This window comes from Pararhodobacter sp., assembly GCF_034676545.1.
GTDB lineage: Bacteria > Pseudomonadota > Alphaproteobacteria > Rhodobacterales > Rhodobacteraceae > Pararhodobacter.
Map to the genome: position 1 here is coordinate 1,083,450 of NZ_JAUCBZ010000015.1, position 227,183 is coordinate 1,310,632.

The window sequence follows — 227,183 nt, forward strand, 5'->3', positions numbered from 1 at the left end:
GGCCTGCCCCCAGCCCAAAAGTGCAAGCCCAATGATCGACACCGCCAGTGCGAAGGTCATGGCCCAGACCAGTGCTGTCGTCCGTCGCGAGGGTTCGTTCGACGGCCAGATGCGCTTTGTTGGAACGGCGAGGCTCCAAAGGATCAGGACGGTGGCCAGCACCGAAACGCTTATCCCGAGGGCTTGGATGTACAGAATCATGAACGCCTCCTCCTGTGTTCAGGTGGGGCGTAGCATCTACAGTCGCTGTAGATGCAAGGGTAATTGTCAAAAAAGCCCCGGTCAGAAACCGGGGCTTTTCGTTTTCATGCGTGGTGGCGCTTACTCAGCGCTTTCCTTGATCTCTTCGCCGGTCGTCTGGTCGATCATCTTCATCGCCAGGCGGACCTTGCCGCGATCGTCGAAGCCCAACAGCTTGACCTTCACTTCCTGACCTTCCTTGAGCAGGTCGGACGGGTGGTTCAGGCGCTGCGGCGCGATCTGCGACACATGCACCAAGCCGTCACGCTTGCCGAAGAAGTTCACGAAGGCGCCGAAATCGACGATCTTCACCACGGTGCCGGTGTAGATCTTGCCGACCTCGGGTTCGGCCACGATCGAATAGATCATGTCATAGGCCTTCTTGATCGCCTCTTGATCGTTCGAGGCAATCTTGATCACGCCGTCATCGTTGATGTCGACCTTGGCACCCGAAACCTCGACGATCTCGCGGATGACCTTGCCGCCCGAGCCGATCACTTCACGGATCTTGTCGGTCGGGATCTGCATCGTTTCGATCTTTGGCGCGTATTGGCTGAAGCCCGAAGGCGCGGCCAGCGACTTGCTCATCTCGCCGAGAATGTGCAGACGGCCTTCCTTGGCCTGGGCCAAAGCTTGCTCCATGATCTCAACCGTGATGCCGGACACCTTGATGTCCATTTGCAGCGAGGTGATCCCGGCTTCGGTGCCTGCAACCTTGAAATCCATGTCGCCGAGGTGATCCTCGTCGCCCAGAATATCGGTCAGAATGGCGAAACGGCCATCATCCTCAAGGATCAGACCCATCGCCACACCGGCGACCGGAGCCTTCAGCGGAACGCCCGCGTCCATCATGGACAAGGAGCCACCGCACACGGAGGCCATCGACGAGGAGCCGTTCGATTCGGTGATCTCGGACACGATACGGATCGTGTAGGGGAAGTCGGTGGCGGCAGGCAGAACGGCCTGAAGGGCGCGCCATGCCAGCTTGCCGTGACCGATTTCGCGACGGCCGGGAGGGCCAAAACGACCCACTTCGCCGACCGAATAGGGCGGGAAGTTGTAGTGCAGCAGGAAGTTCGACTTCGAGGTGCCGGTCAGCGCGTCGATGAACTGCTCATCGTCGCCGGTGCCCAGGGTGGCGATACACAGGGCTTGCGTCTCACCACGGGTGAACAGCGCCGAGCCGTGGGTCCGCGGCAGAACCGAGGTTTCCGACACGATCGGGCGCACGGTCTTGGTGTCGCGGCCATCAATACGGGGTTCGCCGTTGATGATGCCGCCGCGCAGGATCGAGGCTTCGAGCTTCTTCATCGCCGCGCCAAGGTTCGCGTCGGCCAGCTCGTCTTCGGTCAGTTGGGCCATGATGCCGTCGCGGGCCGCCGAAATCGCGGTGACGCGCTGTTGCTTGTCGCGGATGGCGAATGCGGCGCGCATCTCGGTTTCACCGAGTGTTTTCAGGCGTGCCAGCAGGGCCGAATAATCCGGCGGGGTGAAGTCGAACGGCTCTTTGGCGCAGTCTTCGGCGAAATCGACGATCAGGTCGATCACCGGCTGACAGGCGTCATGGGCGAATTTCACAGCACCCAGCATTTCGGCTTCCGACAGCTCATAGGCTTCGGATTCGACCATCATCACGGCGTCTTTGGTGCCGGCAACAACCAGATCGAGGCGCTGCTCGGGGTTCTCGCGCAGCTTGTGCATGTCGTCGCACTCTGGGTTCAGGATGTACTCGCCATCCACGAAACCAACGCGGGCGGCGGCAATCGGGCCCATGAACGGCACGCCCGAGATGGTCAGCGCCGCGGAAGCCGCGATCATCGCCACGACATCGGGCTCGTTCACCAGGTCATGCGACAGCACGGTGCAGATCACCAGCACTTCGTTCTTGAAGCCTTCGACGAACAGCGGGCGGATCGGACGGTCGATCAGGCGCGAGGTCAGCGTCTCTTTTTCGGACGGACGGGCTTCGCGCTTGAAGAAGCCACCTGGCACTTTGCCGGCAGCGTAATAGCGTTCCTGATAGTGCACGGTCAGCGGGAAGAAATCCTGCCCCGGCTTGGGTGCGCGGGCATAGGTCACGTTGGCCATGACCGAGGTTTCACCCAAAGTGGCGATGACCGAGCCATCAGCCTGACGGGCCACACGCCCGGTTTCCAGTGAAAGCGTCTCTTGGCCCCACTGGATCGATTTTTTCGTAATATTGAACATTCAGCGTTTCCTGTAAGGGAGCACTCCCGGCCTTCCGGGTCTCCCGTTCTATATGGCGGCCCCATTGCCGCCGACCCCATCTATCATGCGTCGAACGCCGGGGTCGTTGCGTCGCGTCTCAGATGCGCGGGGCATACAGGAAAGTCCGGGCTTTGGGAAGTGCCTGTGGCGTACCTGCCCGTTCGCGGCACGATTGACAAACTCGGGCGACCGGGTGAAGCCTCGTGCGTCGCCCCCCTGCACACAAAGGTTCATGCCATGGAATGTCGCCTTGATTATCGGAAAGTCGCGCCAGAAGCGCTTCAGGCTGTCGTCGGTCTGGAAACGTATCTTCACACCAAGACCACCCTTGAACCACGCTTCATTCATTTGCTCAAGCTGCGGGCCTCGCAGATCAACGGCTGCGCCTATTGCGTCGATATGCACGTCAAGGAAGCGCGCAAGGATGGTCTGAGCGAGCAATGGATTGCCCTGGTCTGTGTCTGGCGCGAGGCGCTGGTGTTTGATCCACAGGAACGCGCCTTGCTCGCGTGGACGGAGGCGGTGACTCTGGTCAGCGAAAGCGGCATTCCCGAGGCTGTCTACCAAGAAATGCTGGCGCAGTTTGGTGAAAAGGAGGTCGTTGATCTCACCGTGGCAATCGCCACGATCAATGTCTGGAACCGGCTGGCGGTTGGATTTCGCGTGCCGCATCCGTCGGATACAAAGGCCTGATCTCGGCGCGGCATGACTGCTTTGCACAGGATTGACGCAGATCAACCTGTTGTCTCTCCGTTTCGCCTATTGGTCATCTGTTCAAGAGAGCACGAGGCGGGCAATGGTTGTGCAAACCTATCTGGTTACCGGCGGGGCGGGGTTCCTTGGGATCAATCTGATCCGGCACCTGCTGGCGCTGGGTCATGCGGTGCGCAGCTATGATATCGCGCCGTTCGACTATCCCGAGGCCGCCGAGATCGACGTCTTGACCGGCGATATTCGCGACCGCTCGGTGCATGACCGGGCGTTTGACGGGGTGGATGTGGTGGTGCATTGCGCCGCCGCGCTGCCCTTGGCCGATCCCGCCGAGATCCACTCGACCAATGTTGACGGCACACGACTGATGCTGGAGGCCACTGTGGCGCGGGGCATCGCGCGGTTCGTGCATATCTCCAGCACGGCGGTTTATGGCATTCCGGACCATCACCCACTGCTTGAAACCGATCCGATGCAGGGTGTCGGGCCCTATGGCGAGTCCAAGGTTCGGGCCGAGGAGGTCTGTCTTGAGTTTCGCGAGAAGGGGCTGATCCTGCCCATTCTGCGCCCCAAAAGCTTTGTTGGCCCAGAGCGGTTGGGCGCGTTCGAATTGCTCTATGATTTCGCCTATACCGGGCATCATTTTCCGGTGCTGGGGGCGGGGCACAATCTGTATCAGCTTCTGGACGTGGGCGATCTGAGCGTCGTCTGCGAATTGGTCGCGCAGGGAGACGCGGAAACGGTCAACGACACGTTCAACGTGGGTGCCGCGCGGTTTGGCACGATGCGCGAAAGTTTCCAGTCGGTTCTGGACCGTGCCGGCTATGGCAAGCATGTGATCGGCCTGCCCGCCGCCCCCGCAATCTGGACCCTGCGCGCGTTGGAGGCGGTCAATCTGTCACCGCTTTACAAGTGGATCTACGAGACCGCCGCCAAGGACAGTTTCGTCAGTATCGACCGGCTGACCGAGCGGCTTGGCTTTGTGCCGCAATTCTCCAACATCGAGGCTTTGGTGCGCAATTACGACTGGTACGTTGCCAACCGGGACCACATCGCGGCAAAGGCCGGGGTGTCGCACCGGGTGCCGTGGAAGCGTGGTGTGCTGGGGCTGATCAAGCGCGTGGTGTAGACTGCGCCCCGACCCTGGCGTGTCAGCGTGGGGTCGGGGCGCCGTGGTGTCAGATGACGCCGAACGCGCGCATGGCTTCGGCGACGCGCACGAAACCGGCGATATTGGCACCCATCACATAATCGCCCGGCACGCCGTATTTCTCGGCGGTCTGGGCACAAAGATCGTGGATGTTGTGCATGATCGTCGCAAGGCGCGCTTCGGTTTGCTCGAAGGTCCAGCTATCGCGCGAGGCGTTTTGCTGCATTTCCAACGCGGAGGTCGCGACCCCGCCGGCATTCGCCGCCTTGCCGGGTGCAAACAGCACACCCGCCGCCTGAAACGCGTGCGTGGCTTCAGGGGTCGAGGGCATATTCGCGCCTTCGCCGACTGCAATCACACCGTTCTTGATCAGCGTCCGGGCATCCTTGCCGCTGAGTTCGTTTTGCGTTGCAGAGGGCATCGCCACGTCGCACGGCACTTCCCAGATCGAGCCGCCCTTGACGAAATGCGTCCCGTTGCCCTTGAGGCGCGCGTATTCGGAAATGCGCTGGCGGCGAACTTCCTTGATCTCTTGCAGCAGGGCCAGATCAATGCCGTTTTCATCGACCACATAGCCGCTGGAATCGGAACAGGCGACAACCGTGCCGCCGAATTCAATGATCTTTTCGACCGTATAAATCGCCACGTTGCCCGAGCCCGACACCACGCAGCGCTTGCCTTCAAAGCTCTGGCCCTTGGTTTCCAACATGCGCTGGACGAAATAGGTGTTGCCATAGCCGGTGGCCTCGGTCCGGGCGCGTGAACCCCCATAGAACAGGCCCTTGCCGGTCAACACACCCGCTTCGTAGCGATTGGTCAGGCGCTTGTACTGGCCGAACAGAAAGCCGATCTCGCGGCCGCCGACACCGATGTCGCCGGCGGGCACGTCGGTGTATTCGCCCAGATGGCGAAACATCTCGGTCATGAAGGACTGGCAGAACCGCATGATTTCGGCATCCGAGCGCCCTTTGGGGTCAAAGTCCGACCCACCCTTGCCGCCGCCGATCGGCATCCCGGTCAGCGCGTTCTTGAAGGTCTGCTCGAAGCCCAGAAACTTGATGATGCCGACATTCACCGAAGGGTGAAACCGCATCCCGCCCTTGAACGGGCCAAGCGCCGAGTTGAACTGCACGCGAAAGCCCCGGTTGACCTGAACCTGGCCTTTGTCATCGGTCCATGGCACGCGGAAAATGATCTGACGTTCGGGCTCGCAAATCCGCTCGATCAGCGCATCGTCGAGGTAGTAGGGATGTTTCGCAATCACCCGGCCCAGGCTTTCCAGCACTTCGCGCGCAGCCTGATGGAATTCAGGTTCGCCGGCGTTGCGCTGGATCACCGTGTTCAGGATTGGCTCCAGTTTCTCGTCGAGTTTCGGCATGTTTGGGTCTCCTTCGCGCGGCGTCAAATCGGGCGCTGCGTCGTGAACAGGGCGTAAAAGGATTCCGTGCCGTTGGAAAGTGCACCTGTTCAACTTTTCGCCGTTTTTCAGCAAAAGTCAGCGCGGATTGGACCGACGTTTCGCGCCGCTTCGGTTGCGCGCATGAAAAACGCCCGCTGTTTCCAACGGGCGCTTGATTGTCCAGACCTGACGCGGCTTAGCGGCGGATGCCGAGCCGGCCGATCAGCGACTTGTAACGCTCTTCGCTTTGCGAACGCGTGTAGTCCAGAAGTTTGCGACGCTGGGCCACCATCATCAAAAGACCACGACGCGAGTGGTTGTCTTTCTTGTGGGACTTGAAGTGCTCAGTCAGGGTGGTGATCCGCGAGGTCAGGATCGCAACCTGGACTTCGGGCGAACCGGTGTCGCCTTCTTTGGTTGCGAATTCCTTGATCAGGCGCTGTTTTTCTTCGACGGTAATCGACATCGGGGTCTCCTTTGAAAAAAGTGAAAGGCGCAAGCCGGGATGTCGTCCAGCAGGGCCCGTGGAGTATCCGGCCCGCGATGGTTCACGGGCGAAGGATGCGCGCGTATAGGCGAGATTCGGGCGCAGGGCAAGAACCGATCAAAGCACCAGGGCCGGCTGTCAGGAAAGGGTTGCTGATGCGTTAACCATTTTCAGAGATTCGGGCTTTCCAGTCGCCAATGATCGCGCTTTGTTCATGTTTCACCTGTTTAATGGCTGCCGGGTGTATTGGGGCCGCGACTGGCGGCAAGGGGGCTGGAATGTGGATGCTCGTGGGGTTGGTCGGGGTGTTGGTTGCCTCCAGCATGTCCGACGTTTTTATGGGAAACGACGTTTCGGATGATGCGGACGGCGCTGGTCCCGAAGATGAGGCACAGTCGCACGACGAGTTTGGTCAGCAATTGGGCGACCTGCTGACGGACGTGGATGCGTCAACGACGACCCAGGAAGCGGAACACACGGACTCCGATGCATCACCGGATGCTGACGAAAATGACGCGCCGTCGGAAAACGATCCGCCATCACAGTCGCCAGAACCCGAGAGCGAGACTGACGAGGCGACAGATGACAGATTGCCGATTCACAACGCGCCCGATGATGCAGACACCGCAAATGTCGATGATTGGTTTCATGACGACTTTTTGAGCAGTGACATACCGCTGCAAACGCCATCGGACTATTACATCACGCTGGACGATGACGGCGATCAAACCGCAGGGGGTGACGGCAATGACACCCTTGTTGGCGGTGCTGGCGATGACTGGATGGAAGGGCAAGATGGCAACGATGAGCTGATCGGCAAACATGGCAATGATACGCTGATCGGTGGCCGGGGTGCTGACACATTGACCGGCGGGGTGGGCGACGATTCGCTCGTGTCCGGGTCAGGTGACGGGTTGTTGATTGGCGGGTCTGGAAATGACGCCTTGATCGGTGGCGAAGACAACGACAGCCTGTATGGTGGCGCCGATGACGACACGCTGCAAGGCGGCTATGGCGACGATGTTCTGGTCACGGGAACGGGTGCGGATGTTGCGTTCGGCGGTGCCGGAAACGATACGATACACGGCTTCACGCCGGATGCCTCGGGGCGCGACGTTGACGGCGCGGATGTGCTGAACGGCGGCGAGGGCGACGACGTGCTGATTCTCGGCAGCGGCGACACGGCCAGCGGCGGCGAGGGTGCCGATACGTTTGTTTTGGGGTCTTGGATTGACCCCGATGAACCGGCTTTGATCAGCGATTTTGACCCGCAAACCGACGTCCTGTCCGTTGCCTATGATGAGACCGGACAATTGCCCGAGATCAGTACGGCATACGACCCTGAGCTTGGCGGGCTGAACGTGTATCTGGATGGCCAGGTCGTCGCCTTTCTGACCGGTGTCGAGTTGTTGGACGTGAGCAGCGTGACGTTGACGGCGATCAGCGGCAATGCCAACGGTTGAGAAGGCCATGAACCCGACGCACCGCTGCACCCGATCGCTGTTGGCCGCGATGCAAACTTGATTTGGTGACCCCGCGTGGATTTCGAACCGCTAATCGGCTCATTGGGGGGCATTCATTTTTCTGATCTTTCTTTGTTTTCTTATGCTTGGTTTTTTCGGCGGGCGGCGCTTGTACATAGATTGTACGAAACCACGCCCGACGTCAGCCCCATCGGTCTTTACATGGGCATAGATGCGCATGGGTAGATTGGGGTCTGACCCGCGCCCTGCCTTAGCCGACGCGACTGGATCGACGCCTTGCCTGACCGCCAGTTTGGTGAAAAATCCGCGCCGACCGGCTGGGTGTGCCGACAGCTGTGGCAAACGCGCCGGGCGCGGTGGCGTAAAGCGGGGAATGGGGCGCTGAAGATTGTAGAACGTGGTTCATTTTCTGATGCCTGCCTTGCCCTCTCACTATGCAAGCCTGTGTTGCCGGGCAAAACGCGCGTCCATGGCGGGATCATCGTTGCCTCACGGTGGTTGCTTGCAAACACCTGCCGGGAACCGATGGACGCCAAATCGACTGGCCAATTCGCGGAGCGTGTCCTCGCCCTACGGAGCCTCCACCGCGACCTTGGCCTTGAATTCCGGGTGATGTCGCCTCTGTTTCAACATCGTCGATCTGCTTCGGATTGACGATCAACAGACAACAAAACATAGCGTGCGTCGGTGTCCGTATTTCGGGCGATAGCTCACACTCAAGGCCCCGCCGGAACCTGTTCAGACAAACCGAACCACCGCTGACCACGAGGGTCGGTGTGCCCTCGTTGGTGCGGTGTTGCGCAAAAACGAGCCTAGCTGAACGTCGCGCTTGTTGAAGGGCCGATGCCGCGGACTGTTTCGCGCAAAATCAAAGTGCCGGGAACGCGGGTCGTCTGTGGCGCCAGATCGGAGTTTTCCATCCGCGCCGCCAAAATTTCCACGGCTTGACGGATCATCGCCTGAATCGGCTGGCGGATGGTGGTGAGCCTGTGGCCCGGCCAAGAGGCGGCGGGGATGTCATCGAAGCCGACCAGCGAGAAATCCTGCGCCACGCGGAGCCCCAGTTCGAACTTCGCGGCATGCAGCACACCAAGGGCCATAACGTCACTGGCGCAGAACACGGCGTCGGGGCGCTCGGCGCGCGCAAAGAGCCGTAGCCCGGCCTCGCGCCCGCTGACAAAGGTATAGTCGCCGCTTTCGCGTTGGAAAAGCGAGAGCCCGTCTTCCGCCAACCTTGCCACAAAGCCCGCCTCGCGTTCGCGCGATGTATCGTCATTGCCATCGCTGCCAACAAAGGCGATCCGGTCATGGCCTGCCTCGCGCAAGATATCGGCGGCAAGCCGACCACCCGCATAATTCTCGATCCCGATGGAGCTGAGAGCGGGCGTCTTGGCATTGCGGTTGTAGAGCAAAACCGGCGTGCCCTGAGCGTGGCAGACATTGGCCATGTGGTCGCTGAGGATTGCGGACAATATGATCACGCCATCGATCTGATATTGCAAAAGCCCGCTGAGCGCGTCATCGACTTCGGCTTGGCTGTCGACCGTAAACAGCAGCATATGCCAGCCGCGGGCCTGCAGGTCGCGACTGAAATGCGCGATGGTATGGGCGAAGAACGGATCCTCCAACCGGGTCACGATCACGCCGACCATGCCCGACTTCTGGGGCAGTTCCTTGCGCGCGGTCGACATGCTGCGCGCTATGGCATTGGGCGTATATCCAAGCTGGCGCGCTGCATCCAACACGCGCTTTCGGGTATTCTCAGAAATGGATGCATTCGCCGAGAAGGCCCGCGAAACCGCCGACTGCGACACATTCGCAGCCTGTGCAACATCGTAGGACGTAACGGATCTTCTCTGTGTCATCTCGTTTTTTGCGCAATCCAGATCAGGTTTTCGGCTTGTCATGGCTAGTGCAGGCAGCCCGGTTTGGAAAGCCTATTGTGCATAAAGCATCGATGCAAAACTTGACAGGCTGCATTATTGCATGTTAATGAATGCGCATGCAATACTGTCATTGAAAGATTGAGCCGATGCTGACTGATGACGAGATGGACGACCTGTTCGAGGCGATTTGCGATGGCGATCGTGGCACGGTGGTTGCCCTGGTCTCTAAGGCGCGCGATGCGGGTGCCGACCTGGGCCAGATTTTGAATGATGCGATGATCCCGGCAATGGCCGCAGTCGGTGAGCAGTTTTCATCCGGCGAGATTTTTGTGCCCGAAATGCTGGTTGCGGCCCGTGCGATGCAGGGCGGCATTGATATTATTGAGCCGGTGCTGGCCAATACCGGCCATGAACCGGTTGCGCGGGTTTGTATCGGCAGCGTCAAAGGCGATCTGCACGATATTGGCAAGAATTTGGTCGTGATGATGTTGAAGGGGGCCGGGTTCGAAGTCGAGGATTTGGGGGTTGATGTGACGGTTGAGGCCTTTGAACAGGCGGTTGCCCGTGGCAACCAGGTGGTTTGCCTCAGCGCGCTTTTGACCACGACGAAACCGCAGATGGCAATCGCCGTGAATCACTTGCGCCAGCACAGCAATACCGCCAAAATCGTGATTGGTGGCGCAGTTGTGACCCAGCAATATGCCGACATGATCGGCGCCGACGCCTTTGGCGAGGATGCGCCGGGCGCTGTCAGGGCCGTGAAGCGCGCCCTTGGCATGGAAGCCTGAGCTTTGGCGGCGTGCGCCTGATGACTCGGCAGGGGCCTGAAATCGCTGATGTGCCGCTGGCTGGGCTGCTGGATATCGCCGGTGCGCGGCTGCGACGGCAGGTGCGGTATGCAAAGCCGCTGGCAAAGGGTGGGGCAAAGGCTGCCGGGTTGGAGGAATTGCTGCGTCGGTCGGCCGGGTGCATCATGGCGCTGGCCCGGCCACAGGCGCTGTTCATGCCAGTCGGGGTTCATGTGGCGGCGGGGCAGAGCCAAATCGCCGACCGCGTCACGCTGGCGGACGACGCGCTTGCCCGCGATGTCGCCGACGGTGGCAGGGTCATCGCCTATCTGCTCACCCTCAACTACAGCCAATCCAGCGCCTTCGACTGGCTTGGGGGCGATTACGCCGCGCATCATGTGTTGTCCGATCTGGGCAACGAGGTATTGTTTGCGCTTGGCCGCGCGGCGCATCGGCTTTTGCAGGCGCGCCACCCCAATGACAGGCTTCGGCGAATCCCGGTTATGGCCAGTGACGTATGCGGATTGCCGCGGGTTTGGGATCCGGCCCGGGTGCAGGCGCTTTTGTCGGTTTTTGATACGGCCAATCCTGGTGTCAGCGTCACCGACACCGGCTGCTTTCAGCCGTTGAATTCTATCCTTGGCCTTGCCGTGGCCCGCTAGAACCTTGCGCTTGCGGTGGCCTGATCAGGGTTTTCGGTCCTTTTCTTCCAGCATCTGCGCGAAACGGCGGCGGTTGAAAGGGTGGTCAGGGTGGGTGCCATAAACCGACAGATAGGTGTCATGGTTATAGCCGCGCCCCTGCAACACCACCGCCGTGATCAAGCCGCCGATAACCACGACGGCCAGCGCAATCGCGATGCCCAGCACCCAGAATTGTGACAGGCCCGTGGCCACCGCGCCGCCCGCCAGAAACAGCGCGAAATAGCCCGCAGTTTTGTGCCATGCCTCGAACCACCAGCGTTGTGGGGTCATGTCGAAATGGTCGCCGCCCCAAGTCGTGCGGTCATCGGGGTCAGAGGTCGGCGCCTTGCGCCCGCCATGGCTACCGCGAAATTGCGCCGAGATGATCTGCAAGACGCCAAGTCCAATCGTCCCCACACCAAACCAGGCGTGCAGCGAGCCGGAAAAGCCACCTGTGAGCAGCATTGCAAAACCGGCTCCGGCGAGGGCGAGCAGGATCGCAGTGTAAAGCCCATAGAAATGCAACGCCCAACACACCTCGGGAAAGGCCCATTTGGGCGTCCCGCGCGGAATGCCGTAGGTGGTGGGCTTACCCTTGCCGAAACGGACGACCATGATCGCGAACGGCACCAGCACGAACCAGATGCCGAACATCAGGATCGCATGGTTTTCCCAATGGATCGGAATCGTCAGATCGAGAAACGGTATCCGGCCCTCGGTTGGGACTTCAGGCAGCATGACCGGCCTCCTTGAGCGCCTTGCGGTTGAAGATCAGGGCAGGGTCGAGGCAGCCTTTCAATCCGGCGATGACGTTGCGGGCTGCGACCTCACCCATGCGCTGTGCCGCCTCTTGGCTAAGCGCCGCAGAATGGGGGCTGAGCACGACATTGGGCAGACGCAGCAATGGCAGGTCGGGGGAGGGGGGCTCGTCGGCGAAACAGTCGAGCCCTGCACCGCCCGCCGCCATCCGCCCGCTGAGCGCGGCATGCAGAGCAGCTTCATCCACCAGACCGCCGCGTGCGGCATTGATAATCAGGGCCGTCGGTTTCATTCGGGCAAGCTCGGCGCTGCCGATCAGCCCTCGCGTTTCGGGGCCTGCCGGCAAATGCAGGCTAAGTGCGTCAATCTCGGGCAGCACTGCGCGCCAATCGGCCGTCGGCGTGCAGCCTGCGGCGTGAATTTCGGCATCGGTGACATAAGGGTCGTGGACCAGTACGTCCATGTCAAAGGCGGTTGCGCGTCGCGCAACCTCCCGACCGATGCGACCAAAGCCCAGCAGCAACAGCTTGCGCCCCGAAAGCTCGACCACCGCAAGACTGTCGCGGATCGCCCAGTTGCCGCTGCGCACGGCCGCGTCATAGGCCCCGATCTGCTTGGTCAAGGCGAGCAACATCGCCAACACCTGTTCGGCCACCGAAACCGCATTGACCGCGCCGACGATGGTGACAGGCACCCCAAGCGCGGCCAATTCCTGCACCGGCAGGTTGTCGCAACCGACGCCATGACGCGACACGACGCGTAGCTTGGGCATCGCCGCCGCTTGCGTGGCGCTCAGCACGCCGTAGCGGATCAGCAGCGCCTCGGCATCCGCCAGTCGTGCCATCGGCAACGCCGCGCCGGGATCAAGGATCAGATCGATTTCCAACCCCGGCTCGGCCTCCAGCAATGCCATGCCCGCCGGATGGATCCGGCCCGCGATTACCACCTTCGCCATCAAAGCCCCTCCATTTCCATGATATACAGCCCGGCGTTCATGTCGGTGGCATAGACAAGGCCCTGTTTATCGACAAAGACATCGACGGTATCGATCACCAACGGGCGGTTCGGGGTCGGGTCCATCAGCTTTTTCGGTGCCGGAGGGACGCAGGCCGCGACCTCGTCAGGGCGGAACGGGTCGGAGATATCAAACACGCGCACGCCCGCGTTTTGGTAGCTGACAAACATCAAGCCCTCGCTCTGATACCCTTCAGAGCGGTTTTCATGCACGTTATGTGGACCGAACTGACCGCCTTTGGCGACATAGTCGGCATCATCGGGGATCGGGGTTGAGGAAATCGTCACCGGATTGCCCGGCTCGCGGATGTCGTAAACCCAGTTGCGCTTGACGCCATCGCCGCAATGATCGAACAGCGCCTCCTCCACCACAAACATCAAACCGCGACCGGGCAGCGGCAGGGTGTTGTGGGTATGCCCGGCAAAGGGCGGGCACAGATTGTCGTGCGACAGGATCTTTGGATTGTACCGGTCGGCGACGTCGATCAACGTCACGCCTCCATCACGCCAGGCACCGCAGGCCAGATCGCCCTTTACGATGGCATGATGCAAGGCATAGCGTCGGTCGGGGTGCCAGCTTTGCGTCTCACCGGCGGCCTTGTTCATGCCGGGCAACCAAAGCTGGCTGACGACCTGTGGTTTTGCTGGATTGCGGAAATCCACGATCATCAGGATGTCGTCGGTAAAACCCGGCGGCAGCGCTGAAAGATAAGCCCAATCGCCACCATCCCAATACACCCGATGCACGCCAAGGCCGGGGATTTCCAGAAAGCCGATCTCGCGCGGGTTGGCCCGGTCCGCGATGTCATAGACGCGGATACCCGCAGCGAAATCCTTTTCGAGCGCGACGACGTCGATCTTGTTGCCGATGGAGCCTTTGTAATATTCATGGGCATCCAGCATATTGCGCATGTTGTTGACGATCAGGATATCGCCATGGGTCTGGACGTGCTGGCTCCATGTATTGCCGGGTTGCGGGATGTGTTTGACGCATTTGGGGGCCTTCGGATCGCGCACGTCGATCACCGAAAATCCGTTGCTGAAAACATGCCCGACATAGGCATAGCCGCCAGACACCATCACCTGGATGCCATCAGCGCGGCCTCCTTGGTCGGAATGGCCCAGAATGCGCATGTTATGGGCGTGATCGGGGATCAGAAGATCGGTTGTCATGGGGTCTCCTTTCGGGTCGGATCGGGGCGGGTGGCGGTGGCAAGATCTTTGGCGCCTTGCGTCAGGAAAGAGTGGTCGGAGCCGGAGATGACAAAGCTTGCCCCTTTTTGTCGCCAAGGGCCGACAGGCTCTCCCGGCGCGCAGAACAGGCCCAGGGCAGCCCCTTGGACGGCCAGCACCGTGTCGCAGATCCTGGTGATTTCAGGGTCGTTGAAATCCGCAAACCCGTAAGACACCGACAGATCAGCGCGACCCAGAAACAACCCGTCGACGCCATCGACTGCAGCGATACCGGCAGCACAGTCGACGCCTTCGCGATCCTCGATCTGGCAGATCAAGGACACCTCTTCGCCCGCAATCCGGCGGTATTCAGCCAGCGGTCGCATGCCATAGCCACCGGCGCGGGTGGTGCCGGCGATACCGCGCCCGCCGGGGCGGTAATGCATGGCCAGTGCCAGTGCGCGGGCCTGCTCGACGCTGGTCACATGTGGCACCACAACCCCGGCGGCCCCACAATCCAGCGCGTTGAGGAGTGTTGACGGCGCATCATCAGGCACCCGCACCAACACCGCCACGCCCACTGCGCGGGCCGCAAGCAGGCACATGTCAATGGCGGCGCGATCAAAGGCGGCGTGTTCGGCGTCGAGCACCAGAAAATCCAGCGGCCCCGCACCCAGCACCTCGATGATGATCGGATGCGGGGTTTTGATAAAGCAGCCGACCAGCGGTTCGCGCGCTGTCAGCCGTTGCTTGAAACGGGCGTTCGGGGTCATGCTTCGCCCTCGCGATTGAGGCGTTCAAAATACGACGCCTTGCGCGCCAGCACCGAGTCAAGATCCAGCGGGTAGCGGCCCAATTCATGCACCATCTTGAAAAAGGCGAGGGTGTTTTCCAGCGGGATATCATGGCCGATATTGTGGCACGGGGCGATGATAAAACCGCCATCATGGCCAAGGTCTTGCATCCGACTGGCGACCTCCCAGCGCAACTCCTCAAGGGTGGCGTTTGGCATCATCTGCTGCACGTCCATCGCACCGTGAAACGCCAACCGGTCACCAAATTTCGCCTTTAGCGCGGCGGTGTCGTCCATGCCTTTGGTCGAGGTCTGGACGGGGTTCAGGATGTCCGCTCCGGTCTCGATCAGATCCTCGATCAGCGGCAGTACCGCACCATCGGTATGCATCATCAGCTTGACGTTGGCGCAGCTTTTGATGTGCTGGTGCAACTGCGTGTGAAATGGCTTCACGCGCTTGCGGTAAAGCTTGGGCGACAAAAGCAGCGAGGTTTGCGTGCCCAGATCGTCGGTCACATAGGCGATTTGCACATAGGGGCCGACCTCGTCCATGAAACGCGACCACATCCGGCACAGCAGGTCGGTGACCTTTTGCATCAGGGCATCGCTGAATTCGGGGTTGACCATCATGTCGACGAAGAACTGTTCATAGCCGCGGATTTGCAGGCAACTCATCAGCGGGCCGGCCTTGATCGCGTCGGCCCCGATGACATAGCCGGTGTTTTCAAAAAGGTCACGGGCGCGCGCGCCAAGCCCTGCGAATTGCGCTGGGTCCTCGGGGTCGGGCCAGGCATAGGCCTCTATATCGGCGATGGTCTCGGCACCCTTCAGCGGCGCGCCGTCAACCGCGTAGTGGTCGCCCTCGGCGCCGCGGTAAGGCACGCCCCACATATCAATATAACCGTCAACATCATCGCGCTCCGTGACCTGCACCCAGTTCGGCACCAGCCAGCGGAAATCGACGTTGAAATGCTGTAACAGCGCCTCGTCGGGGACGATGGTCTGCGCCATCCGGTCAAGAATCACCTCGCCATTCTTCAGCCCCACCTGCGCCAGGCGGCGTTCGAGGTCGGCGTAATGTTTTTTGTGGATCGAGCCGATATGCTTGCCCATGTCGATCGGCACCCATTCGGGCCCGTTGCGGTCCATAGCGGCCTTGAAGTTTTCCCTTGGTGTCATTGCCATCGGCCAGCCCCTTTCCGGCAGAAAATCCGCCGATGTAATTTGAATCAGCGCATAACCGTTCTACATGACTGCGCATTCAATTTGGAAGATAGCAAAGAGAAACGCTGTTTGTATATAAGGTTTATCAGGTGATACGCTCCTTGCGACAGAAAGTCACAGTCCATGAATGAATATTTGTGACTGCGCATGCATTGGTGATATCAAGGCCCGATCGACTTTGCTTCAGGGGTGCGACGATGGCATTGATGAATTTCATTAGATCTGGCCCGGCAGCGGCGCCGCAGCCGCCGGGCCCGGCAGTCGGGGCTCTGCTAGCGGGCTATTCGATCGAGGTGATGCCTCGAACAGCGGAAAAGGTCGCGGATTTCCGCGCCATCCTGCCCCAGGGCACCCGCGTTTACATTGCACACATCGATGGCACCCCGATTGACGATATGGTTGCCACCGCACGGCGAATCGCCCGCGAAGGCTTTGTGGTGATGCCGCATATCCCGGCCCGGCTCCTTCGCGACAAGGCCGAGCTGGCCGATTGGATCGCCCGTTATCAGGGCGAGGCAGGGGTTGATCAGGCGCTGCTGCTGGCCGGAGGGCTGCGGGCGGCGCGGGGTGACTTCGACTCCTCGATGCAGTTGCTTGAAACCGGGCTGTTTGATCGCGCGGGCTTCACCCGCCTGCATGTCGCGGGCCATCCCGAAGGCAACCGCGACATTGATCCCGACGGGTCGGACCGCGCGGTGATGGACGCGCTGCACTGGAAGCAAGATTTCAGCCGCCGCAGCAATGCGCGCATGGCGATCACCACCCAGTTTTGTTTTTCGGCGGCCCCGGTTATTGCCTGGGCCGACCGTCTGCGTGCCGCGGGCATCGACCTGCCGATCCATATCGGCATCGCCGGCCCCGCAAAATTGCAAACCCTGATCAAGTTCTCGATCGCTTGTGGCGTTGGTCCTTCGTTGAAAGTGCTCCAAAATCGCGCGCGCGATTTGAGCAAGCTCCTGCTGCCCTTTGCGCCCGATCAGATCATCGCCGACCTGGCCGCGCACAAAGCCGCACATCCCGATTTCAATATCGAAACGGTCCATTTCTTTCCACTCGGCGGGATTGGCGCGGCTGCCAATTGGGCCGCTGCGACATGCGACACCGTATCTGCCACCCCCATGGAACCAAGAGGCTGACATGACCCGCACCATCATCGAAAGCAAAACCCGCACTGTCATTATGGGCTTTGACCAGCCGTTCTGCGTGATCGGAGAGCAAATCAACCCGACTGGCCGCAAGAAGCTGGCCGCCGAATTGGAGGCAGGCGATTTTTCAACCGTTGAGGCGGATGCCCTGGCGCAGGTCGCGGCTGGTGCCACGGTGCTCGATATCAATGCTGGGGTGGTGTTCAACATGAACCCCGATCCAAACCAGACCGAGCCGGAACTTATGACCAAGTTGATCAGGCTGGTGCAGGGCCTGGTTGATGTGCCGCTTTGTATCGACTCCTCGGTGCCCGGCGCGCTTGAGGCGGGGCTTGCGGTCTGCGAGGGGCGTCCGCTGCTGAACTCGGTCACCGGTGAGGAGGAGCGGTTGGAGTTGGTGCTGCCGTTGGTGAAGAAATACAACGTGCCGGTGGTCGCCATCTCCAATGACGATTCGGGGATCAACCAAGACCCGGATGTGCGGTTTGCCGTGGCCAAAAAGATCGTTCAACGCGCCGCTGATTTTGGCATTCCGGCGCATGATATTGTGGTGGACCCGCTGGTCATGCCGGTCGGGGCGGTGCCGACTGCGGGCGCGCAGGTTTTTGCGCTGGTTCGGCGCTTGCGCGAGGAGTTGGGGGTGAACACGACCTGCGGCGCATCAAACGTGTCTTTCGGCTTGCCCAACCGGCACGGGATCAACAATGCTTTCCTGCCAATGGCGATTGCCGCCGGTATGACCAGTGCGATCATGAACCCCGTTGCCGCGCCTGTTGGCAAAAAACAAATTGAACTTAAACGCGCCGAGCTGGCTGCCGCCGGGATCATGGTGCCCGAAGATCTTGATTCAGAGATTTTGGCCACGCTGTTTGGCCTCGGGTCTACCCGACCACGCGCGGGCAAGGAGATGGAGGCGGTCCATGCCGCCAACCTGCTGGCTGGAAATGACTCGGACGGCGCGGCATGGATCGGGTTCAACCGAGTTGCCAGCGCAGGCACGGAAAACCGCCCCCGCCGCGCTCGCAGGCCAGTCTGAGCCGCCATTTTGTGTGTGACCGCAGGAAATCAAAGGTTCTGCGGTCACCCCAAATTAGGTCGTCAGATCAGACACGGGCCTTTTCAAACGCGGCCCACGCCGCCTCGAAAGCGGCAAAATCAAAGCCATTGCCGCGCGCCGGCTCCAGCACCAGCTTTTCGGTCTCTTGCATTTTCAAAATGGCGGCTTGCAGGTGCGCGATTACATCCGGCGGTATCACAACTGCGCCGTGACGATCCGCATGGATCAGATCGCCGGGCCGGACATCCATTCCCATGATGCGAATCGGTTGATTGACAGAGCGCACATGCACAAAGCCATGGCTGGGCCCAATGCTGCCTGCGACCACGGGGAAATTGGGGGCCAAATCGCCCAAATCGCGCATCACGCCGTTGGTCAACGCGCCCGACATGCCAAAGCCCTTGTGTATGGTGGTATTAACTTCGCCCCAATAGGCACCGACGCACTGGGGGTAATCAAGGTCCTCAATCACCGCGACCGAAGGTTTTGGCGCCTCGGCCATGGCCTTGTAATAGGCCATGCGGCGGGTGCGAATGGTGGTGGCATCTTCGGTTGGCGGGGCAAGGGCGGCGATTTGTGCGGTCACGGCATAGCCGACCATCACGCCTTTCGGGTCAGAGGCCAGCATGGTCCCCCGCGTAAAGGCGCTAAAGCCGCGCTTGCCTTGCGCGACCTCAATCGCGTTGCAGACTGTGGGGGTGTCGACGCTTCGCAGCAGGGTAAGCAATTGGGTCTTCATCAGTCCTCCATCCAGCGGACAAGCGCCGCCGTGGTTTTGTCGGGTTGTTCCAAAGTCGGTAAATGCCCTGCGTTCTCAATGATTTGCAGGGTGGAGTGGGGGATGAGGCGATGCATCAATTCGTGCCTCTCCACCGGACAAAGTGCATCGTCACGGCCACAAAGCACCAAAGTCGGCACCTGCACACGGCGCAAGGCGTCTTGTTGGTCGGGGCGGTTTTTCAAGGCGCGGGACTGATCGGCAAAAACCTGCGGGCCAAGGGATAGCGCCATATCCATGCACAGATCCAGGATCGCCGCGCGGTTCGGGCCATCGGTCAGGTAGTTCGGCTTCATTTCATCGCGCATGACCTCTGCCAGCCCACCCGCCGCCACTTTTGCAATTTGCGGTTCGCGTCGCGCTTGCACGTCGGGCAATTCGGCGCGGGGGTTGGTGTCGAGCAGCGCCAGGCGCGCGACCCGGTCGGGGGCTTGGGCGATCACCTCCATCGCCACGATCCCGCCCATCGACAGGCCCGCAAGCGCAAAGCGCGGCGGCGCATGGGCAAGGATTTGTGCGGCCAGGGCCTGCACCGTATCGGCGCCCACCAAAGGGGAAAATTGCAACGCCCGCGTGCCGAACGCTGCAATTTGGGGGCCATAAAGCCGCCCGTCGCACATCATTCCCGAAAGCAAGACCAGCGGTGTCATGTCGATGCCAGCGCCGCACCTTCGGCCAGCGCCGCGAGTTTCGCATAGGCGATATCAGGATCCACCGCGCCAAAGCCCGCGAAGGTGCCAAAACCGCAATCGGACCCGGCGATCACCCGATCGGCGCCGACAATATTCACAAAACGTTCGATTCGTTGCGCGACAAGTTCGGGGTGTTCAACAAAATTGGTGGTGGTATCGACCACTCCCGGCACCAGCACTTTGCCTGTCGGAATATCACGGGCGCGGTCGCGAAACACCGCCCATTCATGGCCGTGGCGCGGGTTGGAGGTTTCAAACAGCAGGTATTGCGCATCGACCGACATCAGCGTGTCAAACATCTTCGACATTGGAATATCGCAGACATGCGGGCCTTCATAATTGCCCCAGCAAATATGCACCCGCACCTTTTCGGGTGGAATGCCGGACAGCGCATGGTTCAGCGCTTCCACATGGCTGTTGGCGACTTTGACAAACTCGGCGTCCGACAGATCGGTGAACAGCATGTGGCGCGACAGGGCCAAGTCGGGGCAATCCAGTTGCAAATCCAGGCCAGCGGCGACGATGGTTTCATATTCCGCCTTCATGGCATCGGCCAGCGCCGCCAGATAAGCCTCGCGGGTCTTGTAATGGGCGTTTTGCAGAAACAGCGAGATCACGCCGGGGCTGGCCGCATTCATAAAGCCGCGCTTGGCACCATGCGCTGCCATTGCGGATTTAAGGTTGGCAATGTCCTTTTCCAGCTCTCCCTGACCTTTGGATTTCACATCACCCACGCACATCGGGCGGGCATATTTGGGGGTGCCGCCGTCGTTTGACAGCCGCTCCAGAAACTTTGGGAACAGTTTCAGATCGGCTGGGGCGTTGCGCGGACTGTCGCCATCAAACCCGGTGTAGCGATCCTTGACGTAAGTTGCATAGCTGATCTTTGAGGTCTCGCCGTCCGACACGATGTCGACGCCCGCTTCGACCTGCTTTTTCACAGTATCAAAAACCGCCTGTTTCATTGCGGCGTCAAAATCGGGCTGCGCAAAGGGTTCGTTGCGTTCACGGGCGAAAATGAAATTCACAACCTCTTGGTTGCGGGGCAAGGAGCCAACATGCGTCGTCAAAATCCGGGTCATAGGGATTACCTTTTTTTGTGGAAAGATGCCGAGGAACAGGCCCCCGCGCCAAAATATCAGATCAGGCCGTCCAGGTCGCACCTGCCGGACCTTTATCGGCAACACCGTGATGGCGCGAGGCCCCACCGGTCAGCTAGGACACCACGCCATAGGGCGTGTCGTCGGGCATCGGCATCATGTCGCCGGGTGCCAAGGGTGCGGTGCCTTTTCGCGCTGGATCGGGGTCGGATCGCCCAAAAAGCCGTTCTGCACCGCAGGCCGTCAGCCGCGGATCGTGAACAGCACTCAAACCCCAACAATGATGCGTGTCGATCATGTGCGGGGCACCTCTTGCATCCGTTTCAGGATATCGACTCCCTGGGTTTTCCAGAAATGCAACAGGTCGATGAAAACCCAGTTCTCGGCCAGCTTGTCACCGTCGCGGCGATACACGTCGATGACCCGGAATTCGCCGATCTTGTCGGTCGGTGCCATGCCCATGAACGGACCGCTCAGGCGGGCGGTGAAATTGGGCCATCCGAAGAACCCGCCGAAACGCCCCTCGGCCATGCGGCACAGATGCCCGGTCGCACTGCGATCTGAAAACGCCGCGCGGAACGGGGCCGAATGCTGTTTGGCGTAGCGTTCGATGGTATAGCTGGATCCGATCCCCGCAGGCCCCCACCAGATCATGTCATCATGCCACGAGCGTGCCAGCTCGTCTTGCAGCGGCAAGCCCAGTTGCCAGGTGCCCAGATCACCGATCATCGCGTTGATCGCCGCCAGCGTCGCGGTGCTCTCGGCTTCGGGCTGCGGGTCGAACATCAGCCCGTCGTGGGTTTGAGGTCCGGGCTGCACCAGATGCGCGGCCGTTTGCGGCGGAAAGGGGTTCAGCCCGGCTTGCAACATCAGGTGCGGGATGTCGAAATACATCGCGGTTTCGGTAATACGCCCGTCTTCGACCTTGTTGAATTCGCAATACCGCAGAAAGGCCATCTTGCCGGTGGGGGCAATGCCGAGCCAAGCGCGATCGAACAGTCCCATCAGATGCCCCATCGACATCACCCAGACCGATTGAAACCCGTCCATGTGGTTGCGCCCTGCCATGAAGACATCCATGCGCCGCTGCATCCGGGTCAATGACTGCCGCAAGGGGGTCCAGAAATTTTCGGCAACGGCCTGCGGGCCGATCAGCTCGTCAAAAGGATGAAATCCACGCCATAGGGCGTCCGGGGCCATCCGCTCCGCCATGACGGCGGTCAGCGAATCAAGTCTGCGCGGCATCGCACGCCGCGTAATGGTCGCGCAGCAGGGCTTTCTCTGCCCGAAAATCTACCATTTTCTCTCTCGCTCTCCCCCGTTTTCGCATACGAATGCAAAAAAAGCTTGCCAAAACGATTCCGCTTTGTCTAGCTGTTTGCATGCGTACGCAAAAGCGTATCGAAAATCATCCGGGGGGGAGCCGCGATGGCTGAAATTCAGCTGCGAAACATTTCGAAGCGCTGGGGCGGGTATGTCGGTGTCGACAAATTCAACCTGACGATTCCGGACCGTGAATTCCTGGTTCTGCTTGGCCCGTCCGGCTGCGGCAAGACCACGACGATGCGCATGATCGCCGGACTCGAAGACCCGACCGAGGGTGATATCCTCATCGACGGCAAGTCGGTCACCAATCTGGAACCGAAGGACCGCGATGTGGCGATGGTGTTCCAGAGCTATGCTCTGTACCCCAACATGAACGTCTACGAGAATATCCGCTTTCCGCTGAAGGTCCGCGGCATCGACCCCAAGACCCATGACGAAAAGGTACGTCGCGCGTCGGCGATGGTCGAACTGGACGATTTCCTGCACCGCAAGCCAGCCGAACTGTCGGGCGGTCAGCGCCAGCGTGTTGCCTTGGCCCGTGCCATTGTCCGCGAACCCAACGTGTTCTTGATGGACGAGCCGCTGTCGAACCTCGACGCCAAGCTGCGGGTCTCGACCCGAGCGCAGATCAAGAACCTGTCGCACGAGCTTGCCGTGACCACGATCTATGTGACCCACGACCAGATCGAGGCGATGACCCTCGCCGACCGCGTGGTCGTTATGAAAAGGGGCCTTGTACAGCAAGTCGGCAGCCCAACCGAAATCTATGACAGCCCGGCCAACACCTTTGTCGCCAGCTTCATCGGCAACCCGGCAATGAACCTGATCGAAGGAACCGCCACGGGTGGCACCTTTACCGCCGCCAAGGTCAAGATCGGCGGGCTGAGTGCGCCTGACGGTCCTCTGACGCTGGGGTTCCGCGCCGAGGATGCGCAGGTCGTCGAAAGCGACGGCCAGATCAATGCGCCGATCTACACGCTGGAACTGTTGGGCGATGCGACGATGGTCACCGTGCGGATCGGCGGCGCGCTGGTCAGTGTTCGCGCCGACAAGAACTACCGCGCCGCAATCGGCGACATGGTGTCGATCGCGGTGCCACAAGAGATTTGCCATCTGTTTGACGGATCGAGCGGAGAGCGAATTGGGGCCTGAGCCCCGGCCTACCCCGTGCTGATGGCCGGGGTTTTCCCAAGAGAGTGCGCGGTTGCAAGGCGCATTCAACCATAACAACTGGAGGTACACATGTTTCTTAGAACTGTCACCGCAGCGGGCCTGATGGCGGCGTTTTCGTCCACCACCGCGCTGGGCTGCACCATCAATGCTCGCGTCAGCATCATCGGCAACGAATTCCCCGCGATCCAGACTGTTGGCGCTGGCGCGCAGGAATGCGAAGGGGCCGCAGTCAGCACCAACCTGACCGCCGACCACCAGCAGATCAACCTTGCGGGCATGTCGGGCAACCCGGCTGAATACACCTCGGCGATCATCGCCAACTCGTCGATCGTGGCGCTGATGAACGGAGACGTCATCCGCCCGCTGGACGACCTGGTCGCCGCGCATGGCCAATCGCTGAACCGCAACCAGTTGATCACCCTCGACGGTGAAGTCATGGCCGTTGCGTTCATGGCCAACGCGCAGCACCTCGTTTACCGCGCCGATGTCCTCGAGCAAGTCGGACTCGAGCCGCCCACGACCTACGAAGAGATGCTCGCCGCCGCCGAAGCGATCCGGGCGGCAGGGATCATGCAAAACCCGGTGGGCGGCGCCTATGCGGCGGGTTGGAACCTGGCGATGGAATTCATCAACATGTTCATCGGCGAAGGCGGCCAATTCTTTGAACCCGGCTCGGCCGAGCCGAACGTGAATTCGCCCGAAGGTATCGCCGCACTGGAAATGATGCGCGCGCTCAGCGAATACATGAACCCCGACTTCCTGACCCATGATTCAAACGCAACCAATGCCGAATATCGCGCCGGCAATGTCGCGTTGATGAACATGTGGGGCAGCCGCGCCGCGTCCTTGGTCGAGGCCGATGGCGTGCCTCAAGACGTGATCGACGGTTTCGCCATTGCCGGTCCGATGACCGTCGGTGGCGGCACCATCCCCGCCTCGACCCTGTGGTGGGACGGCTGGACCGTGGCCAAGAACATCTCGGATGAAGAGGCCGAAGCCACCTTCATTGCCATGATGAACGGCATTCGCCCTGAGCTGATGCAGAACGAGGAAATCCGCAGGCAGGCCGTGTGGCTGATTCCGGGCTACGAGCCGACCCCGGCCGCCGCGGGTGTGTTCGCCGCCGTTGAGATGGGCACTTTGCCCTACCCGATGCTGCCGTATATGGGCCTGATGCACACCGCTTTGGGTGCTGAACTGTCCGACTACATGCAGGGCAACGAAAGCGCCGAGCAGGCGCTGGCCGATGTCGAGTCCGCGTATCGCGCTGCTGCGCGCGAGCAGGGCTACCTGCAGTAACGCTCAAGCGGCGGAGGGTTCGCCCTCCGCCGTTTTCGCCCATTCGACCGTCAGTGACCCCGCGCGAGGCCGACTATGAAACATCGCACCTTTTTCTGGTTCTTCCTGCCAACTGGGCTGGCGATGCTGCTGTTCATCGCGGCGCCCATCGTGTCAGTCGTGATGCAGTCGGTTTTCACGCAGCACCAGCCGGTGTTGATCACCGTCGAGAACTGCGGGCCCTTCAACTGCACCGAAGTCACCGTGATTGACCGGGACGCGACCCGCGAGTTGCAAGAGCGCGAGCCACTGGGCCGGTTTGTCGGCCTGAACATCTATCTGGATCGCGGTCACCTGGCGGTCGCCGAGGTCGCCGAAGCCTGGCGCAGCACCGAGTCGCTGGGCGCCTTCATGTCCCGCCTTGGCAACCTGCCCTTTTACAAGGCGATGGCCTTTACCCTGACCTACACATTCACGGTGACTCCGCTGCTGATCATCCTCGGTCTCATCATCGCCCTGGCCGTCAACCGACTGGCGGAAAGGATCAAGGGTGTGGTGATCTTCTTTTCCCTGCTGCCGATGGTCGTGAACCCGCTGGTCGGCTCGATGGTCATGTTCTGGATGATCGACAATCGCGGCGTGCTGGGGAATTTCCTGTCCTGGCTGGTGAATGACCCGGACCTGTCGGTCAAGGCCTCGACCCCGCTGATGTGGATTTCACTGATCGTCTACGGTGTCTGGCATTCGGCACCCTTTGCTTTTGTGGTGTTCTATGCCGGGCTGCAAACCCTGCCCAAGGATCAGATCGAGGCCGCACAGATCGACGGCGCGACCCGGTTCCAGCAAGTGCGCTATGTCGTGGTGCCGCATCTGATGCCGCTGGTGACGTTTGTCGCGCTGATCCAGCTGATGGACAATTTCCGGGTGTTCGAACCGATCGTCGGTTTCAACGCCGCCGCTCATGCCCAGTCGCTGAGCTGGATCATCTTCAATGACCTGGGCGGCGAAACCCGTCAGCTTTCCGCCGCCGCCGCCACCTCGGTGATGACCATCATCGGTGTTGCGATCCTGCTGTCGCCGGTGCTTGTCCGCACCTGGCGCGATTACAAGGGAAGAACGTAATGGCCTCGACTGCACTTCGCGCACCGCGCGCCCTTCGCATCGCAACCACCGCGTTCGTGGTTGTCTGGCTGATCGTCGCCGCGTTTCCATTCCTGTGGACACTCTGGGGATCGTTCAAGGTCGAGCTGGATTTCTTTTCCATGGCGAATTGGACCAACGCCCTGACCGGCGCCAACACCGAGCGCACGCTCGGATCGCCCTTTACCGGAGCCGCGTATCACGGGGCCTGGGTGCAGGAAGAATTCTGGCGCGCGGTAATCAACACCTTCATTGTGTGTTTCTTCGTGGTGCTCACGTCGCTGACCATTGGCACGCTGGGCGGCTATGCGCTGTCGCGCTCGGGCCATCGCTATACGTTCTGGCTTTTGATCCTGGCGCTGATCTTCCGCGCGATGCCGCCGATCACGCTGGTGTCCGGCTATCTGCTGCCGTTCTTTGAATGGAACCTCTGGGGCATCCTGCCGACAACGATCATTGTGCTGGTGGCAATCAACCAGCCCTTCACCCTGTGGATGCTGCATTCGTTTTTCCAGAACATCCCCAAGGAGTTGGACGAAAGCGCCAAGGTCGATGGCTGCACCCAGTTCCAGGCGTTTCGGCGCGTGATCGTTCCGGTCATGTGGCCGGGGGTGATCACCACCGGGCTGTTCAGCTTTCTTCTGGCGTATAACGATTTCGCCGTGACCGCGATGCTCCTGAGTGAATCGAACCGCACCATGGTTCCGGCGATCGCCGCCTTCCTCGGCACGACCAATACCGAGGGGAACGTCATGTTCGCGGTCGCTGCCGTGGTGTCGGCCACCGCACCGCTGTTCATCCTGGTGATGGTGTTCCAGCGCCAGATCGTGTCGGGCCTGACCGCCGGGGCCGTCAAGGGATGACGCGTCCGAACCGCAAACCTGTTCAGAGCCTTCGAGGTGAATGAGATGTGCGCGCGCGCAGCAAGACCAGCGATGGGAATCGCCACCACCCAGACCGTCGAGAACAAGAAACTCTATCGACAGTTCCTGGGCCGCTTTGACCACGGGACCGAGGCCATCGCCAAGGCTGCCGCCGACCTGTTCGCGACCGATGCCAAAGTCAGCGCCAGCCACCCGGTGAACGAGGCCCGCAACGGCTATATCGCCGATGTGATCGCCCCGATCTGGGCGGCGTTCAACGGCTGCACCCGGCACAACCAGATTGTCATCGGCGGCGAATATCTGGGCGGCGAATGGGTCACGTCGACCGGGTATTTCCATGGCCATTTCGCGCGGCCGCTCTTTGGCATTCCGGCCAGCGGCAAATTGGCCATGCTGCGTTTCGGCGAGTTCCACCGGATCGAGAACGGGCAGATCGTCGAAAGCCAGGTGTTTCTGGGCCTCGCCGAACTGATTATCGCGCTGGGTCTGTGGCCCCTTGCCCCCAGTCAGGGCTATGAGGGCGTCGTACCCGGTCCGGCGAGCCATGACGGCATTTTCGACGGCCCTTCTGACTCGGCGCAATCGCGCGCCACGGCGGATCTGGTCGAGGGGATGCTGATGAAACTGGCCTCGGATACCGAAGGCTGGCGACCGGATTGGCACGAACGGATGGTCTGGTACGGTCCCGGCGGGCTGGGATCCTATGCCACGGTCGATGCCTTTGCCGCTTTCCAACGTCCTTTCGAGCTGACCTTTGACGGCTGGGGCGACGGGCAGAACGAGGGGATCACCGGCATCGAATCCAGCTGCAAGGCTGGCGATGGCACCTATGCCTTTCTCAGCGGCTGGCCGATGCTAACCGGCGTCCAGGTGCGGCCTTTTCTGGGCCTCGAACCCACGCACAAGCGTGTCACCATGCGCGATTGCGATTGGTGGCGGGTGGAAAACGGCAAGATCATCGAGAACTGGTGCATGCTGGATATCCCGCATGTGCTGATGCAGTTGGGATACGACCTGTTCGCCGAAATCGGCGCACACCATCCCGCCTGACGAATTGGAACATTAGTACGGGCCATTTTCAGCCCGATCCGACGGAGTAAACGCATGGCCATTGAGCATCTGAAGCAATCCAAACCCGAAGCCGAACGCGCCGAAGATGACGCCAAGGTCCGTGCGGTGGTGGAAACGACGCTGACCGACATTCAGGCGCGCGGCGATGCTGCCGTGCGCGATCTGAGTCAGAAATTTGACGGTTATGCGCCAGCCAACTTTCGCCTTTCGGCCTCGGAAATCGAGGCGGCGATGCAAAAGGTGTCGGCCCGCGACATGGAGGACATCCGCTTCGCGCAAAAGCAGATTCGCACTTTTGCCGAGGCCCAGCGCGCCAGCATGACCGATATCGAGGTCGAAACCATGCCCGGCGTGATCCTGGGCCATCGCAATATCCCGGTGCAATCCGTTGGCTGCTATGTTCCCGGCGGCAAGTTCCCGATGGTGGCCAGCGCGCATATGTCGGTGTTGACCGCCAATGTCGCGGGGGTGCCGCGCATCATCGCCTCGGCCCCGCCGCAAAACGGCGAGCCGCACCCGGCCATTGTCGCCGCGATGCATCTGGGCGGCGCGCATGAGATCTATGTGCTGGGCGGTATTCAGGCGGTGGGCGCGATGGCCATCGGCACCGAGACCATCGACCCGGTGCATATGCTGGTCGGCCCCGGCAACGCCTTTGTCGCCGAAGCCAAGCGGCAGTTGTTTGGGCGCGTGGGCATCGACCTGTTCGCGGGGCCGACGGAGACCATGCTGATCGCGGATGACACCGTGGATGCAGAGCTGTGTGCGACGGATCTTCTGGGGCAGGCGGAACACGGGTATAACTCGCCCGCGTGCCTGATCACCAATTCGCGGCGTCTGGCCGAAGAAACGATGGCCGAAATCGAGCGCCTGTTGCAGATCCTGCCGACGCGCGGCACCGCCGAGGTCAGTTGGCGCGACTATGGCGACGTGATCTTGTGCGACACGTATGAGGAAATGCTGCAGGTCGCCAATGACATGGCCTATGAGCATGTGCAGGTGATGACCGACCGGGATGACTGGTTCCTGGAGCAGATGCATTCCTATGGCGCGCTGTTCCTTGGGCCGCGGACCAATGTGGCGAATGGCGACAAGGTGATCGGCACCAACCACACGCTGCCGACCAAGAAGGCCGGGCGCTATACGGGCGGGCTTTGGGTCGGCAAGTTCCTGAAAACCCACAGTTATCAGCGTGTGACCACGGATGAGGCGGCGGCGATGATCGGGGCTTATGGCAGCCGGTTGTGCATGCTCGAAGGGTTCGTGGGCCATGCCGAGCAATGCAATATCCGTGTCCGCCGCTATGGCGGGCGAAATGTGCCATACGGGCAAGCTGCCGAGTAACGCAAAGGGCAGGGCGAGGGGCCAGCCCCCGCGCTCTGCGGTGTAGTTGTGGAAAGATGAAATGAGCAGGTCAGAGGATTTGAAAGCCTTGATTGCGCCGATGCGGGCGGCCATGGCGGATTTCGAAGGCGACCGCGTGCGCGCGGTGCTTGACGCGGTGGTCGCGCCCGACGCCGTGCTGAAACTGTGCCATCCGTTTGGCGAATTGATCGGGCCGGGTGCGCTGTTCGAGCGTTGTTATGCGCCGCTGCTGGCGGCGATGCCCGATCTGGAGCGCCGCGACATGATCGTCATGGCTGGCACCACCCCCGAGGGCCAGGAGTGGGTCGGGACGATGGGCAACTACATGGGCAGCTTCCGTGCGCCTTTTCTCGATATCCCGCCGACCGGCCATCTCGCCCATATGCGCTTTCACGAGTTCTACCGGATTGACGCGGGAAAGATCGTCGAGATGCAGGCGATCTGGGACATCCCGGAACTGATGATGCAAGCGAAAGCATGGCCGATGGCGCCGCAGCTGGGCGCGCTGATCTGCACACCGGGGCCGATGTCAGGCGACGGCCTGAGCGTATCCGGCGACGGTCGGGCGGCGATGGATCACGTCGTGGCCATGTTGACCGACCTCTGTCGGTTTCCCGGAAATCCCGACCCCGACGTCATGCGGCTTGATCACTTCTGGAACCCGCGGATGAATTGGTATGGACCTGCAGGGATCGGCACCGCACGCGGCATCTCGGGGTTCCGCACATGGCATCAGGGGCCCTTCTTGCGCGGCATGCCGGACCGAAAGCTCGACGCGATGGGCGACTTGATGTCCCATTGGGTCGGTGAAGGGCAATACGTCTGCGAAACTGGATGGCCAAACATGCGCTTGACTTTGACGGGCGACGGCTGGATGGGGATCGCGCCGACCGGGACCGAAATTACTCTGCGCAGCCTTGACTTCTGGCGGTTGGAGAATGGCCTGATCCGAGAGAACTGGGTACTTGTGGATATTCTGGACGCGTATCGTCAGGTCGGCATTGATGTGTTTGCGCGACTGAGGGAATTCAACAAGGCGCGGGCTCCCGGCGCGATCCCGGAAGCAGATTGGAGAACAGCATGACCCTGCCCCGCACGCCCTCTTTTCGGCTCGATGGCAAACGCGCGCTGGTGACAGGGGCGTCTTCCGGCATCGGACTGGCGTGCGCGGCTGCGCTTTGCGAGGCGGGCGCGCATGTGGTCGTGGCTGCGCGTCGGGCGGACAAACTGGCACATTTGGTGAATGAGCTGCGGGCTGCGGGTTACAGTGCAGAGGCTCTGGCCCTGGACGTGGCCGACGTGGCCACGACAGAAAAGGCCGTCGCGGCAACGGGCCCCTTCGACATTCTGGTGAACTCGGCCGGGATGGCGCGCCACGGCCCGGCGCTTGAAACGACCGAAACCGATTTCGATGCGGTGAGCACTCTCAACATCAAGGGGGCTTACTTCCTTACCCGCGCCGTGGCCAAGGGGCTGACCGCGGCGGGCAAACCCGGCACGCTGATCAATATATCCAGCCAAATGGCCCATGTGGGCGGGGTCGACCGGGCGGTCTATGCGGCCACCAAGCACGCGGTCGAAGGCTTCACCAAATCCATGGCGATCGAATGGGGGCTCAAGGGCATCCGCGTGAACACGATCTGCCCAACCTTCATCCTCACTCCGCTAACGAAATCGACCTTCGACAACCCCGAACGGGCGGCATGGATTCGGGAAAAAATCAAACTGGGCCGCCCCGGCGAGGTCGAGGACGTCATGGGTGCGGTCGTGTTCCTGGCCTCCGATGCCTCGGCACTGATCACCGGCACGTCCTTGATGGTAGACGGGGGCTGGACGGCAGAATGACAGACGAACCGCACAAAGTGACATCTGTTGACGTGGCGCGTTTGGCGGGGGTCAGCCAATCGGCGGTCAGCCGGGTCTTCACGTCGGGCGCGTCGGCCTCGAAGAAAACCAAGGACAAGGTTCTGAAGGCTGCAACCACACTTGGCTACCGGCCAAATGTATTGGCGCGCGCCATGATCACCGGACGTTCGCGCATCATCGGACTCGTTGTCGCTTACCTGGAAAATCAGTTCTACCCGCTGGCCCTTGAACGGCTGTCGAACGCATTGCAGGCGAAGGGCTATCACATCCTGATCTTCACCGCTCCGAATTCGGCGGAAGATGTCGAAGCCGTAATCCAGGATCTCATGGCCTACCAGATCGATGCGCTCATCGCGGCCTCGGTCTCCATCACCTCGGAATTGGCGGAGCAGGTGCGAAAGGCCGGAATACCGGTTGTGCTTTTCAACCGCGGGCAGGACGGCGTCGGCGTGTCCAGCGTGACCTCGGCAAATCTCGCGGGGGGGCGCAAAGTGGCGCGGTTCCTGCTGGAGGGCGGGCATGAACGTATCGGCCATATTGCCGGTTGGCAGGGCAGTTCCACCGGGCGCGACCGGCAATCGGGCTTCCTTGCGGAAATGAACGCGGCTGGCCGCACGCCCTTTTCTGTCATGGACGGCATGTACAGCCGCGACGAGGCAATGGCCTGCGCCGAAAAAATGCTCGCCGGTCCGGTCATCCCCGACGCGATATTCGTGGGCAATGATCACATGGCCTTCGGTGTGATGGACGTGGTGCGTGCCCACGGTCTGGTGCCCGGGCACAGTATCTCGGTCGTTGGCTATGACGATGTGCCGTTGGCCGAGTGGGGGGGCTACCATCTGACGACGATCCGCCAACCCGTGAACCGGATGGTGGAAAGTACCGTCAACCTGATGCTGCGCATGATCGAGGACGCAGACGCGATGCCCGAACATATCGAAGTCGAGGGCCCCCTCATCGTGCGCAGTTCCGCGCGTATTCCAGAAGGATGGACCAAATGAAGGGTTTTGACCCCAAATTCGCCGATTTCCCCGACTACATCATAGGCATCACCAAGGAGATCTGGGAAGATCGCGGCATCGCCACGCTGCATCACTATTATGCGCACGAAATCGTCGTTCGATCACCTGCCTCGGTCGTGGTCGGCAATCAGGGTGTGATCGGCGCGACCATGGCCACGCTGGCCGAGTTCCCGGACCGCGAATTGCTGGGCGAGGACGTGATCTGGTCAGGCACGCCAGAGACCGGGATGCTGTCGTCGCATCGCATCATCTCGACCGCGACCCATGCGCGCGACGGGATTTATGGCGCGGCGTCGGGCAAGAAGCTGCAGTATCGCATCCTGGCCGATTGCCACGCCAAGGATAACGCTATCGACGATGAATGGCTGATCCGCGACCAGACCGCGATTGTGCGCCAGATCGGCTGGGAGCCCAAGGAGTTTGCCAGAACTCTGATCACGCGCGAGGGCGGGCCGGAGATCTGCGTCAAACCACTGACCCCGGCCAATGACCGGCCCGGCCCCTACACAGGCCATGGCAACGACAGCGAGTGGGGTCAGCGCCATGCCGATTTGCTGACTCGATTGATGGGGGCCGACATGGCCGCAATCGAAGCCGAATACGACCGCGCCGCGACGCTGCATTACCCGGGCGGTGAAACCGGCCATGGCTGGGGGGCCGCTGACCGGTTCTGGATGGGCCTGCGCGCCGCCTTTCCCGACGCCACCTTCACCATTCACCACAAGATCGGCCGCGACGATGCGAACATGCCGCCGCGCTCGGCGATCCGCTGGTCGTTGCATGGCAAGCACAGCGGTTGGGGTGCGTTCGGCGCGCCGACCGGGGCCGATGTCTATGTGCTGGGCATCAGCCATGCCGAATGGGGCGAATTGATTTCCGGGCAGATCAAGTTGCGCCGCGAGTGGACCCTGTTCGATGAAACCGCGGTCTGGAAACAGATCCTCTTGCAAACCGGTGATCTGTGACCCGGCAACCCGAAACCCTTAGGCGGGTTCATGTCCTGTTCCAGGCCCGCCGCGCCGAGCGCCTGAACCCGCACCCGCCGGGCGGGGTTTTCTGAAACCACGCAGTCAGAAAACCACTCTCAAAGGATCAAAGACATGACATCGCAAGACATGGAAAGCCGCATCGTTCGTTACGGTGATCTGAAACCGTGCAAGACCGCTTTCATCGACGCCCATACGCCAGGCAGCGACCAGAAAGAGAATTTCACCATCATCGGCGGCGGTGTTTCCGAAAGCCCCGATCAGCATGTGCATATCAGCATCGAGCACGGCTTCAATATCGGGGCCGCCGGTCAGCCGCCCAAATGCCGAAACTCGCTGCACGATCACCGCACCGCTGAGGTGTTCTTTGTGCTCTCGGGGCGCTGGCGTTTCTTCTGGGGACGCTGGGGCGACGCGGGCGAAGTGGTGCTGGAGCCGGGTGATATCTTCAACATCCCGACCGGCGTGTTCCGGGGCTTCGAGAATATCGGCACCGACTACGCGATGATCATGGCGATTCTCGGCGGTCACGACGCCGGCGGCGGTGTGATGTGGGCCCCGCAGGTGATCGAGGATGCCGCCAATCACGGGCTGATCCTGGGCGAGAACGGCAAGCTGTACGACACCAAGAAACAACAGCGCCTGCCCGAGGGTGTGCAACCGATGCCATTGATGAGCGCCGAGGAACTGGCGAAGCGCCCGGAACCGACCACCGCCCAGGTGCTGCCCAACCACGTCGCCCGCTACTGGGACATGGTCGCGCTGGCCGACAAGAAACCGGTGAACGTGATCGGCGAGCATGGCCTGTTGCGCGATCGCCCCGGTTTCGAGGTCGATTTCATCACCCGCGCCTCATCGTCCGAAGACAAGCACAGCCATGACCGCCCTTCGGTCCTGATGCCGGTCAAGGGACATTGGCGGGTGGACTGGGACGGCGGCAGCGCCACGCTGGCACCCGGTGACACGATGTCCGTGCCCGAAAACCTGGCCCATTCGGCGGTGCCCTCGATGACCGGCGAGGCGGCGCTGTATCACATCATCAGCACCGACGATCCCGCCGGCTTGACCTGGAGAGGATAACGCCCGAATTCGGTTCGCTCCGCCCCTAGGCTCAGGACCCAGCAATCGGCTTGCAGTCGCCCGACGACATTAGTCACGGCCCCGAACTGCCGGGGTGTTCATGCGCAATCTTTTCTGGCTGACCGACGCACAGATAGACCGGCCGTGGCCGGTCTATCCCAGATCCCACGGCCAGCCCCCGGTCGATGACTGGCGCATGATGAGCGGAATAATCTGCATTAATCGCATCGGCTTGCGCTGGTGCGACGCGCCCAGGGAGAATGGCCCACCGAAGACGCTCTACAACCGTTGAAAGCGGTGGAGCGATATGGGGGTCTTTGCCCGGATGATGGAGGGGCTAGCCGAGATGAGGCTTATCCAGCCCAACGCTAAGTGTCGGCTTCGCGGGGTGTAGAACCCGTTTATGCCCGTCAAAAGCCGCCAACTTTGCCCAACGCCATGTTTCCCAAGGCCGTCACCAGATTGGTTGGATCGTGATGGTCATAAGGCGGACTTCGGCTGAAACACTGTCTTGGCCGTCATGCACTGAGATTCGCGCCACCATTTACAAATACGACCTGGCCGGTGATGAATTCCGCCGCCGGGCTGGCGAGAAACTGCATGAGCGCCGTGTAATCTTGTGCCGCCACGGCGCGCCCGGAAGGGTTGGACTTGGCCGAGTGTTCCATCAGTTCTTTCACCCCATCGCCGAACAGATTTCGCACCGCATCCGTTTCAACGATTGACGGCGCGATACAATTGATTCGGACACCCTTTGGCGCGAGTTCCGTGGCCAGATAGCGGACCAGCGCCTCTGCCAAGGCCTTGCCTGCGCCGATTGCGGCATAGTTTTGCACGACGATGCGCCCACCGCGGCTGGTCAGGAAAAAGATCGTCGAACCGCGCTGGAGCATGTCTTGCACTGCCTGTACAAGAAACAGGAGCGAGGTGCCGTTGGTGGTGACAGCCTGCGCGAACCGGGTCGGATCGGCGCTCAGCGTGGGGCTGGCATAGGCATCGAGCGCGCAATGAACCACTTGGTCAAGATGGGGTGCTTTTGCCCGCACCGCGTCGGCGATTGCTGAGCAGCCCGCTACCGTGCCGGCATCTGCCCTGATCAGGTGCGCGCGTGCGCCGGTGGCTGCGACAAGGTCGCGCGCCGTTTCGCCAGCGTTTTCATCGCTATGATAGTTCAGGAAAACGTCGATATCCGGCCCGGCAAACGCCAGCGCCACGGACAGACCAATCCCTTTGGTCCCGCCTGTTACCAAGATCGCCATGATGTCCTCGCCCAAGTTTGTCTGACAAATATGTCGCACGATATTGGAGTTGGCAACCGAAATGCGCTCCGGCCAACAACTTTGTAGCCAAAATCGTATGCTATTATTGTCTTTCAAAAATGTTCATTGATGCTATTCTTGGCCTGAATTTGGCAGAAGAGAGAAAGTCATATGGCGCAAGACACATGGCCAGTATGGCGCGAGGACGATGTGTTGCCGCTGATGTCCCGCCCGTTGGGGATATTGACAGCGCTCCTTGATACTCCGGCGCAGATGCTGGGAGAGACGCCACTTGGAAATCGCAAGTGTGTGCGTGTGCGGGGCGGGAGTCTGATCGGGCCACGGATTCGAGCGGCGGTCTTGCCGGGTGGGGGCGACTGGGCGCTGACCCGGGCTGACGGGGTGCTGATGTTGGACGTTCGCCTGACCTTGCAGACCGATGATGGGGCGTTGATCTTGATGACTTACACTGGCCAGCGCCATGCGCCACCCGCGATTGCGGAAATGCTGGCGCGCGGCGAGGCGGTTGCCCCGGATGCGATGTATTTTCGGACGGCCCCTGCGTTCGAGACAGCTGATCCGCGCTATTCATGGCTGAACCGGGTGCTTGCCATCGGTGTGGGCGAGCGTCTGGAAACCGGGCCGCGTTACCACATTCATGAGATTATTTGAGAGATCAGATGCCATTCGTGGCAATAACGTGCAAGAGGGCTTGACGGACCGAGAGGGCGATGGTTCTGCGGGCAGCAATTGAACGCCCAGTGGCCAACCGGGACAGAGTGTGCGGGTGATGATGATGAAAAATGGCACGGACGACAGCCTGAGCGAACGGAACGAGCTTCAGAGCCGGCAAAAAAGGTCATCGCCCGATGTTGTGGTCGATGCAATCCTGTCAGGCATCCGGTCAGGACGCTTGGTGCCTGGGCAGCGGCTCGTCGAGGCCGACCTCACGCATTCCTTGCAAGTCAGCCGTGGCCCCATACGCGAGGCGCTGAAGCGGCTGGCGGCCGAAGGCATTGTGACGTTGAGCCAAAATCGTGGCGCCTATGTCCGCTCTCTGACCCGCAAGGACGTGTCCGATCTGCTGAAGGTCCTTGAGGTGGTCACCGGCCTGGTAGCCCGACTTGCGGTCGACACAATAGCAAAACACGAGGGGTTGAGGGCCGCATTTCAGGACGCATCGGAAGCGCTCTTGCCGTTCGAGGCGTTGGGTGACAACCATGCCTTCATGCAGGCGCGGCGTGAATTTTGGGATGTGCTGATCACGGCATGTGACAATGTAGAGCTGGCGCGGATCATGCCGCTTATGCAGATCCACTTGCTGCGATTGCAGTTTCAGACGCATGTGACGGCTGCGGACAGGCGAAAGCAGTTCCAGGAATACCGCGCCATGATCGGAGCGGTCCTGGATGGCAATGCACTGCGCGCTGAACGGGTCACGCGAATCCATATCCGGCGCACGCGTATCTCGATCTCGCGTCTCCCCTCCGAGGCCTTCTCGGTGGGGGAACGTGGGCGCGACTGAGACACCAATCAGCATTTGGGCCATCGGCGCAGCGTGTGCGGTCCAGACGACATGCCGGGATGGCGATGGCGTGACGTTAGTGGCTTACGCGCTCACCTCTTGACCGATCAGGATGACGGGCGGCGCCGAGGTGAAATTGGGAATATCGACCTGGGTTTCGGGCCCATGCGCAGCCAAGGCCGCATCGGTTGTGGCGCGGTCGTCAAAACGCAACTCGGCGATCAGTTGAAAAGGCGTGTCGCCCTCGGGGCACCAGTAGCTTAAACTGCGCATGCCGGCGGGGGCCAGAAGGCGGCGGACCAGCGGCAAATGGTGGTCGCGGTAGTAGTCCATGTCAAAGTCATGGCCCGATGGGTAAAGCACGCTGACGACAATCATATCAGATCCTCTCGAGAAGGGTGGCATTGGCCATTCCGCCGCTTTCACACATGGTTTGCACTCCGTATCGACCACCAGTTTCCTCGAGCGTGCGCAGCAGGTTTGCCGTCAGGCGCACCCCGGATGCGCCAACCGGGTGCCCCAAGGCGATAGCCCCACCCAAAGTGTTGACGCGGTTCAGGTCGGCACCGGTTTCTGCTGCCCATGCCAGAACAACCGAGGCGAAGGCCTCGTTCACCTCGAAGGCGTCGATCTGGTCGATGGTCAATCCGGTGCGCGCCAGCAGTTTGCGGGTGGCCGGAATCGGCCCGGTCAGCATCATCACTGGATCGTCACCGACCACGGCAAAGCCGGTGATTGCCGCGCGCGGGATCAGGCCAAGGCGGCGTGCGGTCTGCTCTTCGGCAATCAGGATCGCCCCGGCACCATCTGTTACCGGGCTGGCGTTGCCAGCGGTGATCTGCCAGTCGATCTGCGGAAACCGCACCGCCATCGCCTCATCATGGTAGGCGGCGCGCAGGCTGGCGAGTTTCTCCAGCGACGTGTCAGGGCGAATGCCTTCGTCCTGGGTCACGTCGCCGATGGCTGTGATATCATCGGCCACGCGCGGACGGGCGGCCTGTGCCAACTGATGCGAGCGCAGGGCATAGCTGTCGAGGTCGCCGCGCGTCAGGCCCCATTTAGCGGCGATGAGTTCGGCAGAGATCCCCTGTCCGACCAGCCCGTCAGGGTATCGGGCGTGAAGCATCGGCCCCAGGTTGTCGCGGCCCATCCGGTTGGATTTCATGGGGATCCGGGACATCATCTCGACCCCGCCGGCGATAACCAAGTCATAGGCTCCGGCAATGACACCCTGCGCCGCGAAATCCATCGCCTGCTGGGCCGATCCGCATTTGCGATCCAGCGATATCGCCGGGACAGTATCGGGGAAGCCTGCCGCCAACACGGCCTGCCGCCCGATATTGGCCGCCTGTTCGCCGACCTGAATCACGCATCCGGTGATCACGTCCTCGATCAGCACCGGGTCGATCCCGGTGCGTTGAATCAGTGCCTGCAACACCCGCGCATACAGATCGACCGGATGCAGGTGGGACAGCGCACCGCCCGCCTTGCCCCGCGCAAAGGGCGAGCGCACGATGTCGACAATCACGGCGCGACGGCGTGTCATGCTGTGTCGTGCCGCCGCAGCGTGAGGGACATCGCCTGCGACTTGACCTGCATCAGGGGAAGGTTCGCGACCGCGAGGAGCTTGCGCACCTGATCCAGTTCTGGCGAGGACAGCAACGGATAGCTGGTCTTGACCGGACCTGCGGCGCGCATCTTGTCCAAGGCCGGACCGGGGACCAGCGCCCGCAGGATCAATTCGTCATCATCCGTAGTGCCGAATTGTTTGCGCAGATCTTCGGCACTCGGCTGTTCGGGCGGTGCGGCCAGAACCTCTTTTGCGCGCGAGGATGTCATGATGCGATCCATGACATCAGGCTCGATCGGGGCGACAGTCTGGCCGTAGTAACCGGCTGCGTATTGGATCACCTCATCCGGAATGACCGAATAGCGTTTGCCGGTGACGACGTTCAGCACCGCCAGCGTGCCGACCAGCTGACTGAATGGCGTGGCCATGCCGGGATAGCCCAGTTCGCGGCGCACGGTGGCGGTTTCCTCCAAGACTTCCTCGATCCGGTCGGACATGCCGTGCTGGACCAGTTGCGCCTTGAGCGTCCCTGTCATCCCGCCCGGTATCTGGTGGCGGATCGACAGCACGTCATATTCGGCGGACTGATTGATCAGGAACCCGGCGGCCTTGCCCACGGCCTCGAAATGGTCCGCGACCGGTTTGAACAGGGTCTTGTTCAAGCTGTGGGTATGGCCCAGCAGTTCCAGATTGCGCACGACGCTTTCGGTGGACGGCACCGAGGGACCATTGGCCATCGGGCGGCTGGCCGTGTGCAGGATCGTCACGCCCAGATCGACGGCATCGAGATACGCCTTGCCTGATTGGCCCAGCAGGTTGTTTGCGTGGAACTCCAACGGCTTGACGCCGATACGGGCTTTGATCGCGGGGATCAGTGTCGACATGCGCTCCTTTTCCAGAACACCGGCGGTGTCATAGAGCAGGATCGTGTCGATATCGGGCGAGGCGGCAAGCTCGCCTGCTTTTTGGGCGAAGAATTCATCCGTGTGGACGGGAGACAGCGCGAACATGACCGCACCCGAGACCTCGGAGCCGTATTCCTTGGCCACTTTGGCCAGACGGTGCATCTTGTCGATGTTGAACAGCACATCGTAGATCCAGAACGACCGAATCCCATGTTCGTTCAACCGGCGCATCCAGATATCCATCAGCGCATCGGGGGTGACGCCAAACGTCACCGAGGCATTGGACCGCATGCCGCCGCGCAGCCGGGTGCGCGGCATGGAATTGACCAGCAGATCCAGCCCCTCCCACGGGTCTTCCTGGCAGTATTTGATCATCACTTCCATGAGCGATGATCCGGCCAAATCTATGACGCGAAAGCCGGTCCGGTCGATCAGCGGCGACACGGGCAGCGCCATGCCAGCCTGCATCCGCATACCCCACAGACTTTGCTGTCCGTCGCGCATCGTTTCATCGAGAAATTCGACATGGGCCATTGGCGTTACTCCTGTGAGGCGGCGGGCAGGTAGGCAGGCAGAGCCTTGTCCTCCAACCAGCGGGTCGAGAATTGGTTTGACCGGAAATCCGGATGGCCGATGATGTGGGCGGCCAAGGGAAGGGTGGTTTTCGGGCCGGTGATGCGAAAATCGCGGATGGCGCGCAGCATGGATTCGATGGCGTCATCACGGGTGGCGGCATGCACGATCAGCTTGCCAACCATGCTGTCGTAGAACGGTGGGATCAGATCGCCCGCGCGCATATGGCTGTCGATACGAATGCCAGCGCCCTGAGGCGGGTCCCATTGCGTGACGCGTCCGGGCGAGGGCGTGAAGTTGTTCAGCGGATCTTCCGCGTTGATCCGCACCTCGATGGCATGCCCGTTGAAGGTCACATCTTGCTGCGTGACGCCAATCCCCTGACCCGCCGCGACCGAGAGTTGCCGCGCGATCAGATCCTGCCCGGTGATTTCCTCGGACACTGGATGTTCGACCTGAATGCGCGAATTCACCTCGATGAAATAGAAATCCTGCCGGGCAATGTCATACAGGAATTCAACAGTGCCGGCGCTGCGGTAGTTGGCAAAGGATGTCAGGCGCACCGCCGCGTCGTGCAGTTTTTCGCGCAGCGCGGGCGGCATGGCCGTCACCTGGGCCTCTTCGATCAGTTTCTGATAGCGGCGCTGCACCGAGCAGTCCCGGTCGCCAAAATGGACAACCTGACCCTTGCCGTCGCCCACAATCTGCACCTCGACGTGGCGCGCCTGTTCGACAAAGCGTTCCATATAGAGCGTGCCGTCGCCGAACGCGGTCAGTGCCTCGCGGCTGGCGCGGTCGTAATTGCCGGCCAGATCAGCGGGGGTGCGCGCCAAGAACATCCCTTTGCCACCGCCGCCTGCGCTGGCCTTCATGACCACCGGATAGCCGATTTCATCGCCCGCGCGCTGCGCATCGCGCACACTTTCAATATGATCCGTGCCGGGCACTGTCGGCACACCTGCGGCGCGGGCAATGGCGCGCGCTGACAGCTTGTCGCCCAGCGTTTCGATGGTCTCGGGCCGAGGGCCGACGAAGATGATCCCCTCGTCATCGCATTTGCGCGAGAGTTCAGGCTTTTCCGACAAGAAACCATAGCCGGGGTGCAGGGCATCGCAGCCCGTGCTTTTCGCAGCGTGAAGCACCAGGTTCACGTCGAGATAGCTTTTGGCGGCCTGGGCCGGGCCCAGAACCACGGCGCGGTCGGCGAATTGTGCGGGCAGCGAGTCGCGGTCGGCGGCGAAACACCCAGCACGGTCTCGACCCCCAGTCGCCGGGCCGTGCGCAGGATTCGCAAGGCGATCTCGCCCCGGTTTGCAACGAAAAGGCGGTTCACTGTCATGGCTCAGACCGGCTCGATCCAGAGGATTTGATCCCCATATTCAACCATTTGCCCATCCTCGGGCGCGATCTCGCGGACGATGCCGCTGACGCCCGCACGAACCGTGGTGAACAGCTTCATCACCTCGATCAGGCACACCTCGGTCTCTGGGGTGACGCTGGCACCCACCGTGACATACGGCGCCGCCTCGGGGCTGGGTGCGCGGTAGAATGTCCCGAGATTTGGGGCGGTGAGGGCGATCCAATGCGCTGGCCGGGCGGCGGCAGTTGTTGCGGCGGCGGGGGCCGTTGCCGGTGCTGCCTGCGCGGCGGGTGCCACGCTTTGCGGGGCTGAAGGATGTGTGGGTTGGGCCGACCCTTGACGGGCGCGGCTGTCGTTGGACAGGAAGATTTCTTCGCCATCAATCTCCACATGCATTTCGTCCCAGCTGGAATGGCTGAACAGGGTCACGAGGGCTTCAATATCGGATTGCTTGAGTGTCATGTCGTCCTCTTGGGATTAGCTACTGGCTGAAACGGCGGTTTCTTCGCGTCCAAGCGCAGGCTTGCCCGCGCGGGCTGCAGAGAGCAGCAACGGCAGGACCGGACTGCCGATGATGGTTGTCACGCCGGCTTTTATCGCTGCGGCCATGCCCGCATCCGTGGTCAACGCGCCGCCTGTGGCGGCCTTTGCGCCAGACAGCAAACGCGCAAGGTTTGCCGCGTCCTCGCCGCCGGTAACGACATTGAGATCGACCACAGGCACTCCGGGATCAGAGCCAGCCGGGAGAACTCGCAGCGGCGCGCGCGCTTCGGCGATAGCGCGCAGGGTCGTCAGGCGATGGTCATCCTCTTCGGGCGGGGCAACAGCGTGCAGCGCCCCCGCATAGACCCGGCCGGTTTGGCCGTCGACCGTGACGATCTGCCCCGCAAGGCCGGTCAGTGTACCGTCACCGCAGCCGGTCACGCAGGACACCCCCAGCGCGCGGCTGACCACGGCGGCATGGCTGGTGGACCCGCCATGTTCGGTGATCACGGCCTGGGCCACGATCATGCCATGCAGATCCTCAGGAGACGTCGTGGCGCGCGCCAGAATGACGGGTTGACCTGTTGCGGCGATGCGCTCTGCCTCGTCTGTGTCGGTCACCACCAGACCGATGCCAATGCCGGGGCAGGCGGCCTCGCCCTGCGCCAGCAGCGTCGCGGCTTCCGCTTCGCCTTCGGCCAGACGCGGGGCAAGCAGGCTGCGCACCTGATCAGGTGTCACGCGGTCAAGCGCCGTCGCGGCATCAATCATGCCTTCGTCAAGCATGTCCACGGCAAAGCAGACCGCCGCCGCCGGCGCGCGTTTCGCGGCGCGGGCCTGCAGCAAATAGAGTTTGCCGTTCTGTATGGTGAATTCGATATCCTGCACATCCCCGCAAGACCGTTCCAGCGTTTCCGCGGCGTGGAGGAGTTCATCATGCGCCTGTGGGACGGTTTCGCGCATGGCATCGAGCGTGCGCGGCGTGAATTTGCCTGAGACAACATCCTCGCCCTGCGCGCGCGCCAGATACTCGCCATAGGGAACCCGCTCGCCGGTTATCGGGTTGCGGCTGAACATGACCCCGGTGCCCGAGGTGTCCGAGAGATTGCCAAAAACCATCGCTTGCACGGTCACCGCGGTGCCAAGATCATCCGGAATCCCGTGATGCTGGCGATAGCGCTTTGCGCGGCGCGAATTCCAGCTTTCGAACACGGCGCGGACCGCGGCATGCAGGCGGACTGTCGGATCGGCGGGAACCTCAAGACCCGCCGCTAACAGGGTGGCATCCCAATCGGCAGAGGTGGCGGAGGTGTCGAATCCGTCGATGTCAGACCGCATCACGATATGCGCGTAAAGGTCATAGAACCGCCGGTGCGTGTCATGGGCAAAGGCCTGATCACCGGATTCGGCGGCCAACGCATCGGCGGTCTGTGTGGTGATCCCCATGTTCAGGATCGTATCCATCATGCCGGGCATCGACACCGGAGCCCCCGAGCGCACCGACACCAACAAAGGCGCGGACCCGTGACCATAGGTTCTGCCGGTCTGCTGTTCCAGCCAGACGATTCCGTCGGCAATCTCCTGTTCCAGACCCGCCGGAAACCCCTCGGCTTGATAGGCCGAGCAAGCGCGTGTCGTGATGACGAAAGCGGGCGGAACGGGCAGACCCAAGTCCACCATGCGGGCAATCGACCAAGCTTTGCCACCGATCAGCGCGCGGTCTGGAAGCGGGCCTTCACCCAGACGTAGGGTCCAGTCTGACATCATTCTATCCTTTTGCGATTCAGGACGCGAATAAGATCCTCGTGCAGTTCGAACCAGACGGTGTGGTAGGACATGCATTTGGCATCCGAGACCCAGGCGGTGTCGCCATCCTCGGCCCGTTCCAGCGCGGCGGTCAGTAGCGTCTTGTAAACGGCCAGGCGCGGCAGCCCTGCCGTGAAACGGTCCAGAATGGGTTCGGCGCGATCATGCAGTCGGCCCAGCTTGTCGATGATCTTGTCATCGTACTCGCGGTCTGAGTGGTCATTGGGCACCGATGTGCCGCCGACCGTCAAAGTCTGCCAATCGGTGATCAACTGTTTCAGCTGTTCGTTGATCTTTTCGAAATCATCATAGGCGGCCTGCAGCGCGGGGTCGGCGCGCTGGGTGGCAAAATCGCGCGAATAGCCGGTGCGCAGCGCGATCTGAGCGGCGGGCTGCAACATGAATTTCTCGCCCGCCTTTGCCGCCCGGTTGGCGGTGACGGCGGCCTCCAGCGCGGCCTGTGCGACGTCTTCGGTCAGCCCGGTGATCTGGGCGACCTCGGCCGCTGATCCATGCTTCTTGATGGCGAGCCCGTGCAAGGCGAGTGTTGTCTCTTTCATGCGATGTCCTTTTCGGTCAGCCGCGCCATGATCCGGTCGCGGACGGTGCGGCGCAGGATCTTGTTCGCGCCGCTTTTTGGCAATTCTGGCCATTGTTCGATGGCCTTGGGGCATTTGTGTCCGGCAAGATGCGCGCGCGCATGCTCCATCAGGGCCGCGCAATCCAGATCTGCGTGACCGGCGACGACGGCCTGCACCCTGTCGCCCCATTTCTCATCAGGCACGCCAATGACCGCCGCTTCGACCACGCCGGGGAAGGCCAGCAGAACATCCTCGATCTCGCGCGGGTAGACGTTATAGCCGCCCGAGATCAGCATGTCGTTCTTGCGGTCCAGGATGTAGAAGAACCCATCGGCATCCATCCGGCCCACGTCGCCCGTGTGCAGCCAGCCGTTGCGGAAGGCTTCGGCCGTCGCCTCGGGGCGGTTCCAGTAATAGGCCATGGTTTGCGGACCGCGACAGCAGATTTCGCCCGTCGCGCCGACCGGCACCTCTTTGTCGTCATCGCCCAGAACCGCGACCTCGACGATGGTGAAGGGTCGACCACAGGATCCGATCCGGTCGTGATCTTCGGGGCGCAGGCAGGTGATGACCATCGGGCTTTCGGCCTGACCATAGGATTGTGCAAAGACGCGGCCAAACCGCGCCTCGGCGCGCCGCAGGATGGATTTCAGCAATGGGTGAGGCCCCATAGGCAATCGTGTCGAAATGCAGATCAGCATCCGGCAGCGTCGGATCCTCCAGCAGCATGGCAAGCATGGTCGGCACCAGAAAGGTCATCGTGGCGCGTTCTGATTGCGCCAGCGCGATGAATTCGGCGGTGTCGAATTTCGTCATGACCAGTGACCGCGCGCCACGCGTCAACGCGGGCAGAAAGAACGCGCCAGAGGCATGCGCGATGGGGGCTGCATGCAGAAATGTGTCGCCGCGTTTGATGCCGGGCACAAGGTCGGTCAGAAAGGCAGACAGCTCTGCCAATTCCCCGCGCGTGGTCAGCGTGACCGCTTTGGGTTTGCCCGTGGTGCCGCCGGTATACCCCAGCCGATAGGGCGCATCGAGCGCACGGTCTTGAACGCATGGCGCGCAATCGCCTGTTGCAATCATGGTGCAGATATCGTCCCAGCCGATCTGGATATCGGGGCACAGACCATCCTGACCCTTGTGCAGGACCGCCCGCGATTCACTGTCGGTCAGTTTGTAGTTGTGTTCCACCAAGGTTTCGCGGGTATTCATGCCGACCCGGACCAATCCGGCCTTGGCCAAAGCATAATAGGCGATGATGCATTCGATCGAATTGGGCAGGAGCACGCCAACCCGGTCACCAGGCACCAGCCCAAGCGCCAACAGGGCGTTGCCCAAGCGGTTGGTTGCGGCGTCGAACTCGGCATACGTCAGAGTGCGCGTGCCTTCGGTCAGGCAGGGCAAGGGGCCATGATGAATAGCCGCACGACGAATTAGTGCTCCAATTTGCATCGGATCATTCCTGTTGTGCTGTTGTACCGTTATGGTCACGACCGCCGGGTGGGAGGTACCCGGCGGTCGCCGAGACTGCTTTGCTACTGACGCAGCGCCGCGATATCGTCGCGGGTCAACGCCGCGCCCTTGTCCTTGAGCCTGCGCGAATTGCGCTGCTCGGCTTTGTACAACTCATCGGCAAGCGGGGATTGGTAGTTGTATTTCAGCCAGGTGTCGCACAAGTAACGATACTTGCCGGACGCATTGTTGGGCACTGCCTCCTGCGAGAGACGGTTGTATTCCTCGAAGCCGATCTTGCCTTTGGTCGTGGTATACACGTCCTTCTTTGCATCCAGATAGGTGATGCCGGGAAAAACCTCGCCCACAGTAGCGGTGTAGGGTTCGCCATCCAGAATCGAATAGGGGATGAGTTGATACAAGCGCGCGTTCTTGTTGGCATGCTGCATCATCGCGTATTCTTGCAGCTTCTGCGACGGGTTGAGTGCCACACAAAGTTCGCCCAGAACGTCGCGGCTGTATTCGTCGTTCAGCAGCGGGCGGAACCGTTCGGCGCGCTCATCGACCTTCATCCAGTCTTCGGGGTCATAGACACCGGCGACATGGGCGAGATCCTTGCAGATTGCGAAATAGGTGATCGCACCGGCATCAATCATCTGATCGCGGCTCCAGCCGGCGATCTTCATCCAAAGCTTGTTGGTGGCGGTTCTGGCTTGCTCGGTCAGGCGCTTAAACGTTTCGATTAGCTCTTCGCGTGATTCCATGCCCAACGGCTGATGTCCGTCCGACAGGTTGTCGGAATAATACAGGCCCACGCCCACCAGCTTTTCAGCCGAGAACTCGGGCTTGGATTCGAACGACCCCCAATCATCGACCAGGTAGAAATGCGCGTCCTTGACCGCCATGGTCACGGTGATGTTGTTGTATTCGACACCCTCGGCCGCATCATCGAGCCATGGAAAATCGCTTTCCGCCATGTCCATGAAGTCACGGACAATCATCTCGACGCCGTCATCCAGTTTGTACGGACCATGGTTGTGCAACGAGATCCGGCTTTCGCAGGAAATCAGGAACCCGTATTGCGACGCGGCGGCCATGAAGCCATGGGCGGCCACATGCAGCTCGTCACCCGCCGTGCAGTCATACATATCAGCGTGATAGACCTGAATGCGCCGTTCCGGCAGGATCTGTGACCGGTGGCCGAATTCGCGGTTCGAGATATGCGCGTCATTGCGGTGATACGCCAACTGGAACCGTTTCGAGAAATCCATCACATAGATCAGATCTTCGATCCCGTCGGTCGGGCGGATGATCCCCATGTTGATCAACCATTCGCGGCCCAAAAGATAGAAATCAGGCATATAGGACATGCCCGGATTCTGAATCTTCATGCCCATGTTGCGGGCGCGGTCGCCGATTTCCTCGGCGGACATCTTGCTTTCGATTTTCCGAAACAGCGCGGGATAGCGGTAATAGGCCATCAGATAGGACATCATCATATAGGCCGGCACCGGGAACAGTTTTGATTCCTGCACGGTGCGCGTCACGCAGAGCCAGTAGCTTTCATCGGCGTGTGTCTGGATCAGATTGTTGGTTTCCAGAAGCTGGGTGTAGCTGATCTTGTTCGCGTTCATCTTGTATACTCCCTGCCTATGATCACTTTGCCGCGCGCCAGATGCGTGCGGTGACGTCGCGACCTGACTGATAATCATCTGCGGTCTTGGGTTGAGCGGTCACGTCGATTGTGACGATGTCACCGTTGCGGATACCCGATATCTTGGCATTCATCAGGCAAGGCACTTGATACTCACGGGTCAGGATGCCCAGGTGGGACCGTGTTGTTCCACCGGCGCAGATCACGCCCTTGAACTGCTCCAGGATCGGCGCAGTCAGGGTGCCGCCGGAATCGTCGATCACGGCGATCGTGTCGGCGGGCACGCCCTCTTGCAGGAATTTCAGCACCTGAGCGGGGGACCGGATATAGCGCGCGATGCCCGTGCACGGTTTGGCATAGGCTGCAACATTGTCGCCCTGTCCACGCTGTTCGCGGCCTTCGCCATCGGGCTCTGCCACGACAGCGTCGGGGTGTTCGAAACTGAATGTGGCGGCATCCCCATCGCTGACGCCCTCGGCAGGTTTATAGGCATCGGGGCGTTCGCGTGGTGACACGGCGGCAGACCAGTCGAAGCGATGGCCGGCGTCCAGCATCATCTTTTCAACACCGGCGAAATCTTCTGCCGTGATGAGGCTCAGCGATTTGCCAAAGACAAAGCTGTCCCAATGGCCACCGGATTCGGCGAGCTTTGTGCGCACGATCTCGCGGATCGCGCTGTGGAATGCCTCGACTGTCGCCGAAGCATTTGTGCCGCCGAACTTGTCGGACTCAGCATAGAGTAGTGTCATGGCTTTCCTCCCATACTGGACGTATGCCTCCCCGCATCGTCCAACTCCTGAGGCAGAGTTTGGGCGATGCCCGCGGCTCTGTCAATATTTATACTACAATATTGTCGAACAATTCTGCTCAACAGATTCGGCAGAGGTTTGCGGCGATACATCATGGCATTGGGTCAGCCCATTGCCGCCGCAACGCGGCTTTGAGCACTTTTCCGGCGGCGTTCTTTGGAAGGCTTGCAACAATCTCATAGCGCTTTGGTCGCTTGAAGCGTGCCAGCCGATCCAGGCACAGCGAATCAAGGTCTGCCACATCACAGGGCGCGCGCGTCACGATCAGGGCAATCACGCTTTCGCCCCAGTCGGCATCCTTGACCCCGATCACGGCGCATTCGGCGACGGCGGCATGACTCAAGAGCACCTCCTCGACCTCGCGGGCATAGACATTCATGCCGCCGGTGATGATGACATCCTTTTGCCTGTCCAGCAGCGTGACGAATCCGTGATCGTCCATCCGGGCCAGATCGCCAGTGTGAAGCCAGCCACCCGCCAGCGCCTCGGCCGTGGCGGCGGGATTGTTCATGTAGCCCGCCATGACCGTCTCGCCGCGCACCAGCACCTCGCCAATCGCACCGTTTTCAACGCTGCTGCCATCAGGATTGGCGATTTGGACCGATGTGCCGGTACGGGCAATCCCAACGGACCCCATCCGCGCCGTGTCGTTTTGTTCATAGGCGTCCCAAAGGACCGGTTTGGGCAGGGCGGTGATGGTGCACGGCGTCTCGCCCTGACCATAGCCATTCCAGATCCGCGGGCCAAAGGCCGCAAGCCAGCGTTTCATATCCTCAAGATAGATCGGCCCTGCGCCGGTCAGAATCGTGCGAATATTGTCCAGTGTGACGCCGCGCAGGTCGGCCACCATCCGGTTAAGCAGGGTTGAGGGCGCGAAGAACGTCAGATTGGGCGTGGTGGCGATGAGGGTTTTCATCTCGGTCGGGTCATACCCACCGGAGACCGGCAAGATATTGGCCCCGGCCTTGGCGATAAAGGAAAGCGCGAACAAGCCTGACGCATGCGAAGTGGCGGCCAGATGCAGCAGGCTGTCGGCGGAGTCAGGTGATCAACATCGGCAAGATACGCGATGGCCATGGCGGAAAGGTTGCGGTGCGAAAGCAGCGCGCCCTTGGGCCGCCCGGTGGTGCCCGAGGTATAGAACACCCAGGCGATATCGGTTGGTTCTGTTTTGGCCTCAACAATCGGCTCATGGGCGGTCATTTGCGTGAAATCATCGGTGCCCGGCACAATCAGCGGCAGGTCAGGCAGCTCATGTGCGATGCCGTCGGCCAGATCGGGGCTTGCAAAGACGATTTTGGACGCGCTGTCCTGCGCGATATATCCGATCTCGCGCGGGTGCAGTTTGGCGTTGACCGGCACCGCCGTCAGCCCCGCTTGCCAGCAGGCAAACAGGATTGTCAGGTAGTCAGGGTTGTTGGACATGGCCAGCAAAACACGGTCGCCCTTCGTCAGGCCCTGTGCAAGCAAGGCCCCCCCCAACCCGGCCACCTGCCGGGCAAGGGTCGCGTAATCCAGATAGCAGCTTTGCCCGATGATTACGGCGGGCTTGTCGCCATGGGTGCGGGCGCTGGCGGTCAGAAAACCCGCCAGATTCATGATGCGCGTTCCAGAATCGTGATGGCGACGGCCGCTTCTTCGACACCCATCAGGCCGCCGCCATTTTCGGCCAATGCCATGCGCGCGCCCTCGACCTGACGCGCCCCAGCCTCGCCCCGGAGTTGCGTCACCAGTTCGAAAATTTGCCCCAGACCTGTCGCCCCAATGGGATGGCCTTTGGATTCCAGCCCGCCCGACGGGTTGAACGGGATGCGGCCGCCCAGTGCGGTCGCGCCGCTTTCGGCAAGCGCCCCACCTTCGCCCAAGGCACAGAACCCCAGCAATTCGGATTGCTGAAGCTCGCCGAACGCGGTCGCATCGTGGCATTCGACAAGGTCGATGTCCTGCGGTCCAAGTCCGGCCATGGTATAGGCTTTTTGCGAGGCTCGGCGCGAGATGTGGCGCTCCAGATCGTCATCAGCCCGCCGACCGCCGTTCATCAGGACGGCTGCGCGAATGCGCGCCGCGCGCGTCAGCCCCAACTCGCGCGCTTTGGCCGCCGACACAACGACAGCCGCCGCCGCGCCGTCACTGATCGGAGAACACATCGGCAGCGTCATGGGCCAGGCAATCAGGCGCGCGGCCAGAACCTCGTCCACGGTAAAGGCCTTGCGGTATTGCGACCGGGTATTGTGGACGGAATGGCCGTGATTTTTCGCTGCAATCACGGCCAATTGGCGTTGCGTGGTGCCATAGCGGGCCATGTGAAACTTGGCAAAGGCCCCGTAAACATCCATGAAAACAGTATGCGGCGTTTCGCGCGCTGCCTCGCCCGGAGGCGTTTCCATCCCGCGGCCAAGCGCCCGCAGCCGGTCGATGACGTTGTCGCGGTCGGCGCGATCCCAACTGCCCTCGAATGCGGCCATGGAAAGAGCCCCATCGGGGTGGACCATCTTTTCTGCCCCAACCGCCAGCGCGATATCGGTCTGGCCCGATTGCACCTGCATCATCGCCAGATGAAGCGCCGTGGTCGCCGAGGCGCAGGCGTTTTCAACATTGATGATCGGTACGGCATCAAACGGAAGATCGCGCAGCGCGACCTGTCCGCGAATGCCGAACTGTCCCTCCATCGCGCCTTGCACGGCATTGGCAAAGGTGACCGCACCCACATCGCGCGCGTCGATTCCAGCATCGGCCAGGGCGTCGGTCACCGCCGCTATCGCCATATCGCGCACCGACAGGCCCGGATGCCTGCCGAACGGTGTCATGCCGACACCCATCACATAGACTGCTTCCATTGCGCTCTCCCGTGTTGCTCGAATCACAGCTTAGCTGAAATTGTTATTGTGTCCTACAATAATGTATGAAACAAATGTTGAACCATGTGAAGGAGGACGCCATGGACCTGAGCAAGCACAGAATCCTGCTGACGAATGATGACGGGATCCACGCGCCCGGCCTTCAACTGCTGGAAAGGATCCTGCGTCGCTATACCGACAATGTCTGGGTCGTGGCCCCGTCAGAGGAACGGTCAGGCGCGTCGCATTCGATTTCCATGCATGATCCAATCAGGATGCGCGAACTCGACGACCGGCATTTCGCGATAAAAGGCACGCCCACGGACTGCGCGCTGATGGGCATCTACGAAATCATGCCCGAACCGCCGACGCTGATGCTGTCGGGCATCAACTGGGGTGCCAATCTGGCCGAAGACATTACCTATTCCGGCACCGCCGCTGCGGCGATGGAGGGCGCGCTGCTGGGCGTGCCATCGGTCGCGCTGAGTCAGGTGCATTCCTTCGGCCACGTTCATTGGGACACCGCCGAGGCGTTTTTGCCGCAAGTGCTCGAGGGCATCCTGACGACCGGGTTTGACCCCGGAACCTTCGTCAACGTCAATTTCCCCCCCGTCGCGGCGGCTGCCGTCTCTGGCGTGCGGGTCACGACGCTGGGCCAGCGGGCCGGGTCGTTCACACCGGTGCGGCGCGAAGATGCCCGGACCAAACCCTATTACTGGATCAAGCTGACCTACCAGGACGGCAATGAACATCCGGGCACGGATCTGCGGGCCATGGCGGACGGCGCCGTGTCGGTGACGCCGATTCAACTGGACATGACAGCCCATGCCATGAAAGCCCGCATGGAGCGCGCCTTTGACTGACTGTTGAGGGGGGCCGTGGTGCGCGTGTCACGGCCTTACGCCATTGCCGATTCGGTCAGGATGGCACGCAGCCGCGCACGATCTGCGGCGTCAAAACCCAAGGTGGACAGCCAGTCGTCAGGCGCCCCATGGATGCGACGCAGCGTGATCAAAGCCTCGTGGATGTATTCGGGCCGGGCCGATGTCAGCATCGCCAAAGATTCTGGATCAACGGGATTGCGGAACATGAATCCGATGTCGCGGCGATAGGTATTGGTCAGGACATAGTCCTGCTCTATCGCATGGTCGTTGCACCCCGCGATCAGCATCAGCAACGCAATTCCGAATCCTGTGCGGTCTTTGCCCGATGTGCAGTGCAGCAGCACCGGCGCGCCATCAGCCTGCAGAATCATGCGCAATGTCGTGGTATAGTCGCCCAGATGGTCGGTCGCAAACTGCCTGTAATGGTGAACGACCTCTTGGCGAATACCTTCGGCATCAAGTGCCCCTGCCGCAAGACGCTGAAGCATATCCTCGGTTCCGGTCGGGATGAAACCGGGGGTCAGGAGGTGAATTGCATGGCCATCCGGCAGCCTGTCAGGGCTTTTCTCGCGTTCACTGGGCAGGCGAAAATCGCTGAGTGCAAAGAGGTTCAGTGCCGTCAGTCGTTTCAGATCTTCCGATGACAGGGCGGCCAGCGAATCGCTGCGGTAGATTGTGTTCCACCGCGTCTGGCGTCCCGGCGCCGCCTCATAGCCGCCGATGTCGCGGAAGTTTACCGCGCCGTCCATTTTGATCCGCCGTTCTTGCATCGTCTCGCCTTTGTCTTGGAGCCGCCGGTATGGCCCACGCCTTCCTCATCGGCCATAGATAGCCGCAAATAGATTGTTTGACAATTTCGTTGTGCAAAACTGTTGACCGAAATAGTTGAGCGCCGTAACGTCACGAATGGATGACCGCAAGGAGAGCGGCCAGCCATATCGACCGACAAGCCCGCTGCGGGGTTTGAGGGGAGAGGGCATCGGACTTTTGTGGTCCGCCAATCTGGGAGAGAGAAATGAAAAATCTTGTGAAAAGCGTGGTCGGCGTTGCGGCGCTGATGTGCGGCACGTCAGCCATCGCGCAAGACGCGGTTCAGGTCGGCATCGTCGCCGTGAACTACAACTCGCCGTCTATTCAGGTGCAGACCGATGCAGCCGTTGCCGCTGCAGAAGCGCGCGGCTGGGAAGTCGAGATGTACGACGGGCAGGGTGATCAGGTCGCGACCAACAACGCGGCCATCGCCTTTATTGATCGTGGTTTTGACGCCATCATCAACATCGCCTCGGCGAACACGCAAATGAGCGCGGTCATTGCCTACGCCAACAACGCAGGCGTGCCGTTCACGTCTACATTCTCGGGTCTTGTGCCGGGGATCGTCGCCGACATCGGCTCGAACAATACCGCTGACGCGGCGATTGCCGCACTGGAGCTGGTCGGACGGATCGACGGTCAAGGTCATGTGGTCAAATTCAACTGGAATGTGCTGCCCGCCCTGCGTGAGCGCGATCAAGGGTTCCACGCGGTCGTCGACGAATATCCCGGCATCACCCTGACCGAAATCGAGGTCCGGGTGCCAGGTCAGGTTGACGATGCCTTTGCGCAGATGACCAATCTGCTGCTGGCCAATGATGATATCGTCGCGGTCTGGGTCGCCTGGGATGAACTGGCCAGCCCGGTCGCGCGGGCTATCGAACAAGCCGGACGGGCTGATGACATCTTTGTCGCGTCGCAGGACGGCGTCGATGAGGTGGTATCGCTGATCCGCGACGGCAGTCCCGTTGCCCTGACGGTCGCCTACAACGTGCCCCAGATGGGTGTCACGGCTGTCGATGTGACCGCCGCCGCGCTGAACGGTGAATTCCCGACCAGTCGCGCGCTGACCTTGAAGCCCTGCCTGATCACGCAGGCCACAGCACCGGCCGAAGGCGAAGCCATCGACTTTGCCAACTGCACGTTGTTCTCGGGTCAATAACCCGTTTGGGCCCGCGCAACGCGGCGCGGGCCCTTTTCTTCACATTCAGGGTAGGGGCTGAATATGCTCGGCACGGTTGTCGATTCCCAAACAACACCTGATCTGGCGCCCGTTCTGGAAGTGCGGGGCATGCGCAAGGAATTCCCGGGCACACTGGCGCTGGACGATGTGTCTCTGTCGGTGCGCCGGGGCGAAATTCATGCCTTGCTGGGCGAAAACGGTGCCGGCAAGTCAACCTTGATCAAGTGCATTTGCGGGGCCTATGCGCCGACCGCAGGAGAGGTGCTGGTCGAGGGACACCCCGCGTCGTTTTCGACGCCCCGGGAGGCGGTCGATGCGGGCATTGCGGTTGTCCATCAACATCTCAATCTGGTCCCCAATCTGACCGTCGCCGAAAACCTGTGGCTGGGTGAGGCGATGCCTCGCCGCCTGGGCTTGGTGGATTGGCCACGCGTCCACGCGCGCGCGTCGCAGGTTCTGGCCGATATGGGGCTGGAGATTGCGACCAACGCCGATATCGGAAGCCTGCGCCCTGACCAGTTGGCGATGATCTCCATCGCCAAGGCCGTGTCTGGAAATGCGCGGATCATCATTCTGGATGAGCCGACAAATGCGCTGCTGCCGCACGAGGTTGACCGGCTGTTCGACCAGATGCGCGCGTTGGCGGCCAAGGGTCATTCCTTTCTCTACGTCAGCCACCGCTTGTCCGAGGTTTTCGAAATCGCTGACCGGGCCACTGTGTTGCGCGATGGGCGTAACGCGGGGGTATTCGAACGCGATGAGATGGATCGCCGGAGCGTCGTCGAGGCGATCGTCGGCAAGAAAGGCGCGTTGGCGGAACGCCGGACGCATAGCAACATCCGCCCCGAGATCGTGATGGAGGTTTGCGACCTCGAGGGCGGGCGGGCGAAAGGGGTCAGTTTCGGCCTGCATGCCGGTGAGATCATCGGCGTGGCAGGCCTGCCAGGATCCGGTGCCGAGGATGTGTTGAACTTGCTGTTTGGCCGCAGCCATCGCGTCGCTGGAGAAGTCCGGGTGCAGGGCTTGAACCAGCCGTTGCGCACCCCCGGGCAGGCGATCGCGGCGGGGATCGCGCTGGTGCCTGCCGACCGTCTGGCCGAGGCGGTGTTTCACGCCGAATCAATCCGGGCCAACATCTCGATGCCGTCGCTGTCGCGCTATCTGCGCGAGCCATTGTTGCGCCTGATCAACCGTGGTGCAGAAAGCGCCGCGACGACCGAGGTTGCCACCCGCATGCGCGTGCGCATGCCGGGGATTGAAACCAAGATCGACGATCTGTCGGGCGGTAATCAGCAAAAGGTCGTCTTGGGGCGCTGGCTGTCAACCGGCGCCCGAATCTTTCTGCTCAACTCGCCGACGGCGGCTGTCGATGTCGGCGCCAAGGCGGAAATATATGACCTTATTCATGAACTTGCGGCTGATGGTGTGGGTGTTGTCTTTGCCTCGACCGAACTCGAGGAATACGCTCTGGTCTGCGACCGTGTGCTCGTCTTTTCGGGTGGGCAGGTGGTCAGTGAGCTGTCCGGAGACGCCTTGACAGAGGGAAACATCATGACTTTGGCCGCCGGAGGAGAACTGCACGATGTCAACTGAACGCCGTTTCGACTGGATGGGATTTCTGTCGCGCTATGGCACGATCCTGTCGCTGATCGTGCTGATTGCGATATTTTCCATCGGTCGCCCCGAAGTGTTCCCCAGCGTGCGGAACATGTTCAATATTCTCAATCAGGTTGCAATCCTGGGGATCATCGCCTTGGGCTTGACGGTCTGCATGGTGGTGGGGCTTTTCGATCTGTCCATCGGCGCCATGGCCACCTTTGGCGGGTATTTTGCAGCACGGTTCCTGATGGAGATCGGCAGCGATTCCGTTTGGGTCGTGATCTTCGTCATTCTGGTCGTGCTGTTTCTGGCCATGTTGATCGGTATGATCAACGGCGCGCTGACGTCGTATCTGGGCATCTCGCCCATCGTGGAAACACTGGCGATGTCGTTCATCGTTTCAGGTGTAATCCTGGGCGTTTCCAAGGGCCGGACGGTGAATTCATCGGATATTCCGATGGCGTTTCAGGTGATCGGGCAGGGGCGCATCTATGGCATTCCGGCACCTGTTCTGATTCTGGTGGCCACGGCCTTTGTGTTGTGGATCTTTCTGGAGCACACACAATCGGGCCGCAACATGTATGCGATTGGCGGAAACAAGGAAGCTGCGCGCCTGTCCGGCATCAGTTTCCAGAAATATGCCCTGATGGCGATGGCCATCGGGGCTGCCTGTGCCGCATTGGGTGGGCTGGTGGCAGGCGCAAATCTTGGTGCGGGTCGCCCGCAAGGGGTGGGTGAGACCTATCTGCTGAACGCCTTTGTCGCGGTCTTCATTGGGGCCTCGACGCTGAAACCCGGAAAATTTCATGTGCTGGGCACTTTTGTCGGCGTCCTTCTGATCGGCGTCATCAGCAATGGTCTGTCCACACTTGGAGTGGCAACCTTCTGGCAATACATCGTGCAGGGTACGATCTTGATTCTGGCGCTGATTTCCGCCAGCGGAAAGACTGCAAGACGAGCCTGAACACTCGGGCTTTGACCATCCCAAGGAAAGGCGTGTCGAATGCCTGTGTTATCGCGTGCCGATCTGGATTTTCTGCTGTTTGACTGGTTGCAGGCCGGCGATTTGCCCAATCACGCCGGCTTTGCAGGGCAGGACGGGGCGGACTATTCCGCCTTCCTGGATCTGGCTTTCCGACTGGCCGAGGGTGAGTTTCTGCCTGCCTGGAAGGCGTCTGACCGCGTGGAGCCTGCCTTTGGCCCTGAGGGTCGCGTCACGGTGGAGCCAGGCACGCGCGCTGCTGTGCGCGCCTGGCTGGACGCCGGGATGCAATGGGCAACGGTGCCTGAGGCGCATGGCGGCATGGGCTTGCCGATGGTGGTGGCCACCGCGGCCATGGCCCCCGTCATGGCGGCCCATGTGGCGGCGTCAGGCTTTGTCATGCTGTCGATGGCCAATGCCCGCGTGATCCGCGCTGCAGGAACGCCCGATCAGATTGCCCGCTTTGCCGCCCCCCAGCATGACGGCGAAGCACTGGGCACGATGTGCCTGTCGGAACCCGATACCGGCTCATCATTGGGGGATATCACCACGCGCGCACTCGCCGAAGAAGACCACTTCCGTTTGACCGGCCGCAAGATGTGGATATCGGCAGCGGACCATGATGTGACGGATCAGATCGTGCATCTGGTGCTGGCCAAGATCGCGCTGCCTGATGGATCACTGCCCGCCGGATCAAAGGGGATATCGCTGTTTATCGTGCCGCGCCTGCTGGACGATGGCCGTCGGAACGACGTGGAAATCGCGGGTCTGAACCACAAGATGGGCTACCGGGGCATCCCCAATTGCGCGGTGAATTTTGGTGAAAACGGCGGTGCCGTTGGCTACCTCTTGGGCCAGCCGGGGCAGGGTCTGGCGATCATGTTCCAGATGATGAATGAGGCGCGGATCAATGTCGGGCTATCGGGGGCGGCGATGGCGGGTCGTGCGTGGCTGCTGGCGCGGGACTATGCGCGCGACAGGGTGCAGGGTCGCCCCTTGACCGATAAACGGGCGGTGCAGCCCGTTCCCATCGACAGCCACCCCGATGTGCGGCGCATGCTGTTGCAGGCCCGCGCGATTGCCGAAGGGTCGCTGGCGCTCTGTCTGTATAGCGCGAAACTGGCGGATCTGGCCGACAATGGCGACCTTCGGGCGCAAGCTCTGCTGGATCTGTTGACCCCGGTCACGAAAAGCTGGCCGTCAGAAATGGGCCTGATCGCCTGCCAGCAGGCGATTCAGGTGCATGGCGGCTATGGCTACACGCGCGATTTCGATGTTGAGCAACTGTATCGTGACAGTCGCCTGAATCCGATCCACGAAGGCACCACCGGCATTCAGGGTCTCGACCTGACCGGACGCAAACTGCTGGGTGACGGGCTGGCGGGGTTCGACCTGTTGCGCAACGAGATTGCCGAAACGGTTCGGCGCGCGCCGCAGACCCGGCAACGGCCCCGATGGCGACTGTGTTGGAGGCGGAATGTGCACGCGTTGACACCGTTTTGCGCGACGCGTTGGACCGGCCTGGTCCCGAGGTTCTGGCCCATGGGACCGCGGTCTTGTCGGCCTACGGACATCTGGTGATGGGCTGGTTGTGGCTGGATATCGCCTTGACGGCTGCGCGGACCTCTGGTGACCCGGCGGTGACCGATGGCAAGATCTGGGCCTGTCGCTATTTCTTTGACCACGAGATGCCGTTGATTGCAGGATGGCTTGCGCCCCTTGCAGCCGGATCATCCGTGACCGCCGACGCGCCGCGCCATGCCCTATGACGGTCGGGGTTTGCCCGGGACTGTGAAAGTCTCGACAATCGGTGCGTGCTCGTTGATACCCACGAGCGGGTTGAAGGCACGAGGGACGATGACAGGTGTGCAGCTGACAGATGTGGTGTTTTCACGCGATGGCCGACCTGTGTTCGACGGGCTGTCGCTGAAGCTGCATGAATCGCGCATCGGTTTGATTGGGCGTAATGGTGCCGGAAAGTCGCAACTCCTGCGGCTGATCGCGGGGCTGGCGGCACCAGATCAGGGAATCGTGCGCCTTGGCGACTGCGACCCTGCCCGTAACCGCAAGGCGGCGATTGCCGCCGTTGGTATCTTGTTCCAGAACCCGGATCACCAGATCATTTTTCCCACCGTGGACGAAGAACTCAGCTTTGGTCTGGGTGCTTTGGGACATGACAAAGCGACCAAGCACGACCTTGTGCAGGCCATGCTGGAACGGTTTGGCAAGGCTGACTGGACGGGACGCAATGTGCAGTCCCTGTCGCAGGGACAGCGGCATCTTTTGTGCTTGATGGCCGTCTTGCTGATGCAGCCCGGCACGATTCTGCTGGATGAACCGTTTGCCGGTCTCGATCTGGTGACGGCGCTGAAATTGAATGCGATCCTGGATGGTCTTGCGCAACGGCTGATCCATGTGACGCATGACCTGCCGTCGCTGGCGCAGTATGATCGCGTGATCTGGCTGGATCAGGGCCGCGTCCTGGGCGATGGCGCGCCGGATGTTGTCATCCCCGCTTACCGCGCCGCGATGCAGGAAAGGGCCGCCAGTGATCGCGCTGACTTCTGAAATCTCGACCTGGGCGCACCGTGTTCCGGCAGGGGTCAAGTTTGCGGCGTTGTTCGGCGCCACACTTGGCATCCTGTCCACGACAGCCATTCCCGCTCAGATCGTGGCCCTGGGTGTTGTGGCGGGCCTCTATGCCAGTTGCGGGGCGAATTTTGCGCGGGCGGGTTTGCGTGCCTTGCGGGGCATTCTTCTGGTCGGGCTACTGATAGGCCTGTGGCACACGCTGACCGGGGCCCCGCAAACCGCCGCTCTGGTCGTGCTGCGGCTGTTCACAGCCGTTGCCATGGCCGGGTTCGTCACGATGACAACGCGACTTGACGAAATCACCGAGCTTCTGGACCATATTCTGACGACCGTGCGCGTGCCACAAACCTACCGGGCGCGGATTGTTCTGGCAATCGCGCTGACGATCCGCTTCATTCCCGTCCTGATCGCCAAAGGGCAGGGGCTGGCCGAGTCCTGGCGTGCCCGGTCTGTGCGTCGAATGTCGCCTCGCGTTGTGCTACCGATGGCCTTGTTGGCCATTGATGACGCCGAACACGTCGCTAAATCCCTGCGCGCCCGAGGGGGCGCCTGACCTAACCCAACGCCAAGTGGAGAACCCTGTGGAACGAAATATTGCCCTGATCGCCCTTTTCGCCGCCCTGACCGGCGCGCTGGCCTTGTTGCCCAGTTTCACGCTTGGTTTTGGCGTGCCGATCACCGCCCAGATGCTGGGTATCATGCTGTGCGGAACGATTCTGGGCGCGCGCAAAGGGGCGTTGGCCGTGCTGTTATACCTGCTGTTGATCGCTGTGGGCCTCCCCATCGCGGCGGGCGGGGCAGGCGGGCTGGGGGTCTTTGCACGTCCGAGCGTCGGCTATCTGATCGGGTTTCCCGTCGCGGCCTTTGCGATTGGTCTTGTCGCGGATCGGTTTGCACGCCCGATGGAATTCTGGCCCGCTTTCTTCGCATCAATGGTGGGCATTGCCGTCGTGACGGTGTTCGGGGTTATTGGCATGTCGATCATGCTCAGTGTGACGCTGCCTGAGGCCATGGGCTTTGCCCTGCCATTCCTGCCGGGCGACCTGATCAAGGCGGCGATCGCGGGTGGCATCACGCAGGGTCTTGCCCGGGCGCGGCCAGGTCTGGCATCGCTGCGCACCTGACCATGACAGGGCCGGGTGCAAACCCCGGCCCGTCGGTCTTCCATGCGGTTTACTGCCGCGCGGTCGTTCCGCCGTCGATGACCAGCACCGCACCGTTGCAATAGCTCGCCTCGTCTGACGCCAGATACAGGCAGCCGTTGGCCATTTCTTCGGGCGTGCCGGGCCGCATCATCGGCGTGATCGACTCGGCGACTGCCGGATCATCGAACGCGGGCAGGAACTGTTCGACCATCCGCGTTGCAATAAATCCCGGTGCGATGCAGTTGGCGCGGATGCCGTCCTTGGCATAGGCCACGCAGAGCGACCGCGTGAGGTTGATCATTGCGCCTTTGGCCGCGGTATAGGTATGCGCGCCCGGCAGACCCTGCATGCCGGATATCGAGGTGACATTGACGATTGTGCCCTTGCCCTGCTTTTGCATCTGGGGAACGACGAGGCGAATCATATAGAACCCGCTGTCCAGATTGATTGCCATCACCTCATGCCACTTTTCGGGCGTGGTATTGGCAACATCATTCATCGAATCAGGTGAACTGACCGCGTGATTATACCCAACCCCGGCACTGTTCACGAGGATATCGACCTGCCCGTAAGCGGCCATCGCCGCATCAAACGCGGCTGACGCGCCCTCGGGCTTCGACAGATCCGCAGCCACCACGATCCCCGTGCCGCCCGCGCCGGTCACCAGTTCGAGTGTTTCATCAAGGTTTTTCTGGGTGCGCGATACGCCCACGACGCGCGCGCCTTCGCGCGCAAAGATCTGCATCGCGGCGCGCCCCACGCCCGTGCCCGCACCGGTGATGATCGCCACCTTGCCATCAAGTCTGCCCATTTTTTCCTCCATCAGATGAATCGCCCGCGCCTCGTGGCGGGGTGATGATGATGTTAGACTCTCTGATGATTTTGTCATACAAAATAATCAGTCACAAACGCCTGACTCGAGGAGGACATCATGCAGGTAGCGGTATTCAAGGGCTTAGGCCGGAAACTTGTGGTCGAGGAGCGGACCAAACCTCAAGCCGGACCCGGCGAAGTGGTGATTCGCGTTGCGGCCTGCGGCGTCTGCGGATCAGACCTGCACGCAACGGATGAGGGCGTGTTCCTCCAGGAGCCCGGCACTGTGTTGGGCCATGAATTCTCGGGCGACGTCGTCGCCTCGGGCGATGACTCTGTCGCCGTTGGTGCGCGCGTTACTGTGGTGCCGGTAAACCCATGCGGCCAGTGCCGGGATTGTCGCGAAGGCTATACGATGCTTTGCGCCCAGAACCAGATCACCGGTCTTGCCGGGCAGGCGGTACCGGGGGCTTATGCGGAATATATCAAGGTGCCCGCGCGCCATGTCGTTCCCCTGCCCGAAGGGGTAAGCTATGAAGAAGGTGCGATGGTCGAGCCGCTGGCGGTCGGTCTGCATGCGGTGAACAAGGCCGGGATCGCAGTCGGTGATCGGGTGCTGGTCATCGGTGCCGGACCAATCGGGCTGTCGGTGACGTCCTTTGCCAAGGTGGCCGGGGCGGGTCATGTTGTTGTATCGGAACGTGCGCCTGCGCGGCTGACTGCGGCGACCGCCTTTGGCGCGGATGCCGTGATCGACGCCGGGGCCACCGCCGATATTGGCGCAGCCTTTGCCGAAATCGCGGGCGGGCCGCCTGATATCATCTTCGACTGTGTCGGCGTGCCCGGCATGATCCAGTCGGCGATCAACCTGTCCTGCGCGCGCGGCACCATCGTCGTGGTCGGTGTGTGCATGAAGGACGACATTCAGGTGCCCCTCACCGCCATCCTCAAAGAGCTGAAAATCCAGTATATTCTGGGCTATCAAGAACAGGACTTCGCGCGCGTTCTGGAATTCCTGCAGTCAGGTCGCGTGAAACCCGCGCCGATGGTGACGGATCGTGTGTCCCTGTCGGCACTGCCCGACGCGTTCGAGGGCCTTCGGCAACCGGGCGACCAGATCAAGCTGATGATCTTGCCACAAAGTTGATGCGCGAAGGTGTTGCCCCGGACGATCCATCACAGGATTATCCGGGGCGGTGCGCCGATGATCTGTCAGGCGGTTTCGAACAGGGCGGCTGCCCCCATTCCGCCACCCACGCACATGGTCACGACAACATATCTTGCCCCGCGCCGCTTCCCCTCGATCAATGCGTGGCCGGTCAGGCGCGCACCGGTCATCCCATAAGGATGGCCGACCGAAATGCCGCCGCCATTGACGTTGTAGCGCGCGGGATCAATCCCCAGGTGATCGCGACAATACAGGGCTTGCACGGCAAAGGCCTCGTTGAGTTCCCACAGGCCGATATCGTCGATCTTCAGGCCGTGCAGTTTCAACAGTTTCGGGATGGCGTAGATCGGACCGATCCCCATTTCCTCGGGTGGGCACCCGGCCACTGCCATACCGCGATAAATGCCGAGCGGCTGCAGGCCACGCTGCATCGCCAGTTGGCCGGACATCAATACACAGGCTGACGCGCCATCCGATAGCTGACTGGCATTGCCAGCCGTCACGGTGCCGCCTTCGATCACCGGCTTCAGCGCTGCGAGGCTCTCGAGCGTCGTTTCTGGCCGGTTGCACTCGTCACGATCCAGCGTCACGGGACGTTCGCTGACGGCACCCGTCGCCCTGTCGGTGACCTGCATCACGGTCGAGAACGGTACGATTTCTGCGTCGAACAGCCCGGCAGCCTGCGCCGCAGCGGTGCGGGTCTGGCTTTCAGCGGCATAGGCGTCCTGCGCCTCGCGGGTGATGCCGTATTTCTCGGCGACGAACTCTGCGGTTTGCAGCATGGGCATATACGCGTGCTGCATGGCTGCGATGACGTTTGGGTCGCGGGTTTCGGCGATCCAGCGAAAATAGGCATCCTGAACCGCCGTGATGTTTTCCTGCCCGCCCGCCGCGACCACGTCTTGCCCGTCAACGATGATCTGCTTGGCTGCGGTCGCAATCGCCATCAGGCCAGACGCGCATTGCCGGTCAATCACTTGCGCCGCCGCCGAGGCGGGCAGCCCGGCCACAAAGCTGGCGTTGCGGGCCACGTTCATCCCCGCGGTTCCAGAGGTCAGGACCGATCCGATGACCACATCCTCGATCTCGGCCGGGTCCACCCCCGCGCGCGCAACGGCATGGCGCAGCGCATGGCCCAGCAATGTGGGTGATTTTGTGGCGTTCAGGCTGCCGCGATAGGCCTTGCCAATGCCCGTCCGGGCGGTGGAAACGATGACGGCTTCTCTCATTTTGTCTCTCCCATGTGTGTGTTGGCGGTGGCCTGCAGGTCACTGATCCGTACCCCGCTTTGGGCCAATTTGCGCAAGAGCGGCGCGACAGTCCAATCGCCCCGCTCGTTCCCCAAGGTCGCGGCGTAGTGATCCATGCGCGCGACGATCCGCGCCAGCCCGATCTGGTCGGCCATGAACAGCGGCCCGCCGCGCCAGGCGGGAAACCCGTAACCGGCGGTCCAGACCACATCAATGTCGCCCGGACGATAGGCAATGCCTTCATCCAGGATCTGCGCTGCCTCGTTTACCATCGGGAACAGCAGGCGCTCAAAGATTTCATCCCGCGACAGGGTGCGCCGCGTGATGCTGTGCGTTGTGGCCAGTTCCGCAGCCAGCGCCTGGGTTTCGGGGTTTGGGTGCGCAAGACGGCCCTCATACCGATAATAGCCGTGCCCGGTTTTCTGACCATGCGCGCCTTGGTCGTACATCGCGCGGCAGAGCGCGCGATAGGCCGGATCATGGGGGCCTGATCCAGACTTCATCCACTCGATCACCGTGCGCGCGCCGACATCGACCCCGGCCATGTCCAGCATCCGGTTTGGTCCCATCGCCATGCCCCATAGGGTGGGGTCCTCGGCCACGGCGTCAATGTCTTGGGGTGTGGCGCCTTCCATCTGCATCTGCTCTGATTCACGCATATAGACTTCGGCCATCCGATTGCCGATGAACCCGTAACACACGCCAGAGACAACCGCCGTCTTGCCGATCTTCTTTGCCAGACCCATCAGTGTTGCCAACACCTCGGGCGCGGTTTCGCGGCCTCGCACGATTTCCAGCAGCCGCATCACTTGTGCCGGGCTGAAGAAATGCGTGCCCAGCACGTCGCTTGCGCGGCCTGTGGCGGCGGCGATCTGGTCGACATCCAGTGTCGATGTGTTCGTGGCGATGATCGCGCCGGGTTTGCAAATCGCGCCCAACTGGCGGGCGACATCCAGCTTGATCTCCAGATCCTCGAACACCGCTTCGATCACCAGATCGACATCGGCAAGATCCTTGAGGTCGATGCTGGCCGCCATACGCGCGCGCCGCGCCGCGGCATCCATTTCGGACAGGCGACCGCGTTTGACCGAGGCGGCATAGTTGGCCTCGATCAGCCCGACGCCACGATCCAGCGCCGCCTGCGTGGTATCTACCAGAATCACCTCGTAGCCAGCATTGGCAAAGCTCATGGCGATACCGCCGCCCATCGTGCCGACGCCCAGAATACCAACCCGTTTCACCGGCCGGGTGATCGTATCGGCGGGCAAGCCGGGAATGCGGGCCGCAGCCCGTTCCGCCAGAAAGATGTGGCGCAATGCCCGTGACGAGGGTGAAGCGACGAGGCGCGCAAAGGCTTCGGCTTCGACGGCGGCACCCTCGGCAAAGGGCCCACAGGCGGCGCGCAGGCATGGTTCAATCGCCGCAAGTGCGGGCAGCCAAGGCTTTGCGGCGGCGCGCGCGGCGGCATCGTCCAGCACAGCCGTCATGCGCTGCGGATCAGCGGCCTCGGCAACGGTCAGGGCGCTGGTGCGGCGCGGTTTCGCGGGCGATGTGGCCAGCTGTTTCGCCGCGATCCGTGCCGCTTGGCCGGGATCGTCGGCGAGGGCATCAAGAATACCCGCCGCCTTGGCGGCATCGGCTGTGATCGGCGCACCTGTGGCAATCATTTCCAGGGCTTTCGCCAGACCCGCAAGCCGGGGCAAACGCTGGGTGCCCAACGATCCAGGGATCAGGCCCAAGGTGATTTCCGGCATTCCCAGCCGGGTTGCGGGATGCGCGATCCTGTGATGCGCAGCCATGGCGACCTCTAGCCCGCCGCCCAAAACCGTGCCGTGCAAGGCCACCACAACGGGCCGGTCGCTGGCCTCGATCCGGTCAAGAAGGGCATTCAACGGCGCCGCGCTGAAGCCGGGATCATCAAAGGCCGTGATGTCACCCCCGGCGATGAACGTGCGACCTGCGCAGGCAATAACCAGTGCGACGGCGTCTCGATCAGCCTCGAATGCGGCAAAACCGTCCTGCAACGCCGCAATGGTCACGGGCGAGAGGGCATTCACCGGCGGGTTGTCGATCAGCAGAATTGCCAGATCGCCGTCGCGGGTCAGGGTGACGGGTGGTGTCATGCTTGGTCTCCTCGGTTGGCGGTTCGTGTGCTCATTCAGGAATCCTGCTTGCGCAGGGATCAGCCACGCCGCACTATCCTTCAGAATCGTCAGACGATCAAGGAGGACAATATGGAAATCAAGACAGAAAGCCACGGACCGGTCGCCCTCATCCGGCTCAATCGCCCCGACACCCGGAATGCCGTGACTGTGACTATGATGGATGAGCTGGTCAGCGCAATGGCGCGGATCGAGGCGGACGATGCAATTCAGGTGGTGGTCTTGACCGGCGCGGGCAAAGTGTTCTGCGCCGGAATGGATCTGGCAGCCTTTGCCGCAGGCGAGCGTCCTGGCCTGACCGATCCGCACGGATTTGCCGGTTTCGTCAATGCCCCCCGCCGCAAACCCATCATCGCTGCTGTCAATGGCGGCGCACACGCTGGCGGATTCGAGATCATGCTGGCCTGTGATCTGGCGATTGCCGCGGAGGGCGCGCTGTTTTCGTTGCCTGAGGTCAAACGCGGCCTTGTTGCGGCAGGCGGGGGTGCACACCGTTTGCCGCGACGCATCCCACCTGCGGTTGCGGTTGAAATGCTGTTGACGGGCGATCCGATCACATCGGACCGGGCGCTGGCGCTGGGATTGGTCAGCCAGGTTGTGCCGGCCACCGATCTGGTCTCGGCGGCCCTGACGCTGGCCAATCGGATTGCCGTAAATGCGCCGGGGGCCGTGCTGGAAACGCTGGCGTTGGCACGCCGCGCAATGGCCGTGGATGAGGCCGCGCTTTGGGCGATGAACGTCGCGATCTGGTCGCGCATCGACGGATCTGACGATGCACTGGAGGGCGCGCGGGCCTTCAAGGAAAAGCGTTCTCCACGCTGGACGGGCAGATGATTTGACGGGTTTGGCTTTGGCCTCAGCCGGCCGTTCGGCAAAAGTCAGTCGAAATCGTAAGACAATATTGCCTTATCAAAAAGTCTGATGTAGGTCTGATAATCAGTGCGGCTCGGTGGTGACCGCAAAGTTTCCCAACGCAGGAGAGCATGATGATACCGGAAAAATCGCCCAAGACCCGCGCGCTCGAGGATCGGCTGCTTGGCTTCATGGCTGACCATATTTATCCCAACGAGGCGCGGTTCTATCGCGAATCCGAGGATCTGGGCCCCTGGAAAGTTCAACCTGTCGTTGAGGAGCTGAAACCAAAGGCCCGCGAAGCCGGGTTGTGGAACCTGTTCCTGCCGGAATCAGACCATGGTGCGGGTTTGTCCAACCTGGAGTATGCGCCCCTGTGCGAGATCATGGGCCGGTCTCATCTGGCCCCCGAGGTGTTCAATTGCTCTGCCCCCGATACCGGCAACATGGAAGTGATCGCGCGCTACGGCACCATAGAGCACCAGGAAACCTGGCTGAAACCCCTGCTGGCCGGAGAGATCAGGTCATCCTTTGCGATGACCGAACCCGATGTTGCCTCGTCAGATGCGCGCAACATTGCGAGTTCGATCGTGCGTGACGGTGATGACTACGTCATCAACGGGCACAAATGGTATACGACGGGGGCAACAGACCCACGGTGCAAGATTTTCATCTTCATGGGGAAAACAGATCCCACGGCTGCTACCTATCACCAGCAATCCATGATCCTTGTGCCGCGCGACACACCCGGCATCACGGTCGTCCGATCTTTGCCCGTGTTTGGCTTTTATGGCGTGCCTGATCGTGCCGCCGAGGTCATCTTTGACAATGTCAGGGTTCCGGCGTCATCCATTTTGCTGGGTGAGGGGCGCGGTTTCGAAATCGCCCAAGGCCGCCTTGGGCCTGGCCGCATCCACCACTGCATGCGCCTGATCGGACTGGCCGAACGCTCGCTGGAAAAGATGATCCTGCGCACTACCCAACGCGTGGCGTTTGGAAAGCCCTTGTCCGAACAATCGGTGACCCGTGAACGGGTGGCCGAGGCCCGGATCATGATCGAGCAATCGAGGCTGCTGACGCTGCGCACGGCGTATCTGATGGATACGGTCGGCAACAAAGAGGCCAAAGCCGAAATTGCCATGATCAAGGTCGCGGTGCCAACCATGGCCTGCCAGGTCATCGACTGGGCCATTCAGGCCTTTGGTGGGGGCGGCACGTCGAATGACTTTGGGCTGGCCGCGGCCTATGCGACGGCACGCCTGCTGCGGCTTGCCGATGGGCCCGATGAAGTTCACCGCGACCAACTTGCGCGGCTTGAATACAAACACCAAGCCAGTCGCAATGATGCGGGCGGCGTGGGCGGATGGGCACCGGCGCTGACGGACCGCGCGACGGGTCACTGAAAACGCGTCGCGCTGCGTCCACCCTGCAGCGCGACACATCTCGCTCGGTGATCCGGTGTCAGTCGCGCCCGGAAAGGATGGGTGGTTCGTAGAGCTTTTCGACGAGTTCGATCATTTTCTGCACATGCGCTCGCGCCTGTGCCTCTGCGACCGCCTCATCCCCCGCGAGGATTGCCCTACCGATCGCACGATACGATGCTTCACGATCCTCGGGGCGCATGACCAGACGATTGCGAACCAGATGCACCTGCAGATTGCTCAACATCTGCTCCAATTCAGGGTTGCGGCTGATCTCGGCCATGGTGCGGTGAAACCGGTTTCGGGCGCGCATAAATTCATACTTGTCCGAGGCATGGCAGTAGGCCAACAGTGTTTCCAGCGCTGTCTCCATCCGGGCGCGATTCCCATCACCGTTGATATTGGCGGCGGCCAGCCGGGCCGCCAGGCCTATGATGACTTCTGTGATCAGAAGAATGTTTCGGGCCTCATCCCGGGACAGTTGCCGGATCCGCGCGCCGCGATTGTGGGTCGCCTCGACGACACCCTGCGAGGCCAGACGCTTGATCGCCTCGCGCACGGTTGACCGGCTGACGTCGTAGCGGCTGACCAGATCGGGTTCGACCAGGCGCTGGCCTGCGACATAGCGCCCCTCATAGAGCCCGCGCAGAATGTCGCGCATGATCTTGTCGGACGATGACAGTTTCTCGTCGCCGGTATTTGTCGCCCCAGTTTGGGGAGTGTCGGCCACGCCGTGACCATTGTCAGATTTGTGTGCCATTATACCCTCAACCCCAGAACTCCATACGTTATTAGACGAATTTGCCCTACGATCTCAATGTGAATTTCTTGATTGCCTGCAATATCAAGCCTGTCATGTTCGAATTCCAGAACTGCGTTGGGCTGTGAATCTTGAACTCGTCCCGCCCAGCGGAATCGCGTTTGGGATTTGAGCTGATCTGAGGGGGTCTTGTGGTCTTGGGCGGGACAGAGTCTGGTGGGGGGATCGCGCGGTTCTTTGCGGGGTGACCAGCGGCGCCGAGATGGCAGGATTCGGTCGGGCAAAAGCGCATGTTTTCAGAGACTTCCTGAAGCCCAGGCATTCCATCCCCTCACATGACACCTTCTCCACGGTGTTCCGGATGATCGACCCGAAGGTGTTGGATGCGGCCTTCGGACGGGTTCTGGCGCAGATCGCGGTCCTGTTTCGGCAAGGTTCCGCCTGACCATCCGGTCGCGCATCATGAGGACGCCGGGCCTGGCCGCAAGGAGGACCGCCCCGGCACGGTCCTTTCCGCCAAGGGTCTGGCGGAGCACCATGAATTCCCCGGCCCGCAGGCCTTCGGCCGTATCGCGTCCCGCCGGGAAACCGAGGGCAAAGTGCAGACCGAAACCCGCTATTTCGCCCTGTCCTGGGTGCCAGTGCCCGAGGTCTTCATGGCGACCGTCCGCGCACATTGAGAGATCGAGAACGCCCTGCACTGGCAACTTGACGTTTCGCCGAGGGGCTATGAGATCATCCGGGATGGATCAGCCAACATCGTGCGACCTTACCGTAGTTAAGAAATAAGCCTGAGCAAGGCATGGACGAGATCAAGTAATGGAAAAGACCTTACAGCGCGGGGCAGGTTAAACGCGGCACATGGTCGGCACGGGATCACATGCGTCCTACCAGGCACGATGATGCGTGAGTTGGTCGGCAATCTCGCTCTGGAAATCCAGCGCCTTTGCCCGTGGCTTGGTGAAAAGGCTGACAGCAATGAAAAGCACCACACTCATTCCCCCGACAGCAAAAGGCAGAACCGGGTTGAATACGCTGACTCCCTGAAAGATCGCCAGCCATACCGCGACGACCGCGCCGCCGATGATGGCTGCCATGGCGCCTGCGGCAGTGCCGCGACGCCAAAAGAAAGCCCCGACAATAGGCGGCACAGAGACCATCAGACCCGCCGCAGACAGCGCCGCCAGCTGATCCACGATTGCGGCCTGCTTCAGCGCAAAATAGCTTGCGAACAAAACCACCGCGACGATGACGAGGCGGCCGGACAAGATCTGTCGTGCGTCGCTATGGGCTTCCAGGCTCGGCACAACGTCGCGCGCGATCATTGCGCCGACTGTCAGTGCGATTGAATCCAGTGTTGATATCGCTGCCGACAGAATGCCGACGATCAAGAACAGCACCACCCAAGTCGGGATGACCCCCGAGGAAGAAGCGCCGGCGTCGCCATGGATGTGTTTGCGAGATCGGGCACAAGTTGCAGCGCGGCCAGCCCCCAGATCACGGCGATGAGCGTGAAGATAAAGCCGAACCCCAGCACCCAGAGGATCATCCGGCGCATGGCTCGGAAATCCCGCAGGATGAACAACCGCTGACTGACCTGCGGGTTGGACAGGGTGAAGAAGAACCACGGTAGCGACAGCGCGACAAACGTCGGAAGGCTCCAGAGACCGGGCCCCGGAACCCTGAGCCATTCGGCATGATCCGCTTGCAGGGTGTCAAGAAATTCTGCTGGACCACCCAACGCCGCAACTGCGAAGGCCACCGCCAGCAGGCCGGAGACGAACATCACAACGGACATCGCAGCATCCGTCCAGGCCACGGAGCGCAGACCCGCGAGCAAGGCCCAGAACATTGCAAGGGCTGCACCCGTGGCGACCGCCTGAAAGAGGCTGATTCCGCCGCCCGTCACCCCTGAAAGCAGCAGCCCGATCCCGGCCATCTGCGTGGTACAATAGGGCAGAAGAAACACAATACTGACAACGGCCATCGCACGGGCGACGCCCCGGCTGCCGTAGCGCGCGCCGATCATCTCGGCAGGCGAAATGAATCCCCAACGTTTGCCGACCAGCCAAAAGCGCGGCGCGAAGATCACCAACAGGGACAGACCCGCGAAATAGATCAGCTCGAAGCCAAGCGCGCCGATCCCGCCGCGGTAGGTGAGGCCTGTCAACACGACGAGCATGAAGGCGGAGTAGGTCGTCGCGGCATAGGACAGCCCGGCGACCATGCCGCCGATGTCACGTCCGCCGATATAGTAATCGCCCACCGTCCCCGAATTCGCGCGCGCCGCACGCACTGCGATGACAAAACCGAACGCCGCAAAAACGGAGATGACCACCCAGATAAGGCCGGGCGCGATCACGCGTCATCCCTCCAACGCGTCACGCCGATGACGATCAAGCCGATCACCACCACGCCGAAAAGCAACCAAAACAGCGGCACGGCCATGATCCTCTCGCTGTCCGCCAGCAACCCATAGGGCACTGCGGCGCCTGCCAGCACCGTCAAGGTCATGGCTGCACCCCATATGGCCCTGCCACGCCGCTGCCGTTCTTTGCCAATCTGATCGATGATTTTTCTCCCGGTGCCGAGGATCGTGAATACCCGCTGGCACGTCTTGAGACAAGCACGTTGACCCCTGGCGCCCTCAGTTTGGTGTCCTATTATGCGCCCGTCGTTCCGCGTCTGGATGGTTGGTTCCGCGCAACCGCGCCCAAGGCCGGCGGGACTGGGCCGAGGTGCAATATCGGTGATCGTGCCGGGCTGTTTGAAAAGGCGCGTCGCCCCCGGAAGTTGTCAGCGTGGATGTCTACCGGCAGCATCGGGGTGTTCAGACCGCCCACTGAATCAGCAGAGTAAAAGTGGGCCAATGGGCAGCACAGAATGTTGCCGTTTGGGGTTGGTCTGATTGCCGATTGAGCGTGCGCAAACATCCGGGCAGCCGCGCTTATCATAGAGTTGGCGGTTGCTCGGATACTTTGGCCCTTCAGGGCTGAATACATGCGGTTTTGGTGGTGGGTTACGCCTTGTCTTGGCGGGCATTGCTCTGGCCGACGCGGTAGCTGTCGCCATCGACGGCGGCAAGCATGCGGGTTCGCTGATCTTGGCCGTGGCTGGGCTTCAAAGCTTGACACGGCGCAATCTGAGCGCATTGGAAATAACCGAGACCGAGGACAGGCTCATCGCCGCCGCCGCGATCATCGGTGATAGCAGCATACCGGTCAGCGGATAGAGAACTCCCGCAGCAATCGGCACCCCGACGGCATTGTAAGCGAAGGCAAAGAACAGGTTTTGCTTGATATTGCGCAATGTCGCGAGGGCGAGTTTTCGGGCTCGAACAATGCCCATCAAATCGCCGCCCAGCAGCGTGATACCTGCGCTTTCCATCGCCACATCCGCCCCGGTGCCCATAGCGATCCCGACATCGGCTGCGGCCAGTGCCGGGGCGTCGTTCACGCCGTCGCCCGCCATGGCGATCTTGTGGCCTTGCCGACGCAATTCGTCGATCAGCGCTTTTTTCTCTTCTGGCAGGACACCGGCGCGAACCTCGTCGATCCCCAGCTTACTGGCGACCGCTTGCGCCGTGCGCTCATTGTCACCGGTCGCCATGATGACCCGCAATCCTTGGGCGTGGAGTTCTTTGATGGCCTGCGCGGTGCTGTCTTTGATCGGATCCGCCACGGCAAGAATGCCGACCAGAGCGCCATCAACGGCCACAAACATCGCGGTTTTACCCTCGGCGCGCAGTGTGTCAGCCTTGGCCTCGGCATCGGTCGTCTCCATCCCCAGGTCGCGCATCATGGCCGTATTGCCCAACGCCACCGAGCGCCCCGTCACGGTGCCACGCACGCCTTTGCCTGTTACCGCCTCGAAGGCGTCAACGGTATGGCGCGCAGTGCCCAGAGCCTCGGCACCCTCAACAATCGCTTCGGCCAGCGGATGTTCGGAGCCTCGCTCCAAGGCGGCCGCCAAGGACAGTAAATCTTCGCGCGTCATCTCTGCCAGCGTCAGCGTGTCGGTCAGTTGTGGTTTACCCATCGTCAGGGTGCCGGTTTTGTCCACGATCAGCGTATCGACGCCTGCCATGCGTTCCAGTGCCTCGGCATCTTTGATCAACACGCCTGCCTGAGCGCCGCGTCCTGCGGCCGTGGTAATCGAGATTGGGGTCGCGAGGCCAAGCGCGCAGGGGCAGGCAATGATGAGAACCGAGACGGCGGCGGCGATGGAAAACACCAATGCCGGCTCGGGACCAAGGAACAGCCAGACGCCAAAAGCCAAGATGGCGACGGCCACAACCGTCGGCACGAAGATCGCCGAAACGCGGTCCGCCAATCCTTGAATCGGTGCCCGCGAACGTCGCGCATTCGAGACCATCGCGACAATCTGTGACAACACCGTATCGGCCCCCACGTTGCGCGCTTCGATCACCAGACTGCCACTCTTGTTGATCGTGGCCCCTGTTACCTTGTCGCCCGGAGCCTTTTCAACGGGCATGGATTCGCCGGTCAGCATGCTTTCATCCAAGCTGGATCGCCCGTCGATCACCACGCCGTCCACCGGCACGGCCTCGCCCGGCCGCACCCGCAACCGATCTCCTTGCAGGATGTTTTGCAGTGGCGCGTCGTATTCCGTCCCGTCTGGCAATATCCGTCGCGCGGTCTTGGGCGCGAGATCCAGCAGCGCCCGGATCGCATCGCCGGTGCGTTCGCGTGCGCGCAGTTCCAGGACTTGTCCGACAAAGACCAAGGCGACAATCACCACCGCCGCTTCAAAGTAATTGCCGACACCGTCACCCATCTGATACGCCTGCGGAAAGACGCCGGGAATGAAAACTGCGATGATTGAATAGGCGTAGGCCGCCGAGACACCGAGCGAAATCAACGTCCACATATTTGGCGATCGGTTGACCACAGACTCCCAGCCGCGCTTGAAGAACGGCCAAGCCGCCCACAAAACGATTGGTGTCGCCAGTATGAATTCCAGATAGCCTGCAAGCCGATGTCCAACCCAGTCGCGCACGGGCAGCCCGACCATTTCGCCCATCGCCAAGATCACCAGCGGCACCGCGGCAATGGTAGACACCCACATGCGGCGGGTGAAATCAGTCAACTCATGGCTGGGTTGGTCTGATGGCACCATCGGCTCCAGCGCCATGCCACAGATCGGACAGCTCCCCGGCTCATCCCGGATAATTTCGGGGTGCATCGGGCAGGTATACTGCGCATCAGCAGGGGCTGTCTCAATGCGTTCTTCGGCACGCCCGGAGGCATAGAACCAGGGATCCGCATTGAACTGGTTTTGACAGGACGCAGAACAGAAGTGGAAGTCCTCCCCCGCAAATGCGGCAGTTCGTGTGTCGGACTTGAGGACCACGGTCATCCCGCAAACCGGATCCGTTGCGGTTTTTGCGCCGTCAGGAATCTCATGCGATCCGTGATGATGAGAATGGGTCACGTTTTGTCCCCTTTTTCCAAATTGCGCCAAGCATCCAGCTTCCGGTCACTGGAAGGTCAAGGCAATTGTTTTCACCCAGGTCTTGTCAGCCAGCCAAATCAATTAGCGTTTCGTCGACGTGTTCTTGCGCATTGCCAGCCACAGCAGGGGGAGCCCAGTTAAGAGTCCAAGGCCAAAAACCGCCCACGCTGCACGGGTGGAATTGCCGCTAACCACCTCGCCCCCTGCATGCGCGAGAACGAAACTTGCGGGAATGATGCCGGCAAGCGTTGAGATCGCAAAACGCCACGCATGCAAACGACTCAGGCCTGCCGCGTAACTCATCATATCGAAAGAAATGAACGGCATCAGTCGACTGATGAATATTGTTGCAGTCAATGCATTTTGCGACCCAAGCAATCCCCGATTGGCACTCTCTCCAAAAATGCGCGTCAGGGCGTTCCGTCCGAGAAGCCGCGCAATACTGAAGGCGATCAACGCGCCAAGCTCTGCTCCGATCACGACTTGGATCGTGCCCCAAACATGCCCATAAGCTGCACCTGCCGCCAGCGCTATGGGCGCACTGGGAAGGGGGCTGGCGACGACGGCAAGGGTCATCAGGCCGACGACGAGAATTGGCCCCCAGAGACCCGCCCGCGTCACCATCGTCTCGATTGTGTCGCGCTCGATCAGGCGTTGCACTGCGTTCAAGACCGCAGGCGCGAACAGCCAAAGCGCAATCAGGACAAGCCCGAGCGCAGACCGTGACGCCAAGAGTCCCCCCATGGGCTTTATGATCGAAGTCCTCCGACAAGTTTCTTCGGTTGATAGCGTCGCCAGTGTAACTCTGCTTTCGGCACAGGGCCGTCTGCCGCTTGCGTTTCCATCTCGACCCATTGCGTCGTCACGACGGCGTCAATTACGCAGATATTTGACCAGCGCCGCGATCAATAGGACCGCGATTGCCGCGCATACCAACCACCACAGCCCCATGCCAAAACCCATTCCGTATCCCATGCCATATCCCATCTGCATGCTCCTCTTTGCTCTGGGCAGTGCCGAGGTAATCCCGACACTGCCCCGTTTCGATTTGCTGTCGGCCTTTAGTTGTCGGTCATCATCCGGCCGCCGCCCCGGCCATGACCGTCGCCCAATTGAGCGCGCCTCTGCATCATTCGTTGCATTTGCTCGGAAGAGGCGATCATTTCGTCACTTGTGACTTGCCCGTCTCCATCTTCGTCAAGCGACTGAAAGCGATCCACCATCATCGGCCGGATCATGGCAGCGTGCATGGCTTCAAACTCGGCAAGGCTCAGAGTGCCATCACCGTCAATGTCATACACTGCCAGTCGATTGGTGAGTGACGCCTGCATTTCTTCTGGACTGACGACGCCGTTACCATCTGTGTCCGCGCCCTCGGCCATTTGGTCCATCATGCCACCATCCATCATGCCAGCGTCCATCATTCCGGCCCCCATGCCGCCACCGCTGTGCATGCGCATCATCGTTTGCATCACTTGCGGGGGCATTATGCCGTGGCCGCCGGACTGACCGCCCGCATGACCGGTCTCGCCGTCTTGCGCCGCGTGACCGTGGCCCGCTTGTTGCGCCAGTGTCGGCAAAGCAAGCGCTCCGATTGCAAAGACGGTTCCGATTGCGAGGGCTGCCGTGGTGGTTCGTTTCATGGTCATTCTCCTGAATCCTTTGTTTCGATGACCTGAATGTGGGGGGCACTTGTCGCAATACGATCCCCTTCGCAGGGGTGGTTTGTAACGGTCTGTCGCGCAGGGTGCCTCGGTTACAAACGGTTACACTTTCTTTGCTGCCAATCGCGTTTGGCGCGCTATCAAGGCCCTATGAGCGAGGCCCCACATATCCTGATTGTCGATGACCACCGCGATATCCGCGATGCGGTTGGACGCTATCTGCAAAAGAACGGATTTCGCAGCACAGCCGTGCGCGACGCCATCGACATGGACCGCGCGTTGAAGGCAGGGCGCTTCGACCTGATCGTTCTGGACGTGATGATGCCGGGTGAAGATGGTTTGTCCATTTGCCGTCGCCTGAGCGCCGAGGGCAGCACGCCCATCTTGATGCTGACCGCGCTTGGTGATGAAACCGACCGTATTGTTGGCCTCGAGGTTGGTGCCGACGATTATCTGCCCAAGCCCTTCAACCCGCGAGAGCTTTTGGCGCGGATCAAGGCGATCTTGCGCCGGATGCAGCGGCCCGAGTCCGTGGCGGCTGGGCTTAGTGGCCAAAAACTGCGCTTTGCCGATTGGGTTGTAGATACCGACACCCGGCGCCTGATGCGCGACGATGGGACCGAGGTGCTGTTAACCTCCGCCGACTTCAAACTGCTGGTGGTGTTGTTGGAGCGCCCGCGCTTCGTTCTGTCACGCGATCAACTGCTGGACCTCACGGCGGGGCGCGAGGCACAGGCGTTCGACCGCAGCATTGACAACCAGATCAGTCGCTTGCGCCAAAAGATCGAGCGCGATCCGGCGCGGCCCGCGATCATCACCACCATTCGGGGCGGTGGCTATGCTCTGGCCGCAGATGTGAGCGTCGTCCCATGACGTGTTTTGCTCCCCGATCTTTACGGTCTCAGGTCTTGCTGGTGGTCGTCGCATCGCTGATGTTGGCGCAGGGGTTCAGCCTGTGGCTATTTGCCGATGAACGCGATCTTGCCGTGCGTGCCGCCCTCAGCCGCGAGGCTCTGGACCGCGCCGCCAACGTGGTCATGTTGATCGAGCGTGCGACACCCAACACAGAGCTCGCCGTGCTACAAGCCGCGAGTTCACCGCTCTTGCGGTTCACGGTTGACGCGGAACCGACGCTCGATCACGCCGACCACGCAACCCGGGCGACGCTTGCTGACCTCAGGCAAACGCTGGGCTCAGAGCGCGATGTCCGCATCGAGTTGCATGAAGTCCGCGGCGTGATGCCACCCATCCCAGGTCTTCCCGAAGCGATGAACGTCATGCACCACGAGATGTCGATGTCGGCCGTCGAGTTGCAGTTTTCCGCGAGATTGGCCGATGGTCGTTGGTTGAACGTCACCTCCCGGTTTCATCGTCCACCTTTGCAGTGGGCCTGGGTGGATTTGGCGACATTCTCGCTGACCGCCATGATCCTGTTGATCGCCGTGTGGGCCATGCTGGGGCGGATCGTGCGTCCAATTGGTCTGTTGTCTGTGACGGCCGACCGTATGGGACGCGGTGACTGGCAACCCGAAATAGTGCCCTCTGGGCCCGGGGAACTTAAACGTCTGACAGTGGCCTTCAACCACATGCAATCCCGGCTCAAACGGTTCGTTGATGAGCGCGCCGGGCTCTTGGCCGCATTGGGTCATGATCTGCGTTCACCCCTGACGGCCCTGCGCGTCCGGGCTGAAATGGTCGATGATGAGGACACGAGACGCGCATTGAACCGGTCGATCAGCGAAATGCAGGAACTTCTGGATGCGACCCTGATCTACGCGCGCGGCACCAACACATCCGAGCCGATCGAGGACCGGGATGTTGCCGCCTTCCTGGCCGAACTGGTCGCCGACTATGTGGAAACGGGGCGCGATGTTGCGCTGACTCTGGCGGATGGTCCAATCATCGCGCCGATCCGACCGGTTGCCTTGCGGCGCGCTTTTCGCAATCTCATCGACAATGCGCTGCGCTATGGGTCCTTGGCGCGGTTGACGATAAGGGGTTTTCAGCGCGACGTGAGTATAAGTGTCGACGATAACGGACCGGGCTTGACCAACACAGACCTTGACCGAGTCTTTGAGCCTTTCGTGCGACTCGAGACCTCGCGGTCGCGCGATACAGGCGGCACCGGGCTGGGATTGCCCATCGCACAGGCGATCGTGCGCGCCCATGGCGGTGATGTAACGCTGTCAAATCGCGAGGCGGGCGGGCTGCGTGCCGAAGTGACGTTGCCACTGTCGGCCATGGATCGAAAGGGTGCGGAATGATCGCGCAGTTCCGGCACAAATCTGTTCACAAGGGTGTCAAATACTCATCCGTGGCGCACGCGTTCTTGTCGTGTTTCCAAGGGTATGGTAGGGATCTGGCATGAACGCATTCCGGATGCATATTCTAATGGTCGTCGTTGCGATGGCCTCCCTGATTGCCGCTGGCGCAACTGGGCATGCCGCCAATATGAACGCGTTTTCCTTCCAAGGCATGCAGCATTCGGCCGCATCCGTTGCGGGCTACGCTGCCCATGACACCAAAAGCCAAGACCGCACAGCCGACACCAAATTCGCAGCCCAACACGACCATACCGATGCCGCTGACTGCGGCGGCGATATGTGCGTTTCGGTTTTTGTTCTGCCCTTGGCGCCTGAATTCAACGCCAGCCGGTTGGAGCTTGTGAACGCGCGCTTGGCCTTTCTGGATCTCGCTTTGGAGTCCGCTGAGGTCAGCACGCTACAACGCCCTCCCAACACCTGATCTGACTCGTCGCGCGGGTTGGCCAAGGCTGCCTGCTTCGGTTTGATACGATTCAGGACATTCCATGAAAATTTACATTCTGGCGGCATTGCCGCTGGCGCTGGCTGCCTGTGCAGCGCCAGCGGCACTGCCTGATGGCGCTGCGCTGACCACTGCCGCCGATCCCACCACCTCGCGCAGTGCGGCCACGTTGCCCGCGCTTTTGACCAGCTTCACGCCGCGCCCGGTTGTCAGACCCGCCGATTGGCAACGGCTGAACGACCTTCAGGCACCGGGCGGGGCGCAGATCCGATGATGCGCCCGATTGTGATGAGTTTGAGCGCGGCACTGACCTTGTCTGCCTGCACCAACCCGAACTTGACGGCGGCCCTCTCTGCCCGCGAACCCGGCTTCGATACCGTCAGCAGCCTGGCCACGACGGCATTGCGGCAAGACACCGTCTGGCTGCAAGACGCCGATCAGATCCGCCAGGCCGCGGAACGTGTACACGCAATGGTGCATGAACGCACGATCACGGCCGATCAGGCGGTTCAGGTCGCCCTTCTCAACAATCGCGGCCTGCAAGCGGCTTACGCGGAACTGGGCATGACCTCGGCCGAGATCTGGCAGTCCACGTTGCAGCACAACCCGGTGGTGTCATTGGGCGTTCTGGGCATCGGCGCCGAAGGTGTCGGGGCGTGGCGCGCCATCGAAGGGATCATCGCCAACAACATCCTGGCGCTGGCGATGAGCGAACGGCGCAGCCAGATTGCCGAGGTGCGGTTCCGCCAAGCACAATTGCGCGCCGCCGAGGCAACGTTGCGCGCCGGGCTTGAGGCGCGGTTGGCCTGGATCGACGCCGTCGCCGCATTTGAAACCGCCGGGCTGCTGCGCGATGCGGAATCCACTGCCGATGCTGCGTCGGAGTTGACCGCGCGGCTGGGTGAAACGGGGTTCTTGAACCGCTCCGATCAAGCCCGCGAACAGGCCTTGCACGCCGAGCTGGCCGGTCAACGCGCCCGGGCACGGCTCGATGCGCAACTGGCCAAAGAACGGCTGACACGCGCCCTGGGACTCTGGGGCTCCGAGGTCGATTATTTCGTGCCCAACGCTTTGCCCGCCTTGCCACGCGCCCCCAGCGCACGGCGCGGTGTTGAGGCCGAGGCCTTGGCGGGCCGGGTTGATCTGGCGATTGCACGGTTGGAATTGGAGGCCGTCGCGCGAGAGCACAACCTAACGCAAGCCACCCGCATTGTCAGCGATCTGGAGATCATCGCCGGGTTCCAGGCCGAACGCGAAAACGCCGGTGGGGTCATCGAAACCGCAACCACGCCGCAACTGGAAATCGAATTCGCCATCCCGATCTTCGACAGCGGTGAAGCGCGGATGCGGCGGGCGGAAACGGCTTACCTCCGCGCGGCGCACCAACTGGCGGAGCGTGCCGTCACGGTGCGCTCGGAAGCCCGCGCGGCCCACGCGGAATACGTCGGCGCGCACCGCATCGCGGCCCATTACCGCGATACCCTGTTGCCCCTGCGCCGCACCATCGAGGCCGAGGCGCTGCTCAGTTACAACGGCATGATCACCACAACTTTTGAGCTCCTCGCCGACACGCGTGAGGCGCTGAACGCAGGCCTGATGGAATCCGGTGCGCGCGCCGATTTCTGGCGCGCCGAAGCGGCCATGATGGGGGCGATTTATGGCGGCGGCGACGGCGGCTCTGGTGGCGGCTCTGGTGGCGGGGGCAGCGCGGCTGCTTCGGTTGCTGGCGGCGGCGGTGGACATTGATAGGAAGGATAGACCGATGAATAGACGTCAAATTCTGGGTGCCGGGGCCTCGCTCGTTGCGACGGGTGCCTGGGCGCAAACCTCGAACCAACAGATCCCTGAGGCTCCGCTGGCTGTCAGCAGCCATACGCAGGTGCCGCCACGGCCAAACCAAGGCCGCGACTATCACCCCGTGGTCACCCTGAACGGCTGGTCTTTGCCGTTTCGCATGAACGGCAATGTCAAAGAATTCCACTTAATCGCCGAACCCGTCGAGCGCGAGCTTTCGGAGGATACGGTCGCCCGGCTTTGGGGTTACAACGGCAGTTCGATTGGCCCTACCATCGAGGCCGTCGAAGGCGACCGGGTGCGCATTTTTGTCACCAACCGCCTGCCGGAGCACACCTCGGTGCATTGGCACGGGCTGATCCTGCCGTCGGGCATGGACGGGGTTGGCGGGCTGTCGCACCCCGGCATTCCGCCCGGAAAAACCTTTGTCTACGAGTTCGACCTGACCAAGTCGGGCACCTTCATGTATCACCCGCACGCCGATGAGATGGTGCAAATGGCGATGGGCATGATGGGGCTATTCATCGTGCATCCGCGCGATCCGGCCTTCATGCCGGTAGACCGCGATTTTGCGTTCCTGCTCAATGCGTTCGACCTCAATCCCGGTGCCAGTGTGCCGCGCATCATGACCATGACGGACTTTAACCTGTGGTGCTGGAACAGTCGCATGTTCCCCGACATCGACCCGCTGGTGGTGCGCCAGGGCGACCGCGTGCGCGTCCGCGTCGGCAACCTGACGATGACCAACCACCCGATCCACATGCATGGTTATGACTTTGAGGTCACCGGCACCGATGGCGGTTGGGTTCCGCCCGGAGCGCGCTGGCCCGAAGTCTCAATCGACATCCCGGTCGGTGCGATGCGGGCCTATGAATTCGACGCAATCCATCCCGGTGACTGGGCGATCCATTGCCACAAGTCGCATCATACGATGAACGCGATGGGTCACGATATTCCAACGCTGATCGGGGCGGATCAATCGCGCGCCACCAGCCTCATTCGCCGCCATCAAAGCAGTTTCATGCCGATGGGCAGCGATGGCATGGCGGAGATGGGTGAGATGGAGATGCCTTTGCCCGCCAACACCACGGCAATGATGACCGGCTGGGGTCCGCACGGCCCAATCGAGATGGGCGGCATGTTCTCGGTTGTCAAAGTGCGCCCGGATATCGCGCCGGACGATTACACAGACCCCGGTTGGTATGAGAACCCACCCGGCACCGAGGCCTCTGAATGGACCGGCTATCTGCCCGATGTCACCCGCAACACCGACCCAAGAACCACCCTCACCCCGCGCCCAAATCGCGCGACGGATCTCTGACCTCAACACAGGAAAACCATGACACAGAAACTCACCACAGCCCTCTGCGCCCTGCTGCTTTCGGCAGGCACGGCGTTTGCCTCAGGCACACACTCCGATTCCCATGACAACGACATGGAAATCGGCCGTCCCGGTCTGGCCGCCGATGTCACCCGCACTGTCGAGATCTCGATGGTTGAGCCTGAGAGCGGCGGCATGGCCTATGACCCCAGCGAACTGACCTTTGCACGCGGCGAGACCGTGCGCTTTGTCGTCACCAATACCGGTTCTCTGGACCATGAAATCGTGTTCGACACCGCCGAGGAAATCATGGACCACGCCGAGCTGATGATGAACCAGCCGGACATGCGCCACGCAGACCCGAACGCGCTGACCCTCGCGCCCGGCGAATCCGGCGAGCTGATCTGGACCTTCAGCCAAGCGGGCACGTTCCAATACGCCTGCCTGATCCCCGGCCACATGGATGCGGGCATGCATGGCCCGCTGACCGTCAACTGATCTTCGGAGAAAAACACATGAAACCGACCAAAACCCTGACCCTCGCCGTCGCTTTTGCAGCTCTCGCATTGCCCGGCTTTGCCGACACCTTTGTAAATGGTGTGATCGAGGCAATCGACACCGACCGTGGGCGGCTGACCATCAACCATGAGCCCTTGGTGGATCTCGACATGGAAGCGATGACTATGGTGTTCCGCCTTGCTGAACCAACGATGATTGACGGCCTGACTGTCGGTCAAACCATCCAGTTCGTTCCCGGTCGCGTGAACGGTCGTCTGACTGTCGTGCAACTGCGCAATGGATCCTGACAAAACGCTACCACGCGCCAACCCCTTTTTCGGCGCGTGGTGGTCGCCTTGTTCCCGGCGCAGGCACTCACCCCCGCATGAGCAGTCCAAACGACGTGCCGATGAACCAAGCGCAAGTGACAATGCTCAGGACATTCTTGCAAGGACTCCGCTATGAACAAACGCTCTCTTGTGATCGGCGTCTGTGCCGTCACGCTCATTGCCGGGTTTGCCTATTGGCAGACCCGCTCACACCCCACACCCGTCTCGCCCGGAATGGCCGCGACGGGATCTATGGTAGACGTGATTGTCCCCGAATTATCCAGCAACGCCCTGCTGGGACAGCGTATCTACGACACCGCCTGCGCCGCTTGCCACGGGGCCAACGCGGCAGGAACTGAAGGCACAGCGCCGCCCTTGGTGCATATCTACTATGAGCCCAATCACCACGGCGACGAGGCGTTTCAACAAGCTGTGGCGAATGGCGTTACAAGCCACCACTGGGGTTTTGGCAATATGCCCCCGGTTGACGACCTGACACGCGGTGACGTGACGATGATCATCACCTACATTCGGGAGTTACAGCGTGCCAACGGCATTCGCTGACGGCAGATCGCTGGAAAGCACACCCCTCCCGATTTTTGGCAGTGGCTCAGTAGCCTCTGGTTTACGTTCCAACCCTTTCAGAGTGAGGTGCTCCATGCACAGACGAGCCTTTCTTATGACCGCAGCCAGCACGGTTCTTGTGCCACAAATGGGGTGGGCGACCCAGCGGTTTGATCTGACCGCTGAAATGGTCATGGCCCGTATTTTACCCGATGAAGGCCCGCAAACCCCAATGATGGGATACAACGGCACCACACCCGGCCCTGAACTGCGCTTTCGCCAGGGCGAGATTCGCGATATCCGGTTTCTGAACCATCTCGATCAAGCATCGGCGGTGCATTGGCACGGGCTGCGGCTGGACAACGCCATGGATGGTGTCCCCGGCCTGACTCAGGATGTTGTGCCGCCGGGTGGCCGTTTTGACTACGCCGTCAGAGCGCCGGACGCCGGCACGTTCTGGTATCACTCGCACAACCGATCATCGGAACAGGTCGCCAAGGGGCTCTATGGACCGCTGATCGTCGAGGAAGCCACACCGCCGGATGTTGACCACGACATCACCGTGCTGATCGACGATTGGCGGCTGACGGACTCCGGCGCTTTGGCGGATGGTTTCGACAACAGGCACGATCAGGCACATAATGGGCGATTGGGGAATTTCGCCCGCGCGTTATTCAGCGCCAACGGGCCGGTTCGGGTTGGCGACCGTTTGCGTTTGCGGCTGATCAACGTTGCAACCGACCGGATATTCCCCATCGAGATCACCGGAGTTGCCGGACGCGTGGTTGCCTTGGACGGTATGCCTCTGATCCGCCCACAGGCGCTGTCCGAACTGGTGCTTGCCCCGGCGCAGCGCCTCGACATGATCGCTGACGTCACCTCGGACCAGCAGGTGGCGATCAACTTTCCCACCCGTGACGGGCCGTTCCTTCTGGGTGCACTACCGGTTAGTGGGCGAAACTCCGATCGAGCGCCTGCGGATATTCCAGCGCTTCCGGCCAATCCAACAGCCGCGCCCGATTTGGCCGACCCTGTCGCTCTGACGCTCATCATGCAAGGCGGCGCGATGAGCCCGCGAATGATGTTGCAATCCGATATCTGGGCCTTCAACGGGCAATCCGGCCTGACCGACACGCCATTTCACAGCTTTGAACGCGGCCAGACGGCACGGATCTCTTTGGAAAACGACACGCATTTCCCCCACGGCATCCATCTTCATGGGCATCATTTCTACGAAGTGGATGCCGCTGGAAATCTCGGTGCTCTGCGCGATACCACGCTGGTGAACCCGAACACCTCGCAAGACATTATTTGCGTTTTCGACAATCCCGGCAAATGGCTGCTGCATTGCCACATGTTGGGCCATCAGGCGTCAGGCATGACAACATGGGTGGAGGTCGCGTGAAATCAATCGTGACTGTGGCGTTCTGCCTGATTGGATCATCGGCGCTGGCTGACCATGAATTGACCGCCCGCAACCTTGAGCGCGGGCGGGGGCTTTATGCCTCACAATGCGCGTCCTGCCATGGGGCCAATTTGGAAGGGCAAGCCAACTGGCAAACACCAGATGAGAATGGCGTGCTACCTGCGCCACCCCATGATGAGACCGGGCACACTTGGCACCACAATAACGCCTTGTTGTTTGATTACACCAAATTGGGCGGTGCCGAGGCTTTGGACGCTCTGGGCGTCATTGGGTTCAACAGTGGAATGCCCAGCTTTGCCGACGCGCTCACAGATGACGAAATCTGGGATATCTTGGGGTATATTCGATCAACCTGGCCGCAGCGTATTCAAGACATTCAGTCAGACAGAAACCCGGCAGACCACCAGCCCGCACCGTGACAACTCCAACGCGATCATGCTCAACGGAATGGGGTCACGTCATCCCCAAGGTCTGGACAGTTTTTGGAGGTGCCCTATTTTCGTGTGTAAGCGATGTCTGGACCTCGCCCGAGAATGGCCAGTTCAGCGTGAAGCTCGGCGAACGCACTCAGGGCTGAGGTGATGAAAAGGACCGGGCGGACGCCCAGCGTTCCGCTCATGTGTCATTTAAGCCAAGTGCATCGAAAGTAACAAGAATGGTGACCCCGGCAGGGCTCGAACCTGCAACCTGGCCCTTAGGAGGGGCCTGCTCTATCCAGTTGAGCCACGGGGCCGTTATCCGCCGTGTATCGGTCATTGCGATGGGGCATGGCAAGAGCGGGCGTTACAAATTCTGCACAGGATCGATGTTGGTGAAGCTTGCCACCGCGCGACAGGGCGTTCTAGAAAGAAAGGGTAAGCCGTAAAACGGGTTTGCAGAATTAGCCGTGGCGTCAAGACGCCCGGCGACGCCCAAGGAGCCGCAGTCCATGACCCAATCGCGCCAGCCAGACATCCGCCGCCCGCTTACATTGCGCGATGTCTCCGAAGCTTGCGGCGTTAGCGAAATGACCGTCAGCCGTGTCTTGCGCAATCGCGACGATGTTTCGCCGGCGACGCGCGAGAAGGTGCAGAACGCGGCGCGCAGCTTGGGTTACGTCCCCAACAAGATCGCGGGTGGATTGGCGTCACAACAGGTCAATCTGGTCGCTGTCATCGTGCCGTCCCTGTCGAATATGGTGTTCCCGGAGGTCCTGAGCGGCATTTCCCATGCGCTCGATGAAACCGGGTTGCAGCCGGTATTCGGTGTCACCGGGTATTCTGCCGACAAGGAAGAAGAAGTCCTGTACGAGATGCTGTCCTGGCGGCCCTCGGGCGCGATCATCGCCGGGCTGGAACACACGGACGCGTCGCGTGCCATGCTGGAGAATTCGGGCATTCCGATTGTCGAAATCATGGACAGTGACGGCTCGGCAATTGACTCGGTGGTCGGGATTTCGCATCGCGGTGCGGGTCGGCAAATGGCCGAAGCGATTGTCGCGGCGGGTTACACGCGCATCGGGTTCCTGGGCAGCACCATGGCCGCCGATCACCGCGCGCGCAAACGGATGGAAGGGTTGACCGAGGGTCTCGCGGAGCATGGGCTCGCATTGGTCGATACCGAGTTGTATTCCGGTGGGTCGGCGCTGAAAAAGGGCCGCGAGATGACCGAGGCGATCCTGTCGCGCAACCCGGATCTGGATTTCTTGTATTATTCCAATGATATGATCGGGGCTGGCGGGTTGCTGTATTGCCTGGAAAAGGGCTATGATATCCCTGAAAAACTGGGCATGGCGGGGTTCAATGGGGTGGATTTCCTTGATGGGTTGCCCATGCAATTGGCAACCATTGACGCCTGCCGCTATGAGATCGGCGTGCAGGCGGCAAATCTGATCGCGGGCAAGGATACGGGTGGCATCATTGGGGGGCACCGGATCGAACTGACACCACAGTTGAAGCACGGCGATACGATCCGCAAATCCTGAGCGCGCAGTTTGTGCCAGATCGGGTGTGAACTGGGGCGCCGTCTGCAATAAAGGGGGAAAAGCCCCAAGCGCGTGCTCGGGGCCCTTTGGTGTGTGCCGGTTTTTGCTCAGGTGTTCGAGAACTCCGGATAGGCGTCCATCCCCAGTTCGGCCTTGTCGAGGCCCATGATTTCGTCCTCTTCCGACACCCGCAGACCCAGCGTGGACCGCAGGAACAGCCAGACCGCGGCGGAAACCGAGAACACGAATATTCCGACAACCAGAATCGAGGCGATCTGGCCAAGGAAGGTCGCGTTCCCATTGGTGAGCGGCACCGCCAGAGTCCCCCAGATTCCGGCGAACAGGTGAACCGGGATCGCGCCGACAACATCGTCAATTTGCAGCCGGTCAAGGAACGGCACGGCAAAGACAACGATCGTGCCGCCAACCATACCGATCAGGGTTGCCGCGCCGAGGCTTGGGGTCAGGGGTTCGGCGGTGATCGACACGAGGCCCGCAAGCGCTCCGTTCAGAACCATCGTCAGGTCGGGCTTTTTGTACAACAATTGAGTCAGCGCCAAGGCAATGAACGCGCCGCCCGCTGCTCCGGCATTGGTGTTGGCAAAGATGCGCGAGATATCGGCCACGTTGGCGGCCGTGTCCATGTACAGTTGCGAGCCGCCATTGAATCCGAACCACCCCATCCACAAGATGAACGTGCCCAGTGTCGCCAGCGTCAGATTCGAGCCGGGCAGGGGGGTCACGCGGCCAGACCGATCATATTTGCCCAAGCGCGGCCCAAGGATCAGCGCCCCAGCCAATGCCGCCCAGCCACCGACCGAATGCACCACCGTCGAACCGGCAAAGTCGAGAAAGCCGAAGTCGGCGTCGAGGAAGCCGCCGCCCCATTTCCAGGACGCCTGGATCGGATAGATCAGGCCCGTCAGAACAGCGGTGAAGATCAGAAACGGCCAAAGTTTGATGCGCTCGGCCAAGGTGCCCGAGACGATCGAGGCGGTGGTGGCGCAAAACATCAACTGAAAGAAAAAATCCGACCCGACCGACGCATAGGTCAGATCGGTCGTGGTGTCGGCCAGCCCGACGGGCTCCAGCACAGCGGTCGAGAATGCGCCCAGAACGCCTGGAATGGTCCAAGCATCACCCGGATACATCAGGTTGTAGCCGACCAGGTAATACAAAATGGCGGCCAGCGAAAAGAGTGCGATGTTTTTCATCAGCTGCATGGTGACGTTCTTGGAGCGCACAAGCCCCGCCTCGAGCATCGAGAATCCGGCGGCCATCCAGAACACCATGAACCCGGTTACCAGGAACAGAAACGTGTTCAGGATATAGCCGACCTCTTGCATCGGCGGGGTGAGATCGGCGATGACCGAAGCCTCCTGACCGAACGCCGCGACCGGCAGCACTGCGGTGGCAATTACAATCGGTGTCAAAGCCTTGAAATTCATATAGGTTATCCCTTTCGAGCCAGATAGTAAGCGCGGCGATGTTGTCGCGGCGCTGTGTCGTGGACTTGCCGCATTCATGTCGATCATTGTTGCCCCCTGCAGGCTGCATCAGGTTGTGTCGGTGTGAACATGCTCTGGCGGTATTGCGCGTGCTGCGCTTGCATCATGCAATGCCGGACGGGGTGGATTTCGGCGCGAATTCCGGAAGGTTTGCCCAAAAAAGGCACAATAAGGTGGAGATGCACAAAAATTAGTCAGTTCACGAAGGTGAATCGGAGGTGTCTGTCCTCTCCACAAAGTCGAGACAGGACTGTATGATGCCGAAAAACACGGATCAGTTCGCGGCAGGCAAGGCAGTAATCTCGTATGGCATCCAGCGGAAATCGGCGCACACGCCTGGTGGCGGACAAGCGCACGCCTGCAACACAACCCCGCGCCCGGACTGGCAGGTCTGGATCCGGCGGCGGCGGGCGACCGCCACGCGCACGCAAAAGCCCGAAGAAAAAAGGCAACGTCATCACCCGCTTCTTTGGCGGAATCCTGCGGTTTGTCTGGCGCATCATCTGGGGCGTGTTCTGGCGCGTGACGGCGGTGGTCAGCCTCGCGATGGCGGCGGCGACGCTGTATTTCTACTCGACGATGCCCAATGATCTGAACGACATGCTCGATGGTCGCGCGCGTGGCTCGGTGACGATGCTGGATGCCGATGGCGAAGTTTTCGCCTGGCGCGGCGAGTCGTTCGGCGGGTTTACCAGCTCCGATATGGTCTCACCGCATCTGCGCAACGCCATTGTCGCCACCGAAGATCGGCGTTTCTATCGCCATTTCGGCGTCAGTCCGCGCGGCATCGCCGGGGCCATTCGCTCGAACCTTGCCGCCGGGCGGGGGCCGTTCAGCGGCGCGGGCGGCTCGACGATTACGCAGCAGGTCTCCAAATTGCTGTGCTTGGGGACGGCGTTCGACCCCGATGTCTGGGCGTCGGAATCCGATTATGAGTCGGATTGCCGCCAGGGCACGTTATGGCGCAAGATTCAGGAACTGCCCTATGCCTTCGCGCTGGAGTTGCGCTTTACCAAGGCGGAAATCCTGACAATCTATATCAACCGCGCCTTTTTGGGGGCCGGATCCCGTGGCTTCGAGGCCGCCGCGCAGCGCTATTTCGGACATTCCGCCGCGCAGGTCGCACCACAAGAGGCCGCACTTCTTGCAGGCTTGCTGGTTGCGCCGTCCTATTACGCGCCGACGCGCAATCTTGAGCGCGCGCAAGAGCGTGCCAATGTGGTCTTGGGGTTGATGGCCGAAGAGGGCTATTTGACCGAGGCCGAATTGGCCGCCGCGCGCGCCAATCCGGCGACATTGCATGAAGCGGCGGAAACGCCGATGGGCGGGTATTTTGCCGATTGGGTGATGCAATCCGGCCCCGCGTGGCTGACCCGCGATACCACCGAGGACGTGTTCATTCAGACCACGCTGGATCAACGTATCCAGCACGCCGCCGAGGATGCGCTGGCGGTCGTCTTCCAGGAGCGCGTGCGCGATGGGTCCGAGGCCGAAGCGGCGATTCTGGTGATGTCAGCAGATGGTGCGGTGCGCGCGATGGTCGGCGGGCGAGAGTATGTTCAGGGCGGTTTCAACCGTGCCTCGCAGGCGCGCCGCCAGACCGGATCGGCCTTCAAGCCCTTTGTCTATGCCTTGGCAATGGACATGGGGTATGAGCCGTTCGACCTGGTCGAGGATGCCCCCCTGACGATTGACGTGCCCGGTTCCGGCCCTTGGACGCCACGCAATTATACCAATGATTTCCTTGGGTTCATGACCTTGACCGAAGCTCTGGCGCGGTCGCAGAACATTCCGGCCGTGCGCATTTCCGAGGCAATGGGCCGCGAGCGCGTGCGGCAGGCGGCGAACGGGTTTGGCCTGCATTCCGACCTGGCCGAAGGTCCGGCTCTGGCGCTGGGCGCGTCCGAGGCGACGTTGTTGGATATGACCTCGGCCTATGCGGGCATCCTGAACGGCGGCAGCTCTGTGTCGCCCTATGGCTTCACGTCGCTGACCTTGGCGGGCGAGACCACACCCTTGATGCGTATCGGCAGCGGCATCGGCGAGCGGGTCATTTCTGAAAATGCGGCGCATCAGTTGATCTGGATGATGTCGCAAGTGATCAATTCACCCCAAGGCACCGGACGGCGCGCCGCCCTGCCGGACGGGCGTGAGGCGGCGGGAAAGACAGGTACGACACAGGCTGCGCGGGATGCCTGGTTCATCGGATTCACGGCGGATTATGTGGTCGGAGTCTGGATGGGCAACGACGACAACACGCCACTTAGCGGCGTCACCGGCGGGGGACTGCCGGCAGAAATCTGGCGCGAAACGATGATCCGCATCAACGAAGGGCAACCGTTGCACCGCTTGCCGATGATCGAACCGCGGCGCCCTGATCTGGAGCCGCCGACCACCCGGGGAACCGGTGGGCAACGCACCGGCCCGTCGTTGCAGGATTCCATCATGGGGGTCCTGAACGGGATCCTGGGCGGAAACTGAGGGGGTCGGGGCGCTGGCCGACGTCCACGTGCGTCGATCTGGTGAAGCCGTTGCGCTGCTAATTCGTGCAGCGCGTCAAGATCCGGGCGATACCATCCGAAAGGAAGATCAGGCGACCCTCAAGGCGGTCATGCATGAACAACGCACGATCAGTCCATGTGTCCCCCTCGCCGTGGCAGTTCATATCGAACAAGACAGCTTGCATCCCACGCACGGCGACCGGGTTTTCCATCACGCAACTGCTTTCGACACTGTAAAGCGTCCCGTTCGCGATACGAAAGGCGAAATTCTCGACATCGCCGCGACCGACGACGCAGGCTGACGGATCACCGTCTGTCCAATCGCCGTGAAAATCACTGGCTTGCAGGGCAGTCTGCGCATTTGCGCTGCCTGCGAGTAGCGCCAGGATGAGTATTGAACGATGCATCAACCGGCGCTCAGCAGATCTTGCGTCATGCGATCCAGATTGCCGCCGCGGCGCTCCAGCATCGAGCCAATCTCCTGACGCTCCGCGGCCAGAACGTTCACGCCCTCGATGATGATGTTGAAGAACCGGTTGCTGCCGCCCCGGTCCGAGACATGCCAGCGCACCTCGAACGGGGCTTCTCCGCGCATCGTCATCGTCGTATCGACCTCCCAGAAGCTTTGCAGCGGACGGGCGTCATTCACTTGCGCCGTTGCGCCAATGAAACGGCGGAACTGGCGTCCGTATTTGCGGGCCATGTATCCACGAAAGGCCCGGGTAAAGGCGGTCATCTGGCTTGCGCTGGCCGACCGCGCCGGCGGGCCAAGCGCCGAGCGGGCGATGATGGGCACATCGGCGTAATCATCAAACAGCCGTTCAAAACGGCTGAACATTTGTGACTCCGACGCGCCCGAGTTGATGATCGAGTGCACATCGGTCATGACCCGGTCGATGAGCGCTCTGGCTTGGGCCTGAGTCATGGCGTTGGACCCCGTGGGGACCAGCATGGCGCTGCCTGCACCTGCCACGACAGAGAGCATTTGGCGGCGATTGAGCTTAGAAATCTGCATAGGGGTCGATGACCTCCGCTTCGTTTTCAATGCCCAAATGATACCGCCGGGTCTGCAAATACAACAGCCTTGCCTGTGCATACGGGTCGCTGGTGTTGATCACATTTGCGTCGAGTAGGTCTGCATATTCGGCACGATCCGCCATGCGACCCGCCGCACGCGCAACTGTGGTCCAATGGATTTCCGGGCTTGGCACGATATAGCGCAGTGGGTTGAGGGCGATGTCCACAATCATGCCGGTCGCGTCGCGTTCGGTTGTGGGGCCAAGCACCGGCAGCACCATATAGGCACCCTCGCCAACACCCCAGCGGTGCAAGGTTTCGCCGAAATCGGAGGTGCGGCCATGCAGGCCCATGGCACCCGCCGGATCAAACAACCCGCCGACGCCGATCGTCGTGTTGACGACCAATCGAAGGGTATTCTCGGCGGCGCGATCGGGTCGAATTTGCAGCAAGTCGTTCACGATTGTCGAGGGAATGCCCAGATTGCTGCCAAAATTGCTGACGATGCGGCGAAACGGGGATGGTGGGGTTGGCGCGACACCCTCGACAATATCGGCCAAAGCGTCGGGATCTGCGGCGTCGGCGACGACATCAGTGGTCACTGAATCAGCCTCTGACGCGCCTGAAAAACGGCGATCCAGGGCCAGATTGGTGTCGAACCACGCCCGGTTGACCGACTCAAAGGGGTCGTTCGTGCCGGTGGGTAAAGGCGCCTGTGCGCAAGCCCCCAAAACGGCGGTCGCCGCGCCGAATATGGCAAATTTTAGGGGGCGTGTGATGTTCACAGGCTGAAACTCCAAGGGCGTTTACCGAATGCTAGCAGGTTGGCGATTAAGGTTCAGTATACAGGGGACAGACAGGTGTTAGCAACCGCATGTCCCAAGCTGCCATGAGGCCAGGGGACTGCAACACCATGACGCGGATCAGCGCTCCAAAACAGATCCGAACCGGCCGGCTATGGTTTGCGGTGCTGTTTTTCGGTGCGCTGATGAACCCGCTGATGATGACCGGCCCGCTGTTCATGTTGCAGGTCTATGACCGCGTAATTCCATCCCAATCCGGGGCGACTCTGGCCGCACTCTTTGTTCTGGCGGCCTTTCTGTACGCCATGATGGCGTTGCTGGATTCCGCACGCATTCGGGTTCTGGTTCGCATCGCGGCCAAATTTCGCGCCGCTCTGGATCGTCCCGTTTTCGAGGCCAGAATGTTCGCGTTGATCCGTGATCCAGGTCACTCGGCGACGTTGGGCGCCTTGCAAGATCTCGATATGGTACACAAGGCGATAGCCTCGTCAGCGGTCCTGTCGGTGCTCGATACGCTTTGGGCCTTTGCCTTTTTCGGGATTCTGTTCCTGCTTCACCCGGCCCTTGGTCTTGTTGCGCTGGGGGGGGGGACTTATCCTGATTTCGCTTGCCTTCTGGGGCCAATGGCGCACCCGCAAGCCGCTGGCCGAGGCACATCAGGCATTCCTGCGGGCGGATCGGCAAACCATGGCGCTGAGCCGCGACGCCGAGGCTGTGGTGGCGATGGGCATGAGCGATGTCGTGGCGGACAGATGGCAAGTGCAGCGCGGTGAGGCGCTGTCTGCAACACTCCGGGCGCAAGATCGCAGCGGCGTCGATGGCGCCGTCGCCCGCGCGTTTCGCATGATGATGCAATCCGCCATTCTGGGCGTCGGTGCGTGGCTGGTGCTGCAAGGCAAGCTGTCGCCCGGTCTGATCATGGCGGCGTCGATCCTGATGGGGCGCGCCCTTGCCCCGGTTGAGCAACTCGCGACGCAATGGCCTGACTTGCGCGCGGCCTTGGCGGCCTGGCGCCGGATCGAAGCGCTGCTGGAGGCCGAAAAGCAACTGCTGCCCAAGGGCAAACCGCGGGATTTGCCCTTGGGAAACCTTGTTGCACAAGGGATCATTGTGATGCCGCGCGGCGGTGGTGCGCCAATTCTGCGCATCAAGGGTTTCGAGATATCATCGGGCTCGGCGGTCGGCGTGATCGGGCCCAGCGGATCGGGAAAAACCACGTTGGCGCGTATCCTGATCGGCTCGATGAAAATTGCCGCCGGTGCGATGCGTCTGGGCGATGTCGCGTTGCCGCTGCCGCCGGATTCAGGGCGCGCATTGGGTTACCTGCCGCAAGGGGTCACCCTGCTTGACGGGACGGTCGGCGAAAACATTGCACGGTTCAACCCGGAGGCCACACAATCCGCCATCGAAAAAGCGGCGCGTGCGGCGGGCATTCATGAGATGATCATCGCCATGCCACAGGGTTATGATACGCTGGCCAGCGGCCCGGATGCGCGACTGTCTGGCGGGCAGGCGCAGCGTGTCGCTTTGGCGCGCGCGCTCTATGGCGATCCGACTTTGGTGATCCTGGACGAACCGAACTCGCATCAGGATTCTCCGGGTCAGACGGCACTGAACAACGCCATTCGCGATCTCAAGGCGCGTGGCGCCGTTGTGCTGGTGATGGCGCAACGCCCCGCCGCGATCTCTGAATGTGAAAACCTCCTGGTGTTCGACAATGGCGCACAGGTTGCATTCGGCCCGCGCGACAAGGTCTTGCGCGACATGGTGCGCAACCGCACGTCCCTGGTGCACCACTATGTCGAGGCGCGCAAATGACCCCGGTCGAAGGGCTCAGCCCCAGAGACCCGATCCTTCTGGGCATTATCTCGGCGATGGTTCTGCTGCTGGGATTCGGCGTCTGGGCATCGACGGTGCCTATTGTCGGTGCGGTGCTTGCCGCAGGCGAAGTCGAACTCGGTGCCGCAGCGTCACCTGGTCCAGCATGCGGAGGGCGGTGTCATTGCCGAAGTGCCGGTGCGAGAGGGGCAATCGGTTGCGGCGGGGGATTTGCTGCTGCGTCTGCACGGCGGCGCACTGGAGCAGGAATGGTCACTGGTGACCGCCCAATTGACCGAACTGCGCGCCCGGAACCTGCGGCTCATCGCCGAACGCGATGCGGAGTTTTTCGAGCCGCCATCCGATTCCACAAATCTCGATCTTGAATGGCAGATCGCCGTGCAGGCGCAGCACCGGCTTTTTCTGGCGCGGCGCGATACCTTGCGCCGACAGATTTCTCAGCTCAGGCAACGAAAGGTGCAGATCGACGCACAGCTTGAGGGGTTGGCGGCGCAAGACATGGCTTTTGCATCAGAACTCACGCTGATCAATGACGACCTTGCCATCCAGCAAGAACTCTACGAACGCGGCCTTGCCCAGGCCACGCGGTCTGTTGCCCTCGCGCGAGAGGCGATCCGAATCGAGGGAAGCCGCGCCAGTTTGGCGGCACGCATCGCCGAGCTTCATGGACAAACGGCCGAGGTCGATCTGCAAATCGAGACGCTCCGCGCATCGCGCCGTGAAGAGGCCGAGGCAGCTCTGGTCGACGCCGGCGTTCAACTGATTGAATTGACGTCTCGTCATGCGGTTCTCAGCGAACGCCGAACGCAACTGACGCTGCGCGCCCCGGCGGCGGGGGTTGTTCACGGCCTGGCCACGCTGGATCCGGGAGCCGTGTTGCGCGCCGCTGAAACGGCAATGCAGATCGTCGTCAAGGTGGACCGCCCGGTGTTGGCGCTCAGGGTCCGTCCGGCGGATATTGATCATGTGTATATCGGGCAAGAGGCCATAGTTCAGTTTCCCGCCTTGGTCAGAGACTTGAGGGACTTGTCAGCAACAGTCACCGCAATCTCGGCCAGCGCCGTTCGATGATGAACGTACCGGCGCGCGCCACTACCGTGTCGAGGCAGCGCTGACGCCCGAAGCCCTGGAGCTTGTCGGGAACGTTGCCTTGCGCCCGGGCATTGCCGTGCAAGCGTTCTTGCGAACCGGTCAACATACGCCTCTGGCCTATCTGATTGCACCGATTGTCGAACAGTTTGGCCGTGCCATGCGCGATCCGTGATTGCGCGGCTCGGGTTCGTGCATTCCGGGGCTTTTGTTGCCCGGCCAAACGTGCTTTGCTTTGAGTGCTTGAACAGGAGGTTATCCATGCCGCATGCACTCGAAACTCGCCTCGCTGAACTGGGCTTGTCGCTGCCCGATGCGCCGGCACCGGCCGCGAACTATGTCCCTTGGGTGATCTCGGGGAATCAGGTTTTTGTGTCGGGCCAGATCAGCCAAAGCAAGGGTGGGCTGATTACGGGCAAACTCGGCGCCGATTTGAGCACCGAACAAGGGGCCGAGGCCGCGCGCAATTGCGCCTTGTCGCTGCTGGCTCAATTGCGGGCGGCGGTTGATGGCGATCTGTCGCGCTTGAAGCGGGTCGTGAAATTGGTGGGCTTTGTGAATTGCACGCCGGATTTCACCGACCAGCCAAAAGTGATCAACGGCGCTTCCGACCTGATGGTCGAGCTACTTGGCGATGTCGGACGCCATGCACGGTCAGCGGTTGGCACCCCGTCTCTGCCTTTGGGCGTCGCCGTCGAGATCGAGGCGATCTTCGAGATTTCCTGATGCGCGCACCGCTTCCGTCCAGTTTTCTGACGGTTCCCTTGGCGCACCGCGCCTTGCATGATGCCGCGGTGCATCGGCCAGAAAACTCGATGCCCGCAATCCGCGCCGCCATCGCACAGGGTTTTGGCATCGAGATTGACCTGCAACCCAGCGCTGATGGCGTGGCGATGGTGTTCCACGATGCCGACGTGGATCGGCTGACTTATGAAACGGGGCCCGTCAAGGCGCGCAGCGTTGCTGAGTTGCAGCGCATTCGCGTGCGTGCCTGTCGCGAACCTATTCCGACACTCCGTCAGGTCTTGGCCGAGGTCGGCGGTCAGGTGCCGATCCTGATCGAAATCAAGGATCAGTCGGGCACGATGGGGCCGACGGACGGCGTGCTGGAGCGTGCAACCGCGACCGCGCTCGAAGGGTATGACGGCTCGGTCGCGGTGATGTCGTTCAACCCGTCCTCGGTGGCGAGAATGGCGGAATTGATGCCGCATATTCCCCGCGGCTTGACGACTTATGCCTTTCCGGCCAGCGATTTTCCCCGTGACGCAGGCCCGCAATTGCAGGCGCACCGGGAAAATCTGGCTGCGATTGCCGCCTATGACGCAGTAGGCGCGGCCTTTATTTCGCATCACTGGCTCGATTTGGACCGCCCGCGCGTGACCGAGCTGAAATCTCAAGGCGCGGCCATCCTGTGTTGGACGATCAAGTCACCGCAAGACGAGGTCCGCGCCCGCCGTGTCGCGCAGAATATTACCTTTGAGCAGTATTTGCCGACGCGCCCTTGACCCTTTGCCCTCAGCCCACAGATTGAGTTGACCGGGAAAGGACCCAGCATGCAGATTGAGGTCGTCGATGCCATCTCTGAACTCGACTCCGCCGCGTGGGATGCGCTTGCGGGGCAGGGGGGCGGTCGTCCCAGGGATCCCTTTACGACGCACCGTTTTTTGCACGCGCTTGAGGTTTCGGGCTCGGTCGGGCCGGGCACCGGATGGGAGGCCAAGCATCTGGTGATCCGCCAGGACGGCGGGCTGCTGGCCGCGATGCCGCTGTACGCGAAAAGCCATTCGCAAGGCGAATATATCTTTGATCACGCGTTTGCCGAGGCATGGCAGCGCTCGGGCGGGGCCTATTACCCCAAGTTGCAGTCGGCCGTGCCCTTCACCCCGGCGACCGGTCCGCGCCTTTTGGGGCCGCCAGAGCTGCAACCCGTGTTGCTGCGCGCCCTGCGCGAGATCACCAGCGGCAACAAATTGTCATCCGCGCATGTCACATTTTGCACCGAGGCCGAGGCCCGGATCGGTGCTGCCGAAGGATTTTTGCACCGGATCACGCAGCAGTTTCATTGGCAAAACGACGGGTTTGTCGATTTTGACGGGTTCCTGGCCGCGCTGTCATCGCGCAAACGCAAGACCATCCGCCGCGAGCGTCGACAGGCGCAGGACTTTGGTGGCGAGATTTCCTTTTTGACGGGGGATGCCCTGCAACCCGCGCATTGGGATGCGTTCTGGGCATTCTATCAGGACACCGGCAGCCGCAAATGGGGCCGCCCGTATCTGACCCGCGCGTTTTTTGACCAAGTGCAGGAGACGATGCGCGATGACATTTTGCTGATCCTCGCCGAGAGAGACGGTCAGCCGATTGCCGGGGCGCTGAATTTCATTGGCCGCGACACGCTTTTTGGCCGCTATTGGGGCTGTATCGAGGATCACCCCTGCCTGCATTTTGAAGTGTGCTATTATCAGGCAATCGACTGGGCATTGGCGCATGGCATCGACCGGGTTGAAGCCGGGGCGCAGGGCGAACACAAACTGGCGCGCGGCTATTTGCCAACCCCTGTGCATTCCCTGCACTGGTTTTCAGACCCGCGCTTTACCAATGCCGTCAAGGACTATTTGCAACGCGAATCACAGGCGGTGGAGGATGAAATGCAATTCCTGGAGCGTCTCGCCCCTTTCAAACGCACCAACAGTCCGGAGCAATCACCATGATCGAGTTTTACACAAACCCCAGGTCTCGCGGCACAATGGCACGCTGGATGCTCGAGGAAGTGGGCGCACCCTATCGGGCTCATATCCTCGACTATGAAACCACGATGAAATCGCCGGAATACCTGGCGATCAACCCGATGGGCAAGGTTCCGGCAATCGTCCATGACGGCAAGACCGTGACCGAGTGCGCGGCGATTTGTGCCTATTTGGCCGATGCCTTCCCGCAAGCTGGTCTGGCCCCGGCACCCCGGGACCGCGCCGCTTATTACCGCTGGCTGTTCTTTGCGGCCGGGCCCGTCGAGGCGGCAATCAGCAACACCGGTTTTGGATTTGTCGTGCCGCCAGAGCGCCGCCGCGCCATCGGCTATGGCAGCCTCGAGGACGTCGTCGAGACACTGGACAAGCATTTCCGCCAATCGGCCTATGTCACAGGGGACGAATTCACGGCAGCGGATGTCTATCTGGGCAGTCAAATCGGTTGGGGCGCACAATTCGACCTCATGCCGATGCGCCCGTCACTCCTTGCGTATTGGGACCGCCTCAAGGATCGCCCGGCACGCTTGCGCGCGGCGCACCTGGACGAGGAGAGCGCAAATGCGTCCTGAAAAACTCCACGGTGCAGACCGCGACAGCGCATTGGCTGACCTGCTGGCGGCGGGCTGGACGCATGATGCCACCCGCGATGCCGTAGCCAAGACGTTCAAGTTCAAGACGTTCAACGCCGCCTTTGGTTGGATGACCCGCGCGGCGATGGTGGCGGAGCAACTGGACCATCATCCGGAATGGCGCAATGTCTACAACCGCGTCGAGGTCGTCTTGACCACGCATGACGTGAAGGGGCTGACCGTGCTCGATGTGGATCTCGCACGCGCCATGGATCGGTTCGCGGCCTAGCAAAAAAGGGGCCCGAAGGCCCCAATTCATCACAAGGCGGCCAACATCGCGCCGCCACCCGAGACTTCGCAGCCGCTGGTGGTTTCGGGGTGCCAAACGGTGACAACGCCGTCCTCGGCCGCCAGCGCATAGCGCTTGGAGCGCCCGTACAGGCCAACAGGCGGCGCGTCGAACACCATGTCGATGGCTTTCGCAAACTCGCCAGCACCGTCCGACAACATGGTGATGCCGGCCTTGGTTGCCCCCGTCGCGTCGCCCCACATGTTCATCACAAAGGCATCGTTGACCGACACACAGATGATTTCATCAACGCCCTTGGCCAGCAACGCATCCTTGTTGGCGATGAAACCGGGCACATGCGCCGAATGGCAGGTCGGCGTAAACGCGCCAGGCACCGCGAAAATCACCACTTTGCGGCCTGCAGTCAGCGAACTCAGCGTCACTTGCTCGGGGCCTTTGGGGCCCATGCGGGTAAAAGTCGCTTCGGGAAGTTTATCACCGACGGAAATGGGCATAAATCAGGTCTCCTGCTCTGGGTTTGGACGTAAGGCTACGATATAGACCATGGAACGGCGTCTTCCAGTAGGGGCCATCAAACAGGAGATTCATATGGCGGGTATTGTTGTGATTGGGGCCGGGCAGGCCGGATCGTCGCTGGTCGCAAAGCTCAGGACACTTGGGTTTGACGGAGAGGTCACGCTGATCGGGGATGAGCCGGTGCCCCCCTATCAGCGCCCGCCGCTGTCCAAGGCGTATTTGCTGGGTACAATGGACCTGGAGCGGCTGTTTCTGCGTCCCGAGTCCTATTACAGCGATAACAATATCACCCTGCGGATGGGCACACCCGTGACTCGGATCGATGCGGCCGCCAAGACGGTATGGCTCGGCGATGAGGCCGTGCCCTATGAGCATCTCGCGCTGACCACTGGCGCTGAACCGCGGCGCTTGCCCGCGGCAATCGGCGGCGATCTGGATGGGATTTATGGCGTGCGCCGCCTCGCGGATATCGACACGATGGCCCACGAATTTGCTCCGGGACGCCGCGTGCTGATCGTCGGTGGCGGCTATATCGGCCTCGAAGCGGCGGCGGTCGCCGCACAAAAAGGCCTGACCGTCACAGTGCTCGAGGCCGCGCCACGCATCCTGGGCCGCGTCGCCGCACCCGAAACCGCCGATTTCATGCGCGCACTGCACACCAGCCACGGCGTCACCATCCGCGAAGGCGTGGGCCTGACCCGCCTGACCGGCGAAGGGCGCGTGTCAGGGGCCGAACTGGCCGATGGCAGTACATTGGAGGTCGATTTCGTCATCGCCGGGATCGGCATCAACCCGGCTGCGGCGCTCGCCGAGGCGGCGGGCCTGACCTTGGAGAACGGAATCTCGGTCGATGATCAAGGTCGCACCTCGGACCCGGCGATCTGGTCGGCGGGCGATTGCGCGTCCTTCGTTTACAACGGCGCGCGCATCCGCCTGGAAAGCGTGCAAAACGCCATTGATCAGGCCGAAGCCGTCGCCGCCAACATGCTGGGTGCTGCGAAACCCTATGTGCCTATGCCGTGGTTCTGGTCGGATCAATACGACGTGAAACTGCAAATCGCCGGGCTGAACACGGGCTATGATCGCATCGTCACGCGCGTGGCGGGGGCGGCGCGCAGCCATTGGTATTTCGCCGGTGACAGGTTCCTGGCCGTGGATGCGATGAACGACCCGCGCGGCTATATGGTTGGCAAACGCCTGCTCGAGCAAGGCAAGACGCCAGACCCGGCGGCCCTGGAAAACCCCGAGACCGACCTCAAGTCGCTGCTCAAGTAATGCGCATCGTTGGCGGCGTGCATCGCGGCACGATTCTGGCGGATGTGGGGGCGGGGGATCATGCCGCCCATCTGCGCCCCACCTCGGACCGGGTGCGAGAGGCGCTGTTCAACATGCTCTGCCAGGGGCGCTGGGGCGATCTGGTGCGCGGCCAACGCGTGCTCGATCTCTTTGCGGGCACCGGCGCGCTGGGCCTCGAGGCCCTGTCGCGCGGCGCCACGCAGATTACCCTGGTCGATGACGGGGCCGCCGCCCGCGCGCTGATCCGCACCAATATCGAAAAACTGCGCGCAATGGGCACCACCCGCCTGTTTCGCAGCGGCGCCACCGATCTCGGCCCCAACAAAGGGCCGGGGTATGGGCTGGTGTTCCTCGATCCGCCCTATGGTCAAAAACTGGGCGAGCGCGCCTTGACCAGCGCCATCGCAGGCGGCTGGCTGGCCCCGAAGGCGACCACCGTCTGGGAAGAAAACGCGCCCCAAAACCCGCCCGCAGGCTTCGAGATCCTCGACCAACGTCGCTACGGCGACACCTGGATCACCATCGCCCGCGCGCCCTAGGTCTTTGTTCCAGAAATATCCTGGTGGGAGGCGCGTCAGCGCCGTGGGAGGTGAAACCTCCCGGCGGGGTGAGGGGGCTCGATGCCCCCGATCCACGCCCCTACAGGACAAATTCGAACTGCGTGTCCAGCGGCAATGTGCGCGCCCGCACGCCGGTCAGGTCGAACAACGCATTGGCCAAGGCCGCCGCCGCCGGGGGTGTTCCCGGCTCGCCGCCGCCGCCCATATGCGGGTTTGAGGTCAGCATCCGTGTTTCCAACCGCGGCGCGCCCGACATGCGCAGCGAGTCGAAATCGGGGAAGTTCTGCTGCTCGACCTTGCCATCGGCAAAGGTGATCTTGCCATGCACCGCCGCCGACAGCCCAAAGAGCATCCCGCCTTCCATCTGCGCTTGCAGAATGCCCGGGTCCAGCACGATGCCCGTGTCGCAGGCAATCCAGCCGCGTGCGATGCGGATACGACCACCCTCATCCACCACTTCGACCACCTCGGCCACCGGCGTGCCAAAGGACCAGGTCATCGCCACGCCGCGCCCGGTGCCCGGTGCCTTTGGCCGGTCCCACCCGGACATCTCGCGTACCGCCTCCAGCACGCCGGCAGCCGCGGCGCTTTCCGGGCGCACCAGCTCCAGCCGGAACGCCAACGGATCACGCCCGGCAGCAATCGCCATCTCATCGAGGAAGCTCTCCATGATGAAGCCATTGTGGCTGGCCCCGACCGAGCGCCAGGACCCCACCGGAATGTCCATCGTCACCGGATACCCGCGCACCCGCAGGTTCGGAATCGCATAGGGTTGATCGAAGGCCCCGGTGACCAGAATGACATCGGGTGACGAGGCCAGGCTCCACACCGGCAACCCCGTCAATCGCGACGCGAATTGCGCCATCAGGTCATGCCCGGCGATCCGTGCATCCAGCGTCACGGCCTGACCGTTGTCCACTGTGCCACGCATCCGGGCCAAAGCGGCCGGGCGGAAATAGTCATGGGCGATGTCTTCTTCGCGCGACCAGGTGACCTGCACAGGGGTGCCCGGCATCGCCTGCGCGACCCTCGCCGCCAAGACGGTATAATCGCTTTCCAGCCGTCGCCCGAACCCGCCACCCAGGAAGGTCGTGTGCAGGGTGACCGCCTCGCGCGGCAGGCCGACGGCCTTTGCCGCCTCGCGCTGGTTGGCCAGCGGCGTTTGGTTCGGCGACCAGATTTCCAGCGCATCGCCGGTGAACAAGGCGGTCGCGTTCATCGGCTCCATCGTGGTGTGCGCCAGATAGGGCAGGCGGTATTCGGCCTCTATGGTCACGCCGTTGGTCGCTGCGTCAACATCGCCGATATTCTGCAGCGCAAAGTCGCCGCCGGTGTCAAATGCCTCGATCATGCGGGCATAGGCCTCGTCCGTGCTTTGCGGCCCTTCCACGGGTGCCCACTCGATATCCACCGCCAAGGTGCCCTGCATCGCTGCCCAGGTGTTGCGCGCGACAACCGCCACGCCGTCACCCAGATCAAGGACCCGCTCGACGCCGGGCAGGGCAAGAGCTGGTGCCGGATCATGGCGCAGCATCCGCCCGCCGGGGCGCGGACACATGCGCACCGAGGCGAATTTCATCCCGTCGATGCGCGTGTCGATCCCAAAGGTGGCGGTGCCAGTCACTTTGGCCAGCATATCAGGCCGGGGCAGCGCGCGGCCCAACAACCGCCACGCCGAGGCCGGGCGCGGCTCGACCTGGGGCGCGTCGATCGTTGCCGCTGTCTCGGCGAGGTCGGCATAGGCCAGCCGGGTGCCGTCGCGCGCGATCACCGCACCATTCTCGGTGCGCAACGTGTCCACCGTGGTGCCAAGCCGCTCGGCCGCCACCAGTTTGAGCGCCTCGCGGGCGCTGGCCCCGGCGTGGCGCAGTTTGGTATACCCATCCCGCGCGCTGGCTGACCCGCCGGTGACCTGCGCATCCAGCAGTTTTCCCAGCGGTCCGATTGCGGCCCCCAGCGAGCGCACCCAATCGGCGCGGCGGTAATCCGCAAACGGCAACCCTTCGGACAGGGTCAGGTCGGTGTTATAGGCGGGGGACGGCGGGCCATGGATGACGCGCACGTCCTCCCATGCGACATCCAGTTCCTCGGCAACCATGGCCGCCAAGGTGGTTTGCGCACCCTGTCCCATCTCGGCGCGGCCTGTGACCACGGTGATCCCGTCTTGGTCGATGATCAGGAACGCACTCATGGCCGTCCCGTGTTCGGGCCGTAACGGGTTGGGCACATCCTGACGAATCTTGTAGACGCCAAACGCGACGCCGCCGGTTACTGCCACGGCACCCACCAGGAACCCGCGACGGGTGAGTTTGCCAAGGCGGCTCATGGCGTCACCTCCGGCAATGCGGCGGCGGCGTCGTGAATGGCGGCGCGAATGCGCCCATAGGTGCCGCAGCGGCACAGGTTGCCGCCCATCGCGCTGTCGATTTCCTCGTCGCTCGGGGTCGGCGTCTGTGCCAGCAAGGCGGCGGCCTGCATGATCTGTCCGGCCTGACAATAACCGCATTGCGCGACCTGATGGCGGACCCATGCGGCTTGCAAGACATGCGGCGCGGCGGGGGTGCCCAGTCCTTCGATGGTCGTCACCGCGCCCCAGACATCGGACAGCGGCACCTGACAACTGCGCACCGCTTCGCCGTCGATATGCACGGTGCACGCCCCGCAGGCCGCGACGCCGCAGCCGAATTTGGTGCCGGTCATGTTCAGTTCATCGCGCAGAACCCACAGAAGCGGCGTGTCGTCGGGGGCGTCGATGGTGTGGTTGTCGCCGTTGATCGTGAGGGTCGTGGCCATGCGAAAGCTCCGAGTAATGTCCTGGGAAACGACATAGGGTCTTCAGGACAAAGTACAACGCATGACGCAGGGTCCGACGCAAGAGCCGAAGCGTGTTGCGCGCGTGGCTGGTGGTCGCCACCGTCGCGGTGCACAAAAAAAGGGCGCCGGCCCGTGGAGGAGCCAACGCCCGACCCAAACCCCCGGTTCGGATGGTCAAAATCGCGGTTCAGGCAGACCCGCGATGTGAGATCAGGCGGCGTTCTTTTTGACCGGACGCCCGGCAAAGGTGTTGTCGCCGACACGCACCACCATCAGGCCATTGGGCGTGGTGCGTACAAATTGACCCTGGATGCTCAGGTAGTGGCCGATCATGATGGTCTTCAACATGGTAAATCCTTCATTCGCTAGCCTCTTTCTTGCCATATTCAGTCCTCGATTTCCAGCAAATTGACGCAATTTTGCCATAAATAACAGAGGCTTGCGAGGGTTGTTGTTTCCCGATTGGTCGCTAATGCAGGTGAGCGTGTGGATTGTGTGGTGACCGTGATCAATCGAGCGTGGGCGCTTGCGGGTCGCTCAAAGCCAATCCCTCAAAACGGGAATCAGGGGGATGTCGGCGGGCGGCATCGGGTAATCGCGCAGATCGCGCGCCCGCACCCATTTCAGCGCCTGCCCTTCGCGCGGGGTCACGATGCCGGACCATTTGCGGCAGGCGAACAGGGGCATCAGCAGGTGAAAATCGGCGTAGGCGTGGCTGGCAAAGGTCAAGGGGGCGAGACAGGAGGACCAGGTGTCGATGCCCAGTTCTTCGTGCAATTCGCGGATCAAGGCGGCCTCGGGCGACTCGCCGGGTTCGATCTTGCCACCGGGGAACTCCCACAGCCCGGCCATGGATTTGCCCTCTGGGCGTTGGGCCAAAAGCACGCGCCCGTCGGCATCGATCAGGGCAACTGCAGATACGAGGACAATTTTCATGCGAGAGCCCTTGTGGTGAAGGGGGTGGGGGGCGTTGCCCCCCTCTTGGCCTGCGGCCAATTCACCCCCCAGAGTATTTTTCGCAAGATGATGCGCGAAAACCGAAATGCGGGATCAGGACCGGTAGTCGGCGTTGATGTCGATATAGCGATGCGTCAGATCGCAGGTCCAGACCTTGGCCTCGCCTTTGCCGATCCCCAGATCGACGCCGATTTCCAGCTCGGCTTGCGTCATATAGGCGGCGCCTTCCTCTTCGGCATAGGCCGGGTCGACCATGCCGTTGAGGGCGACGCTGATATCGCCAAACCGGATCGCCAGGCGGTCGCGGTCGGCGGCGGCGCCGGATTTGCCGACCGCCGCGACGATACGGCCCCAGTTGGGATCTTCGCCCGCCAGCGCGGTTTTCACCAGTGGCGAGTTGGCGATGGACAGGGCGCAGCGCTTGGCGTCCGCGTCACTGGCGGCGCCACTGACCGTGATGCCGACGAATTTCGTGGCACCCTCGCCGTCGCGGATCACCTGATGCGCGAGGTTCATCATGACATCGCCCAGCGCCGCGTTGAAGGCCTTGGCCGCGGCGAACGCAGGTCGGTGATGGCGGGTGCGCTGCTTTTGCCGGTGGCGGCGATCAGCAACGAATCCGAGGTCGAGGTGTCGCTGTCCACGGTGATGCAGTTGAATGTGGTGTCAGTCAGCCGGCTGACCATGGTTTGCAGGGGGCGCTGGCTGATCTTGGCGTCGGTGAAAATATAGACCAGCATGGTTGCCATGTCGGGCGCGATCATGCCTGATCCTTTGGCGATGCCGGCGATCCGCACCGGGTGTCCGTCGATCTCGATTTCCGCCACAGCGCCCTTGGGGAAGGTGTCGGTGGTCATGATCGCACGTGCGGCCAGAGAGATTCCCTCGGGGCTGAGGTCTTCGATCAAGTCATCAAGGGCGGCCTCGATACGCTCGTGGGGCAGGGGCTCACCGATGACACCCGTCGACGAGGTGAACACGCGTGATGCGGGCACGGCCAGCTTTTGCGCGACGCTGGCGCACAGGGAGTTTACCGACTCCCAGCCGCGGGCGCCGGTAAAGGCGTTGGAATTGCCCGAATTGACCAGGATCGCCGCGCCCTGATCCGCGCCCTCTGTTTCGCCGAGCTTCGCCTGACAATCCAGCACCGAGGCCGAGCGTGTCGCTGACCGCGTGAAGGTGCCGGCGATCACCGTGCCCTCGGCCAGCAGCGCCAGCATCACGTCCGTGCGACCCTTGTAGCGCACACCGGCTTGAGCCGCGGCGAAATCCACGCCGGCGATCAGGGGCATGGCCGGGAAACCGCTTTTGGGGGCCAGCGGCGAGACGACAACCTTTTTGGTCGCCGGAGCGGTCAGCGCCTTGAGCTCGTCGGCCAGCGATTTGGCGCGCGCTTTCCATTTTTTGGCGCGTTTCTTGAGCTTTTTCAAGTCTGGAGCGGTCCCGGGTTTCGTCGACTTGGCCATCTGGAAAATTCCTTAGCAGAATCAAAAAGGCCCGCACCGGGATGGTGCGAGCCGGGGTCTGAGGTGAAATTACGCTGTTCGGGGTTACTCGTCCAGCAGATCGACCTGGCTCAACAAAGATGGGTCCAGCCCTTCGGACAGGTCTTCGACAACGGCGGCTTCACGCAGGGCGGCAATGGCGGCGCGGGCTGCCTCGCGCTGGATTTCGGCTACCAGTTCTTCCTGGACCTCCTCAAGCGGAGGCACGGAGGCGTCGCGCAGCTCGAGCAGTTTGATCACATGCCAGCCGAACTGGGTCTGCACCGGGTCCGAAACCTGCCCGGGCTCCAGAGCTTCGACGGCGGCCTGAAAGTCGGAGATCATCATGCCGGCCGCAAACCAGCCCAGATCGCCACCTTGTTGCGCCGAGCCATCCACGGAGAATTCGCGCGCGACCTCGGCAAAGTCGCGACCCTCGTCCAGCGCGGCAACAACAGCGTCGCGCTGGGCGTCTTCGCGGACCAGGATATGCGCCGCGTGGTATTCGGTGACGGCCTCACCCTGTGCGAAGGCGTCGGCATAGGCTTGATACGCCGCGGCGACGCTTTCGGGGGTGATGGCCGCGCTGGCGGTGCGCATCAAGGCGGCGTTGGCGATGAAATTGCGGCTTTCATTCTCCAACATCAGGGTTTCGCCACGACTGAGTTGGTCGGCATAGGACTGCGCCAGCAATTCCTGCTCGATCAGTTGCTGGATCAGGGCGGGAAACAGGGTCTCATCAGGGATCTGCGAAAATTGCTGCGGCAACTGCCCGCGCATGACAATCGCGTTGCCCAAAGTGATCTCGACATCCCCAACGCGGGCGACAACGGTCGAGGCGTCTTGCGCCAGGGTTGGGGCCGCAAAAACCGCGAAAATCGCGGTCGCTGCGGCTAATGATGCGTTTTTGATCATGTATTGCTCCTGAATCGCGCCACAAGGGGCACCTAAGATTGACACCAACAGGGCCGCCCCTTACATGCGAAAACGAGCTGATAACGGGGGCAGCCTGCTGCGCCCTGTTTAAGATTGCAGCCGCAGACCGGCAACCCCGCCGATGAACACTTGCGGTCACACAAAGGCGAGCGGAGAACATATGTTGGGCCTCGGTACTATCAGTCGTAAGGTTTTCGGCACGGCGAATGATCGCAAGGTAAAAGCCGTGCGTCCGCTCGTGGCCAAGATCAACGCCTTGGAAGACGAATTCAAAGCGTTGGATGACGCCGGGTTGATTGCCCGGACCGTTGCCATGAAAGAACGCTACGCGGGCGGCGAGTCATTGGACTCATTGCTGCCCGAGGCGTTCGCAAATTGCCGTGAGGGGGCGTTTCGGGCGCTGGGGCTGCGCGCCTTTGACGTGCAGTTGATTGGCGGCGTGTTCATGCACAAGGGCAACATCGCCGAGATGAAAACCGGCGAGGGTAAAACCCTTGTTGCGACATTCCCGGCGTATCTGAACGCCCTGACCGGCAAGGGTGTTCATGTCGTCACCGTCAACGACTACCTGGCACGACGTGACGCGGGCTGGATGGGCAAGGTCTATGCCAAGCTGGGCCTGACCACGGGCGTTGTGGTGCCGCACCAATCCGACGAGGAAAAGCGCGCCGCCTATGCGGCCGATATCACCTATGCGACGAACAACGAGCTGGGTTTCGATTATCTGCGCGACAACATGAAAACCGATCTGGCGCAGATGATGCAGCGCGGGCACAACTTCGCGATCGTCGACGAGGTCGACTCGATCCTCATCGACGAGGCGCGCACGCCGCTGATCATTTCGGGCATCAGCCAGGATCGTGGCGGGTTATACGTCAAGGTCAATGCGCTGGTCCCCAGCTTGCTGGACACGGATTTCGACCTTGATGAAAAGGCCCGCCAGGTCACCTTCACCGATGACGGCAACGAGCATATGGAGCAATTGCTGGTCGAGGCCGGTATCCTGCCAGAGGGTCAGTCGCTGTATGACCCCGAATCCACGACCATCGTGCATCACGCCAATCAGGCGTTGCGTGCGCACAAGATGCTGCACAAGGATCAGCACTACATCGTGCGTGACGGCAAGATTGTGCTGATCGACGAATTCACCGGGCGGATGATGCTGGGGCGTCAACTGTCCGAGGGTCTGCATCAGGCGGTCGAGGCCAAAGAGGGCCTGTCGATTCAGCCCGAGACCGTGACGATGGCGTCGATCACCTTCCAGAACTATTTCCGGCTCTATCAAAAGCTGGCGGGCATGACCGGCACGGCCTCGACCGAGGCCGAGGAATTCAACGAGATCTACAACCTCGGCGTTGTCGAGATCCCGACCAACCGTCCCATTGCCCGTGAAGACGAGCATGATCAGGTCTACAAATCCGCCAAGGAAAAATTTCAGGGCGTTGTGGACGCGATCAAGGAAGCCAACGCCAAGGGGCAGCCGGTTCTGGTCGGCACCACCTCGATCGAGAAATCCGAGGAACTGGCGACATTGCTGACCGGCGCGGGGATCTCGCACAACATCCTGAACGCTCGCCAGCACGAGCGTGAGGCGCATATCGTTGCCGAGGCCGGGCGCGTCGGCATGGTCACCATCGCCACCAACATGGCCGGCCGCGGCACCGACATTCAGTTGGGCGGCAACGTGGACATGCAGGTCATGGACGCACTCGAGGCCGATCCCGAGGCCGATCCGGTCGAGACGCGCGCGCGCATCGAAGCAACGGTTCTGGCCGAGCGCGAAAAGGTCATCGCGGCGGGCGGATTGTTCGTTCTGGCCACGGAGCGCCATGAATCGCGGCGCATCGACAATCAGTTGCGCGGTCGTTCGGGCCGTCAGGGTGACCCCGGCTGCTCGGTGTTCTTCCTGTCGCTCGAAGACGATCTGATGCGCATTTTCGGCTCGGAGCGGCTGGAAAAGGTGCTGTCGACACTGGGCATGAAAGACGGCGAGGCGATTGTTCACCCGTGGGTCAACAAATCGCTGGAAAAAGCGCAGGCCAAGGTCGAGGCGCGCAACTTCGACATCCGCAAGACGCTGTTGAAATTCGACAACGTGATGAACGATCAGCGCCGGGTGATCTTTGAACAGCGTCTGGAAATCCTCAGCGCCGAGGATCTGTCCGAGATTGTCGAAGACATGCGCCATGCCACCGTCGAGGATCTGGTTGCGCAGACGATGCCGCAGGGGTCCTATGCCGATCAATGGGACGTCGAAACGCTGACCGCTCTGGTCAAGGAGAAGCTGAACCTCGATCTGCCGATTGCGGAGTGGGCGCACGAGGACGGTGTCGATCAGGAGGTCGTGCGCACGCGTCTGTTGGAGGCCGCCGATGCGTATATGGCCGAGAAAGAAGTGGCGTTTTCGTCGGACACCATGCGCAACATCGAAAAGCAGTTGTTGTTGCAGGTGATCGACGGGAAATGGCGCGAGCATATCGTGACATTGGAGCATTTGCGCTCGGCGGTGAATTTCCGCGGTCTGGCGCAGCGGGATCCGCTCAACGAATACAAATCCGAAGCCTTCGTGCTGTTCGAGCACATGCTGACGGCGCTGCGTGAGGAAATCACCAAGCAATTGTCGCGCATCCGTCCGTTGAGCGAGGAAGAGCAGCAGCAGATGAAGTTGCAACTCGAGGCGCAAAGGGCCGCCGAGACAGGGAACGGCTTGCTGGAAACGCCGATGGATCTGCCGCGGATCAATCCCCGGCCTGCCGCCGGCGCTGCAGCCCCCGGCTTTGACGAAACCGACCAGGCAACCTGGGGAAATCCGGGCCGCAACGACCCGTGCCCCTGTGGATCGGGTACGAAGTTCAAGCACTGCCACGGTCGCTTGGCGTAAGCGTTCGGGTCGTTTTCGGGCACGGTTGTGCCCCGAAACGACCCCCGCGCTGCCCCAAAGCTGCCCTTATCTGCGGCCAAGCTTGACTTGTAATTTTCAACGAGTCGGAGTTCGCCATGAACAGGGTTCGCGTCGTCGCCGTAACGGCAGTCGTCCTTGGAGTTGCCGTTGTCGCGGGAACCCAATTCCAGAAGTCACAGGATTTGGCCGGTCCCGGGTCGCCCAGCGTCGCGTCGCCCAGTCTCGCGTCGCCCAGTCCTGCGTCGCAACATGCCTCCGTCGTGCCGGCATCGCCGCCCTCCGGTGTCTCCGAGGTTCAAACCGCGTCGGTGGTGCCGGTCGCCAACACCGCGTCGGAATCGACTGCCCACGATGCGACCCTAGAATTGGCGAGCGCCGAGCGTCAGGCGCCAACCGCACGCAACGAGGGCGTATCGTCCTTGCTGTCGTCGGTGATCGGCACTGAAAGCGTCGTTGATCGTCAGCCTCGCACTGCGGATCATTCGGCCGCAGCGGTGACCGCCGCCAGCATCCTTCCCGCCGCCGATCTTGTCGCCGCGCCTCAAGCCGACAGCGTCACCGACCCTGCGCAATCCCCCTCGGTGCAACCCGTGGTCGAGATCGCACCCCTCGATGCCGAGTTGGAGGCCGAATTGGCCGCCTGTGCGGTCTGGATCGTTGTCACGCCGTCTGCGGGTGCCATGTTGGACGCCAGCATTTACGCCCCGTGCGACCGGGATGCTCAGGTGCAGGTCAGCCACGCAGGCTTGAATTTTGACACGCGCATCGGCACGGATGGGCAACTGGCGCTGGTCGTTCCCGCGCTGATCGACGACGCGACGCTGACGGTCACCTTTGCGGATGGCCGCACGCAGTCGGATCGCACTTTTGTCAGCGATCTTGCCATGGTGGAACGTGTTGCGCTGCAATGGAATGGCCCTGCCGAGCTGACGTTGCACGCCTATGAATTCGGGGCGCAATATGGTGACGCTGGCCACATCTACGTTGGCAATCCTCAGAGTCCGGATTCAAACCAGCATGGGTTCCTGACCGATCTTGGTGATCCGACGATTGCCGGTGGTCACCGGGTTCAGGTGTATTCGTATCCCTCCGGTCAATCCGCGCGCAGCGGTTCGGTGGCGCTGGAAATCGAAGTGCCGATCACCGAGGCAAGCTGTGGCAAACCCCTCGCGGCGGACTCGATCGAGATGTATGGCGCCGCTGCGGCCCGCAGCCGTGTCATCCATCTGGAAATGCCCGCTTGCGACGGTGCCGGTGGCTATGTGGTTCTGCCGGGGATCCTGCCCGATCTTCAGATCGCTGCCCTGCGCTGAGGCCTTTCCGACTGACGTTCTGCAAAGGCCGGGGTTGTCCCGGCCTTTGGCATGATCACAGCAACCCCTCGCTGCGAAAGCTGAATTCGCGCGACTGCCCGATGATCAGGTGGTCATGCAGCACCAGCGACAGCGCTTCGGCCCCCTGGTGAATTCGGTCGGTCATGGCGATATCGGCCTGGCTGGGCGTCGGATCGCCTGACGGGTGGTTGTGCACCAGAATCATCGCCGACGCCCCGACCTCGAGCGCGCGGCGCATGATCTCGCGCGGATACACGGGGACATGATCCACCGTGCCACGGCCCAGTTCTTCATCGGCAATCAGGCAGTTCTTGCGATCCAGGAACAGGACGCGGAAATGCTCGATGTCGCGATGGGCCATGACGGTGTGGCAATAATCCAGCATCGCCGACCAACTGGAGATCACCGGCCTGTGCATCACCTTGGCGCGGGCAATCCGACCGGCAACCGCGCCCGCCAGTTTCAGCACCGTAACCACGCCCTCACCCACCCCCTCAACCCGTTGCAGGTCTGTGGGGGAGGCGGCAATCAAGGTTGCCAGATCGCCAAAATGGTCCAGAAGCCGCCGCGCGAGCGGTTTGACATCTTGCCGCAGGACAGCGCCAAACAGCAGCAATTCCAACAACTCATAATCGGGCATTGCCTCGGGCCCGCCCTGCAGGAACCGGCTGCGCAGGCGCTTGCGGTGATCCGCCAGATAAGACGGCGGTTTCGCGGGTTTGCGGTCAGCGACCTGTGCCTGAGGGGCAAACAGGGGCAGGGGCATTTCGGCAAAGGCGCGCGGATCTGACATGGTGCCAGTCTGGCGCATGTTTGGTTTCCAAATGGTAAACGGGGGCCGATCAAGACCCCCGTTTATCCGTTTCCCCATGTAGAAAGGCGTTTCAGCCCTTCATCGTGTCCCAGAAACTGCGCACCTTGCCGAAAAAGCTGGTGCCCTCGGGGTGGTTGTCTTCGCCCAGCGAATCAAACTCGCGCAGCAATTCCTTTTGCCGCGTCGTCAGGTTCACCGGGGTTTCGACCGCCAGTTCGATCAGCATGTCGCCACTGCCGCCGCCGCGCAACGCGGGCATTCCCTTGCCGCGCAAACGCAGCTGCTTGCCCGATTGCGCGCCCGCTGGAACCTTGACGCGGCTGCGGCCACCGTCGATGGTCGGAACCTCGACCTCGCCGCCCAGCGCCGCCTTGGTGAAGCTGACGGGCACATGGCAATACAAATCCAGACCGTCGCGCTGGAAGATCTGATGTTCGGCGACCTCGATGAAGATATAGAGATCACCCGTCGGCCCGCCGCGCATCCCGGCCTCGCCCTCGCCCGACAGGCGAATGCGGGTGCCGGTTTCGACGCCAGCCGGGATATTCACCGACAAGGAGCGTTCCTTTTCGACGCGGCCAGCGCCTTTGCACGATTTGCAGGGGTTCTTGACGATCTGACCCAAGCCGCCGCAGGTCGGGCAGGTGCGTTCGACGGTGAAGAAACCTTGCTGCGCGCGGACCTTGCCCATGCCCGAGCAGGTCGGGCAGGTGACGGGTTCAGCGCCGCCCTCGGCCCCGGTGCCGCTGCATTCTTCGCATGACGACAGGGTCGGCACGCGGATGGATTTTTGCGAACCCTTGAAGGCTTCTTCCAGCGAAACCCGCAGGTTATAGCGCAGATCCGAGCCACGGCTGGCGCGAGATCGTGCCCCGCCTGAACCGCCCCGGCCGCCCATGAAGTCGCCGAACAGATCCTCGAACACATCCGAGAATGCCGAATTGAAATCGCCGCCGGGGTGCCCGCGCTGTGGGCCGCGCTGGCCACCGCCCATGCCCCCTTCAAAGGCGGCATGACCATAGCGGTCATAGGCTGCCTTCTTGTCGGCGTCTTTGAGCACCTCATACGCCTCGTTCACCTCTTTGAACTGAGCTTCGGCGTTGGGGTTGTCGCTGTTGCGATCCGGGTGAAGGGCCTTGGCCTTTGTGCGGTAAGCCTTTTTCAACTCATCCGCAGACGCGCCCCGCGCAGCACCCAGAACTTCGTAATAATCGCGCTTCGCCATCATGGCCCTCGCTTTCATGAGCAGGGCCCCGGATCGGGAGTACCGACCGGGGCCCTGTGATGGTCAGCGCCTTAGCTGCGCTTGTTGTCGTCCAGGTCTTCGAAGTCAGCGTCAACGATGTCGTCGTCCACCGGGCGTGGGCCGTCGTCGTCTTCGCTGGCGTCGTCGCCTGCTTCGGTGGCCTGCTGGGCCTTGTAGATCGCTTCACCCAGCTTCATCGAGGCGTCGCGGACGTTGTTGATGCCCGACTTGATCTTTTCGGGATCTTCGCCGTCCAGCGTATCCTTCAACGCCGCAATCGACAGTTCAATCGCCTCGACCGTGGTCGGGTCGACCTTGTCCTTGTACTCGGCCAGCGACTTTTCGGTCGAGTGGATCAGGCTTTCAGCCTGGTTCTTGGCTTCAACCAGATCCCTGCGCGCCTTGTCGCTTTCGGCATTGGCTTCGGCATCCTTGACCATCTGTTCGATGTCGGCATCCGACAGGCCGCCCGAGGCTGCGATGGTGATCTTCTGCTCTTTCGCCGTGGCCTTGTCCTTGGCCGAGACGTTGACGATGCCGTTGGCGTCGATGTCAAAAGTGACCTCGATCTGCGGCATTCCGCGCGGCGCCGGCGGGATCCCTTCGAGGTTGAACTGGCCCAACATCTTGTTGTCGGCAGCCATTTCACGCTCACCCTGGAACACGCGGATCGTCACGGCACTCTGGTTGTCGTCGGCGGTCGAGAAGACCTGAGACTTCTTGGTCGGGATCGTCGTGTTGCGGTCGATCAGACGGGTGAACACGCCGCCCAGCGTCTCGATGCCCAGCGACAGCGGTGTCACGTCCAGCAGAACCACGTCCTTGACGTCGCCTTGCAGAACGCCGGCCTGAATGGCAGCGCCCAAAGCCACGACTTCGTCCGGGTTCACACCCTTGTGCGGCTCCTTGCCGAAGAACTTGGTCACTTCTTCGATGACGCGCGGCATCCGGGTCATACCACCGACCAGAACAACCTCGTCAATGTCGCCTTTCGACAGACCGGCATCTTTCAACGCCTGCGCTGCGGGCTTCATCGACTTGACGATCAGATCGCTGACCAGCGATTCCAGCTTGGCGCGGGTCAGTTTCATGACCAGGTGCAGCGGCTGACCGGTGTTCTTGTCCATCGAGATGAACGGCTGGTTGATCTCGGTCTGCTGGCTTGACGACAGCTCGATCTTGGCCTTTTCCGCGGCTTCCTTCAGGCGCTGCAACGCCATCTTGTCCGCCGTCAGGTCAACGCCGTTCTCTTTCTTGAACTCGCCCGCCAGATACTGAACGATGCGCATGTCGAAGTCTTCACCGCCGAGGAACGTGTCGCCGTTGGTGGATTTCACTTCAAACAGGCCGTCGTCGATTTCCAGAATGGTGATATCGAACGTCCCGCCACCAAGGTCATAGACCGCGATGGTTTTCGAGTCCTTCTTGTCCAGACCATACGCCAGTGCGGCGGCGGTCGGCTCGTTGATGATGCGCAGCACTTCGAGGCCGGCAATCTTGCCCGCGTCCTTGGTCGCCTGACGCTGGGCGTCGTTGAAATACGCGGGCACCGTGATCACGGCCTGCGTGACGCTTTCGCCCAGATACAACTCGGCGGTCTCTTTCATCTTTTGCAGGATGAACGCGCTGACCTGGCTGGGGCTGTATTTCTCGCCGCGGACCTTGACCCACGCGTCGCCATTGCCACCGTCGACGATTTCATAAGGCACGAAGCTCTTGTCTTTTTCGACTTCCGGCTCACCGATGCGGCGACCGACAAGGCGCTTGACTGCGAAGACTGTGTTGGTTGGGTTGGTGACGGCCTGACGCTTGGCGGGCTGACCCACCAGACGTTCGGTTTCCGTGAAACCCACGATAGACGGCGTCGTGCGTGCGCCCTCTGCGTTTTCGATTACGCGGGGCTGCGAGCCATCCATGATGGCCACACAAGAGTTGGTCGTCCCCAGGTCGATCCCGATGACTTTAGCCATGATGCTTACCTCTTTCCTTCGGCGATAATTTGGCGCGGCGATCCCATCAGGCTCCGTCGCACCGATCCCATGATCCGGGCTTCCCAATCTGGGCATTCTTCCCGGCGTCGATGGCTATATAGGGAGGCCGAGTTGGGCCTGCAAGCGTTCGAGCAGAAGCAATTTGAAAGCTTTTTTGCCGTCAGCCGGTGAATTGCGCGATCACGAGGGGCAGAGTGGCGACGCTGAGCAGGGTCGAAATCAGGATTGCCGCCGAAACGCGGGCGACCGCCACGTTGTAATGCTGCGCCAGAATATACACATTCCCCGCCACCGGAAGCGCAGCGGTGGCGATCAACACACCCGCGGCGAAAGGCGCGACATCAAAAATGTAGAAGGCCGCCAGACCGACAGCCGCCGGGTGCAGCACCAGTTTCGCAAAGCTCAACCAGCCCGCCACGGTCAGGCGTTCGGCGCGGTTGTTGGTCAGGCTGGCCCCGATGGCAAACAAGGCGCCGGGCGTGGCCGCCGCCCCCAGCAGGGTCATGGTGGCGCTGATCGGTCCGGCCAGCCCCTGCCCGGTTGCCGACCACAACAGCCCCAGGGCCATCGAGACGACCATCGGGTTTTTCAGCAACCCGACGCCGATCACGCGCGGCATGCGCGACGACAGCCGACCCTCTTTGACGATGGTGAAAATGATCGTCAGCAGGCTGGAGAACAGGATCAGGTCGATCACCAGCACCAGCAGCACCGTCGCGGCGGCCTGTGCACCCAGCACCAGCACCAGCATCGGCACGCCCAGAAACCCGGTGTTGCCGATCACGGCGGTATGCGCCTCCATGACGGCCTCGGTCAGGGGGCGGTGGCGCAGGAATGCGACGGCCAGCGCCAGCGCATAGACCACGGTGCAGCCCAGAATATAGGCCCCCGCCGCGCGCGGATCAAAGATCTCGGACAAGGTCATCTGCGCCGAGAAGCCGAACAACAGCGCCGACAGCGCGAAATAGAACACGAATCTGGTCAGCCACGCGGTCGCCTCGGGCGGGAAAAACCCGCTTTTCCCCGCGCCATAACCCAGCCCGATGATCGCAAAAAATGGAAAGGTTTGCAGGAATACGTCTAGCATCTGAAATCGCTAGCAGATCGCGCGGGCGTTCACCAGATGGCACGCCCGCGCGCGATGTCTCAGTAGATCAGCGACGGCAGCCAGGTCACGATACCGGGGAAAATGAACAACAGCGCGATGACGAGGATCTGCAAGATCACGAACGGGATCGCACCCTTGTAGATCATCCCGGTCGAGACCGTCGCCGGGGCAACGCCGCGCAAGTAGAACAGGGCAAAGCCGAACGGCGGAGTCAGGAAGCTGGTTTGCAGGTTCACGCCGATCATCACGCCCAACCACACCGGATCGACGCCCAGCAACAGCAGGGTCGGCGCGGTGATCGGCAGCACGATAAAGATGATCTCGAACGTGTCCAGAATGAAGCCCAGCACGAACATGACCACCATCACGGCAATCATCGCACCCATTGCTCCGCCGGGAATGTTCGACAGGAACTCGTGCACCAGATCGTCGCCGCCCATCTGCCGGAACACCACCGAAAACACCGAAGCGCCGAACAGGATGACAAAGATCATCGACGTGATCTTGGCGGTTGAATGCACCGTGTGCTTGAGGATCGCGAATGACATCTTGCCGCGCAACGTGGCCAACAGGGCCGCGCCCACGGCACCCACCGACGAGGCCTCGGTCGGGGTGGCGATACCCCCCAGGATCGAGCCCAGCACCGCCATGATCAACAGCAGCGGCGGCACCAGCGCCACGACGATCTCGCGCGGCAGGTCTTTGCGTTCTTCGGGCGGAACCGGGGTGGCGGGGCAGCTTTTGGGGTCAACCACGGCCTTGAACAGAATGTAACTGATATAGACCACCACCAGCAGCATTCCCGGCAGGAACGCGCCCGCGAACAGGTCGCCCACCGACACCGCGCTTGGCGCAAAGTTGCCAAGGCTCATCTGCGCCTGGCTGTGCATCCCGGCGATCATGTCGCCCATGAAGATCAGCACCGTCGAGGGAGGGATGATCTGCCCCAGAGTGCCCGAGGCGCTGATCGTGCCGCAGGCCAGCTTTGGATTGTAGCCCGCCTTGATCATCGCCGGCAATGAAATCAGGCCCATCGTCACCACGGTCGCGCCGACAACCCCGGTCGAGGCCGCCAGCAACGCGCCAACGATCACCACCGAAATGCCCAAGCCGCCGCGCATGTTGCCGAACAGTTTGCTCATCGTGGTCAGCAGTTGCTCGGCAATGTTCGAGCGTTCCAGCATCACGCCCATGAAGATGAACAACGGCACCGCGACCAGCACCTCGTTGGTCATGTAGCCCGTGTATCGCCCCGCCAGCGCCGCCATGTTCGAGAAATCGAACACGCCCAGCCACAGTCCCACAAGCCCGAACAGGATCGAGGTTCCGGCCAAGGTGAAGGCCACCGGAAAGCCCAGCATCAACATGCCGATCACGCCGAGGAACATCGCCCCGGCCATGAGTTCGCCGATAAACACCAGATCCATTATGCGGCCTCCACATGGGCTTCATAACGGTAGTCTGCAGGCACGAGATCCTCGCGCCCCTTGATGATCAAGAGGGACCGGATCAGCATGGAGATTCCCTGTAGGGCGATGGTGACGGCGAACACCAGAATGAAACCTTTGACCAGGAACAGGCCCGAGGCGCCGCCGGGGTTCGAGGATGCTTCGCGCAGACCCCACGACCGCACCACGAAAGGCAGGCAATAGATCCAGACGACGTACATGGTCGGCAGCAAGAACACCAGAACACCCACCAGATCCATCCACGCCTTTTTGACGTTCGAGGCCGGTCGGTAGAAAATATCCACCCGCACATGGTCATTGTGAAGCAAGGCATATCCGGCAACGGCGGTGAACATCACCCCGTTCAGCCACGGATACAGATCCTGCATCCACAATCGCGTGTTGCCAAAGAAATATCGCTCGATCACGACCCAGAAACAGGTGATCACGATGGCCAGCGCCAGCCATGAAAACACGTTTCCGATCAGCCGGTTCAGCCCGTTGATCGCACGCATGAGGTTAGACAGAAACGTCATTGGATCCTCCCAGCCGGGTGGCGGTGACAACGAGAGCCCGGAACGATTGCTCGGACCGGGCCCCCAAGTATGTTGATCGAAGCCCCGAGACCCTGCGCGCCGTCACGACAGGCGGCGCGCAAAGCCGGGTCCAATCCGCTTACAGATCCGAGTAATCCAGATACCGCTGACGCGCCAAGGCATAGGTCAGGTCGGTGGCCTCGGTGCGGGTGCGGGTCAGGTTCATCGAGTCGATGAAGCTGCGCGCCACGCGGCGGGTCAACTCGTCATCCGAATTCAGGATGCCGCCGATGACTTCTTTCGCAGCCCCTGGCCGCAGCCTCGACGATGTCGTCAGGGAACGAGGTGTGCAGCGTCACGCCATGATCGTTGACCAGCGTTTGCAGCGCGCGTGGGTCGTTGGCATAGAAATCCGAGGCAACCTGATCGTACTCGGCCTGCGCCACGTCGCGGATGATTGCCTGCAGATCGGCGGGCAGGGCCTGGTACTTGGCCTTGTCCACGACAACCTCGGTCGCCAGACCGGGTTCGACGAAGGACGAGGTATAGTAGTGGTTGCAGACCTGATAGAAGCCCAGCGCAAGGTCGTTATAAGGGCCAACGAATTCAGCCGCATCCAGCGTGCCCGACTGCAACGCCTGGAAGATTTCGCCCGCCGCCATGTTGGTGACGCTGACGCCCAGTCGCTGCCAGACCTGACCGCCCAGACCCGGCGTGCGGAAGCGCAGGCCTTGCAGGTCGGACAAGCCGGTCAACTCGTTCTTGAACCAGCCGCCGGTCTGCGTGCCGGTGTCGCCCGACAGGAAGCCCTGAACGCCGAACTGGTCATAGACCTCGTCCCACAGCTCCTGACCGCCCTGATAGCGTACCCAAGCGGCCATCTCGCGTGACGTCATGCCAAACGGCACACCCGTAAAGAACGACAGGGCGACGGATTTGTTCTGCCAGTAATAGGCGGCACCGTGGCTCATTTCGGCGGTGCCGTCGATCACGGCATCCAGCGATTGCAGCGGCGGCACCAGCTCGCCCGCCGAATAGACTTCGACGGTCAGACGACCGCCCGAGGCCGCGGTGATGCGATCCGCCAGACGTTGTGCGCCGACACCCAGACCGGGGAAGTTGCGCGGCCAGGTGGTGACCATGCGCCAGGTGATGTTGCCTTGTGCAATGGCCGGGGCGGCCAGCGAGGTTGCGGCAGCCGCGACACCACCAACGGTTGAGGTGCGTAGAAATGAGCGACGATCCATAGAGTCTTCCTCCCAGATTGGAATTGTTGTCAGTCCGCCTGGCGGTCCGATGGCAAGGTTTAAGCACAGCTTCAAGCGACTTCAAAGCGCTTTTCGTGCGGCCCTCGATCCGGCTCGGTGATTCCGAAGGCCAGATGCCAGCAGCGCCTGAAAAAACGCGCGCGGATCATGACGTCTGGCGTCGGCCCGCCCGCATGTTCCAGAAATTCGCCGCAAAAATGATTGCGCCACCCAGAAAGACCGCCGGATCCAGGGTTTCCGCGTAAACCACCACGCCAACCAGCGCGATGATCGGCAGCCGGGCAAATTCCATCGGCGCGACAACCATTGCCGGTGCCAGACCCAGCGCCGAGGTCAGCGAATAATGTGCCGTCAGCCCGGTGATCGCGAGGATGATCAGCCACGGCACCAACGCCAGGCTGGGCCATGTAAATCCCATTGCGCCCGACAGACCAAGACCCATCAACATCTGGCTGAAGGTCATCCAGAACAGCACGCACAACACCGCATCATGGCGCATGATCTTGCGGGTAAAGATCAGGTTGATCGCAAAGGCAATGGCGGCCAGAATGCCCGCCAGATGCCCCGAGTTGATCGGCTGCACGCCCGGCTGCGCCACGATCAGGACACCGATGAACCCAAGCAGCGCGACGATCAGCTTGCGGCCCGTCAGGGCCTCTCCCAGAAACAGCGGCGCCATCAACAACACCCAGATCGGCATGGTGAACTCCAGCGCGACAAGCTGCGACAGCGGGATCACCGTGATCCCATAGAACCACATGTTCTGACCAAAGAAATGGAACACATTGCGGGTTACATGCAGGCTGATGTGTCTGGTGCGGATCGTCGCAAGACTGCCGGTGCGAAGGCGGATGATCGCCAGTACGATGATCATGCCCAGCAACGAGCGCCAGAACATCAGCTCATAGCTGGCGATTTCGACCTGTACCGTGCGCCCCGCCACCGCCATCAACGAGAATGAGGCAATCGCCCCCATCATCCACAGCGCGGCTTTCAGAGGTTGCGACTGTTCGCTGTCCATCGCCCGTCCTCATCTTGCCCGAAATACTCTGGGGGGAGCCGAAGGCGGGGGGCTAGCCCCCCTCACCTGTCCTCAATAGGCGCAGATGCTGCACAGGTGCAAGACCGTTCACCAGATCGCCCCCCCCCCTCAGGCCCCCTTGCGCCACGGTTTGCCTTGACGGTGCCCGCCATATCGGCAGTCTTCCCGTCGACCCGAATGGAGGATCGAACCTTGGATGCGCTGACCTCGGCATTGGCAACGGCGCGCGCGCGCAACGCCCGTGTCCTGCTGCCTGAAATCGACGATCCGCGCCTGAGTGAGGCCGCCGAGCGGTTGCGCGCCGAGGGGCTGGCCCGTCCGGTGACTCTGGCCGATGCGCGCCCGACTGCGGCCTATGTCGATCTGCTGCTGGCCAATCGCCCGGGCCTCAAACCGGCGCTGGCGTTGCGGATGCTGGAAAAGCCCTTGATCCGCGCCGCCGCCATGGTGGCGGCCGGCCAGGCCGAGGCAATGGTCGCCGGTGTATCCCACACCACGCGCCGCGTGATCGAGGCCGCCAGTCTGGCACTTGGTTTGGCCGAGGGCGTGACGACGCCCTCCAGCTTTTTCCTGATGATCCTGCCCGATGGCCGGACCTTCGTGTTCGCCGATTGCGCGGTGAACACCGATCCCGACGCCGCGCAACTCGCCGATATCGCCCGCGCCAGCGCCGCCTCGGCGCGGGCATTGCTGGGCGAGGCCCGCGTGGCGTTGCTCAGTTATTCCACCGGCGCATCCGGCAGTGGCCGGTCGGTTGATGTCGTGCGCGCCGTGGCCGAAGCGACCGGCTTTTCCGGCCCGGTGCAGGCCGATGCCGCACTCAATGCCGCCATTGCCGCGAAAAAGGGTCACCTCGCCGCACCCGCAAACACGCTGATCTTCCCGGATCTGAACGCCGGGAATATCGCCTATAAACTGATGCAGGAGTTGGCCGGAGCGCGGGCCATCGGCCCGATCCTGCAAGGGTTTCGCAAGCCGGTCTGTGACCTGTCACGCGGGGCCACCGTGGCGGATATTGTCGCCGCGACGGCCGTCACCCTCGCGATGATCTGATCCGCGTTTCACATCAAGCCCTTCGCCAAGCCGAGCACCGCCATCAGCATCAGAACGCCAATCGTCGCCCGTCGGAACAGGACCGGGTCCGACCTCAGCACCATGCGGGCACCAATGGCGCTGCCAACCACGACCAGTGGCACCGACAGCGCGGTGGCGATCAGGGATTCGGTGTCGACCAGCCCGGCCAGCGAGAATTGCACAAAGGTCATCACATCCAGCGCCACGAAATAGGCCAGCAAGGTTGCGCGGAATACCAGAGGCGTCATGCCCAGCGCCGAAACCAGCATCACCGCCGGTTGCCCGGCCACACCCGCCGGCGTCGTGAGCCCCGAGACCACCCCCATGCCCAGCGTCGCCGCAGGCCCGGCGCGGCCCGGAATCGTCCAGCCGATCAGCATCAGCAGCGAGGCCAGCAGCACCATCACGCCGACCGCGATCCGCGCGAATTCCTCGGTCATCAGCGACAGGGTCCAGATCCCCGCAAGCATCCCCAACGCCGCGCCGATCCCCAGCCGGATCACCGTTGGCCAGTGCACATGTGCCCGCGACGCCCGCCAGTGTTGGGCGCACAAGACCAGATCGCCCATCACCGCCATCGGGATCAGCAACAGCGGATTGATCACCAGCGCCCCCGCCGCAATGACCAGCACCGGATAGCCGAACCCGGAATAGCCGCGAATGAATGCGGCGACGAAAATCACCAAGGCCAGATAGGCCGTGGCTCCGGCGCTCAACTCAAACGGCAAACTCACACGGTTTGCTTTCGCATATCCGCCGGGTCGATCCCGGCAACTGCCACCGGTTTTTTCATCGCATCGCGGCGGAACGGCTCGCCCAGTTCCTGATTGATCATCGCCTCGATCAGGGTGGTTTTGCCGTGTTTCATCTGGTCCTCGATGGCCTTGGCCAGCGCCTGTTGCAACGCGTCCATCGTCCGCGCCTGCACGCCCTGCAAACCACAGGCCTGCGCGATGCCCGCATAAGACACCTGTTCATCCAGCTCGGTGCCGACGAAATTGTCGTCATACCACAGCGTCGAATTGCGCTTTTCGGCGCCCCATTGATAATTGCGGAACACGACCATGGTGATCGCCGGCCACTCGGGGCGGCCAATGGCGGTCAGTTCGGTCACGGAAATCCCGAAGGCCCCGTCGCCCGCAAAGCCCACCACCGGCACCTCCGGGCAGCCGATTTTCGCGCCGATGATGCTGGGCAAGCCATAGCCACAGGGGCCGAACAACCCCGGCGCCAGATATTTGCGCCCATCGTCAAAGCTGGGATAGGCGTTGCCGATCGCGCAGTTGTTGCCAATGTCAGAGCTGATGATCGCGTCCCTGGGCAGCGCCGATTGAATCGCCCGCCACGCCATGCGCGGGCTCATCCAGTCGGGCTTGTCCGACCGCGCGCGCTGATTCCAGTCGGTGCCGGGATCGTCATCCTCGTGATCCATGCTCGACAATTGCTGCGCCCAAGCGGATTTGGCCTGCGCGATCATCGCTTTGCGTTCGGTGCGCGCATGGTTGCCCGCGGCAGAGGCCAATTGCGCCAAAACCGCCTCGGCGACCTTCTTTGCGTCGCCGACAATACCGACTGTCACATTCTTCGTCAGCCCGATCCGGTCGGGGTTGATGTCGACTTGGATAATCCTGGCCGCCTTTGGCCAATAGTCCAGCGCGTATCCCGGAAGTGTTGAAAACGGGTTCAGCCGGGTACCCAGACACAATACCACATCTGCCCGAGAAATCAACTCCATTGCGGCCTTCGATCCGTTGTAGCCCAAGGGCCCGGCGAACAGCGGGTGCGAGCCGGGGAAGGCGTCATTGTGCTGGTAGCCCACGCAGACCGGGGCGTCCAACCGCTCGGCCAGCGCCATCGAGGCCGGGATCGCGCCGCCCAGAACCACGCCTGCGCCGTTCAGGATCACCGGGAACTTCGCCGCCGACAGCAGCGCTGCGGCCCGCGCCACCGCCTCCTTGCCGCCCTCCGGGCGCTCGAACCTGGCGGGTTCGGGCAGGTCGATATCAATCACCTGTGTCCAGAAATCGCGCGGCACGTTGATCTGCGCCGGGGCCGAGTGGCGGTGCGCCTGTTCGATCACCCGGTTCAGCACCTCGGCGATCCGCGTGGGGTCGCGCACCTCCTCTTGATAGGCGACCATATCCTGGAACAGCGCCATTTGCGCGACCTCCTGGAACCCGCCCTGACCGATGGATTTATTCGCAGCCTGCGGCGTGACCAGCAACAGCGGCGTGTGGTTCCAATAGGCGGTTTTCACGGCGGTCACGAAATTGGTGATGCCGGGGCCGTTCTGCGCGATCATCAGGCTCATCTTGCCGGTGGCCCGCGTATAGCCATCGGCCATCATCCCGCCGGACCCCTCATGCGCGCAGTCCCAGAACCGAATGCCCGCGCGCGGGAACAGATCGGAAATCGGCATGAAGGCCGAGCCGATGATGCCGAACGCGTGTTCGATTCCGTGCCGTTGCAGCACTTTGACAAAGGCTTCCTCGGTGGTCATGCGCATGATGTGGTCCTCGATGGTCGGAAAGGCAGTTTTCGCGAAGGTTAGGGGCAGATGCGGCGGAACACTATAGCCAGATTACGACAACCGGCGCGCAATGCGGGCGATGCCCTCGGGAATACGCTCGGCGGTGATCGAGGAGTAGGCGATGCGATAATAGTGATCGCCCTGCGCATGGTCGTTGTAGAACGGCGGGCCGGGTTCGATCAGCACGCTGTCCTCGTGCAATCGGCGCGCCAACTCGGTCGCCGAAACGCCGGGCGGCGTGCGCATCCACAGGCTGGAGCCGCCCGCGTCCGTGGCTCCGGCGATGGTCAGGCCGTGATGCGCGACGGCCTCCAGCATCACCTCGCGGCGCTGCGAAAAGCTGCGCATCAGGCGTTTGAGCATGGCGTCGTAATGCCCCAGCGACAGGAAATGCGCGGCGGCGCGTTGCAACAGGCCGGGCGGGTGGCGCAGGACGGTGGCGCGCAGGGCCCGGGCCTCGCGGATGAACGGCGCCGGGCCGACCAGAAACCCCAGCCGCAGCCCCGGAAACAGGGATTTCGAGAAACTGCCGACATGGATCACCCGGCCCTCGCGATCCAGCGATTTCAGCGCGGGCAGCGGCGCGCGGTTGTGGGTAATCTCGAATTCATAATCATCCTCGACAATCACCGCGTTGCGCGTTGAGGCCTCGGCCAACAACGCGTGCCGCGCCTCCAACGGCATCGTCGCCCCGGTCGGGCAATGGTGGCTGGGCGTACAGAACAGAACATCGAGGTCATCGGGCAGTGCCCTTGGCCCCAACCCCTGCGGCCCCACCGAAACCGGAACCGTCCGGCAGCGCACCTGCGCCAGGATCTCGCGCAGACCGGGATAGCCGGGATCCTCGATCACCGCCGTGCGCCGCTGGTTCAGCAACAGTTGCGCGGCCAACCACAGCGCATTTTGCGCGCCAAGCGTCACCAGCACCTCATCGGGACGCGCCAGAATGCCGCGCCGGGGCAGGGTGTGGCGGGCGATATACTCCAGCAAGGCCGGGTCATCATGGTCGAACTGGTCGTCGGTCATCCGGGCAAAATCCTTGTGCCCCAGTGCCAGCATCATGCAGCCGCGCCAATTCGCGTGATCGAACAGCGACGGATCGGCCTGCCCATAAACAAACGGATAGCGGAAATCGCGCCAGTTGCGCGGCTTGCCCCGCGTCGGTGAGCCGGCTTCCGGGCGCGGCCCCAGCACCCGCGCCCAATCCACCCTGTCCTCGTGGCTGATCAGCGCCTGTGCGGGCGGCACGGGCTGCGGTGCGCCCTCCGAGATGAAATACCCCGACCGCCCCTTGGCCATCAGGTAATCGTCGGCGACCAGTTCGGCATAGGCCTGCGAGACGGTGATGCGACTGACCGCCAGATGCACGGCCAGTTTGCGGCTCGACGGCATCCGCTCGCCCGGTCGCAAACGCCCGGCCAGAATCCCTTGCGCGACCATCTGCCGGATGCGATTTTGCAAGGTGCCGCTTTGCTGCGGATCCAGCAAGAAACACTCAACCGAGATCGCCATCAAATCCCCCCGTGGTTTTCCGCCAGTCTATCTGATTCTGGCATTATGGATAGCCGCAATCTGGCCCTATCCGTTGGGTGCCAATGGCGCGATTATCAGCGCTTGAGTTCCGGGCCAAGAAGGATTGCGACCATGGATAGTACCGTCAACGATATCGCCGCCGTGGTCGAGGCCGACCGCGTCCATGTTTGGCATCACCTGAGCCAGCACAAACAATATGAAACCATTGATCCCCGCGTGATCGTCGAGGGCAAGGGTTTGCGCGTCTGGGACGCCACCGGCCGCGAGACGCTGGACGCCGTTTCCGGCGGCGTGTGGACGGTCAACGTCGGTTACGGGCGCGAGAGCATCGCCAATGTCGTGCGCGATCAACTGCTGAAGATGAACTATTTCGCCGGGTCGGCAGGGTCGATCCCCGGCGCGATGTACGCGCAAAGACTGATCGAGAAAATGCCGGGCATGACGCGGGTGTATTATTCGAACTCGGGCTCCGAGGCGAATGAGAAAGCCTACAAGATGGTCCGCCAGATCGCCCATACGGTGCATGGCGGCAACAAGTGGAAAATCCTGTACCGAGAGCGCGACTATCACGGCACCACCATCGCCGCGCTGGCTTCCGGCGGGCAAGAGGAACGCCGCGCCATGTACGGCCCGTTCCCGGCAGGGTTCATCCCGGTGCCGCATTGCCTTGAATACCGCAGCCAGTGGGGCGAGGTCGCCGATTACGGCCTGCGCGCCGCGAACGCGATCGAGGAGGTCATCCTGCGCGAAGGCCCCGATTCGGTCGGCGCGATCATCCTTGAACCGGTCACCGCAGGCGGCGGCGTGATCACCCCGCCCGAAGGCTACTGGCCGCGTGTGCAGGAAATCTGCAAGAAATACGGGCTGCTGCTGATTATCGACGAGGTGGTCTGCGGTGTCGGGCGCACGGGTAAATGGTTCGGCTATCAGCAATATGACATCCAGCCCGACATCGTGACCATGGCCAAGGGCGTGGCCTCGGGCTATGCGGCGATTTCCTGCACCGTGACCACCGAAGCGGTGTTCGAGATGTTCAAATCCAACCCCGCTGACCCGCTCAACTATTTCCGCGACATTTCCACCTTTGGCGGCTGCACGGCGGGCCCGGCGGCGGCGCTGGAAAACATGCGCATCATCGAGGAAGAAGACCTGTTGACCAACACCAACGCGATGAGTGCGCGGCTGCTGGGCAATCTGAACACACTGGCCGAGAAGCACGCGGTCATCGGCCAGGTGCGCGGCAAGGGGCTGTTCGTGGGCGCGGAACTGGTGTCCGACCGCGAAAGCCGCGACCCGCTGGCCGAGAAAACCGTGGCCGCCGTAGTGGCGGGGGTGATGAAACGCGGCGTGCAGATCGGCATGACCAACCGCTCGCTGCCGGGGTTCAACAACACGCTGTGCCTGTCGCCCGCCTTGATGGTGACGGCCGACCAGATCGACCAGATGACCACCGCCATCGACGAATCGCTGGCTGAGGTCTGCGGGTAAACCCGGGATCCGACGTCAGCAGGAACAGGCGTAGGGTGTGTGCTTGCACGCACCTTCCGTCGCCGCCGCTATCAGGGTGCGTGCAAGCACACACCCTACAAGTGTCTCGTCTGCCGTCACAGACCTGCCGGCGTCAACCGTGATCGTGACGATTGCCTGGGGGACGGCATTCCCCTAGCCTCGCGTCAACACAACCAAAGGGGATCTCTCATGCGCTATGTCGTTCCGATCATTGCGGCTCTTGCCGTGACACCCGCCCTGGCCGATGAAACCGTCGTCACCTTGGAGGGCGGCGTGGTTGGCACCTTGTCGATGCCCGATGGGGACGGCCCGTTTCCCGCGGTCCTGATGCTGCATGGTTTCGGGTCCAGCCGGGATGAGGTGGGCGGCATGTACGCCACCGAGGCCTCCGCGCTGGCCGACATCGGCATCGCCTCGCTCCGGATTGATTTTCGCGGCTTCGGCCAATCGGCGGGCGATACCGGACATCACACGGTGGATCGTCAGAACGGGGATGCCGCGGTTGGACTTGCGGCCTTGATGACCACCGACGGCGTTGATGCGGCGCGAATCGGCGTTCTGGGCTTCTCGTTTGGCGGTGGCGCCGCAATCCAATTGGCGGCGGCCAATCCCGAGGCCGTGCGCTCGCTGGTGACCTGGTCCTCGGTCGCCGATTACGACGTCGATTTCCTGCAAAGCCTGGGGCAGCCGACCTTTGACCGCGCCGCGGCCAGGAGGGCATCGTCGGGCTCGATCTGGGGTGGCGCACCATCGCTTTGAAGGACACCTTCTTTGCCAGCCTGTCACAGCACGATATTCTCGCCGATCTGGCGCGCTATCCGGGGCCGTTTCTGACCATCACCGGCAGTCAGGATTATTATGCGATGTACTCTCAGCCCATGCAGGAGGCCGCCGGTGGTGAGGATGTGCAGGGATTGGTGATTGACGGCGCGGACCATATTTATCACGTCTTCGACCCGTCGTCGTCATCGGTTGCGCAGGTCATTGCGGTGACAACCCAACGCTTCGCAGACACTTTGTAACAAGGACTTGCAGCGCGCGCGCACGGGGCAGGGGGCGATCCCTGCGCGCGCCCGCGCCGATCACAATCGTTTATTTTGACGACTCTGTTTTTCGGTGTATCGTGATCGCGAGGGTCGGTTTTCGACCTCACGGGTTTCGGGGTGGAAACGGAATTCCAGCATCAGACCCGGGCAACCAGACGGGGAGATTCGAAACATGGATAAAGGCAAAGGTGGTGCGTCCAAGGGCGGCATGGACAAGCCGAAAATGGGTGACAAAGGGGCCGTGAAAAAGGGTGACTTTGAGAAAGGCGCACCCTCAAAAGGCGGCGACAAGGGCGGGATGGCCAAGGGCGGCGGCAAGAAATAAGCCCACCGCCCCCGACAACCCAGAGGATCAAGCCCGCCGCATCCTGTGGCGGGCTTTTGTTTTTTTCGCCGCCACGTCTGCGACGCGAAAAAAAGGCCGACCACAAGGGCCGGCCAGTCAGCGGTCACTGATCGGAGGGAAACGATCAGCAGGCGAAATTCTTACCAGCGTTCTGGCCCTTTTTCGGCGAATCGCTGTACCAGAAAATCTATGAAGGCGCGCACTTTGGGTTGGGTGAACCGACCCGGCGGATAGACGGCATAGATGCCCATCGTCATCTGCGGCAACTCGGGGATCACATCCTCGACCAGCCCTTGTTCCATTGCGTCGTGGTAAAGGTAGCTTGGCAAATAGGCGATGCCCATGCCCTTGATCGCGGCGTTCATCAGGGATTGCCCGTCATTGACCGTCAGCCACCCAGTGCCCCGCACCTGCCGCACCTCGCCCGAGGGCGCGGCGATTTTCCACACATTGGCGCTGGCCTGGTTCGAGAAATGCAGCAAGCGGTGTTCGTTCAGATCGTCGATCCGCATCGGGCGGCCGTGCTGCTGGAAATACTTGGGCGAGGCAATCAGGCGCTGGTTGGTTTGCGAGATCTTGCGGGCGCGCAGGCTGCTATCCTCCATCTCGCCGATGCGGATTGCCATGTCGAAGCCTTCCGAGATCAGTTCGACATAGCGGTTCTTCAACACCATGTTGACACTGATTTCCGGGAATTCTTCGAGGAATTCATCAAGCACCGGCGACAACAGGCTGACGCCGAAATCGGTGGCAACCGACATGCGCAGCACGCCCGAGGGGGCCGATTGCATCGCGGTGACGATGCTGTCGGCTTCGCCCGCGTCGTTCAGCACCCGCCGCGCCCGATCATAATAAACAAGGCCGATCTCGGTCGGGCTGACGCGCCGTGTCGTCCGGTTCAACAGCCGCGCCCCCAGCCGCGCCTCCAGCGAGGAGACATGTTTCGAGACCGCAGATTTCGAGATCCCCATCTTGCGGGCGGCATCGGTAAAGCCGCCTTGGTCAACGACCGTGGCGAAAGCTTCCATTTCAGTCAAACGGTCCATAGGGCACCTGTCACACTTCAGAACTTGATGTTTCCGTTAGACAGGGTAATTGCGGCGCGATTGGGACAGATCTGCGGTAAACCTAGGACAATTGTTCCGACCTGCGCGCCAAAGGCCGGCGTCGTGCAACAGTGTTGCAAATCTGGCGCGTGATTGTTGACGCTAAACCAGCGCCTCGATGGCGAGGATCCAGAGCGGCAAGGTCAGCGCTGCCAATAACGTGCCTTGCGCCACGACGGTGGCGCTGAGGATACGATCCGCGCCGAATCCGGACGCCAGAACATGCGCCGCCGAGGCTGTGGGCAGGGCCGCAAACATCGTCAGGATCGACAGGATCGCCGGGTCCGCGCCGAGCAACACGCATGCTGTCAGTGTCGCGGCGGGCAGCAAAAGCAGTTTGACGCCCACCAGAATGCCGCTGAACGCGTCGAACCGGCCCAGTGCGCGCCAATCCATCGTGGCCCCGACCGAGATCAGCGCAATCGGGATCGCCGCCTGGGCCAGCAATTGCAGTGGGGCCATGATCAGCACCGGCACGGGGAACCCGGACAGGCCGACGATCACGCCGCCCACCGAGGCCAGCAGGAACGGATTGAGCGCCACGCGTTTGACGGTCGCCCAAAACCCCAGATTGCCGCCCCGCGACAAGACCGAGACGGCAAAGATATTCGCCACCGGCACCGCCATGCCCGCGACGACGGCCATCATTGCGGCATCGGCGCGGGTCAGCGTGGCGACCGCGACAAACCCCATCGCCGTGTTGAACCGCCAGGCGGTTTGCCAGGCGCCGGCGAAATCCAGGAACCGCTCGGGGCCAAAGCGCCGCGCCGTGTAGCCCGCCACCAACCCCAGCGTCAGGATCGCCCAGACCGAAGGGCCGATCACCACCACCCGCGACACATCCATCGGGCGCGAGGCGGCGGCGGTGAACAACAGCGCCGGAAACAGGATCTCGAAATTCAGCTTGTCGAGGCCGGTCCAGGCGTTTTCCGACAGCCGCCCGCGCACGATCCCGCCCAGCCCCACCAACAGGAAACTGGGCACCAACCCGGCAAGGATCGGCCACAGGATCATCGCTTACAAAGACGCCGCCAGCCGTGCGCCTTGGTCGATGGCGCGCTTGGCGTCCAGTTCCGACGCCACATCCGCGCCGCCAATCACATGCACCGAGACGCCCGATCCGTCCAAAGCGTCGGCCAGATCGCGCATCGGCTCCTGACCCGCGCACAAGACGATGGTGTCAACCTCCAGCAATTGCGCGCCTTTGTCGCGGCCCAACACGATGCCCTCGGGCGTGATCGCGTCATAGGTCACGCCGCCGATCATCTTGACGTCACGCGCGGCAAGGCTGGCGCGGTAAATCCAGCCGGTGGTCTTGCCCAGCCGTTTGCCCAGCTTTTCGGCCTTGCGCTGCAACAACGTGACCTCACGCGCGGGGGCCGGGGCGTCGGGTTCGATCAACCCGCCGGGCACCTCGGACGGGTCGCCCACGCCCCATTCGCGCCGCCAGGCGTCAATGTTCAACGTCGTGCTCTCGCCTTGATGCGCGACGAATTCCGACACGTCAAAGCCGATGCCCCCCGCGCCGACCACCGCCACGCGCTTGCCAACCTTGGCCCCGCCGCGCAGCACGTCGATATAGGACAGCACATTCGCGCCATCCTGCCCCGGAATCTGCGGATCGCGCGGCACGACGCCGGTGGCAATGATCACCTCGTCAAAGCCTTTCAGCGCCTCGGGCGTGGCTTTGGTGTTCAGCTTCACGTCGATCTTCGAGCGCCCGATGCGGGTTTCAAACCACTCGACCAACCCGTGAAATTCCTCTTTGCCGGGGATCACGCGTGCCATATTGAGTTGCCCGCCCAGCCGATCATCCTTTTCAAACAACGTCACCGTGTGGCCGCGCTCATCGGCCACCATCGCCGCCATCAGACCCGCAGGCCCGGCACCGACCACCGCCACGGATTTGACCGCCGCCGCCGGGCTATACGTCAACTCGGTCTCGTAGCAGGCGCGCGGGTTGACCAGACAGGTCGAGATTTTGCCCGAGAATGTGTGATCCAGACACGCCTGATTGCAGGCGATGCAGGGCGCGATATCGGCCGCGCGCCCTTCGGCGGCCTTGTTCACGAATTCCGGGTCCGCCAGGAACGGACGCGCCATCGAGACCATATCCGCGCAGCCCTGCGCCAACAGCTTTTCGGCGGTATCGGGGTTGTTGATCCGGTTCGAGGTGATCACCGGAATGCCGACATGGCCCATCAGCTTTTTCGTCACCCAGGCAAAGCCGGCGCGCGGCACCGAGGTGGCGATGGTCGGCACCCGCGCCTCGTGCCAGCCGATGCCGGTGTTGAGGATCGTCGCACCCGCAGCCTCGATCGCGGTGGCCAGTTGCAGGATTTCGTCAAAGGTCTGCCCGTTCGGCACCAGATCGAGCAGCGAAATCCGGTAGATGATGATGAAGTCCGGCCCCACGGCCTCACGCACCCGGCGCACCACCTCGACCGCCAGGCGCATCCGGTTCTCGTAGCTGCCGCCCCAGCGATCTTCACGCTTGTTGGTGTGCAGGCTCAGGAATTGATTGAGGAAATACCCCTCGGACCCCATCACCTCGACGCCGTCATAGCCGACCTCTTGGGCACGGGACGCCGCCACAACGAAATCATTGATCTGCTTTTCAATACCCGCCTCGTCCAGGGCAATCGGTGGAAACGGCGAGATCGGCGACTTGATCGCCGAGGCGCTGACACATTCCGGCCCATAGGCATAGCGCCCCGCGTGCAGGATCTGCATGGCGATCTTGCCGCCATTGGCGTGCACTGTCTCCGTCACCTTGCGGTGGTTCGCCATGTCCTGATCGCTGAACAGGCCCGCCGCACCGGGGTAGACGCCGCCCTCTTTGCTGGGGGCCATGCCGCCCGTCACGATCAACCCGGCACCGCCCTTGGCGCGCTCGGCGTAATAGGCCGCGACCCGGTCCCAATCGCCGCGCTCCTCCAACCCGGTGTGCATCGAGCCCATCAACACGCGGTTTTTCAGCGTCGTGAAGCCCAGGTCGAGCGGGGCGAGCATTTTGGGATAGGGGCTGGACATGATGCAGGTTCCTGTTGTCTGGCGTTTGGCGCACCCTACCGGGGCCGTGATGATTGTCACCAAAAACCTTGCGTCACCGCAAGGCCGGTCCTCGACCCGGCCGATGCCGCGTGAGACAAGGCGGCATGGATTTATGGGTCATCGTCACACTTCTGGCTGCGGGCGTGCAGATCTTGCGCTTGATGCTGCAAAAGCAGCTCAAGGGGCTTGGCCTGTCCACGGGTGGCGCGACCTTTGCGCGGTTCCTGTTCGCGGCCCCGCTGGCCGTGGCCGGGATGCTGGGTCTTGTGGCGTGGCACGGGCAGGGCATCCCCGAGGTCAACGGCGCGTTCATTGCCTATGCCGTGGCCGGGGGTTTGGGGCAGATCATCGCCACGTTCTGCACCGTGGCGCTGTTTTCGGAGCGCTCGTTTGCCGTCGGCATCGCCTTTACCAAAACCGAAACCATCCAGGTCGCGCTGTTCTCGGCGCTGGTTCTGGGCGAGAGCGTCTCGGCCCCCGGCATGGCCGCCATCGTGGTCGGCACCTTGGGCGTGGTGCTGCTGTCGCGCCCGGCAACAGGCTGGCGCGCGGGCGGGTTTTTCAACCGCGCCACGGTGCTGGGCTTGGTGGCGGGGGCGCTCTATGGCTTGGCGGCGATTGGCTACCGGGGGGCGACCTTGCAAATCGACCACGCCGACCCGGCCATGCGCGCCGTCATGGCGCTGGCCTGCGCGACCACGTTTCAGGCGCTGGCCATGACCCTGTGGCTGAGTTGGCGCGAACCCGGCGAAGTTGCGCGCGTGGCCCGATCCTGGAGGGCGACGGCGCTGGTGGCCTTCATGGGGGTTCTGGGCAGCTTTGGCTGGTTCGTGGCCTTCTCGCTGCAAAACGCGGCCTATGTGCGCAGCGTCGGGCAAATTGAATTGCTGTTCTCGATCCTCATATCGGTGCTGGTCTTCCGTGAGCGTCCTCGGTTGATCGAGGTGCTGGGCATGGCGCTTCTGGCTGCCTCGATTGTGGCGATTGTCTTGATGGTCTAGGTCACTAAGCCGTGACAATGGGCCGGTGCGCTTGCCCGGCGGGGGGACAGGGGACAGGTTTGTGTGACGCCACAAAAACAGGAGCCTCCTCATGTCCACCGAGCGCATCACCTTCACCGGCCATGACGGCAACACGCTGGCCGCGCGACTCGATCTGCCCGAGGGCACGCCTCTGGGCACCGCGTTGTTCGCGCATTGTTTTACCTGTGGCAAAGACATCCACGCGGCCCGGCGCATCGCAGGGCGTCTGGCAGCGACGGGGATTGCCGTGCTGCGGTTTGATTTTACCGGGCTGGGGCATTCCGACGGTGAGTTCGAGAACACGTCCTTTACCTCGAACGTGGCCGACCTGACAGCAGCCGCGCAATACCTGACGGATCGCGACATGGCGCCCGGCCTGTTGATCGGGCATTCGCTGGGCGGTGCGGCGGTGCTGGCGGCGGCGCAGACCATGCCCAGCGTCAAGGCGGTGGTGACCATTACCGCGCCCTTTGACCCGGACCATGTGACCCGCAATTTCGCCGATGCCCTGCCCGAAATCCGCGCCAAAGGCTCTGCCGAGGTCAGCCTTGGCGGGCGGCCATTCCGGATATCCCGCGAATTTCTTGCCGATGTGGAGGCGGAAAAACTGGCCCCCGCCATCGCCGGGCTGCGCCGCGCCTTGCTGGTGATGCACGCCCCGCGCGACATGGTTGTGGGGATCGAAAACGCCACGCAGATTTTCATCGCCGCCAAACACCCGAAAAGCTTTGTCACGCTCGATGACGCCGATCATCTGATCACCCGCCCCGAGGATGCCGAATATGCCGCCGGGGTGATTGCCGCCTGGGCGACGCGCTATCTTGATATTCAAGAACCCGCGCCCCCGCCCGGCGCCCCCGAAGGCATCATTCGCGTGACCGAGGCCGACCCGAATGGCTTCTTGCAAGACGTGATGCACGGCCCCTCGCATCACATGCTTGCCGATGAACCGCTGGCCTTTGGCGGCACCAATCAGGGCATGTCGCCCTATGGGTTTCTGGCGGCGGGGCTGGGGGCCTGCACCTCGATGACCATCCGCATGTATGCGCGGCGCAAGAAATGGCCGTTGGAGGGTGTGAGCGTGGACGTCAGCCACGACAAGGTGCACGCGCAGGATGCCGATGACGACGGCGCCGCGCCGCGCAAGATCGACAGCTTTCACCGCAAGATCACGCTGCAAGGGGATTTGACCGACGAGCAGCGGCAAAGACTGCTGGAAATCGCCGATCGTTGCCCGGTGCACCGCACCCTGGAAAGCACCTCGCAGATCTTGACCGATTTGGTCGCCGTCGCGTAACCCTGAGCCCTGCGGCAGACACCGCCGGCACGCAAGGGGCACGATGGCAGCGACACAAACAAGACCCGCGCAAAGGCTGGCCGGGCTGGATCTTGCGCGGTATCTTGCCTTCGTCGGCATGGTGATCGTCAACTTCAAGATCGCGATGGGGGCCGAGGGCGGCACCGGGTTGCTGTCCTGGCTCACCGGGCTGCTTGAGGGGCGCGCCGCCGCCACCTTTGTGGTGCTGGCGGGCGTCGGACTGGGGCTTTCCGCGCAGCACGAGGTGTTTTCGCAAACCTTTGGCGTGACGCTCAAACGCGCCGTGTTCCTGCTGGCGCTGGGTCTTGCCAATATGCTGATCTTTGACGCCGACATCCTGCATTATTATGCCTTCTACTTCCTGTTCGCCGCGCTCCTGCTGCCATTGACCCGCCGCGCGCTTGCGGGCGTCATCGTGGCCCTCAACATCGCGGCGGTGGTGATGATCTTGACGCTGAATTACGACGTCGGCTGGGATTGGGAGGCGTATTCCTATGCCGATTTCTGGACGCCCCAAGGCTTTGTGCGCAACCTCGTGTTCAACGGCTGGCACCCGATTGTGCCGTGGCTGGGGTTCATGCTGTTCGGCATCATCCTCAGCCGCCAGGCGCTGGGCGAGGGCGCGATTCAACGGCGGCTGCTGCTGGGCGGCGGCTTGGCGATGGCCGCCGCCTGGGGCCTGTCGATGGTGCTGACGCCCATCGCCACCGCGATTGATCCCGAACTCGCGGCCCTTGTGACAACATCACCGGTTCCGCCAATGCCGCTCTATACCTTGGCCGGGTCGGGCGCGGCCAGCCTGACGATAGGGGCCTGTCTGTTGCTCAGTGACGCCGCGGCGCGCTGGGGCGTGCTGCGGGTCATCACCCCCGCCGGGCGGCAAACCCTGACGCTTTACATCGCGCAGATCCTGCTCGGCATGGGCACGCTCGAGGCTTTGGGGCGGCTCGGCGGGCAATCCGTCGGTCAAGCCGTCACAGCCGCTCTCCTCTTCTGTGCCTTGGCGACGGGCTATGCGTGGCTCTGGTCCCGTCGCTTCAAACGCGGCCCGATCGAGGCCGTGATGCGGGCGCTGGCCGGTTAGCCGCCTTCCACATTTGCACCGCGCATCCGCGAGACAAAGCTGCGCAGCGTCGCCAACCCGCTGTCGCTGTCCAACGGATGCTCACGCGCTGACAACACGGACAAGGTCACAATACGGCCCGCGATGGGCAAGACGGCCCGCCAATAACTGGGGTCAAAACTTTCAGGGTTGCCATGATCCTCGATCAACAGCCAGATCGCGTTGTTGGCGTAGGTGGATTCGACGACCGTGACCTCGCTTGGGTCGCCCGAACGGCTGAGTTGCGCGCGCCCGGCTGGGGTTGACAGAAACCCCGCCAGCCGCCGCAACGCGCCCGGATCGTTGCTGGTGGGTGCGGTCAGCCCGGTGACCGTGGCGCTGAGCACCGGGGCAGGGCGCAACGTGCCACGACAGCGCACCAAAAGCACGAAGGCTTCAATATCGGATTCCCGCGTGGCTTCGGTATCGACGCAATAGCCGATGGGGCCAACCACCGTGACCGAGCGATCCAGCAAGACCACTTCGGTCGGGCCCGCGGCGGGCTGCAAGCCGCGGCTGGCCGCTTCGGTCAGGGGTTCGGTCTCGAAACAGGCGGCCAACCCCAGCCCGACGAGACACAACCACGCGCCCGTTCGTACCTTGCACAGGATCGTCATCCCGTCCCCTCACCATGCACTGCCCGTTCAACCCGGCACCCGGCGGCGCTGAATGGCTGACAAAAACGGGGGATGAGGGGCATCGCTAAGTCCTTTGTCGCGTTCCCCTGTCAGGGGCGCCCCTTAGGAATAGTGCCTGACAGCCTTTGGAGCAAGCCGCCAAAACGGCAAACTTGCCGCAGGCACAGAGGGTTGCATGACGCGACGCCGGGTCATAGCTGCAAGATCAAGAAATTGATGGAGCGCACCCATGCTGGATATTCTTGACCGAATTCCCCTGAATATCGTGCTGATAGCCGCTTTGGCTTTGGGCTTGGCGCCGTTTTTTCCGGAACCTCATCTGTGGGAAAAGCTCAAGATGCTGGCGGCGGGAACGTTGCGGCAGCCGGTCGATATCCTTGACCTGCTGATGCATGGCGCGCCCGTGGTGCTTCTGGCCGCGAAACTGCTGCGCATGGCTGTCACGCGGGGTTAAGGGGGGCGGCTCCTTGGCTGGCGGGTTTTCCATCGACAACCGACGCGGTCCGCGCTATCGCTGCCGCATGAACCCAATGGTTTCGCCCCTCTTGACCCGCCGACTCCGACGCCAAAACGTCTGAGCGTTTCGGCCTGTCCGTCAGGCACCCCCCACCCTCTCTTTCTGATCTTACATTGACTTGGCCCTCTGGCTTCGGCACGAATGGGCCTTCGCTTTCCAAGGGGACTTCCCATGATTTCGTCTGTTCTGCCCACCTACGCGCGCGCGCCACTGTCCTTTGTCTCGGGCGAAGGCTCCTGGTTGACCGAAGCCGACGGCCGCCGGTTTCTGGATCTGGGCGCAGGCATCGCGGTGAACGCGCTGGGCCACGCGCATCCGGCGCTGGTCGAAACCCTGACCCAGCAAGCGCAAAAACTCTGGCATGTGTCGAACCTCTACCAGATCCCGCAGCAGCAGGCGCTGGCCGATGCGCTGGTCGACAAGACCTTTGCCGATACCGTGTTTTTCACCAACTCGGGCACCGAGGCGGCGGAACTGGCGATCAAGATGGCGCGCAAATACTGGTACGACAAAGGCACGCCGCGCACGACTATCCTGACCTTCGAGGGCTCGTTTCATGGGCGCTCCACAGGGGCGATCGCAGCGTCGGGCTCCGAGAAAATGACCAAGGGCTACGGCCCCCTGATGCCGGGCTTCACATCGCTGCCCTGGGGCGACCAAGAGGCGCTGAACGCGGCGCTGGATGACACCGTCGCCGCCGTCATGCTTGAACCGATCCAGGGCGAAGGCGGCATCCGGCCGATGCCCGAGGCAGACCTGAGAGCTTTGCGCGAGGCCTGCAACAAGACCGGCGCGCTGTTGATCCTCGACGAGGTGCAATGCGGCATGGGGCGCAGCGGCAAACTGTTCGCGCATGAATGGGCCGGGATCACCCCCGATATCATGATGGTCGCCAAGGGCATCGGCGGCGGCTTCCCGCTGGGCGCGGTGCTGGCCACGGAAAATGCGGCCTCGGGCATGGTCGTGGGCACGCATGGATCAACCTATGGCGGCAATCCGCTGGGCTGCGCCGTCGGCCTCAAGGTCACCGAGATCGTGTCGGACCCGGCATTCCTGGCCGAGGTCAGCCGCAAATCCGGCCTGCTGCGGCAAAAGCTGGAAGGGCTGATCGCCGCGCATCCCGACACATTCGAGGCCGTGCGCGGCACCGGCCTGATCCTGGGGATCAAATGCCGCAAGCCAAACACCGACCTTGTCGTCGCGGCCCGAAACGTCGGGGTGCTGGTGGTGCCCGCCGCCGACAACGTGCTGCGCTTGCTGCCCGCGTTGAATATCCCCGATGAGGATATCGCCGAGGCGGTCACCCGACTGGACAAGGCCGCCACGGCACTCGAAGCCTCCTGACCCCGTCTTTGTTCTTCAAATATCCTGGGGGTGAGGCGCACCGCGCCGAGGGGGCAAAGCCCCCTTTCCCCCGCCTTCCGAAAGACGCCGCGATGAACCATTTTCTCGACATCCATACCACCGACGCCGCCGATCTGCGGCACATGATCGACCTCGCAGCCACCATGAAATCCGCCCGCAACGGCCGTCCCAAGGGGACTCTGGATGACGCGCAACCCTTGGCGGGCCGCGTGGTCGCGCTGATTTTCGAGAAACCCTCGACCCGCACGCGGGTGTCGTTCGACGTGGGCGTTCGGCAAATGGGCGGGCAGACGATGGTCCTGTCGGGCTCGGAAATGCAACTGGGCCACGGCGAGACGATTGCCGATACCGCGCGGGTCCTGTCGCGCTATGTCGATCTGATCATGATCCGCACCTTCGAGGAAACCGTGCTGCAAGAACTGGCCGAATACGCCAGCGTGCCGGTGATCAACGGGCTGACCAACCGCACACACCCGTGCCAGATCATGGCCGATATCCTGACCTATGAAGAACACCGCGGCCCGATCAAGGGCAAGAAAGTGGTCTGGGCGGGCGACGGCAACAATGTCTGCGCCTCGCTGCTGCAAGCCGCCGGGCAGTTCGGATTCGATTTCACCTTCACCGGCCCGCCGACACTGGACCCAGACGCCGAATTCATGCGCTTTGCGCAAGAGAAGGGCAGCAAGGTCGAGATCGAACGCGATCCAATCAAGGCGGTCGCAGGCGCGGATCTGATCGTGGCGGATACCTGGGTGTCGATGCATGACAGCCAATCCACCAAGGAGCGCCGTCACAACCAATTGCGGCCCTATCAGGTGAATGAGACCCTGATGGCCGCCGCCAAGCCGGACGCTTTGTTCATGCATTGCCTGCCCGCACATCGCGAGGACGAGGTGACGAGCGCCGTCATGGACGGCCCGCAATCGGTGATCTGGGACGAGGCCGAGAACCGTTTGCACGCGCAAAAGGCCGTGATGCGCTGGTGTCTGGGGCTTTGATCCCGAGCTGGGTTGGGGGGGGCGGGCCTCGGACCCATCGAGGGTCCTCGGCCCGCGCGGGTTTCCACCCGCACCCGACCAAGGGGACGCACGCGCCCCCTTGGGACCCCCGTGGATATTTGAAGAACAAAGAGAGGATCTAAGGTTTTGAGCAATTCCTTGTTGAGTGACTGGACCGGACCGTTTGCCCTGCCGCCGTTTGCGCAGATTTCGGGATGAGGATTTCGCGCCAGCGTTTGACGCGGGTTTGGCGCAGGGCCGGGCATGTGTCGCTGCGATTGCCGCGGAGTCCGAGCCGCCGAGTTTTGCCAACACGATCGAGGCGTTGGAGCGGGCGGATCGCATGCTCGATAAGGTTGCCGGGGTTTTCTATAATCTTGCCGGGGCGGATTCGAACCCGGCGCGCGAGGCGTTGAGCCGGGATCTGGCGCCGAAACTCTCGGCCTATGCGTCGGAGGTGACGTCGAACACGGCGCTGTTCGCGCGGATCGAGGATCTTTGGGCGCGTCGCGACAGTTTGGGCCTGACGCCCGAGCAGGACCGGGTGTTGATGCTCTATCGGCGGATGTTCGTGCGTGCGGGTGCGGCACTGGACAGGGACGCGTCGGACCGCATGGCGGCCGTCAAGTCGCGGTTGGCCAGTCTTGGCACGCAGTTCACGCAGAACCTTCTGGCCGATGAGCGCGACTGGTTCATGCCGCTCGACGATCTGGCGGGTCTGCCCGAGTTTGTGTTCGACACCGCCGCCGCCGCCGCGCAGGAGCGTGGGTTGGAGGGGCATGTGGTGACGTTGAACCGGTCGCTGATCGTGCCGTTCTTGCAGTACTCCACCCGCCGCGATCTGCGCGAAAAGGCCTATGAGGCCTGGGGCGCGCGTGGGGCGAGGGGGGGGCGAGACCGATAACCGGGCTTTGGCGGCGGAAACGCTGGCTTTGCGGCACGAGCGGGCGACCTTGCTGGGTTATGAGAATTTCGCGGCCTACAAGTTGGAAACCGAAATGGCCCGGACGCCGCAGGCGGTGCGCGATCTGTTGATGCGGGTCTGGCAGCCCGCCCGCGCCCGCGCCTTGGCGGATGCCGAGGCGATGGAGGCGCTGCTGCATGCCGATGGCGAAAGCGGTCCGTTGCAACCGTGGGACTGGCGGTTCTATTCGGAAAAGCGCCGTCAGGCCCTGCATGAGTTCGACGAGGCGGCGTTAAAGCCTTATTTATCCTTGGAGGCGATGATTGCCGCAGCCTTTGATGTGGCGCATCGTCTGTTCGGCCTGTCCTTCACGCCGCTGGCGGTGCCGCTTTATCACCCGGATGCCCGCGCGTGGGAGGTGACGCGTGACGGCAAGCATGTCGCCGTGTTCATTGGCGATTACTTTGCGCGTCCGTCGAAACGCTCGGGCGCGTGGATGTCGAATTTCCGCGGTCAGCACAGGCTGGACACCGATCAGCGCCCGGTGGTGGTCAATGTGTGCAATTTTGCCAAGGGCAACCCCGCGCTGCTGTCGTGGGATGATGCGCGCACGCTGTTCCATGAGTTCGGCCACGCCCTGCACGGGATGCTCAGCGATGTGACCTATGGGTTTATCTCGGGCACCTCGGTGGCGCGCGATTTCGTCGAACTGCCAAGCCAGCTTTATGAGCATTGGCTGGAGGTGCCCGAGGTGATCGAGGCCCACGCGCGCCACTGGAAAACCGGCGAGGCGATGCCCGAGGCGCTGCGTGAAAAGCTGAAAACGGCGGCGACCTGGGATCAGGGGTTTGCGACGGTGGAATTTGTCGCCTCGGCTCTGGTCGATCTGGAGTTCCACGATGGCGCCCCGCCCGCCGACCCGATGCAAAAGCAGGCCGAAGTGCTGGAAACGCTTGGCATGCCATCGGCGATCCGCATGCGCCACGCCACGCCGCATTTCGCGCATATCTTCTCGGGGGATGGATATTCCAGCGGCTACTATAGCTACATGTGGTCCGAAGTGATGGATGCCGATGCCTTCGAGGCCTTTGAGGAGGTCGGTGACCCGTTTGACCCTGGTTTGGCCAGAAAGCTCGAAAAATTCATCTTGTCGGCGGGCGGATCAGGCGAGGCCGAGGTGCTCTATACCGCGTTCCGGGGGCAAATGCCGGGCGTCGAGGCGCTGCTGAAGGGGCGCGGGTTGCTGGAGGCGTGAACCGCCGTCGGGGCAGCACCACGGACGGTGAACCCGAAAACTGTGCATGATGGCGCAGAGGTTGCCCGGCGGCAGGGTCTTGGACAGTGCTGCCGAGCCGCAGGGCGTCTCTCACCCGATGGCCGATTGCGGCCTATTGTGCCTCAACCGGGTTGCGGCCTCCTGCGCCACAACCGGGTTGCGCCGGGCGCGCGCATTCTTGGCGCGGGTCGCGCGGCTGCCTGAAACGGCCTTACCCCGTCTCAGCCCTTGCGCTTGCGGCCGGATCCCGGTCCGACCGGGTCAAGATGAATGATCACCTCGGCACCGGTGATTTCAGCTTCCAGGCGGTGCTCCAGATCATCGGCAATGGCGTGCGCGCTGTTCAGGGTTTGATCGCCACGAAGCTCGAGGTGCAGCGAGACAAACGTCCGGCTGCCGGCGGTCCGGGTTTTCAGATCGTGGAACCCTTCGGTTCCGGGCCAATTGGTGGCAATGTCGCGGATCCGTGCCAGAACCTCGGGCTTGGCGGCATGATCCATCAGCGCATCCCACGCCCCGCGGCCGATCCGCAGACCGCTGATTGCCATCCAGACCGCGGCAATCAACGCCACGCCTGAAATCGACCTGCTGCCAACCCCAACGCGAGGAGGTGATCAGCGCGATCAGCACGCCCAATGTTGGCAGCAGGTCGCCCAGATAATGCAGCAAATCAGCGGCGACCACGCGATTCCCGGTGCGGCGCGCGACATGGCGTTGCCATAAAATGAGCGCGCCGGTCAGCAAAACCGAGACGACCATCACCACGACCCCCGCCGATTCGGCGCGAATTGGGGTGGGTTGCGGATGGATCAGACGGAGCCCGGCCAGGCCGCCGATCACCGCGGCAGACATCAGGACAAGGGTCGATTGCAGCAAAGCCGCCAGATCCTCGGCCGAGGTATGGCCAAAGGCATGGTCGTCGTCGGCGGGGCGCGTGGCATAGGCAATTGCCGCCAAAGCGCCGACAGAAACCATAAGATCCAAGGCGTTATCCGCCAGAGACGCGGCGATGCTCAAGGCTCCGGTCTGCACCAGGGCCCAGAGTTTCAACGCCACCAACACGACGGCGACCCCGACCGAGGCGACGCCGGCAGAAAGGTTGAGCGCTTTGAAATTGTGGGGCATGGAAACGCCTTTGAGTGAATCGCAACGCAGCGCGCCGCCGCTCGATACTGCGCCAATACAGCGCGCGCCACCCCGCGAAAAGCGCCGCTGTAACAATTCGTAACAATTGCGAAAAATTACCGCAAAACTCCGCGGTCACGACTAAGGTAACGTGTGGCGGGTCTCGGCCCGGCTGCGCAATGGGAGGAGATTCACCGGTGACTTTGATCGCAACGCAAGGGGCGCTGCATTCTGTGCCTGCCCTTCTGGCGCGCAACGCGGCGCAGTATGGCAACTCGGCTGCCTATCGCGAAAAAGAATTTGGCATTTGGCAGTCCTGGACCTGGAAAGAGGTGTCTGACGAGGTCAAGGCGATGGCGATGGGCTTTCTGGCCCTTGGCATGAACCGTGGCGACTATGTCGCCGTTATTGGTCGCAACCGTCCCGCTCTGTATTGGGCGATGGTCGCGGCGCAATCGGTGGGCGCGATCCCGGTGCCCTTGTATCAAGACGCTGTTGCCGAAGAAATGGCCTATGTCGTCGAGCATTGCGGCGCGCGCTATGTGATTTGCGGCGATCAGGAGCAGGTCGACAAGATCATCGAAGTACAAGAGACCGTCAGCTGCGTTGAGCAGATTCTGTATCTCGACAAGCGCGGGATGCGGAAATACGACCACACCAGCATGAACTGGCTGATGGATGTCCAATCCGAAGGTCGTGCCGGTCATCAGCGTTTCTCGGGCGAACTGAAAAAGCGCACCGAGGAACTGACCTACGACAGCACCTGCGTCATGCTGTACACGTCGGGAACGACAGGCAAGCCCAAGGGCGTCGTGATGTCGAACCGCAACATCATCGAGACGGCGAAATCCTCGTCCGAATTCGACCATCTCACCCACCGCGAGGAAATTCTGGCGTACCTGCCGATGGCATGGGTCGGCGATTTCATCTTTGCGGTGGGGCAGGCGTATTGGACCGGGTTTTGCGTGAATTGCCCCGAAAGTGCGGCGACAATGTTGACCGATCTGCGCGAAATCGGGCCGACCTATTACTTTGCGCCGCCGCGCGTGTTCGAAACCATGCTGACCACCGTGATGATCCGCATGGAGGACGCCAGCCCCGCCAAGCAACGCATGTTCAAGCGTTACATGGATCACGCCCGCAAGGTTGGCGGTCTGATCCTGGACGGCAAGCCGGTGAGTGCGGGTGACAGGCTGAAATACCGCATGGGAGAGATGCTGGTCTATGGCCCGCTGAAGAATACGCTGGGCCTGTCGCGGATCCGCGTGGCCTATACGGCGGGCGAGGCGATCGGCCCCGAGATCTTCGATTTCTACCGCTCGATCGGCATCAACCTGAAGCAGCTTTACGGTCAGACCGAAGCGTCGGTGTTCGTCACCCAGCAGCCTGATGGCGAGGTGCGCTCGGATACTGTCGGCGTACCCTCGCCCGGTGTCGAGGTGCGGATCGGCGACAATGGCGAGGTGTTCTATCGCTCGCCGGGTACGTTCGTTGAGTATTACAAGAACCCCGAATCCACGGCCTCGACCAAAGACGCCGAGGGATGGGTCGCCACCGGCGATGCGGGTTTCTTCGAGGAAGGCTCCGGGCACCTGCGCATCATCGACCGCGCCAAGGACGTTGGCAAAATGGCCGATGGCCGCCTGTTCGCGCCGAAATACGTCGAGAACAAGCTGAAATTCTTCCCGAATATCCTTGAGGCGGTGGTGTTCGGCAACGGCCGCGACCGCTGCACGGCGTTTATCAACATCGACCTGACCGCCGTCGGGAACTGGGCCGAGCGCAACAACATTGCCTATTCCAGCTATCAGGAATTGGCGGGTCATCCCAGGGTGTTGGAAACGATCCAGTCGCATGTGGAAGAGGTCAACGAGAGCGTCGCGCAAGATCCGATGCTGTCGGGCTGCCAGATCCATCGGTTCCTGGTCCTGCACAAGGAACTGGATGCCGACGATGGCGAGATGACCCGGACCCGCAAGGTGCGCCGCCGCATCGTCGAGGAGAAATTCGCCGACCTGATCACCGGTCTGTATGACGGCTCACCCAAAGTCTCGACCGAGACCGAAGTGACCTATGAGGACGGCCGCAAAGGGTCGATCAAAGCCACGCTGGAACTGCGCGACGCCAAGGTGTTTGACACCAGCGCCGCGCAGAAAGTTGCAGCCGCGTGAACGTGGCACAAGGGGACAAAACGCCGATGCTGGACACGCAAAAAGACGGCTACATGACCGCTGATGGACGCCAGATAGGCCCGGTGGCGATGGAGTTGAAAAACATCACCCTGCGCTTTGGCGGGGTGATCGCGATCAAGGACATCAGCTTTGACATTCGCCACGGGGAAATCCGCGCGATCATCGGCCCGAACGGGGCTGGCAAGTCATCCATGCTGAACGTCATCTCGGGGTTCTACAACCCGCAAGAGGGCGACTTGATCTACAAGGGCTACAAGCGCCCCCCCATGCGCCCCTATCAGGTGTCGCGTATGGGCATCGCCCGTACCTTCCAGAACATCGCCTTGTTCGAGGGGATGTCGGTGCTCGACAACATCATGACCGGGCGTTTGCACCACATGAAGGCGGGCTTTCTGTCGCAGGCATTGTGGTGGGGTGCCGCCTCTCGCGAAGAGGCCAAGAACCGCGAAAGCGTCGAGAAGATCATCGACTTTCTGGAAATCCAGGCGATCCGCAAGACGCCCGTGGCGCGTCTGCCCTATGGTTTGAAAAAGCGCGTCGAGCTGGCGCGTGCCTTGGCCGCCGAGCCGCAGATCCTGCTGCTCGACGAGCCGATGGCCGGTATGAACGTCGAGGAAAAAGAGGACATGAGCCGCTTTATTCTGGACGTGAACGACGAATTCGGCACGACGATCGTGTTGATCGAGCACGACATGGGCGTGGTCATGGACCTGTCCGACCGCGTGGTGGTGATGGATTACGGCAAGAAGATTGGCGACGGTACACCCGAAGAGGTGATGAACAACCAGGACGTCATCGACGCATATCTGGGGGTTTCACATGACTGAGAGCATTCGCATTCGACTGGGGGGCAGCCATGTCTGAAACCGTCCTATTCGCCATCGAGGCCGCGCTGAACGGCCTGACCGTTGGTATCATGTATTCACTGGTTGCACTGGGCTTTGTGCTGATCTTCAAAGCGTCGGGCATCTTCAACTTTGCGCAGGGCGTGATGGCGCTGTTCGCGGCGCTGACGCTGGTCGGCTTCCAGGAAGGCGCCATCCCCTTTGCGCATCTGATCAACGCGACCTTTGGCACGTCGGTGCATCACTTCGGCTTCAACATGCCGACGATCCTTGCCATTCCGGCCACCATTGCCGTGATGGTTGGCTTTGCCTGGCTGGTCGAGCGCGTCGTGCTCAAGCATCTGGTCAACCAGGAGCCGATCATCCTGTTCATGGCGACCATCGGTCTGGCCTATTTCCTCGAGGGGTTGGGCGACATCATGTGGGGGGCCGAGGTCAAGCGTCTGGACGTCGGGCTGCCGCAAGGTGGTAACCTGTGGATCGAGGAAAACACCCAGTGGATGGGCGGTGGGAACGAGAATTTCTACGGCTTCTACATCGACACGCTGAACATCTATGCGCTTGGCATTGCGGCGATCCTGGTGACGGCGCTGGTGATTTTCTCGCAGTACACCAAGCAGGGCCGGGCGCTGCGCGCCGTGGCCGATGACCACCAGGCCGCGCTGTCGGTCGGCATCTCGCTGCGCTTCATCTGGGTGCTGACCTGGTCGATCGCCGGCATCGTGGCCCTGGTCGCGGGCATCATGTGGGGGTCCAAGTCGGGTGTGCAGTTCTCGCTGTCGCTGATCGCGCTCAAAGCCTTGCCGGTGCTCATTCTGGGCGGGTTCACCTCGATCCCCGGCGCCATTGTCGGCGGCTTGCTGATCGGTGTGGGTGAAAAGCTGTTCGACTTCTTCATGCAGCCGATCATCGGCGGCGCGACCGAAAACTGGTTCGCCTATATGTTGGCCTTGGCCTTCCTGCTGTTCCGGCCTCAGGGCCTGTTCGGCGAAAAGATCATCGAGAGGGTCTGAGACTATGCTTTACCGTGAAGCAGGCGATTTCAAATCGACCTATTCCAGCGACAACCAGACCTTTCCGATCCGGTTTGACCGCTACGCCTATTGGGCCGCCTTGGCCTTTGCCTTTCTGGTCGTGCCGTTCTTGCTGAACGACTACTGGGCGAATTCCATTGTCATCCCGCTGCTGATCTATGTGATCGCCGCCCTCGGGTTGAACCTGCTGATCGGCTATTGTGGCCAGCTCAGCCTTGGGACCGGCGCTTTCATGGCGGTCGGGGCCTATGCGACCTTCAAGATCACCATGGCTTTCCCGTGGATGCCGATTTTCGTGGTGTTCATCCTTGCCGGGCTGGTCACCGCGGTGGTCGGCGTGCTGTTCGGCCTTCCCTCGCTGAAAATCAAGGGCTTCTATCTGGCGGTGGCCACGCTGGCGGCGCAGTTCTTCCTGATCTGGCTGTTCACGCGGGTTGGCTGGTTCTTCAACCACTCGTCAACCGGCATGATTGCGATGCCTGATCGCGCAGTGTTCGGGGTCATCGTGTCGGGTGCGACGGCCAGTGTGGTCGCGGTCTACCTGACGTGTCTGGTCTTTGTCGTCGGCATGGCTTGGCTGGCCCGAAACCTGACGCGCGGCACGATTGGCCGCACCTGGATGGCAATCCGCGACATGGATATCGCCGCGGAAATCATCGGTGTGAATCCGCTGATTGCCAAATTGACGGCCTTCGCCGTGTCGTCGTTCTTTGTCGGTGTCGCCGGAGCCTTGTTCTTTGGCGTGTACCTGGGCGCTGGCGGAAGCCGGCGAGTCCTTCGGCATCAACAAGTCGTTCCTCGTGCTGTTCATGGTGATCATCGGCGGGTTGGGCTCGATCCTCGGGTCGTTCCTCGGGGCCGCGTTCCTGGTCCTGATGCCGGTTCTGCTGAAGGTCTTGCTGGTGGATACGATGGGCTGGCCCAGCGATCTTGCGCGCCATCTGGAAGTGATGATCATCGGCGCCTTGATCATCGTCGTCTTGATCGTCGAGCCGCATGGCATGGCCGCCATCTGGCGCACGATCAAAGAGAAACTACGCCTGTGGCCCTTCCCGCACTGAGCGGGCCGGGTGAAGGAATTACAACAATCGTCTACTGGGAGGAGATACCAATGAAGATGATGAAACTGGCTGCGGTTCTTGCAGCTACCGTGGTCGCGGCACCCGCCGTTGCTCAAGACCTGCATTTTCCGATGCTGAACTATCGCACCGGACCTTATGCACCGGGCGGCATTCCGTTTGCGGACGGGTATCAGGATTATCTGACCCTGATCAACGAGCGCGACGGGGGAATCGGCGGCTTGCCGATCCGCACCACCGAGTGCGAAACCGCCTATAACACCGAGCGCGGCGTCGAGTGTTATGAAGCGATCCGCGGCGACAACCCGCTGATTATCCAACCGCTGTCGACCGGCATCACCTATCAGCTGATCCCCCGCGTCACCGAAGACCATATTCCGCTGCACACGATGGGCTATGGCCGCACCTCGGCGATGGACGGCAACACCTTCCCGTGGGTGTTCAACTACCCTGCGAACTATTGGGATGGTGCCTCGGTGGCGATCAACCATCTGCTCGAGCAGAACGGTGGCTCGCTGGAAGGCAAGAAGATCGTTCTGGTCTATCACAACTCGGCCTATGGTCGCGAGCCAATCCCGACGCTGGAAAACCTGGCCGGGCGTGAGGGCTTCACCTTCCTGCCGATTGCCGTTGACCACCCCGGTCAAGAGCAAGGCTCGCAGTGGCTGCAAATCCGTCGTGAGCGTCCGGACTATGTGATCATGTATGGCTGGGGCGTGATGAACGCTGTCGCCATTCAGGAAGCCGCGAACATCCGCTTCCCGATGGAAAACTTCATCGGCATCTGGTGGTCGGGTTCGGAAAATGACGTGCTGCCCGCCGGTGCTGGTGCCGACGGTTACACGGCGCTGACCTTCCACGGCTTGGGCACCGACTATCCGCTGTACGAGCAACTTCAGGAATACGTCATTGATCGCGGTCTGGCAGCTGGCAACGGCGACCAAATCGGCTCGGCGGTGTATTCGCGTGGTCTCTATGCAGCCATGTTGGCCGTCGAGGCCGCCCGCACCGCGCAAGAGATCCACGGACACGCCCAGATCACGCCTTCTGAAATGCGTGACGGGATGGAGGCTCTGTCGATCACCGAAGAGCGTCTGGCCGAACTGGGACTGCCCGGCTTCTCGGCACCGTTCAACGTGTCGTGCGAAAACCACGGTGGTGGCGGCCAGGCGATGCTGCAGCAATGGGATGCCGACACCCAGTCCTGGAGCCTGATCACCGGTTGGATCAGCTCTGATCGGGAGCTGGTCACCACGCTGGCACTGGAAGATTCGGCTGCATTCGCTGCCGAAAACAACATCACGCCACAGTGTAACTGATCTGAAAACCCGGCAGGCGCCACAACGGCGCCTGCCACCCCAACCGCTTATTCTGACGGAACCGCACCCATGTTCGATACCGAAGCACAAGCCGAGACACTCCTAGAGGTCAACAACATCGAGGTGATTTATAATCACGTCATCCTTGTGCTGAAGGGCGTCAGTCTGACCGTTCCCAAAGGCGGCATTACGGCCCTGCTGGGCGGCAATGGCGCGGGCAAGTCCACCACGCTCAAGTCGATCTCGGGTCTGCTGAAATCCGAACGCGGCGACATCACCAAGGGCTCGATTTCCTATCGCGGCAAGCGCCTCACCGGCGAAAACCCCGCGGATCAGGTGTCGAATGGCCTTATTCAGGTGATGGAAGGCCGTCACTGCTTTGAACATCTCACCGTCGAAGAGAACCTGATGACCGGGTCCTACACCCGCACTCAGGGGCGCGCGGCGATCGCCGCCGATCTCGAGATGGTCTATGACTATTTCCCCCGCCTGCGCGAACGTCGCAAATCTCAGGCTGGCTATACCTCGGGCGGCGAGCAACAGATGGTGGCGATTGGCCGCGCGATGATGGCCCGCCCTGACATGATCTTGCTCGATGAGCCCTCGATGGGGCTGGCACCGCAATTGGTGGAGCAGATTTTCACCATCGTGAAGCGTCTCAATGAGGAGCAGGGGGTGACTTTCCTGCTGGCCGAGCAGAACACCAACGTGGCGCTGCGCTTTGCGCATACCGGCTATATTCTGGAAAACGGCCGCGTCGTGATGGAAGGTTCTGCCAAGGACCTGCGCGAAAACCCCGATGTGAAGGAATTCTATCTGGGGATGTCCGACAAGGGCCGCAAGAGCTTCCGCGACGTGCGCAGCTATCGCCGTCGCAAGCGCTGGCTGGCCTAAGCCCGCCACGCGGGCAACCTTTGACACTGTAACGAACCGCCAAAGCGGACGCGAGGGAGCGGGAGCCCCAGGATCATGACCAAGTATTTCGATGCACTGGAAACCCGCAGCGCCGACCAACGCGCCGCCGCACAAGGCGCGGCCTTGCAAGAACGCCTTGCGGGCATGACCATAGCGCTCGACGGTTGGGTCGAGGCCGCGCGCGAGGTCAAATCCGTCGCGGATCTGGTCAAGCTGCCGGTGCTGCGCAAATCCGACCTCTCCGGCTGGCAAAAGCAGCGCCCCCCGTTTGGTGGCGTTGCCGTGTCCAATGCAGCGTATTATTTCCAGTCGCCCGGCCCGATCTATGAGCCCGGCGGCCTCTCGGCGGATTGGTGGCGCATGGGGCGCTTCCTGCACGCCTGCGGCATCGGGCGCGACGATATCATCCAGAATTGCTTTTCCTATCATCTGGTCCCGGCCGGCATGATCTTTGAAAGCGGCGCGCGGGCGGTGGGGGCGGCGGTTTTGCCGGCGGGCACCGGTCAGACCGAATTGCAGGTGCGCGCGGCCAAGGATATCGGCTGCACGGCCTATGCGGGCACGCCCGATTACCTGAAGGTCATCCTCGATAAAGCCGATGAAATGGGCGAAGTACTAGGCTTTACCAAGGCCGCTGTCGGGGCCGGGGCCTTGTTTCCCAGTCTGCGCCAGCACTACGCCGATCGCGGCATTACCACCCGTCAATGTTATGCCACCGCCGATCTGGGCAACATCGCCTATGAAACCGACGCGCTGGAGGGGATGGTCATCGACGAGGGGGTGATCGTTGAAATCGTGCGCCCCGGCACCGGAACCCCTGTGCCGCATGGCGAGGTTGGCGAAGTGGTTGTCACCAGCCTGAACCCCGATTACCCGCTGATCCGCTTTGCCACCGGCGATCTGTCGGCGATCATGGACGGCACCAGCCCCTGCGGGCGCACCAATCTGCGCATCAAGGGCTGGATGGGCCGCGCCGACCAGACGACCAAGATCAAGGGTATGTTCGTGCGCCCTGAACAAGTCGCCGCCTTGGTCAGCCGCCATGAGGAGATCAGCCGCGCCCGCGTCATCGCCAGCCGCGACGGCGAGATGGACGTGATGACCGTGCAGATCGAAACCCGCGCCTCCAATCCGAAATTGTACGAAGGCACGATCCTTGATACGCTCAAATTGCGGGGCAAGGTTGAACTCGTACCCCCCGGCACGTTGCCGAATGACGGCAAGGTGATCGAGGATCTGCGCAGTTACGAGTAACCTGAGCCTCCGCGATTTACGGAGGGTTGCATGTTTGCTCGATTTCTCACGGCCACGGCGTTCTGGCTTGTCACGTTGGTGCCAGCCCAGGCGTCAACGGGCATTGCCCTGATCATCGCCAATGAAGACTATGACTCGGTGCGCGACGCACGCGGCGCAGGGGTTGTCTTGCAGTCGGTCAGACGTCTGGAGGCGGCAGGGTTCCGCGTAGAGATGGCAACCGACTTGTCATCGGCCGCCATGCAGGCCGCCATGTCGAACCTCTCGGATGCCCTGAGCAACCAAGATCACGAGCGGGTGGTGATCGTTTTTGCCGGGCACACGCTGAACGCCGCGCACGGCACCTGGCTGATGGGTACAAACGCCACACAACCCAACTATGCCTCGGTCGAGGCGCAGGGCGTGCGGCTGGCAACGATCCTCGCGCTGGCCGGGCAGCGGCAAGGCGGCGCGGTTGTCGCGATTGCGGATTATGGTTTTCCACTTGGCACTGTTGCGGGGTTCAGCGCGGGCCTGCCCACCGATCTGATGGTGCCGCAAGGGGTGTCGGTGGTGCGTGGCTCGGGGCCGGGCATCGCTGATTTCCTCAGCAGTCTGGCGCAACCGGGCGTGACGATCGGCGCGCTGGCGGCGCGGCGGGCCGATATTCAGATCGAAGGTTTCAACCCGCCCTACCTTACGTTCCTGCCTGCGGATCATCAACCGTTGGACGATGCAGATCGTGTGGCTTGGGGGCAGGCCTTGGACGCGGATACCTTGGCCTCCTACGAGGCCTATCTGGCGCAATGGCCTGACGGCGACTATGCGGCGCTGGCCCGCGCGGCGCGGGATCGCTTGCTGAACACGCCCGAACGCATCGAGGCCGCGCTGAATCTCAGCCGCAGTGAACGCCAATCGATCCAGCGCGACCTGACCATCCTCGGCTTCGAGCCGCGGGGTATCGACGGGATATTCGGCGGCGGAACCCGGTCGGCGATTGCCGCGTGGCAGGCGGCCAGCGGGCTGACCCAGACGGGCTTTCTCAACCGCGACCAGGTGTTCGAACTGGCGCAGCAAGGGGCGCGGCGTGCCGCCCAGCTCGAGGCCGAGGCGCAGGCCCGTCAAGCCGCCCTTGAGCGGCGCGACCGGGCGTTTTGGCGCGATACCGGCTCGGGTCAGGATGAGGTCGGTCTGCGCGCCTATCTGGAGCGTTTCCCCGAGGGAATCTTCGCCAGCGTCGCCCGAGACCGGCTGCAACAGATCGAGGCGGATCGCCGCGCAGCCGAGGCTGCCCGCGAGAATGCCGCCTGGAATCAGGCGCAAAATCAGGACACCGAGCAGGCCTACCTCGCCTATCTGAACGCCTTCCCGAATGGCGAGCACGCGCGTCAGGCGCAGCGCCGGATCGAGCAGCTTCGGGGCGGGATATCGGACGGCGGCGGCGGCGGTCTGCCGCCTGCGCTGGAATTCGCGGCCTGGGCGTTGGCTAGCAATGTGGATACGATCGACGGGTATCGGTCGTTCCTGAATGCGTTCCCGAACGGGTCTTTCGCGGATCAGGCGCGGCAGCGTCTGGACCAGCTTTCGCCGCCGATGTCGCCCAATGTTTCACCCCAGCAAGAAGAGGAGTCGCTCAATCTGGATCAGCGGCGCGGAGAGATGACCCGCTGGGAAATCGTGGAGCGGGAATTGGCCGGGCTGGGGTATGATCCGGGACGGGTCGATGGGTCCGTGACCCAGCAGACCCGGCAGGCGATCCAGCAGTTTCAGCAGCAAAACGGACTGCAGGTGTCGGGATATGTGACGCGGGAAACCTGGGACTCCTTGCGGGCGCAGGGTCGGGCGCGGCGCGGGAATTGAGGGGTTCCAGCCGGGGTGTCTCACGGGGGGACAGCGTGTGAGACACATGATATCAAGGGCTTGGCCTGCTGCAGTAACCCTTTGGTAATTATTCGGACGGGGTTCAGCCCGTCACCGCGCGGTCGCCAAATACGCGCCGCCCGGTGACTCGGCTGTCGCGAGGCGCTGCACCTCGGGCAGCACCTTGGACAGCGTCAGGGCGCGGCTACATCCCGCCGCGATTGGTCAGGTCCACCATGTCCTCGACCAGGGATGTTTCGTGATTCCGGAACCGCCGGACGACGTCATGGCAGCCGCTGGCCGTGGCACCGCAGTAGATCACCCGCCCCGGTGCGACGGTGACATAAACCGCAGTCGTGGCCTCTGGATCCTGACGAGGGTCGGTGTATTCCGGGTTGACGCTCCGCACGAGCATGAACACCTCGAATTGCCTGTCGTCCGACGTGATCGGGTCGAGGGCGTAACGGCTTGCTCTGGTGAACTCGGAGCATCCAACCAGCATGGTGGCGACAAGGCCCAAAGAGATAAAAACTGGTTTCATGGCGTGTCTCCCTTCTCAATTTCCAATGATGAAAGGCAGCGAGTATAGCACAGAACCACCATGAACCGGGAACGACGCCAAATACGGTCGCCAAATGCAAAAAACCGCCGCGGTTTCCCGGGCGGCCTTGCGCATGAAATCGGTTCAGATCAGCCCTGACGAGCCTTGAACTTTTTCTGGGTCTTGTTGATCACATAAACCCGGCCTTTGCGGCGCACGATCTGGCAATCACGGTGGCGCGCTTTGAGCGAGCGCAGCGAATTCTTGACCTTCATCGGTCTTCTCCTCTTCGCGGCGCGCGAGCGCCTTGAAATCTATGGCACCCCATGCGGAGTGCGGTGATCCAACCCTGTCTAGACAGGAATGGTGGGCACGACAAGGTTCGAACTTGTGACCCCTACGATGTCAACGTAGTGCTCTACCACTGAGCTACGCGCCCTGACAGTTGATCCGAGCCCGAAGGCCCCGACCACGTCAATGATGGGGTCTATAAAAGGAACCTCGGGTATGTTCAAGGGCTTTCCGTTGATAGATTTTCATCGTTATGATTGGCGATGAAGGAGCGCCGTGAATGCCGATTGCCGTCGAGATCGCTGAACCCGTGCGCGCCACCTCTGCGGTGGTGTTTGCCTCGCCACATTCGGGGCGCGTGTATCCGCAGGCATTTCTGGCGGCGGTGGCGGTGGATCCCCTTGTTTTACGGTCGTCCGAGGATGCGTATGTGGATCTGTTGCTGGCGCAGGCCCCCGATCATGGCGCGCCTCTGATCACCAGTCAGGTGCCGCGCGCCTATGTCGATTTCAACCGCGCCGCCGATGAATTGGACCCGGCGCTGGTGAACGGGGCAAAGCGCGCCGGATTGAACCCGCGAATCGCCTCGGGGCTGGGGGTCTTGGCGCGGGTGGTGGCCAATGGGCGGGCGATTTACAGCGGCAAGATCGAGATGCCCGAGGCCAAGGCGCGAATCAGCCGCTATTGGCACCCCTACCATGCGGCGCTGTCGGCCACGCTGGAGCGGCAACACCGGCGATTCGGGCAGGTGTTGCTGTGTGATGTGCATTCGATGCCGCATGAGGCGTTGAGCGGGCACGTCTCGCGCGGGGCGAGCCGTCCGGATATCGTGATCGGCGACCGCTGGGGCGCGGCCTGCGGGCCGGAAATCGCCGCCCAGGTCGAGGCTGTCTTTCGCGCGGCGGGGTTGACAGTGGCGCGCAACGCGCCGTTTGCGGGGGCCTATATCACGCAGCGCTACGGCCAGCCCGCGCAGGGGATGCATGTCATCCAGATCGAGATTGATCGGGCGCTGTATCTCGATGAGGCGCGGGTGGAGCCGTCGGCGCAGTTCCCCGAGTTTCAGCGCCTCATGGGCGGTATTGTCGCGCAGATTGCCCGCATTGATGTCGGCGGCGTGCCGTTGGAGGTGGCCGCGCAGTGATACGCGGCAGCCTGACCTGTCGGTGCCGCCGCGCGACGCGTGTCGTTCAGGTTTTCGACTTCATCGACTCGGCCTCGGCGGCCAGTTCGCGGGCGGATGCGCGCGGCACGGATTGGCCCATCATCGCCCAGAAGGCGAGGCTTTGCTCATAGTTCTGCCGCCAAAGCTTGCTCCAAAACTCCATGGCCTTGGAAAATGCGTCATAGGTTGCTTGATCTTGATTCATGTCGTCCTCCGGTTGTGGTCGGGGTTAGTATAACAGGGTTGGTGGTGCAAGGCTTGTTCTTGCGCCCCGGTGCGCGGTTTAAAGCCGATGTTCGGTGACCTCTGGCTTGCTGCGCAGAAAGGCGAGGCTCTCTGACAGATAGCCCGGCGGCAGATCGCGGCCAATCACCACAATGCGGCTGATCTTGTCGCTCTCGGGCCAATGCGACAAGGGCACCGGCGGGTGAAAGATATGCTGAACCCCGTGCAAGGCAAACGGGTGGGTCATGCCCTCGACATGCACCACACCCTTGAGGCGCAGGATATCGGCGGCGGCGGAATTCATCAGCGATTCCAGCCACAGGTCAAAGACGATGGGCGAAATCGGCTGGGCGATTTCGATGGATTGCGAGGTGATGCGCCCGTCGTGGCTGGTGGGTTTGGCACCGGCGGCAAACAGCCCGTGGCTTTGCGGCAACGACAGCGGGTTGGTCGATGTCAGCCCGCTCAAGGGGGGCAGGCTGGCCCTTTTCGGGGCGGCCGCGACCCAGGACAGGGCCTGCGCCTGACTGCTGTCCTGACGCGGTGAAACGCCGAATAACAGCGCCGGGTCGATTGCGCCGTGTTCGGCGCGCACGCGGGGCGCGCCGGGGTTGATCGCCGCGAGACGCGCCTCAAAGCGCGCCAGTTGCGCAGGCGTCGCCAGGTCGGTTTTCGTCAGGATGATCCGGTCGGCCATGGCGATTTGCTGCACCGCCTCGAAATGCTGGTCCAGGGTTCGCGCCCCGGTGGCGGCGTCGGCGGTGGTCAGCACGCCGTCCAGCGCAAAATCATAGCTCAGTTCGCCATCCATCACCAAGGTCTGCACGATGGGGCCGGGGTCGGCGATGCCGGTGGTCTCGATCACCACGCGGTCAAACGCGATCTCGCCGGCCTCGCGACGGTCGCGCAAATTGGCCAGGGTCTGCGCCAGATCGCCGCGCACCTCGCAACACAGGCACCCCGAGCGCATCAGCACCATCGCCTCGGTCGAGCTTTCGATCAGGTCGTGATCAAGCCCGATCTCGCCGAATTCATTGATCACCACGGCGGCGCGATCCATTTTCGGATCGCGCAACAGGGCGTTGAGCAGCGTGGTCTTGCCCGAGCCCAGAAAACCGGTGAGCAGGGTGACGGGAATGGGTTGGGCTGGCATGGCGGGCTCCGAGATCGGTCGTGGAATGCCTATCATTGGTGCTCCGGGTGGCCAAGGCCCGACGACACCCGCGCGGCGGTTCGTAGGGTGCGTGCTTGCACGCACCGTTCTTGGGGTTCACACGCGCAGGGCCACCCGGACCACACCGCGCAGCAAAACGCGACCAAGGCGGCCAAACAGCGGTCCCAGCAGGCCAAGCAGCGCGGTCAGCGCCGCAAACAGGCCCGCGATCACCGCCCAGACCTCATCCGCCAGCCGCACGCCCAACCGCAGGAACCGTGATTTGCCCAGCATCTCGAAGGTGCCCAGGGTGCGCGGCCCCAGGGCCTCGGCGGCACGGCCGAGTGCCGCGGCCTCGGCGGGGGTGTCGATCGCGCCCATCAGATGCAGTGCCTGGCGACTGCCCAGCCTTGCATTCAGCCGCCCCAGATCCTGCGCCACCGCAACCGCGGGCCGCAACACCGCCGGGCGCGCGACCCGCACCAGATCATCCGCGTTGCGCACGGCGGGCAGGCGCGCCCAGTCGATACCAAAGGCAAAGGCGCGCCGGAAAACCCCCAGGATCTCGGGCGCCAACCGCCCCGTGCGATGCGCCACCCGCAGCAGCGCCGCGCCGCCCTTGACCGCCAGCGAGGTGCCGCCCGTCAGCACCACCAACCCGGTGGCGGCCAGCCCGACAAAGGCGATGCCCACATCCACCTGATCGACCTCGGACCCGGCAATATAATGCCCGCCCTCGCGCGTCAGGGCGACCAGATCGCCCAGAACCGTCAGGTTCACCGCGACCCCGCAGGTCAAGGCCCCTGACACCGCGCAATCGCGCAAATCCCACGCACAGGCGGCACAGGCGACCCCGGTGGCGATCCAGCCATTGTCCTCGGCATCCAGCGCCACGCGACGCGCCACCAGATCGGCCGGCAGCGTCACGCCTTGCGCCTGCGCCAGATCCTCCAGCGCGGCGATCATCACCCAGTCGCGCGGGCTTGCGTCCAGATGATCCGACAGCCGCGCGGCCAAGGCCTCGGGCGTGGCATCGTGCAGCAGAGCGCGGTCATAAGCGGCGGACAGCTCGGACACGCCGCGATCCACGAACAGCGCCGCCGCGGGGGTCTGGCTCAGGCCCCAGAGCCACCAGCCGCTCCATGTCAGGGACAGCGCGGTGATCATGGCCATGATCGCGCGCTCGATCCAGACCGCGTTGCGGCGTCTGGGCGGTTTTCGTGCTTTGTCCATGCCGCTCGCCGCTGTGTTCCCACCCAACATGAGGCCCGGCGCGGCCCAAGACAAGCCGCGCCGGGTGTTGTTGTCCGGGCTACGCGGCGAGGTCGAAGAACAAGAGTTCAGCCGCCGTGCCTTGGTCAAGGGTCAGCGTGCCGCTGCCGTCAATCGCAAGCCCGTCACCCTTGCCCAGCGCGACCCCGTTGACGCGCAGCGCGCCATTGGCCACCTGCACCCAGGCCTTGCGCCCGGCCTTCACGTCGGTGCGGATGCTCTGATCGCCGTCCAGCGTTGCCGCATAGACGCTGGCGTTGGCTTGGGTTTTCATCGAGCCGTCGCGGCCATCGGGCGACAGGAACAGTTTCAGCGCGCCACTTTTTTCCGCGTCCGACAGATAGATCGTGTCATAGGTTGGCGGGGTGTTGGCCTTTTCGGGCAGCAACCAGACCTGCAGGAAGCGCATTTCATCGGTCGCCGAAGGGTTGAACTCGGAATGCGTCACGCCCGACCCGGCGCTCATGTATTGCACGCCGCCCGCGCTGACCACCGAGCCATTGCCCAGCGAATCCTTGTGCTCCAGCGCGCCGCCCAGAACATACGAGAAAATCTCGGCGTTCTTGTGCGGGTGGCGTCCGAACCCCTGACCACCGGCAACCAGATCATCGTTGATGACGCGCAGATTGCCGAACCCCATATGCGCGGGGTCATAGTAGTTGCCAAAGCTGAAGCTATGCGCGGATTTGAGCCAGCCGAAATCGGCTTTGCCACGTTCGGCGGCGGGGCGCAGGGTCAGCGTCAGGCCGTCCTGCCGGGTGGTGTCGTGTTGGATCGTCATGGTGTAAATCCTTTCCGGGTGTCGGGTCTGCGGCGCGCGTGCGTCAGGCGCAGACCCTTGCGTTTGATCAGTCTGGCAAGGGGATGAATTCATCCTTGTCGGTCGGTGGCAGTTGGAAGCGGCCATGCTCCCAGTCGCCCGCCGCCCAGGCTTCCTTGGCGGCCTCGATCTTTTCTTTCGACGAGGCCACGAAATTCCACCAGATATGGCGCGGGCCGTTCAGGGTCTCGCCGCCCAGCAACATCAGCCGCGCGCCCGCCGGACCAGCCTTGACGGTGATCGCGTCGCCGGGGCGGAACACCATCATTTGCCCCGATTGGAACAGATCGCCCGCCACCTCGATCGAGCCTTCGGTGACATAGATCCCGCGATCCTCGTGATTGTCGGGCAGCGGCAGTTTCGCGCCCGCTTCCAGAATCGCATCGGCATAGAACATCTCGGAAAAGGTCTTGACCGGCGCGACCTCGCCCCAGGCGTTGCCCAGGATCAGGCGCACCTGCTTGCCGTCGCCCTCCAGCAGCGGCAGGGCCGTCTGTTTGTGATGCTCGAAATCGGCGTCCATTTCCTCGGCGTGTTCGGGCAGCGCCACCCAGGTCTGAATGCCGAACAGCTTGCTGGGCCCCTTGCGGGTCTGGGCGCTGGTGCGTTCGGAATGGGTCACCCCGTTGCCGGCGATCATCCAGTTCACCTCGCCCGGGTAGATCATCTGATCGGTGCCCAGCGAATCGCGGTGCTGAAACTCGCCCTTGTAGAGATAGGTCACCGTCGCCAGACCGATATGCGGATGCGGGCGCACGTCGATGCCCTGGTCGGTGATGAACTCGGCCGGGCCCATCTGGTCGAAGAACACGAAGGGGCCAACCATGCGCCGCCGGGCGGCGGGCAGGGCGCGGCGGACCTCGAAATCGCCGATATCGCGGGCGCGGGGCACGATCAGCGTCTCGATCGAGTCGAGGTTGTCGGCACCGGGGCAGCTTGGCTCCAGAGAGGGGTTCCAGCTCATGGCGTGTCCTTTCGTTGGGGTTACCGCGTGGCCTTCAGCGCGCGCGTCGTGGAGATCAGTTGGTCAATCGTGGCTTTCAGCATACCGTGCTGGCGCTCGTCCTTCAGTGCGCCGCGCTCGTCAAAGGCGCTCAGGCCATGCGAGATGGCGACCTGACTTGGCACCACGGTGACGCCGATATTGCCCAGCATCATGCGCAGAGGCACAAGGCCGCGCAAACCGCCCAAGGCCCCGGACCCAACCGCGCCCAGCCCCGCAACCTTGCCTTTGTAGGCCCAAAGTGCGGGCTCATCCGGCGTATCGCGCCGCGAGATCCAGTCCAGCGTGTTCTTGAGCAAGGGCGAGATCGAGCTGTTGTATTCCGGCGAGGCAAGGAACAGGCCGTCATGCTCGACAAACACCTGTTTGAGCCGTTTGGCGGTGTCGGGCAGGCCGGATTCGGCCTCCAGATCGCCGTTATAAAGCGGCATGTCATAGTCTTTGAGGTCGATCAGCGTGACATCGGCGCCGGCGTCTCGGGCGATACTCGCGGCCAGCGCCGCGAGTTTCGAGTTGGTGGACCCGGTCCGGGTGCTGCCGGAGACCATGAGAAGTTTGGGCATGACGGGGGCTTTCTGTTTGGGCAAGGGTCTTGCTTATGCCTTCAAGATAGTGGGGATGAAACCGTCGACCACTGGCAATTTGCGCAGGGCAAAGGCGCCGCCGCCCTGAACGGCGACCGCAACCGCCAGAAGCACCAGCAACAGCGGGAATTCCCAGCCGCCACCTTCGGCGCTGAACACCCAGGCGTTTCCGGCATGAACCCAAAGCGCGCCCAGCAGAACCGGGATCGACAAGATCGCCGCCAGCCGCGTGTAGAGCCCCAGGACAATCGCTGCGCCGCCGACGATTTCGGCAAAGATCGTCAGATAGGCAGCGACCGGCGGCAACCCGAGGCTGGCGAAATAGCCGACCGTGCCGGGGATGGTGAACACCATCAGCTTGAGCAGGCCGTGGGCCAGAAGAATTCCGCCGAGTGAGAGGCGGGTGATGAAAGCGCCGGTGTTCAGGGTGTCGGTCTGTGTCATGGTCTTGCTCCAAGGATGTGGTTTCTGTCTGACCCGTAGATTGCATTTCCTCATCCGATTGATAATACTGCCATTCAGAAGTTAACTCATTCCAAAAGGTTGATAATGTAGATGGACCATCTGTCCCGCGTTGGCGTTTTCATTGCCGTGGTAAAAGCCAGCAGCTTTGCCGGTGCCGCGCGGGCGCTGGGCCTCACCAGTTCGGCGGTTTCCAAGCAAATTCAGAACCTTGAGCAGGATTTGCAGGTCAAGCTGCTGAACCGCACGACGCGCAATGTCTCCGTCACCGAGGAGGGTGCGCTGTATTTTGAACGCGCATCGCGGGCGCTGGAGGATCTGCAAGAGGCGCAGGAACAGATTTACGAGCTGAAATCACGCCCCCGGGGTCCGCTGAAGGTCAGTTTCCCGCAGAGCCTCGGCATCAAGTATTTCGGCCCGGCGATCGCCTCGTTTGCCATGCAACACCCGGAGGTCGAGCTGGACGTCAGCCTCAACGAGCGGTTCGTCGATATTGCGCATGAGGGGTTCGACCTCGCGGTGCGCATCGGGTCGCTCAAGGATACCTCGCTGATCGCGCGGCGTCTGGCGTCCTGCCCCTTTGTGCTGTGCGCCAGCGCGGGCTACCTTGCCGCGCAGGGCACGCCCCGCACCCCGGCGGATCTGGCGCATCACAATGTGCTGGCCTACACCGGCAATCAAGGCGTGCACGAATGGCGTTTCGAGGATGCGTCGGGTCAGATCGGTCAGGTCGGGCTACAGGGAAACTTCAAGTCAGATTCGGGCGACATCCTGTGCAGCGCGGCGGTGCAGGGCGTCGGCATGACCATTCTTCCGGTGTTTTACGTCGCCGAACACCTCAAGGCGCAGGATTTGCAGGTGGTCTTGCCCGACTACGTCACCTCACCCAAACGCGAGATTTACGCGGTGTTCCAGCCGAACCGCTTTCAATCCACGCGGCAGCGGTTGTTCGTGGATCACTTGGTCTCAACGTGCAAAAACCTGCCGTGGGAAGGCTGATCCGAGGCCCGCCATCCGCCACGGGCCTCTTTCGCGCCATGCTCATCGCGTTCGGTCGGCGGGGGCAACGCCCCCCCGTGCGACCCGTGTCGCACGCCGCCGAGCGGGGGCTCGATGCCCCCCGAGGCGGCCCACCCCCAAACTCAGCGGCGCGAACGCACCATGCCAACGATATCCAGCGTGCGCTCCAGGATCGGCGTCGCAATCGCCGCCGCGCGGTCGGCGCCGTCGCCCAGAATGCGGTCGATCTCGGCCGGGTCCTGCATCAGGCGCTGCATCTCGGTCGAGATCGGCGCGAGGGTCGCCACCGCCAGATCCGCCAGCCGCGGCTTGAACGCGCCGAACCCCTGGCCCGAGAATTCCCCCAGAACCGCCTCTTTGCTCATGCCCGACAGCGCGGCATAGATGTTCACCAGATTGCGCGCCTCGGGGCGCTCAGAAAGCTCGTCCATCGTCTCGGGCAGCAGCTCGGCGTCGCTTTTGGCCTTGCGGATTTTCGAGGAAATCTTGTCGGCGTCATCGGTCAGGTTGATGCGCGCATTGTCCGAGGGGTCGGATTTCGACATTTTCTTGGTGCCATCGCGCAGGCTCATCACGCGGGTCGCCGCCCCCTCGATCACCGGCTCGGTGATCGGAAAGAACTCGACGCCATAATCGTGGTTGAACTTGGCGGCGATGTCGCGGGTCAACTCGACATGTTGTTTCTGATCCTCGCCGACCGGCACATGCGTCGCGTGATAGACCAGAATATCGGCGGCCATCAGCGACGGATAGGCAAACAACCCCAGCGAGGCCTGTTCGGTGTTTTTCCCCGCCGTCTTGTCTTTCCACTGCGTCATGCGGTTCATCCAGCCCATGCGCGCCACGCAGTTGAACACCCAGCCCAATTCCGCATGTGCCGAGACCTGCGACTGGTTGAACAGGATGGATTTCGCCGGGTCCAGACCCGCCGCCAGATAGCCCGCCGCCAACTCGCGCGTCTGGTGGCGCAGGGCGGCCGGGTCTTGCCAGACGGTGATCGCGTGCATATCGACCATGCAATAGATCGTCTCGATCCCCTGATCCTGCATATCGACGAACCGTTTGATCGCGCCCAGATAGTTGCCCAGCGTCAACCCGCCCGAGGGCTGGATGCCGGAAAAAACGCGGGGTTTGAACTTTGCGGGGGCGGCGTCGGCCATTGACTGCACTCCGTGGTGGAAAAAACTGTTTGTCTCGCTTATCGCTGGCAGGGCGGGGCGTCAACAGAACCCCAAAGGGAGCAGCCCATGACCGACGATGACCGTGATCCGCTGGCCGATCTGAATGCCTCGCCGCTGAACCCCTTGCCGGGGGTGATCTGGCTGGTTCTGCTGGTCATTCTGGGCATCGAGGCGGTGCTTTGGGCGGGCGGGGCCGGGTTGGTCGGCGGGCCGCAGGCGGTTGGTTGGCGCATCGAGACCATCCAGCGGTTCGCCTTTTCCAGCGGCATTCAGGACTGGATGCTGCAGAACTGGCGGTTCCCGACGCAGCATCTGATCCGCTATTTCAGCTTCAATTTCATCCACGGCACGCCGATGCACGCGCTGTTCGGCGTGGTTCTGGTGGCGGCGCTGGGCAAGACGGTCGCCGAGTCCTTTGGCGCGGCGCGCTTTGTGGTGCTGGTTCTGGTGGCGCCATTGATGGGCGCGGCGATCTTTGGCCTGATCACCCGCGCGGATCATCTGGGCTGGCTGTTTGGCGCGATGCCGATGGCCTTTGCCTTGGTCGGCGCGTTCACCTGGATCAAGTGGCGTGAGGCGGCGGGCGACCGCACCAAGCAGCGCCGGGCCTTTGCGATGATCGGTATTCTGGTCCTCGCGCGGCTGGCGTTCGGCCTGCTGGCCGAGGCAGGCCCGGCGTGGATCGCCGAGGTTGCCAGTTTCGCGCTGGGCTTTGCCGGATCGGCGCTGGTTCTGGGGCCGGGCAGTTGGGCGCGGCTGCGGGAGCGGATTTGCGGCTGACGGATTCCTTGCCCTGGTCCCGCAATACGTTAGATTGACGATCAAACGCATAGCAGGAGTGAACACATGGGTTGGATTGCCAGCATCATCATCGGTGGTTTGGCGGGGTGGATTGCCTCGAATATCATGAAAACCGATACCGGGATCTTGATGAACATCATTCTGGGGATTGTCGGCGCGTTTGTCGCGAATCTGATCTTCGGGTTTCTGGGTGTCAGTTTCTCGGGCATCATCGGCAACCTGATTGCCGGTCTCGTCGGCGCGATCATCCTGATTTACGGTTATCGCGCGATCAAGAAATAGGCGCGCGCCAGAATGGGCCTCAGGCCTCGCCTTTGCGGCGCATGGCGGATTTGAAATCGGACGGGCGGAACGCGCCGATCACCATGCCCGCGCCGAAATAGCTGACCATCCCGGCCAGCACCAGCAACAGCAGGCCAATATAGCGCCAGCCCGCCGCCATCAGCAGTGGGTTCAGCGCCAGATTGGCCCCCCAGATGACCACGCCCATGATCAGCGACGCCAGCAGGATGCGCGGCGCGCGGGTTTTCAGCCGGGTGTCGAACCGGACCGCCTCGCCCATGCTGCGGCTGCCGGACCACAGTTGCCAGACCATCGCCCAAGCCGCCACCGACGTGGCCACGGCGGCGGCGATATAGCCGACCACCGGCGCCAGACCCACCGCCAGAACCGCGTTCACCACCATCGCCACCAGCGCGTAATAGAACGGGCGGCGGGTGTCCTCGCGGGCGAAATACAGGGGTTGCAGAACCTTTTGCAGCACAAAGGCGGGCAGGCCCACGCCATACACCGCCACGGCCAGCGCGGTGGCGGTGGTATCCTCGGGGCCAAAGCGGCCACGCTCGAACAGCACCGACACCAAGGGCACCGCGACCACCACCAGCGCCACCGCCGAGGGCAGGGTCAGCGCCAGCGCGAATTCGGTGGCGCGGTTGAACGAGGCGCGCGATCCCGCCAGATCCTCGGCCTTGAGACGGCGCGAGAGGTCGGGCAGCAGCACCACGCCAATGGCAATCGCCACGACACCCAACGGCAGTTGATAGAGGCGGTCGGCGTTGTACAGCCAGGCCACGGCCTCGCCGAAATAGCTGGAGACCTGGCGCCCGACCAGCAGGTTGATCTGCACCACGCCGCCCGCCAGCATGGCCGGTGCGGCAATGATCGCGAGGCGCTTCATCTCGGGCGTCCAGCGCGGCAGGCGCGGCAGCAGGGTGATGCCGGCGCGCTTCGCGGCCCACCAGACCAGCAATAGTTGCGCGATCCCGGCGATGGGCACCGCGCAGGTGATCGCCAGGCCTGCATCCCAGCCCATCACCGGCACCAGGGCCAGCGTACCGATGAAGATCACGTTCAGCAACACAGGTGCTGCGGCAGCGGCGGCAAAGCGCCCGGTGGCGTTCAACACCCCCGAGGCCAGCGCGGCCAGCGAGATAAAGAAGATGTACGGAAAGGCGATGCGCCCGAAATACACCGCAAGGTCAAACCGTTCATCGCCGCGAAACCCCGAGGCCATCGCCAGCACCAGCCACGGCATGAACACCTGCGCCAGCAACGTGATCGCCAGCACGATGGTGGCCAGTCCCGACAGGGCCTCACGCGCGAAGTCCTGCGGATTGTCGCCGGCTTCGTATTTCTTGGAGAACATCGGCACGAAGGCGGTGTTGAACGCGCCCTCGGCAAAGAAGCGGCGGAACATGTTGGGCAGCGAAAACGCCACGATGAAGGCCTGCGCGGCGGGGCCGGTGCCCAGCGCCGCGGCGATCCAGGCGTCGCGCACAAAGCCCAGGATGCGACTGGCCAGCGTCCAGCCGCCGACGGTGGCAAAACTGCGGATCAGGCGGATTGGCGTCATGCCTGCGTCGCCCGTTTGGTGCCGGTCTCGATCGCTTCCAGCAGCTTTTTCTCCAACGAGTCGCGCCGTGACTGGGCGTGCAATTTGAAGCCGAACATGTCCTTGACATAGAAGGTATCGACCACCTGCACGCCATAAGTGGCGATCACGGCGCTGGCGATATAGATGTTGTTGGCGGCCAGGGTGCGGGTCAGATCATAGAGCAATCCGGGCCGGTCGCGGGTATCCACCTCGACGATGGTGTAGATTTCCGACCCCTCGTTGTCAAAGGTGATGCTGGTCGGCACGCGGAACTGGCGCTCGCGTTTCTTGACCTTGTCGCGGGTTTTCAGCACCTCGGTGGCGATGACCTCGCCGGCAAAGGTGCGCTCGATCATCTTGCGCAGCTTGGGCAGGCGGTCTTGTTCATAGGGGTGGCCCTCGGAATCCTGAATCCAGAATACCGCCGTCGCATAGCCGTCCTTGGAGGTATAGGTGCGCGCATCGACGATATTCGCGCCGACAATCGCCAGCGCCCCCGCCAACCGCGAGAAAATCCCCGGATGATCGGCCAGCGCAAAGGCGGCGCGGGTGGCGTCGCGTTCAACATCGGGGTGCAGGTCGATGCGGATTTCGGTGTCCCCCAGACCGCGCAGCAGATTGGCAAAGACGACATGCGTTTCGGTCGGCATCCCTTGCCAATAGGCCCCGTAATGGCGCGCGGTCTCAACCCGCAGATCGGCGCGCGGCCAGTCAGACAGGGCCTCGCGCAGGGTGCGCTTGGCCTCGTTTTCGCGATGCGAGAAATTCAGCGCCTCGACGCCTTGCTCCAGCGCGACGGTGGTGTCGGCGTGCAATTGGCGCAGAAGCATGGCTTTCCAGTTGTTCCATGTCCCCGGCCCGACGCCGCGAATGTCGCAAACCGTCAGCACCGTCAGCAGGTCCAGCCGCTTCTTGCTTTTCATCACCTTGGCAAAGTCGCGCACCGTGCGCGGGTCGCCGATATCGCGTTTCTGCGCGACGTCGGACATCAGCAGGTGATTGCGCACCAACCATTCGACGGTTTCGCATTCCTCGGCGTTCAGGCGCAGGCGCGGGGCCACGCGACGGGCAATCTGCGCGCCCAGGATCGAGTGATCCTCGGGCCGGCCCTTGCCGATATCGTGCAGCAACAGCGCCACATACAGCACCTTGCGATTGACGCCTGCATCCAGAATGGCCGAGGACAGCGGCAATTCCTCGATCAACTCCTTGCGCTCGATCTGCGCCAGAGTGCTGATGCATTGAATGGTGTGCTCGTCGACCGTGTAATGGTGGTAGACGTTGAATTGCATCATCGCGACGATGGGTTCGAATTCAGGAATAAAGGCCGACAGCACGCCCAATTCGTTCATCCGCCGCAGGGCGCGTTCGGGGTTGCCGTGTTTGAGCATCAGATCGAGGAAAATCCGCACCGCTTCGGCATTCTCGCGCATCTCGTTGTCGATCTTGTCGAGGTTCGCCGCAATCAGGCGCATCGCGTCGGGGTGGATCATCAACCCGGTGCGCAGCGCTTCTTCAAAGATGCGCAGCAAGTTGATCGGATTGGCCAAAAACGCCGCAGGCTCGATGATGTTCAGGCGGTTGAGGTCCACGCGATAGCCCGGCTTGACCTTCTTGCGCCGCCGCAGCAGCCCCAACAGATCCGGCATTTTCTTGACATGCCGCGTTTCCAGCCCGGTCAGGAAGATGCGCGTCAACTCGCCAACCTGCGTGGCGTGGCGGAAATAGGCCTGCATGAAATGCTCGACCGCGCGCCGCCCGCCGTGGTCGGTATAGTGCATCCGCTCGGCCACATCGGGCTGCATATCAAAGGTCAGTTGATCGACGGGCCGGTTGGTCAGGTGATGCAGATGGCAGCGCACCGCCCACAGGAAGGTCTCGGCATCGCGAAAGCTCTGATATTCGGCCTCGGTGAAAAACTTCTGGTCGATCAACTCGATCGCCTTGTCGACATTGTAGATATATTTGGCGATCCAATACAGGGTTTGCAGGTCGCGCAGCCCGCCTTTGCCCTCTTTGACATTGGGCTCCAGCATATAGCGCTGGCCGCCCTGCTTGGTGTGGCGCTGATCGCGCTCGGCCAGTTTGGCCTCGATGAATTCGCCCTCGGTGTCTTTGAACAGATCGGTCCACAGCCGCTCTTTCAACTCGGCGGCCAGCGCCTCATTGCCGATCAGGAACCGCTGCTCCAACAGCGCGGTGCGAATCGTGTAATCCTCGCGACCAAGCCGCAGGCAATCGTCGATGGTGCGGCTGGAATGACCGATCCGCAGCTTGAGATCCCACAGGATATAGAGCGTGGATTCAATCACGCTTTCGGCCCAGCCGGTGATTTTATAGGGCACCAGAAACAGCAGATCGACGTCGGATTGCGGGGCCATTTCGGCGCGGCCATAGCCACCGACCGCCAGCAGCGCGATGCGTTGCCCCTCGGTGGGGTTGGGATTGCGATGCAGATAGCGCTGCGCCACGTTCAAGGCGCAGGTCACCATGATATCGGTCAGCCATGTCTGGCCGCGCACGAACGAGCGCGCGTTCAGCGGTGCGGCCTTGAGCGCCGCCTCAAGCGCCTTGTTCCCCTCGCGCAAGACCTCGAGCAATGTCGCGACGGTAAAGGCGCGGATGTCGCGCGCTTCGGTCAGCGGGGCAAGCCCGAGGGTGAGCCGTTGATCCAGGGCCTCAAGGTCGCAAATCTGCCCCTCAGGGCAGATCAGCGGCTCATCGGGGGCCGGGGGTTCGGCGAAAAGCGGGATTGCGGAAACGGGGGCTGCGGAAACGGGGGCTGCGCAAGCGGAGTTTGCGGGATCGGTCGGCGCCACAATACCCTCTTACGAGCCCGAGCCCGCAAAGCTGCGCGGTGCCGGTTCCAGGATCACCACCGCATTGTCGCGGATCGTTGCCAAGGCCAGCCCGCGCTGATTGGTGCCGTCCGGCATCAGGCGAAAGATCCCGTTGACGCCGACAAAGCCCGAGCCCTGCGTCAGCGACGCGCGGGACAAGGCCTCTGGTCCGCCGGTGCCCAGCAAGGCACCAATCGCGGCGATCCCGTCATAGGCAAGCCCGGCAATCGGGTGCGGAGCCTCGCCGTAGGCGGCGGTAAAGCGCGCCTCGAATTGCCCGGTCAGGGCCGGGTCGGGCATGGTGAACCAACCCTCTTGCAACCCGCGCAGTTGCAGTGTCGCGGGGGGCACGTTCCATTGCGTGATGCCCATGAACTGAAACTGAGGCGGCGCGATGCGGTTATCGGGCAGCAGTTGCGACAAGATCGGCAAAGCGCCCGCACTGTCGGCCGTGAACAGCACCGATTGCGCGCCCGAACTGCGCGCGCCCGAGGCAATGGCGGGCAGCGCGTTGACAATGCCTTGCTGCGAGAATTCATAGGTTTCCGAGCCGACGATGCGTGCGCCGGTGCCGTCGACCGCGCGGTTGACCGCCGCCATGACCAACTGCCCCGAGGTCGTGGCCTCGCCGACCACCATCACCTGTCCGCGGTTGTTGCGGGCCGCATATTCGAACACGCGCCGCGCGGCGTTGTCAGGCGTCAGGCCCAGCACAAACACGTTGTTGCCCGCAATCGCCGGGTTGTTGGAAAAGCTCAACACGTTCAGGCCATTTCCGGCCACGGCGATGCCAACGGCACTGGCTTCGGCGCTGCGCACCGGGCCCAGAATGATCCCCGCGCCGTCATCCGCCGCCTGACGGGCCACTTGCGCGGCAATCGCCGGGTCGCCCTGTGTGTCATAGACCCGCAGGTTGATCTGCACGCCGGACAGGTCCGCAACCGCCATCCGCGCCGCGTTTTCAAGGCTGGCAGCCAGAATGGCGTCCCCCTGCGTCGCAGAGCCGGACGGCAACAACAGCGCCACCATGACGGGTTCATTCGGGTTGATCCGAGAGGTCAGGCCACCAAGGCCAGAGGGCATACAAGCGGACAAGGCCAATGCGCCGGTCAACGCCAAAAGCGCACGTCGGGTCGTGCGCGGCTGGATGAGGCTTTGGGCGTGGCGGGCTAGGGTTTTTACGAAGCGCATCGAACTCCTCACGGTGGCGGCTTGCGGCGGGCGTCGCCGCTTGCAACACTAAGGATTAGACCCGGTGAAGTAAACGTGTCAGGTGCAGTCGTATGACTCATGAGCAAGAACCCGAGCATTCCGAACCGCTGTTTGCGGCCAGCCCGCGCCGCGTGCCGTCGGGGCTGCATCTGGTGGCCACGCCGATTGGTGCCGCGCGCGACATCACCCTGCGCACGCTGGACATTCTGGCCGGGGCCGATGTGCTGGCCGCCGAGGACACGCGCAGCTTGCGGCGCTTGATGGAAATGCACGGGGTGCGCGTGGCGGGGCGGCCCCTGTTGGCCTATCACGACCATAACGGCGCACAGATGCGCCCGCGTCTGCTGGCCGCGCTGGCCGAGGGGAAATCGGTGGCCTTTGCGCCCGAAGCAGGCACGCCGATGGTCTCGGACCCCGGCTATCAGTTGGCGCGCGCGGCGATTGATGCGGGGTTTCCCGTGGTCGCCGCCCCCGGCGCCTCGGCGGTGCTGGCCGCGCTTGCGGTGGGTGGCCTGCCGACAGATCGCTTTTGTTTCATGGGCTTCGCCCCCGCCCAGGCCGGGGCGCGCAAGCGCTTCTTGGCCGAGGCCGCGTTGATCCCGGCGACGCTGGCGTTTTACGAATCCCCCAAGCGCATTCATCGAATGTTAGCGGAAGTGGCGGAAACTCTGGGCGAGACGCGGGCCTGTGCGCTGTGTCGCGAATTGACAAAACGCTATGAGGAGGTCGTGCGCGGCACCGTGGCCGAGGTGGTCGCGCAGATTGAGGGACGGGATCTGAAGGGCGAAATCGTGCTGCTGGTCGGCCGCGCGCCCGAAGGGTCTGGCGCGGCGATTGATCTTGATGGCGCCTTGCGGGCGGCGCTTGACGGGTCAACTCTGCGTGAGGCGGTCGATGACGTTTCGGCGATGACCGGGTTGCCGCGACGGCAGGTGTATCAACGGGCGCTGGCCCTGACCCAAAAGGACGACGATTGAGCGGTGCTGTCTCGTATCATGCCGGGCTTTCCGCCGAAGATCAGGTCGCGCGCGACTATGTGCGGCGGGGATTTCCGGTTGCCGCGCGGCGTTGGCGCGGAAAGGGCGGCGAAATCGACCTGATCCTGCGCGATGGCGCGGGGTTCGTGTTCGTCGAGGTCAAGAAAAGCCGCGACCACGCGCGCGCCGCCGAACGGCTGCGCCCGCAACAGATGCAGCGCCTGTTCGCGGCCGCCAGCGAATATCTGGGGCAATGCCCGACCGGGTTGGACACCTTCGCGCGGTTCGACGTGGCGCTGATTGATGCCCAAGGCCGGATTCAGATCCTTGAGAATGCCCTGAGCGGGTGAAACCTGCGCCAAGCCACGCGCGTGGCAATTGAAACTTCCGTGCGGCTGGGTCATCTAGGGAACAAGGATAAACCTCGGTAACCGGCTGGAGATGCCATGACACTGCGAATCGCTTTTCAAATGGATCCGATCAACGCGGTGAACATCAACGCCGACAGCTCGTTTCGCCTCGCCGAAGAGGCGCAGGCGCGTGGCCATGAGCTGTTCTATTACACGCCCGACCGCCTGACCTTTGATGAGGGGCGCGTGGTGGCCCGCGCCTGGCCGCTCAAGGTGCAGCGCGTCCAGGGCGATCACGCGCATCTGGGCGATGAAATCACGCTGGATCTGTCCACCGTCGATGTCGTTTGGCTGCGCCAGGATCCGCCATTCGACATGGCCTATATCACCTCGACGCATCTGCTGGACATGATCCGCGACACGACGCTGGTGGTGAATGACCCGTTCTGGGTGCGTAACTACCCGGAGAAACTGCTGGTTTTGCGGTTCCAGGACCTGACGCCGCCGACCATGATCGCGCGCACGCTGCATGACATTCGCGCCTTCAAGCACCGTCACGGCGACATCATCCTCAAGCCGCTCTATGGCAATGGCGGCGCGGGGGTGTTCCGGCTGGATACCGAGGACCGCAATCTGGCGTCGCTGCATGAATTGTTCACCGGCTTCTCGCGCGAGCCGCTGATCGTGCAGAAATTCCTGCCCGCAGTGTCCAAGGGCGACAAGCGGGTGATTCTGGTCGATGGCGAACCCGTTGGCGCGATCAACCGCGTCCCCGCCAAGGGCGAGACGCGTTCGAACATGCATGTGGGCGGGCGCGCCGAAAAAACGGACCTGACCGACCGCGACCGCGAGATTTGCGCCAAGATCGGGCCATTGTTGCGCGAAAAAGGGCAGGTGTTTGTCGGCATCGACGTGATCGGCGACTGGCTGACCGAGATCAACCTGACCTCGCCCACCGGCATCCAGGAACTGGAGCGTTTTGACGGGATCAATGTCGCCGGAAAAATCTGGGACGCCATCGAGGCGCGCCGTGCCGGGGCATGACGTGGCAAGCGCGGGCAATCAATCAGCTCTGTCGGCTGACCATCCGGCGCGCCTTTGCCCGCCAGAGTGACCCGGTTGCGACTCGCCGCGCCATAAACCGCCTGTCGCGACTTGGCGCCTGGTCGCCGCCCCTCTCGCTGAGCCAGGAGGGGCGGATCGGCGGCGTGTCGGGGCTGTGGATTTCGAACCAGCGCCAGAATGACACGGTTGTTCTGTATTTTCACGGCGGCGCCTATCTGTTCGGCAGCCCTGAAACCCATGAGACGATGCTGGCCGCCTTGGCGCAGCGCACCCGCGGTTGGGTGTTTGCGCCGCGCTATCGTCTGGCACCCGAACACCCGTTTCCCGCCGCGTTCGACGATGCGGTTGCCGCGTGGGATGGGTTGTTGGCGCGGGGCTATGATCCGCGCGATATCGTGATTGGCGGCGATTCGGCGGGTGGCGGCCTGGCGCTGGCGCTGTTGTCGCATTTGCTGAACCGCGGCCAAAGCCCGGCCGGTCTGTTTGCGTATTCCCCCTGGACCGATCTCACGCTGTCGGGGGCTTCGCTGGTGACCAATGCCGCGCGCGAGCATATTCTGGCCGCCAATCGTTTCACCGAGGTGCGGCGGTTGATTTTGGGGGGCGCGCGGCCCCAGGATGCCGCCGATCCCCGGCTCTCGCCGATCCACGCCAGCTTCCCCGCGCCGCCGCCGATCCAGATCCATGTCGCGGAATCCGAAGTGCTGCGCGATGATTCGCTCCGGATGCGCAGCCGCGTGCCCGAGGCCGAGATCAAACTGGCCGGCGACCTGCCGCATGTGTGGACCTTGCTCCACAATCTCATGCCCGAGGCCCGCGCCACTCTGGATGAGACGGCAGCATTCATCCGGTCGTGTGCGCACCAACCGTCAGGCGAAAACTGACCGCTTCGGCGACATGCGGCTGGCGCACCGTGTCGCTGCCCTCCAGATCGGCAATCGTGCGCGCAACCCGCAAAACGCGGTGATAGCCGCGCGCGGTCAGGCCAAAACGATCCGCAACGCGGGTCAACAGGGCGCGCCCGTCGGCATCTGGCGTGGCGATCTCCTCCAGCAGCGCGCCCTCGGCATCGGCATTCACCCGAACCTGTGGCAGCGTGGCAAACCGTGTCGCCTGCACCTGCCGAGCCTGCGCGACCTGCGCGGCAATCTGCGCCGAGCTTTCCCCGGTGGCGGGCAGGTCCAGATCCGACCACGCGACCGGCGGCACCTCGATGCGCAGGTCGAAACGGTCCATCAACGGGCCAGAGATGCGCCCCATATAATCATCGCCGCAACCGGGTGCGCGCGCACAGGCGCGGGCGGGTTCCGCCAAATAGCCGCAGCGGCAGGGATTCGCCGCCGCGACCAGCAAAAACCGGCAGGGATAGCGCGTGTGGGCATTGGCGCGCGCCACGACGACTTCGCCGGTCTCGATGGGTTGGCGCAGGGTTTCCAAGACGGTGCGCGGGAACTCGGGGAATTCATCCATGAACAACACACCATTATGCGCGAGGCTGATTTCGCCCGGTTTCGCGTTGCGCCCGCCGCCGACGATTGCCGCGACCGAGGCGGTGTGATGGGGCTCGCGGAACGGCCTTTGGCGGGAAATCCCGCCTTCGTCCAGAAGCCCGGCGAGCGACTGGATCATCGAGGTTTCCAGGGCCTCGGCGGGCGAAAGCGGCGGCAAGATGCCCGGTAACCGCGCCGCCAGCATGGATTTTCCCGAACCGGGCGAGCCAACCATCAGCATGTGATGCCGCCCCGCGGCGGCGATGATCAAGGCGCGTTTCGCCCGTTCCTGGCCCTTCACATCGCGCAGATCGCGTTGCGTCGTGTCGCGCGCCACCTCGCCGGGTTGGGCGCGGGGCAGGGGGGCTTGGCCGGTGAAATGGCGGATCGCGTCGCTCAGGGTGGCGGGGGCAAAGACCCGTGCTGCCCCCACCCAGGCGGCCTCGGCGCCGCAGGGTTTCGGGCAGACCAGCGCGCAATCCTCGGCGGCGGCGGCCATCGCCGCGGGTAATGCGCCGACCACCGCAACCAACGTGCCGTCCAGCGCCAATTCGCCCAGCGACACGGTTTGTGCGAGGTCTTCGGGCGGGATGATGCCCAGCGCGGCCAGCAGGGCCAGCGCAATCGGCAGGTCGAAATGCGAGCCTGCCTTGGGCAGGTCGGCGGGCGACAGGTTGATGGTGATGCGGCGCGGCGGCAGGGCGATGGAGAGCGAGGAAAACGCCGCGCGCACCCGTTCGCGCGCCTCGGACACCGCCTTGTCGGGCAGGCCGACGATATGGAACGCGGGCAGGCCGGGCGAGAGCACGCATTGCGCCTCGACGATCCGCGCGTCGATCCCCTCAAAGGCCACAGTGCGCGCCCGTGCCAGCATATCCACCCCCAGTTTGACCCGATCCTAAAGGTTAACTGGTTAGCAAAGGGTAAACGGACGTCCGCTGGGCTTTGCTTTATCGCAAAGTCCGACGTGGAGTCGGGCGATAGACTGGTCGGCGACTGGAGGTCGCCATGCCCGCTGCCCAGAACCACGCCGAGTTGCTCACCGTCACCAAATTGGAATTCGCCAAGCTGCAAACGCTTTTGGCCGGGGTTGATCCGGGGCGTGTGGACCGACCCGATGCCGACGGCTGGACCATACGCGAGGTGATTGCGCACCGGGCGCATTGGGTGGTGTTGTTCCTGCATTGGCGGGCTGCGGCGTTGGCGGGGCATGACGTGCAGACCCCGGCACCGGGCTATAAATGGAACCAGTTGACGGCATACAATGCCTTGGTCCGAGAACAGGCGGCAGGGCGGGATTGGGCGCAGGTAAACGCGGACCTCAGCGCCGCGCACGGACGGTTGCTGGCCTGTCTGGAGGCGGCGGATGATGCCGAGCTGTACACAAAACACCTTTATCCGTGGATGAATGACTGGACGCTTGGCCGCTGGGCCGAGGCAGCCGGGGCCAGTCATTACCGGTCAGCGGCGAAAACGATTCGCAAGATGCTGCGGGAACCGGGCTAGGGGCCGCGGGTCTGCGCGGTGGTCATGGCGCAGGAATGGGTCCGGATTCGGACCATGGAAAAGGCGCGCAGGTTGCCCTGCGCGCCCCGAGATCTGGTTCGGTGCGTGCAAGCACGCACCCTACACCTTACTTGATGATCTTGGACACCACGCCAGCGCCGACGGTGCGGCCGCCTTCGCGGATGGCGAAGCGCAGCTTCTCTTCCATGGCGATCGGCGCGATCAGTTCGACTTCGAACTTCAGGTTGTCGCCGGGCATCACCATCTCGGTGCCCTCGGGCAGCTTGACGGTGCCGGTGACGTCCGTGGTGCGGAAGTAGAACTGCGGGCGGTAGTTGGCGAAGAACGGCGTGTGACGGCCACCCTCATCCTTGGTCAGGATATAGGCCTCGGCCTCGAACTCGGTGTGTGGCAGAACCGACTTCGGCTTGCACAGAACCTGGCCACGCTCCACGCCCTCGCGGTCGATGCCGCGCAGCAGGATGCCGACGTTGTCGCCTGCCTCACCACGATCCAGCAGCTTGCGGAACATTTCCACGCCGGTGCAGGTCGATTTCTTGGTGTCGCGGATGCCGACGATTTCGATCTCGTCGCCAACGTTGATCACGCCGCGCTCGATGCGGCCGGTCACCACCGTACCACGGCCGGAAATCGAGAACACGTCCTCGATCGGCATCAGGAACGGCTGGTCCACGGCACGGGCCGGGGTCGGAATGTACTCGTCAACCGCTTTCAGCAGCGCGCGGATCGAGTTCTCGCCGATTTCCGGCTGCGTGCCGTTCATCGCGTGCAGCGCCGAGCCCTTGATGATCGGGATATCGTCGCCGGGGTACTCGTATTTGCTGAGCAGCTCGCGGATTTCCATCTCGACCAGCTCGAGCAGTTCCTCGTCATCCACCTGGTCGACCTTGTTCATGTAGACAACCATGTAGGGAATGCCGACCTGACGGCCAAGCAGGATGTGCTCGCGGGTCTGCGGCATCGGGCCGTCGGCGGCGTTCACCACCAGGATCGCGCCGTCCATCTGTGCGGCACCGGTGATCATGTTCTTGACGTAGTCGGCGTGGCCGGGGCAGTCGACGTGTGCATAGTGACGCGTCTCGGTCTCGTATTCGACATGCGCGGTCGAGATCGTGATGCCACGGGCCTTCTCTTCGGGCGCGCCGTCGATCTGGTCATAGGCGCGGAAGTCGCCAAAATACTTGGTGATCGCAGCCGTCAGCGTCGTCTTGCCATGGTCAACGTGACCAATCGTGCCGATGTTCACGTGCGGTTTGTTCCGTTCAAACTTTGCCTTTGCCATGATGGCTTCTCCTCAATTCTTGGTCAGCGCAGCGGGGGAAGCCCCGCCCTACGGGTCGGTGTCGAGCGCGGCGGGCCCTCTCAAGGCGTCTCAGCCCAGACCAATGGACCCGCACAACTGGCAAGCCGCGTCGCGCGCGAGATAAAGGCGGGGCGCAGGAAAATCAAGCGCATTGGCGCATTTGGCGGTCAATATTCGCCCGATCGCCGGATTTACGCGGCGGCGCCCGCTTTGGCTTGCGTTACGACCCGGTCGGCAACCCGGTGACCGAGGCGCAACGATCAACCTCGGGCGCTTCGCTGGATGCGGCACGGGTCACGCGCGGCGGAGTCGCACTGTCCGCTTCGGCATCGACCGCCGGGTCGCCACCATCCTGGCCATGCTGGAACCATTCGGGGTTTTCCGCCAGCCAGTTCTCGATGCGGATCGCCGCGTTCTGCGCCAGAACCTGCATCTGCTGTTCGGCGGTCTGGGTCAGGCCCGAGCCAACAAGACTGGTGCCCGAGGCGCTTTCCAGCACGGTGAATTGTTCGGGTTCATCATTCAGCGGCCGCCCCAGCACATCGTCCCAGACGTTGGTGCTGATGATCAGCGCCGAGCGTGGCGAGGCGACGATCGGGATGCCCGGAACCGCCAGCACATAGGCATCCAGATGCATGGCGATATGATACAGGCGATCCCCGTCATAGCGGCCAAAACGACGGTCAACCTCGGCGCGGATCAGCCGCGAGAATTCCTCCAGATCGGCTTCGCGCGACAGCGGTCCTTGCACCGCGTCATTGATGGTGACGATGTTGTAACACAACCGGAAATCACCCAATTCGGCCCGTTCCTCTCCCAGTATCGCACCATTGGCACAGGCCGACAGCAGCCCGGCGGCGGCGAGCAGGGCGAGTTTGCGAAAGGGCAGGCGTGGTGTCAGCATGGCGATTTCCCGGGTTCTGAACTTTCTAGCCTTAGCGGAATGCCCCCGGCATGGCAACGCCGACGGCGCGGCTTGACCCGGTTTGACATCAGGTGAAGCGGTTGTCGCGGGGGAAGCCGCGCGGCGCCATGCGGCCGGCGGCGGCGCGTTTGGCCAGCCAGTCGTCCAGCACGGTCTCAAGACGGGTGCGCCCGGCGGGGTCTTTCCACGACAGACCTTCGGCCAGGGTGAGGGTGGTCAGATCGCTCAGACCGCCGTCCTTGTATCGTTGCAACCGCACACCTTTGCCCCGGTTCATTTCCGGCAACTCGTCCAGCGGGAACACCAGCAATTTGCGGTTTTCGCCGACCACAGCCACATGGTCGCCGTTGATTGGCTTGCAGATCAGGGCGCGGGCCTCGGCGCGCACATTCAGCACCTGTTTGCCGGCGCGGGTCTGGGCCAGAACCTCGTCCGAGGGCACGATGAACCCGTCACCGTCGCTTGACGCCACGATCATGCGCCGCCTGGCCTCATGCACAAAGATATCGACGATCTGCGCCTCGTTGGGCAGATCGACCATCAGGCGCACGGGTTCGCCCATGCCACGCCCGCCGGGCAGGTTGACGCCGATCAGCGTATAGAATCGCCCGTTGCTGCCAAAGATCACGATCTTGTCGGGGGTCTCGGCATGGAAGGCAAAGGCGGCCTCGTCGCCGTCCTTGAACTTGAACTCACTGTCCAGCGCGACATGACCCTTCATCGCGCGGATCCAGCCCATTTTCGAACAGACCACGGTGATCGGTTCCCGCTCGATCATCGCCTCGAACGGCACTTCCTCGATTTGCGCGGCCTCGGCAAAGGTAGACCGGCGCGCGCCCAAGGCGGTGCCCTTGCCGAAGCTCTTGCGCACTTCGGCCAGTTCCTGCTTGATCCGCGTCCATTGCCGACGCTCGGAGCCCAGCAGATCAACCAGCGCCTCACGCTCTTTGAGCAACTCATCACGCTCGCGGCGCAGCTCGATTTCTTCGAGCTTGCGCAAGCTGCGCAGCCGCATGTTCAGGATCGCTTCGGCCTGCACCTCGGTCAACTCGCCCGCGCCGGGGGCGGGGGCGATATAATCGGCCTCGGACATCGCGCGCGGGAAGGTCTTGCCCCATTGCTCGCGCATCAGCGCATCGCGCGGCGTCTGGTCATAGCGGATGATGTCGATCACCCGGTCGAGGTTCAGATAGGCAATGATATAGCCTTCCAGCACCTCAAGGCGGTGGTCGATCTTTTCCAGCCGGTACTGGCTGCGGCGTTTGAGCACCTCGCGTCGATGGTCGAGGAATGCCTGCAACACCTCGCGCAGCCCGCAAACCCTGGGCGTGCGCCCGTCGATCAGCACGTTCATGTTCAGGCTGAAACGGATCTCCAGGTCAGAAGATTTCATCAACATGCCCATCAGCATGTCGGGGTCCACGTTCTTCGAGCGCGGCTCCAGCACGATGCGCACATCATCCGCCGATTCGTCGCGCACATCGCCCAGAAGCGGCACTTTCTTGGTCTGGATGATCTCGGCCAGCTTTTCGATCAGCTTGGATTTCTGCACCTGATAGGGGATTTCGGTGACGATGATCTGCCAGGCGCCGCGCGGCAACTCCTCACGCTCCCAGGTCGCGCGCAGCCGGAAACTGCCGCGCCCGGTGCGGTACGATTCCAGGATCGACGACCGCGGCTCGACAATCACGCCGCCGGTCGGAAAATCTGGGCCAGGCACCAGATCGACCAGCGCCTCGTCGCTGATATCCGGCGTGTCGATCAAGGCGACCGAGGCATCGACCAATTCATCCAGATTATGCGGCGGGATATTGGTGGCCATGCCCACGGCAATGCCGCTCGATCCGTTGGCCAACAGGTTCGGAAAGGCGGCGGGCAGAACCACGGGTTCTTCCAGCGTGCCGTCGTAATTGGGCCGGAAATCAACCGCGTTTTCCGACAACCCCTCCAGCAGCGCCTCGGCGGCGGCGGTCATGCGGGCCTCGGTGTAGCGGCTGGCGGCGGGGTTGTCGCCGTCGATGTTGCCAAAATTGCCCTGCCCATGCACCAGCGGATAGCGCACGTTGAAATCCTGCGCCAAACGCGCCATCGCATCATAGATCGCCGCGTCGCCATGCGGGTGATAATTGCCCATCACATCGCCGCTGATCTTGGCGGATTTGCGGAACCCGCCGGTCGAGGACAGCTTCAACTCGCGCATCGCAAACAGGATGCGCCGGTGTACCGGCTTCAACCCGTCGCGGGCATCGGGCAGGGCGCGGTGCATGATCGTGCTCAGCGCATATTGCAAATACCGCTCGCCCAACGCGCGGCGCAGCGGCTCGGCCAGCGGGGCCGTCACGGGGGGCAAGGATTCGTCGTCATTGGGCGTATCGTCGGTCATGCGCTGCTTCTAGCGCTTCGGCGCGACAAGGGAAATCTGCTTTTTCACCCGCGTCTCACCGATCCCCCCTCATCTTGCCAAAAATACTCATCTTTGACTCGGGTGGCGACGTGTCCTGACGCCCGGGAATGGAGGACGCCTCTTTGACCTTACCGGTCCTGCTGTTCAGCATCCCAGGTCTTGAGCCACCGCTTTGGTGCCGCCGCGCGCCATTGTTGGATCAGCCGCACCTTGGCCCAGTCGGGGTCAAGACGCCCGCCCATCACCAGGATCAATTTATGGGCGCGGTAATGCGGATGCAGCACGAACGTCTCTGGATCCGCCTCGAGCAGCATCTCGCGTTCGTCAAAATCGCATTTGAACACCGCCGCATCGACGTAGGGCGACCACCAGACCCACATCTTGCCATGCGCCCGCAGGCAGGCATTGCCCCACGCCGTTCCGTCTTCGACGCGTGGCAGGTTCAAAGACAAAGCGACGTCACGCAATTCGGCATAGCTGTTGATCATGCGGCCAGTTTGCCACGGTTTTGCGCGAGCCGCAAACCCTGGCGAGAGGGGGTGCGCGGCTTACCCCCATCGAGGGGGTTCGCCGCGCCGGGGGACGCTGTCCCCCGCGGCCTGCGGCCTTCCCCCTGGGATATTTCAAGAACAAAGACGGGAGTCAGTGGGCTTCGGCCCAGTTCGGTCCGGTGCCCGCCTCGACGATCAGCGCGACATCGAGCGAGACCGCCGGGCTTGCGGCGTTTTCCATCACGGTCTTGACCCGTGCGATGGTTTCGTCGACGGCGTCATCGGCGACCTCGAACACCAGTTCGTCATGCACTTGCAGCAGCATCTTGGCGGGCAGGTCTGCAATGGCGTCAGGCACGCGGATCATGGCGCGGCGGATCACATCGGCAGCGGTGCCTTGGATCGGCGCGTTGATCGCCCCGCGTTTGGCAAAGCCAGCAGCCGGGCCTTTGGCGTTGATCTCGGGCGTATGGATGCGCCGCCCGAACAGGGTTTCGACGTATTTATGTTCTTTGGCAAAGGCGATGGTGTCGTCCATCCAGGCGCGAATGCCGGGGAAGCGCTCGAAGTAGGTGTCGATGAAGGCCTGCGCCTCGGCCCGCGGGATGCGCAGGTTGCGCGCCAGGCCAAAGCCCGAGATGCCGTAGATCACGCCGAAATTGATCGCCTTGGCGCGGCGGCGGATGTCGGGGGTCATCTGGTCCATCGGCACGTTGAACATCTCGCTGGCGGTCATCGCGTGAATGTCCAACCCGTCCTTGAACGCCTGTTTCATCGCCGGCAGGTTTGCCACATGGGCGAGGATGCGCAGTTCGATCTGGCTGTAATCGAGGCTGACCAGCGACTTGCCCTCGGCCGCGACAAAGGCCTCGCGGATGCGGCGGCCTTCCTCGGTGCGGATCGGGATGTTTTGCAGGTTCGGATCGGTCGAGGCCAGCCGCCCGGTATTCGCGCCGGTTTGCACATAAGACGTATGCACGCGGCCGGTGTCGGGGTTGATATGGTCCTGCAACGCATCGGTATAGGTCGATTTCAGCTTCGAGAGTTGCCGCCAGTCCAGCACCCGGCCCGGCAGATCATGTTCGGTCGCCAGATCCTCGAGGATATCCGCGCCGGTCGAATAGGCCCCGGTCTTGCCGGTCTTGCCGCCCGGCAGGCCCATCTTGTCGAACAGGATTTCCCCCAGTTGCTTGGGTGAGCCGACGTTGAAGCTCTCGCCCGCCAGCTCATGGATTTCCGCCTCGAGGCCCGCCATCTTTTGCGCAAAGGCGTTCGACATGCGCGACAGCGTATCGCGGTCGACCTGAATGCCGTGCATCTCCATCTCGGCCAGCACCGGCACCAGCGGGCGCTCCAGCGTCTCGTACACCGTCGTCACCCGCTCGCGGTGCAGGCGCGGGCGCAAGGCGTGCCACAGACGCAGGGTGATATCCGCATCCTCGCCGGCGTATTTCACCGCATCCTCAATCGGCACATTGTCAAAGGTTTTCGCGGCTTTGCCGGTGCCCAGCAGCGACTTGATCGGGATCGGCTTGTGGCCCAGATATTCCTCGCTGAGGGCATCCATGCCGTGATTGTGCAGCCCTGCGTTCAGCGCGTAAGACATCAGCATCGTGTCATCAAGGGACACCACCGACACGCCCGCCCGCTTGAAAATCTTGGCGTCGTATTTGGCGTTCTGAAAGATCTTGAGGATCGACGGATCCTCCAGCATCGGCTTCAGGATCGCCAGCGCCGCCTCCGGGTTCATCTGGCCGTCCAGCCGCTTGGCCGCGCCGAACAGATCGCCCGCCCCCGCGCGGTGGTTCAGCGGAATGTAGCAGGCGTCATTCGGGGCCAGCGCCAGCGACACGCCAACCAATTCGGCGCGCATCTCGTCCAGCGAGGTGGTTTCCGTATCCACCGCGACATGACCCTGCTCATAAATCCGCGCGATCCAGGCCTGCAACGCCCCGGCATCGGAAACACAGGCGTAACCCTCGGTTTCAAAATGTAAAAGCACGGGCGCGGCGGGCGCCTCCTCGGTGGCCGCAGCCGGCGCCGAGGCCGGGGCCACCGCCACCGCAGGCGCCTCGACCCCAAGCTTCTCGGCGATGCGCCGGGTCAGGGTGCGGAACTCCATGTCATTGAGGAAGCCCAGCAGCACCTCGGCCTGGGGCGGGCGGATGATGAAATCCTCCAGCGCCTCCTCCATCGGGGTGTCATCGCGCAGCGTCACCAACTGCCGCGACAGGCGGATCTGATCGCCCATCGTCACCAAAGTCTCGCGCCGCTTCGGCTGCTTGATCTCCGACGCGCGCGCCAGCAGCGTATCCAGATCGCCGTATTCATTGATCAGCAAGGCCGCGGTTTTCACGCCAATGCCGGGCGCGCCGGGGATGTTGTCGACGCTGTCCCCGGCCAAGGCCTGAACATCAATCACCCGCTCCGGCCCGACGCCGAATTTCTCGACCACCTCCTCGGGGCCGATGATCCGGTCCTTCATCGCGTCCCACATCACCACATTGGGGCCGACCAACTGCATCAGGTCCTTGTCCGAGGAAATGATCGTCACATCGCCGCCCGCCGCCACCGCGTGTCTGGTCAGCGTGGCGATGATGTCGTCGGCCTCGAACCCCTCGGTCTCGACGCAGGCGATGTTGAACGCACGCGTCGCCTCGCGGGTCAGCGGGAATTGCGGCCGCAGATCCTCGGGCAACTCGGGCCGGTTGGCCTTGTACTCGGGGTACAGATCATTGCGAAAGGTTTTCGCGGAATGGTCAAAGATCACCGCGACATGGGTCGCCGCGGTGCCGCCGTTCTTGCCCTCGGTATAGCGCAGCAGCATGTTGCAAAACCCGGCCACCGCGCCAATCGGCAGGCCGTCGGATTTGCGCGTCAGCGGCGGCAGCGCGTGGTAGGCCCGGAAAATAAAGGCCGATCCGTCGATCAGATGCAGATGATCGCCCTTGCCGAATGCCATGCCAGTTCCCCTGTGTTCGGATACCTGCCCTTGGTAACGACCCAGCACGAATGCGTCCAGCGGCCAAAGCCACCAGAGCGCTTTCGATTTCATCTTGCCAAAAATACTCCCGCCGGAGGCTCCGACACCGGCATCCCGCGCCTAACGTTTCCCGCCCTGGCCCTTGATGAACGTCCCGGCATTCAACTCGGCAAACGCCTTTTGCAACTCGGCGCGGGTGTTCATCACGATCGGCCCGTGCCACGCCACCGGCTCCTTGATCGGCTGGCCCGAGACCAACAGGAACCGCATGCCCTCTGGCCCCGAGGTCACGCTGATCTCATTGCCCGTGCCAAACCGCACCAGGGTCCGGTTGCCCGACATATCGCGGATTTCCAGCTCTTTGCCCGCAAATTCCTTTTCCACCTTCACGCCAACCGGCTTGGCGGCATCGCGGAACGTGCCGCTGCCCGCGAAAATATAGGCAAAGGTATTCGCATAGGTATCGACCGGCAGGGTCCGGCGCGTGTTCGGCGGCACCGAGACATCCAGAAACAGCGGGTCCGCCGCGATTCCGTCCACCGGGCCACGCTTGCCCCAGAACTTGCCGGTGATGATGCGCACCGCGGTGCCGTCATCCTCGACCACGGTTTCGATCTCGCGGCCCTTGATGTCCTGATAGCGCGGAGCGATCATCTTTTGCGCCCGCGGCAGGTTGGCCCACAGCTGGAACCCGTGCATCTGCCCGCGCGCGTTCCCCTTGGGCATCTCCTGGTGCAAAATCCCTGACCCGGCGGTCATCCACTGCACCGCTCCCGGCCCCAGCAGGCCCTTGTTGCCCAGCGAATCACTGTGCTCGACGGTGCCTTCCAGCACATAGGTGATCGTTTCGATCCCCCGGTGCGGGTGCCACGGAAATCCGGCGCGGTACAGATCCGGGTCGTCGTTGCGGAAATCATCCAGCAACAGGAACGGATCGCTTTCCTTGGGTTCGCCAAAGCCGAACGCGCGGTGCAGGTGCACGCCTGCGCCCTCCATCGTTGGCTTGGCCTTTGAGATGCTGGTCACGGGGCGGAATGTCATGGCGAAACCTCTTGCTGAGTGTTGCGCCACAAATGTGTGTTTCGCGCGGAGTTTCCAGTGTTCTGCCTGTGCAGCGCTGCACAGAGCCTGTTTGCAACCAGCGTTCAGTGTGCGTCCTGTGCACCCTCGGCCAACACATAGCGCGCATCGCAATAGCCGCATTCAATCCAGCCCGTATCGTGCGGAATGGTCAGCCAGACGCGCGGATGGCCCAATGCGCCCTCACCGCCATCGCAGGCAATGTGGCGGCTGCTGACGATCTTCGTCTCGGGTGCGTCATGGTTGGGCAGGGTGGCATGGGCAGTCGTCATGCGGGCGGTTCCTTGTATCGGCGGGCCTTACGGCCTATGCGTGTCGTCCAGACAATACCCCATTGCCCGGCAGGAGCAAGATGACCGAACACGCGATCGAAATTGAAAACCTGCGCAAGACCTATGCGGGCAACATGCGCACCGGGCCCAAAGAGGCGCTCAAGGGCATCAACCTGTCCATTCCACAAGGCTCGGTGTTCGGCCTGCTGGGGCCGAATGGCGCGGGCAAATCGACGCTGATCAACATCATGGCCGGTTTGGTGATCAAGACCGAAGGGCGCGTGCGCATCTGGGGTTTTGATCAGGACCAGAACCCCCGCCAGTCGCGCGCCGCCATCGGCGTCATGCCACAAGAGCTGAACATCGACCCCTATTTCACCCCACGAGAGGCCATCGAGGTGCAAGGCGGCCTTTATGGCGTGCCCAAATCCGAGCGCCGCACCGATGAGATCCTGGAGCTGATCGGCCTGACCGACAAGGCCAATGCCTATGCCCGCACCCTCTCGGGCGGTATGCGGCGGCGGCTGTTGCTGGGCAAGGCGCTGGTGCATGGCCCGCAAATCCTGGTGCTCGATGAGCCGACCGCGGGCGTCGATATCCACCTGCGGCAGATGCTGTGGGACAATGTGCGCATGTTGAACCAGCAGGGTATGACGATCATCCTCACCACGCATTACCTCGAGGAAGCGCAGGAGATGTGCGACGAGATCGCCATCATCGACAACGGCCAGATGATCATCCGCGATTCCACCGCCGCGATCGTCGCGCGCGTCGATGCGAAAACCCTGCTGGTGCGCCCGGCCTCGCCGGTGGCCGCGCTGACCCTGCCGCAGGGCGTCACGCGCGACGACCGCGCCGATGGCTGGCTGGCGCTGACCTATCCGCGCAGCCGGGTGCAGGCCGGGCAGATCCTCGCCGCACTCAGCGCCGCCGGGGTCGAAGTGCTCGACCTGACCACCTCGGAACCCGACCTCGAGGATGCGTTCCTGGCTCTTACTCACCCCTAGCTGGCGCGGGGCCGCATCGCCCCCGCCAGACCGATGATCGCCGCCGCCAGCACCGCCAGCACGCCAAAGCCGGTGCCCAGACTGGTGACCTGCGCCACCGCGCCGATCATCACCGGACCCAGCAGCATCCCGCCGTAACCCAGCGTCGCCACCCCGGCAATCGCCCGGCCCGGCGAGACACCCGGTTCATTGGCCGCGCGCGAAATTGCCAGCGGGATCATCACCGCATAGCCGACGCCCAGCAACGCAAAGCCGATCATCCCGGCCACCACGGATGCGCCAATCAGCGCCACCAACACCCCCAGCGCCGCGCAGGCCCCGCCCAGCCGCGCGGTTGTCACCGGGCCGAGCGCCTCGATCACCCGGTAGCCCAACAGCCGCGCCACCACCATCGCCGCACTGTAAACGCCGTAACCCAAGGCCGCCGTCGCCTCGGATGCGCCGCTCACCAGGGTCAGGAACAGCGCCCCCCAATCGGCCATCGCCCCCTCGCCCACCGACGAGCAGAACGCCACCAACCCCACCGGCACCAACGGCCGCGGCGGCAGGGCAAACCCCACCTTGCTCGGGCTTGTGACGGATTGCCACGGCACCTGCGCCAACCACAGCGTCACAGCCGCACTCACCCCCGCGCCAAGGGCGAAATGCATCAGCGGCGACAGCCCACCCGCCACCGCCAGCCAGCCCGAACTCGCGCCCAGTCCCGCGCCCAGACTCCACATCGCGTGGAATGACGCCATGATCGGCCGCTTGGCGTGGCGCTCCACCTCGGCGGCCCAGGTGTTCATCGTCACATCCATCGCCCCGTGACAGGCGCCAAAGGCGGTCAGCGCCACCGCCAACAGCCAGACATTCGGTGCCAGTGCGATCATCGGCAAAACCAGGGCATACACCACCCCGACAGCGCGTGAGGCCTTGGCCCCGCCGATCCGGTCGCTCAGCCACCCCGCCAGCGGAAACGACACGATCGCCCCCCCCCGCCAGACACAGCAACAACTGCCCCAAGACTGCATGTTCCAGCGTGAATCGTTCAACAAACGCCGGAATGCGCGAGGCCCAAAGCCCGAACAAACCGCCATTCAGAATGAACATTGCCGAGACGGCCAGTCGGGGGCTGCGCATGAACTCTCTATTCCTCAACGGGCCTTCGCCCTTTTTGCCCCCTCATCTTGCCCAAAATACTCTGGGGGTGAGGCCCGCAGGGCCGAGGGGGCAACGCCCCCTTTACCCCAAGTCTGCCGACGGGATCACGGGGAAAAATATGCCCCCCGACCAGAGCCCGAACCACGACGTGCCCTCCTGCGGATAATGCACGCCCAGATCCACCAGCCGGTAAAAACTCTTGCGATCAATCAGCGCCTCCAAACCGGCGCGGATCATCACATAGGGCGAGGGCTCGCCGGTGTCCGCATCCCGCACCACCCGGATCGGATGCTCGGGCCCGGCCACGGCGACATCCCCGACATTGGTCTCGAAGGTCAGATCCTGCGCCTCGCCCGCGCCGCTGGCGGTGAAATCCACTGCCACAAACGGCGCATCCTCGACCACGATACCGACCTTTTCGACCGGCGTGACCAGAAAATATTTCCCGTCCTCCAGCTTCAGGATCGTCGAGAACAGCCGCACCAGCGGCGCACGGCCAATCGGCGTGCCCAGATAAAACCACGTCCCGTCGCGGGCGATGCGAATATCCAGATCGCCACAGAACGGCGGATTCCACAGGTGGATCGGCGGCAATCCGCCCTTTTTCGCCGCTTTTGCCGCCGAAGCGGCCAGGGAATCGGCGTTTGGCGGCGGGGTGGGGGTCACATTGTCTTGTGGGGCCATGGAAATACTCCAAACTGCTCTGGGCGAAGGGGTCCATGCTGACATATAACCGGGCCAGAGACAAAATCACGCCCATGCGCATCCACGACCGGAGAAACCGCCGATGACCGATCACCCGCAAAGCGAAACTCTGGTTCCCGCAATCGAGGCGCTTGGGGCGCGTCTGGCCGACGCCCGCGCCGCCATAGCGCCGCGCTTCATCGGTCAAGAGACGGTTGTGGACCTGTCGCTGATGGCGCTTTTGTCGGGCGGTCACGCGCTGCTGGTCGGCCTGCCGGGCTTGGGCAAGACCCGGCTGGTCGATACGCTGGCCACGGTCATGGGGCTTGCATCGAATCGCATCCAGTTCACGCCAGACCTGATGCCCGCCGATATTCTGGGCGCCGAGGTGCTGGAAACCGGGGCCGATGGTCGGCGTGAGTTCCGCTTCATCGAAGGCCCGGTGTTTTGCCAACTGCTGATGGCCGACGAGATCAACCGCGCCAGCCCGCGCACGCAATCGGCGCTGTTGCAGGCAATGCAGGAGCGCGAGGTCACCATCGCCGGGCAGCACCGCCCGCTGGGCACGCCGTTCCACGTTCTCGCCACGCAAAACCCCATCGAGCAAGAGGGCACCTATCCGCTGCCCGAGGCCCAGCTTGACCGCTTCCTCGTGCAGATCGACGTGCCCTATCCGGACCGCGACACCGAACGCGCGATCCTGCTGGCCACCACCGGGATGAAGGATGCCCAGGTGCAGCAGGTGTTCTCGGCCGCGGATCTGATCGCCGCGCAGGCGCTGATCCGCCGCATGCCGGTGGGCGACAGTGTGGTCGCAGCGATCCTCGATCTGGTGCGCGCCTGCCGCCCCGGTGCCGCCGATGCCGACCCGTCGCTGGGCGACAGCCTTGCCTGGGGGCCCGGCCCGCGCGCCGCGCAGGCGCTGATGCTGGCGGTGCGGGCGCGCGCCTTGCTGCAAGGGCGTCTGGCCCCTTCGACCGAGGATGTCGCAGCCTTGGCGCGGCCTGTGTTGATTCACCGCATGGCGCTGAGTTTCGCGGCGCGCGCGCGGGGCGAAAGCCTTGGCAGCGTCATTGACCGGATCACCGACCGCACGACCGGCGCCCTCGGGGCGGCCGCGTGACAGACACAGCCCCCGCCCTTCGCCACTCTGCCGAGGCGCTCTCGGGGGCCTTGCCGCCGCTGCTGGTGGCGGCGGAACATCTGGCGAATTCCGCGCTGCCCGGGGCGCATGGTCGGCGTCGGATCGGGCCGGGCGCGGAATTCTGGCAATTTCGCCCCTCGCATGCCTCGGATGCGGCAACCCGGATCGACTGGCGCAGATCCGCGCGCGGCGATGATCTGTTCGTGCGCGAAACCGAATGGCAAGCCGCCCGCGCGGTGACCCTCTGGGTCGATACCGGGGCGGCGATGGCGTTTTCGGGCGATCCCGCGCGCGAGACGAAATCCGCCCGCGCGCGGTTGCTGGCGCTGGCGCTGGGTCTTGTGCTGTTGCGTGGCGGCGAGCGTGTCGGGCTGGCCGAGGCCGATTTGCCCCCGCGTCTGGGCCGCGCGCAGGCCGAGTTGCTGACGATGGCGCTCGCCACCGAGGCCGCCACCACCACCGAGCACGGCGCGGTTGATCTGCACGCCGCCCCGACCGGCGGGCATGTGGTGCTGTTCTCGGATTTTCTGGGTGACCTGAGCGCGATCGAAACGGCGCTCGATCAGGCCGCAAATCGCGCGATGCGCGGCATTCTGGTGCAAATTCTCGACCCGGTCGAAGAGGACTTTCCCTTTGACGGGCGCACCCGGTTTGAAAGCATGTCCGGCCATCTGAGCTATGAAACCCTGCGCGCCAGCGACCTGCGCACCGACTACGCCGCCCGCCTTGCCGCGCGCAAGGATCATCTTGCCGGCCTCGCGCGGCAATCGGGCTGGCACGCGACGACGCTGCACACCGACCGTCCGGCCTCCGAGGGGCTGTTGTGGCTCTATCACGCGCTGGGCGAGGGGGGGCGCTGATGCTGTCACTTGGTGCTCTGGGCTTTACCGCGCCCGCGATCCTCTATGCGCTGATTGCGCTGCCGATCCTGTGGTGGCTGCTGCGCGCCGTGCCACCCGCGCCGGTGCGGCGGCGGTTTCCCGGCATCGCGCTGCTGTTGGGCCTGCGCGACAAGGACCCCGAAAGCCAGCGCACGCCCTGGTGGCTACTGGTACTGCGCATCGGCGCGCTGAGTGCGCTGATTGTCGCGCTGGCCGGGCCGGTGTTGAACCCGGTGCAAAGCCTGCCGGGGCAGGGGCCGATGCTGGTGGTGATGGATGGCTCCTGGGCCAGCGCCCGCGACTGGCCGCGCCGCCTGGACCGCGCGACCCGCGCGCTGGAGGCCGCGCAGCGCGCCGGGCGTCCGGCGGCGGTGATCACCCTGACCGACCCGCCGGTCGCCGAGATCGAATTTCGCACCGCCGATGAATGGCTGGAACGGTTGCCCGGCCTCGCCCCGCGCGCCTGGTCGCCCGAACCCGGCCTGCCCGACTGGGTGCAGGTCTTGCCCGACGGCGTTGAAACCCTGTGGGTTTCCGATGGCCTGGCCCGCGATGGCCGTGCCGCTCTGCTGGCCGCCCTCACCGCGCATGGCCCGGTGCAGGTGTTTCAGCCCGAAACCCCGGTTCTGGCCCTCGCCCCCGCCAGTTTCGACGGCAATACGGTCACCGTGACCGCACGGCGCAGCGCTGGCCCGGCGCAAGACCTGACCCTGCTGGCGATTGGCCGCGACCCGTTGGGCATAGAGCGTGACCTCGCCCGCACGCCGCTGACCTTCGCCGCCGGGGCGTTGCACGCCGAGGCCGCGCTGTCGCTGCCGCCCGAATTGCGCAACCGGGTGACGCGGTTCCAGATTCAGGGCGCGCGCGGTGCCGGGGCGGTCAGTTTGACCGATGACAGCCTGCAACGCCGCAAGGTTGGCCTGTTGACCGTGCGCGACAACACCGAGGCCTTGGCGCTGCTCTCGCCGCTGCATTACATCCGCGAGGCCTTGGCCCCCAGCGCCGATCTGGTGGAATCCGCCAGCCTCGATGACCTCTTGCTGTCCGGCCCCGATGTGATCGTGCTCGCCGATCAACCCGGCATGACCGAGGCCGAAACCGCCGCGCTGACCGACTGGCTGGAACGGGGCGGTTTGCTGCTGCGCTTTGCCGGGCCGCGCCTTGCCGGGGCGGCGCTGAATTCCGCCACCGGCAGCATCACGATCCCGGCTGACGACCCGCTGTTGCCGGTGCAATTGCGCGCCGGTGGCCGCACGGTGGGCGGCGCGATGAGCTGGGGCGACCCGCGCAGCCTGGCACCCTTCCCCGACACCTCGCCCTTTGTCGGCTTGCCCGTTCCGCAAGACGTCGGCATCCGCGCGCAGGTTCTGGCGCAGCCCGGCCCCGATCTGTCCAGCCGCACGATTGCCGCGCTGGCCGATGGTACGCCCCTTGTGACCCGTGCGGCGCGCGGTGCGGGGCAGGTGGTGCTGTTCCACGTTACCGCCAATGCCGAATGGTCGAACCTGCCGCTGTCGGGTCTGTTCGTGGCGATGCTGGACCGTCTGGCGATCTCGACGCGCGGCACCTTGCCCGAGGCGGACGAGTTGGCCGGCACCACCTGGCAGCCCGAGGATATCCTCGATGCCTTTGGCCAGTTGCGCCGCGCCGATGATCGCGCGTCCGTCACCGGTGAGGCTCTGGCCCCGGTCATCCGCGGCACCGCGCAACCCAGTGCCGACCTGCCGCCGGGGCTTTATGCGGGCGCCGAACTCAGGCTGGCGGTCAACGCGACCAGCGCGCAAACCCCGCTGACCCCGGCGCTCTGGCCCTTGGGAACCGCCGTGGAAACCGGGTTCGAGCAACCCGAACTGCCGCTGGCGGGCTATCTTCTGGCGCTGGCCGCCGCGCTGATGATGATCGACGCGCTGGCCACCCTGGCGTTGGGCGGGCGGCTGTTGCGCGCGGCTTTGCTGCTGCTGGTGTTGGGCGCGCAGACCCCCGCCGACGCGCAAACCCTCAACCCCCGCATTCTCGAGGCCACGGAATCGGTGGTTCTGGCCAATGTCGCCTCGGGCGATGCGCAGCTTGACGCGGTGGCTCTGGCCGGGCTTCGCGGCCTGTCGCGGGCGCTGTTTTCACGCTCGTCCGTCGAACCCGCCGCGCCGATGACCATCGACATCGAAACCGACGAACTGGCGGTTTACCCCTTCCTCTACTGGCCGATCACCGACACCAGCCCGATCCCCAGCCCCGAGGCCTACGCCCGCATCAACCGCTATTTGCGTTCGGGCGGGATGATCCTGTTCGACACCCGCGACGCCGAGGTTGCGCGCCTGACCGGCACCACAACACCCGCCGCGCGGCGTTTGCAGCGCATCGCCTCGGGCATGGATATTCCGCCCTTGGAACCCGTGCCGGTCGATCACGTCCTGACCCGCACCTTTTATCTGCTCAACGATTATCCCGGTCGCTATCAAGGCGGCACGCTGTGGGTCGAGGCCGCACCCGCGGATGCCCAACGCGCCGAGGGGATGCCGTTTCGCAACCTCAATGACGGGGTGACGCCGGTGGTGATCGGCTCGAATGATTGGGCCTCGGCCTGGGCGGTGGATGATGCCGGCATGCCCTTGCTGCCCGTCGGGCGCGGCACGACCGGCGAGCGCCAGCGCGAAATGGCGCTGCGGTTTGGCGTCAACCTGATCATGCATGTGCTGTCGGGCAACTATAAATCCGATCAGGTGCATGTGCCTGCATTGCTCGAAAGGCTGGGCCAATGATGGGCACGAGCGTGATCTTCGACCCGCTGCTGGCCTGGCCGGTTGTCGCCGCGCTGGCCGCGTTGGCGCTGGTCATCACGGCGCTGTCGCTGTGGCGGCGGCTGTCCGGCTGGGCGCTGCGGGGGCTGGGGCTGGGCGTGATCCTGGCCGCGCTGGCCAACCCGTCGCTGCAATCCGAGGATCGCGAAACCCTGCCCGATATCGTCCTTGTGCTGCGCGATGAAACCGGCTCGAACCGGCTGCGCGAGCGCACCGATCAAACCGAGGCCGCCGTTGCCCATCTGACCGCCGAACTCTTGCGCCTTGGCGTCGAAGAACGCGTGATCCCCGTGCGCGACGCCCCCGACAACGCCGGATCGCGCCTGAACGAGGCGCTGGAGGGCGCTCTCTCCGAGGTGCCGCGTGACCGGTTGGCGGGGGTGTTCGTGGTCTCGGATGGGCTGGCGCATGACCCGGTGACCGCCGACCTGCCCGCGCCCGCGCATCTGCTGCAAACCGGCGCGCCGGGTGATTGGGACCGCCGCCTGATCGTGCGCAACGCGCCCGCCTATGGCATTCTGGGCGAGACCATGCGGCTGGTGGTGCGCATCGAGGATGAGGGCGATGTGCCCGCCGCCCTGCGCGGCCGCTCGGTGCGCGTGGGCTTTGCCCTGAACGGCGAAGCGATGCAGCACGCGATGGCGCCGATCGGGCAGGATATGGGCCTCGATCTGACGCTCAATCACGGCGGCATGAATGTGCTGCATTTCGTGCTCGACCCGGCCGAGGGCGAGTTGACCGACCGCAACAACGAGGCGGTCGTGCAGATTCACGGCATCCGCGACCGACTGCGCGTGCTGCTGGTGTCCGGCGAGCCGCACACCGGCCAGCGCACCTGGCGCAACCTGTTGAAATCAGATCCCGCCGTGGACCTCGTGCATTTCACCATCCTGCGCCCACCGGATCGTCAGGATGGGGTGCCGGTGACGGAATTGTCGCTGATCGCCTTCCCCACGCGCGAGTTGTTCATCGAGAAAATCGACGAATTCGACCTGATCATCTTCGACCGCTACCGGCGGCGCGGCATCCTGCCGAATTCGTATTTCGAGAATATCCGAAGATACGTCACCGAAGGCGGCGCGCTGCTGGTCGTCGGCGGCCCGGAACTGGCCAGCGCCGAGAGCATTTATTATTCGCCGCTGGGTCAGATCATGCCCGCCGAACCCACCGCGCGGGTGTTCGAGCAACCTTTTGTGCCGCATCTCTCAGCGATTGGGGCGCGCCATCCGGTGACGGCGGGGCTTGATGCCGATTGGCCGACAACCGACAGCGGCTTGCCCGGTTGGGGGCGCTGGCTGCGGCAGGTGGAACTGACGCCCACCTCGGGCGAAGTCACCATGCTGGGCATTGGCGAGCGCCCGCTGCTGGTGCAGGACCGGGTCGGCGACGGGCGCATCGCGATGCTGGCCTCGGATCAGGCGTGGCTCTGGGATCGCGGCTTCGAGGGTGGCGGGCCGCAGGCCGAACTCTTGCGCCGTCTCGCGCATTGGATGATGGCCGAGCCCGATCTCGAAGAGGAAGCCCTGGTCGCCGAGGCGCAGGGTCTGACGATGCACATCACCCGCCGTTCGCTGCGCGACGGGCCGCACAGCGTCACCATCACCCGCCCCGATGATACGCAAACCACCGTGGACCTGACCGAGTCCGCGCCGGGCCGCTTCACCGCCGACTGGCAGGGCGCAGAGCCGGGGCTGTATCGTTTGCTCTCGGACGATCTTGATGCGGTCAGCGTGCTGGGTGCCGCCAATCCGCGCGAATACGAGCGTGTCGTGGCCGATGCCGCACCGCTGCAACCCTTGCTCGATGCCACGCGCGGCGGTGTTGCGGCGATTGCAAGCGGGTTGCCAGCCCTGCGCACGGTCAGCGCCGGGCGGCAGGCGTTCGGGCGCGGGTGGTTGGGCATCACCCCGCGCGGGGCCTATGTGACCACCGATGTGCGCCTGACGCCCTTCCTGCCCGCCTGGGCCTGGCTGCTGCTGGGCGGCGTCTTGTTCCTTGGCGCGTGGCTGCGCGAGGCGCGGCGCTAGGATGACACATTTGATCCCCACACCAATCGCAACAGCCCTCGCACGCCATCCAAGCCCCTTGCAGCCCCGATTCGCCGAGATCCGCGCGCTGATCTTCGAGGTCGCCGCGCAAACCGACGGCGTCGGGCCACTGACCGAGTGTCTGAAATGGGGCGAGCCCGCCTATCTCACCGACGCCAGCCGCAGCGGCAGCACCATTCGGCTGGGCGTCGTGAAATCAAGGCCCAACCGCTGCGCCGTGTTTTTCAACTGTCAAACCACCTTGATCGAGACATTTCGCACGCAGTTTGCCGAGGTGTTCGACTTTGACAAGAACCGCGCCTTGATCCTGCGCGACGGCGACCTGCCGCGCGCGGCGCTGGCGCTGTGTCTTCAGGCCGCGCTGACCTATCATCGCACCAAGGCGTCAGGCGCTGGGCGGCGGCGGGTCCAGCAGGATATTGCGTGAGGCCGAGGCAAATTCGCGCCACCAGATCATGTAGCTGACCACCGCAACCGCGCCGATCAAGGACCACGGACCGATCAGCCAGACCAGACTGGCCAGCGCGAAATAGGTCGATCTCAGGCCCCGGTTGAAATTGAACGCGGCGCGGATGTTGACCTCGGCGGCTTGTGTGGCGCGCGGCAGGCACAAAGGGTCCGCGGGGTCATTGGGCACCGCCGACATGATCACCGAGGCGTAACCGAACAGCCGATTCGACCACAGGAATTTCAGGAACGCATGAGTCAGGAACAACCCGGCCAGCATCAGCTTGATTTCGACGGCGCGCGGGTTGTGGCTGCCGAGCGTCAGGTCCTGGGCGACGCCGACCAGGCGCTCGGAATTGCCGATCAGCGCCAGCAACCCACCCAGCGCGATCATCGTGGCCGAGGCGAGAAAACTGGTGCTTTGCCGCAGGTTGCCGATGATCGTCGCGTCATAGATGCGCGGCGCGCGGGTGATGAACTGGCGCATCCACTCGCGGCGATAGGCGGCCATGAGCACGGTGACGGATTGGCTCGCGGCACGGTCGGATTCGATGCGGCGGCCCAAAAGCGCCCAACACGCCGCCAAAAGCACCAGCGCCAGAAAATCCCACGGGGAAAACAGACCCAAGATATCGTCGGCACGCATCGCACAACCCCACGCTGACGGCCGAACAGGGCCGATTCCTGCGGCCCTCATAGGGCATACCGGCGGCAGAGGCGAACAAACTGCGCAGCGTGCGGCATGAAAACTGGACAGAGAGTACAAATTGGTTATATTTTCTTACCAAAACCGGGAGGGTTCATCATGGAAATGCCAGTGCCCAAGGCCACTGTGTTGGCGCGCAAGGCGCGCATCGTCGCATTGCTGCGCGAGGTCTTGCCCGCCGACGCGGTGATCGACGATCCCATCGAGACCCGCGCCTATGAATGTGACGGCTTGACCGCCTATCGCTGTCCGCCTCTGGCCGCCGTGTTGCCCGCCACCACCGAACAGGTCGCTGCGGTGCTGAAGGTCTGCCATGCCGAGGGCGTGCCGGTGGTGCCGCGCGGTTCGGGGACGTCGCTCGCGGGCGGTGCGCTGCCGACCGCGGATAGCGTGATTCTGGGCGTGGCGCGGCTGCGCGCGGTGCTGGAAACCGACTATGACAACCGCTTTATCCGCGTGCAGACCGGGCGCACCAACCTCAGCGTGACGGGCGCTGTGGAAGCAGAAGGGTTCTTTTACGCGCCCGACCCGTCGAGCCAGCTGGCCTGCGCGATTGCCGGCAATATCGCCATGAACTCGGGCGGCGCGCATTGCCTGAAATATGGCGTCACCACCAACAACCTGCTGGGCGTGGTCATGGTGCTGATGGATGGCACCGTGGTGGACATCGGCGGCGCGCATCTGGATGCGGGCGGGCTGGACCTGCTGGGCGTGATCTGCGGCTCGGAGGGGCAGTTGGGCGTGGTCACCGAGGCGACCCTGCGCATCCTGCCCAAGCCCGAGGGTGCGCGGCCGGTGCTGATCGGGTTTGACAGCAACGAGGTGGCGGGCGCCTGCGTGTCGGACATCATCAAGGCGGGCGTCCTGCCGGTGGCGATCGAATTCATGGACCGCCCCTGCATCCGCGCCACAGAGGCCTTTGCCAAGGCGGGCTACCCCGATTGCGAGGCGCTGCTGATCGTCGAGGTCGAGGGCGCGGATGCGGAAATCGACGAACAACTGGCGCTGATCCGCGAGATCGCCCTGCGGCACAACCCGGTGGAATTCCGCGAAAGCCAATCCGCCGAGGAAAGCGCGAAAATCTGGCTGGGGCGCAAATCGGCCTTTGGCGCGATGGGGCAGATCAACGATTACATGTGTCTGGACGGCACGATCCCGGTGTCCTCGTTGCCTTTCGTGCTGCGCCGGATTGGCGAGATGTCCAAAGACTACGGGCTGGACGTGGCCAATGTGTTCCACGCCGGCGACGGCAACATGCACCCGCTGATCCTGTTCGACGCCAACAAGCCGGGCGATCTGGCGCTGTGCGAGGCGTTCGGCGCCGAGATCCTGAGGCTCTGCGTCGAGGTCGGCGGCTGCCTGACCGGCGAGCATGGCGTGGGCATCGAAAAGCGCGATCTGATGCATGTCCAATTCAACGGCGCCGATATGGACGCGCAGATGCGGGTCAAGGATGTGTTCGACCCGCGGTGGCTGCTGAACCCGGCCAAGGTGTTTCCGCTGGACGCCAGCGCCTCGCGGCGCGTGGCGTGAACGCGGGGGGCTGCTCGCCCCCCGCACCCCCTCGCCAAAGGGGCGCACGCGCCCCCTTGGAACCCCCGTGAGTATTTTCGGCAAGATGAAGCCCGAGAGGGTTGGAGGATTTGATGCGCCCGACGACGGAGACAGAACTGGCCGAGGCGGTGCGCGACGCCGCCGGGCCTTTGGTGGTGCGCGGTGGCGGCACGCGGGGCATCGGGCGACCGGTGGTTGGCGAGACGCTTTGTGTGGCGGGTCTGAGCGGGATCACCCTCTATGAGCCGGGGGCGTTGACGCTGGTGGCCGCCGCCGGAACGCCGGTGGCCGAGGTCGAGGCGGCGCTGGCGGCGCAGGGGCAGCGGTTGCCGTTCGAGCCGATGGATCATCGCGGATTGCTGGGCACGACGGGCGAGCCGACCCTGGGCGGGATGGTTGGGGCCAATGCCAGCGGGCCGCGTCGCGTGCAGGCCGGGGCGTGCCGCGACAGTCTGATCGGGGTCCGGTTTGTCGATGGCACCGGGGCGATCGTGAAAAACGGCGGCCGCGTGATGAAGAATGTCACCGGCTATGATCTGGTCAAGCTGATGGCCGGGTCCTGGGGCACGCTGGGGGTTCTGAGCGAGGTGGCGTTCAAGGTGCTGCCCGCGCCGGAGGATGCCGCGACCCTGATGCTGGAGGGGCTGGACCCTGCGCGGGCGGTGGCGGCGATGGCGGCGGCGCTGGGCTCGCCCTTTGACGTGACCGGCGCGGCGCGGCTGCCCGATGGGCGCACGGCGCTGCGGCTTGAGGGGTTCGCGGCCTCGGTGGCCTATCGCGCAGGTGAATTGGCCGCGCATCTGGCCCGGTTTGGTGCGGTTACGCGCTTGGACAGGGGGGAAACCGCGGCGTTCTGGCGTGACGTGCGCGATGGTGCGGTGTTTCAGGGGGATGACGGCGATCTCTGGCGGCTGAGTGTCAAACCCTCGGATGCGCCGGGGTTGGTCGCCGTGGCGGGGGCCGAGGCGCTGATGGATTGGGGCGGTGGTCTGGTCTGGCTGCGCACCGCGCCCGGCACCGATTTGCGCGCCGCGCTGGGCGATTTCAAAGGCCACGCCACGTTGATCCGTGCCAGCCTCGAGACCCGGGCGCGCCTCGCCCCGTTTCACCCGGAACCCGCGCCGGTTCTGGCGCTGACCCGCGGTTTGCGCGCGCGGTTCGACCCGCGCGGCCTTCTGAACCCCGGGTTGATGGAGTAAGCCATGCAAACGAATTTCACGCCCGAGCAGTTGAAAGACCCCGCCATCCAGCGCGCCAACGAGGTGTTGCGCAGCTGCGTGCATTGCGGCTTTTGCACCGCGACCTGCCCGACCTATGCCGTGTTGGGCGACGAATTGGACAGCCCGCGCGGCCGGATCTACATGATCAAGGAGATGCTGGAAACCGGCCGCCCGGCGGATGCGAAAACCGTCAAGCACATCGACCGCTGCCTGTCGTGCCTCGCCTGCATGAGCACCTGTCCCTCGGGTGTGCATTACATGCATCTGGTGGATCACGCGCGCGCCTATATCGAGCAGACCTATAAGCGCCCGCTGTTCGACCGGGTCCTGCGCTGGGTGCTGGCGCAGATCATCCCCTATCCAAAGCGGTTCCGGCTGGCGCTGCTGGGCGCGAAGATCGGGCGGCCTTTCGGGTTTTTGATGCCCGATGCGCGGCTTCGGGCGATGCTGGCGATGGCGCCGAAACAGATCCCCGCCGTCAGCCGCAATGACGACCCGCAGGTGTTCCCGGCGCAAGGGCCGCGCCGGATGCGGGTGGCGCTGATGACCGGTTGTGCGCAAAAGGCGCTGAACACCGATATCAATGACGCGACAATCCGGGTGCTGACGCGTCTGGGGGCCGAAGTGGTGGTGGCCGAGGGCGCGGGCTGCTGCGGCGCGCTGACCCATCACATGGGCAAGGCGCGCGCGAGCCACGCCGCCGCGGCGCAGAATATCCGCGCATGGATGGCCGAGAAAACCGGCGCGGGGCTGGATGCGATCGTCATCAACACCTCGGGCTGCGGCACGACGGTCAAGGATTACGGGCATATGTTCCGCAACGATCCCTTGGCGGCTGAGGCGGCGGTGGTCGCGGGTCTGGCGCGCGACGTGTCCGAGGTGCTGACCACGCTGGGGATCGAGAAAGGCGCGCCCAAAGGGTTGCGCGTGGCCTATCACGCGGCCTGTTCGTTGCAACACGGCCAGCAGATCAAGACGCTGCCCAAGGACCTGCTGAAACGGGCCGGGTTCGAGGTGGTGGAGCCCGCCGACAGCCACCTGTGCTGCGGCTCGGCGGGGACCTATAACCTGCTGCAGCCCGAGATTTCCGGGCAGTTGAAGGCGCTGAAAGTGGTGACGCTCGAGGCGAAAGCGCCGGATATCATCGCGGCGGGCAACATCGGCTGCATGATGCAGATCGGCTCGGGGACCGAGGTGCCGATTGTGCATACGGTCGAACTGCTCGACTGGGCCACCGGCGGGCCACGCCCCGCCGGGCTGGACGTGGAGGGCAAGAAGGCGGCCCCCGCCGTGCCGATCCTGCGCTGAGTGACGGTGCGTGCAAGCACGCACCCTACGGGGCGTTGCGCGTGTTGCCGCCCGATGCGGTGGTCTCTAGGGTCGCGGTTGAGAAGGGCAGGGGTGGTGCGTGGACGTTCGTGAGATTGTTGATGAGAAAGGCCTTGAGGCATGGCTGAACAGCCTGCCGCAAGGAACCGAGGCTGAAAAAGCCGAGGCGCGGCGCATTGCTGCTTTGCTTGCCTGTCGCGCTGCGTCTTGTCCCCTTCGCCAGTGACATCGCATACATGCGCGACCCGATGGCGCTCTAGCGGGTGCGTGATGACATCGGCGCCGTGCGCGACCAGATGCAGGTATTCACCGAGGCCATGGCCGCGAAAGGCACGACACAAGGCGATGCCGCCGTCATCGCAGTGTATCTGAACGCCGCACTCTCGGAATCTGACCGTGCCAATGACTCCGGCGAACTGCGCGTCGGCGTCATAATCAACCATGGTGCCATCTTGCTGGGTTTTGCCCTGAATCCCGCGACGCGCGATGAACTTGGGCCGCTGCAGTTTGCCTTGTGCACCCATGTTCAAACGCGTCTCGAGGTGACCAACCGACACTTTGCCTCCACCTTCCTGCGTTTCGCGCCCTTGCAGGAGCTGGAGCTGGAGCCTGACCTCGATGCCCATACCCTGCTTTCGGAAATCCGAGACGGGATGCAGGCACTCAAGGAAACCAGTAGTCACGAACTGACGCCCCTGGCGCGCGAGCATTGGGTCGTTTCGACAGCATGGCTGACAATATCGACCGCCATCTGCGTGCCCAGCACATGGCAACGGATGCGCGGGTTCGCCAAAGCTATCAACGCGATATCAACGTCCAACTCGCGCAATTGCAGGTCTCTTTCGCGCTGATCCCCTCATCTTGCCGCAAATACTCCCCCGCCGGAGGCGTCCCGCGGCCCAAATTTCGCCCGGTTTCTCCACCATACACGCCACCAATCAACCCGAGCGGAGCCCCCATGCGTGCCATCCTCACCATCCTCACGATTCTGCTGACCCCCATGGCGCAGGCCCAGGACAGCCGCTTGCAGGCCCTGCAAACCGCCGATGCCAGCCGCGGTTGGGAGGCCGTCGGGCGGCTCAACATGGATGGCGTGGGCTTTTGCACCGGTACGCTGATCTCGCCGACCCGTGTCCTGACCGCCGCGCATTGCCTGTTTGATCGAAACACCGGCGCGCGCATCGACGAATCCCGCCTCGAATTTCTGGCCGGTTGGCGCACGGGGCGGGCCGAGGCGATCCGCGCGGTCCGCAACGTGGCGATCTGGCCCGGGTTCAGGTTTGACGCCGGTGCCGCGCTGGCGAATGTGCCGACCGATCTGGCGCTTCTGGAACTCGACCGCCCGATCCGCACCACCGGGATCCGGCCGTTTGCGATCGCCTCGTCGCCTCTGGAACGCGGCGATACAGTGGCGGTGGTCAGCTACGGGCGCGGGCGCGCCGATGCGCCGTCGATCCAGGAGTCCTGCCACGTTCTCGACCAGCGCCGCGACGGGGTGTCGGTGTTCTCGTGCCAGATCGAATTCGGCTCGTCGGGGTCGCCGGTTTTCGCGGTGCAGGACAATGAACTGCGCATCGTGTCGGTGATTTCGGCAATGGCCGAGGGCAGCCGCGACCCGGTCTCCCTGGGAATGCGACTGGGCGCGCGGGTCGACGCCCTGAGCCTGGCGCTGGATAATGGCGTGACCGGCACGACCGCAAGACAGCCGCAAGGCGCGCGCACGACGGCCCGATTTTTGCGGCCCTGAGCCCTCTTGAAAGCCCGTTACAGGCTTCCCACATGGGGTGTATCGGATGCCCGAACGGGGTTCGATGAGCAGACGCCCGGCCGGGTGATCCGGCGGGTAACCCTATGACATCGCTTATGATGAGGATGACACTGATGCGTAATTTTGACCCCACCCCGCTGTTTCGTGGTTCGGTTGGCTTTGACCGGATGGCAGACCTGATGGACCGCGCCCTGACCGCCGATCCGGTGCAGCCCAGCTACCCGCCCTATAACATCGAGAAGGTCGATGAGAACGGGTTCCGGATCTCGATCGCCGTGGCTGGTTTCACCGGCGACGAGCTGTCGGTCGAAGTCAAGCAGAACCTGTTGGTGGTGTCGGCCCGCAAGGCCGAAGACACCGTCGAGCGGACCTATCTGCACCGCGGCATTGCCACCCGCGCCTTTGAGCGCCGCTTCCATCTGGCTGACCATGTGCGCGTGAATGGCGCCACCCATGCCGACGGAATGCTGCACATCGAGCTTGTGCGTGAGATCCCCGAGGCGCTGAAGCCGCGCCGGATTGAAATCGCGCGCGCAGAGCCATCGGCGCAATTGGTGCAGGCCTCCGCCGCCTGAACCGGTAACGAAAACTCTCCTCTTCAGGGCGCACTCAATGGGGTGCGCCCTTTTTTGCACACGGATCAACCCGTAGATCTGCCGCGGCCAGGCGGCTCTGGCCATGCGCGCGTTGCGGGGCAGCAGGGGGTTTCACCCCCTCTTCGGCGAAGCCGAATTCATCCCCAGGATATTTGAAGAACAAAGAGCGGATAACCGGACCAAACTGGGTCGCGTCGCCTGAAAATCAGAGAGCGCCTGCCGGGGTGAGTCCGTGTTGCACGGCACAGAGCGTTCACGCCAGCCGGTGTTGTCACGGAAACACGACCTGCCCTGACTTGGGCCTCATCTTGCCAAAAATACTCACCATCGCGCCGTCGACCCCGCGCATGACGGGGCCAGGGTGGCCCGGCCTTATTCCGCTGCGGCGGGCTGCTCGGTGAGCAAGCCGACAATGTCCATCATGATCCGGTTCAGCTCGAAATCCTTGGGCGTATAAACCGCCGCGACCCCCATGGCCCGCAGGCGTTCAGCGTCGTCCTCGGGGATGATGCCGCCGACGACCACCGGAACCTCGCCAAGTCCGGCATCGCGCATATGCGCCATCAGGTCCTTGACCAGCGGCACATGGCTGCCCGACAGGATCGACAGGCCGACGACATGGGCGTCTTGGTCGAGGGCGGCGGCAACGATTTCGGCGGGGGTCAGGCGGATGCCCTCATAATGGATGTCCATGCCGCAATCACGGGCGCGGGCGGCGATTTGTTCGGCGCCATTCGAATGCCCATCGAGCCCCGGTTTGCCGACCACGAACTTCAGGCGGCGGCCCAGTTTTCTGCTGACCGCATCCACGGCGGCGCGGATTTCCTCCAGCCCTTCGGTGCGGTTCGAGGGGTTGCGCGAAACGCCGGTCGGGGCGCGGTATTCGCCAAAGGCCTGGCGCACGACAAAGCCCCATTCGCCGGTGGTCGCGCCCGCTTTGGCCGCCTTGATCGACGCGGGCATCACGTTGATGCCCGCCGCTGCCGCGGTTCGCAACTCGGCCAATGCCGCCTGCACCGCGGCCTCATCGCGCGATGCGCGCCACGCGTTCAGGCGTTCGATCTGGTCGCGCTCGGCGTCCTTGTCCGACACCATGATCGCGCCCTCGCCGGTGGTCAGCGGCGAGGGCTCCGTGGTGGTGAACTTGTTCACGCCCACCACCGTGGTCTCGCCGGTCTCGATCCGCCCGATGCGCTCGGCATTGGCCTCGACCAGGCGACCCTTCATGTATTCAATGGCCTCGACCGCGCCGCCCATGCTGTCGATCAGCTCCAACTCGGCCCGCGCGCCGTCTTTCAACGCCTCGACCTTGGCCGCGACCACCGGGTTGCCGTCGAACAGATCGCCGTATTCCAGCAGGTCTGTCTCATAGGCCAGGATTTGCTGCATGCGCAGTGACCACTGTTGATCCCATTTGCGCGGCAGCCCCAGCGCTTCGTTCCACGCCGGCAGTTGCACCGCACGGGCGCGCGCATTCTTTGATAGCGTCACTGCCAGCGCCTCGATCAGGATCCGGTAGACGTTGTTCTCGGGCTGCTGCTCGGTCAGGCCAAGCGAGTTTACCTGCACGCCATAGCGGAACCGCCGGAAGCGCGCGTCCTCGACGCCGTAGCGCTGCAGACACAGCTCATCCCACAATTCCACAAACGCCCGCATCTTGCACAGCTCGGTGACAAACCGGATGCCCGCGTTCACGAAAAACGAGATCCGCCCGACCATCTCGGGGAAATGTTGGCCGGAACCTTGCCCTTCAGATCGTCCAGCACCGCGCAGGCCGTCGCCAGCGCAAAGGCCAGCTCTTGCTCGGGCGTGGCACCGGCCTCTTGCAGATGATAGGAACACACGTTCATCGGGTTCCATTTCGGCAGATGCTCGCGCGTATAGGCTGCGACATCGGTGATCATCCGCAGGCTGGGCTTGGGCGGGCAGATATAGGTCCCGCGCGACAGGTATTCCTTGATGATATCGTTCTGCACCGTGCCGTTCAGCGCCGTGATATCCGCGCCCTGTTCCTCGGCCACCGCGATATACAGCGCCAGCAGCCATGGCGCGGTTGCGTTGATCGTCATCGAGGTGTTCATCTGATCCAGCGGGATCGCCTCGAACAGCGCCCGCATATCGCCCAGATGGTTGATCGGCACGCCCACCTTGCCCACTTCACCGCGGCTCAACTCATGGTCGCTGTCATAGCCCGTCTGCGTCGGCAGATCGAAGGCCACCGACAGCCCGGTCTGCCCTTTGCTCAGGTTCAACCGGTACAATTCATTCGAGGCCTTGGCCGTCGAGTGCCCGGCATAGGTGCGAAACAGCCACGGTTTGTCTTTGGCGGGCTTTTCGAGTGCGGTCATGGCGGAGGCCTCCGGGGTTCGGCGCAAGAATGCAGGTGCGGCGTAATTATGTTACGCAAACCCATCCCAAACGCGTAACTTAATGTCAAGCCGAAAGCGCTGCAACGCGGCGTGATCTGTGATCCAAACCCCCGGCCTATTTCATCTGGCTGTCCTTCGAGCCCCGGCGGTTGATGCCCGGGCGCGGCTGGAACGTACCGTCGCGCTCTTGCTGGCAGTCGATGCACAGCTTGACACCGGGCAGCGCCATGCGCCGCGCCTGCGCGATCGGCTCGTCACATTCGGCGCAGTGGGTCAAACTGTCACCGACCAGCGCCTTGCGCGCCTTCAGCCGCGCCAATTCGTCGTTGATCGACGCCTCGATCTGCTCCTGAACCGCGCCGTCCTTTGCCCAACCGCCCGCCATATTCCGTCCTCCGCCTTGCCCCCTCAAGGTGAGAGCCCCGGGTGCCGTCGTCAAGGGGCAAGCCTTGCCGCGCCCCGCAACCTCTGGTTAACCTGAACGCCATGGAAAAAACGCGGCACAGGCGGGCAGGGCGATGGCAAACCACCTCTATTATGGCGACAACCTGAAGGTTCTGCGCGAGTCGATTGCCGATGAAAGCGTCGATCTGATCTACCTTGATCCGCCGTTCAACTCGAACGCCAGCTATAACGTGCTGTTCAAAGGGCCGCAGGGAATGACTCAGCCGCGCAAATTCAGGCGTTTGACGACACCTGGCACTGGAACGACAGCGCCGAGGAGGCGTTTGGCGAGGTGATGCGCGGCCAGAATGCCGCCGCCAGCACCATGCTGCGCGCCATGCGCAGCTTTCTGGGCGACAATGACATGATGGCCTATCTCGCCATGATGGCGGTGAGGCTGCTGGAGCTGCACCGGGTGCTCAAACCCACCGGCTCGCTGTATCTGCACTGCGATCCCACGGCGAGCCATTATCTGAAGATCTTGTTGGATGCGGTGTTTGGGGCGGTGAATTTCAATAGTGAAATCATCTGGAAACGATCAAGCGCGCACAGCGATACGAAACAAGGCAAGAAAAACCACGGACATATCCACGATACGCTTCTCTATTACGCCAAAGGGAAGAACTGGACATGGAACGAAGTATTCACGCCATACGGCGAAGAATATACTGGCCGCGACTATGGCCTAATTGATGAAAAAACGGGCCGGAGATTTCGACGAGGCGACCTAACAGCAGCGAAGGGCGGCGGCGACACCAGCTACGAGTGGCGTGTCATGAAGCCCGCTAACGAACGGGTTAGATGGGACGCTGATTTAGACGATGAATACCTGAACCCGGCAGAGGGCAGGGAATACAAGGCCGTTCTTTCCTATAAGGGGCGTTATTGGGCATATTCACGCGCAAACATGCGTCAATTTGCGGCAGAAGGAAGGCTGCGTCACACGTTTGATGGCATGCCCGAATACAAACGCTTCCTAGACGAAATGCAGGGCATTCCATTGCAAGACGTTTGGACCGACGTTCAACCACTAACCACGGGAACTGCCGAACGCCTCGGCTACCCCACGCAAAAACCCGTGGCCCTGCTCGAACGTATCCTCTCCGCCTCATCCAACCCCGGCGATGTCGTGCTCGATCCGTTTTGCGGCTGTGGCACCACCGTGCACGCCGCGCAAAAACTCGACCGCCAGTGGATCGGCATTGACGTGACCCACCTTGCCATTGGCCTCATTGAAAAGCGTCTGCGCGACGCGTTCGAGGGGGTTCAATTCACCACCCACGGCGTCCCGCAGGATCTGGCCGGCGCGCGCGACATGGCCAACCGGGGCCGCAACGACAAGAATTATTATTTCGAGTTTGAAAAATGGGCACTGTCCCTGCTCAACGCGCAGCCCGGCAACCTGTCGAAAAAAAGCGCCGACAAGGGCATCGACGGCAACATCTGGTTTGGCTCAAAGCACGAAGGCCGGGCGATTGTCTCGGTCAAGGCGGGCGACAATGTCGGCGTGGCGATGATCCGCGACCTGCGCGGCGTGATCGAGCGTGAAGGTGCGGGCATTGGCGTGTTCCTCACCCTGGCCGAGCCCACCAAGCCGATGATCACCGAGGCGGCGGGGGCGGGGCAATTCGAACTGCCCGGGTTCTCGCCCGTGCCGCGTTTGCAGATCGTCACCATCGAAGAGGCCCTGCACCTGCGCGACCGCGCCGTGCGTCTGCCCGCCCGCCGCGACGACGGGTTCAAGAAAGCCCCGCGAGAGGAACGCACCAGCAATCAGGGCGCGCTCGATTTATAGGGTGCAGGCGCGCGCCTTACCCGATGACAGGACACCCCGGAAATCCGGGGGACTGTCTTAACACCGGGTAAACGCTGCACGCTAACCGCTTGATTTCACGCGTCCCCCGCTGTGTCCCACGGTGGGACAAACGCGGGACACTTCCGCTTCAACAAGCATTTACCCCGCCCGCCGTTCCTGTAATCTCTGGCAATGTTCGAAATCGTCGAAGTCCCGTTTTGGCTGCTGATTCTGATCCTGCTTTTCGCGGGCGTCACCTTCGCCTCGCATTTCCTGTTCCCCTCGGTTCGCTGGTTTTTCCGCCGCCGCATGGAACGCGCCGTCGAAGAACTCAACAAACGCCTCGACCGCCCGATCCAGCCCTTCAAACTGATGCGCCGCCAGGACAACGTGATCCGCCTGATCTATGATCCCCAAGTCATGGAAGCCGTCGCCGACTACGCCCGCGAAGAAGGCGTGCCCCGATCCGTCGCCTTCGCCAAGGCCAAGTCCTACGCCCGCGAGATCGTCCCCGGTTTCTCCACCGCCACCTACTTCGGCTTCGCCATCTGGGTGGCCCGCAAGCTCAGTCAGGCGTTCTATTCCGTCCACCTCGGCGGCGGCGATGCCGAGGCCCTGCAAGGCATCGACAACAAATCCGCCGTCGTGTTCGTGATGAACCACCGCTCGAACATGGATTACGTTCTGGTCACCTGGCTGGCCGCCGACCGTTCCGCGCTTTCCTACGCCGTCGGAGAATGGGCGCAGGTCTGGCCGCTCAAGGCGTTGATCCGGGCGATGGGCGCGTATTTCATCCGGCGGCGCTATTCCAGCCCACTCTATCGCGCGGTTCTGGCCCGTTATGTCCAGATGTCGATCCACGAGGGCGTCACCCAGGCCATGTTCCCCGAGGGCGGCCTCAGCTTGAACGGCGCGGTCGGCAAGGCGAAGAAGGGGCTGCTGCATTATATCGTGCGCGACTTCAACCCCGCCAGCGAGCGCGACGTCGTGTTCGTTCCCGTCGCGCTGAATTATGATCGCGTGCTCGAGGATCGGATCCTGATCACCGCCGCAGAGACCGGCGAGCGCCGATTCCGGGTTCGGATGAGCGAGGCGCTGGGCTGGGTGATCCAGCTTGTCTGGCTCAAGGCGCGCGGCAAGTTCCATAAATTCGGCTATGCCGCCGTCTGTTACGGCGCGCCCCTGTCGTTGCAGGATTTCCTGACGCATCAGCCCGGCGCCAGCACCGAAGTCCTGGCTGACACCCTCATGACACGGATCCGCGCGGCGGTGCCTTTGTTGCCGGTCCCGCTGGCGGCCGCAGCCGTCGTGAAGGTGGGGGGATCGGCATCCATGGCGGATCTGACCGCCAAAGCGCTTGAACTGGTCGCCACCGCGCGTCAACGCCGCGCCAACATGCATCTGCCGGAGGGCACGCCCGAGGCGGCGATGCGCTCCGGGATTGATGCGCTGATCTTGCGGGGCATCCTGGAACGTGACGGCGAGACGATTCGGATCGCGCCGCGGCAAGAGCGCACCTTGGGCTATTACGCGGCGTCGGTGCTGCAACGCTTGGCAGAGCCCGAAATCGGCGTCACAGATCGAGACCCCGAGGCCGAGCTTCCTGGTGCTCAAGAGACATAAAATTACAATTTCGTGGCAAAGAGGGTTGCATTGTTGCGCGGGCGCACTTATTGATGCTGCAACTGCCGCATACATTCTGCGACGCGGCACACTGACCTGCAGGAGAGATTTATGGCCCTCGACGTTCAACCCGGTATCGCGCATTACGACGCCCCGAAAAAAGATCTCTATGAGATCGGTGAAATGCCACCCTTGGGCCATGTGCCCGCCAAGATGTACGCATGGGCGATCCGCCGCGAACGTCATGGTGAACCCGACAAGTCGTTCGAGGTCGAGGTCGTGGACACCTGGAAGATCGACAGCCAGGAAGTGCTGGTGCTGGTGATGGCGGCGGGTGTGAATTACAACGGCGTCTGGGCCGGATTGGGGGTGCCGATCAGCCCGTTCGACGTGCACAAACAGCCCTATCACGTTGCCGGCTCGGATGCCTCGGGCATTGTCTGGGCGGTGGGTGACAAGGTCACACGCTGGAAGGTCGGCGACGAGGTGGTGATCCACTGCAATCAGGACGACGGCGACGACGAGGAATGCAACGGCGGCGACCCGATGTTCTCGCCCAGCCAGCGCATCTGGGGCTACGAAACGCATGATGGCAGCTTTGCGCAATTCACCCGTGTGCAATCGCAGCAATTGATGCCGCGCCCCAAGCATCTGACCTGGGAAGAATCGGCCTGCTACACGCTGACGCTGGCCACGGCGTATCGGATGCTGTTCGGCCACGAGCCGCATGACCTCAAGCCGGGCCAGAACGTGCTGGTCTGGGGGGCCTCGGGTGGTTTGGGTTCCTATGCGATCCAACTGGCGAACACCGCAGGCGCGAATGCGATCGGCGTGATCTCGGATGAAAGCAAACGGGATTTCGTGATGTCGATGGGCGCCAAGGGCGTCATCAACCGCAATGATTTCAAGTGCTGGGGCCAACTGCCGAAGGTCAACACACCCGAATACAACGAGTGGCTGAAAGAGGCGCGCAAGTTCGGCAAGGCGATCTGGGAGATCACCGGCAAGGGCGTCAGCGTCGACATGGTGTTCGAGCACCCCGGCGAAGCGACCTTCCCGGTGTCGACCCTGGTGGTCAAAAAAGGCGGCATGGTGGTGATCTGTGCGGGCACCTCGGGCTTCAACTGCACGTTCGACGTGCGCTATATGTGGATGCACCAGAAACGTTTGCAGGGCTCGCATTTCGCCCACCTCAAGCAGGCAGCCTCGGCCAACCGCTTGATGCTGGAGCGCCGTCTGGACCCGTGCATGTCCGAGGTGTTCCCGTGGGAAGAAATCCCGTCGGCGCATATGATGATGCTGAAAAACAAGCACAAACCGGGCAATATGGCGGTTCTGGTGCAGGCGCCGACCACCGGATTGCGGACCTTTGAGGACGCGCTGGAAGCCAGCCGCCGCTGAGGTCATTCGCTGAGAGACGCCATCAAGGCCGCTCCGTTTCGGGGCGGCCTTTGCCATGCCCGCGTCGCGGTTCCAAGCCAGGTCAACGGTTTCTCAACCAAGCTGCGCCTAACGTTCGTGAACGATCATGGGCAGGAGCGATGATTTGCAACACGAATGGATGTTTCAAACCCTCAGGGAATTGCAGGACTATGCCGTGAATCACGAATTTCTCAGGCTCAAGGAGCATCTGGATCAGGCGGTCGACCTGGCGATGCTGGAGGTCACCAACATGGCCGACAATCGCCCCGATCCGGGCCATCAGGTGCCGCCTTGATGCGCGGGTTTACAAACCCTTCGCGATGACGTCCAAAAGGCGCGTTGTTGTGCCGGAGTTGCCATGTACGTTGCCCTTTTGGCCGGGTTTTTCTCGGGTCTCAGCCTGATCGCCGCAATCGGGGCGCAGAATGCGGTCGTCCTGCGTCAGGGCCTGAAACGGGAGCATGTCGGTCTGGTGGTCCTTGTGTGTTCGGCGTCCGATATCGTGTTGATCGCGGCGGGGGTGGCGGGGTTCTCCAGCGTGACGGCACGGTATCCGTGGGTAACGCCAGTGATGCTGTGGGGCGGGGTTGCGTTTCTGCTGGGCTACGGCGCGCTCAGGTTCCGGGCGGCGTGGCAGGGCGGGTCAGCTTTGCTGGCCAGTTCCGCGACCCCCGCCTCGGCCAAGCGCGTGGTGCTGACGGTGCTGGCGCTGACCTGGCTCAACCCGCATGTCTATGTGGACACTTTGGCGTTGCTGGGCGCATTGTCGGCGCAATATACCCCGTATCACGCCAGTTTCGGGGTGGGGGCCGCGGTGTCTTCGGTCGTGTTCTTCGCGACTCTGGGCTATGGTGCGCGATTGCTGGCCCCGGTACTGGCGCGGCCCAAAGCCTGGGTGATCCTGGAGATCGTCATCGGCGCGGTGATGTGGGCCATTGCCGCGGGGTTGGCGGTGCAAGCCATGAGGTAGCGCATGTCGCAACACGTCTATACATCAACGATCCGCTGGACCGGAAACACCGGGTCGGGGACTTCAAGTTATCGCGGATACACGCGCGATTGGGACGTCGCGGTGCCCGGCAAGCCGGTGATCGCCTGTTCAAACGATCCGTTGCTGGGCGGTGATCCGGGCAAGATGAACCCCGAGGATCTGCTGCTCTCGGCGCTCTCGGCCTGTCATATGCTGTGGTATCTGCATCTGGCGTCTGACGCGGGCCTCGTGGTGACCGCGTATGAGGATACCCCCGAAGGCACCGGCGAGGTTGAGGCCAACGGCGCCGCGCGGTTTGTCGCCGCCACGTTGCGGCCACGGATCACGCTCAAACCGGGTGCAGACATGGACCGGGCGCGGGCGATCCATCACGAGATCCACAAGGTTTGCTTTATTGCGCGCTCGGTGAATTTCCCGGTAACCATCGCGCCGCATTTCGTGACAGACTAGGCATCTGGACAGGAGGGACTCTATGGACATTCAACGCCCCGGAACCGTCGCATCGCGGCCCGGTCCGGCCGAGTATTTCACCGGCACCGTTCGGTTTGATGCCGCGTTCAAACGCGCCGCGCCGGCGACCCTGAGCGGGTTGACCGTGACCTTCGAGCCCGGCGCGCGCACCAACTGGCACACGCATCCTCTGGGGCAGACCTTGCTGATCCTGTCGGGCCTCGGCTGGGTGCAGCGCGAGGGTGGGCCGGTCGAGGTGGTGCGCCCCGGCGATATCGTCTGGTTCGAGCCCGGTGAACGGCATTGGCACGGCGCCTCTGACACGGTGGCCATGTCGCATCTGGCGGTGGCCGAGGCGCTTGACGGGGTGTCGGTTGACTGGGCGGACCCGGTCGATGACAGCACCTATCACGGCGCAAAGGCCTGACGCGAAAGGGGGCCGGGATGACCAGCGATGCGGACCCGGACGTTGATGCGTTGTTTGAAAACGCCGAGACATGGCAGGCCGAGCGGGTCGCGCTACGGGCGATCCTGCGCGATGTCGGGCTGGTCGAGACGCTGAAATGGGGCAAGGCCTGTTATACCTACAACGGGCAAAACGTGGCGATCTTCTTTGGCCTCAAGGCGCATTGCGGGGTGGCGTTCTTCAAGGGGTCTTTGCTGCGCGATCCTGATGAAATCCTGATCCAACAGGGGAAAAACTCGCAAGCGGTGCGGCTGATGGCCTTCACCTCGGTGGCGCAGATAAACGCGGGCGAGGCCCGGCTCCGGGCATTTCTGGCCGCGGCGATCACGCTGGAGAAAGAGGGCCGCAAGGTCGATTTCAGCCAAAAGCACAATCTGGAATACCCCGATGAGTTGACACAGGCGCTCGACGACGACCCGGATTTCGCCGCCGCCTTCGAGGCGCTGACGCCGGGCCGTCAGCGGGGTTATGTGCTGCATTTCAGCGACGCGAAACAAAGCGAAACCCGTACCCGGCGCATTGAAAAATACCGCCAGAAAATTCTGGACGGGCGCGGGATGAACGACTGGAAATAGCCTGCCCGCGTCAGGTCTTGTCGCCGCAGATCGGGCAATCCGCGCGCCGCTTGGTGTTGATGCGCCGGGTTTCCGCGTAAAGCCCGTCATACAGCAGCATCACGCCGCGCAAAACCTCGCCCGCGCCGGTCAGATATTTGATCGCCTCCAGCGCCATCATCGTGCCCAGAACGCCCGGCAGCGGCGCAATGACCCCCGCTTCGGCGCAGGTCGGCACCAGACCGGGGGCGGCGGGCTCGGGAAAGACGCAGGTGTAACACGGGCCGCCGCGTGCCGGGTCGAACAGCGAGATCTGCCCCTCCCATTGGGTGATCGCGGCCGAGATCAACGGCTTGCCAAGCGTCACGGCGGTGCGGTTCGCCAGATGCCTTGTGTCGAAATTGTCGGTGCCCTCAAGGATCAGGTCATAGTCGGCAAACAGCGTCTGGGCGTTGTCCGGGGTCAGGCGATGCTGATAGGGGCGCACGGTGATGAACGGGTTGAGCGCCTGCATCTGTTGCGCGGCGGAATGGACCTTGGGCTGGCCGATGCGCGCGTCGGTGTGGATGATCTGGCGTTGCAGGTTCGAGCCCTCGACATGATCATCGTCGATCACGCCAATCGTGCCAACCCCGGCGGCGGCGAGATACAGCAACGCCGGAGAGCCCAACCCGCCCGCACCAATCACCAGCACCTTGGCCTGTTTCAGCCGCTTTTGCCCGGCCCCGCCGACCTCGCGCAGCATCATATGGCGGGCGTAGCGGCTGAGTTCGGCGTCGGTGAAGGTGGGCGCGGGTTGGGTTTGCGTGGGCGCTTTGGGCATCGCGCGGCGGCGCAGATGTTGCAGCCCGGTGCGATAGGCCCAGATCGCGCCGACCGCGAGGGCCAGCACCAGCCACGGGCGCGCGTCGCCGCCGGTGGCAAGACGCAGGCTGGCGTCGGGCGGCAGGGTGAGGTTGATCAGCACGACCACCAGCCAAATCCCGGCCAACAGCGCCAGCCGCAGCCGCAGCGGAATTTTCAGCACCGTCGCGACGGCAAACAGGCCCGCAGCCAGAAGAAAAACCCGCAGCATTCAGTGACGCCCCGTCGAGCCAAAGCCGCCCGTACCGCGCGTGGTGTCGGACAGGGTTTCGACCGTGACGAACCGCCCCTGCACCACCGGCGCGATGATGGCCTGCGCGATGCGTTCGCCGTGTGCGATGGTATAGGGTGCATCACCGAGATTGATCATCGGTACACCCACCGGGCCACGGTAATCGCTGTCGATGGTGCCCGGCGTGTTGGGCATGGTGATGCCGTGTTTCGACGCCAGCCCGGACCGAGGGCGCACCTGCATTTCATAGCCTTGCGGGATTTCCACGCGCAGCCCGACCGGCACGATGCGACGTTGCATCGGCTGCAAGGTGATCCCCGCCTCGCGATCCGCAAGCGGCAGGTTGGCGCGCAGATCGGCCCCCGCAGCCCCCGGCGTTTCATAGCGCGGCAGGTCAATGGCGGGATCGGCCCAATCCTCGCGCAGGGTTTTGACAATAACGCTCATGCGGCTGGCCCCAAGGTTGCGGCGATGCGGGCGGCGATGCGGCGGGCGACTTCGGCCTTGGGCAGACGCGGCCAGTCCTCGACGCTGTCGGCGGTGATCAGATGCACGGCGTTTTCCGCGCCGCCCATGATGCCGGTGGCGGGCGAGACGTCATTGGCAATGATCCAGTCGCAGCCTTTGCGCAGTCGCTTGGCTTGGGCGTGGGCGATGACGGATTCGGTCTCGGCGGCAAAGCCGACGACCAGCGGCGGGCGCTGGGCGTGGTGGCTGATGGTTGCCAGAATGTCGGGGTTTTCGGCAAATTCCAGCGTTGGCAGGGCTCCGGCGATTTTCTTCATCTTTTGCCCGGCTTCGTTCTTCACGCGCCAGTCGGCGACGGCGGCGGCAAAGATCGCAGCATCGGCGGGCAGGGCGGATTGCACGGCCTCCAGCATCTGCTGCGCGGTGTCCACCCGGATCACGGTCACGCCCGCTGGTGGCGGGGTGCTGGCCGGGCCGGTGACGAAACTGACCTGTGCCCCCAGATCGCGCAGCGCCGCCGCCAGTGCACTGCCCTGTTGGCCGGACGAGCGATTGGCGATATAGCGCACCGGGTCAATCGGTTCATGCGTCGGGCCCGAGGTCACCAGGATGTGCCTGCCTTTAAGCGGACCGTCTGACAGCGCGGTGTCAATGGCGGCCAGAATTGCGGCGGGTTCCGCCATGCGACCCGGGCCATGCTCGCCACAGGCCATATCGCCGATATCCGGGCCAATCGTCAGAATGCCATCGCCCGTCAGGGTCGCGAGGTTGCGCTGTGTCGCCGGATGCTCCCACATGCGCACGTTCATGGCCGGGGCGATCAGCACGCGTTTGTCGGTCGCCATCAAGAGGGTCGAGGCCAGATCCGTCGCGTGGCCTTGCGCCATTTTCGCCATGAGGTCGGCGGTGCAGGGCGCCACGACCACCAGATCCGCCGCGCGCGACAGCTGGATATGGCCCATTTCGGCCTCGGTTGTCAGGTCGAACAGGTCTTGGTGCAGAGGTTCACCGGCCAAGGCCGCCACCGACAGGGGCGTGACAAACTCCGCCCCTGCGCGGGTCAGAACCGGCGTGACACTGGCCCCTTGACCGCGCAAGAGCCGGATCAGTTCCAGCGCTTTATACGCGGCGATCCCGCCGCCAATGATCAGTAGAATGCGCTTTCCCGCCAGCATGTCAGCCCCCGCCTCGATTTCACTCTGGTGTATTGGCGAGGCGGGAGGTTGGCAACTGCTAGCCGTGTCACCACGCCCCCGCCACGCGCCCGTCTTGGAGCTCAGGTGTCACGGGCATCAAATCACATCAAGATGACCATCTGCACAAAACCCGCTTGATTTCCCGACGCACCTGCAATAATCCCCGCCTCAGGCTTAGGGGTTTAGCTCAGTTGGTAGAGCATCGGTCTCCAAAACCGAGGGTCGTGGGTTCGAGTCCCCCAACCCCTGCCAAGCCTTTCTCACCCGCATTTCAATTTGCACAAGAGTGTTGCACAAACACCAGCCTTGGCGACTTCGTGCCTGCAATCCGGGCGCAGGGTTGAACTCGGGCCGGGGCGCGCGTATTTGACCGACAACCGCTGCATGGCGTCATGCGGCCCGATATTTCGCCCAGAGGTGCCCGATGGCCAGGACAAATCCGCTCACGTTTTTGCAACAGGTGCGTTCAGAGACCGCAAAAGTCACCTGGCCGTCGCGCCGTGAAGTGGGTGTCAGCACGGTCATGGTTCTGGTGCTGACGTCGCTGACGGCGGTGTTTTTCTTTCTCGTCGATTTCCTGATCCGCTCGGGCCTTGGTGCCGTGCTGGACCTCGTCGGCTGACGGCTGCTGCCCCCGAAAGTGCCGCTAACCCCTTGAATGCTGTTCCAGACAGCGCTAAAGGCTGCACAACACCCGACATCAATGCGCGCGCCGATTCGGTGCGCACATTTTTTGTCTGTCGCTCATCATCGGTCTGATTGCTCGCAAGGGTTTGATCGAAAACGGAATTTTACGGCAGTTCTTGCTGCCGACAATAGGTGAAACGTATGGCCATGCGCTGGTACTCGGTGAGCGTACTTTCGAATTTCGAAAAAAAGGTCGCGGAAGCGATCCGTACGGCAACTGCGGAAGCCGGGCTTGAGGACGAGATCGACGAAGTTCTGGTGCCGACCGAAGAAGTCATCGAAGTGCGCCGCGGCAAGAAAGTAACCTCTGAGCGTCGCTTCATGCCGGGTTACGTTCTGGTCCGCATGGAGATGAACCCGCGCACGCAGCATCTGGTCAGCTCGATCAACCGCGTCACCGGGTTTCTGGGGCAGGCCGGCAAGCCCAGCCCGATGCGCGATGACGAGGTCAATCTGATTCTGAACCGCGTTGAAGAAGGTCAGGAAGCGCCGCGCAACCTGATCCGCTTCGAGACCGGCGAGAATGTCAAAGTGTCTGACGGGCCGTTTGATGGCTTCTCGGGCATGGTCGAGGAAGTCGATGAGGAGAATGGTCGCCTGAAGGTGATGGTCTCGATCTTTGGCCGTCCGACCCCCGTTGAACTGGAATTCACTCAGGTCACGAAGATCACGTCCTGAGTGTTCGCGTGGGAGGTAAGCCCGAGGGCAAGCCGAACCACTAAGCATGCCTGCGCGGCTCGACCGTTTGGGCACTGACGAAAAGGAGCGGCCACATGGCCAAGAAAGTTATCGGGCAGCTGAAGCTGCAAGTGAAGGCGGGGCAAGCCAACCCATCGCCACCCGTAGGCCCGGCCTTGGGTCAGCGCGGCATCAACATCATGCAGTTCTGCAAGGACTTCAACGCGAAGACCGCAGACCTGGAACCCGGTTCGCCGATTCCGGTCGTGATCACCTATTACCAGGACAAGTCGTTCAGCCTCGAGCTGAAATCGTCGCCTGCGTCGTGGTATCTGAAAAAGGCCGCTGGCCTGAAGCCGGTCGGCAAGCGTAACCGCGCCAAAGGGTCCGTGACCCCAGGCCGTACGACCGCTGGCACCGTGACCGTGGCGCAAGTTCGCCAGATCGCAGAAGCGAAAATGAAAGACCTGAGCGCTGTCGATATCGAAGGCGCCATGTTGATCATCGTGGGCTCGGCAAAGTCGTGCGGCATCGAGATTAAGGGGTAAATCATGGCCAAGCTTGGAAAACGTACCCGCGCCGCCCGTGAAGCCTTTGCTGGAAAAGCAAATCTCAAGGTCGAAGACGCGATCTCCCTGGTGCAGGGTTCTGCCAATGCGAAATTCGACGAGACCGTCGAAGTCGCAATCAATCTCGGCGTAGACCCGCGCCACGCGGACCAGATGGTCCGTGGCGTCGTGTCGCTGCCCAACGGCACCGGCAAAACGGTTCGTGTGGCCGTGTTCGCCCGCGGCGCAAAGGCCGATGAGGCCCGCGAAGCTGGCGCTGATATCGTCGGCGACGAGGACCTGATGCAGGCGATCCAGGGCGGCGTGATCAACTTTGATCGCTGCATTGCGACGCCGGACATGATGCCGATCGTCGGTCGTCTTGGCAAGATCCTCGGCCCGCGCAACCTGATGCCGAACCCGAAGGTCGGCACGGTGACGATGGACGTGGCGCAAGCCGTGGCAAATGCCAAGGGCGGCGAAGTTCAGTTCAAGGCCGAAAAAGGTGGTGTCATTCACGCGGGCGTGGGCAAAGCCTCGTTCAGCGCCGACGCACTGGCCCAGAACATCCGCGCCATCGTTGACGCGGTTGCCAAGGCCCGCCCGACGGGTGCCAAAGGCACCTATATGCGCAAGGTTTCGCTGTCCTCGACCATGGGTCCGGGCGTCAGCGTCGATGTTGCGTCGGCCCAGGGTCTGTGACCCGTAGGGTGTGTGCTTGCACGCACCGTACCAGAATACCCGGTCCTTCGGGACCTGGGTTGACAGGGCGGAAACGCCCTGTCCTGTCCGAGACGGTGGGTGTCTGACGGTTTCGACCGGATGACTTAATTTCCTGCCTGAGATGGGAAACGAGACGAATTTGGTCGGGGAGTATTCCTCGGGTGGTTTTGGCCTCGGCTCCTGATCGGACCCGAACGCCCCGGTTCGCCGGGGCACAATTGAGCCGGGGGGCAACCCCCAAACTTGGAGCAAACCTGTGGATAGAGCACAAAAAGAAAGTCTGGTCGAAGAACTTGGCCAGATCTTTGAAAGCTCTGGCGTTGTTGTGGTTTCACACTACGCCGGCATGACGGTTGCTGAGATGCAGGACCTGCGCGCGAAAATGCGTGTTGCGGGTGGGTCTGTACGCGTTGCCAAGAACAAGCTCGCCAAGATCGCCCTTGAAGGAAAGCCCTGCGCAAGCATCGCAAACCTTCTGACGGGCATGACCGTGCTCGCCTATTCCGAAGATCCTGTCGCCGCGGCGAAAGTGATCGACGACTTTGCCAAGACCAACAAGAAGTTGGAAATCCTTGGCGGAGCAATGGGTGAGACCGCTCTGGACCAGGCTGGTGTCCAGGCCGTGGCACAGATGCCGTCGCGTGAGGAGCTTATCGCTTCGATCGTTGGCTGCATCGGGGCTCCTGCTTCGAACATCGCTGGTGCAATTGGCGCGCCTGCTTCGAACATCGCTGGCATCCTCTCCACTCTGGAGGAGCGGGAAGCCGCTTGAGCAATTGAAGGACCGCATGGGGCATGACGCCCCGTGTCGGATCACACCTTGACTGAATGAATGGACACCAAAATGGCTGATCTTAAAGCGCTCGCAGAGCAAATCGTAAACCTGACCCTGCTGCAGGCTCAGGAACTGAAAACCATCCTGAAGGATGAGTATGGCATCGAGCCCGCTGCTGGCGGCGCCGTGATGATGGCTGGCCCGGCTGCTGCCGGCGCTGAAGCTGCTGAAGAGAAGACCGAATTCGACGTCGTTCTCGTGGAAGCTGGCCCGAACAAGATCAACGTGATCAAGGAAGTTCGCGGCATCACCGGTCTGGGCCTGAAAGAAGCCAAGGATCTGGTCGAAGCTGGCGGCAAAGCCGTGAAAGAAGCAGCGCCGAAGGCCGAAGCAGAAGAAATCAAAGCGAAGCTGGAAGCAGCTGGCGCCAAGGTTGAACTGAAGTAATCGGACGGGGTGCAAGGCACCCTGTCGCAAGAATTGGCTGGGTCCGGCATGTCCGGGCCCGGCCCGTGCTGTTTTTGGCGATCGGTCTGGCATCCATCCGGGCCAGACCGACCTCCAGAAGCAGCCAGGGCTCGGGAGCTGACCGGTGGGACGGTCGGCAGGAATGGGGCCCCGCTTCTGTTTCGCATGGGGCAATGCCGCCGAGGCCCAACGGCTGGCGTGTCCGCGAAAGAATGAAAGGTTATACCGAGCATGGCTCAGTCCTATGTAGGCCAAAAGCGCATCCGTCGGATGTTCGGCAAAATCCGTGAAGTCCTGGAAATGCCAAACCTGATCGAGGTTCAAAAGTCGTCTTACGACTTGTTCCTGCGGTCGGGTGACAGCGATACGCCCTTGGATGGCGAAGGCCTGATGGGGACCTTCCAGTCGGTTTTCCCGATCAAGGATTTCAACGAAACCGCTGTTCTGGAGTTCGTGAAATACGATCTGGACAAGCCAAAATACGACATTGATGAATGTCAGAGCCGTGACATGACCTATGCTGGCCCGCTCAAGGTCACGCTGCGTCTGATCGTGTTTGATGTGGACCCGGACACCGGTGCGAAATCGGTCAAGGACATCAAGGAACAAGAAGTTTTCATGGGCGATCTGCCGTTGATGACGCCGGTCGGAACGTTCATCGTGAACGGCACCGAGCGCGTGGTCGTCAGCCAGATGCACCGCAGCCCCGGCGTGTTCTTCGACCACGACAAGGGCAAGACGCATTCGTCGGGCAAGCTGTTGTTCCAGTGCCGCATCATCCCGTATCGCGGTAGCTGGCTTGACTTCGAGTTCGATCCCAAGGACCTCGTGTTTGCCCGCATCGACCGCCGCCGGAAATTGCCGGTGACGACGCTTCTCTATGCCCTGGGCATGGATCAGGAAGAGATCGTCGACGCCTATTACAACAACGTTACGTACCGTCTGGAAAAGAACCGTGGTTGGGTCACCAAGTTCTTCCCCGAGCGCGTGCGCGGCACCCGTCCAACGATGGATCTGGTCGATGCGAACACCGGCGAGATCATCCTGAAGGCCGGCGACAAGGCCACGCCGCGTCTGGTCAAGAAGTGGATCGACGACGCCAGCATCACCGACCTTCTGGTGCCATTCGAGCATATCCTCGGCCGCTTTGCCGCGCGGGATCTGATCAACGAGGAAACCGGTGAGATCTGGATCGAAGCCGGCGACGAGATCACCTGGGAGCTGGACAAGGATGGCGAGGTCAAGGGCGGCAGCCTGAAGACCCTGCTCGATCAGGACATCACCGAGATTTCGATCCTCGACATCGACAACGCCAACATCGGCCCCTACATCCGCAACACCTTGGCGGCCGACAAGAACATGAGCCGCGACACCGCGCTGATGGACATCTACCGCGTCATGCGTCCGGGTGAGCCACCCACCGTCGATGCGGCCTCGGCACTGTTCGACACGTTGTTCTTTGACAGCGAGCGCTACGATCTTTCTGCGGTGGGCCGCGTGAAAATGAACATGCGCCTCGATCTGGATGCGCCCGACACGCAGCGCACCTTGCGCAAAGAGGACATCATCGCCTGTATCAAGGCGCTGGTTGAATTGCGCGATGGTCGCGGCGAAATCGACGACATCGACCACCTCGGCAACCGCCGGGTGCGCTCGGTCGGCGAATTGATGGAGAACCAGTATCGCCTGGGCCTGCTGCGCATGGAGCGCGCGATCCGCGAGCGCATGTCGTCGGTCGATATCGACACTGTCATGCCTCAAGACCTGATCAACGCCAAGCCGGCGGCGGCGGCGGTGCGTGAATTCTTCGGCTCGTCGCAGCTGTCGCAATTCATGGACCAGACCAACCCGCTGTCGGAAGTGACGCACAAGCGTCGCCTTTCGGCACTGGGGCCGGGCGGTCTGACGCGTGAGCGCGCAGGCTTCGAGGTGCGCGACGTTCACCCGACCCACTATGGCCGGATGTGCCCGATCGAGACGCCGGAAGGTCAGAACATCGGTCTGATCAACTCGCTGGCCACTTATGCCCGCGTGAACAAATACGGCTTCATCGAAACCCCGTATCGCAAGGTGATCGACGGCAAGGTGACGGACGAGGTGCAATACCTCTCGGCCACCGAGGAACAGCGCCACGTCATCGCGCAGGCCAACGCCTCGCTCGATGAGAATGGCGAATTCCTCAATGAACTGGTGTCGACCCGCAAGGGCGGCGATTTCATGCTGAACCCGCGCGAAGTGATCGACATGATCGACGTCTCGCCGAAACAGCTGGTTTCGGTCGCCGCGTCACTGATCCCGTTCCTTGAGAATGACGACGCCAACCGCGCCTTGATGGGCTCGAACATGATGCGTCAGGCGGTTCCGTTGCTGCAAAGCGACGCACCGCTGGTCGGCACCGGGATCGAGGGCATCGTCGCCCGCGACTCGGGCGCGTCGATCATGGCGCGTCGTGCCGGTGTCGTTGACCAGGTGGATGCGATGCGTATCGTTATCCGCGCCACCGAGATGCTGGAACCCGGCGAGCCGGGCGTCGATATCTATCGTCTGCGCAAGTTCAAGCGCTCGAACCAATCGTCCTGCATCAACCAGCGCCCGCTGGTGAAGGTCGGCGAAACGGTGTCGCGTGACGAAGTGATCGCCGATGGTCCAAGCACCGATATGGGTGAATTGGCCGTGGGTCGCAACATCGTCGCGGCCTTCATGCCGTGGAACGGGTACAACTATGAGGACTCGATCCTGATCTCCGAGCGGATCCTGAAGGATGACGTCTATACCTCGATCCACATCGAGGAATACGAAGTCGCCGCCCGCGATACAAAGCTTGGGCCAGAGGAAATCACCCGCGACATTCCGAACGTCGGCGAGGAAGCGCTGCGCAACCTCGACGAAGCGGGCATCGTCTATATCGGCGCCGAGGTTCAGGCCGGCGATATTCTGGTCGGCAAGATCACGCCAAAGGGTGAAAGCCCGATGACGCCGGAAGAAAAGCTGCTGCGCGCCATCTTTGGCGAAAAGGCCTCGGACGTGCGCGACACCTCGATGCGTCTGCCGCCCGGCTCGTATGGCACCGTGGTCGAAGTGCGTGTGTTCAACCGTCATGGCGTGGACAAGGACGAACGCGCCCTGCAGATCGAACGCGAGGAAATCGAAAGCCTGTCGCGCGACCGTGACGACGAGATGGCGATCCTGGATCGCAACATCTACTCGCGTCTGCGGACCCTGATCCTTGGCAAGACTGCCGTGAAGGGCCCCAAGGGCGTGCGTCCGAACACCGAAATCACCGAAGAACTGCTCGACGGGCAGTTGTCGCGTGGTCAGTGGTGGCAGCTTGCGCTCGCCGAGGAATCGGAAGCGCAGGAAGTCGAGGCGCTGAATGCGCTCTATGAGCAGCAAAAGCGCCAGCTGACGCATCGTTTCGACGACAAGGTCGAGAAAGTGCGCCGGGGTGATGACTTGCCGCCGGGCGTGATGAAAATGGTCAAGGTGTTCCTGGCGGTGAAGCGCAAGCTGCAACCGGGTGACAAGATGGCCGGTCGTCACGGCAACAAAGGTGTTGTGTCCAAGGTGGTGCCCGAAGAGGACATGCCGTTCCTCGCGGATGGCACGACCGTTGACCTCGTGCTGAACCCGCTGGGTGTGCCGTCGCGGATGAACGTGGGGCAGATTCTGGAGACGCACATGGGCTGGGCGCTGCGCGGTCTGGGCATCCAGATCGACGAGGCTCTGCAAGAGTATCGTCGTTCCGGCGACATGACCCCGCTGCGCGACAAGATGCGTCTGGGGTATGGCGATCAGGTCTATGACGACGCCTTCGCCGACATGGACGAGGAGAGTCTTGTCGAGTCGGCGTCGACCGTGACCAAGGGCGTCCCGATCGGCACGCCGGTGTTCAACGGCGCCAAGGAGGCCGACGTGAACGACGCCCTGCGCCGTGCCGGGTTCAGTGAATCCGGTCAGTCGGTGGTGTTCGATGGTCGGTCAGGCGAGCAATTCGCCCGGAAGGTCACCGTGGGCGTGAAATACATGCTCAAGCTGCACCACCTGGTCGATGACAAGCTGCACGCCCGGTCAACCGGGCCGTACAGTCTGGTCACGCAGCAGCCGCTGGGTGGCAAGGCGCAGTTCGGTGGCCAGCGTCTGGGTGAGATGGAGGTCTGGGCTCTTGAGGCTTATGGCGCTGCCTATACCCTGCAGGAAATGCTGACCGTGAAGTCGGACGATGTGGCAGGCCGGACCAAGGTCTACGAATTGATCGTCAAGGGCGAGGACAACTATGAGGCCGGTGTGCCTGAATCCTTCAACGTGCTGGTGAAGGAAGTCCGCGGCCTCGGCCTCAACATGGAACTCCTGAATTCGGAGGAAGAGGAATAACGGTGCGTGCCAGCACGCACCCTACGCAACAGCCGTAGGGTGCGTGGTTCCACGCACCTTCACTCCGCTCCCCCGACGCCTTTTCAAGGAATGTAAAATGAATCAGGAACTGACCACCAACCCGTTCAACCCGGTTGCGCCGATCAAGGCGTTCGATGAGATCAAGATCTCGCTGGCCTCGCCGGAACGGATCCTCAGCTGGTCTTTCGGTGAGATCAAGAAGCCCGAAACCATCAACTACCGGACCTTCAAGCCCGAGCGCGACGGCTTGTTCTGCGCCCGGATTTTCGGCCCGATCAAAGACTATGAATGCCTCTGCGGCAAATACAAGCGCATGAAATATCGCGGCGTTGTCTGCGAGAAATGCGGCGTTGAAGTCACATTGCAAAAGGTCCGCCGCGAGCGGATGGGTCATATCGAGCTGGCCAGCCCGGTCGCCCACATCTGGTTCCTCAAGTCGCTGCCCTCGCGCATCGGCCTGATGCTGGACATGACGCTGCGCGATCTTGAGCGCATCTTGTACTTTGAAAACTACGTTGTCATCGAACCGGGCCTGACCGAGTTGGGCTATTCGCAGTTGATGACCGAGGAAGAATACCTCGACGCGCAGGATCTTTATGGCGCGGACGCCTTCACCGCCGGGATCGGTGCCGAGGCCATTCGCGAAATGCTGACCGCGATCGACCTGCAGGCCGAGGCGGACAAGCTGCGCGAAGAGCTGAAGGAAGCCACCGGCGAATTGAAGCCCAAGAAGATCATCAAGCGTCTGAAGGTCGTCGAGGCCTTCCTCGAGTCGGGCAACCGGCGGAGTGGATGATCCTCACCGTGCTGCCGGTGATCCCGCCAGAGCTGCGCCCGCTGGTGCCGCTGGATGGTGGCCGTTTCGCGACCTCGGATCTGAACGATCTGTATCGCCGGGTGATCAACCGCAACAACCGTCTGAAACGTCTGATCGAGTTGCGTGCGCCCGATATCATCGTGCGCAACGAGAAGCGCATGTTGCAGGAATCGGTTGACGCGCTGTTTGACAACGGTCGTCGTGGCCGGGTCATCACTGGCAACAACAAGCGTCCGCTGAAATCGCTGTCCGACATGCTCAAGGGCAAGCAGGGCCGCTTCCGTCAGAACCTTTTGGGCAAGCGCGTCGACTTCTCGGGTCGTTCGGTCATCGTGACCGGCCCGGAATTGAAGCTGCACCAGTGCGGGTTGCCCAAGAAGATGGCGCTGGAGCTGTTCAAGCCGTTCATCTATTCGCGGCTTGAGGCCAAGGGCCTGTCCTCGACGGTCAAGCAAGCCAAGAAGCTGGTCGAAAAAGAGCGTCCCGAGGTCTGGGATATCCTTGACGAGGTGATCCGCGAGCACCCGGTTCTGCTGAACCGCGCACCAACCTTGCACCGTCTGGGCATCCAGGCCTTCGAGCCGATCCTGATCGAGGGCAAGGCGATCCAGCTTCACCCGCTGGTGTGCTCGGCGTTCAACGCCGACTTTGACGGTGACCAGATGGCCGTGCATGTGCCCCTCTCGCTTGAGGCACAGCTTGAAGCCCGCGTGCTGATGATGTCGACGAACAACGTTCTGTCGCCTGCCAACGGCTCGCCGATCATCGTGCCATCGCAGGACATGATTCTGGGCCTGTACTACGTCACCATGCAGCGCGAAGGCATGAAGGGCGAAGGCATGGTGTTCTCGGACATCGATGAAGTGGAACACGCGCTCCAGGCCGGCGAAGTGCATCTGCACGCCAAGGTTCAGGGCCGCATTCCGCAGATCGACGAGCATGGCAACGAGGTCATCATCCGCTATGAAACCACGCCGGGCCGTCTGCGGCTGGGCGCGCTGTTGCCCAAGAACACCAAGGCTCCGTTCGATCTGGTCAACCGTCTGTTGCGCAAGAAGGACGTGCAGAACGTCATCGACACCGTCTATCGCTACTGCGGCCAGAAAGAGTCGGTGATCTTCTGTGACCAGATCATGGATATGGGCTTCCGCGAGGCGTTCCGGGCGGGCATTTCCTTCGGCAAGGACGACATGCTGATCCCGGAAACCAAATGGACGCTGGTCAATGAGACCCGCGATCAGGTGAAGGAATTCGAACAGCAGTATCTTGATGGTCTGATCACCCAGGGTGAGAAGTACAACAAGGTCGTTGACGCCTGGTCGAAGTGTTCGGATGCCGTGGCCAGCGAGATGATGGGCGAGATTTCGGCCGTGCGGTATGACGCCGAAGGCCGCGAACTCGAGCCGAACTCGGTCTATATGATGTCGCACTCCGGTGCGCGTGGCTCACCTGCGCAGATGAAGCAGTTGGGCGGGATGCGCGGTCTGATGGCCAAGCCTTCGGGCGAGATCATCGAGACGCCGATCATCTCGAACTTCAAGGAAGGTCTGACCGTTCTTGAATACTTCAACTCGACCCACGGTGCCCGCAAGGGTCTGGCCGATACCGCGCTGAAGACGGCAAACTCGGGCTACCTGACCCGTCGTCTGGTGGACGTGGCGCAGGATTGCATCGTGCGCATGGATGATTGCGGCACCGATCGGTTCATCACGGCCACCGCCGCGATCAACGACGGTGAAGTGGTCGCCAGCCTCTCCGAGCGTGTTCTGGGCCGTGTCGCTGCCGAGGACGTGATCCATCCGGCAACCGGCGAAATCCTGGTCAAGTTCAACCACCTTATCGACGAGCGGGATGCCGACACCATCGAGGTTTCGGGTGTTGCATCCATGAAGATCCGCAGCCCGCTGACCTGTGAGGCCGAAGACGGCATCTGTACCAAGTGCTATGGTCGTGACCTGGCGCGCGGACAACTGGTCAACAAAGGCGAAGCGGTTGGCATCATCGCGGCACAGTCGATTGGTGAGCCGGGCACGCAGCTGACGATGCGGACGTTCCACATCGGCGGCATTGCTCAGGGTGGCAGCCAGTCGTTCCAGGAAGCTGGTCAGCAAGGCACGATCGAGTTCCGCAACACGTCGGTTCTGGAAAATGCCTCGGGGGATCAGATCGTTCTGGGTCGCTCCATGCAGGTCGCCATCATCGACGAGAACGGCGTTGAGCGGGTTGCTCACAAGTTGGCTTACGGTGCGAAACTGCACGTCAAGGACGGGCAAGCGGTCAAGCGCGGCGACAAGCTCTATGAATGGGACCCCTATACCCTGCCGATCATCGCCGAAAAGGCGGGTGTTGCGAAATTCGTCGATCTGATCAGCGGCATCTCGGTGCGCGATGAGACCGACGATGCAACCGGCATGTCACAGAAGATCGTGACCGATTGGCGCTCGACGCCCAAAGGTGGTGACCTCAAGCCCGAGATCATCGTCATGGACCCTGAAACCGGCGAACCCATGCGCAACGACGCGGGCAATCCGGTGACCTATCAGATGTCGGTGGACGCGGTTCTCTCGGTCGAAGAGGGGGCAGCGGTTGTGCCGGGTGACGTTCTGGCGCGTATCCCGCGCGAGGGTGCCAAGACCAAGGACATCACCGGTGGTTTGCCACGGGTGGCGGAATTGTTCGAAGCGCGTCGTCCCAAAGATCACGCGATCATCTGCGAGATGGACGGCTATGTGCGCTTTGCCAAGGACTACAAGAACAAGCGCCGGATCTCGATCGAGCCGGTGGATGACAGCCTGA

The 227,183-nt window shown here is 62.6% G+C and carries 207 protein-coding genes, 3 tRNA genes and 11 pseudogenes (2 of these 221 cut by a window edge); 120 read left to right on the forward strand and 101 right to left on the reverse strand.

Translation table 11 applies throughout. From position 1 onward, the window contains the following. Both VDQ28_RS08720 and pnp read right to left on the reverse strand, forming a co-directional pair. Window positions 1-201, reverse strand: the start of a protein-coding gene (locus tag VDQ28_RS08720; protein WP_323035573.1) for an isoprenylcysteine carboxylmethyltransferase family protein. Its footprint begins 348 nt before the window's first position; 201 of the gene's 549 nt are visible here — the first part of the coding sequence; the start codon lies at window positions 199-201; the stop codon falls past the left edge of the window. Window positions 202-321: 120 nt separating this feature from the next. After that, complete coding sequence (gene pnp / locus VDQ28_RS08725) at window positions 322-2,448, reverse strand: polyribonucleotide nucleotidyltransferase (protein WP_323035574.1); 2,127 nt, start codon at window positions 2,446-2,448, stop codon at window positions 322-324. Between the two features lie 258 nt (window positions 2,449-2,706). Here pnp and VDQ28_RS08730 point away from each other — a divergent pair, with 258 nt between their 5' ends. Both VDQ28_RS08730 and VDQ28_RS08735 read left to right on the forward strand, forming a co-directional pair. Next, window positions 2,707-3,162: a carboxymuconolactone decarboxylase family protein gene (locus VDQ28_RS08730; protein WP_323035575.1), complete on the forward strand. Its 456-nt coding sequence runs from the start codon at window positions 2,707-2,709 to the stop codon at window positions 3,160-3,162. Window positions 3,163-3,265: 103 nt separating this feature from the next. Further along, window positions 3,266-4,309, forward strand: coding sequence for an NAD-dependent epimerase/dehydratase family protein (locus VDQ28_RS08735; protein WP_323035576.1), 1,044 nt, complete (start codon window positions 3,266-3,268; stop codon window positions 4,307-4,309). Between the two features lie 49 nt (window positions 4,310-4,358). Here the strand turns inward: VDQ28_RS08735 and gdhA are convergent, their stop codons facing one another. Both gdhA and rpsO read right to left on the reverse strand, forming a co-directional pair. Continuing rightward, the gene (gene gdhA, locus VDQ28_RS08740; protein ID WP_323035577.1) at window positions 4,359-5,708 is read right to left on the reverse strand and encodes an NADP-specific glutamate dehydrogenase; all 1,350 of its coding nucleotides are present in this window, start codon (window positions 5,706-5,708) and stop codon (window positions 4,359-4,361) included. A 217-nt stretch (window positions 5,709-5,925) separates the two neighbouring features. Next, window positions 5,926-6,195: a 30S ribosomal protein S15 gene (gene rpsO, locus VDQ28_RS08745; protein WP_323035578.1), complete on the reverse strand. Its 270-nt coding sequence runs from the start codon at window positions 6,193-6,195 to the stop codon at window positions 5,926-5,928. Window positions 6,196-6,494: 299 nt separating this feature from the next. Between rpsO and VDQ28_RS08750 the strand changes: the two genes are divergently transcribed. Further along, window positions 6,495-7,679, forward strand: a complete 1,185-nt coding sequence (locus VDQ28_RS08750; RefSeq protein WP_323035579.1) for a calcium-binding protein — start codon at window positions 6,495-6,497, stop codon at window positions 7,677-7,679. An 833-nt stretch (window positions 7,680-8,512) separates the two neighbouring features. On the opposite strand, the gene VDQ28_RS08755 is transcribed toward VDQ28_RS08750, so the two are convergent. After that, entirely contained in the window at window positions 8,513-9,565 is a 1,053-nt protein-coding gene (locus tag VDQ28_RS08755) for a LacI family DNA-binding transcriptional regulator (RefSeq protein ID WP_323035580.1), read from the reverse strand. Between the two features lie 167 nt (window positions 9,566-9,732). On the opposite strand from VDQ28_RS08755, the gene VDQ28_RS08760 reads away from it, so the two are divergent. Continuing rightward, window positions 9,733-10,374, forward strand: coding sequence for a cobalamin-dependent protein (locus VDQ28_RS08760; RefSeq protein ID WP_323035581.1), 642 nt, complete (start codon window positions 9,733-9,735; stop codon window positions 10,372-10,374). A gap of 20 nt (window positions 10,375-10,394) precedes the next feature. After that, window positions 10,395-11,036 carry a hypothetical protein gene (locus tag VDQ28_RS08765; RefSeq protein WP_323035582.1) on the forward strand — a complete coding sequence of 214 codons (642 nt, stop codon included), beginning with the start codon at window positions 10,395-10,397 and terminating at the stop codon, window positions 11,034-11,036. Window positions 11,037-11,060: 24 nt separating this feature from the next. Here the strand turns inward: VDQ28_RS08765 and VDQ28_RS08770 are convergent, their stop codons facing one another. From VDQ28_RS08770 to VDQ28_RS08790, 5 genes are read right to left on the reverse strand one after another with little or no spacing between them, the layout of a single operon-like run. Beyond that, window positions 11,061-11,795, reverse strand: a complete 735-nt coding sequence (locus tag VDQ28_RS08770; protein WP_323035583.1) for a cytochrome b561 domain-containing protein — start codon at window positions 11,793-11,795, stop codon at window positions 11,061-11,063. Next, the gene (locus VDQ28_RS08775) at window positions 11,785-12,771 is read right to left on the reverse strand and encodes a hydroxyacid dehydrogenase (protein WP_323035584.1); all 987 of its coding nucleotides are present in this window, start codon (window positions 12,769-12,771) and stop codon (window positions 11,785-11,787) included. Before VDQ28_RS08775 ends, VDQ28_RS08770 begins: the two co-directional genes overlap by 11 nt. Next, complete coding sequence (locus VDQ28_RS08780) at window positions 12,771-14,003, reverse strand: hypothetical protein (protein WP_323035585.1); 1,233 nt, start codon at window positions 14,001-14,003, stop codon at window positions 12,771-12,773. The genes VDQ28_RS08775 and VDQ28_RS08780 overlap by 1 nt, the downstream gene beginning before the upstream one ends. Then, complete coding sequence (locus VDQ28_RS08785) at window positions 14,000-14,776, reverse strand: HpcH/HpaI aldolase family protein (protein WP_323035586.1); 777 nt, start codon at window positions 14,774-14,776, stop codon at window positions 14,000-14,002. Before VDQ28_RS08785 ends, VDQ28_RS08780 begins: the two co-directional genes overlap by 4 nt. Further along, window positions 14,773-15,981, reverse strand: a complete 1,209-nt coding sequence (locus tag VDQ28_RS08790) for a uroporphyrinogen decarboxylase family protein (RefSeq protein ID WP_323035587.1) — start codon at window positions 15,979-15,981, stop codon at window positions 14,773-14,775. Before VDQ28_RS08790 ends, VDQ28_RS08785 begins: the two co-directional genes overlap by 4 nt. A gap of 236 nt (window positions 15,982-16,217) precedes the next feature. Between VDQ28_RS08790 and VDQ28_RS08795 the strand changes: the two genes are divergently transcribed. Both VDQ28_RS08795 and VDQ28_RS08800 read left to right on the forward strand, forming a co-directional pair. Next, the gene (locus tag VDQ28_RS08795) at window positions 16,218-17,156 is read left to right on the forward strand and encodes a methylenetetrahydrofolate reductase (RefSeq protein WP_323035588.1); all 939 of its coding nucleotides are present in this window, start codon (window positions 16,218-16,220) and stop codon (window positions 17,154-17,156) included. Between the two features lies 1 nt (window position 17,157). Further along, window positions 17,158-18,201, forward strand: coding sequence for a methyltetrahydrofolate cobalamin methyltransferase (locus VDQ28_RS08800; RefSeq protein WP_323035589.1), 1,044 nt, complete (start codon window positions 17,158-17,160; stop codon window positions 18,199-18,201). 67 nt (window positions 18,202-18,268) lie between these two features. Here the strand turns inward: VDQ28_RS08800 and VDQ28_RS08805 are convergent, their stop codons facing one another. From VDQ28_RS08805 to VDQ28_RS08825, 5 genes and pseudogenes are all read right to left on the reverse strand, one after another. Continuing rightward, window positions 18,269-18,961 carry an RraA family protein gene (locus VDQ28_RS08805; RefSeq protein WP_323035590.1) on the reverse strand — a complete coding sequence of 231 codons (693 nt, stop codon included), beginning with the start codon at window positions 18,959-18,961 and terminating at the stop codon, window positions 18,269-18,271. Next, entirely contained in the window at window positions 18,961-19,650 is a 690-nt protein-coding gene (locus VDQ28_RS08810; RefSeq protein WP_323035591.1) for an alpha/beta fold hydrolase, read from the reverse strand. The genes VDQ28_RS08805 and VDQ28_RS08810 overlap by 1 nt, the downstream gene beginning before the upstream one ends. Further along, entirely contained in the window at window positions 19,647-20,774 is a 1,128-nt protein-coding gene (locus tag VDQ28_RS08815) for a cobalamin-independent methionine synthase II family protein (protein WP_323035592.1), read from the reverse strand. Before VDQ28_RS08815 ends, VDQ28_RS08810 begins: the two co-directional genes overlap by 4 nt. Before the next feature lie 133 nt (window positions 20,775-20,907). Further along, a complete protein-coding gene (locus VDQ28_RS08820; protein ID WP_323035593.1) occupies window positions 20,908-21,090 on the reverse strand; it encodes a hypothetical protein in 183 nt (60 codons plus the stop codon). Then, a pseudogene (locus tag VDQ28_RS08825) lies at window positions 21,087-22,092 on the reverse strand (ester cyclase). The gene VDQ28_RS08820 and the pseudogene VDQ28_RS08825 overlap by 4 nt, the downstream one beginning before the upstream one ends. 128 nt (window positions 22,093-22,220) lie before the next feature. Between VDQ28_RS08825 and VDQ28_RS08830 the strand changes: the two are divergent. The 12 genes and pseudogenes from VDQ28_RS08830 to VDQ28_RS08885 form a co-directional block, all read left to right on the forward strand. Further along, window positions 22,221-23,270: an ABC transporter ATP-binding protein gene (locus tag VDQ28_RS08830; RefSeq protein ID WP_323035595.1), complete on the forward strand. Its 1,050-nt coding sequence runs from the start codon at window positions 22,221-22,223 to the stop codon at window positions 23,268-23,270. 90 nt (window positions 23,271-23,360) lie between these two features. Continuing rightward, entirely contained in the window at window positions 23,361-24,590 is a 1,230-nt protein-coding gene (locus VDQ28_RS08835) for an ABC transporter substrate-binding protein (RefSeq protein ID WP_416349359.1), read from the forward strand. A 75-nt stretch (window positions 24,591-24,665) separates the two neighbouring features. Further along, window positions 24,666-25,691 (forward strand): sugar ABC transporter permease, encoded by a 1,026-nt coding sequence (locus VDQ28_RS08840; protein WP_323035596.1) that lies wholly within the window; start codon window positions 24,666-24,668, stop codon window positions 25,689-25,691. Further along, a complete protein-coding gene (locus tag VDQ28_RS08845; RefSeq protein WP_323035597.1) occupies window positions 25,691-26,572 on the forward strand; it encodes a carbohydrate ABC transporter permease in 882 nt (293 codons plus the stop codon). The genes VDQ28_RS08840 and VDQ28_RS08845 overlap by 1 nt, the downstream gene beginning before the upstream one ends. A 72-nt stretch (window positions 26,573-26,644) precedes the next feature. Further along, complete coding sequence (locus VDQ28_RS08850) at window positions 26,645-27,643, forward strand: ester cyclase (protein ID WP_323035598.1); 999 nt, start codon at window positions 26,645-26,647, stop codon at window positions 27,641-27,643. Window positions 27,644-27,697: 54 nt separating this feature from the next. Then, window positions 27,698-29,008 (forward strand): histidinol dehydrogenase, encoded by a 1,311-nt coding sequence (hisD, locus tag VDQ28_RS08855; RefSeq protein ID WP_323035599.1) that lies wholly within the window; start codon window positions 27,698-27,700, stop codon window positions 29,006-29,008. 61 nt (window positions 29,009-29,069) lie between these two features. Beyond that, window positions 29,070-30,113, forward strand: a complete 1,044-nt coding sequence (locus VDQ28_RS08860; RefSeq protein WP_323035600.1) for an ester cyclase — start codon at window positions 29,070-29,072, stop codon at window positions 30,111-30,113. Then, window positions 30,110-30,874: an SDR family NAD(P)-dependent oxidoreductase gene (locus VDQ28_RS08865; protein ID WP_323035601.1), complete on the forward strand. Its 765-nt coding sequence runs from the start codon at window positions 30,110-30,112 to the stop codon at window positions 30,872-30,874. The genes VDQ28_RS08860 and VDQ28_RS08865 overlap by 4 nt, the downstream gene beginning before the upstream one ends. After that, complete coding sequence (locus VDQ28_RS08870) at window positions 30,871-31,896, forward strand: LacI family DNA-binding transcriptional regulator (protein ID WP_323035602.1); 1,026 nt, start codon at window positions 30,871-30,873, stop codon at window positions 31,894-31,896. The genes VDQ28_RS08865 and VDQ28_RS08870 overlap by 4 nt, the downstream gene beginning before the upstream one ends. Next, window positions 31,893-32,882: an ester cyclase gene (locus VDQ28_RS08875; protein ID WP_323035603.1), complete on the forward strand. Its 990-nt coding sequence runs from the start codon at window positions 31,893-31,895 to the stop codon at window positions 32,880-32,882. The genes VDQ28_RS08870 and VDQ28_RS08875 overlap by 4 nt, the downstream gene beginning before the upstream one ends. A 135-nt stretch (window positions 32,883-33,017) precedes the next feature. Then, on the forward strand, window positions 33,018-33,983 hold the full coding sequence (locus VDQ28_RS08880) for a cupin domain-containing protein (protein ID WP_323035604.1): 966 nt from the start codon (window positions 33,018-33,020) through the stop codon (window positions 33,981-33,983). 100 nt (window positions 33,984-34,083) lie between these two features. Then, window positions 34,084-34,272: pseudogene (locus VDQ28_RS08885) on the forward strand (transposase); the annotation flags it as partial. A 229-nt stretch (window positions 34,273-34,501) separates the two neighbouring features. On the opposite strand, the gene VDQ28_RS08890 reads toward VDQ28_RS08885, so the two are convergent. After that, window positions 34,502-35,242 (reverse strand): SDR family oxidoreductase, encoded by a 741-nt coding sequence (locus tag VDQ28_RS08890; RefSeq protein WP_323035605.1) that lies wholly within the window; start codon window positions 35,240-35,242, stop codon window positions 34,502-34,504. 171 nt (window positions 35,243-35,413) lie between these two features. Here VDQ28_RS08890 and VDQ28_RS08895 point away from each other — a divergent pair, with 171 nt between their 5' ends. Further along, window positions 35,414-35,914, forward strand: coding sequence for a DUF3237 domain-containing protein (locus tag VDQ28_RS08895; RefSeq protein WP_323035606.1), 501 nt, complete (start codon window positions 35,414-35,416; stop codon window positions 35,912-35,914). A gap of 118 nt (window positions 35,915-36,032) precedes the next feature. Beyond that, complete coding sequence (locus tag VDQ28_RS08900) at window positions 36,033-36,767, forward strand: GntR family transcriptional regulator (protein WP_323035607.1); 735 nt, start codon at window positions 36,033-36,035, stop codon at window positions 36,765-36,767. Window positions 36,768-36,851: 84 nt separating this feature from the next. On the opposite strand, the gene VDQ28_RS08905 is transcribed toward VDQ28_RS08900, so the two are convergent. From VDQ28_RS08905 to VDQ28_RS08975, 15 genes and pseudogenes are all read right to left on the reverse strand, one after another. Then, on the reverse strand, window positions 36,852-37,145 hold the full coding sequence (locus tag VDQ28_RS08905) for an EthD family reductase (protein WP_323035608.1): 294 nt from the start codon (window positions 37,143-37,145) through the stop codon (window positions 36,852-36,854). 1 nt (window position 37,146) lies between these two features. After that, window positions 37,147-38,313, reverse strand: a complete 1,167-nt coding sequence (locus VDQ28_RS08910; RefSeq protein ID WP_323035609.1) for a thiolase family protein — start codon at window positions 38,311-38,313, stop codon at window positions 37,147-37,149. Next, a complete protein-coding gene (locus VDQ28_RS08915; protein WP_323035610.1) occupies window positions 38,310-39,776 on the reverse strand; it encodes a hypothetical protein in 1,467 nt (488 codons plus the stop codon). The genes VDQ28_RS08910 and VDQ28_RS08915 overlap by 4 nt, the downstream gene beginning before the upstream one ends. A gap of 5 nt (window positions 39,777-39,781) precedes the next feature. After that, complete coding sequence (locus tag VDQ28_RS08920) at window positions 39,782-40,771, reverse strand: ATP-grasp domain-containing protein (protein ID WP_416349421.1); 990 nt, start codon at window positions 40,769-40,771, stop codon at window positions 39,782-39,784. A gap of 111 nt (window positions 40,772-40,882) precedes the next feature. Then, window positions 40,883-41,154: pseudogene (locus tag VDQ28_RS08925) on the reverse strand (biotin carboxylase N-terminal domain-containing protein); the annotation flags it as partial. Between the two features lie 3 nt (window positions 41,155-41,157). Then, entirely contained in the window at window positions 41,158-41,637 is a 480-nt protein-coding gene (accB, locus tag VDQ28_RS08930; RefSeq protein ID WP_323035613.1) for an acetyl-CoA carboxylase biotin carboxyl carrier protein, read from the reverse strand. A 15-nt stretch (window positions 41,638-41,652) separates the two neighbouring features. Then, on the reverse strand, window positions 41,653-43,422 hold the full coding sequence (locus VDQ28_RS08935) for a pyruvate, phosphate dikinase (protein ID WP_323035614.1): 1,770 nt from the start codon (window positions 43,420-43,422) through the stop codon (window positions 41,653-41,655). Next, window positions 43,422-44,024, reverse strand: a complete 603-nt coding sequence (locus VDQ28_RS08940; RefSeq protein ID WP_323035615.1) for a hypothetical protein — start codon at window positions 44,022-44,024, stop codon at window positions 43,422-43,424. Before VDQ28_RS08940 ends, VDQ28_RS08935 begins: the two co-directional genes overlap by 1 nt. Beyond that, a complete protein-coding gene (locus VDQ28_RS08945; protein ID WP_323035616.1) occupies window positions 44,021-44,746 on the reverse strand; it encodes an AMP-binding protein in 726 nt (241 codons plus the stop codon). Before VDQ28_RS08945 ends, VDQ28_RS08940 begins: the two co-directional genes overlap by 4 nt. Next, a pseudogene (locus VDQ28_RS08950) lies at window positions 44,712-45,497 on the reverse strand (class I adenylate-forming enzyme family protein); the annotation flags it as partial. The gene VDQ28_RS08945 and the pseudogene VDQ28_RS08950, both read right to left, overlap by 35 nt. Before the next feature lie 83 nt (window positions 45,498-45,580). After that, the gene (locus tag VDQ28_RS08955; protein WP_323035617.1) at window positions 45,581-47,131 is read right to left on the reverse strand and encodes a hypothetical protein; all 1,551 of its coding nucleotides are present in this window, start codon (window positions 47,129-47,131) and stop codon (window positions 45,581-45,583) included. 22 nt (window positions 47,132-47,153) lie between these two features. Continuing rightward, window positions 47,154-47,900, reverse strand: a complete 747-nt coding sequence (locus VDQ28_RS08960; RefSeq protein ID WP_323035618.1) for a PEP-utilizing enzyme — start codon at window positions 47,898-47,900, stop codon at window positions 47,154-47,156. 151 nt (window positions 47,901-48,051) lie between these two features. Then, on the reverse strand, window positions 48,052-48,951 hold the full coding sequence (locus VDQ28_RS22575) for a class I adenylate-forming enzyme family protein (protein WP_416349360.1): 900 nt from the start codon (window positions 48,949-48,951) through the stop codon (window positions 48,052-48,054). Next, window positions 48,873-49,559: an AMP-binding protein gene (locus VDQ28_RS08970; protein ID WP_416349361.1), complete on the reverse strand. Its 687-nt coding sequence runs from the start codon at window positions 49,557-49,559 to the stop codon at window positions 48,873-48,875. The genes VDQ28_RS22575 and VDQ28_RS08970 overlap by 79 nt, the downstream gene beginning before the upstream one ends. After that, entirely contained in the window at window positions 49,556-50,797 is a 1,242-nt protein-coding gene (locus VDQ28_RS08975) for a thiolase family protein (RefSeq protein ID WP_323035619.1), read from the reverse strand. The genes VDQ28_RS08970 and VDQ28_RS08975 overlap by 4 nt, the downstream gene beginning before the upstream one ends. A gap of 101 nt (window positions 50,798-50,898) precedes the next feature. Between VDQ28_RS08975 and surE the strand changes: the two genes are divergently transcribed. Then, window positions 50,899-51,660, forward strand: a complete 762-nt coding sequence (surE, locus tag VDQ28_RS08980; protein WP_323035620.1) for a 5'/3'-nucleotidase SurE — start codon at window positions 50,899-50,901, stop codon at window positions 51,658-51,660. 35 nt (window positions 51,661-51,695) lie between these two features. Here surE and VDQ28_RS08985 read toward each other — a convergent pair whose 3' ends face one another. Continuing rightward, window positions 51,696-52,430 (reverse strand): tyrosine-protein phosphatase, encoded by a 735-nt coding sequence (locus VDQ28_RS08985; RefSeq protein ID WP_323035621.1) that lies wholly within the window; start codon window positions 52,428-52,430, stop codon window positions 51,696-51,698. Between the two features lie 266 nt (window positions 52,431-52,696). Here VDQ28_RS08985 and VDQ28_RS08990 point away from each other — a divergent pair, with 266 nt between their 5' ends. The 8 genes from VDQ28_RS08990 (at window position 52,697) to VDQ28_RS09025 (ending at window position 59,971) form a co-directional block, all read left to right on the forward strand. Next, window positions 52,697-53,653 carry a sugar ABC transporter substrate-binding protein gene (locus tag VDQ28_RS08990; RefSeq protein ID WP_323035622.1) on the forward strand — a complete coding sequence of 319 codons (957 nt, stop codon included), beginning with the start codon at window positions 52,697-52,699 and terminating at the stop codon, window positions 53,651-53,653. 63 nt (window positions 53,654-53,716) lie between these two features. After that, window positions 53,717-55,267: a sugar ABC transporter ATP-binding protein gene (locus tag VDQ28_RS08995; protein WP_323035623.1), complete on the forward strand. Its 1,551-nt coding sequence runs from the start codon at window positions 53,717-53,719 to the stop codon at window positions 55,265-55,267. After that, window positions 55,257-56,237 (forward strand): ABC transporter permease, encoded by a 981-nt coding sequence (locus tag VDQ28_RS09000; protein ID WP_323035624.1) that lies wholly within the window; start codon window positions 55,257-55,259, stop codon window positions 56,235-56,237. Before VDQ28_RS08995 ends, VDQ28_RS09000 begins: the two co-directional genes overlap by 11 nt. A 39-nt stretch (window positions 56,238-56,276) precedes the next feature. After that, a complete protein-coding gene (locus VDQ28_RS09005) occupies window positions 56,277-57,836 on the forward strand; it encodes an acyl-CoA dehydrogenase family protein (protein ID WP_323035625.1) in 1,560 nt (519 codons plus the stop codon). After that, on the forward strand, window positions 57,719-58,024 hold the full coding sequence (locus tag VDQ28_RS09010) for an acyl-CoA dehydrogenase C-terminal domain-containing protein (RefSeq protein WP_323038093.1): 306 nt from the start codon (window positions 57,719-57,721) through the stop codon (window positions 58,022-58,024). Before VDQ28_RS09005 ends, VDQ28_RS09010 begins: the two co-directional genes overlap by 118 nt. Window positions 58,025-58,112: 88 nt before the next feature. After that, window positions 58,113-58,823, forward strand: coding sequence for an ABC transporter ATP-binding protein (locus VDQ28_RS09015; protein ID WP_323035626.1), 711 nt, complete (start codon window positions 58,113-58,115; stop codon window positions 58,821-58,823). Continuing rightward, on the forward strand, window positions 58,804-59,400 hold the full coding sequence (locus tag VDQ28_RS09020) for an energy-coupling factor transporter transmembrane component T (RefSeq protein WP_323035627.1): 597 nt from the start codon (window positions 58,804-58,806) through the stop codon (window positions 59,398-59,400). Before VDQ28_RS09015 ends, VDQ28_RS09020 begins: the two co-directional genes overlap by 20 nt. A 28-nt stretch (window positions 59,401-59,428) precedes the next feature. Next, window positions 59,429-59,971, forward strand: a complete 543-nt coding sequence (locus VDQ28_RS09025) for a biotin transporter BioY (RefSeq protein WP_323035628.1) — start codon at window positions 59,429-59,431, stop codon at window positions 59,969-59,971. Between the two features lie 49 nt (window positions 59,972-60,020). Here the strand turns inward: VDQ28_RS09025 and VDQ28_RS09030 are convergent, their stop codons facing one another. Next, window positions 60,021-60,803, reverse strand: a complete 783-nt coding sequence (locus VDQ28_RS09030; protein ID WP_323035629.1) for an SDR family oxidoreductase — start codon at window positions 60,801-60,803, stop codon at window positions 60,021-60,023. Between the two features lie 120 nt (window positions 60,804-60,923). Between VDQ28_RS09030 and VDQ28_RS09035 the strand changes: the two genes are divergently transcribed. After that, window positions 60,924-61,952: a zinc-dependent alcohol dehydrogenase gene (locus tag VDQ28_RS09035; protein ID WP_323035630.1), complete on the forward strand. Its 1,029-nt coding sequence runs from the start codon at window positions 60,924-60,926 to the stop codon at window positions 61,950-61,952. A gap of 65 nt (window positions 61,953-62,017) precedes the next feature. Here VDQ28_RS09035 and VDQ28_RS09040 read toward each other — a convergent pair whose 3' ends face one another. Both VDQ28_RS09040 and VDQ28_RS09045 read right to left on the reverse strand, forming a co-directional pair. Next, window positions 62,018-63,202, reverse strand: coding sequence for an acetyl-CoA C-acyltransferase (locus tag VDQ28_RS09040; RefSeq protein WP_323035631.1), 1,185 nt, complete (start codon window positions 63,200-63,202; stop codon window positions 62,018-62,020). Beyond that, a complete protein-coding gene (locus VDQ28_RS09045) occupies window positions 63,199-65,346 on the reverse strand; it encodes a 3-hydroxyacyl-CoA dehydrogenase NAD-binding domain-containing protein (protein WP_323035632.1) in 2,148 nt (715 codons plus the stop codon). Before VDQ28_RS09045 ends, VDQ28_RS09040 begins: the two co-directional genes overlap by 4 nt. Window positions 65,347-65,457: 111 nt before the next feature. On the opposite strand from VDQ28_RS09045, the gene VDQ28_RS09050 reads away from it, so the two are divergent. Together VDQ28_RS09050 and VDQ28_RS09055 are read left to right on the forward strand one after the other, a co-directional pair. Further along, entirely contained in the window at window positions 65,458-66,219 is a 762-nt protein-coding gene (locus VDQ28_RS09050) for an enoyl-CoA hydratase-related protein (RefSeq protein WP_323035633.1), read from the forward strand. A 152-nt stretch (window positions 66,220-66,371) separates the two neighbouring features. Continuing rightward, entirely contained in the window at window positions 66,372-67,640 is a 1,269-nt protein-coding gene (locus VDQ28_RS09055) for an acyl-CoA dehydrogenase family protein (protein WP_323035634.1), read from the forward strand. Between the two features lie 58 nt (window positions 67,641-67,698). On the opposite strand, the gene VDQ28_RS09060 is transcribed toward VDQ28_RS09055, so the two are convergent. After that, window positions 67,699-68,418, reverse strand: coding sequence for a GntR family transcriptional regulator (locus VDQ28_RS09060; protein ID WP_323035635.1), 720 nt, complete (start codon window positions 68,416-68,418; stop codon window positions 67,699-67,701). Between the two features lie 262 nt (window positions 68,419-68,680). Here VDQ28_RS09060 and VDQ28_RS09065 point away from each other — a divergent pair, with 262 nt between their 5' ends. Both VDQ28_RS09065 and VDQ28_RS09070 read left to right on the forward strand, forming a co-directional pair. Next, on the forward strand, window positions 68,681-68,863 hold the full coding sequence (locus tag VDQ28_RS09065; protein ID WP_323038094.1) for a transposase family protein: 183 nt from the start codon (window positions 68,681-68,683) through the stop codon (window positions 68,861-68,863). Further along, window positions 68,802-69,098: a hypothetical protein gene (locus VDQ28_RS09070; protein ID WP_323035636.1), complete on the forward strand. Its 297-nt coding sequence runs from the start codon at window positions 68,802-68,804 to the stop codon at window positions 69,096-69,098. Before VDQ28_RS09065 ends, VDQ28_RS09070 begins: the two co-directional genes overlap by 62 nt. Window positions 69,099-69,305: 207 nt before the next feature. Here VDQ28_RS09070 and VDQ28_RS09075 read toward each other — a convergent pair whose 3' ends face one another. From VDQ28_RS09075 to VDQ28_RS09100, 6 genes are all read right to left on the reverse strand, one after another. After that, complete coding sequence (locus VDQ28_RS09075) at window positions 69,306-69,809, reverse strand: hypothetical protein (protein WP_323035637.1); 504 nt, start codon at window positions 69,807-69,809, stop codon at window positions 69,306-69,308. Next, window positions 69,806-70,780 carry a sodium:solute symporter family protein gene (locus VDQ28_RS09080; RefSeq protein ID WP_323035638.1) on the reverse strand — a complete coding sequence of 325 codons (975 nt, stop codon included), beginning with the start codon at window positions 70,778-70,780 and terminating at the stop codon, window positions 69,806-69,808. Before VDQ28_RS09080 ends, VDQ28_RS09075 begins: the two co-directional genes overlap by 4 nt. After that, window positions 70,777-70,932, reverse strand: a complete 156-nt coding sequence (locus tag VDQ28_RS09085; protein WP_323035639.1) for a hypothetical protein — start codon at window positions 70,930-70,932, stop codon at window positions 70,777-70,779. Before VDQ28_RS09085 ends, VDQ28_RS09080 begins: the two co-directional genes overlap by 4 nt. Before the next feature lie 606 nt (window positions 70,933-71,538). Beyond that, the gene (locus tag VDQ28_RS09090; RefSeq protein ID WP_323035640.1) at window positions 71,539-73,872 is read right to left on the reverse strand and encodes a heavy metal translocating P-type ATPase; all 2,334 of its coding nucleotides are present in this window, start codon (window positions 73,870-73,872) and stop codon (window positions 71,539-71,541) included. Window positions 73,873-73,974: 102 nt separating this feature from the next. After that, on the reverse strand, window positions 73,975-74,637 hold the full coding sequence (locus tag VDQ28_RS09095) for a TVP38/TMEM64 family protein (RefSeq protein WP_323035641.1): 663 nt from the start codon (window positions 74,635-74,637) through the stop codon (window positions 73,975-73,977). A gap of 317 nt (window positions 74,638-74,954) precedes the next feature. After that, window positions 74,955-75,536, reverse strand: coding sequence for a calcium-binding protein (locus VDQ28_RS09100; RefSeq protein ID WP_323035642.1), 582 nt, complete (start codon window positions 75,534-75,536; stop codon window positions 74,955-74,957). Window positions 75,537-75,707: 171 nt separating this feature from the next. Between VDQ28_RS09100 and VDQ28_RS09105 the strand changes: the two genes are divergently transcribed. The 11 genes from VDQ28_RS09105 (at window position 75,708) to VDQ28_RS09155 (ending at window position 84,674) form a co-directional block, all read left to right on the forward strand. Continuing rightward, the gene (locus VDQ28_RS09105) at window positions 75,708-76,430 is read left to right on the forward strand and encodes a response regulator (protein ID WP_323035643.1); all 723 of its coding nucleotides are present in this window, start codon (window positions 75,708-75,710) and stop codon (window positions 76,428-76,430) included. Next, entirely contained in the window at window positions 76,427-77,821 is a 1,395-nt protein-coding gene (locus tag VDQ28_RS09110) for an ATP-binding protein (protein WP_323035644.1), read from the forward strand. Before VDQ28_RS09105 ends, VDQ28_RS09110 begins: the two co-directional genes overlap by 4 nt. A 100-nt stretch (window positions 77,822-77,921) precedes the next feature. Beyond that, window positions 77,922-78,302: a hypothetical protein gene (locus tag VDQ28_RS09115; protein WP_323035645.1), complete on the forward strand. Its 381-nt coding sequence runs from the start codon at window positions 77,922-77,924 to the stop codon at window positions 78,300-78,302. A 64-nt stretch (window positions 78,303-78,366) separates the two neighbouring features. After that, window positions 78,367-78,597 (forward strand): hypothetical protein, encoded by a 231-nt coding sequence (locus tag VDQ28_RS09120; RefSeq protein ID WP_323035646.1) that lies wholly within the window; start codon window positions 78,367-78,369, stop codon window positions 78,595-78,597. Next, complete coding sequence (locus tag VDQ28_RS09125; protein ID WP_323035647.1) at window positions 78,594-80,069, forward strand: TolC family protein; 1,476 nt, start codon at window positions 78,594-78,596, stop codon at window positions 80,067-80,069. The genes VDQ28_RS09120 and VDQ28_RS09125 overlap by 4 nt, the downstream gene beginning before the upstream one ends. A gap of 16 nt (window positions 80,070-80,085) precedes the next feature. Continuing rightward, window positions 80,086-81,438 (forward strand): copper oxidase, encoded by a 1,353-nt coding sequence (locus VDQ28_RS09130; protein WP_323035648.1) that lies wholly within the window; start codon window positions 80,086-80,088, stop codon window positions 81,436-81,438. Between the two features lie 18 nt (window positions 81,439-81,456). Continuing rightward, window positions 81,457-81,936 (forward strand): cupredoxin family protein, encoded by a 480-nt coding sequence (locus VDQ28_RS09135; protein WP_323035649.1) that lies wholly within the window; start codon window positions 81,457-81,459, stop codon window positions 81,934-81,936. Window positions 81,937-81,953: 17 nt separating this feature from the next. Further along, window positions 81,954-82,244 carry a copper-binding protein gene (locus VDQ28_RS09140; RefSeq protein ID WP_323035650.1) on the forward strand — a complete coding sequence of 97 codons (291 nt, stop codon included), beginning with the start codon at window positions 81,954-81,956 and terminating at the stop codon, window positions 82,242-82,244. Between the two features lie 153 nt (window positions 82,245-82,397). Then, on the forward strand, window positions 82,398-82,829 hold the full coding sequence (locus VDQ28_RS09145; RefSeq protein WP_323035651.1) for a cytochrome c: 432 nt from the start codon (window positions 82,398-82,400) through the stop codon (window positions 82,827-82,829). A 115-nt stretch (window positions 82,830-82,944) separates the two neighbouring features. Then, window positions 82,945-84,234 (forward strand): multicopper oxidase family protein, encoded by a 1,290-nt coding sequence (locus tag VDQ28_RS09150; protein WP_323035652.1) that lies wholly within the window; start codon window positions 82,945-82,947, stop codon window positions 84,232-84,234. A gap of 5 nt (window positions 84,235-84,239) precedes the next feature. Next, window positions 84,240-84,674, forward strand: coding sequence for a c-type cytochrome (locus tag VDQ28_RS09155; RefSeq protein WP_416349422.1), 435 nt, complete (start codon window positions 84,240-84,242; stop codon window positions 84,672-84,674). 237 nt (window positions 84,675-84,911) lie between these two features. Here VDQ28_RS09155 and VDQ28_RS09160 read toward each other — a convergent pair. Then, a tRNA-Arg gene (locus tag VDQ28_RS09160) sits at window positions 84,912-84,988 on the reverse strand. A gap of 195 nt (window positions 84,989-85,183) precedes the next feature. On the opposite strand from VDQ28_RS09160, the gene VDQ28_RS09165 reads away from it, so the two are divergent. Further along, window positions 85,184-86,218, forward strand: a complete 1,035-nt coding sequence (locus tag VDQ28_RS09165; protein WP_323035654.1) for a LacI family DNA-binding transcriptional regulator — start codon at window positions 85,184-85,186, stop codon at window positions 86,216-86,218. Window positions 86,219-86,325: 107 nt separating this feature from the next. Here the strand turns inward: VDQ28_RS09165 and VDQ28_RS09170 are convergent, their stop codons facing one another. Further along, window positions 86,326-87,666, reverse strand: coding sequence for an ammonium transporter (locus tag VDQ28_RS09170; protein ID WP_416349423.1), 1,341 nt, complete (start codon window positions 87,664-87,666; stop codon window positions 86,326-86,328). Between the two features lie 366 nt (window positions 87,667-88,032). Between VDQ28_RS09170 and VDQ28_RS09175 the strand changes: the two genes are divergently transcribed. Then, on the forward strand, window positions 88,033-90,207 hold the full coding sequence (locus tag VDQ28_RS09175) for a transglycosylase domain-containing protein (protein ID WP_323035656.1): 2,175 nt from the start codon (window positions 88,033-88,035) through the stop codon (window positions 90,205-90,207). Window positions 90,208-90,265: 58 nt separating this feature from the next. Here VDQ28_RS09175 and VDQ28_RS09180 read toward each other — a convergent pair whose 3' ends face one another. Genes VDQ28_RS09180 through VDQ28_RS09190 form a run of 3 tightly spaced genes read right to left on the reverse strand, consistent with a single transcriptional unit; the run spans window position 90,266 to window position 91,846 of the window. Further along, the gene (locus VDQ28_RS09180) at window positions 90,266-90,634 is read right to left on the reverse strand and encodes a hypothetical protein (protein WP_323035657.1); all 369 of its coding nucleotides are present in this window, start codon (window positions 90,632-90,634) and stop codon (window positions 90,266-90,268) included. Further along, window positions 90,634-91,179 (reverse strand): ABC transporter substrate-binding protein, encoded by a 546-nt coding sequence (locus VDQ28_RS09185; RefSeq protein WP_323035658.1) that lies wholly within the window; start codon window positions 91,177-91,179, stop codon window positions 90,634-90,636. The genes VDQ28_RS09180 and VDQ28_RS09185 overlap by 1 nt, the downstream gene beginning before the upstream one ends. Before the next feature lie 49 nt (window positions 91,180-91,228). Then, window positions 91,229-91,846, reverse strand: a complete 618-nt coding sequence (locus VDQ28_RS09190; RefSeq protein WP_323035659.1) for a VacJ family lipoprotein — start codon at window positions 91,844-91,846, stop codon at window positions 91,229-91,231. A gap of 311 nt (window positions 91,847-92,157) precedes the next feature. On the opposite strand from VDQ28_RS09190, the gene VDQ28_RS09195 reads away from it, so the two are divergent. The 8 genes from VDQ28_RS09195 to VDQ28_RS09230 all read left to right on the forward strand — a co-directional run bounded on the left by VDQ28_RS09195 (window position 92,158) and on the right by VDQ28_RS09230 (window position 98,577). Further along, the gene (locus VDQ28_RS09195) at window positions 92,158-92,820 is read left to right on the forward strand and encodes a hypothetical protein (RefSeq protein ID WP_323035660.1); all 663 of its coding nucleotides are present in this window, start codon (window positions 92,158-92,160) and stop codon (window positions 92,818-92,820) included. Next, the gene (locus tag VDQ28_RS09200; RefSeq protein WP_323035661.1) at window positions 92,735-93,865 is read left to right on the forward strand and encodes a type I secretion system permease/ATPase; all 1,131 of its coding nucleotides are present in this window, start codon (window positions 92,735-92,737) and stop codon (window positions 93,863-93,865) included. The genes VDQ28_RS09195 and VDQ28_RS09200 overlap by 86 nt, the downstream gene beginning before the upstream one ends. Window positions 93,866-93,982: 117 nt before the next feature. Continuing rightward, on the forward strand, window positions 93,983-94,957 hold the full coding sequence (locus VDQ28_RS09205) for an HlyD family efflux transporter periplasmic adaptor subunit (protein ID WP_323035662.1): 975 nt from the start codon (window positions 93,983-93,985) through the stop codon (window positions 94,955-94,957). Window positions 94,958-95,236: 279 nt separating this feature from the next. After that, window positions 95,237-95,701 (forward strand): RidA family protein, encoded by a 465-nt coding sequence (locus tag VDQ28_RS09210; RefSeq protein ID WP_323035663.1) that lies wholly within the window; start codon window positions 95,237-95,239, stop codon window positions 95,699-95,701. Further along, window positions 95,701-96,480: a glycerophosphodiester phosphodiesterase family protein gene (locus VDQ28_RS09215; protein WP_323035664.1), complete on the forward strand. Its 780-nt coding sequence runs from the start codon at window positions 95,701-95,703 to the stop codon at window positions 96,478-96,480. The genes VDQ28_RS09210 and VDQ28_RS09215 overlap by 1 nt, the downstream gene beginning before the upstream one ends. Before the next feature lie 48 nt (window positions 96,481-96,528). Continuing rightward, on the forward strand, window positions 96,529-97,683 hold the full coding sequence (locus VDQ28_RS09220) for a GNAT family N-acetyltransferase (protein ID WP_323035665.1): 1,155 nt from the start codon (window positions 96,529-96,531) through the stop codon (window positions 97,681-97,683). Continuing rightward, complete coding sequence (locus VDQ28_RS09225; protein ID WP_323035666.1) at window positions 97,680-98,288, forward strand: glutathione S-transferase family protein; 609 nt, start codon at window positions 97,680-97,682, stop codon at window positions 98,286-98,288. Before VDQ28_RS09220 ends, VDQ28_RS09225 begins: the two co-directional genes overlap by 4 nt. Further along, window positions 98,278-98,577, forward strand: coding sequence for a 4a-hydroxytetrahydrobiopterin dehydratase (locus tag VDQ28_RS09230; protein WP_323035667.1), 300 nt, complete (start codon window positions 98,278-98,280; stop codon window positions 98,575-98,577). The genes VDQ28_RS09225 and VDQ28_RS09230 overlap by 11 nt, the downstream gene beginning before the upstream one ends. A gap of 29 nt (window positions 98,578-98,606) precedes the next feature. On the opposite strand, the gene VDQ28_RS09235 is transcribed toward VDQ28_RS09230, so the two are convergent. Continuing rightward, window positions 98,607-99,092, reverse strand: a complete 486-nt coding sequence (locus VDQ28_RS09235; protein WP_323035668.1) for a peroxiredoxin — start codon at window positions 99,090-99,092, stop codon at window positions 98,607-98,609. A 94-nt stretch (window positions 99,093-99,186) separates the two neighbouring features. Between VDQ28_RS09235 and VDQ28_RS09240 the strand changes: the two genes are divergently transcribed. Further along, window positions 99,187-100,389, forward strand: a complete 1,203-nt coding sequence (locus VDQ28_RS09240; protein ID WP_323035669.1) for an NAD(P)/FAD-dependent oxidoreductase — start codon at window positions 99,187-99,189, stop codon at window positions 100,387-100,389. Continuing rightward, window positions 100,389-100,949 carry a 16S rRNA (guanine(966)-N(2))-methyltransferase RsmD gene (gene rsmD, locus VDQ28_RS09245; RefSeq protein WP_323035670.1) on the forward strand — a complete coding sequence of 187 codons (561 nt, stop codon included), beginning with the start codon at window positions 100,389-100,391 and terminating at the stop codon, window positions 100,947-100,949. The genes VDQ28_RS09240 and rsmD overlap by 1 nt, the downstream gene beginning before the upstream one ends. A gap of 100 nt (window positions 100,950-101,049) precedes the next feature. On the opposite strand, the gene VDQ28_RS09250 is transcribed toward rsmD, so the two are convergent. The 6 genes and pseudogenes from VDQ28_RS09250 to VDQ28_RS09275 all read right to left on the reverse strand — a co-directional run bounded on the left by VDQ28_RS09250 (window position 101,050) and on the right by VDQ28_RS09275 (window position 107,140). After that, the gene (locus tag VDQ28_RS09250; RefSeq protein WP_323035671.1) at window positions 101,050-103,296 is read right to left on the reverse strand and encodes a xanthine dehydrogenase family protein molybdopterin-binding subunit; all 2,247 of its coding nucleotides are present in this window, start codon (window positions 103,294-103,296) and stop codon (window positions 101,050-101,052) included. Beyond that, on the reverse strand, window positions 103,293-103,763 hold the full coding sequence (locus VDQ28_RS09255; RefSeq protein WP_323035672.1) for a (2Fe-2S)-binding protein: 471 nt from the start codon (window positions 103,761-103,763) through the stop codon (window positions 103,293-103,295). Before VDQ28_RS09255 ends, VDQ28_RS09250 begins: the two co-directional genes overlap by 4 nt. Before the next feature lie 231 nt (window positions 103,764-103,994). After that, window positions 103,995-104,132 carry a hypothetical protein gene (locus VDQ28_RS09260; protein ID WP_323035673.1) on the reverse strand — a complete coding sequence of 46 codons (138 nt, stop codon included), beginning with the start codon at window positions 104,130-104,132 and terminating at the stop codon, window positions 103,995-103,997. Between the two features lie 189 nt (window positions 104,133-104,321). Further along, complete coding sequence (locus VDQ28_RS09265) at window positions 104,322-104,720, reverse strand: (deoxy)nucleoside triphosphate pyrophosphohydrolase (protein WP_323035674.1); 399 nt, start codon at window positions 104,718-104,720, stop codon at window positions 104,322-104,324. Between the two features lie 114 nt (window positions 104,721-104,834). Then, window positions 104,835-106,207: pseudogene (argJ, locus tag VDQ28_RS09270) on the reverse strand (bifunctional glutamate N-acetyltransferase/amino-acid acetyltransferase ArgJ). An 84-nt stretch (window positions 106,208-106,291) separates the two neighbouring features. After that, window positions 106,292-107,140, reverse strand: coding sequence for a peptidylprolyl isomerase (locus tag VDQ28_RS09275; RefSeq protein WP_323035675.1), 849 nt, complete (start codon window positions 107,138-107,140; stop codon window positions 106,292-106,294). 181 nt (window positions 107,141-107,321) lie between these two features. Here VDQ28_RS09275 and secA point away from each other — a divergent pair, with 181 nt between their 5' ends. Together secA and VDQ28_RS09285 are read left to right on the forward strand one after the other, a co-directional pair. Further along, window positions 107,322-110,042: a preprotein translocase subunit SecA gene (secA, locus tag VDQ28_RS09280; protein ID WP_323035676.1), complete on the forward strand. Its 2,721-nt coding sequence runs from the start codon at window positions 107,322-107,324 to the stop codon at window positions 110,040-110,042. A gap of 116 nt (window positions 110,043-110,158) precedes the next feature. Continuing rightward, on the forward strand, window positions 110,159-111,376 hold the full coding sequence (locus tag VDQ28_RS09285; RefSeq protein ID WP_323035677.1) for a hypothetical protein: 1,218 nt from the start codon (window positions 110,159-110,161) through the stop codon (window positions 111,374-111,376). 55 nt (window positions 111,377-111,431) lie between these two features. Here the strand turns inward: VDQ28_RS09285 and radC are convergent, their stop codons facing one another. From radC to VDQ28_RS09325, 8 genes and pseudogenes are all read right to left on the reverse strand, one after another. Continuing rightward, the gene (radC, locus tag VDQ28_RS09290; protein ID WP_323038095.1) at window positions 111,432-112,190 is read right to left on the reverse strand and encodes a RadC family protein; all 759 of its coding nucleotides are present in this window, start codon (window positions 112,188-112,190) and stop codon (window positions 111,432-111,434) included. A 91-nt stretch (window positions 112,191-112,281) separates the two neighbouring features. Beyond that, window positions 112,282-113,436: a molecular chaperone DnaJ gene (gene dnaJ / locus VDQ28_RS09295; protein ID WP_323038096.1), complete on the reverse strand. Its 1,155-nt coding sequence runs from the start codon at window positions 113,434-113,436 to the stop codon at window positions 112,282-112,284. 71 nt (window positions 113,437-113,507) lie between these two features. After that, window positions 113,508-115,427: a molecular chaperone DnaK gene (gene dnaK, locus VDQ28_RS09300; protein ID WP_323035678.1), complete on the reverse strand. Its 1,920-nt coding sequence runs from the start codon at window positions 115,425-115,427 to the stop codon at window positions 113,508-113,510. Window positions 115,428-115,608: 181 nt separating this feature from the next. Next, window positions 115,609-116,535: an AEC family transporter gene (locus VDQ28_RS09305; protein WP_323035679.1), complete on the reverse strand. Its 927-nt coding sequence runs from the start codon at window positions 116,533-116,535 to the stop codon at window positions 115,609-115,611. A 59-nt stretch (window positions 116,536-116,594) separates the two neighbouring features. Then, the gene (locus tag VDQ28_RS09310; RefSeq protein ID WP_323035680.1) at window positions 116,595-117,983 is read right to left on the reverse strand and encodes a TRAP transporter large permease subunit; all 1,389 of its coding nucleotides are present in this window, start codon (window positions 117,981-117,983) and stop codon (window positions 116,595-116,597) included. Then, the gene (locus tag VDQ28_RS09315) at window positions 117,983-118,540 is read right to left on the reverse strand and encodes a TRAP transporter small permease subunit (protein ID WP_323035681.1); all 558 of its coding nucleotides are present in this window, start codon (window positions 118,538-118,540) and stop codon (window positions 117,983-117,985) included. The genes VDQ28_RS09310 and VDQ28_RS09315 overlap by 1 nt, the downstream gene beginning before the upstream one ends. Before the next feature lie 139 nt (window positions 118,541-118,679). Next, window positions 118,680-119,787, reverse strand: a pseudogene (locus tag VDQ28_RS09320) (TRAP transporter substrate-binding protein). Between the two features lie 166 nt (window positions 119,788-119,953). Beyond that, complete coding sequence (locus tag VDQ28_RS09325; protein ID WP_323035682.1) at window positions 119,954-120,829, reverse strand: DMT family transporter; 876 nt, start codon at window positions 120,827-120,829, stop codon at window positions 119,954-119,956. Between the two features lie 213 nt (window positions 120,830-121,042). Here VDQ28_RS09325 and VDQ28_RS09330 point away from each other — a divergent pair, with 213 nt between their 5' ends. Then, the gene (locus VDQ28_RS09330; RefSeq protein ID WP_323035683.1) at window positions 121,043-121,903 is read left to right on the forward strand and encodes a phosphate acyltransferase; all 861 of its coding nucleotides are present in this window, start codon (window positions 121,043-121,045) and stop codon (window positions 121,901-121,903) included. Between the two features lie 8 nt (window positions 121,904-121,911). On the opposite strand, the gene VDQ28_RS09335 is transcribed toward VDQ28_RS09330, so the two are convergent. From VDQ28_RS09335 to VDQ28_RS09345, 3 genes are all read right to left on the reverse strand, one after another. After that, window positions 121,912-122,658, reverse strand: a complete 747-nt coding sequence (locus VDQ28_RS09335) for a sulfite exporter TauE/SafE family protein (RefSeq protein WP_323035684.1) — start codon at window positions 122,656-122,658, stop codon at window positions 121,912-121,914. Then, complete coding sequence (gene xsc, locus VDQ28_RS09340) at window positions 122,655-124,430, reverse strand: sulfoacetaldehyde acetyltransferase (protein WP_323035685.1); 1,776 nt, start codon at window positions 124,428-124,430, stop codon at window positions 122,655-122,657. Before xsc ends, VDQ28_RS09335 begins: the two co-directional genes overlap by 4 nt. A gap of 75 nt (window positions 124,431-124,505) precedes the next feature. Continuing rightward, complete coding sequence (locus VDQ28_RS09345) at window positions 124,506-125,966, reverse strand: PLP-dependent aminotransferase family protein (protein WP_323035686.1); 1,461 nt, start codon at window positions 125,964-125,966, stop codon at window positions 124,506-124,508. Window positions 125,967-126,098: 132 nt separating this feature from the next. Between VDQ28_RS09345 and VDQ28_RS09350 the strand changes: the two genes are divergently transcribed. From VDQ28_RS09350 to VDQ28_RS09365, 4 genes are all read left to right on the forward strand, one after another. Continuing rightward, a complete protein-coding gene (locus tag VDQ28_RS09350; RefSeq protein WP_323035687.1) occupies window positions 126,099-127,475 on the forward strand; it encodes an aspartate aminotransferase family protein in 1,377 nt (458 codons plus the stop codon). Window positions 127,476-127,685: 210 nt separating this feature from the next. Continuing rightward, window positions 127,686-128,255 carry an alpha/beta hydrolase family protein gene (locus VDQ28_RS09355; RefSeq protein ID WP_323035688.1) on the forward strand — a complete coding sequence of 190 codons (570 nt, stop codon included), beginning with the start codon at window positions 127,686-127,688 and terminating at the stop codon, window positions 128,253-128,255. Continuing rightward, on the forward strand, window positions 128,252-128,518 hold the full coding sequence (locus VDQ28_RS09360; protein WP_323035689.1) for a hypothetical protein: 267 nt from the start codon (window positions 128,252-128,254) through the stop codon (window positions 128,516-128,518). The genes VDQ28_RS09355 and VDQ28_RS09360 overlap by 4 nt, the downstream gene beginning before the upstream one ends. Window positions 128,519-128,714: 196 nt before the next feature. Continuing rightward, window positions 128,715-128,867: a hypothetical protein gene (locus VDQ28_RS09365; protein ID WP_323035690.1), complete on the forward strand. Its 153-nt coding sequence runs from the start codon at window positions 128,715-128,717 to the stop codon at window positions 128,865-128,867. Window positions 128,868-129,028: 161 nt separating this feature from the next. On the opposite strand, the gene VDQ28_RS09370 is transcribed toward VDQ28_RS09365, so the two are convergent. The 3 genes from VDQ28_RS09370 to VDQ28_RS09380 form a co-directional block, all read right to left on the reverse strand. Then, window positions 129,029-129,934, reverse strand: coding sequence for a LysR family transcriptional regulator (locus VDQ28_RS09370; RefSeq protein ID WP_323035691.1), 906 nt, complete (start codon window positions 129,932-129,934; stop codon window positions 129,029-129,031). A 162-nt stretch (window positions 129,935-130,096) separates the two neighbouring features. After that, window positions 130,097-131,008, reverse strand: a complete 912-nt coding sequence (locus tag VDQ28_RS09375; RefSeq protein ID WP_323035692.1) for an AEC family transporter — start codon at window positions 131,006-131,008, stop codon at window positions 130,097-130,099. Window positions 131,009-131,011: 3 nt separating this feature from the next. Then, complete coding sequence (locus tag VDQ28_RS09380; RefSeq protein ID WP_323035693.1) at window positions 131,012-133,027, reverse strand: NADPH-dependent 2,4-dienoyl-CoA reductase; 2,016 nt, start codon at window positions 133,025-133,027, stop codon at window positions 131,012-131,014. Window positions 133,028-133,152: 125 nt separating this feature from the next. Here VDQ28_RS09380 and VDQ28_RS09385 point away from each other — a divergent pair, with 125 nt between their 5' ends. The 3 genes from VDQ28_RS09385 (at window position 133,153) to VDQ28_RS09395 (ending at window position 136,472) form a co-directional block, all read left to right on the forward strand. Next, a complete protein-coding gene (locus VDQ28_RS09385; RefSeq protein ID WP_323035694.1) occupies window positions 133,153-134,049 on the forward strand; it encodes a DMT family transporter in 897 nt (298 codons plus the stop codon). A gap of 91 nt (window positions 134,050-134,140) precedes the next feature. Continuing rightward, on the forward strand, window positions 134,141-135,367 hold the full coding sequence (locus tag VDQ28_RS09390) for a bifunctional alpha/beta hydrolase/OsmC family protein (RefSeq protein ID WP_323035695.1): 1,227 nt from the start codon (window positions 134,141-134,143) through the stop codon (window positions 135,365-135,367). Between the two features lie 43 nt (window positions 135,368-135,410). Continuing rightward, window positions 135,411-136,472 carry a DUF418 domain-containing protein gene (locus tag VDQ28_RS09395; protein WP_323035696.1) on the forward strand — a complete coding sequence of 354 codons (1,062 nt, stop codon included), beginning with the start codon at window positions 135,411-135,413 and terminating at the stop codon, window positions 136,470-136,472. On the opposite strand, the gene VDQ28_RS09400 is transcribed toward VDQ28_RS09395, so the two are convergent. After that, window positions 136,469-137,107: a hypothetical protein gene (locus tag VDQ28_RS09400; RefSeq protein WP_323035697.1), complete on the reverse strand. Its 639-nt coding sequence runs from the start codon at window positions 137,105-137,107 to the stop codon at window positions 136,469-136,471. The two genes, VDQ28_RS09395 and VDQ28_RS09400, sit on opposite strands and share 4 nt — an antisense overlap. A 250-nt stretch (window positions 137,108-137,357) precedes the next feature. Between VDQ28_RS09400 and VDQ28_RS09405 the strand changes: the two genes are divergently transcribed. From VDQ28_RS09405 to VDQ28_RS09420, 4 genes and pseudogenes are all read left to right on the forward strand, one after another. Beyond that, window positions 137,358-137,582 (forward strand): RND transporter, encoded by a 225-nt coding sequence (locus VDQ28_RS09405; protein WP_323035698.1) that lies wholly within the window; start codon window positions 137,358-137,360, stop codon window positions 137,580-137,582. 234 nt (window positions 137,583-137,816) lie between these two features. After that, a complete protein-coding gene (locus tag VDQ28_RS09410) occupies window positions 137,817-138,989 on the forward strand; it encodes an aspartate aminotransferase family protein (RefSeq protein ID WP_323035699.1) in 1,173 nt (390 codons plus the stop codon). A 92-nt stretch (window positions 138,990-139,081) separates the two neighbouring features. After that, complete coding sequence (gene argF / locus VDQ28_RS09415; RefSeq protein WP_323035700.1) at window positions 139,082-140,008, forward strand: ornithine carbamoyltransferase; 927 nt, start codon at window positions 139,082-139,084, stop codon at window positions 140,006-140,008. 147 nt (window positions 140,009-140,155) lie between these two features. Beyond that, window positions 140,156-142,167 (forward strand): annotated as a pseudogene (locus tag VDQ28_RS09420) (M3 family metallopeptidase). A 242-nt stretch (window positions 142,168-142,409) separates the two neighbouring features. Here the strand turns inward: VDQ28_RS09420 and VDQ28_RS09425 are convergent. Together VDQ28_RS09425 and VDQ28_RS09430 are read right to left on the reverse strand one after the other, a co-directional pair. Further along, window positions 142,410-142,760, reverse strand: a complete 351-nt coding sequence (locus tag VDQ28_RS09425) for a cation diffusion facilitator family transporter (protein WP_323035701.1) — start codon at window positions 142,758-142,760, stop codon at window positions 142,410-142,412. A 67-nt stretch (window positions 142,761-142,827) separates the two neighbouring features. Beyond that, a pseudogene (locus VDQ28_RS09430) lies at window positions 142,828-143,313 on the reverse strand (cation diffusion facilitator family transporter); the annotation flags it as partial. 206 nt (window positions 143,314-143,519) lie between these two features. On the opposite strand from VDQ28_RS09430, the gene VDQ28_RS09435 reads away from it, so the two are divergent. From VDQ28_RS09435 to VDQ28_RS09470, 8 genes and pseudogenes are all read left to right on the forward strand, one after another. Next, window positions 143,520-145,484: an AMP-binding protein gene (locus tag VDQ28_RS09435; RefSeq protein ID WP_323038097.1), complete on the forward strand. Its 1,965-nt coding sequence runs from the start codon at window positions 143,520-143,522 to the stop codon at window positions 145,482-145,484. A gap of 26 nt (window positions 145,485-145,510) precedes the next feature. Further along, window positions 145,511-146,332 carry an ABC transporter ATP-binding protein gene (locus VDQ28_RS09440; protein WP_323035702.1) on the forward strand — a complete coding sequence of 274 codons (822 nt, stop codon included), beginning with the start codon at window positions 145,511-145,513 and terminating at the stop codon, window positions 146,330-146,332. Window positions 146,333-146,361: 29 nt separating this feature from the next. Continuing rightward, window positions 146,362-147,363, forward strand: a complete 1,002-nt coding sequence (locus tag VDQ28_RS09445; RefSeq protein WP_323035703.1) for a branched-chain amino acid ABC transporter permease — start codon at window positions 146,362-146,364, stop codon at window positions 147,361-147,363. A gap of 4 nt (window positions 147,364-147,367) precedes the next feature. Then, a pseudogene (locus VDQ28_RS09450) lies at window positions 147,368-148,445 on the forward strand (branched-chain amino acid ABC transporter permease). Window positions 148,446-148,495: 50 nt separating this feature from the next. After that, complete coding sequence (locus tag VDQ28_RS09455) at window positions 148,496-149,782, forward strand: ABC transporter substrate-binding protein (RefSeq protein WP_323035704.1); 1,287 nt, start codon at window positions 148,496-148,498, stop codon at window positions 149,780-149,782. Between the two features lie 69 nt (window positions 149,783-149,851). After that, window positions 149,852-150,676, forward strand: a complete 825-nt coding sequence (locus VDQ28_RS09460) for an ABC transporter ATP-binding protein (RefSeq protein ID WP_323035705.1) — start codon at window positions 149,852-149,854, stop codon at window positions 150,674-150,676. Window positions 150,677-150,751: 75 nt separating this feature from the next. Next, the gene (locus VDQ28_RS09465) at window positions 150,752-151,951 is read left to right on the forward strand and encodes a phenylacetate--CoA ligase family protein (protein WP_323035706.1); all 1,200 of its coding nucleotides are present in this window, start codon (window positions 150,752-150,754) and stop codon (window positions 151,949-151,951) included. Window positions 151,952-151,981: 30 nt separating this feature from the next. Continuing rightward, complete coding sequence (locus VDQ28_RS09470) at window positions 151,982-153,790, forward strand: peptidoglycan-binding protein (protein WP_323035707.1); 1,809 nt, start codon at window positions 151,982-151,984, stop codon at window positions 153,788-153,790. A 205-nt stretch (window positions 153,791-153,995) separates the two neighbouring features. Here VDQ28_RS09470 and VDQ28_RS09475 read toward each other — a convergent pair whose 3' ends face one another. The 3 genes from VDQ28_RS09475 to VDQ28_RS09485 form a co-directional block, all read right to left on the reverse strand. Then, window positions 153,996-154,331 carry a hypothetical protein gene (locus tag VDQ28_RS09475; protein WP_323035708.1) on the reverse strand — a complete coding sequence of 112 codons (336 nt, stop codon included), beginning with the start codon at window positions 154,329-154,331 and terminating at the stop codon, window positions 153,996-153,998. A 149-nt stretch (window positions 154,332-154,480) separates the two neighbouring features. Beyond that, complete coding sequence (gene ykgO, locus VDQ28_RS09480) at window positions 154,481-154,606, reverse strand: type B 50S ribosomal protein L36 (protein WP_323035709.1); 126 nt, start codon at window positions 154,604-154,606, stop codon at window positions 154,481-154,483. 89 nt (window positions 154,607-154,695) lie between these two features. After that, a tRNA-Val gene (locus tag VDQ28_RS09485) sits at window positions 154,696-154,770 on the reverse strand. 132 nt (window positions 154,771-154,902) lie between these two features. Here VDQ28_RS09485 and VDQ28_RS09490 point away from each other — a divergent pair. After that, window positions 154,903-155,766 (forward strand): N-formylglutamate amidohydrolase, encoded by an 864-nt coding sequence (locus VDQ28_RS09490; protein WP_323035710.1) that lies wholly within the window; start codon window positions 154,903-154,905, stop codon window positions 155,764-155,766. A 46-nt stretch (window positions 155,767-155,812) separates the two neighbouring features. Here VDQ28_RS09490 and VDQ28_RS09495 read toward each other — a convergent pair whose 3' ends face one another. The 7 genes from VDQ28_RS09495 to VDQ28_RS09525 all read right to left on the reverse strand — a co-directional run bounded on the left by VDQ28_RS09495 (window position 155,813) and on the right by VDQ28_RS09525 (window position 161,288). Continuing rightward, on the reverse strand, window positions 155,813-155,992 hold the full coding sequence (locus VDQ28_RS09495) for a hypothetical protein (RefSeq protein ID WP_323035711.1): 180 nt from the start codon (window positions 155,990-155,992) through the stop codon (window positions 155,813-155,815). Between the two features lie 78 nt (window positions 155,993-156,070). After that, window positions 156,071-157,165 carry a GTP-binding protein gene (locus VDQ28_RS09500; RefSeq protein ID WP_323035712.1) on the reverse strand — a complete coding sequence of 365 codons (1,095 nt, stop codon included), beginning with the start codon at window positions 157,163-157,165 and terminating at the stop codon, window positions 156,071-156,073. A 117-nt stretch (window positions 157,166-157,282) separates the two neighbouring features. Beyond that, window positions 157,283-158,398 carry a hypothetical protein gene (locus VDQ28_RS09505; protein ID WP_323035713.1) on the reverse strand — a complete coding sequence of 372 codons (1,116 nt, stop codon included), beginning with the start codon at window positions 158,396-158,398 and terminating at the stop codon, window positions 157,283-157,285. Between the two features lie 79 nt (window positions 158,399-158,477). Then, a complete protein-coding gene (locus tag VDQ28_RS09510; protein ID WP_323035714.1) occupies window positions 158,478-159,218 on the reverse strand; it encodes a pirin family protein in 741 nt (246 codons plus the stop codon). 67 nt (window positions 159,219-159,285) lie between these two features. After that, window positions 159,286-160,221, reverse strand: coding sequence for a pirin family protein (locus tag VDQ28_RS09515; protein ID WP_323035715.1), 936 nt, complete (start codon window positions 160,219-160,221; stop codon window positions 159,286-159,288). Between the two features lie 20 nt (window positions 160,222-160,241). Next, window positions 160,242-160,823, reverse strand: a complete 582-nt coding sequence (locus VDQ28_RS09520; RefSeq protein ID WP_323035716.1) for an NAD(P)H-dependent oxidoreductase — start codon at window positions 160,821-160,823, stop codon at window positions 160,242-160,244. Between the two features lie 33 nt (window positions 160,824-160,856). After that, window positions 160,857-161,288, reverse strand: a complete 432-nt coding sequence (locus tag VDQ28_RS09525; RefSeq protein ID WP_323035717.1) for a DoxX family protein — start codon at window positions 161,286-161,288, stop codon at window positions 160,857-160,859. A 111-nt stretch (window positions 161,289-161,399) separates the two neighbouring features. Here VDQ28_RS09525 and VDQ28_RS09530 point away from each other — a divergent pair, with 111 nt between their 5' ends. Then, complete coding sequence (locus VDQ28_RS09530) at window positions 161,400-162,305, forward strand: LysR family transcriptional regulator (protein WP_323035718.1); 906 nt, start codon at window positions 161,400-161,402, stop codon at window positions 162,303-162,305. Between the two features lie 143 nt (window positions 162,306-162,448). On the opposite strand, the gene trpS is transcribed toward VDQ28_RS09530, so the two are convergent. Next, window positions 162,449-163,486, reverse strand: a complete 1,038-nt coding sequence (gene trpS / locus VDQ28_RS09535; protein ID WP_323035719.1) for a tryptophan--tRNA ligase — start codon at window positions 163,484-163,486, stop codon at window positions 162,449-162,451. 87 nt (window positions 163,487-163,573) lie between these two features. On the opposite strand from trpS, the gene VDQ28_RS09540 reads away from it, so the two are divergent. Further along, a complete protein-coding gene (locus VDQ28_RS09540) occupies window positions 163,574-164,287 on the forward strand; it encodes a rhomboid family intramembrane serine protease (RefSeq protein ID WP_323035720.1) in 714 nt (237 codons plus the stop codon). Window positions 164,288-164,353: 66 nt separating this feature from the next. Further along, window positions 164,354-164,590, forward strand: coding sequence for a GlsB/YeaQ/YmgE family stress response membrane protein (locus tag VDQ28_RS09545; protein WP_323035721.1), 237 nt, complete (start codon window positions 164,354-164,356; stop codon window positions 164,588-164,590). 19 nt (window positions 164,591-164,609) lie between these two features. On the opposite strand, the gene murJ is transcribed toward VDQ28_RS09545, so the two are convergent. Genes murJ through VDQ28_RS09560 form a run of 3 tightly spaced genes read right to left on the reverse strand, consistent with a single transcriptional unit; the run spans window position 164,610 to window position 170,212 of the window. After that, window positions 164,610-166,160, reverse strand: a complete 1,551-nt coding sequence (murJ, locus tag VDQ28_RS09550; protein ID WP_323035722.1) for a murein biosynthesis integral membrane protein MurJ — start codon at window positions 166,158-166,160, stop codon at window positions 164,610-164,612. Then, on the reverse strand, window positions 166,157-169,000 hold the full coding sequence (locus VDQ28_RS09555; RefSeq protein ID WP_416349362.1) for a [protein-PII] uridylyltransferase: 2,844 nt from the start codon (window positions 168,998-169,000) through the stop codon (window positions 166,157-166,159). Before VDQ28_RS09555 ends, murJ begins: the two co-directional genes overlap by 4 nt. Window positions 169,001-169,009: 9 nt before the next feature. Continuing rightward, a complete protein-coding gene (locus VDQ28_RS09560; protein ID WP_323035723.1) occupies window positions 169,010-170,212 on the reverse strand; it encodes a penicillin-binding protein activator in 1,203 nt (400 codons plus the stop codon). Between the two features lie 92 nt (window positions 170,213-170,304). On the opposite strand from VDQ28_RS09560, the gene rsmI reads away from it, so the two are divergent. From rsmI to VDQ28_RS09580, 4 genes are all read left to right on the forward strand, one after another. Next, complete coding sequence (gene rsmI, locus VDQ28_RS09565; RefSeq protein WP_323035724.1) at window positions 170,305-171,210, forward strand: 16S rRNA (cytidine(1402)-2'-O)-methyltransferase; 906 nt, start codon at window positions 170,305-170,307, stop codon at window positions 171,208-171,210. Beyond that, window positions 171,207-171,560: a YraN family protein gene (locus VDQ28_RS09570; RefSeq protein WP_323035725.1), complete on the forward strand. Its 354-nt coding sequence runs from the start codon at window positions 171,207-171,209 to the stop codon at window positions 171,558-171,560. Before rsmI ends, VDQ28_RS09570 begins: the two co-directional genes overlap by 4 nt. 102 nt (window positions 171,561-171,662) lie before the next feature. Next, complete coding sequence (gshB, locus tag VDQ28_RS09575; RefSeq protein WP_323038099.1) at window positions 171,663-172,604, forward strand: glutathione synthase; 942 nt, start codon at window positions 171,663-171,665, stop codon at window positions 172,602-172,604. Then, window positions 172,601-173,509 (forward strand): alpha/beta hydrolase fold domain-containing protein, encoded by a 909-nt coding sequence (locus tag VDQ28_RS09580; RefSeq protein WP_323035726.1) that lies wholly within the window; start codon window positions 172,601-172,603, stop codon window positions 173,507-173,509. The genes gshB and VDQ28_RS09580 overlap by 4 nt, the downstream gene beginning before the upstream one ends. Here VDQ28_RS09580 and VDQ28_RS09585 read toward each other — a convergent pair. After that, window positions 173,469-174,989 (reverse strand): YifB family Mg chelatase-like AAA ATPase, encoded by a 1,521-nt coding sequence (locus VDQ28_RS09585; protein WP_323035727.1) that lies wholly within the window; start codon window positions 174,987-174,989, stop codon window positions 173,469-173,471. The two genes, VDQ28_RS09580 and VDQ28_RS09585, sit on opposite strands and share 41 nt — an antisense overlap. 134 nt (window positions 174,990-175,123) lie before the next feature. Here VDQ28_RS09585 and VDQ28_RS09590 point away from each other — a divergent pair, with 134 nt between their 5' ends. After that, window positions 175,124-175,621, forward strand: coding sequence for a ClbS/DfsB family four-helix bundle protein (locus tag VDQ28_RS09590; protein WP_323035728.1), 498 nt, complete (start codon window positions 175,124-175,126; stop codon window positions 175,619-175,621). A 127-nt stretch (window positions 175,622-175,748) separates the two neighbouring features. Here the strand turns inward: VDQ28_RS09590 and tuf are convergent, their stop codons facing one another. The 7 genes from tuf to VDQ28_RS09625 form a co-directional block, all read right to left on the reverse strand. Beyond that, window positions 175,749-176,924, reverse strand: a complete 1,176-nt coding sequence (tuf, locus tag VDQ28_RS09595; RefSeq protein WP_323035729.1) for an elongation factor Tu — start codon at window positions 176,922-176,924, stop codon at window positions 175,749-175,751. A gap of 241 nt (window positions 176,925-177,165) precedes the next feature. Next, the gene (locus tag VDQ28_RS09600) at window positions 177,166-177,849 is read right to left on the reverse strand and encodes a hypothetical protein (RefSeq protein ID WP_323035730.1); all 684 of its coding nucleotides are present in this window, start codon (window positions 177,847-177,849) and stop codon (window positions 177,166-177,168) included. A gap of 88 nt (window positions 177,850-177,937) precedes the next feature. After that, complete coding sequence (locus VDQ28_RS09605; protein WP_323035731.1) at window positions 177,938-180,253, reverse strand: DNA topoisomerase IV subunit A; 2,316 nt, start codon at window positions 180,251-180,253, stop codon at window positions 177,938-177,940. A gap of 149 nt (window positions 180,254-180,402) precedes the next feature. After that, window positions 180,403-180,762 carry an MmcQ/YjbR family DNA-binding protein gene (locus VDQ28_RS09610; RefSeq protein WP_323035732.1) on the reverse strand — a complete coding sequence of 120 codons (360 nt, stop codon included), beginning with the start codon at window positions 180,760-180,762 and terminating at the stop codon, window positions 180,403-180,405. A 154-nt stretch (window positions 180,763-180,916) separates the two neighbouring features. After that, window positions 180,917-183,727 (reverse strand): DNA polymerase I, encoded by a 2,811-nt coding sequence (gene polA, locus VDQ28_RS09615; protein ID WP_323035733.1) that lies wholly within the window; start codon window positions 183,725-183,727, stop codon window positions 180,917-180,919. A 141-nt stretch (window positions 183,728-183,868) separates the two neighbouring features. Then, complete coding sequence (locus VDQ28_RS09620; protein ID WP_323035734.1) at window positions 183,869-184,789, reverse strand: pirin family protein; 921 nt, start codon at window positions 184,787-184,789, stop codon at window positions 183,869-183,871. 104 nt (window positions 184,790-184,893) lie between these two features. Continuing rightward, window positions 184,894-185,100 carry a zinc-finger domain-containing protein gene (locus tag VDQ28_RS09625; RefSeq protein ID WP_323035735.1) on the reverse strand — a complete coding sequence of 69 codons (207 nt, stop codon included), beginning with the start codon at window positions 185,098-185,100 and terminating at the stop codon, window positions 184,894-184,896. Between the two features lie 80 nt (window positions 185,101-185,180). Here VDQ28_RS09625 and VDQ28_RS09630 point away from each other — a divergent pair, with 80 nt between their 5' ends. Then, the gene (locus tag VDQ28_RS09630) at window positions 185,181-186,107 is read left to right on the forward strand and encodes an ABC transporter ATP-binding protein (protein WP_323035736.1); all 927 of its coding nucleotides are present in this window, start codon (window positions 185,181-185,183) and stop codon (window positions 186,105-186,107) included. Here the strand turns inward: VDQ28_RS09630 and VDQ28_RS09635 are convergent. Next, window positions 186,104-187,072, reverse strand: a complete 969-nt coding sequence (locus VDQ28_RS09635) for an MFS transporter (RefSeq protein ID WP_323035737.1) — start codon at window positions 187,070-187,072, stop codon at window positions 186,104-186,106. The genes VDQ28_RS09630 and VDQ28_RS09635 overlap by 4 nt on opposite strands. A 259-nt stretch (window positions 187,073-187,331) precedes the next feature. Continuing rightward, complete coding sequence (locus tag VDQ28_RS09640; protein WP_323035738.1) at window positions 187,332-187,934, reverse strand: DUF1285 domain-containing protein; 603 nt, start codon at window positions 187,932-187,934, stop codon at window positions 187,332-187,334. Between the two features lie 103 nt (window positions 187,935-188,037). Here VDQ28_RS09640 and VDQ28_RS09645 point away from each other — a divergent pair, with 103 nt between their 5' ends. From VDQ28_RS09645 to VDQ28_RS09665, 5 genes are read left to right on the forward strand one after another with little or no spacing between them, the layout of a single operon-like run. Continuing rightward, complete coding sequence (locus VDQ28_RS09645) at window positions 188,038-189,057, forward strand: MoxR family ATPase (RefSeq protein ID WP_323035739.1); 1,020 nt, start codon at window positions 188,038-188,040, stop codon at window positions 189,055-189,057. Further along, on the forward strand, window positions 189,054-189,938 hold the full coding sequence (locus VDQ28_RS09650; RefSeq protein WP_323035740.1) for a DUF58 domain-containing protein: 885 nt from the start codon (window positions 189,054-189,056) through the stop codon (window positions 189,936-189,938). Before VDQ28_RS09645 ends, VDQ28_RS09650 begins: the two co-directional genes overlap by 4 nt. Beyond that, a complete protein-coding gene (locus VDQ28_RS09655; protein ID WP_323035741.1) occupies window positions 189,938-192,718 on the forward strand; it encodes a DUF4159 domain-containing protein in 2,781 nt (926 codons plus the stop codon). Before VDQ28_RS09650 ends, VDQ28_RS09655 begins: the two co-directional genes overlap by 1 nt. Beyond that, window positions 192,718-194,784, forward strand: a complete 2,067-nt coding sequence (locus tag VDQ28_RS09660) for a hypothetical protein (RefSeq protein ID WP_323038100.1) — start codon at window positions 192,718-192,720, stop codon at window positions 194,782-194,784. The genes VDQ28_RS09655 and VDQ28_RS09660 overlap by 1 nt, the downstream gene beginning before the upstream one ends. A 10-nt stretch (window positions 194,785-194,794) precedes the next feature. Next, window positions 194,795-195,232, forward strand: coding sequence for a DUF1801 domain-containing protein (locus VDQ28_RS09665; RefSeq protein ID WP_323035742.1), 438 nt, complete (start codon window positions 194,795-194,797; stop codon window positions 195,230-195,232). On the opposite strand, the gene VDQ28_RS09670 is transcribed toward VDQ28_RS09665, so the two are convergent. After that, window positions 195,191-195,898, reverse strand: coding sequence for a DUF599 domain-containing protein (locus VDQ28_RS09670; RefSeq protein WP_323035743.1), 708 nt, complete (start codon window positions 195,896-195,898; stop codon window positions 195,191-195,193). The two genes, VDQ28_RS09665 and VDQ28_RS09670, sit on opposite strands and share 42 nt — an antisense overlap. Window positions 195,899-196,057: 159 nt before the next feature. Between VDQ28_RS09670 and VDQ28_RS09675 the strand changes: the two genes are divergently transcribed. The 7 genes from VDQ28_RS09675 to VDQ28_RS09705 all read left to right on the forward strand — a co-directional run bounded on the left by VDQ28_RS09675 (window position 196,058) and on the right by VDQ28_RS09705 (window position 202,404). After that, window positions 196,058-197,491 carry an FAD-linked oxidase C-terminal domain-containing protein gene (locus VDQ28_RS09675; protein WP_323035744.1) on the forward strand — a complete coding sequence of 478 codons (1,434 nt, stop codon included), beginning with the start codon at window positions 196,058-196,060 and terminating at the stop codon, window positions 197,489-197,491. 113 nt (window positions 197,492-197,604) lie between these two features. Next, a complete protein-coding gene (locus VDQ28_RS09680; protein ID WP_323035745.1) occupies window positions 197,605-198,711 on the forward strand; it encodes an FAD-binding protein in 1,107 nt (368 codons plus the stop codon). A gap of 3 nt (window positions 198,712-198,714) precedes the next feature. Then, on the forward strand, window positions 198,715-200,040 hold the full coding sequence (gene glcF, locus VDQ28_RS09685) for a glycolate oxidase subunit GlcF (protein ID WP_323035746.1): 1,326 nt from the start codon (window positions 198,715-198,717) through the stop codon (window positions 200,038-200,040). Window positions 200,041-200,140: 100 nt separating this feature from the next. Continuing rightward, a complete protein-coding gene (locus VDQ28_RS09690) occupies window positions 200,141-200,287 on the forward strand; it encodes a hypothetical protein (RefSeq protein WP_323035747.1) in 147 nt (48 codons plus the stop codon). 58 nt (window positions 200,288-200,345) lie between these two features. Further along, window positions 200,346-200,912, forward strand: a complete 567-nt coding sequence (locus VDQ28_RS09695) for a hypothetical protein (protein ID WP_323035748.1) — start codon at window positions 200,346-200,348, stop codon at window positions 200,910-200,912. Between the two features lie 107 nt (window positions 200,913-201,019). Next, complete coding sequence (locus VDQ28_RS09700; RefSeq protein WP_323035749.1) at window positions 201,020-201,808, forward strand: trypsin-like serine peptidase; 789 nt, start codon at window positions 201,020-201,022, stop codon at window positions 201,806-201,808. A 134-nt stretch (window positions 201,809-201,942) separates the two neighbouring features. Further along, window positions 201,943-202,404 (forward strand): Hsp20 family protein, encoded by a 462-nt coding sequence (locus VDQ28_RS09705; protein ID WP_323035750.1) that lies wholly within the window; start codon window positions 201,943-201,945, stop codon window positions 202,402-202,404. 393 nt (window positions 202,405-202,797) lie between these two features. Here the strand turns inward: VDQ28_RS09705 and VDQ28_RS09710 are convergent. Together VDQ28_RS09710 and VDQ28_RS09715 are read right to left on the reverse strand one after the other, a co-directional pair. After that, window positions 202,798-204,773, reverse strand: a pseudogene (locus tag VDQ28_RS09710) (methylmalonyl-CoA mutase family protein). A 136-nt stretch (window positions 204,774-204,909) separates the two neighbouring features. Next, window positions 204,910-205,179, reverse strand: coding sequence for a DksA/TraR family C4-type zinc finger protein (locus VDQ28_RS09715; RefSeq protein WP_323035751.1), 270 nt, complete (start codon window positions 205,177-205,179; stop codon window positions 204,910-204,912). A gap of 133 nt (window positions 205,180-205,312) precedes the next feature. Here VDQ28_RS09715 and VDQ28_RS09720 point away from each other — a divergent pair, with 133 nt between their 5' ends. The 9 genes from VDQ28_RS09720 (at window position 205,313) to VDQ28_RS09760 (ending at window position 212,560) form a co-directional block, all read left to right on the forward strand. Beyond that, the gene (locus tag VDQ28_RS09720) at window positions 205,313-205,534 is read left to right on the forward strand and encodes a hypothetical protein (RefSeq protein WP_323035752.1); all 222 of its coding nucleotides are present in this window, start codon (window positions 205,313-205,315) and stop codon (window positions 205,532-205,534) included. Further along, window positions 205,534-207,033, forward strand: coding sequence for a DNA methyltransferase (locus VDQ28_RS09725; RefSeq protein ID WP_323035753.1), 1,500 nt, complete (start codon window positions 205,534-205,536; stop codon window positions 207,031-207,033). Before VDQ28_RS09720 ends, VDQ28_RS09725 begins: the two co-directional genes overlap by 1 nt. Window positions 207,034-207,225: 192 nt before the next feature. Next, on the forward strand, window positions 207,226-208,656 hold the full coding sequence (locus VDQ28_RS09730; RefSeq protein WP_323035754.1) for a 1-acyl-sn-glycerol-3-phosphate acyltransferase: 1,431 nt from the start codon (window positions 207,226-207,228) through the stop codon (window positions 208,654-208,656). Between the two features lie 111 nt (window positions 208,657-208,767). Further along, window positions 208,768-210,057, forward strand: coding sequence for a crotonyl-CoA carboxylase/reductase (gene ccrA, locus VDQ28_RS09735; protein WP_323035755.1), 1,290 nt, complete (start codon window positions 208,768-208,770; stop codon window positions 210,055-210,057). A 145-nt stretch (window positions 210,058-210,202) separates the two neighbouring features. Further along, window positions 210,203-210,373, forward strand: coding sequence for a hypothetical protein (locus tag VDQ28_RS09740; protein ID WP_323035756.1), 171 nt, complete (start codon window positions 210,203-210,205; stop codon window positions 210,371-210,373). A 63-nt stretch (window positions 210,374-210,436) separates the two neighbouring features. Then, window positions 210,437-211,048 carry a LysE/ArgO family amino acid transporter gene (locus VDQ28_RS09745; RefSeq protein ID WP_323035757.1) on the forward strand — a complete coding sequence of 204 codons (612 nt, stop codon included), beginning with the start codon at window positions 210,437-210,439 and terminating at the stop codon, window positions 211,046-211,048. Window positions 211,049-211,051: 3 nt separating this feature from the next. Then, entirely contained in the window at window positions 211,052-211,519 is a 468-nt protein-coding gene (locus VDQ28_RS09750) for an OsmC family protein (RefSeq protein WP_323035758.1), read from the forward strand. Window positions 211,520-211,541: 22 nt separating this feature from the next. Then, complete coding sequence (locus tag VDQ28_RS09755) at window positions 211,542-211,946, forward strand: cupin domain-containing protein (RefSeq protein WP_323035759.1); 405 nt, start codon at window positions 211,542-211,544, stop codon at window positions 211,944-211,946. 17 nt (window positions 211,947-211,963) lie between these two features. Next, a complete protein-coding gene (locus VDQ28_RS09760; RefSeq protein WP_323035760.1) occupies window positions 211,964-212,560 on the forward strand; it encodes a YdeI/OmpD-associated family protein in 597 nt (198 codons plus the stop codon). Window positions 212,561-212,570: 10 nt separating this feature from the next. Here the strand turns inward: VDQ28_RS09760 and VDQ28_RS09765 are convergent, their stop codons facing one another. Genes VDQ28_RS09765 through coaBC form a run of 3 tightly spaced genes read right to left on the reverse strand, consistent with a single transcriptional unit; the run spans window position 212,571 to window position 215,278 of the window. Further along, window positions 212,571-213,614: a HesA/MoeB/ThiF family protein gene (locus VDQ28_RS09765; protein ID WP_323035761.1), complete on the reverse strand. Its 1,044-nt coding sequence runs from the start codon at window positions 213,612-213,614 to the stop codon at window positions 212,571-212,573. Further along, a complete protein-coding gene (gene dut / locus VDQ28_RS09770) occupies window positions 213,615-214,082 on the reverse strand; it encodes a dUTP diphosphatase (protein WP_323035762.1) in 468 nt (155 codons plus the stop codon). Next, entirely contained in the window at window positions 214,079-215,278 is a 1,200-nt protein-coding gene (gene coaBC / locus VDQ28_RS09775) for a bifunctional phosphopantothenoylcysteine decarboxylase/phosphopantothenate--cysteine ligase CoaBC (RefSeq protein ID WP_323035763.1), read from the reverse strand. Before coaBC ends, dut begins: the two co-directional genes overlap by 4 nt. A 197-nt stretch (window positions 215,279-215,475) precedes the next feature. Here coaBC and VDQ28_RS09780 point away from each other — a divergent pair. The 9 genes and pseudogenes from VDQ28_RS09780 to rpoC form a co-directional block, all read left to right on the forward strand. Next, window positions 215,476-215,551 (forward strand) — tRNA-Trp (locus VDQ28_RS09780). 172 nt (window positions 215,552-215,723) lie between these two features. Then, window positions 215,724-215,921, forward strand: coding sequence for a preprotein translocase subunit SecE (gene secE / locus VDQ28_RS09785; protein ID WP_323035764.1), 198 nt, complete (start codon window positions 215,724-215,726; stop codon window positions 215,919-215,921). 206 nt (window positions 215,922-216,127) lie between these two features. Continuing rightward, the gene (gene nusG / locus VDQ28_RS09790; RefSeq protein ID WP_323035765.1) at window positions 216,128-216,664 is read left to right on the forward strand and encodes a transcription termination/antitermination protein NusG; all 537 of its coding nucleotides are present in this window, start codon (window positions 216,128-216,130) and stop codon (window positions 216,662-216,664) included. Window positions 216,665-216,759: 95 nt separating this feature from the next. Further along, a complete protein-coding gene (rplK, locus tag VDQ28_RS09795; protein ID WP_323035766.1) occupies window positions 216,760-217,212 on the forward strand; it encodes a 50S ribosomal protein L11 in 453 nt (150 codons plus the stop codon). A gap of 3 nt (window positions 217,213-217,215) precedes the next feature. Next, window positions 217,216-217,914 (forward strand): 50S ribosomal protein L1, encoded by a 699-nt coding sequence (rplA, locus tag VDQ28_RS09800; protein ID WP_323035767.1) that lies wholly within the window; start codon window positions 217,216-217,218, stop codon window positions 217,912-217,914. A 277-nt stretch (window positions 217,915-218,191) separates the two neighbouring features. Further along, window positions 218,192-218,707, forward strand: a complete 516-nt coding sequence (rplJ, locus tag VDQ28_RS09805) for a 50S ribosomal protein L10 (RefSeq protein ID WP_323035768.1) — start codon at window positions 218,192-218,194, stop codon at window positions 218,705-218,707. 72 nt (window positions 218,708-218,779) lie between these two features. Beyond that, the gene (gene rplL / locus VDQ28_RS09810) at window positions 218,780-219,157 is read left to right on the forward strand and encodes a 50S ribosomal protein L7/L12 (RefSeq protein WP_323035769.1); all 378 of its coding nucleotides are present in this window, start codon (window positions 218,780-218,782) and stop codon (window positions 219,155-219,157) included. Window positions 219,158-219,409: 252 nt separating this feature from the next. Further along, the gene (rpoB, locus tag VDQ28_RS09815) at window positions 219,410-223,549 is read left to right on the forward strand and encodes a DNA-directed RNA polymerase subunit beta (protein ID WP_323035770.1); all 4,140 of its coding nucleotides are present in this window, start codon (window positions 219,410-219,412) and stop codon (window positions 223,547-223,549) included. A gap of 97 nt (window positions 223,550-223,646) precedes the next feature. Further along, window positions 223,647-227,183 (forward strand): annotated as a pseudogene (gene rpoC / locus VDQ28_RS09820) (DNA-directed RNA polymerase subunit beta') (it continues 698 nt past the right edge of the window).

What these genes read in the sequence shown, in the direction of transcription:
- pnp (WP_323035574.1), bottom strand. Translation starts at nt 2,448, where the DNA reads ATGTTCAATATTACGAAAAAATCGATCCAGTGGGGCCAAGAGACGCTT.
- VDQ28_RS08730 (WP_323035575.1), top strand. Translation starts at nt 2,707, where the DNA reads ATGGAATGTCGCCTTGATTATCGGAAAGTCGCGCCAGAAGCGCTTCAG.
- VDQ28_RS08735 (WP_323035576.1), top strand. Translation starts at nt 3,266, where the DNA reads ATGGTTGTGCAAACCTATCTGGTTACCGGCGGGGCGGGGTTCCTTGGG.
- gdhA (WP_323035577.1), bottom strand. Translation starts at nt 5,708, where the DNA reads ATGCCGAAACTCGACGAGAAACTGGAGCCAATCCTGAACACGGTGATC.
- rpsO (WP_323035578.1), bottom strand. Translation starts at nt 6,195, where the DNA reads ATGTCGATTACCGTCGAAGAAAAACAGCGCCTGATCAAGGAATTCGCA.
- VDQ28_RS08750 (WP_323035579.1), top strand. Translation starts at nt 6,495, where the DNA reads ATGTGGATGCTCGTGGGGTTGGTCGGGGTGTTGGTTGCCTCCAGCATG.
- VDQ28_RS08755 (WP_323035580.1), bottom strand. Translation starts at nt 9,565, where the DNA reads ATGACACAGAGAAGATCCGTTACGTCCTACGATGTTGCACAGGCTGCG.
- VDQ28_RS08760 (WP_323035581.1), top strand. Translation starts at nt 9,733, where the DNA reads ATGCTGACTGATGACGAGATGGACGACCTGTTCGAGGCGATTTGCGAT.
- VDQ28_RS08765 (WP_323035582.1), top strand. Translation starts at nt 10,395, where the DNA reads ATGACTCGGCAGGGGCCTGAAATCGCTGATGTGCCGCTGGCTGGGCTG.
- VDQ28_RS08770 (WP_323035583.1), bottom strand. Translation starts at nt 11,795, where the DNA reads ATGCTGCCTGAAGTCCCAACCGAGGGCCGGATACCGTTTCTCGATCTG.
- VDQ28_RS08775 (WP_323035584.1), bottom strand. Translation starts at nt 12,771, where the DNA reads ATGGCGAAGGTGGTAATCGCGGGCCGGATCCATCCGGCGGGCATGGCA.
- VDQ28_RS08780 (WP_323035585.1), bottom strand. Translation starts at nt 14,003, where the DNA reads ATGACAACCGATCTTCTGATCCCCGATCACGCCCATAACATGCGCATT.
- VDQ28_RS08785 (WP_323035586.1), bottom strand. Translation starts at nt 14,776, where the DNA reads ATGACCCCGAACGCCCGTTTCAAGCAACGGCTGACAGCGCGCGAACCG.
- VDQ28_RS08790 (WP_323035587.1), bottom strand. Translation starts at nt 15,981, where the DNA reads ATGGCAATGACACCAAGGGAAAACTTCAAGGCCGCTATGGACCGCAAC.
- VDQ28_RS08795 (WP_323035588.1), top strand. Translation starts at nt 16,218, where the DNA reads ATGGCATTGATGAATTTCATTAGATCTGGCCCGGCAGCGGCGCCGCAG.
- VDQ28_RS08800 (WP_323035589.1), top strand. Translation starts at nt 17,158, where the DNA reads ATGACCCGCACCATCATCGAAAGCAAAACCCGCACTGTCATTATGGGC.
- VDQ28_RS08805 (WP_323035590.1), bottom strand. Translation starts at nt 18,961, where the DNA reads ATGAAGACCCAATTGCTTACCCTGCTGCGAAGCGTCGACACCCCCACA.
- VDQ28_RS08810 (WP_323035591.1), bottom strand. Translation starts at nt 19,650, where the DNA reads ATGACACCGCTGGTCTTGCTTTCGGGAATGATGTGCGACGGGCGGCTT.
- VDQ28_RS08815 (WP_323035592.1), bottom strand. Translation starts at nt 20,774, where the DNA reads ATGACCCGGATTTTGACGACGCATGTTGGCTCCTTGCCCCGCAACCAA.
- VDQ28_RS08820 (WP_323035593.1), bottom strand. Translation starts at nt 21,090, where the DNA reads ATGATCGACACGCATCATTGTTGGGGTTTGAGTGCTGTTCACGATCCG.
- VDQ28_RS08830 (WP_323035595.1), top strand. Translation starts at nt 22,221, where the DNA reads ATGGCTGAAATTCAGCTGCGAAACATTTCGAAGCGCTGGGGCGGGTAT.
- VDQ28_RS08835 (WP_416349359.1), top strand. Translation starts at nt 23,361, where the DNA reads ATGTTTCTTAGAACTGTCACCGCAGCGGGCCTGATGGCGGCGTTTTCG.
- VDQ28_RS08840 (WP_323035596.1), top strand. Translation starts at nt 24,666, where the DNA reads ATGAAACATCGCACCTTTTTCTGGTTCTTCCTGCCAACTGGGCTGGCG.
- VDQ28_RS08845 (WP_323035597.1), top strand. Translation starts at nt 25,691, where the DNA reads ATGGCCTCGACTGCACTTCGCGCACCGCGCGCCCTTCGCATCGCAACC.
- VDQ28_RS08850 (WP_323035598.1), top strand. Translation starts at nt 26,645, where the DNA reads ATGGGAATCGCCACCACCCAGACCGTCGAGAACAAGAAACTCTATCGA.
- hisD (WP_323035599.1), top strand. Translation starts at nt 27,698, where the DNA reads ATGGCCATTGAGCATCTGAAGCAATCCAAACCCGAAGCCGAACGCGCC.
- VDQ28_RS08860 (WP_323035600.1), top strand. Translation starts at nt 29,070, where the DNA reads ATGAGCAGGTCAGAGGATTTGAAAGCCTTGATTGCGCCGATGCGGGCG.
- VDQ28_RS08865 (WP_323035601.1), top strand. Translation starts at nt 30,110, where the DNA reads ATGACCCTGCCCCGCACGCCCTCTTTTCGGCTCGATGGCAAACGCGCG.
- VDQ28_RS08870 (WP_323035602.1), top strand. Translation starts at nt 30,871, where the DNA reads ATGACAGACGAACCGCACAAAGTGACATCTGTTGACGTGGCGCGTTTG.
- VDQ28_RS08875 (WP_323035603.1), top strand. Translation starts at nt 31,893, where the DNA reads ATGAAGGGTTTTGACCCCAAATTCGCCGATTTCCCCGACTACATCATA.
- VDQ28_RS08880 (WP_323035604.1), top strand. Translation starts at nt 33,018, where the DNA reads ATGACATCGCAAGACATGGAAAGCCGCATCGTTCGTTACGGTGATCTG.
- VDQ28_RS08890 (WP_323035605.1), bottom strand. Translation starts at nt 35,242, where the DNA reads ATGGCGATCTTGGTAACAGGCGGGACCAAAGGGATTGGTCTGTCCGTG.
- VDQ28_RS08895 (WP_323035606.1), top strand. Translation starts at nt 35,414, where the DNA reads ATGGCGCAAGACACATGGCCAGTATGGCGCGAGGACGATGTGTTGCCG.
- VDQ28_RS08900 (WP_323035607.1), top strand. Translation starts at nt 36,033, where the DNA reads ATGATGATGAAAAATGGCACGGACGACAGCCTGAGCGAACGGAACGAG.
- VDQ28_RS08905 (WP_323035608.1), bottom strand. Translation starts at nt 37,145, where the DNA reads ATGATTGTCGTCAGCGTGCTTTACCCATCGGGCCATGACTTTGACATG.
- VDQ28_RS08910 (WP_323035609.1), bottom strand. Translation starts at nt 38,313, where the DNA reads ATGACACGCCGTCGCGCCGTGATTGTCGACATCGTGCGCTCGCCCTTT.
- VDQ28_RS08915 (WP_323035610.1), bottom strand. Translation starts at nt 39,776, where the DNA reads ATGGCCCATGTCGAATTTCTCGATGAAACGATGCGCGACGGACAGCAA.
- accB (WP_323035613.1), bottom strand. Translation starts at nt 41,637, where the DNA reads ATGACACTCAAGCAATCCGATATTGAAGCCCTCGTGACCCTGTTCAGC.
- VDQ28_RS08935 (WP_323035614.1), bottom strand. Translation starts at nt 43,422, where the DNA reads ATGTCAGACTGGACCCTACGTCTGGGTGAAGGCCCGCTTCCAGACCGC.
- VDQ28_RS08940 (WP_323035615.1), bottom strand. Translation starts at nt 44,024, where the DNA reads ATGAAAGAGACAACACTCGCCTTGCACGGGCTCGCCATCAAGAAGCAT.
- VDQ28_RS08945 (WP_323035616.1), bottom strand. Translation starts at nt 44,746, where the DNA reads ATGCTGATCTGCATTTCGACACGATTGCCTATGGGGCCTCACCCATTG.
- VDQ28_RS08955 (WP_323035617.1), bottom strand. Translation starts at nt 47,131, where the DNA reads ATGAACGCGAACAAGATCAGCTACACCCAGCTTCTGGAAACCAACAAT.
- VDQ28_RS08960 (WP_323035618.1), bottom strand. Translation starts at nt 47,900, where the DNA reads ATGACACTACTCTATGCTGAGTCCGACAAGTTCGGCGGCACAAATGCT.
- VDQ28_RS08970 (WP_416349361.1), bottom strand. Translation starts at nt 49,559, where the DNA reads ATGAATCTGGCGGGTTTTCTGACCGCCAGCGCCCGCACCCATGGCGAC.
- VDQ28_RS08975 (WP_323035619.1), bottom strand. Translation starts at nt 50,797, where the DNA reads ATGGAAGCAGTCTATGTGATGGGTGTCGGCATGACACCGTTCGGCAGG.
- surE (WP_323035620.1), top strand. Translation starts at nt 50,899, where the DNA reads ATGGACCTGAGCAAGCACAGAATCCTGCTGACGAATGATGACGGGATC.
- VDQ28_RS08985 (WP_323035621.1), bottom strand. Translation starts at nt 52,430, where the DNA reads ATGGACGGCGCGGTAAACTTCCGCGACATCGGCGGCTATGAGGCGGCG.
- VDQ28_RS08990 (WP_323035622.1), top strand. Translation starts at nt 52,697, where the DNA reads ATGAAAAATCTTGTGAAAAGCGTGGTCGGCGTTGCGGCGCTGATGTGC.
- VDQ28_RS08995 (WP_323035623.1), top strand. Translation starts at nt 53,717, where the DNA reads ATGCTCGGCACGGTTGTCGATTCCCAAACAACACCTGATCTGGCGCCC.
- VDQ28_RS09000 (WP_323035624.1), top strand. Translation starts at nt 55,257, where the DNA reads ATGTCAACTGAACGCCGTTTCGACTGGATGGGATTTCTGTCGCGCTAT.
- VDQ28_RS09005 (WP_323035625.1), top strand. Translation starts at nt 56,277, where the DNA reads ATGCCTGTGTTATCGCGTGCCGATCTGGATTTTCTGCTGTTTGACTGG.
- VDQ28_RS09015 (WP_323035626.1), top strand. Translation starts at nt 58,113, where the DNA reads ATGACAGGTGTGCAGCTGACAGATGTGGTGTTTTCACGCGATGGCCGA.
- VDQ28_RS09030 (WP_323035629.1), bottom strand. Translation starts at nt 60,803, where the DNA reads ATGGGCAGACTTGATGGCAAGGTGGCGATCATCACCGGTGCGGGCACG.
- VDQ28_RS09035 (WP_323035630.1), top strand. Translation starts at nt 60,924, where the DNA reads ATGCAGGTAGCGGTATTCAAGGGCTTAGGCCGGAAACTTGTGGTCGAG.
- VDQ28_RS09040 (WP_323035631.1), bottom strand. Translation starts at nt 63,202, where the DNA reads ATGAGAGAAGCCGTCATCGTTTCCACCGCCCGGACGGGCATTGGCAAG.
- VDQ28_RS09045 (WP_323035632.1), bottom strand. Translation starts at nt 65,346, where the DNA reads ATGACACCACCCGTCACCCTGACCCGCGACGGCGATCTGGCAATTCTG.
- VDQ28_RS09050 (WP_323035633.1), top strand. Translation starts at nt 65,458, where the DNA reads ATGGAAATCAAGACAGAAAGCCACGGACCGGTCGCCCTCATCCGGCTC.
- VDQ28_RS09055 (WP_323035634.1), top strand. Translation starts at nt 66,372, where the DNA reads ATGATACCGGAAAAATCGCCCAAGACCCGCGCGCTCGAGGATCGGCTG.
- VDQ28_RS09060 (WP_323035635.1), bottom strand. Translation starts at nt 68,418, where the DNA reads ATGGCACACAAATCTGACAATGGTCACGGCGTGGCCGACACTCCCCAA.
- VDQ28_RS09065 (WP_323038094.1), top strand. Translation starts at nt 68,681, where the DNA reads ATGGCAGGATTCGGTCGGGCAAAAGCGCATGTTTTCAGAGACTTCCTG.
- VDQ28_RS09070 (WP_323035636.1), top strand. Translation starts at nt 68,802, where the DNA reads ATGCGGCCTTCGGACGGGTTCTGGCGCAGATCGCGGTCCTGTTTCGGC.
- VDQ28_RS09085 (WP_323035639.1), bottom strand. Translation starts at nt 70,932, where the DNA reads ATGACCTTGACGGTGCTGGCAGGCGCCGCAGTGCCCTATGGGTTGCTG.
- VDQ28_RS09095 (WP_323035641.1), bottom strand. Translation starts at nt 74,637, where the DNA reads ATGGGGGGACTCTTGGCGTCACGGTCTGCGCTCGGGCTTGTCCTGATT.
- VDQ28_RS09100 (WP_323035642.1), bottom strand. Translation starts at nt 75,536, where the DNA reads ATGAAACGAACCACCACGGCAGCCCTCGCAATCGGAACCGTCTTTGCA.
- VDQ28_RS09105 (WP_323035643.1), top strand. Translation starts at nt 75,708, where the DNA reads ATGAGCGAGGCCCCACATATCCTGATTGTCGATGACCACCGCGATATC.
- VDQ28_RS09110 (WP_323035644.1), top strand. Translation starts at nt 76,427, where the DNA reads ATGACGTGTTTTGCTCCCCGATCTTTACGGTCTCAGGTCTTGCTGGTG.
- VDQ28_RS09115 (WP_323035645.1), top strand. Translation starts at nt 77,922, where the DNA reads ATGAACGCATTCCGGATGCATATTCTAATGGTCGTCGTTGCGATGGCC.
- VDQ28_RS09120 (WP_323035646.1), top strand. Translation starts at nt 78,367, where the DNA reads ATGAAAATTTACATTCTGGCGGCATTGCCGCTGGCGCTGGCTGCCTGT.
- VDQ28_RS09125 (WP_323035647.1), top strand. Translation starts at nt 78,594, where the DNA reads ATGATGCGCCCGATTGTGATGAGTTTGAGCGCGGCACTGACCTTGTCT.
- VDQ28_RS09130 (WP_323035648.1), top strand. Translation starts at nt 80,086, where the DNA reads ATGAATAGACGTCAAATTCTGGGTGCCGGGGCCTCGCTCGTTGCGACG.
- VDQ28_RS09135 (WP_323035649.1), top strand. Translation starts at nt 81,457, where the DNA reads ATGACACAGAAACTCACCACAGCCCTCTGCGCCCTGCTGCTTTCGGCA.
- VDQ28_RS09140 (WP_323035650.1), top strand. Translation starts at nt 81,954, where the DNA reads ATGAAACCGACCAAAACCCTGACCCTCGCCGTCGCTTTTGCAGCTCTC.
- VDQ28_RS09145 (WP_323035651.1), top strand. Translation starts at nt 82,398, where the DNA reads ATGAACAAACGCTCTCTTGTGATCGGCGTCTGTGCCGTCACGCTCATT.
- VDQ28_RS09150 (WP_323035652.1), top strand. Translation starts at nt 82,945, where the DNA reads ATGACCGCAGCCAGCACGGTTCTTGTGCCACAAATGGGGTGGGCGACC.
- VDQ28_RS09165 (WP_323035654.1), top strand. Translation starts at nt 85,184, where the DNA reads ATGACCCAATCGCGCCAGCCAGACATCCGCCGCCCGCTTACATTGCGC.
- VDQ28_RS09170 (WP_416349423.1), bottom strand. Translation starts at nt 87,666, where the DNA reads ATGAATTTCAAGGCTTTGACACCGATTGTAATTGCCACCGCAGTGCTG.
- VDQ28_RS09175 (WP_323035656.1), top strand. Translation starts at nt 88,033, where the DNA reads ATGGCATCCAGCGGAAATCGGCGCACACGCCTGGTGGCGGACAAGCGC.
- VDQ28_RS09180 (WP_323035657.1), bottom strand. Translation starts at nt 90,634, where the DNA reads ATGCATCGTTCAATACTCATCCTGGCGCTACTCGCAGGCAGCGCAAAT.
- VDQ28_RS09185 (WP_323035658.1), bottom strand. Translation starts at nt 91,179, where the DNA reads ATGCTGGTCCCCACGGGGTCCAACGCCATGACTCAGGCCCAAGCCAGA.
- VDQ28_RS09195 (WP_323035660.1), top strand. Translation starts at nt 92,158, where the DNA reads ATGACGCGGATCAGCGCTCCAAAACAGATCCGAACCGGCCGGCTATGG.
- VDQ28_RS09200 (WP_323035661.1), top strand. Translation starts at nt 92,735, where the DNA reads ATGGCGCTGAGCCGCGACGCCGAGGCTGTGGTGGCGATGGGCATGAGC.
- VDQ28_RS09210 (WP_323035663.1), top strand. Translation starts at nt 95,237, where the DNA reads ATGCCGCATGCACTCGAAACTCGCCTCGCTGAACTGGGCTTGTCGCTG.
- VDQ28_RS09215 (WP_323035664.1), top strand. Translation starts at nt 95,701, where the DNA reads ATGCGCGCACCGCTTCCGTCCAGTTTTCTGACGGTTCCCTTGGCGCAC.
- VDQ28_RS09220 (WP_323035665.1), top strand. Translation starts at nt 96,529, where the DNA reads ATGCAGATTGAGGTCGTCGATGCCATCTCTGAACTCGACTCCGCCGCG.
- VDQ28_RS09225 (WP_323035666.1), top strand. Translation starts at nt 97,680, where the DNA reads ATGATCGAGTTTTACACAAACCCCAGGTCTCGCGGCACAATGGCACGC.
- VDQ28_RS09230 (WP_323035667.1), top strand. Translation starts at nt 98,278, where the DNA reads ATGCGTCCTGAAAAACTCCACGGTGCAGACCGCGACAGCGCATTGGCT.
- VDQ28_RS09235 (WP_323035668.1), bottom strand. Translation starts at nt 99,092, where the DNA reads ATGCCCATTTCCGTCGGTGATAAACTTCCCGAAGCGACTTTTACCCGC.
- VDQ28_RS09240 (WP_323035669.1), top strand. Translation starts at nt 99,187, where the DNA reads ATGGCGGGTATTGTTGTGATTGGGGCCGGGCAGGCCGGATCGTCGCTG.
- rsmD (WP_323035670.1), top strand. Translation starts at nt 100,389, where the DNA reads ATGCGCATCGTTGGCGGCGTGCATCGCGGCACGATTCTGGCGGATGTG.
- VDQ28_RS09250 (WP_323035671.1), bottom strand. Translation starts at nt 103,296, where the DNA reads ATGAGCCGCCTTGGCAAACTCACCCGTCGCGGGTTCCTGGTGGGTGCC.
- VDQ28_RS09255 (WP_323035672.1), bottom strand. Translation starts at nt 103,763, where the DNA reads ATGGCCACGACCCTCACGATCAACGGCGACAACCACACCATCGACGCC.
- VDQ28_RS09260 (WP_323035673.1), bottom strand. Translation starts at nt 104,132, where the DNA reads ATGTTGAAGACCATCATGATCGGCCACTACCTGAGCATCCAGGGTCAA.
- VDQ28_RS09265 (WP_323035674.1), bottom strand. Translation starts at nt 104,720, where the DNA reads ATGAAAATTGTCCTCGTATCTGCAGTTGCCCTGATCGATGCCGACGGG.
- VDQ28_RS09275 (WP_323035675.1), bottom strand. Translation starts at nt 107,140, where the DNA reads ATGATCAAAAACGCATCATTAGCCGCAGCGACCGCGATTTTCGCGGTT.
- secA (WP_323035676.1), top strand. Translation starts at nt 107,322, where the DNA reads ATGTTGGGCCTCGGTACTATCAGTCGTAAGGTTTTCGGCACGGCGAAT.
- VDQ28_RS09285 (WP_323035677.1), top strand. Translation starts at nt 110,159, where the DNA reads ATGAACAGGGTTCGCGTCGTCGCCGTAACGGCAGTCGTCCTTGGAGTT.
- radC (WP_323038095.1), bottom strand. Translation starts at nt 112,190, where the DNA reads ATGTCAGATCCGCGCGCCTTTGCCGAAATGCCCCTGCCCCTGTTTGCC.
- dnaJ (WP_323038096.1), bottom strand. Translation starts at nt 113,436, where the DNA reads ATGGCGAAGCGCGATTATTACGAAGTTCTGGGTGCTGCGCGGGGCGCG.
- dnaK (WP_323035678.1), bottom strand. Translation starts at nt 115,427, where the DNA reads ATGGCTAAAGTCATCGGGATCGACCTGGGGACGACCAACTCTTGTGTG.
- VDQ28_RS09305 (WP_323035679.1), bottom strand. Translation starts at nt 116,535, where the DNA reads ATGCTAGACGTATTCCTGCAAACCTTTCCATTTTTTGCGATCATCGGG.
- VDQ28_RS09310 (WP_323035680.1), bottom strand. Translation starts at nt 117,983, where the DNA reads ATGGATCTGGTGTTTATCGGCGAACTCATGGCCGGGGCGATGTTCCTC.
- VDQ28_RS09315 (WP_323035681.1), bottom strand. Translation starts at nt 118,540, where the DNA reads ATGACGTTTCTGTCTAACCTCATGCGTGCGATCAACGGGCTGAACCGG.
- VDQ28_RS09325 (WP_323035682.1), bottom strand. Translation starts at nt 120,829, where the DNA reads ATGGACAGCGAACAGTCGCAACCTCTGAAAGCCGCGCTGTGGATGATG.
- xsc (WP_323035685.1), bottom strand. Translation starts at nt 124,430, where the DNA reads ATGCGCATGACCACCGAGGAAGCCTTTGTCAAAGTGCTGCAACGGCAC.
- VDQ28_RS09345 (WP_323035686.1), bottom strand. Translation starts at nt 125,966, where the DNA reads ATGGCGATCTCGGTTGAGTGTTTCTTGCTGGATCCGCAGCAAAGCGGC.
- VDQ28_RS09350 (WP_323035687.1), top strand. Translation starts at nt 126,099, where the DNA reads ATGGATAGTACCGTCAACGATATCGCCGCCGTGGTCGAGGCCGACCGC.
- VDQ28_RS09355 (WP_323035688.1), top strand. Translation starts at nt 127,686, where the DNA reads ATGCGCTATGTCGTTCCGATCATTGCGGCTCTTGCCGTGACACCCGCC.
- VDQ28_RS09365 (WP_323035690.1), top strand. Translation starts at nt 128,715, where the DNA reads ATGGATAAAGGCAAAGGTGGTGCGTCCAAGGGCGGCATGGACAAGCCG.
- VDQ28_RS09370 (WP_323035691.1), bottom strand. Translation starts at nt 129,934, where the DNA reads ATGGACCGTTTGACTGAAATGGAAGCTTTCGCCACGGTCGTTGACCAA.
- VDQ28_RS09375 (WP_323035692.1), bottom strand. Translation starts at nt 131,008, where the DNA reads ATGATCCTGTGGCCGATCCTTGCCGGGTTGGTGCCCAGTTTCCTGTTG.
- VDQ28_RS09380 (WP_323035693.1), bottom strand. Translation starts at nt 133,027, where the DNA reads ATGTCCAGCCCCTATCCCAAAATGCTCGCCCCGCTCGACCTGGGCTTC.
- VDQ28_RS09385 (WP_323035694.1), top strand. Translation starts at nt 133,153, where the DNA reads ATGGATTTATGGGTCATCGTCACACTTCTGGCTGCGGGCGTGCAGATC.
- VDQ28_RS09390 (WP_323035695.1), top strand. Translation starts at nt 134,141, where the DNA reads ATGTCCACCGAGCGCATCACCTTCACCGGCCATGACGGCAACACGCTG.
- VDQ28_RS09395 (WP_323035696.1), top strand. Translation starts at nt 135,411, where the DNA reads ATGGCAGCGACACAAACAAGACCCGCGCAAAGGCTGGCCGGGCTGGAT.
- VDQ28_RS09400 (WP_323035697.1), bottom strand. Translation starts at nt 137,107, where the DNA reads ATGACGATCCTGTGCAAGGTACGAACGGGCGCGTGGTTGTGTCTCGTC.
- VDQ28_RS09405 (WP_323035698.1), top strand. Translation starts at nt 137,358, where the DNA reads ATGCTGGATATTCTTGACCGAATTCCCCTGAATATCGTGCTGATAGCC.
- VDQ28_RS09410 (WP_323035699.1), top strand. Translation starts at nt 137,817, where the DNA reads ATGATTTCGTCTGTTCTGCCCACCTACGCGCGCGCGCCACTGTCCTTT.
- argF (WP_323035700.1), top strand. Translation starts at nt 139,082, where the DNA reads ATGAACCATTTTCTCGACATCCATACCACCGACGCCGCCGATCTGCGG.
- VDQ28_RS09440 (WP_323035702.1), top strand. Translation starts at nt 145,511, where the DNA reads ATGCTGGACACGCAAAAAGACGGCTACATGACCGCTGATGGACGCCAG.
- VDQ28_RS09445 (WP_323035703.1), top strand. Translation starts at nt 146,362, where the DNA reads ATGTCTGAAACCGTCCTATTCGCCATCGAGGCCGCGCTGAACGGCCTG.
- VDQ28_RS09455 (WP_323035704.1), top strand. Translation starts at nt 148,496, where the DNA reads ATGAAGATGATGAAACTGGCTGCGGTTCTTGCAGCTACCGTGGTCGCG.
- VDQ28_RS09460 (WP_323035705.1), top strand. Translation starts at nt 149,852, where the DNA reads ATGTTCGATACCGAAGCACAAGCCGAGACACTCCTAGAGGTCAACAAC.
- VDQ28_RS09465 (WP_323035706.1), top strand. Translation starts at nt 150,752, where the DNA reads ATGACCAAGTATTTCGATGCACTGGAAACCCGCAGCGCCGACCAACGC.
- VDQ28_RS09470 (WP_323035707.1), top strand. Translation starts at nt 151,982, where the DNA reads ATGTTTGCTCGATTTCTCACGGCCACGGCGTTCTGGCTTGTCACGTTG.
- VDQ28_RS09475 (WP_323035708.1), bottom strand. Translation starts at nt 154,331, where the DNA reads ATGAAACCAGTTTTTATCTCTTTGGGCCTTGTCGCCACCATGCTGGTT.
- ykgO (WP_323035709.1), bottom strand. Translation starts at nt 154,606, where the DNA reads ATGAAGGTCAAGAATTCGCTGCGCTCGCTCAAAGCGCGCCACCGTGAT.
- VDQ28_RS09490 (WP_323035710.1), top strand. Translation starts at nt 154,903, where the DNA reads ATGCCGATTGCCGTCGAGATCGCTGAACCCGTGCGCGCCACCTCTGCG.
- VDQ28_RS09495 (WP_323035711.1), bottom strand. Translation starts at nt 155,992, where the DNA reads ATGAATCAAGATCAAGCAACCTATGACGCATTTTCCAAGGCCATGGAG.
- VDQ28_RS09500 (WP_323035712.1), bottom strand. Translation starts at nt 157,165, where the DNA reads ATGCCAGCCCAACCCATTCCCGTCACCCTGCTCACCGGTTTTCTGGGC.
- VDQ28_RS09505 (WP_323035713.1), bottom strand. Translation starts at nt 158,398, where the DNA reads ATGGACAAAGCACGAAAACCGCCCAGACGCCGCAACGCGGTCTGGATC.
- VDQ28_RS09510 (WP_323035714.1), bottom strand. Translation starts at nt 159,218, where the DNA reads ATGACGATCCAACACGACACCACCCGGCAGGACGGCCTGACGCTGACC.
- VDQ28_RS09515 (WP_323035715.1), bottom strand. Translation starts at nt 160,221, where the DNA reads ATGAGCTGGAACCCCTCTCTGGAGCCAAGCTGCCCCGGTGCCGACAAC.
- VDQ28_RS09520 (WP_323035716.1), bottom strand. Translation starts at nt 160,823, where the DNA reads ATGCCCAAACTTCTCATGGTCTCCGGCAGCACCCGGACCGGGTCCACC.
- VDQ28_RS09525 (WP_323035717.1), bottom strand. Translation starts at nt 161,288, where the DNA reads ATGACACAGACCGACACCCTGAACACCGGCGCTTTCATCACCCGCCTC.
- VDQ28_RS09530 (WP_323035718.1), top strand. Translation starts at nt 161,400, where the DNA reads ATGGACCATCTGTCCCGCGTTGGCGTTTTCATTGCCGTGGTAAAAGCC.
- trpS (WP_323035719.1), bottom strand. Translation starts at nt 163,486, where the DNA reads ATGGCCGACGCCGCCCCCGCAAAGTTCAAACCCCGCGTTTTTTCCGGC.
- VDQ28_RS09540 (WP_323035720.1), top strand. Translation starts at nt 163,574, where the DNA reads ATGACCGACGATGACCGTGATCCGCTGGCCGATCTGAATGCCTCGCCG.
- VDQ28_RS09545 (WP_323035721.1), top strand. Translation starts at nt 164,354, where the DNA reads ATGGGTTGGATTGCCAGCATCATCATCGGTGGTTTGGCGGGGTGGATT.
- murJ (WP_323035722.1), bottom strand. Translation starts at nt 166,160, where the DNA reads ATGACGCCAATCCGCCTGATCCGCAGTTTTGCCACCGTCGGCGGCTGG.
- VDQ28_RS09560 (WP_323035723.1), bottom strand. Translation starts at nt 170,212, where the DNA reads ATGCGCTTCGTAAAAACCCTAGCCCGCCACGCCCAAAGCCTCATCCAG.
- rsmI (WP_323035724.1), top strand. Translation starts at nt 170,305, where the DNA reads ATGACTCATGAGCAAGAACCCGAGCATTCCGAACCGCTGTTTGCGGCC.
- VDQ28_RS09580 (WP_323035726.1), top strand. Translation starts at nt 172,601, where the DNA reads ATGACGTGGCAAGCGCGGGCAATCAATCAGCTCTGTCGGCTGACCATC.
- VDQ28_RS09585 (WP_323035727.1), bottom strand. Translation starts at nt 174,989, where the DNA reads ATGCTGGCACGGGCGCGCACTGTGGCCTTTGAGGGGATCGACGCGCGG.
- VDQ28_RS09590 (WP_323035728.1), top strand. Translation starts at nt 175,124, where the DNA reads ATGCCCGCTGCCCAGAACCACGCCGAGTTGCTCACCGTCACCAAATTG.
- tuf (WP_323035729.1), bottom strand. Translation starts at nt 176,924, where the DNA reads ATGGCAAAGGCAAAGTTTGAACGGAACAAACCGCACGTGAACATCGGC.
- VDQ28_RS09600 (WP_323035730.1), bottom strand. Translation starts at nt 177,849, where the DNA reads ATGCTGACACCACGCCTGCCCTTTCGCAAACTCGCCCTGCTCGCCGCC.
- VDQ28_RS09605 (WP_323035731.1), bottom strand. Translation starts at nt 180,253, where the DNA reads ATGACCGACGATACGCCCAATGACGACGAATCCTTGCCCCCCGTGACG.
- VDQ28_RS09610 (WP_323035732.1), bottom strand. Translation starts at nt 180,762, where the DNA reads ATGATCAACAGCTATGCCGAATTGCGTGACGTCGCTTTGTCTTTGAAC.
- polA (WP_323035733.1), bottom strand. Translation starts at nt 183,727, where the DNA reads ATGGCATTCGGCAAGGGCGATCATCTGCATCTGATCGACGGATCGGCC.
- VDQ28_RS09620 (WP_323035734.1), bottom strand. Translation starts at nt 184,789, where the DNA reads ATGACATTCCGCCCCGTGACCAGCATCTCAAAGGCCAAGCCAACGATG.
- VDQ28_RS09625 (WP_323035735.1), bottom strand. Translation starts at nt 185,100, where the DNA reads ATGACGACTGCCCATGCCACCCTGCCCAACCATGACGCACCCGAGACG.
- VDQ28_RS09630 (WP_323035736.1), top strand. Translation starts at nt 185,181, where the DNA reads ATGACCGAACACGCGATCGAAATTGAAAACCTGCGCAAGACCTATGCG.
- VDQ28_RS09640 (WP_323035738.1), bottom strand. Translation starts at nt 187,934, where the DNA reads ATGGCCCCACAAGACAATGTGACCCCCACCCCGCCGCCAAACGCCGAT.
- VDQ28_RS09645 (WP_323035739.1), top strand. Translation starts at nt 188,038, where the DNA reads ATGACCGATCACCCGCAAAGCGAAACTCTGGTTCCCGCAATCGAGGCG.
- VDQ28_RS09655 (WP_323035741.1), top strand. Translation starts at nt 189,938, where the DNA reads ATGCTGTCACTTGGTGCTCTGGGCTTTACCGCGCCCGCGATCCTCTAT.
- VDQ28_RS09660 (WP_323038100.1), top strand. Translation starts at nt 192,718, where the DNA reads ATGGGCACGAGCGTGATCTTCGACCCGCTGCTGGCCTGGCCGGTTGTC.
- VDQ28_RS09670 (WP_323035743.1), bottom strand. Translation starts at nt 195,898, where the DNA reads ATGCGTGCCGACGATATCTTGGGTCTGTTTTCCCCGTGGGATTTTCTG.
- VDQ28_RS09675 (WP_323035744.1), top strand. Translation starts at nt 196,058, where the DNA reads ATGGAAATGCCAGTGCCCAAGGCCACTGTGTTGGCGCGCAAGGCGCGC.
- VDQ28_RS09680 (WP_323035745.1), top strand. Translation starts at nt 197,605, where the DNA reads ATGCGCCCGACGACGGAGACAGAACTGGCCGAGGCGGTGCGCGACGCC.
- glcF (WP_323035746.1), top strand. Translation starts at nt 198,715, where the DNA reads ATGCAAACGAATTTCACGCCCGAGCAGTTGAAAGACCCCGCCATCCAG.
- VDQ28_RS09700 (WP_323035749.1), top strand. Translation starts at nt 201,020, where the DNA reads ATGCGTGCCATCCTCACCATCCTCACGATTCTGCTGACCCCCATGGCG.
- VDQ28_RS09705 (WP_323035750.1), top strand. Translation starts at nt 201,943, where the DNA reads ATGCGTAATTTTGACCCCACCCCGCTGTTTCGTGGTTCGGTTGGCTTT.
- VDQ28_RS09715 (WP_323035751.1), bottom strand. Translation starts at nt 205,179, where the DNA reads ATGGCGGGCGGTTGGGCAAAGGACGGCGCGGTTCAGGAGCAGATCGAG.
- VDQ28_RS09720 (WP_323035752.1), top strand. Translation starts at nt 205,313, where the DNA reads ATGGCAAACCACCTCTATTATGGCGACAACCTGAAGGTTCTGCGCGAG.
- VDQ28_RS09725 (WP_323035753.1), top strand. Translation starts at nt 205,534, where the DNA reads ATGCGCGGCCAGAATGCCGCCGCCAGCACCATGCTGCGCGCCATGCGC.
- VDQ28_RS09730 (WP_323035754.1), top strand. Translation starts at nt 207,226, where the DNA reads ATGTTCGAAATCGTCGAAGTCCCGTTTTGGCTGCTGATTCTGATCCTG.
- ccrA (WP_323035755.1), top strand. Translation starts at nt 208,768, where the DNA reads ATGGCCCTCGACGTTCAACCCGGTATCGCGCATTACGACGCCCCGAAA.
- VDQ28_RS09745 (WP_323035757.1), top strand. Translation starts at nt 210,437, where the DNA reads ATGTACGTTGCCCTTTTGGCCGGGTTTTTCTCGGGTCTCAGCCTGATC.
- VDQ28_RS09750 (WP_323035758.1), top strand. Translation starts at nt 211,052, where the DNA reads ATGTCGCAACACGTCTATACATCAACGATCCGCTGGACCGGAAACACC.
- VDQ28_RS09755 (WP_323035759.1), top strand. Translation starts at nt 211,542, where the DNA reads ATGGACATTCAACGCCCCGGAACCGTCGCATCGCGGCCCGGTCCGGCC.
- VDQ28_RS09760 (WP_323035760.1), top strand. Translation starts at nt 211,964, where the DNA reads ATGACCAGCGATGCGGACCCGGACGTTGATGCGTTGTTTGAAAACGCC.
- VDQ28_RS09765 (WP_323035761.1), bottom strand. Translation starts at nt 213,614, where the DNA reads ATGCTGCGGGTTTTTCTTCTGGCTGCGGGCCTGTTTGCCGTCGCGACG.
- dut (WP_323035762.1), bottom strand. Translation starts at nt 214,082, where the DNA reads ATGAGCGTTATTGTCAAAACCCTGCGCGAGGATTGGGCCGATCCCGCC.
- coaBC (WP_323035763.1), bottom strand. Translation starts at nt 215,278, where the DNA reads ATGCTGGCGGGAAAGCGCATTCTACTGATCATTGGCGGCGGGATCGCC.
- secE (WP_323035764.1), top strand. Translation starts at nt 215,724, where the DNA reads ATGGCCAGGACAAATCCGCTCACGTTTTTGCAACAGGTGCGTTCAGAG.
- nusG (WP_323035765.1), top strand. Translation starts at nt 216,128, where the DNA reads ATGGCCATGCGCTGGTACTCGGTGAGCGTACTTTCGAATTTCGAAAAA.
- rplK (WP_323035766.1), top strand. Translation starts at nt 216,760, where the DNA reads ATGGCCAAGAAAGTTATCGGGCAGCTGAAGCTGCAAGTGAAGGCGGGG.
- rplA (WP_323035767.1), top strand. Translation starts at nt 217,216, where the DNA reads ATGGCCAAGCTTGGAAAACGTACCCGCGCCGCCCGTGAAGCCTTTGCT.
- rplL (WP_323035769.1), top strand. Translation starts at nt 218,780, where the DNA reads ATGGCTGATCTTAAAGCGCTCGCAGAGCAAATCGTAAACCTGACCCTG.
- rpoB (WP_323035770.1), top strand. Translation starts at nt 219,410, where the DNA reads ATGGCTCAGTCCTATGTAGGCCAAAAGCGCATCCGTCGGATGTTCGGC.